The 198,401-nt window shown below is 65.3% G+C and carries 174 protein-coding genes, 3 tRNA genes and 2 pseudogenes; 97 read left to right on the top strand and 82 right to left on the bottom strand.

Going from position 1 to position 198,401, the window contains the following annotated elements; translation table 11 throughout:
• Together rlmB and E3T31_RS15950 are read left to right on the top strand one after the other, a co-directional pair.
• A partial coding sequence (gene rlmB / locus E3T31_RS15955; RefSeq protein WP_134470155.1) for a 23S rRNA (guanosine(2251)-2'-O)-methyltransferase RlmB occupies window positions 1-900 on the top strand: 900 nt, incomplete at its 5' end.
• A gap of 468 nt (window positions 901-1,368) precedes the next feature.
• A complete protein-coding gene (locus tag E3T31_RS15950; protein WP_166788534.1) occupies window positions 1,369-2,355 on the top strand; it encodes a type IV toxin-antitoxin system AbiEi family antitoxin domain-containing protein in 987 nt (328 codons plus the stop codon).
• A gap of 142 nt (window positions 2,356-2,497) precedes the next feature.
• Here the strand turns inward: E3T31_RS15950 and E3T31_RS15945 are convergent, their stop codons facing one another.
• Together E3T31_RS15945 and E3T31_RS15940 are read right to left on the bottom strand one after the other, a co-directional pair.
• A complete protein-coding gene (locus tag E3T31_RS15945; protein WP_134443817.1) occupies window positions 2,498-3,808 on the bottom strand; it encodes a DUF4032 domain-containing protein in 1,311 nt (436 codons plus the stop codon).
• Window positions 3,809-3,881: 73 nt separating this feature from the next.
• Window positions 3,882-4,979 (bottom strand): ABC transporter ATP-binding protein, encoded by a 1,098-nt coding sequence (locus E3T31_RS15940; protein ID WP_092451097.1) that lies wholly within the window; start codon window positions 4,977-4,979, stop codon window positions 3,882-3,884.
• Window positions 4,980-5,196: 217 nt separating this feature from the next.
• Here E3T31_RS15940 and E3T31_RS15935 point away from each other — a divergent pair, with 217 nt between their 5' ends.
• The 4 genes from E3T31_RS15935 (at window position 5,197) to E3T31_RS15920 (ending at window position 9,187) form a co-directional block, all read left to right on the top strand.
• Window positions 5,197-6,111, top strand: a complete 915-nt coding sequence (locus tag E3T31_RS15935; RefSeq protein WP_092451095.1) for a thioredoxin domain-containing protein — start codon at window positions 5,197-5,199, stop codon at window positions 6,109-6,111.
• A 107-nt stretch (window positions 6,112-6,218) separates the two neighbouring features.
• Window positions 6,219-6,291, top strand: a tRNA-Thr gene (locus E3T31_RS15930).
• A 134-nt stretch (window positions 6,292-6,425) separates the two neighbouring features.
• Window positions 6,426-8,021 carry an ABC-F family ATP-binding cassette domain-containing protein gene (locus E3T31_RS15925; RefSeq protein ID WP_134470151.1) on the top strand — a complete coding sequence of 532 codons (1,596 nt, stop codon included), beginning with the start codon at window positions 6,426-6,428 and terminating at the stop codon, window positions 8,019-8,021.
• A 167-nt stretch (window positions 8,022-8,188) separates the two neighbouring features.
• Entirely contained in the window at window positions 8,189-9,187 is a 999-nt protein-coding gene (locus tag E3T31_RS15920; RefSeq protein ID WP_241978045.1) for a DMT family transporter, read from the top strand.
• A 110-nt stretch (window positions 9,188-9,297) separates the two neighbouring features.
• Here the strand turns inward: E3T31_RS15920 and E3T31_RS15915 are convergent, their stop codons facing one another.
• Together E3T31_RS15915 and msrB are read right to left on the bottom strand one after the other, a co-directional pair.
• Window positions 9,298-9,945, bottom strand: coding sequence for a nitroreductase family protein (locus E3T31_RS15915; protein ID WP_255454068.1), 648 nt, complete (start codon window positions 9,943-9,945; stop codon window positions 9,298-9,300).
• Window positions 9,946-9,949: 4 nt separating this feature from the next.
• Window positions 9,950-10,351: a peptide-methionine (R)-S-oxide reductase MsrB gene (msrB, locus tag E3T31_RS15910; protein ID WP_134470149.1), complete on the bottom strand. Its 402-nt coding sequence runs from the start codon at window positions 10,349-10,351 to the stop codon at window positions 9,950-9,952.
• 181 nt (window positions 10,352-10,532) lie between these two features.
• Here msrB and E3T31_RS15905 point away from each other — a divergent pair, with 181 nt between their 5' ends.
• The 5 genes from E3T31_RS15905 (at window position 10,533) to groL (ending at window position 14,808) form a co-directional block, all read left to right on the top strand.
• Window positions 10,533-10,805: a DUF3263 domain-containing protein gene (locus tag E3T31_RS15905; protein ID WP_092451090.1), complete on the top strand. Its 273-nt coding sequence runs from the start codon at window positions 10,533-10,535 to the stop codon at window positions 10,803-10,805.
• Window positions 10,806-10,889: 84 nt separating this feature from the next.
• Window positions 10,890-11,453, top strand: a complete 564-nt coding sequence (locus E3T31_RS15900; RefSeq protein ID WP_134470147.1) for a LytR C-terminal domain-containing protein — start codon at window positions 10,890-10,892, stop codon at window positions 11,451-11,453.
• 267 nt (window positions 11,454-11,720) lie between these two features.
• Window positions 11,721-11,924, top strand: coding sequence for a cold-shock protein (locus E3T31_RS15895; protein WP_035834941.1), 204 nt, complete (start codon window positions 11,721-11,723; stop codon window positions 11,922-11,924).
• 65 nt (window positions 11,925-11,989) lie between these two features.
• Complete coding sequence (locus E3T31_RS15890; protein WP_241978048.1) at window positions 11,990-13,039, top strand: DUF3048 domain-containing protein; 1,050 nt, start codon at window positions 11,990-11,992, stop codon at window positions 13,037-13,039.
• 140 nt (window positions 13,040-13,179) lie between these two features.
• A complete protein-coding gene (gene groL, locus E3T31_RS15885; protein ID WP_092451084.1) occupies window positions 13,180-14,808 on the top strand; it encodes a chaperonin GroEL in 1,629 nt (542 codons plus the stop codon).
• Between the two features lie 137 nt (window positions 14,809-14,945).
• On the opposite strand, the gene E3T31_RS15880 is transcribed toward groL, so the two are convergent.
• The 6 genes from E3T31_RS15880 to E3T31_RS15855 form a co-directional block, all read right to left on the bottom strand.
• Window positions 14,946-16,517, bottom strand: a complete 1,572-nt coding sequence (locus E3T31_RS15880; RefSeq protein ID WP_134470143.1) for a GMC family oxidoreductase — start codon at window positions 16,515-16,517, stop codon at window positions 14,946-14,948.
• An 8-nt stretch (window positions 16,518-16,525) separates the two neighbouring features.
• Complete coding sequence (locus E3T31_RS15875) at window positions 16,526-18,022, bottom strand: aldehyde dehydrogenase family protein (RefSeq protein ID WP_134470141.1); 1,497 nt, start codon at window positions 18,020-18,022, stop codon at window positions 16,526-16,528.
• Window positions 18,019-20,154, bottom strand: coding sequence for a choline BCCT transporter BetT (gene betT, locus E3T31_RS15870; protein ID WP_134470139.1), 2,136 nt, complete (start codon window positions 20,152-20,154; stop codon window positions 18,019-18,021). The genes E3T31_RS15875 and betT overlap by 4 nt, the downstream gene beginning before the upstream one ends.
• Window positions 20,155-20,359: 205 nt before the next feature.
• Window positions 20,360-20,650 (bottom strand): WXG100 family type VII secretion target, encoded by a 291-nt coding sequence (locus E3T31_RS15865; RefSeq protein WP_092451076.1) that lies wholly within the window; start codon window positions 20,648-20,650, stop codon window positions 20,360-20,362.
• A gap of 130 nt (window positions 20,651-20,780) precedes the next feature.
• Window positions 20,781-22,508, bottom strand: a complete 1,728-nt coding sequence (locus E3T31_RS15860) for a HAMP domain-containing sensor histidine kinase (RefSeq protein WP_134470137.1) — start codon at window positions 22,506-22,508, stop codon at window positions 20,781-20,783.
• A gap of 48 nt (window positions 22,509-22,556) precedes the next feature.
• The gene (locus E3T31_RS15855; protein WP_092112483.1) at window positions 22,557-23,249 is read right to left on the bottom strand and encodes a response regulator transcription factor; all 693 of its coding nucleotides are present in this window, start codon (window positions 23,247-23,249) and stop codon (window positions 22,557-22,559) included.
• A 143-nt stretch (window positions 23,250-23,392) separates the two neighbouring features.
• Here E3T31_RS15855 and folP point away from each other — a divergent pair, with 143 nt between their 5' ends.
• Window positions 23,393-24,307, top strand: coding sequence for a dihydropteroate synthase (folP, locus tag E3T31_RS15850; RefSeq protein ID WP_134470135.1), 915 nt, complete (start codon window positions 23,393-23,395; stop codon window positions 24,305-24,307).
• The gene (locus tag E3T31_RS15845) at window positions 24,307-25,023 is read left to right on the top strand and encodes a pyrimidine reductase family protein (protein WP_134470133.1); all 717 of its coding nucleotides are present in this window, start codon (window positions 24,307-24,309) and stop codon (window positions 25,021-25,023) included. Before folP ends, E3T31_RS15845 begins: the two co-directional genes overlap by 1 nt.
• A gap of 237 nt (window positions 25,024-25,260) precedes the next feature.
• Here E3T31_RS15845 and E3T31_RS15840 read toward each other — a convergent pair whose 3' ends face one another.
• From E3T31_RS15840 to E3T31_RS15830, 3 genes are all read right to left on the bottom strand, one after another.
• Entirely contained in the window at window positions 25,261-26,904 is a 1,644-nt protein-coding gene (locus E3T31_RS15840; RefSeq protein ID WP_134470131.1) for a DNA repair helicase XPB, read from the bottom strand.
• Between the two features lie 103 nt (window positions 26,905-27,007).
• Window positions 27,008-28,870 carry a helicase-associated domain-containing protein gene (locus E3T31_RS15835; RefSeq protein ID WP_134470129.1) on the bottom strand — a complete coding sequence of 621 codons (1,863 nt, stop codon included), beginning with the start codon at window positions 28,868-28,870 and terminating at the stop codon, window positions 27,008-27,010.
• Complete coding sequence (locus E3T31_RS15830; RefSeq protein WP_134470127.1) at window positions 28,870-29,142, bottom strand: hypothetical protein; 273 nt, start codon at window positions 29,140-29,142, stop codon at window positions 28,870-28,872. Before E3T31_RS15830 ends, E3T31_RS15835 begins: the two co-directional genes overlap by 1 nt.
• A gap of 93 nt (window positions 29,143-29,235) precedes the next feature.
• On the opposite strand from E3T31_RS15830, the gene E3T31_RS15825 reads away from it, so the two are divergent.
• Both E3T31_RS15825 and E3T31_RS15820 read left to right on the top strand, forming a co-directional pair.
• The gene (locus E3T31_RS15825; protein ID WP_134470125.1) at window positions 29,236-29,616 is read left to right on the top strand and encodes a cold-shock protein; all 381 of its coding nucleotides are present in this window, start codon (window positions 29,236-29,238) and stop codon (window positions 29,614-29,616) included.
• Complete coding sequence (locus tag E3T31_RS15820) at window positions 29,609-30,274, top strand: DUF3027 domain-containing protein (RefSeq protein WP_134470123.1); 666 nt, start codon at window positions 29,609-29,611, stop codon at window positions 30,272-30,274. Before E3T31_RS15825 ends, E3T31_RS15820 begins: the two co-directional genes overlap by 8 nt.
• Before the next feature lie 175 nt (window positions 30,275-30,449).
• Here the strand turns inward: E3T31_RS15820 and serC are convergent, their stop codons facing one another.
• Window positions 30,450-31,568 (bottom strand): phosphoserine transaminase, encoded by a 1,119-nt coding sequence (gene serC, locus E3T31_RS15810; RefSeq protein ID WP_134470121.1) that lies wholly within the window; start codon window positions 31,566-31,568, stop codon window positions 30,450-30,452.
• 133 nt (window positions 31,569-31,701) lie between these two features.
• On the opposite strand from serC, the gene E3T31_RS15805 reads away from it, so the two are divergent.
• The 7 genes from E3T31_RS15805 (at window position 31,702) to E3T31_RS15770 (ending at window position 42,054) form a co-directional block, all read left to right on the top strand.
• Window positions 31,702-32,421, top strand: a complete 720-nt coding sequence (locus E3T31_RS15805; RefSeq protein ID WP_134470119.1) for a metal-dependent transcriptional regulator — start codon at window positions 31,702-31,704, stop codon at window positions 32,419-32,421.
• A gap of 372 nt (window positions 32,422-32,793) precedes the next feature.
• A complete protein-coding gene (locus E3T31_RS15800) occupies window positions 32,794-33,507 on the top strand; it encodes a C40 family peptidase (protein ID WP_241978044.1) in 714 nt (237 codons plus the stop codon).
• Window positions 33,508-33,849: 342 nt separating this feature from the next.
• On the top strand, window positions 33,850-34,347 hold the full coding sequence (locus tag E3T31_RS15795) for an HNH endonuclease (RefSeq protein ID WP_134470117.1): 498 nt from the start codon (window positions 33,850-33,852) through the stop codon (window positions 34,345-34,347).
• Between the two features lie 207 nt (window positions 34,348-34,554).
• Window positions 34,555-34,626 (top strand) — tRNA-Arg (locus E3T31_RS15785).
• 619 nt (window positions 34,627-35,245) lie between these two features.
• Window positions 35,246-39,181 carry a Pls/PosA family non-ribosomal peptide synthetase gene (locus E3T31_RS15780; RefSeq protein ID WP_134470181.1) on the top strand — a complete coding sequence of 1,312 codons (3,936 nt, stop codon included), beginning with the start codon at window positions 35,246-35,248 and terminating at the stop codon, window positions 39,179-39,181.
• Window positions 39,182-39,188: 7 nt separating this feature from the next.
• The gene (locus E3T31_RS15775) at window positions 39,189-40,517 is read left to right on the top strand and encodes a M1 family metallopeptidase (RefSeq protein ID WP_134470115.1); all 1,329 of its coding nucleotides are present in this window, start codon (window positions 39,189-39,191) and stop codon (window positions 40,515-40,517) included.
• Between the two features lie 661 nt (window positions 40,518-41,178).
• Complete coding sequence (locus E3T31_RS15770) at window positions 41,179-42,054, top strand: hypothetical protein (protein ID WP_134470113.1); 876 nt, start codon at window positions 41,179-41,181, stop codon at window positions 42,052-42,054.
• Window positions 42,055-42,539: 485 nt separating this feature from the next.
• On the opposite strand, the gene E3T31_RS15765 is transcribed toward E3T31_RS15770, so the two are convergent.
• A complete protein-coding gene (locus tag E3T31_RS15765) occupies window positions 42,540-43,181 on the bottom strand; it encodes a 4'-phosphopantetheinyl transferase superfamily protein (protein ID WP_134470111.1) in 642 nt (213 codons plus the stop codon).
• 47 nt (window positions 43,182-43,228) lie between these two features.
• On the opposite strand from E3T31_RS15765, the gene E3T31_RS15760 reads away from it, so the two are divergent.
• The 3 genes from E3T31_RS15760 to E3T31_RS15750 all read left to right on the top strand — a co-directional run bounded on the left by E3T31_RS15760 (window position 43,229) and on the right by E3T31_RS15750 (window position 48,307).
• Window positions 43,229-44,245 (top strand): magnesium and cobalt transport protein CorA, encoded by a 1,017-nt coding sequence (locus tag E3T31_RS15760; RefSeq protein WP_134443793.1) that lies wholly within the window; start codon window positions 43,229-43,231, stop codon window positions 44,243-44,245.
• A 67-nt stretch (window positions 44,246-44,312) separates the two neighbouring features.
• Entirely contained in the window at window positions 44,313-48,092 is a 3,780-nt protein-coding gene (locus E3T31_RS15755; RefSeq protein ID WP_134470109.1) for an ATP-binding protein, read from the top strand.
• Window positions 48,089-48,307 carry a hypothetical protein gene (locus E3T31_RS15750; protein ID WP_241978043.1) on the top strand — a complete coding sequence of 73 codons (219 nt, stop codon included), beginning with the start codon at window positions 48,089-48,091 and terminating at the stop codon, window positions 48,305-48,307. The genes E3T31_RS15755 and E3T31_RS15750 overlap by 4 nt, the downstream gene beginning before the upstream one ends.
• Here E3T31_RS15750 and mscL read toward each other — a convergent pair whose 3' ends face one another.
• The 3 genes from mscL to E3T31_RS15735 all read right to left on the bottom strand — a co-directional run bounded on the left by mscL (window position 48,308) and on the right by E3T31_RS15735 (window position 49,829).
• Window positions 48,308-48,793, bottom strand: a complete 486-nt coding sequence (mscL, locus tag E3T31_RS15745; RefSeq protein ID WP_241978042.1) for a large conductance mechanosensitive channel protein MscL — start codon at window positions 48,791-48,793, stop codon at window positions 48,308-48,310.
• Window positions 48,794-48,796: 3 nt separating this feature from the next.
• Window positions 48,797-49,141 (bottom strand): FmdB family zinc ribbon protein, encoded by a 345-nt coding sequence (locus E3T31_RS15740; RefSeq protein ID WP_134470107.1) that lies wholly within the window; start codon window positions 49,139-49,141, stop codon window positions 48,797-48,799.
• Between the two features lie 109 nt (window positions 49,142-49,250).
• On the bottom strand, window positions 49,251-49,829 hold the full coding sequence (locus tag E3T31_RS15735; protein ID WP_134470105.1) for a 5-formyltetrahydrofolate cyclo-ligase: 579 nt from the start codon (window positions 49,827-49,829) through the stop codon (window positions 49,251-49,253).
• Between the two features lie 34 nt (window positions 49,830-49,863).
• On the opposite strand from E3T31_RS15735, the gene galU reads away from it, so the two are divergent.
• The 4 genes from galU to E3T31_RS15710 all read left to right on the top strand — a co-directional run bounded on the left by galU (window position 49,864) and on the right by E3T31_RS15710 (window position 52,641).
• Entirely contained in the window at window positions 49,864-50,757 is an 894-nt protein-coding gene (gene galU, locus E3T31_RS15730; RefSeq protein WP_134443789.1) for a UTP--glucose-1-phosphate uridylyltransferase GalU, read from the top strand.
• A 51-nt stretch (window positions 50,758-50,808) separates the two neighbouring features.
• Entirely contained in the window at window positions 50,809-51,468 is a 660-nt protein-coding gene (locus tag E3T31_RS15725) for a GNAT family N-acetyltransferase (RefSeq protein ID WP_134470103.1), read from the top strand.
• 105 nt (window positions 51,469-51,573) lie between these two features.
• Window positions 51,574-52,503: a hypothetical protein gene (locus tag E3T31_RS17925; protein WP_166788533.1), complete on the top strand. Its 930-nt coding sequence runs from the start codon at window positions 51,574-51,576 to the stop codon at window positions 52,501-52,503.
• A 65-nt stretch (window positions 52,504-52,568) separates the two neighbouring features.
• Window positions 52,569-52,641: transfer RNA gene (locus E3T31_RS15710), tRNA-Ala, on the top strand.
• A gap of 199 nt (window positions 52,642-52,840) precedes the next feature.
• Here the strand turns inward: E3T31_RS15710 and E3T31_RS15705 are convergent.
• Window positions 52,841-53,623 (bottom strand): IclR family transcriptional regulator, encoded by a 783-nt coding sequence (locus tag E3T31_RS15705; protein WP_241978046.1) that lies wholly within the window; start codon window positions 53,621-53,623, stop codon window positions 52,841-52,843.
• A gap of 357 nt (window positions 53,624-53,980) precedes the next feature.
• Between E3T31_RS15705 and E3T31_RS15700 the strand changes: the two genes are divergently transcribed.
• Window positions 53,981-54,709: a CoA transferase subunit A gene (locus tag E3T31_RS15700; protein WP_134470096.1), complete on the top strand. Its 729-nt coding sequence runs from the start codon at window positions 53,981-53,983 to the stop codon at window positions 54,707-54,709.
• A 3-nt stretch (window positions 54,710-54,712) separates the two neighbouring features.
• Complete coding sequence (locus tag E3T31_RS15695) at window positions 54,713-55,363, top strand: CoA transferase subunit B (RefSeq protein ID WP_134470094.1); 651 nt, start codon at window positions 54,713-54,715, stop codon at window positions 55,361-55,363.
• A gap of 120 nt (window positions 55,364-55,483) precedes the next feature.
• Here the strand turns inward: E3T31_RS15695 and E3T31_RS15690 are convergent, their stop codons facing one another.
• Both E3T31_RS15690 and E3T31_RS15685 read right to left on the bottom strand, forming a co-directional pair.
• The gene (locus tag E3T31_RS15690) at window positions 55,484-55,705 is read right to left on the bottom strand and encodes a hypothetical protein (RefSeq protein WP_134470092.1); all 222 of its coding nucleotides are present in this window, start codon (window positions 55,703-55,705) and stop codon (window positions 55,484-55,486) included.
• Window positions 55,686-56,666 carry a serine protease gene (locus E3T31_RS15685; RefSeq protein WP_174844895.1) on the bottom strand — a complete coding sequence of 327 codons (981 nt, stop codon included), beginning with the start codon at window positions 56,664-56,666 and terminating at the stop codon, window positions 55,686-55,688. Before E3T31_RS15685 ends, E3T31_RS15690 begins: the two co-directional genes overlap by 20 nt.
• A gap of 226 nt (window positions 56,667-56,892) precedes the next feature.
• Here E3T31_RS15685 and E3T31_RS15680 point away from each other — a divergent pair, with 226 nt between their 5' ends.
• The 4 genes from E3T31_RS15680 to E3T31_RS15665 are packed head-to-tail and all read left to right on the top strand — an operon-like array spanning window position 56,893 to window position 61,654.
• Complete coding sequence (locus E3T31_RS15680; protein WP_134470090.1) at window positions 56,893-57,651, top strand: LamB/YcsF family protein; 759 nt, start codon at window positions 56,893-56,895, stop codon at window positions 57,649-57,651.
• A gap of 3 nt (window positions 57,652-57,654) precedes the next feature.
• The gene (locus tag E3T31_RS15675; protein ID WP_134470088.1) at window positions 57,655-59,214 is read left to right on the top strand and encodes a 5-oxoprolinase/urea amidolyase family protein; all 1,560 of its coding nucleotides are present in this window, start codon (window positions 57,655-57,657) and stop codon (window positions 59,212-59,214) included.
• A 3-nt stretch (window positions 59,215-59,217) separates the two neighbouring features.
• Window positions 59,218-60,948, top strand: a complete 1,731-nt coding sequence (locus E3T31_RS15670; protein ID WP_134470086.1) for a biotin carboxylase N-terminal domain-containing protein — start codon at window positions 59,218-59,220, stop codon at window positions 60,946-60,948.
• Window positions 60,949-60,973: 25 nt separating this feature from the next.
• Complete coding sequence (locus E3T31_RS15665; protein WP_134470084.1) at window positions 60,974-61,654, top strand: GntR family transcriptional regulator; 681 nt, start codon at window positions 60,974-60,976, stop codon at window positions 61,652-61,654.
• 45 nt (window positions 61,655-61,699) lie between these two features.
• Here the strand turns inward: E3T31_RS15665 and E3T31_RS15660 are convergent, their stop codons facing one another.
• The 3 genes from E3T31_RS15660 to E3T31_RS15650 form a co-directional block, all read right to left on the bottom strand.
• Window positions 61,700-62,491, bottom strand: a complete 792-nt coding sequence (locus E3T31_RS15660; RefSeq protein WP_370304628.1) for a putative hydro-lyase — start codon at window positions 62,489-62,491, stop codon at window positions 61,700-61,702.
• Window positions 62,488-63,717: an NRAMP family divalent metal transporter gene (locus E3T31_RS15655; protein WP_241978041.1), complete on the bottom strand. Its 1,230-nt coding sequence runs from the start codon at window positions 63,715-63,717 to the stop codon at window positions 62,488-62,490. Before E3T31_RS15655 ends, E3T31_RS15660 begins: the two co-directional genes overlap by 4 nt.
• 492 nt (window positions 63,718-64,209) lie before the next feature.
• Window positions 64,210-64,818: a helix-turn-helix transcriptional regulator gene (locus E3T31_RS15650; protein WP_134470080.1), complete on the bottom strand. Its 609-nt coding sequence runs from the start codon at window positions 64,816-64,818 to the stop codon at window positions 64,210-64,212.
• Window positions 64,819-64,914: 96 nt separating this feature from the next.
• Between E3T31_RS15650 and E3T31_RS15645 the strand changes: the two genes are divergently transcribed.
• Both E3T31_RS15645 and E3T31_RS15640 read left to right on the top strand, forming a co-directional pair.
• Window positions 64,915-66,036 carry an aromatic ring-hydroxylating dioxygenase subunit alpha gene (locus tag E3T31_RS15645; RefSeq protein ID WP_134470078.1) on the top strand — a complete coding sequence of 374 codons (1,122 nt, stop codon included), beginning with the start codon at window positions 64,915-64,917 and terminating at the stop codon, window positions 66,034-66,036.
• Between the two features lie 12 nt (window positions 66,037-66,048).
• Window positions 66,049-67,059 (top strand): PDR/VanB family oxidoreductase, encoded by a 1,011-nt coding sequence (locus tag E3T31_RS15640; protein WP_134470076.1) that lies wholly within the window; start codon window positions 66,049-66,051, stop codon window positions 67,057-67,059.
• A 63-nt stretch (window positions 67,060-67,122) separates the two neighbouring features.
• On the opposite strand, the gene E3T31_RS15635 is transcribed toward E3T31_RS15640, so the two are convergent.
• The 6 genes and pseudogenes from E3T31_RS15635 to pabB all read right to left on the bottom strand — a co-directional run bounded on the left by E3T31_RS15635 (window position 67,123) and on the right by pabB (window position 72,371).
• Window positions 67,123-67,983: an ABC transporter ATP-binding protein gene (locus E3T31_RS15635; protein WP_241978040.1), complete on the bottom strand. Its 861-nt coding sequence runs from the start codon at window positions 67,981-67,983 to the stop codon at window positions 67,123-67,125.
• Entirely contained in the window at window positions 67,973-68,746 is a 774-nt protein-coding gene (locus tag E3T31_RS15630; RefSeq protein ID WP_134470074.1) for an ABC transporter permease, read from the bottom strand. The genes E3T31_RS15635 and E3T31_RS15630 overlap by 11 nt, the downstream gene beginning before the upstream one ends.
• A complete protein-coding gene (locus E3T31_RS15625) occupies window positions 68,743-69,546 on the bottom strand; it encodes an ABC transporter permease (RefSeq protein ID WP_134470072.1) in 804 nt (267 codons plus the stop codon). Before E3T31_RS15625 ends, E3T31_RS15630 begins: the two co-directional genes overlap by 4 nt.
• Window positions 69,547-69,588: 42 nt before the next feature.
• Complete coding sequence (locus E3T31_RS15620; RefSeq protein ID WP_134470070.1) at window positions 69,589-70,551, bottom strand: ABC transporter substrate-binding protein; 963 nt, start codon at window positions 70,549-70,551, stop codon at window positions 69,589-69,591.
• A gap of 176 nt (window positions 70,552-70,727) precedes the next feature.
• Window positions 70,728-70,871 (bottom strand): annotated as a pseudogene (locus E3T31_RS18435) (PadR family transcriptional regulator); the annotation flags it as partial.
• Window positions 70,872-70,934: 63 nt separating this feature from the next.
• Window positions 70,935-72,371 carry an aminodeoxychorismate synthase component I gene (gene pabB, locus E3T31_RS15610; RefSeq protein WP_134470068.1) on the bottom strand — a complete coding sequence of 479 codons (1,437 nt, stop codon included), beginning with the start codon at window positions 72,369-72,371 and terminating at the stop codon, window positions 70,935-70,937.
• A 197-nt stretch (window positions 72,372-72,568) separates the two neighbouring features.
• Between pabB and E3T31_RS15605 the strand changes: the two genes are divergently transcribed.
• From E3T31_RS15605 to E3T31_RS15565, 9 genes are all read left to right on the top strand, one after another.
• Window positions 72,569-73,390: an IclR family transcriptional regulator gene (locus E3T31_RS15605; RefSeq protein ID WP_134443770.1), complete on the top strand. Its 822-nt coding sequence runs from the start codon at window positions 72,569-72,571 to the stop codon at window positions 73,388-73,390.
• 109 nt (window positions 73,391-73,499) lie between these two features.
• Window positions 73,500-74,681, top strand: a complete 1,182-nt coding sequence (locus E3T31_RS15600; protein ID WP_134470067.1) for a 4-hydroxybenzoate 3-monooxygenase — start codon at window positions 73,500-73,502, stop codon at window positions 74,679-74,681.
• 16 nt (window positions 74,682-74,697) lie between these two features.
• Entirely contained in the window at window positions 74,698-75,498 is an 801-nt protein-coding gene (gene pcaH, locus E3T31_RS15595; protein ID WP_134470065.1) for a protocatechuate 3,4-dioxygenase subunit beta, read from the top strand.
• The gene (pcaG, locus tag E3T31_RS15590; RefSeq protein WP_134470063.1) at window positions 75,491-76,105 is read left to right on the top strand and encodes a protocatechuate 3,4-dioxygenase subunit alpha; all 615 of its coding nucleotides are present in this window, start codon (window positions 75,491-75,493) and stop codon (window positions 76,103-76,105) included. The genes pcaH and pcaG overlap by 8 nt, the downstream gene beginning before the upstream one ends.
• Entirely contained in the window at window positions 76,098-77,600 is a 1,503-nt protein-coding gene (locus E3T31_RS15585) for a lyase family protein (protein WP_134470061.1), read from the top strand. The genes pcaG and E3T31_RS15585 overlap by 8 nt, the downstream gene beginning before the upstream one ends.
• Window positions 77,597-78,829: a 4-carboxymuconolactone decarboxylase gene (pcaC, locus tag E3T31_RS15580; RefSeq protein ID WP_134470059.1), complete on the top strand. Its 1,233-nt coding sequence runs from the start codon at window positions 77,597-77,599 to the stop codon at window positions 78,827-78,829. The genes E3T31_RS15585 and pcaC overlap by 4 nt, the downstream gene beginning before the upstream one ends.
• Window positions 78,830-78,841: 12 nt before the next feature.
• Complete coding sequence (locus E3T31_RS15575; protein ID WP_134470057.1) at window positions 78,842-79,636, top strand: CoA transferase subunit A; 795 nt, start codon at window positions 78,842-78,844, stop codon at window positions 79,634-79,636.
• Complete coding sequence (locus E3T31_RS15570; protein ID WP_134470055.1) at window positions 79,636-80,310, top strand: 3-oxoacid CoA-transferase subunit B; 675 nt, start codon at window positions 79,636-79,638, stop codon at window positions 80,308-80,310. Before E3T31_RS15575 ends, E3T31_RS15570 begins: the two co-directional genes overlap by 1 nt.
• 61 nt (window positions 80,311-80,371) lie before the next feature.
• Entirely contained in the window at window positions 80,372-81,595 is a 1,224-nt protein-coding gene (locus E3T31_RS15565) for an acetyl-CoA C-acetyltransferase (protein ID WP_134470053.1), read from the top strand.
• A gap of 89 nt (window positions 81,596-81,684) precedes the next feature.
• Here the strand turns inward: E3T31_RS15565 and E3T31_RS15560 are convergent, their stop codons facing one another.
• The 6 genes from E3T31_RS15560 to E3T31_RS18520 form a co-directional block, all read right to left on the bottom strand.
• Window positions 81,685-83,166, bottom strand: coding sequence for an NAD(P)/FAD-dependent oxidoreductase (locus tag E3T31_RS15560; RefSeq protein WP_198417042.1), 1,482 nt, complete (start codon window positions 83,164-83,166; stop codon window positions 81,685-81,687).
• Window positions 83,163-83,912 (bottom strand): alpha/beta fold hydrolase, encoded by a 750-nt coding sequence (locus E3T31_RS15555; protein ID WP_134470051.1) that lies wholly within the window; start codon window positions 83,910-83,912, stop codon window positions 83,163-83,165. Before E3T31_RS15555 ends, E3T31_RS15560 begins: the two co-directional genes overlap by 4 nt.
• Window positions 83,909-86,257, bottom strand: coding sequence for a 7,8-didemethyl-8-hydroxy-5-deazariboflavin synthase CofG (cofG, locus tag E3T31_RS15550; protein WP_241978039.1), 2,349 nt, complete (start codon window positions 86,255-86,257; stop codon window positions 83,909-83,911). The genes E3T31_RS15555 and cofG overlap by 4 nt, the downstream gene beginning before the upstream one ends.
• Window positions 86,258-86,460: 203 nt before the next feature.
• Entirely contained in the window at window positions 86,461-87,684 is a 1,224-nt protein-coding gene (locus E3T31_RS15545) for an acyl-CoA dehydrogenase family protein (RefSeq protein ID WP_134470047.1), read from the bottom strand.
• 136 nt (window positions 87,685-87,820) lie between these two features.
• Entirely contained in the window at window positions 87,821-88,690 is an 870-nt protein-coding gene (locus tag E3T31_RS15540; protein ID WP_134470045.1) for a metal-dependent hydrolase, read from the bottom strand.
• A gap of 153 nt (window positions 88,691-88,843) precedes the next feature.
• Window positions 88,844-88,966, bottom strand: coding sequence for a hypothetical protein (locus E3T31_RS18520; protein WP_255408738.1), 123 nt, complete (start codon window positions 88,964-88,966; stop codon window positions 88,844-88,846).
• A 189-nt stretch (window positions 88,967-89,155) separates the two neighbouring features.
• Here E3T31_RS18520 and E3T31_RS15535 point away from each other — a divergent pair, with 189 nt between their 5' ends.
• Complete coding sequence (locus E3T31_RS15535) at window positions 89,156-89,398, top strand: hypothetical protein (RefSeq protein WP_134470043.1); 243 nt, start codon at window positions 89,156-89,158, stop codon at window positions 89,396-89,398.
• Between the two features lie 38 nt (window positions 89,399-89,436).
• Here the strand turns inward: E3T31_RS15535 and E3T31_RS15530 are convergent, their stop codons facing one another.
• From E3T31_RS15530 to E3T31_RS15520, 3 genes are read right to left on the bottom strand one after another with little or no spacing between them, the layout of a single operon-like run.
• Window positions 89,437-90,783 (bottom strand): threonine/serine exporter ThrE family protein, encoded by a 1,347-nt coding sequence (locus E3T31_RS15530; protein WP_092452356.1) that lies wholly within the window; start codon window positions 90,781-90,783, stop codon window positions 89,437-89,439.
• The gene (locus E3T31_RS15525; RefSeq protein ID WP_174844897.1) at window positions 90,780-91,985 is read right to left on the bottom strand and encodes an acyl-CoA dehydrogenase family protein; all 1,206 of its coding nucleotides are present in this window, start codon (window positions 91,983-91,985) and stop codon (window positions 90,780-90,782) included. The genes E3T31_RS15530 and E3T31_RS15525 overlap by 4 nt, the downstream gene beginning before the upstream one ends.
• A 37-nt stretch (window positions 91,986-92,022) precedes the next feature.
• A complete protein-coding gene (locus tag E3T31_RS15520; RefSeq protein WP_134470041.1) occupies window positions 92,023-92,910 on the bottom strand; it encodes a DUF4349 domain-containing protein in 888 nt (295 codons plus the stop codon).
• Between the two features lie 159 nt (window positions 92,911-93,069).
• Between E3T31_RS15520 and E3T31_RS15515 the strand changes: the two genes are divergently transcribed.
• The gene (locus E3T31_RS15515; protein WP_134470039.1) at window positions 93,070-93,291 is read left to right on the top strand and encodes a hypothetical protein; all 222 of its coding nucleotides are present in this window, start codon (window positions 93,070-93,072) and stop codon (window positions 93,289-93,291) included.
• 3 nt (window positions 93,292-93,294) lie between these two features.
• Window positions 93,295-94,134: an alpha/beta fold hydrolase gene (locus tag E3T31_RS15510; protein ID WP_134470038.1), complete on the top strand. Its 840-nt coding sequence runs from the start codon at window positions 93,295-93,297 to the stop codon at window positions 94,132-94,134.
• A gap of 1 nt (window position 94,135) precedes the next feature.
• Here the strand turns inward: E3T31_RS15510 and E3T31_RS15505 are convergent, their stop codons facing one another.
• Window positions 94,136-95,104 (bottom strand): SDR family oxidoreductase, encoded by a 969-nt coding sequence (locus tag E3T31_RS15505; RefSeq protein ID WP_134470036.1) that lies wholly within the window; start codon window positions 95,102-95,104, stop codon window positions 94,136-94,138.
• Window positions 95,105-95,265: 161 nt separating this feature from the next.
• On the bottom strand, window positions 95,266-96,216 hold the full coding sequence (locus E3T31_RS15500; protein ID WP_134470034.1) for a nucleoside hydrolase: 951 nt from the start codon (window positions 96,214-96,216) through the stop codon (window positions 95,266-95,268).
• Between the two features lie 228 nt (window positions 96,217-96,444).
• Here E3T31_RS15500 and E3T31_RS15495 point away from each other — a divergent pair, with 228 nt between their 5' ends.
• From E3T31_RS15495 to E3T31_RS15480, 5 genes are all read left to right on the top strand, one after another.
• Window positions 96,445-97,563 carry an adenosine deaminase gene (locus E3T31_RS15495; RefSeq protein WP_134470032.1) on the top strand — a complete coding sequence of 373 codons (1,119 nt, stop codon included), beginning with the start codon at window positions 96,445-96,447 and terminating at the stop codon, window positions 97,561-97,563.
• Between the two features lie 60 nt (window positions 97,564-97,623).
• A complete protein-coding gene (locus tag E3T31_RS15490; protein ID WP_134470030.1) occupies window positions 97,624-98,061 on the top strand; it encodes a PTS sugar transporter subunit IIA in 438 nt (145 codons plus the stop codon).
• The gene (locus E3T31_RS15485; protein ID WP_134443752.1) at window positions 98,058-98,333 is read left to right on the top strand and encodes a PTS sugar transporter subunit IIB; all 276 of its coding nucleotides are present in this window, start codon (window positions 98,058-98,060) and stop codon (window positions 98,331-98,333) included. Before E3T31_RS15490 ends, E3T31_RS15485 begins: the two co-directional genes overlap by 4 nt.
• 192 nt (window positions 98,334-98,525) lie before the next feature.
• Entirely contained in the window at window positions 98,526-98,651 is a 126-nt protein-coding gene (locus E3T31_RS18515; protein ID WP_255454065.1) for a hypothetical protein, read from the top strand.
• A gap of 96 nt (window positions 98,652-98,747) precedes the next feature.
• Entirely contained in the window at window positions 98,748-99,440 is a 693-nt protein-coding gene (locus E3T31_RS15480) for a DUF1345 domain-containing protein (RefSeq protein ID WP_134443751.1), read from the top strand.
• A gap of 177 nt (window positions 99,441-99,617) precedes the next feature.
• On the opposite strand, the gene E3T31_RS15475 is transcribed toward E3T31_RS15480, so the two are convergent.
• Together E3T31_RS15475 and E3T31_RS15470 are read right to left on the bottom strand one after the other, a co-directional pair.
• Complete coding sequence (locus tag E3T31_RS15475) at window positions 99,618-101,285, bottom strand: phospho-sugar mutase (protein ID WP_134470169.1); 1,668 nt, start codon at window positions 101,283-101,285, stop codon at window positions 99,618-99,620.
• Between the two features lie 374 nt (window positions 101,286-101,659).
• Window positions 101,660-102,493 (bottom strand): purine-nucleoside phosphorylase, encoded by an 834-nt coding sequence (locus E3T31_RS15470; RefSeq protein WP_134470028.1) that lies wholly within the window; start codon window positions 102,491-102,493, stop codon window positions 101,660-101,662.
• A gap of 182 nt (window positions 102,494-102,675) precedes the next feature.
• Here E3T31_RS15470 and E3T31_RS15465 point away from each other — a divergent pair, with 182 nt between their 5' ends.
• A complete protein-coding gene (locus E3T31_RS15465; protein ID WP_134470026.1) occupies window positions 102,676-104,112 on the top strand; it encodes an NAD(P)H-quinone dehydrogenase in 1,437 nt (478 codons plus the stop codon).
• A 295-nt stretch (window positions 104,113-104,407) separates the two neighbouring features.
• Here the strand turns inward: E3T31_RS15465 and E3T31_RS15460 are convergent, their stop codons facing one another.
• Both E3T31_RS15460 and E3T31_RS15455 read right to left on the bottom strand, forming a co-directional pair.
• A complete protein-coding gene (locus E3T31_RS15460) occupies window positions 104,408-106,180 on the bottom strand; it encodes a biotin carboxylase N-terminal domain-containing protein (RefSeq protein WP_134470016.1) in 1,773 nt (590 codons plus the stop codon).
• 85 nt (window positions 106,181-106,265) lie between these two features.
• A complete protein-coding gene (locus tag E3T31_RS15455) occupies window positions 106,266-106,916 on the bottom strand; it encodes a nucleoside triphosphate pyrophosphatase (RefSeq protein WP_134470014.1) in 651 nt (216 codons plus the stop codon).
• A gap of 83 nt (window positions 106,917-106,999) precedes the next feature.
• Between E3T31_RS15455 and E3T31_RS15450 the strand changes: the two genes are divergently transcribed.
• Genes E3T31_RS15450 through E3T31_RS15435 form a run of 4 tightly spaced genes read left to right on the top strand, consistent with a single transcriptional unit; the run spans window position 107,000 to window position 111,481 of the window.
• Window positions 107,000-108,316, top strand: a complete 1,317-nt coding sequence (locus E3T31_RS15450) for a class I SAM-dependent RNA methyltransferase (RefSeq protein ID WP_134470012.1) — start codon at window positions 107,000-107,002, stop codon at window positions 108,314-108,316.
• A 39-nt stretch (window positions 108,317-108,355) separates the two neighbouring features.
• Complete coding sequence (locus tag E3T31_RS15445) at window positions 108,356-109,060, top strand: response regulator transcription factor (protein ID WP_134470010.1); 705 nt, start codon at window positions 108,356-108,358, stop codon at window positions 109,058-109,060.
• The gene (locus E3T31_RS15440; protein WP_134470008.1) at window positions 109,053-110,444 is read left to right on the top strand and encodes a sensor histidine kinase; all 1,392 of its coding nucleotides are present in this window, start codon (window positions 109,053-109,055) and stop codon (window positions 110,442-110,444) included. Before E3T31_RS15445 ends, E3T31_RS15440 begins: the two co-directional genes overlap by 8 nt.
• Window positions 110,444-111,481, top strand: a complete 1,038-nt coding sequence (locus E3T31_RS15435) for a hypothetical protein (protein WP_134470006.1) — start codon at window positions 110,444-110,446, stop codon at window positions 111,479-111,481. The genes E3T31_RS15440 and E3T31_RS15435 overlap by 1 nt, the downstream gene beginning before the upstream one ends.
• Window positions 111,482-111,837: 356 nt before the next feature.
• Here the strand turns inward: E3T31_RS15435 and E3T31_RS15430 are convergent, their stop codons facing one another.
• Together E3T31_RS15430 and E3T31_RS15425 are read right to left on the bottom strand one after the other, a co-directional pair.
• Window positions 111,838-112,068 carry an acyl-CoA carboxylase subunit epsilon gene (locus E3T31_RS15430; RefSeq protein ID WP_134470004.1) on the bottom strand — a complete coding sequence of 77 codons (231 nt, stop codon included), beginning with the start codon at window positions 112,066-112,068 and terminating at the stop codon, window positions 111,838-111,840.
• Window positions 112,068-113,672 (bottom strand): acyl-CoA carboxylase subunit beta, encoded by a 1,605-nt coding sequence (locus E3T31_RS15425; RefSeq protein ID WP_134470002.1) that lies wholly within the window; start codon window positions 113,670-113,672, stop codon window positions 112,068-112,070. The genes E3T31_RS15430 and E3T31_RS15425 overlap by 1 nt, the downstream gene beginning before the upstream one ends.
• Before the next feature lie 224 nt (window positions 113,673-113,896).
• Here E3T31_RS15425 and E3T31_RS15420 point away from each other — a divergent pair, with 224 nt between their 5' ends.
• Together E3T31_RS15420 and E3T31_RS15415 are read left to right on the top strand one after the other, a co-directional pair.
• Window positions 113,897-114,745 carry a biotin--[acetyl-CoA-carboxylase] ligase gene (locus E3T31_RS15420; protein WP_134470000.1) on the top strand — a complete coding sequence of 283 codons (849 nt, stop codon included), beginning with the start codon at window positions 113,897-113,899 and terminating at the stop codon, window positions 114,743-114,745.
• A gap of 8 nt (window positions 114,746-114,753) precedes the next feature.
• Window positions 114,754-115,329 carry a PH domain-containing protein gene (locus E3T31_RS15415; protein ID WP_134443740.1) on the top strand — a complete coding sequence of 192 codons (576 nt, stop codon included), beginning with the start codon at window positions 114,754-114,756 and terminating at the stop codon, window positions 115,327-115,329.
• Here E3T31_RS15415 and E3T31_RS15410 read toward each other — a convergent pair.
• A complete protein-coding gene (locus tag E3T31_RS15410; RefSeq protein ID WP_241978038.1) occupies window positions 115,306-115,830 on the bottom strand; it encodes a GtrA family protein in 525 nt (174 codons plus the stop codon). The genes E3T31_RS15415 and E3T31_RS15410 overlap by 24 nt on opposite strands.
• Before the next feature lie 131 nt (window positions 115,831-115,961).
• On the opposite strand from E3T31_RS15410, the gene E3T31_RS15405 reads away from it, so the two are divergent.
• The 3 genes from E3T31_RS15405 (at window position 115,962) to E3T31_RS15395 (ending at window position 119,040) form a co-directional block, all read left to right on the top strand.
• Complete coding sequence (locus E3T31_RS15405; protein ID WP_134469998.1) at window positions 115,962-117,098, top strand: 5-(carboxyamino)imidazole ribonucleotide synthase; 1,137 nt, start codon at window positions 115,962-115,964, stop codon at window positions 117,096-117,098.
• Window positions 117,099-117,211: 113 nt separating this feature from the next.
• The gene (gene purE / locus E3T31_RS15400) at window positions 117,212-117,679 is read left to right on the top strand and encodes a 5-(carboxyamino)imidazole ribonucleotide mutase (protein WP_092452378.1); all 468 of its coding nucleotides are present in this window, start codon (window positions 117,212-117,214) and stop codon (window positions 117,677-117,679) included.
• Window positions 117,680-117,729: 50 nt separating this feature from the next.
• A complete protein-coding gene (locus tag E3T31_RS15395) occupies window positions 117,730-119,040 on the top strand; it encodes an LCP family protein (RefSeq protein WP_134470165.1) in 1,311 nt (436 codons plus the stop codon).
• Window positions 119,041-119,230: 190 nt separating this feature from the next.
• Here the strand turns inward: E3T31_RS15395 and E3T31_RS15390 are convergent, their stop codons facing one another.
• From E3T31_RS15390 to rfbB, 4 genes are read right to left on the bottom strand one after another with little or no spacing between them, the layout of a single operon-like run.
• Window positions 119,231-119,611, bottom strand: a complete 381-nt coding sequence (locus E3T31_RS15390; RefSeq protein WP_241978037.1) for a GtrA family protein — start codon at window positions 119,609-119,611, stop codon at window positions 119,231-119,233.
• A 30-nt stretch (window positions 119,612-119,641) separates the two neighbouring features.
• Window positions 119,642-120,784 (bottom strand): glycosyltransferase family 1 protein, encoded by a 1,143-nt coding sequence (locus E3T31_RS15385; protein ID WP_134469995.1) that lies wholly within the window; start codon window positions 120,782-120,784, stop codon window positions 119,642-119,644.
• A complete protein-coding gene (gene rfbD / locus E3T31_RS15380; protein ID WP_134469993.1) occupies window positions 120,781-121,635 on the bottom strand; it encodes a dTDP-4-dehydrorhamnose reductase in 855 nt (284 codons plus the stop codon). Before rfbD ends, E3T31_RS15385 begins: the two co-directional genes overlap by 4 nt.
• Window position 121,636: 1 nt before the next feature.
• Window positions 121,637-122,623: a dTDP-glucose 4,6-dehydratase gene (gene rfbB, locus E3T31_RS15375; protein WP_134469991.1), complete on the bottom strand. Its 987-nt coding sequence runs from the start codon at window positions 122,621-122,623 to the stop codon at window positions 121,637-121,639.
• Between the two features lie 72 nt (window positions 122,624-122,695).
• Between rfbB and E3T31_RS15370 the strand changes: the two genes are divergently transcribed.
• Genes E3T31_RS15370 through E3T31_RS15360 form a run of 3 tightly spaced genes read left to right on the top strand, consistent with a single transcriptional unit; the run spans window position 122,696 to window position 125,261 of the window.
• Window positions 122,696-123,304 (top strand): dTDP-4-dehydrorhamnose 3,5-epimerase family protein, encoded by a 609-nt coding sequence (locus tag E3T31_RS15370; protein ID WP_134469989.1) that lies wholly within the window; start codon window positions 122,696-122,698, stop codon window positions 123,302-123,304.
• Window positions 123,305-123,309: 5 nt separating this feature from the next.
• Window positions 123,310-124,170: a glucose-1-phosphate thymidylyltransferase RfbA gene (rfbA, locus tag E3T31_RS15365; protein ID WP_134469987.1), complete on the top strand. Its 861-nt coding sequence runs from the start codon at window positions 123,310-123,312 to the stop codon at window positions 124,168-124,170.
• Window positions 124,171-124,226: 56 nt separating this feature from the next.
• A complete protein-coding gene (locus E3T31_RS15360) occupies window positions 124,227-125,261 on the top strand; it encodes an acyltransferase family protein (RefSeq protein ID WP_166788532.1) in 1,035 nt (344 codons plus the stop codon).
• Window positions 125,262-125,368: 107 nt separating this feature from the next.
• Here the strand turns inward: E3T31_RS15360 and E3T31_RS15355 are convergent, their stop codons facing one another.
• From E3T31_RS15355 to E3T31_RS15340, 4 genes are read right to left on the bottom strand one after another with little or no spacing between them, the layout of a single operon-like run.
• A complete protein-coding gene (locus E3T31_RS15355; protein ID WP_241978036.1) occupies window positions 125,369-127,345 on the bottom strand; it encodes a glycosyltransferase family 2 protein in 1,977 nt (658 codons plus the stop codon).
• Window positions 127,342-128,241: a glycosyltransferase family 2 protein gene (locus E3T31_RS15350; protein ID WP_134469983.1), complete on the bottom strand. Its 900-nt coding sequence runs from the start codon at window positions 128,239-128,241 to the stop codon at window positions 127,342-127,344. The genes E3T31_RS15355 and E3T31_RS15350 overlap by 4 nt, the downstream gene beginning before the upstream one ends.
• Before the next feature lie 11 nt (window positions 128,242-128,252).
• Window positions 128,253-129,476, bottom strand: a complete 1,224-nt coding sequence (locus E3T31_RS15345; RefSeq protein ID WP_134469981.1) for an ABC transporter ATP-binding protein — start codon at window positions 129,474-129,476, stop codon at window positions 128,253-128,255.
• On the bottom strand, window positions 129,476-130,387 hold the full coding sequence (locus tag E3T31_RS15340; RefSeq protein WP_134469979.1) for an ABC transporter permease: 912 nt from the start codon (window positions 130,385-130,387) through the stop codon (window positions 129,476-129,478). The genes E3T31_RS15345 and E3T31_RS15340 overlap by 1 nt, the downstream gene beginning before the upstream one ends.
• Window positions 130,388-130,610: 223 nt before the next feature.
• Here E3T31_RS15340 and E3T31_RS15335 point away from each other — a divergent pair, with 223 nt between their 5' ends.
• The 4 genes from E3T31_RS15335 to E3T31_RS15320 all read left to right on the top strand — a co-directional run bounded on the left by E3T31_RS15335 (window position 130,611) and on the right by E3T31_RS15320 (window position 139,774).
• A complete protein-coding gene (locus E3T31_RS15335; RefSeq protein WP_166788531.1) occupies window positions 130,611-133,517 on the top strand; it encodes a glycosyltransferase in 2,907 nt (968 codons plus the stop codon).
• 205 nt (window positions 133,518-133,722) lie between these two features.
• On the top strand, window positions 133,723-135,780 hold the full coding sequence (locus E3T31_RS15330) for a hypothetical protein (RefSeq protein WP_206750325.1): 2,058 nt from the start codon (window positions 133,723-133,725) through the stop codon (window positions 135,778-135,780).
• Window positions 135,781-135,862: 82 nt separating this feature from the next.
• On the top strand, window positions 135,863-138,352 hold the full coding sequence (locus E3T31_RS15325) for a glycosyltransferase (RefSeq protein WP_134469973.1): 2,490 nt from the start codon (window positions 135,863-135,865) through the stop codon (window positions 138,350-138,352).
• A gap of 57 nt (window positions 138,353-138,409) precedes the next feature.
• Complete coding sequence (locus E3T31_RS15320; RefSeq protein WP_134469971.1) at window positions 138,410-139,774, top strand: hypothetical protein; 1,365 nt, start codon at window positions 138,410-138,412, stop codon at window positions 139,772-139,774.
• A gap of 44 nt (window positions 139,775-139,818) precedes the next feature.
• On the opposite strand, the gene E3T31_RS15315 is transcribed toward E3T31_RS15320, so the two are convergent.
• The 3 genes from E3T31_RS15315 to E3T31_RS15305 all read right to left on the bottom strand — a co-directional run bounded on the left by E3T31_RS15315 (window position 139,819) and on the right by E3T31_RS15305 (window position 141,475).
• Window positions 139,819-140,253 carry a GtrA family protein gene (locus E3T31_RS15315; RefSeq protein ID WP_166788529.1) on the bottom strand — a complete coding sequence of 145 codons (435 nt, stop codon included), beginning with the start codon at window positions 140,251-140,253 and terminating at the stop codon, window positions 139,819-139,821.
• A gap of 107 nt (window positions 140,254-140,360) precedes the next feature.
• A complete protein-coding gene (locus tag E3T31_RS15310) occupies window positions 140,361-140,744 on the bottom strand; it encodes a DUF2304 domain-containing protein (RefSeq protein WP_134469968.1) in 384 nt (127 codons plus the stop codon).
• Window positions 140,745-140,755: 11 nt separating this feature from the next.
• The gene (locus E3T31_RS15305; RefSeq protein ID WP_134469966.1) at window positions 140,756-141,475 is read right to left on the bottom strand and encodes a glycosyltransferase family 2 protein; all 720 of its coding nucleotides are present in this window, start codon (window positions 141,473-141,475) and stop codon (window positions 140,756-140,758) included.
• A 374-nt stretch (window positions 141,476-141,849) separates the two neighbouring features.
• On the opposite strand from E3T31_RS15305, the gene E3T31_RS15300 reads away from it, so the two are divergent.
• Window positions 141,850-143,457 (top strand): DUF2142 domain-containing protein, encoded by a 1,608-nt coding sequence (locus E3T31_RS15300; RefSeq protein WP_134469964.1) that lies wholly within the window; start codon window positions 141,850-141,852, stop codon window positions 143,455-143,457.
• Window positions 143,450-144,610, top strand: coding sequence for a glycosyltransferase (locus E3T31_RS15295; RefSeq protein ID WP_166788528.1), 1,161 nt, complete (start codon window positions 143,450-143,452; stop codon window positions 144,608-144,610). Before E3T31_RS15300 ends, E3T31_RS15295 begins: the two co-directional genes overlap by 8 nt.
• Here E3T31_RS15295 and E3T31_RS15290 read toward each other — a convergent pair.
• The 3 genes from E3T31_RS15290 to E3T31_RS15280 are packed head-to-tail and all read right to left on the bottom strand — an operon-like array spanning window position 144,586 to window position 147,804.
• Window positions 144,586-145,686 (bottom strand): glycosyltransferase family 1 protein, encoded by a 1,101-nt coding sequence (locus E3T31_RS15290; RefSeq protein WP_134469960.1) that lies wholly within the window; start codon window positions 145,684-145,686, stop codon window positions 144,586-144,588. The genes E3T31_RS15295 and E3T31_RS15290 overlap by 25 nt on opposite strands.
• A complete protein-coding gene (locus tag E3T31_RS15285) occupies window positions 145,683-146,840 on the bottom strand; it encodes a hypothetical protein (RefSeq protein ID WP_134469958.1) in 1,158 nt (385 codons plus the stop codon). The genes E3T31_RS15290 and E3T31_RS15285 overlap by 4 nt, the downstream gene beginning before the upstream one ends.
• Before the next feature lie 19 nt (window positions 146,841-146,859).
• The gene (locus E3T31_RS15280; RefSeq protein WP_134469956.1) at window positions 146,860-147,804 is read right to left on the bottom strand and encodes a glycosyltransferase family 2 protein; all 945 of its coding nucleotides are present in this window, start codon (window positions 147,802-147,804) and stop codon (window positions 146,860-146,862) included.
• A gap of 93 nt (window positions 147,805-147,897) precedes the next feature.
• On the opposite strand from E3T31_RS15280, the gene E3T31_RS15275 reads away from it, so the two are divergent.
• The 6 genes from E3T31_RS15275 to E3T31_RS15250 all read left to right on the top strand — a co-directional run bounded on the left by E3T31_RS15275 (window position 147,898) and on the right by E3T31_RS15250 (window position 154,677).
• A complete protein-coding gene (locus E3T31_RS15275) occupies window positions 147,898-149,067 on the top strand; it encodes a glycosyltransferase family 2 protein (protein ID WP_134469954.1) in 1,170 nt (389 codons plus the stop codon).
• Window positions 149,067-150,044: a glycosyltransferase family 2 protein gene (locus tag E3T31_RS15270; protein ID WP_134469952.1), complete on the top strand. Its 978-nt coding sequence runs from the start codon at window positions 149,067-149,069 to the stop codon at window positions 150,042-150,044. Before E3T31_RS15275 ends, E3T31_RS15270 begins: the two co-directional genes overlap by 1 nt.
• 254 nt (window positions 150,045-150,298) lie before the next feature.
• A complete protein-coding gene (locus E3T31_RS15265; protein ID WP_134469950.1) occupies window positions 150,299-150,673 on the top strand; it encodes a hypothetical protein in 375 nt (124 codons plus the stop codon).
• A 402-nt stretch (window positions 150,674-151,075) separates the two neighbouring features.
• On the top strand, window positions 151,076-151,873 hold the full coding sequence (locus E3T31_RS15260) for a hypothetical protein (protein ID WP_134469948.1): 798 nt from the start codon (window positions 151,076-151,078) through the stop codon (window positions 151,871-151,873).
• A gap of 66 nt (window positions 151,874-151,939) precedes the next feature.
• Entirely contained in the window at window positions 151,940-152,173 is a 234-nt protein-coding gene (locus tag E3T31_RS15255; RefSeq protein WP_134469946.1) for a hypothetical protein, read from the top strand.
• Between the two features lie 293 nt (window positions 152,174-152,466).
• The gene (locus E3T31_RS15250) at window positions 152,467-154,677 is read left to right on the top strand and encodes a cell wall-binding repeat-containing protein (protein ID WP_166788527.1); all 2,211 of its coding nucleotides are present in this window, start codon (window positions 152,467-152,469) and stop codon (window positions 154,675-154,677) included.
• Window positions 154,678-154,881: 204 nt separating this feature from the next.
• Here the strand turns inward: E3T31_RS15250 and E3T31_RS15245 are convergent.
• From E3T31_RS15245 to E3T31_RS15210, 10 genes and pseudogenes are all read right to left on the bottom strand, one after another.
• Window positions 154,882-156,434, bottom strand: a pseudogene (locus E3T31_RS15245) (IS1182 family transposase); the annotation flags it as partial.
• 209 nt (window positions 156,435-156,643) lie between these two features.
• Window positions 156,644-156,772, bottom strand: coding sequence for a hypothetical protein (locus E3T31_RS18510; protein WP_255454061.1), 129 nt, complete (start codon window positions 156,770-156,772; stop codon window positions 156,644-156,646).
• Window positions 156,773-156,814: 42 nt separating this feature from the next.
• Window positions 156,815-156,973, bottom strand: a complete 159-nt coding sequence (locus E3T31_RS17920) for a hypothetical protein (protein ID WP_166788526.1) — start codon at window positions 156,971-156,973, stop codon at window positions 156,815-156,817.
• Window positions 156,974-157,124: 151 nt separating this feature from the next.
• The gene (locus E3T31_RS15240) at window positions 157,125-157,514 is read right to left on the bottom strand and encodes a type II toxin-antitoxin system VapC family toxin (protein WP_206750324.1); all 390 of its coding nucleotides are present in this window, start codon (window positions 157,512-157,514) and stop codon (window positions 157,125-157,127) included.
• Between the two features lie 8 nt (window positions 157,515-157,522).
• Window positions 157,523-157,777: a type II toxin-antitoxin system Phd/YefM family antitoxin gene (locus E3T31_RS15235; protein ID WP_134469940.1), complete on the bottom strand. Its 255-nt coding sequence runs from the start codon at window positions 157,775-157,777 to the stop codon at window positions 157,523-157,525.
• Window positions 157,778-157,839: 62 nt separating this feature from the next.
• On the bottom strand, window positions 157,840-159,123 hold the full coding sequence (locus E3T31_RS15230) for an O-antigen ligase (protein ID WP_134469938.1): 1,284 nt from the start codon (window positions 159,121-159,123) through the stop codon (window positions 157,840-157,842).
• A gap of 22 nt (window positions 159,124-159,145) precedes the next feature.
• Window positions 159,146-160,681, bottom strand: coding sequence for an O-antigen ligase (locus tag E3T31_RS15225; protein ID WP_134469936.1), 1,536 nt, complete (start codon window positions 160,679-160,681; stop codon window positions 159,146-159,148).
• Between the two features lie 102 nt (window positions 160,682-160,783).
• Complete coding sequence (locus E3T31_RS15220) at window positions 160,784-161,221, bottom strand: SRPBCC family protein (RefSeq protein ID WP_134469934.1); 438 nt, start codon at window positions 161,219-161,221, stop codon at window positions 160,784-160,786.
• Window positions 161,222-161,312: 91 nt separating this feature from the next.
• Entirely contained in the window at window positions 161,313-162,770 is a 1,458-nt protein-coding gene (locus E3T31_RS15215; RefSeq protein WP_134469932.1) for an NAD(P)/FAD-dependent oxidoreductase, read from the bottom strand.
• A gap of 177 nt (window positions 162,771-162,947) precedes the next feature.
• Window positions 162,948-164,126 (bottom strand): acyl-CoA dehydrogenase family protein, encoded by a 1,179-nt coding sequence (locus E3T31_RS15210; protein WP_134469930.1) that lies wholly within the window; start codon window positions 164,124-164,126, stop codon window positions 162,948-162,950.
• A gap of 125 nt (window positions 164,127-164,251) precedes the next feature.
• Between E3T31_RS15210 and manA the strand changes: the two genes are divergently transcribed.
• Window positions 164,252-165,535: a mannose-6-phosphate isomerase, class I gene (gene manA, locus E3T31_RS15205; RefSeq protein WP_134469928.1), complete on the top strand. Its 1,284-nt coding sequence runs from the start codon at window positions 164,252-164,254 to the stop codon at window positions 165,533-165,535.
• A gap of 167 nt (window positions 165,536-165,702) precedes the next feature.
• On the opposite strand, the gene E3T31_RS15200 is transcribed toward manA, so the two are convergent.
• On the bottom strand, window positions 165,703-166,659 hold the full coding sequence (locus E3T31_RS15200; protein WP_134469926.1) for a GlxA family transcriptional regulator: 957 nt from the start codon (window positions 166,657-166,659) through the stop codon (window positions 165,703-165,705).
• Between the two features lie 99 nt (window positions 166,660-166,758).
• On the opposite strand from E3T31_RS15200, the gene E3T31_RS17915 reads away from it, so the two are divergent.
• From E3T31_RS17915 to E3T31_RS15165, 7 genes are all read left to right on the top strand, one after another.
• The gene (locus tag E3T31_RS17915) at window positions 166,759-166,899 is read left to right on the top strand and encodes a hypothetical protein (RefSeq protein WP_166787614.1); all 141 of its coding nucleotides are present in this window, start codon (window positions 166,759-166,761) and stop codon (window positions 166,897-166,899) included.
• 46 nt (window positions 166,900-166,945) lie between these two features.
• Complete coding sequence (gene galE / locus E3T31_RS15195; protein WP_134469924.1) at window positions 166,946-167,911, top strand: UDP-glucose 4-epimerase GalE; 966 nt, start codon at window positions 166,946-166,948, stop codon at window positions 167,909-167,911.
• 204 nt (window positions 167,912-168,115) lie between these two features.
• The gene (locus tag E3T31_RS15190; RefSeq protein WP_104132008.1) at window positions 168,116-168,433 is read left to right on the top strand and encodes a WhiB family transcriptional regulator; all 318 of its coding nucleotides are present in this window, start codon (window positions 168,116-168,118) and stop codon (window positions 168,431-168,433) included.
• Between the two features lie 225 nt (window positions 168,434-168,658).
• On the top strand, window positions 168,659-171,664 hold the full coding sequence (locus E3T31_RS15185) for a glycosyltransferase family 2 protein (protein ID WP_134469922.1): 3,006 nt from the start codon (window positions 168,659-168,661) through the stop codon (window positions 171,662-171,664).
• The gene (locus E3T31_RS15180) at window positions 171,654-173,117 is read left to right on the top strand and encodes a DUF5719 family protein (RefSeq protein ID WP_134469920.1); all 1,464 of its coding nucleotides are present in this window, start codon (window positions 171,654-171,656) and stop codon (window positions 173,115-173,117) included. The genes E3T31_RS15185 and E3T31_RS15180 overlap by 11 nt, the downstream gene beginning before the upstream one ends.
• A 305-nt stretch (window positions 173,118-173,422) precedes the next feature.
• Complete coding sequence (locus E3T31_RS18430; protein WP_241978035.1) at window positions 173,423-174,568, top strand: MTAP family purine nucleoside phosphorylase; 1,146 nt, start codon at window positions 173,423-173,425, stop codon at window positions 174,566-174,568.
• 85 nt (window positions 174,569-174,653) lie between these two features.
• Window positions 174,654-175,919 (top strand): NAD(P)-dependent oxidoreductase, encoded by a 1,266-nt coding sequence (locus E3T31_RS15165; RefSeq protein ID WP_134469918.1) that lies wholly within the window; start codon window positions 174,654-174,656, stop codon window positions 175,917-175,919.
• Between the two features lie 110 nt (window positions 175,920-176,029).
• On the opposite strand, the gene E3T31_RS15160 is transcribed toward E3T31_RS15165, so the two are convergent.
• Together E3T31_RS15160 and E3T31_RS15155 are read right to left on the bottom strand one after the other, a co-directional pair.
• On the bottom strand, window positions 176,030-177,178 hold the full coding sequence (locus tag E3T31_RS15160; RefSeq protein WP_134469916.1) for a sensor histidine kinase KdpD: 1,149 nt from the start codon (window positions 177,176-177,178) through the stop codon (window positions 176,030-176,032).
• Entirely contained in the window at window positions 177,175-178,008 is an 834-nt protein-coding gene (locus E3T31_RS15155; protein WP_198417041.1) for a response regulator transcription factor, read from the bottom strand. The genes E3T31_RS15160 and E3T31_RS15155 overlap by 4 nt, the downstream gene beginning before the upstream one ends.
• 264 nt (window positions 178,009-178,272) lie before the next feature.
• On the opposite strand from E3T31_RS15155, the gene E3T31_RS15150 reads away from it, so the two are divergent.
• From E3T31_RS15150 to E3T31_RS15140, 3 genes are read left to right on the top strand one after another with little or no spacing between them, the layout of a single operon-like run.
• The gene (locus tag E3T31_RS15150; RefSeq protein WP_134469914.1) at window positions 178,273-179,031 is read left to right on the top strand and encodes a glycosyltransferase family 2 protein; all 759 of its coding nucleotides are present in this window, start codon (window positions 178,273-178,275) and stop codon (window positions 179,029-179,031) included.
• The gene (locus tag E3T31_RS15145; RefSeq protein ID WP_198417040.1) at window positions 179,028-179,873 is read left to right on the top strand and encodes a DUF2064 domain-containing protein; all 846 of its coding nucleotides are present in this window, start codon (window positions 179,028-179,030) and stop codon (window positions 179,871-179,873) included. The genes E3T31_RS15150 and E3T31_RS15145 overlap by 4 nt, the downstream gene beginning before the upstream one ends.
• Window positions 179,870-180,709 carry a bifunctional 2-polyprenyl-6-hydroxyphenol methylase/3-demethylubiquinol 3-O-methyltransferase UbiG gene (locus tag E3T31_RS15140; protein ID WP_241978034.1) on the top strand — a complete coding sequence of 280 codons (840 nt, stop codon included), beginning with the start codon at window positions 179,870-179,872 and terminating at the stop codon, window positions 180,707-180,709. The genes E3T31_RS15145 and E3T31_RS15140 overlap by 4 nt, the downstream gene beginning before the upstream one ends.
• Before the next feature lie 190 nt (window positions 180,710-180,899).
• Here the strand turns inward: E3T31_RS15140 and E3T31_RS15135 are convergent, their stop codons facing one another.
• Window positions 180,900-181,532 carry a hypothetical protein gene (locus E3T31_RS15135; protein WP_134469912.1) on the bottom strand — a complete coding sequence of 211 codons (633 nt, stop codon included), beginning with the start codon at window positions 181,530-181,532 and terminating at the stop codon, window positions 180,900-180,902.
• Complete coding sequence (locus tag E3T31_RS15130) at window positions 181,529-182,800, bottom strand: molybdopterin-dependent oxidoreductase (RefSeq protein ID WP_134469910.1); 1,272 nt, start codon at window positions 182,798-182,800, stop codon at window positions 181,529-181,531. The genes E3T31_RS15135 and E3T31_RS15130 overlap by 4 nt, the downstream gene beginning before the upstream one ends.
• A gap of 110 nt (window positions 182,801-182,910) precedes the next feature.
• Here E3T31_RS15130 and E3T31_RS15125 point away from each other — a divergent pair, with 110 nt between their 5' ends.
• The 4 genes from E3T31_RS15125 (at window position 182,911) to E3T31_RS15110 (ending at window position 189,566) form a co-directional block, all read left to right on the top strand.
• A complete protein-coding gene (locus E3T31_RS15125) occupies window positions 182,911-184,290 on the top strand; it encodes a glycosyltransferase family 87 protein (protein ID WP_134469908.1) in 1,380 nt (459 codons plus the stop codon).
• Window positions 184,291-184,488: 198 nt separating this feature from the next.
• Window positions 184,489-185,538 (top strand): glycerophosphodiester phosphodiesterase family protein, encoded by a 1,050-nt coding sequence (locus E3T31_RS15120; protein WP_134469906.1) that lies wholly within the window; start codon window positions 184,489-184,491, stop codon window positions 185,536-185,538.
• 2 nt (window positions 185,539-185,540) lie between these two features.
• Complete coding sequence (locus tag E3T31_RS15115; RefSeq protein WP_241978033.1) at window positions 185,541-188,228, top strand: glycosyltransferase; 2,688 nt, start codon at window positions 185,541-185,543, stop codon at window positions 188,226-188,228.
• A gap of 135 nt (window positions 188,229-188,363) precedes the next feature.
• Window positions 188,364-189,566, top strand: coding sequence for an IS30 family transposase (locus E3T31_RS15110; protein WP_134469904.1), 1,203 nt, complete (start codon window positions 188,364-188,366; stop codon window positions 189,564-189,566).
• A gap of 151 nt (window positions 189,567-189,717) precedes the next feature.
• On the opposite strand, the gene E3T31_RS15105 is transcribed toward E3T31_RS15110, so the two are convergent.
• The 3 genes from E3T31_RS15105 to E3T31_RS15095 all read right to left on the bottom strand — a co-directional run bounded on the left by E3T31_RS15105 (window position 189,718) and on the right by E3T31_RS15095 (window position 193,000).
• Window positions 189,718-191,070 (bottom strand): ABC transporter substrate-binding protein, encoded by a 1,353-nt coding sequence (locus E3T31_RS15105; protein ID WP_134469902.1) that lies wholly within the window; start codon window positions 191,068-191,070, stop codon window positions 189,718-189,720.
• A 71-nt stretch (window positions 191,071-191,141) separates the two neighbouring features.
• Window positions 191,142-192,005, bottom strand: coding sequence for a carbohydrate ABC transporter permease (locus tag E3T31_RS15100; RefSeq protein ID WP_134469900.1), 864 nt, complete (start codon window positions 192,003-192,005; stop codon window positions 191,142-191,144).
• The gene (locus tag E3T31_RS15095; RefSeq protein ID WP_134469899.1) at window positions 192,005-193,000 is read right to left on the bottom strand and encodes a carbohydrate ABC transporter permease; all 996 of its coding nucleotides are present in this window, start codon (window positions 192,998-193,000) and stop codon (window positions 192,005-192,007) included. Before E3T31_RS15095 ends, E3T31_RS15100 begins: the two co-directional genes overlap by 1 nt.
• Before the next feature lie 197 nt (window positions 193,001-193,197).
• Here E3T31_RS15095 and E3T31_RS15090 point away from each other — a divergent pair, with 197 nt between their 5' ends.
• Window positions 193,198-194,235, top strand: a complete 1,038-nt coding sequence (locus tag E3T31_RS15090) for a glycerophosphodiester phosphodiesterase family protein (RefSeq protein WP_134469897.1) — start codon at window positions 193,198-193,200, stop codon at window positions 194,233-194,235.
• Window positions 194,236-194,399: 164 nt separating this feature from the next.
• Here E3T31_RS15090 and E3T31_RS15085 read toward each other — a convergent pair whose 3' ends face one another.
• Window positions 194,400-195,080, bottom strand: a complete 681-nt coding sequence (locus E3T31_RS15085; protein WP_134469895.1) for a hypothetical protein — start codon at window positions 195,078-195,080, stop codon at window positions 194,400-194,402.
• Window positions 195,081-195,434: 354 nt separating this feature from the next.
• Window positions 195,435-195,881, bottom strand: a complete 447-nt coding sequence (locus E3T31_RS15080; protein WP_134469893.1) for a metallopeptidase family protein — start codon at window positions 195,879-195,881, stop codon at window positions 195,435-195,437.
• A 40-nt stretch (window positions 195,882-195,921) separates the two neighbouring features.
• On the opposite strand from E3T31_RS15080, the gene E3T31_RS15075 reads away from it, so the two are divergent.
• Window positions 195,922-196,146, top strand: coding sequence for a DUF3499 family protein (locus tag E3T31_RS15075; protein WP_134469891.1), 225 nt, complete (start codon window positions 195,922-195,924; stop codon window positions 196,144-196,146).
• Between the two features lie 248 nt (window positions 196,147-196,394).
• The gene (gene ahcY, locus E3T31_RS15070) at window positions 196,395-197,882 is read left to right on the top strand and encodes an adenosylhomocysteinase (RefSeq protein ID WP_134469889.1); all 1,488 of its coding nucleotides are present in this window, start codon (window positions 196,395-196,397) and stop codon (window positions 197,880-197,882) included.
• The last annotated feature ends 519 nt before the right edge of the window (window positions 197,883-198,401 follow it).

Here is a 198,401-nt window from a genome sequence, read left to right as displayed (position 1 = left end):
GGCTCGCGCGGCGGCCCCGCTGCTCGCGGCGGTGCCCGCGGCGCATCGCAGGGCGGCCCGCAGCGCGGCACCGGCAACACCGGCGGCGGCGGCTCTTCGACCCGTCGTGCCCAGCAGATCGACGAGCACGAGATTGTCACCGGCCGTAACTCGGTGCTCGAGGCGCTGCGCGCGAAGATTCCGGCGCTGACCCTGTACATCGCGGCACGCATCGAAATGGATGAGCGCGTTAAAGAGGTGCTGCTCATGGCGACGAGCCGCAACATCCCCATTCTTGAGGTCATGCGCCCCGAGCTTGACCGTCTCGCCGGTCGCGATGCCGTGCACCAGGGCCTCGCGCTCAAGGTTCCGGCCTACGAGTACGCGCACCCGATGGAGTTGCTCGAACTGACCATCAGCCGCGGCCACAAGCCGTTGTTCGTGGCCCTCGACGGCATTACCGACCCGCGCAACCTGGGTGCGATCATCCGTTCGACCGCTGCGTTCGGCGGCCACGGCATCATCGTTCCGCAGCGTCGCTCGGTCGGCGTCACCGCCTCAGCCTGGAAGACCAGCGCCGGCGCCGCCGCCCGAACGCCCGTCGCGATGGCGAGCAACCTGACCCAGACGCTCAAGGCCCTCAAGGCGCAGGGCGTGTTCGTGCTCGGTCTGGCGGGCGACGGCGATGTGTCGCTGCCGGACCTCGGCACCGGTTTCGCCGAGCGCCCGATCGTGATCGTCGTCGGCAGCGAGGGTAAGGGCTTGTCCCGCCTCGTCACCGAGACCTGCGACGCGATCGTGTCGATTCCGATCAGCGCCTCGACCGAGTCGCTCAACGCCGGAATCGCCGCCGGCGTCACTCTGTACGAGGTCTCCCGCCTGCGCGCACAGATCAAGGCCGCGAAGGCCGCCAAGCAGTAGTCCCCGCGCGGCGGCCCGCGCGCCCCTGCCGCCGTCTCTTTTTCGAGCGGGCCCGGGCCCGAGAACCGGGCCCGTGATGGATCATGGGCCCGGTTCTGTAAGGTGGGCCCGGCTGTATGATGTGGCGCTGCGGCTGGGCTCCGGCGTTGTCGTGTCCGTGCGCCGGCGCTCCGGGCTTGTCGTGTCCTTACGCCCGTGCGCCGGCGCTCCGGGCTTGTCGTGTCCTTACGCCCGTGCACTCGTCTCCTTTTTCGACCGGGCCCGGGCCCGGGAACTGGGCCCATGATGGATCGTGGGCCCAGTTCCGTAAGGTGGGCCCGGCTGTGTGCTTCCGCCGCCCCTAACGCCCCTGCCGCCACGGACACCCTCCGTCCGCAGCGATCCCTCCCCAGCGGAAGTCGCCGAACAATGTCCACAGATCAGTCGACTGCGCATCGCGCACGACCCGGGTGTGGTCACAATTGGGCCATGTTTGAGAGTCTGGATGCCCCAAATGCCCGCAACGAGGGCCTTATTCTCGCCGAATCACTGCGCGCGTCGGGCCTCACCACCCATGCCGTGCGCGCACTGGTTGCGAATGGTGAGCTCGTGCGCATCCGTCGTGGAATCTACGCACTCGGTGCCACGTGGCGCGGGTCCGACAGCGACGGCAAATATAGATTGTTCGTTCGTGCCACCGTTATCGCCGCCGAGCAACCGCTTCTCCTATCGCATCAGTCTGCGGCGGCGCTCCACGGCCTGCCCATCATCGGACCCTGGCCGCAGGGCGTTCATGCGATCAACAACGACACCGCCGGCGGCAGCAGCACGCGATTCACCACGAGTCATCGGAGCGTGCTCGAACCCGAAACAGTAATCGTAAACGGATGCACCGTCACCACCCTCGCGCGCACCCTCATCGACGTGGCAGCCAGCTCGACTTTTCTCGTCGGCGTCACCATGACGGACCACGCATTGCGACTTGAGCAGGAGCGCGCGAACGAGCAGCGTCGTCGGGGAACCGTCGGCGCGCCGCCGTTGTCCAAGGACGACCTCTACGAGGAGCTCGCGAGGGTGCACCCGCGAAACGGCGGCGCTCAAGCTCGCCGCGTCATCGAATTCGCAAATCCGCTTTCGGCTAACCCGGGCGAGTCGCTCAGCCGCGTACGCATGCAAGAACTTGGCTTCGAGATTCCTGAACTCCAGGTGCGTTTCGTAGTGAAGGGGCGCGAGTATTGGGTCGACTTCTTCTGGCGGAGTGTGCGCAAGATCGGCGAGTTCGACGGCAAGATCAAATACACCCGGGGCGTGACTTTAGGGGACCGGCACCCCTCAGAAGTCGTCGTCGTCGAAAAGAATCGCGAGAACCTGCTGCGACCGGGCGTCAGCAGCTTCGACCGATGGGATTGGGACACGGCCTACTCGCCCCGCCGGTTCTACGAATTTCTGGTCGAGCACGACGTTCCCCGCGCCTGATCGGGTAAGCGGTGCGCCGCACCTCGCGTCTCCGAGCGCATTGCGGTGCGGTGTGCCTCTGGGCTCACCTTAGGGAGTGGGGCCCATGATCTATCATGGGCCCAGTTTCCGGGCCCGGGCCCGGTCGAAGAAGAGGAGGGAGCTAGACCTTGAGGGTCCAGTCGTCGGCGTCATCGGGGTCGACCGAGGTATCGTCGCCGAGCTGCACGCGGATCGGCAGCGTGATCGCGCCAGTCAGCGGGTCCATCACGGTTGCCTCGTCGCGGCGGTGCCGCAGCACATCCTGCACATACGAGGTCACGGCCTCGGCCAGCGGAATGTCCCGCGACTGGTTCTGCGCCATGTACCAGCGGTGATCGAGCAGCTGGTGGAACACTTGCGCCCGCTCGAGCTTGCCCTGCATCTCCACGGGTATCGCCCGCACCACCGGCTCGAACACGCGCACGAGCCACTCGTGCGCGACCATTTCCTCGTCGGCGGCCGGCGAACCATACGCAGCGCGGTAGGAGTCGAGGTCGTTGAGCAGCCGACGGGCCTGGTTCTCTTCGGCATCGAGGCCGGTCAGGCGCAGCAGGCGACGCTGATGGTGTCCCGCGTCGACAACCTTGGGCTGAATCCGCACGCGCGAACCGGTCCCATCGGTCTTGATCGCGAGTTCCTCGATGTCGAAGCCGAGGTTATTGAGGCGCTCGACCCGTTCGGTGATGCGCCACCGTTCGGAACTGGAGAACGACTCGGAGCCGGTGAGCTCCTTCCAGAGCAGCCGGTAGGCCGCAACGATGCCGTTGCTGACCCGGATCGGGTCGAGTTCGTCGGCGACGCGGCCGCCGGCTTCGAGGTCCATCAATTCGCCGGCAATGTTCACCCGGGCGATTTCCAAATCGTTCTCGCGCTGGCCGTTCGACAGCCCACCGGAATACAACTGTCCGGTCTCGGCGTCGACGAGATAGGCCGCGAAGGCGCCAGCATCGCGCCGAAACAGGGTGTTCGAGAGCGACACGTCGCCCCAGAAGAATCCGATCATGTGCAGGCGCACCAGCAGAACGGCGAGTGCGTCGACCAGCCGGGTGGCAGTATCCGGGCGCAGGGCGTGCGAATACAGGGCGCGGTAGGGGAGTGAGAACTTGAGGTGCCGGGTGACCAGAACCGAATTCAGGGGGTCGAGATCGGCATCCGTTCTATTGGTGATGACGGCGACCGGCTCGACACAGGGAATCTCGAGGTTGGCCAGGGTGCGCAGCATGTCGTACTCGCGCTTGGCCATCTCGCTCGTGGTCTCCTTGATGGCGACCACCCGCCCGCTCAGGTGAGCGAACCGCACCAGGTGCCGGGAAATGCCCTTGGGCAGCGAGGCGATGTTCTCGTTCGGCCAGGCGTCCAGGGGCAGATGCCACGGCAGGTCGAGCAGCGCCGGGTCGGCCGTGGCCGCGGTGATATTGAGGGAACCGCTCATAGTGTGACCCTAAGAAAAAGGCTGGAGGGAGCGAACTCCCTCCAGCCGAAAGCCAAAATACTCGAAAAGCTGACTAGTCGGTGACGGCGCCGCCGAGGCGCAGGCCGGTTTCAGCGTCGAACACGTGCAGGTGGTTCGGGGTAGCCGTGAGGTACACCGTCTCGCCGGCGTTCGGGTGCGAGCGGCCGTCGACGCGAGCGACAATGTCGGTGCGCTTGCCCTCGATCGTGGAGTGACCGTAGAGGTAGCCGTCGGCGCCGAGCTCCTCGACCAGGTCGACTTCGATCTGCAGGCCCTCGCCGGCGGTCGACGACATCTGGATGTCTTCCGGACGGATTCCCACGGTGACCTTCTTGCCGGTGGAGCTGGCCAGGGTGTCGCGCTGCACGGGAACGGTCGCGGTGCCGAACTTGATGCCGCCGTCGACGGTGTCCGCGAGGAACAGGTTCATCGCGGGACTGCCGATGAAGCCGGCCACAAAGACGTTCTGCGGCTTCGCGTACAGGTCGCGGGGCGAACCTACCTGCTGCAGGATGCCGTCCTTGAGTACCGCAATCCGGTCGCCCATGGTGAGCGCCTCGGTCTGGTCGTGGGTCACGTAGACGGTCGTGACACCGAGTCGGCGCTGCAACGAGGCGATTTGGGTACGCGTCTGCACGCGCAGCTTGGCGTCAAGGTTGGAGAGCGGCTCATCCATCAGGAACACCTGCGGCTGACGCACGATCGCGCGTCCCATAGCAACGCGCTGACGCTGACCACCGGAGAGGGCTTTCGGCTTGCGGCTGAGGTAGGGCTCCAGGTCGAGCAGCTTGGCGGCCTCGAGTACGCGGGCGGCACGCTCGTCCTTGTTGATGCCGGCGATCTTGAGCGCGAAGCCCATGTTCTCGGCGACGGTCATGTGCGGGTACAGCGCGTAGTTCTGAAAGACCATGGCGATGTCACGGTCCTTCGGCGGAACATCCGTCACGTTGCGGTCACCGATGAGGATGTTGCCGTCGTTGACCTCTTCGAGGCCGGCGAGCATCCGCAGCGAGGTGGACTTTCCGCAGCCGGACGGGCCGACCAGAACCAGGAACTCGCCATCGGCGACCTGCAGGTCGAGCTGGTCAACAGCGGGCCTGGTGGAACCAGGGTAGAGCCGAGTTGCCTTGTCAAAGGTCACTGAAGCCATGATTATTACTCCTTCACCGGCAGGAACGTGCCGGACGATCCGTTGTGAATAGGATTTGTCCGCCGCACGCCGAAGCACACGACCTTTTTATTATCGCACGACGGATGCCCCGCTGCCGGTTTTCGCCCGCCCGCCCCGTTTGGTCGATTCCCAGTCAGGGGATCTACTATTCGAAAGATGCGCCAACGTGCGCGCTCACTTCTCGAAAGCGATCTTTATGACTATTGGCGGACCCAGCGACAGCAGTCCCTCAAAAAACCGACGCCGTGACGCGGCCCGCATCAAGGCCAAGCAGCTGCGCGTCAGCCAGAAGAAGAAGGACCGCCGCAACAAGGTCTTTCTGCAGGGCGGAATCGGCATCGCGGGCATCGCCATTGTCGTGCTCGTTGCCGTCATCATCGTCAATTCGATCAAACCGGCCGGTCCCGGGCCCAGGAACATGGCGAGCGATGGCGTCCTCATCGGCGAAGGCATGATCACGGCCCTCACCCCGGCGCTGCAGCCCGACGCCGCCGCTCGGCCCTCCGAACCCGATCCCACCGGCGCCGTCGCCAACATTCGCGTCTACCTTGACTACCTCTGCCCGTTCTGTGCGGACTTCGAAGCAGCCAATACCGAGCAGATCGCCGAGTGGGTCGACTCCGGTGCCGCCACCATCGAAATTCACCCGGTGTCGATTCTCAAGAGCAAGTCCGCCGGCACCAAATACTCCCTGCGAGCGGCCAACGCTGCCGCCTGCGTCGCCAACTACTCGCCCGATGACTTCTTCGACTTCAACTCGGCGCTGTTCGTTGACCAGCCTGAGGAAAACAAGCCCGGCCGCAGCAACGATGAGCTCAAGGCCGTGGTCAAGGATTCCGGAGTGCGCACCGCGCTCTCCAGCATCAACACCTGCATCGATGACGGAACCTTCGAGTCCTGGGTTCAGGCCGCCACCGACCGCTCCCTCGACGGTCCGATCGCCAACTCGTCGATCAAGGCCATCACCGGCACCCCGACCGTTCTGGTCAACGGCAAGCCCTACACCGGCTCGCTCGATGACCCCAAGGAATTCGCCTCCTTCGTGCAGCAGGCACTCGGCGAGACCTACTCGACCTCGACGCCGACCCCCACCCCGACACCCGCCGGGTAGCTATTAAGCGGATGCTGCTGCTCGCGCCGTTGCATCCGCTTCGCCTGGCCGATGGCGGCAAAGGCCCGGGAATCATTTAGGATGGTCTTTCGAGGCCCTGGTCTCATGCCGGCCTGGCGCAATTGGTAGCGCACCACTCTTGTAAAGTGGGGGTTACGGGTTCAAGTCCCGTGGCCGGCCCTCTCGCCCCCTACTCCCGACTGGGATGTAGGGGTTTTTCTGTGCCGCCAGGGTCCCACAGGGCCGCCACGTACACTGATGGCTGGGGTTTTTCGAGCGGATGCCCGCCGCAGAAACCCCGGGAGGAAAAACACATGAGCCTGATCCGGCTGAACGATGTCAGCATCCGCTTTGAGAACACGCAGATTCTGCGCGAGGCGTTCTTTCGCCTCGAACCCGGCGACCGGGTCGGTCTGATCGGTAAGAACGGCTCCGGCAAGTCCACCATTCTCAAGCTGATTCTCGACCAAATCTCGCCAGATGCCGGCGAGGTCACCCTCGAAGATGGCATTCGGGTCGGCTATTTCTCCCAGTTCTCCGAACTCAACGGTGCACAGACCATAACCGAGGTGCTCGACGAACTGTTCGTGGCCGTGAAGGCAGTCGAGGCCGAGCTCGCCGCGATTGATGCGGCGATCGCCCTCGATTCCTCGGCCAGCGCCGAACTCGACCGGCTGATCGGGCGGCAAGGCGAGCTGTTCGAGGAGATGGATCGGCTGGACGGCTGGGACTACAAGCGGCACATCGACACCGCGCTGACCACCCTCGGATTCAACGAGGCGCACCGCGTCTGCGCGATCGATGAGCTTTCCGGCGGCTGGCGTAACCGGGCTGCCCTGGCCAAGATCGTGCTGGAAGCTCCCGACGTACTGCTGCTCGACGAGCCGACCAACTACGTCGACGTGGCCGGGGTTGAGTGGCTCGAAGCCTGGTTTAAGAGCTTCAAGGGTGCTGCCATCGTCGTCTCGCACGACCGTAAGTTTCTCGACGCTGTCGTCACCCGCATCATCGAGGTCGAGAACTTTCACCTGCACGAGTACCCCGGCAACTTCGGCGAGTACATCGTGCAGAAGCAGTTTCGGCTCAAGACCCTCGAGGCACAGTTCGTGCACGAATCCGAGCTGCTCGCCTTCGAAGCCGAGGGGATCGCCGACCGTCGGGAGGCCGCCAAGGCCGAGAGTCGTCAGCTCGGCAACCAGCTGGCGCACATCAAGAAGTCGCGCACACCGCGCCCGGTCGACCAGATCATCACCGAGATCTACGGCAATCTGCACGTCAAGGACGTCCTCTGCCGGGTCGACGGCCTGGCCAAAAGCTTCGGCGACAAGGTGCTGTTCGAAAACCTCAGTTTCGAGGTGCGCCGCGGCAACCGAATTGTCGTGCTCGGCAGTAACGGCAGCGGAAAGACGACCCTGCTGCGGGTGCTCACCGGCGAGGAGAGCGCCGACCACGGTGACGTCGCCTGGGCCAGCGGCGCCGGCGTTGTCTCGTACAACCAGATTCTCGCCGAACTCGACGAGAGCGACACCGTCAGTCATGCCGTCAACGCCATGCCCGGCAGCCTCGCCCTCACCGCGACCAAGAAGTCGGTCAACCGTTTTCTGACCATGTTCCAGTTCAGCGAGGCCGACCTCAAACAGAAGATCGGTGCTCTCTCGGGCGGTCAGCGCGCCCGCGTTGCCATGGCGCAATGCCTGCTCTCCGGAGCGTCGGTGCTGCTGCTCGACGAGCCGACCAACCACCTCGACATGTCGAGCACCCAGGTGATGGAACGCGCCCTCGTGCACTTTCCCGGGGCCGTCGTGGTGGTCAGCCACGATCGCTTCTTCACCGACAAGATCGCCAACCGCCGCCTGGTCTTCGGCAGCGAGGGTGCAGCCCCCGGCGAAATCGAGGTGCGCGCTGCCTGACGCGCCAAGCCTCGCCCCGCGCGCTGTTTTCGACCGGGCCCGGGCCCGGAAACTGGGCCCATGATAGATCATGGGCCCGGCGACCTAAGGTGGGCCCCGGGCGAATCGGAGCCCGACTGGGCAGCACCGGGCAGAACCCGCACGCACCCATCTCGTAGTATTGCCAAGTGATAGAGGACAGCGCACGGATCCGAACGGATGCTAAAGCCGCGCCAGCAGCATCCGCTGTGCCGATCTGGCTGGCGCTCGTGTTCTCGGTGCTGATCGGGGCCATGTATGCCGTGCAATCGCGCGTGAATGGCGAACTCGGGCATCAAATCGGCGACGGATTCACTGCCGCCGTCATCTCCTTCGGCTCCGGGCTGGTCATTCTCAGCCTTGGCCTCGTCGTGTTCCGCCGCGGGCGCCGCGGCCTGCAACTCGTCACTCGCGCGGTGCGAGCGAAAACCCTGTCCTGGTGGCACCTGTTCGGCGGCCTGGCCGGCGCGCTGTTCGTACTGTCGCAGGGCCTTGTCGCCGCGCCACTCGGCATCGCCCTGTTCACCGTCGCCGTTGTGGCCGGTCAGACCGTGAGCGGTGTACTCATGGACCGGTTTGGCATCGGTCCGGGTGGGCGCCGACCGCTGCACGCGTCCAAAATCGTTGGCGCGGTGCTCGCCCTGGTCGCCGTAGCCTGCACGGTGAGCGGCGAATTGGGCGGCAGCGACGCGCTCTGGCTGCTCGTGCTACCCCTCGTGGCGGGTATCGGCCAGGGCTGGCAGCAGGCCGTGAACGGTCAGGTGCGGGTCACCGCGCAGAGTGCGCTCACGGCAACTTTTCTGAACTTTCTCACCGGATCCGTCGCACTCGTACTCGCGGCGCTCGTGCACGGTCTGCTGGTCGGTTTCGCCCTCGATCTGCCGGGCAACCCGTGGCTCTACACCGGCGGGCTCATCGGCTGCATCTTCATCGCCGGCGCCGCGCTCGTCGTGCGTACCACCGGCGTGCTCATGCTCGGCCTGTGCATCGTCGCCGGCCAGCTGCTCTGCGCCCTTGCGCTGGATCTGCTCGCGCCCACTCAGGGGCATCCGCTCGGCGTGACGACTCTGGCCGGAACCGCGCTCGCCCTCGTCGCCGTGGTCATCGCCGCGGTGCGCTGGCACCGGCCCGGCCACGCCCGCACCTGACCGCAGCCCTTGAACGTCCTGTCCCTTCCGCCCGGGCCCGGAAAGGGGCCCCTGATAGATCACGGGCAGGCGCTCCAAGGTGGGCCGGGGACGAAGCGTACGGCCCCGAGCTATAGCACCCCCAAAAACTCCTCCGGATCAATCGACAGCCGCACGCACGGTTTCGACTCCTCGGGAATTCCCCCAACGTAGAGCCAGCCAAGCAGCTCTTCCCCGTCGGCAAGGCCATGCAACACTCGCACCGGCGCCGATCGCACCAACGGCCCGGTGCGCCACATCGCCCCCCAGCCGGCGTTTTCGAGCAGCAGAGTGAGAAGGTGCGCGACACCCGCAGCCGCGGCATCCTGTTCCCAGCCAGCCACCTTGAAGTTCACCTGCCGTGACGCGACGATCGCGATCAGCAGCGGTGCGCGCAGCGGCTTGCCGGCCAGCTTGATCGCTTCGAGCCCTTCACAAGCGGATGCCGCCACAAACGCCGCTCCGAGCCGGTCGCGGGCGTCGCCGCGCAGCTCGAGCAGCCGCCACGGACGCAACGCGCCGTGATCGGCCACCCGCGCGGCCGCCGCCACGAGCGGAAGTAACTCCGCCCGGCTGGGGGCGAGCGCCGTCACCTTGGAGTAACTGCGCCGGTCAGTGACAGCTTTGAAGACCGCCGCGGTATCCGTTCTGAAACCGGTCGTATCCCGGCTGGGAACACCAGGACTCGCTCCGGCCGAACCTGCCACTTCCGTGCTGGCAACCGCCTCCGTCGTTGCCACCGCGTTACTCAGCGGGCGTGAAATTGAGCGACAGCGAATTCATGCAGTACCGGTCCCCGGTCGGAGTGCCGAAACCGTCGGGAAAAACGTGGCCGAGGTGCGAGCCACACTTCGCGCAGCGCACCTCGGTGCGCACGCTTCCCATGGAGCGGTCCTCGAGCAGTTCGACCGCTTCGGGCCGAACCGACTCGTAAAAGCTCGGCCAGCCGCAGTCGGAATCGAACTTGGTGCCACTCTGAAACAGCTCCGCGTTGCAGGCACCACAGGTGTAGAGGCCGGCCCGACCCTCGTCGAGCAGCTCCCCGGTGCCGGGGCGTTCGGTGCCGGCTTCGCGCAATACCGCAAACTTCTCCGCGCCCAATTCGGAGCGCCATTCGCTGTCTGATTTCTTGATTGCGTAGTCCATGTTCAGATCCCTTCGTTCCGGCGACCGGGCACTGGCCGCGTCTACTAAGCCTAAACTCGCTTGGCCCCGCGCGCATTCCACACGGCGTGTCCCACCACGGCAGGGCGTGCCGGAGGCAACATTCAGCCGCCCGCAAATAGGATGAGCCTGACAGACAGCCAACCGGGGGAGGGATGCAGCAATGACTGAGCACGCCCCGACAACCCAGTTGAGCGAACGCGACCAGGCCGTGCTCGCCTTCGAACGGCAATGGTGGCGGCACGTCGGCGCCAAGGAGGAGGCCATCCGGGCCACCTTCAGCCTGTCGACCGCCCGGTACTATCAATTATTGGGCGCACTGGTCGACTCGCCGTTGGCGTTGGCCTTTGATCCCATGCTGGTGAAACGATTGCAGCGGATGCGTTCCGTCCGATCCGAGGCACGCGCCAGTCGTTCGCTGCCCACCCGCGACTAGGCACCCACCCGCTTTTCGGCCAGCACGGAGCCTTGCGCTGCAGCTCGATTCCGGCCCGGCCGGCCAACCAAGGATTCCACCACCATGGCGCAAAAATTTGCGAAAGACCGTTTCGACACCCACACGCATGCCCTCGACCGGGTGGGAGCCCACCGCGCCCCCGGCAAGAGAGGACGCGGCTGGATCGGATTCTGGTGGGCGCTGGGGGCCACCGGGCTGTTGATCGCCATCGGTGCAGTCGGCATCCTCGCAATCAACAATCGCCTCGACTTCTCCAACATTCCCGGGCTGCCCGCAAGCAGCACAACCGCGACGCCGACAGCGACCGCCGTCCCCACTGCCGTTGCCACCGTCGACCCGGCGCAGACCATCAACGTGCTCAATGGGTCCGCGAACGACGGCGTCGCAGCATCCGTCAGGGACACACTCACCGCTGCAGGCTGGGTGGTCAATACCACCGGGAACGCCAGCACGGACACTGAGGCGACCACGGTGATCTACTACGCCGATGCGAGCCAGGAAGGCGCCGCCCGCGGCGTCGCTGCCTCGCTTCCGGGAGCGCAGATCGTGGTCTCCACCAATTTCGTTGATTCCGGCGCCAGTATGACCGTCGTCGTCGGCAACGACTATGTTTCACCGGTTGACTGAGCAAAACGCGAAAGCCGTGGTCTTAGCGGCCACGATTTGATTCGTCAAGCCCCTAGTCTTCTGTTCCGATTTCAGTAATGTGCGTTTTGGTCACACATTTTGTTCGGGCAATATCCGCCCGGATCAAGAAAGCTCGCCCAAGGAAACTTGCAACAGACGTCTTGCTCTCGGGGATTTGCTGCTCGCACAGAATGAACGCAATCTCTGCGGCACGGCCCGGAACAGCCAATGGGCCGTTGCCGTTGAAAACTGAGCAAGGAGTAACACATGGCGAACGGAACCGTAAAGTGGTTCAACGCTGAAAAGGGTTTCGGCTTCATCACTGTCGATGGGGGAGGGCAAGACGTCTTCGTCCACTACTCCGCCATCGATATGAGCGGGTACAAGGTTCTTGAAGAAGGCCAGCAGGTCGTCTTCGAGGTCGGTGCCGGAGCGAAAGGCCCGCAGGCTGAATCGGTTCGACCGGCCTAACCCGCCTCGCATTTCACACTAACGCCGCCCGCTGCAACGGGCGGCGTTAGTGTTTACCGGTGACTATGAAAAATACGGCCCGCACCGCTCGACCGCTTCGGGCCGCGGGGCTGCTCGCCCTCGTGCTGCCGGCACTGCTCCTGAGCGCGTGCAGCGGCAGCACCCCGGCCCCATCCTCAACACCGACCGGCACGGCCTGGACCTCTGACTATGTCGCCCCGGCGGCGACCGAGATCGCACCGCTAACCGGGCTGAGCGTCGAAGGCGGCTCGTCGGCCCACCCGTCGCTGGCGGCCAAGATCGACAACCACGTTGCGGCCCGGCCGCAGGTTGCCATTGAACGTACCGACCTCGTGTTCGAAGAACTGGTCGAGGGCGGCATCACCCGCTATGTCGCGGTCTGGCAGTCAAGCATTCCCGATCAGCTCGGACCGGTGCGGTCGATTCGGCCGATGGACCCCGACATTATCGCGCCGTTCGGCGGCCTGGTCGCCTACTCCGGCGGCCAGCAGCGATTCGTCGACGCGATGAATGCGACCGGCCAGATCAGCGCCATCTTCGACTACGACACGAGCGGCTTGTTCTCGCGGTCCTCCGCTACGTCAGCCCCGCACAACGTGATCCTCGCCGCGTCGGAATTCGTCAACCGCAATGCCTCCGTCGCCCCGCCCGCCCAGCAGTACGCCTACGCGGCCACCCTCGCCGCGGCATCCGCTGCCACGGACGGTACGCCGATTTCGGTGATCAACACCAGATTCTCCAACTCCAGCGCCCGCAGCTGGACTTGGAACGCCGAGGCGGCCGCCTACCTGCGTGCTCAGGATGGCGCGCCCGACCTGACCCCCGAGGGGGCCCAGCTCAAGGCCACCAACGTGGTCGTGTTGCGGGTCGATGTAACCGTCTCCGACAGTATCCCCAAGACCGAATTGATCGCCTCCGGTGAAGCGTCAATCTCGTCCGGCGGCAAGACCCTCGCGGCCACCTGGAGCAAGGACGCCCAGACGTCGCCGATCCGCCTCATCGACGCCAACGGAGTGACAATTCGGCTGGCACCGGGCAATACCTGGTTCCAGTTGGTGCCCAACGGCACCGGCTCGGCCGATCTCGTTCCCTGACAGCTGCAGATAGCCCGGCATCACCCCGGATGCTCGCTTGCACTCTCGACCCCAGAGTGCCAGAATCGATCTAGCACTCTCGTCATCTGAGTGCTAACCCCATCATCGTTTGGAACGTCCGGGAGGGACGAGTTACACATATGGCAAAAATCATTGCATTCAATGAAGAGGCCCGTCGTGGGCTTGAGCGCGGCCTGAATATTCTCGCCGACACCGTCAAGGTCACCCTCGGCCCGCGCGGCCGCAACGTCGTTCTGGAGAAGAAGTGGGGCGCCCCCACGATCACCAACGACGGTGTGTCCATCGCCAAGGAGATCGAGCTCGACGACCCGTACGAGAAGATCGGTGCCGAGCTCGTCAAAGAGGTCGCCAAGAAGACGGATGACGTAGCCGGCGACGGAACGACCACCGCAACCGTCCTCGCCCAGGCTCTGGTTCGCGAAGGCCTGCGCAACGTCGCAGCCGGCGCCGACCCGATCAGCCTCAAGCGTGGCATCGAGAAGGCCACGGCAGCTGTCATCGCCGAGCTCATCGCCAGCGCCAAGGAAATCGAAACCAAGGAAGAGATCGCGGCCACTGCTTCCATCTCTGCCGGCGACACCGAAATCGGCGCGATCATTGCCGAGGCCATCGACAAGGTCGGCAAGGAAGGTGTTGTCACCGTTGAGGAGTCGAACACCTTCGGCACCGAACTCGAGCTCACCGAGGGCATGCGCTTCGACAAGGGCTTCCTGTCGGCGTACTTCGTCACCGACCCCGACCGTCAGGAAGCGGTCTTCGAAGACCCCTACATCCTGATCGTCAACTCCAAGGTCTCCAACATCAAGGACCTGCTCCCCATCGTGGACAAGGTCATCCAGACCGGCAAGCAGCTCCTCATCATCGCGGAAGACGTCGACGGCGAGGCCCTGGCCACGCTCGTTGTGAACAAGATCCGTGGCATCTTCAAGTCCGTCGCCGTCAAGGCTCCGGGCTTCGGAGACCGTCGCAAGGCTCAGCTGCAGGACATCGCCATCCTCACCGGCGGACAGGTCATCTCGGAAGAGGTCGGCCTCAAGCTCGAGAACGTCACGCTCGACCTGCTTGGTAACGCCCGCAAGGTCGTCATCACCAAGGACGAGACCACGATCGTAGAGGGTGCCGGCGACGTCGAAGCCATCGCCGGTCGCGTTTCGCAGATCCGCGCCGAGATCGAGAACACCGACAGCGACTACGACCGCGAGAAGCTCCAGGAGCGCCTCGCCAAGCTTGCTGGCGGCGTTGCTGTCATCAAGGCCGGAGCTGCAACGGAGGTTGAGCTCAAGGAGCGCAAGCACCGCATCGAAGATGCAGTGCGTAACGCCAAGGCTGCCGTCGAAGAGGGCATCGTCGCCGGTGGTGGCGTTGCACTGATCCAGGCCGGCAAGACCGCATTCGAGAGCGAAGCAGTTCTCGCTCTCGTCGGCGACGAGGCAACGGGCGCGAACATCGTGCGCGTCGCCATCGACGCTCCGCTCAAGCAGATCGCTCTCAACGCGGGTATGGAGCCCGGCGTTGTCGCCGACAAGGTGCGCAACCTGCCCGTCGGATGGGGCCTCAACGCCGCCACCGGCGAGTACGTCGACATGATCGCTGCCGGCATCAATGACCCGGTGAAGGTCACCCGCTCCGCGCTGCTCAACGCCGCGTCGATTGCCGGACTGTTCCTCACCACCGAGGCCGTCGTTGCCGACAAGCCCGAGAAGAACTCGGCTCCGGCCGGCGACCCCTCGGGTGGCATGGACTTCTAAGTCCCCGCCAGCTAGCACCACACAAAAGTGGGCGTCTCCCTCGGGAGGCGCCCACTTTTTTCATGTTCCGCCGCCGAGGTGTGAGGCTGACCGCATTATTCGCAAAAATCGGGCCCGGACTCACACCTCGGCGCAGGTCAGCGGATGCTGCGGGCCGCCTTCACCAGGTCGGCGCAGCGCTCACCGATCATCATCGTGGTGATGTTCGGGTTTACGGTGACGAGAACCGGCATGACCGACGCGTCGGCGACGCGCAGGCCGGTGACTCCCTTGACCCGCAGCTCGGGATCGAGCGGCGCGAGCACATCGTCGACGGCGCCCATCCGCAGGGTTCCGGCCGGGTGGTAGACCGTGTTGTGGGTCTTTTCGATGTACGAGGTGATTTCGGCATCCGTTTGCACAGCGGCGCCCGGATACAGTTCCTCGCCGGCCCACTCGGCCATGGCCGGCTGGGCCACGATTTCCCGGGCCTTGCGGATGCCGGCGACCATGACGCGCATGTCGTGTGGGTCGGTGAAGTAGCGCGGATCCACCATGGGCTTGTCGCGATAGTCGCTCGAGCGCAGCTTGACCGTGCCGCGGGAGCGTGCCTGAGTGACGTTCGGCGTCAGGCAGAACCCGTTCTCCGTCGTCGGGTAACCCTGACGGGCGGTGTGCATGTCGAAGGGCACCGAACCGTAGTGGAACATGAGGTCGGGGCGGTCGAGGCCCTCCTCGGTGGTCGTGAAGATGCCGGCTTCCCACCACTGGGTGGAAGTCTCGGGCATCGGCTGCTTCGCTTCCCACTGAATCACGCCCTCCGGGTGGTCCTGCAGGTTCTCGCCGACGCCGGGGGAGTCCGCGAGTACCTCGATGCCGAAGGAGGCAAGCTGCGCGGCCGGACCGACGCCGGAAAGCATGAGCAGCTTGGGCGAATCGATGGCGCCGGCCGAGAGGATGACCTCGGCGCGCGCGGTGAGCTGGTAAGTCTTGCCGCCGGGAGCATCGACGACCTGCACGCCGGTGCAGCGCTTGTTCTCGTCGAAGGTGAGTTTGCGGGCGCGCATGCCGGTGAGCAGAGTGAAGTTGGCACGATCCCGAATCGGGTGAATATACGAAACGGATGACGACGCGCGCGTTCCGTCCGCCTGCCGGTTGATCTGGAAGAAGTTCGCGCCGTTCACGACGGTCGTGCCGGAGTTGAACGTCGTGCGCGGGATTCCGGACTGCTCGCAGGCGTCGAGGAGAGCAACGCCGCACGGATCGGTGGCCGGCACATTCATCAGGTGCACCGGGCCGTCCTGGCCGTGGTGCGGGGCCGGGTCCTCGTTGGTTTCCAGACGCCGGAACAGCGGGAAAATGTTCTTAGCCTCCCAGCCGGTGGCTCCGTGCTTGAATGCCCAGTCGTTCAGGTCTTCGGCCGGAGCCCAGAACGCGATGCAGGAGTTGTGGCTGGAACAGCCGCCGAGCACCTTGGCACGGGCGTGGCGCATGAACGAGTTGCCGTGCTCCTGCGGCTCGATCGGGTAATCCCAGTCGTAGCCGCTCTCCAGCAGCTCCATCCAGCGGTCGAGCTGGAGGATGACGTCGATGCCACGGTCGTCGGGACCGGCCTCCACGAGGGCCACCTCAAGGGCAGGATCCTCGCTCAGCCGGGCGGCGACAGCGGCCCCGGCGGAACCACCACCGATCACGATGTAGTCGAAGTCGGTCTGGGTCAGTACGGTCAACGGTGGTCCTAACGTGCGGCGAACCAGCCGGTGACGGCCGGTGCGGTGTTCTGGTAAATGTGCTTAGTTTCCTGGTACTCGCCGAGGCCCATCGGGCCGAGCTCGCGACCAACGCCGGACTGGCCGTAGCCGCCCCACTCCGCCTGCGGCAGGTAGGGGTGAAAGTCATTGATCCAGACGGTTCCGTGCCGCAAGGCCTTGGCCATGCGCTGGGCCTTGCCGGCGTCCTGGGTCCAGACCGCTCCGGCCAGGCCGTAGACGGTGTCGTTGGCGATACGCACGGCCTCGGCTTCGGTCTCGAAGGTTTCAATCGTCACGACCGGGCCGAAAGCCTCGTCGTTCACGACGGACATGCCGCTCGAAACCTGGTCGAGCACGGTCGGCGTGTAATAAAAGCCCTGCGCGAGGTCGCCTGCGCCCCAGGTTCCTCCGCAGCGCAGGCGGGCGCCCTCGGCGATGCCCTTCGCAACGTAGGCGGTGACCTTGTCGCGGTGCGCTGCGCTGATCAGCGGCCCAGTTTCGGCTTCCGGGTCAAACGGTCCGCCGAGACGGATCTGGTTGGCCCGGCGCACGAGCTCGTCGACGAACTTCTCGGCAACGGATGCTTCCACCACGATGCGCGCGCCGGCCGAGCAGACCTGCCCCGAGTGCACGAACGCGCCGTTCAGCGCGTTGTCCACGGCGGCGTCGAAGTCGGCGTCGGCGAAGATCACGTTGGGATTCTTGCCGCCGAGTTCGAGGGCGACCTTCTTGACCGTTCCGGCGGCGGCCGCTGCGATCTTCCGGCCGGTCTCGAGACCGCCGGTGAACGAGACCAGGTCGACGTCGGGGTGGCTAGAGAGCGGGGCCCCGGCCACAGCGCCGGCGCCGAGCACGAGGTTGGCGACGCCGGCCGGCAGCCCGAGGTCGTCCAGCAGCACCATCATGAGCATGCTGGTGTGCGGGGTGAGCTCGCTCGGCTTGAGCACGAAGCTGTTACCGGCGGCGAGGGCCGGGGCGATCTTCCACGCGGCCTGCAGCAATGGGTAGTTCCACGGCGCGATCAGGCCGCAGACCCCGACGGGCTCGTGCACGATGCGGCTGACGACGTTTTCATCGCCGGCATCGACGATGCGTCCGCTGTCCTGCCCGGCGATCTTGCCGAAGTAGGCGAAGCAGTTCGCGATGTCGTCCATATCGATTTCACTCTCGACCAGACGTTTGCCGGTGTCGAGCGTTTCGGCGCGGGCGAATTCGGCCCGGCGCACGCCCAGTTCAGCGGCGACGCGCAGCAGAAAATCACCACGCTCGGGCGCCGGAACGCTGCTCCACAGGCCGCTGTCGAAGGCGGTGCGGGCCGCGCGGATCGCAGCATGGACATCCGTTGTGGTCGCCTCACTGACCGTGCCGACCAGGCTCTGATCGGCCGGGCAGCGGATCTCGCGGGTGCCGGCGTCGCTCGCTGGTACCCAGGCGCCGCTGATGAACAGCGTGGCCGGCGGCGCGGTATCGATCGGTGTGTTCATTGCTTGACCTCGTCCGATTCGAAATCGGCTTCCCAATTGTCTTTCGCCACCTGGTCCTCGGCGAGGGCGGTGTTTCCCGGCTCTGCCCGGTTCAGGTGCAGAAAGTCGAGGTGGGTTTCGTAATGATCGAGCACGTCAGTGATGACCTGCTCCTTGCTGTAGCCCATGAGGTCGTAGCCGTGGCTGCCCTCGAGGGAGAAAACCTCCATGCGGTAATACTTGCCGCTGGCGCTCGCCGAACGCACCGCATAGGTCGGAGTGTCGAATTGCACGGGGTAGATCTGGTATTTGAAACCGCGCTCGTCGCCCATCGACACGTTGAGGTCGAGGTGCGGAATCTGCAGGCCATCGACCACGCCCTGCGAGAGGGTCACCTCGGCACCCTGCGTCACGAGCTCGTCACGCACTTCCTGCAGGGCGGGCAGGGCCACGCTCGACACGAAGCGTTCGGCCTGGCGTGGGCCAGGGTAACTCATGGCGCGGGTCAGCCGCTGACGCCAGTTGCGCGCCCGGGCCGGGTCGGTGCTGCGGCCGGACAACAGGCCGGGCAGGCTGGCCCGGTAACTGTCGGTGAGCGATTGCTCCAACCGAAGCGCCCGATACAGCCCGAGCATGACGAGCAGCAGCACCGCGGAGAAGGGCAGCCCCATGATGATCGTGGCATTTTGCAGGGTCGGGATGCCGCCCACCAGCAGCATTGCCATGGTCAGCACTCCGGTGGTCACCGCCCAGAAGATGCGCAGCCACTTCGGGCCGTCGGACTCGGAGTCCTTGAGATGCGAGGTGAAATTGGCCATGACGAGGGCGCCGGAGTCGGCGCTCGTGACATAGAACAGCAGTCCGGTGAAGGTCGCGATCGCGGCGGTGGCCGGGGCGAACGGGAACTCGGCCAGCAGCGAGTAAAAGGCTCGCTCCGGCGAATTCATGGCGACCTCGCCGAAGCCGGCATCTCCGCCGATCACGATGGCGAGCGCGCTGTTGCCGAACACGGCGATCCAGATCAGGATGAAGGCGAACGGCACGATCATGGTGCCGGCAACGAACTCGCGGATGGTGCGGCCGCGGCTGATGCGGGCTAGGAACAGCCCGACGAACGGTGCCCAGGCGATCCACCAGGCCCAGAAGAACAGGGTCCACCAGTTGAGCCATTCATCGGGGCGGTCGTAGGCGAAGGTGTCGAGAGTCATGGCCGGGAACCGGCTCAGGGTGTCACCGATGTTGAGGACGATGGCGTCGAGCAGAAAGCTCGTGTTGCCGGCAATCAGAATGAACAGCATGAGGCCGACGCTCAGCAGAACGTTCAGCTCGGACAGTCGACGGATGCCCTTCTCGACCCCGGAGACGACGGAGATCGTGGCCATGACCACACTCAGGGCGATGAGCGAGCCCTGCACGAGCAGGGTCTCCGGCGTTCCGAACATAAAAGTGAGGCCGTAGTTGAGCTGGGCGACGCCGATGCCGAGGCTCGTGGCGATGCCGAAAATGGTGCCGAGGATCGCGGCGATGTCGACCACGTCGCCGATCGGGCCGTGGATCTTCTTGCCGAAGATCGGGTACAGCGCCGAACGGATGCTCAGCGGCAGGTTCTGCCGGTAGGCGAAGTAGCCGAGGGCCAGACCCATGAGGGCGTAGAGGGCCCAGCCGGTGAGGCCGTAGTGGAACAGGGTCCAGACCATGGCCTGGCGGGCGGCCTCAACGGAGCTACCGTCACCGGTGGGCGGGGCGAGGTACTGGGTGACCGGTTCGGAGACCGAGAAGAACATGAGGTCGATGCCGATCCCGGCGGCGAACAGCATGGCGGTCCAGGTGAACAGGCTGAACTGCGGCCTGGAGTGGTCTGGCCCGAGGCGGGTCTTGCCGACCCGGGACAGCGCGACGACGATGACGAAGACCAGCACGACAGTGACGATCAGAAAGTAATACCAGCCGAGGTTGACCGACACCCAGCCGACGACGGCGGCAATGACGTCGCTCGCGTTGCTGGGGGCGAGGATCGCCCAAAGGGCGATGGCAATGATGCCGGAGGCTGAACCGAAGAAGACCGTCTTGTTCACCCGGGTTTTGTTCTCCGGGGGGAGGCCAGGCGGTCCGGTCGATGGTTCGGTGGTGGGAGTGTGGGCAGAGAGAGTCATCTCATCCTTGGTGCGTGGTGTGATGTCGGGGTGGTGCCGGCCGCGTGTGCGCGGGCTGGCTGTCCGAGTGGCCGCGGTGGCGGCGTAAGCGCATCGGTCAGTCTAGCAACCGAAAATCCGCGTCTTTCCGGGCTTTTTCGGGATGCGGTGGGTGCGGTAGTGCTATCCCGCGCGAGATAACACACTCCGACCGGCCACGAATCGCCTACCGCGCGAACAGCCGGGTGTTGGCCTGCTCGGTCTCGGCGTACTGCTGCCCGGCCAGGCTCAGCGCCTGGTTGAGCAGGGTCAGGCTCTCTTCCAGCTGCTGATGCATGCCGCGCCACTCGGCGAAAGCGCCCTGGAACGCGGCAGATGCCTGGCCGGTCCAGAACCCTTCGAGGCTGGTGAGCTGGGCGTTGAGCTCGGCCACATCGGCCTGCACCCGCCCGATCGTGCCGCGTGCGGTGTTGGCGGTGCTCTGCACCGCATCGCTGTCGACCTGAAAGCTCGTCATGGTGTGCCTTCCCGCTACTCAAACATGGATGTTGGTGACCATGAGCGTAGAAGGCGAGCGTGCAGCATCCGCTGCCCGGCAGTCAATTTGTGAATGGATGCCGCCTGCCGCGGCCGGTGCAGGAGGGCCGCTACGGAATGACGGGCTGGGCGTGCAGCGGCGCGCTCGGCGTGCCGGCGAGGGGGAGCGAGACCCGGAAGGTGGCGCCGCCGCCGGGGGTGTCGACGACGTCGACGGTGCCGTTGTGGCTGGCGACGATGGCGGCGACGATGGCGAGGCCGAGGCCGCTGCCACCGGTTTCGCGGGCGCGGCTGGAGTCGGCGCGCCAGAAGCGCTGGAAGATCTTCTCCCGAATCTGCGGCGGGATGCCCTCGCCGTGGTCGACGATGGCGATCGATGCCCGCAGAGTGCGCGGGTCGACTGCGACCTCGAGTTCGATCGGGCTGTTCGAGGCGGTGAACCGCATCGCATTGCCCATCAGGTTGGTGATGACCTGGCGAATCTTGTTCTCTTCGGCCATCACCACGGGCGGCAGCTGGGTCACGACGGGCAACACAGTCAGGCCGGCATCGGGCAGCACAGCGGTTGTGCGGCGCGGTTTGCGGGTGCGCAGCCGGGCCAGGGTGGCGCCGGCGAAGGCAATGGCACCGGTCGGAGTGCCCGTTCCGGACGGCCGGGTAATCGTGCCGGTGCTGACGCTCTCCGTTCCATCGTTGTCGATCTCGCCGGAGTCACCGAAGTGGTGGTCCAGATCGGCGTCAGCCTCGAGTGACGCAAGCACGGGCGGGGGAATCACCACCGTCACCTGGCGGCCCGGTGAGCTGGCCATGGCATCGAGGGCGGCGTCGCGGGCCAGCGGAACGAGGTCGACCGGGGTGAGCGCGAGCGGCTTGGTCTCGTCGAGGCGGGCGAGTTCGAGCAGATCCTCGACTAGACCGCCCATACGAATGGCCTCTTTTTCGATGCGTTCCATGGCCTGGGCGACATCTTCGGGGGTCTGCAGGGCACCCATGCGGTACAGCTCGGCGTAGCCGCGCACCGAAACCAGGGGGGTGCGCAGTTCGTGGCTGGCGTCGCCGACGAAGCGGCGCATCTGGTCAATGGTGCGGGCGCGGTCTTTGAAGGCTCGGTCGATGCGGCTGAGCATGATGTTGAGCGATCGGTTGAGGCGTCCGACCTCGGTGTTCGGGGTGGCGCCGCCGAGCCGCTGGCTGAAATCACCGTCGGCGATCGCCGCGGCGGTCTGCTCGGCCTCGCGCAGCGGCACGAAGGTGGTCGTGACGAGAACGCGGGTAAGCATGGCGCCGATCAGCACGACCCCGGCGCCGAAGCCCAGAAAGATCGTGAGGTAGGTGGCCATGGTGTTCTCGGTCGGCCGCAACGACACCGCCATGACGAGGGTGCCGTAGGTGCCGGTCGGGCTGATCACCACGGGAACCATGATCGCGTGAAACTCGGTGTCGTGGGCGGCGTCCCACAGAGTTTGAATCTGTCCGTCAAGCTGCGAGACCCGTTTCAAGTCGAGCGGCATGCCGACAACCGGCAGCTCGGCGTGGTCGCGTTCCTGCCAGGTGCGGGTGATCAGCGCGCCGTCCTGGTCATACAGGGCCACGAAATAGTCCGAGGCGACGCCCTCGGTATCACCCTGCGAGAACACGCTCGACGAGTAACCGCTGAGCGCGGTCTGCGTGTCGACCTGCAGCTGGGTGTCGACCTGGGTCACCACATACTGCTTGAGCATGGCCATTGTGCCGATGCCGGAAACGAGCAGGCCGAGCGTGAGCATCAACACCGTGACACCGGTGATCTTGGAACGGAGGGAGATGCTGCTCCACCGCCTGGACAGGGTTTCGTGCATAAGAGGATTTAGTCTACGAAAGCTCGCTGTGTATAACGAACGCCGTGACTACGCCTTGGCGGCCTTGAGCATGTAGCCGAAGCCACGCTTGGTCTGAATGAGCGGTTCGCTCGAGTGCACGTCGACCTTGCGGCGCAGGTACGAGATGTAGCTCTCCACGATTCCGGCGTCACCGTTGAAGTCGTATTCCCAGACGTGATCAAGGATCTGCGCCTTCGACAGCACCCGGTTGGGGTTGAGCATGAGGTAGCGCAGCAGCTTGAACTCGGTCGGGCTTAGTTCGATGGCCTCGGTGCCGACGAGAACCTCGTGGGTGTCCTGATCCATGGTGAGTTCGCCGGCGCGAATGACGGCATCTTCATCGGCGTGCATGGTGCGACGCAGGATGGCCTTGATCCGGGCGACGATCTCGTCGAGGCTGAACGGCTTGGTCACGTAGTCGTCGCCGCCGACGGTGAGGCCGGTGATCTTGTCTTCGGTGTCGTCCTTGGCCGTCAGGAACAGGATCGGGGCCGTGTAGCCGGCCGAACGCAGGCGCTTGGTGACACCGAAACCGTTCATGTCGGGCAGCATGACATCGAGAATGATGAGGTCGGGTTCCTCCTCGAGCACGGCGGAGATAGCCTGCGCGCCGTTGCCCACTGCGCGCACGGCGAAGCCGGCGAAGCGGAGGCTGGTGGTGAGTAGGTCGCGGATATTGGGTTCGTCATCGACGATAAGGATGCGGGGGCCGTCAGTCATGCCCCCAGTATCTGCGTGTTAGCTGGAGCTTTGCTGAGAGTAAGTCCGTGTGCGGGGATCGGCGGCCGACGATCCGTTCCGCGGCAGGAGTTGGCGACATGATGGAATGGAACAATCGATTTGTTCCAATGGTGAGGACCGTTATGACACGCACGAGAATCAACTCCGCTCCGGGAGTGATGCTTCCTCAACTGGATGCTCCGCGCCGGTTGATCGGCGGCCGCACCTTCGATTTCGATCGCGAGGTGGCCGTGATGGCCATCGTCAATCGCACGCCGGACTCGTTCTACGACCAGGGTGCAACGTTCGCGCTCGACGCATCCGTTTTGGCGGCGCAGAAGGCCATTGCCGACGGGGCAGACTGGGTCGACATCGGCGGCGCCAAGTTCGCGCCCGGGCCAATCGTGCCGATCGAGGAGGAGATCGACCGGGTCGTTCCGGTGGTCGAGGCGCTGCGCGGCGCCGGCGTGGTCATCTCGGTCGACACCTTCCACCCGGCCGTGGCCGCCGCTAGCATTGCCGCCGGCGCGCACGTGATCAACGACACCACCGGCGTGCACGACCCGGCGATGGCCGACGTCGTCGCCGGCAGCGATGCTACCCTCGTGATCACCCACAGCCTCGCGGCGCCGCGTATGCCCTACCCGGCGCCGCAGTACGACGATGTTGTCGGCGAGATCAGCGCGTTTCTGCTCGCCCGCGTCGACCGAGCCCTCGGGCGGGGGATGCGGGCCGACCGCATCATCATCGACCCCGGCCATGACCTCAACAAGACCACGCGGCACTCGCTCGAACTCACCCGCAGGCTCGGCGAGATTACCGGGCTCGGCCTGCCGACGCTGGTGGCCGTCTCCAATAAGGATTTCGTCGGGGAGAGCCTCGATCGGCCGCGCGGCGAACGGGTCGACGGGTCGCTGGCCGCCATGACGGTCTGCATTCTGCAGGGGGCGCGGATCGTGCGCATGCACAACGTGCGCGCGGCGGTCGATGCCGTGCGCATGACCGAGGCCATCCTCGGGCTTCGGCAGCCCGCCTACGAGCGTCACAACCTCACCTGATGCGCGCCGAGCTGCCGCCGCGGGCGGAACTGATCGAGCACTACCGGGTGGCCGACCGCGGGGCGCCGCGGACGCGCGTCAACTTCATCGCGAGCCTCGACGGCGCCGCAACCATCGACGGCCTGAGCGGCGGCCTGAACAACGCCGACGACAAACTCGTGTTCGACACCCTGCGGCTACTGACCGACGTGATCCTCATCGGGGCCGGCACCGTTCGAGCCGAGGGCTACGGCGGCATTCGTTTACCAGCGGATGACGCGGCCTGGCGCACGCAGGCGGGTCTGGCCGCCCAGCCTCCGCTGGCCGTGGTGTCGGGGCGTCTGGATCTCGACCCGCGGCATCCGCTTTTCACGGAAGCCGTGACCCGCCCCATCGTGCTGACCCACGCCGCCGCCCCGTCAGACCGGCGGGCCGCGCTCGCCGCGGTGGCCGACGTGATCGTGTGCGGCGACGAAGAAGTCGAGCCGCACCGCGTGGTGGCGGCGCTCGCCGAACGCGGATTGCCGCAGATCCTGTGCGAGGGGGGGCCTCACCTGTTCGGCGACCTGCTCGCGGCGGACTGTGTCGACGAGTTGTGCCTGAGTTTCAGCCCGGTGCTGGTGGGGGGCTCTGCCGGGCGTATCGCCGTTGGCGCTACTGCTGTGACCCGCGCTATGGAGTTGCTGCACGTGCTGCGCGCCGGCGACATGCTCTTTCTGCGCTACGCCCGATCCTGAGCGCGCGCTCGTTGCCGAGCCGTGAGTGTTGGGCGAATTAAACGTTTCAACGCCGCGAAACTCATGGCTCGGCGAGCGAAACTCACGGGTCGGTGGCCGTGGCGCTAGGCGGGATTATGCGCTGACCCCGGCGTCGGCATCCGCGTGGGCCCACCTTGCGAAAGCGGGCCCATGATCTAGCATGGGCCCGCTTTCCGGGCCCGGGCCCGGAAAATAATCAGACGCGCGGGAGAGGAGCTAGGCGGCCTCGAGGCTGTGCGAGTCGAGGATCGTGTAGCTGTAGCCCTGCTCGGCGAGAAAGCGCTGGCGGTTCTGGGCGAAGTCCTGGTCGACCGTGTCGCGGGCGACGAGGGTGTAGAAGTTTGCCGACAGGCCGGACTCCTTCGGGCGCAGCAGCCGGCCGAGACGCTGGGCCTCTTCCTGGCGGGAGCCGAACGAGCCGGACACCTGGATGGCCACGGTCGCCTCGGGCAGGTCGACCGAGAAATTGGCAACCTTCGACACCACGAGCACCTTGACCTCGCCCACCCGGAACGCCTGATACAACCGTTCTCGCTCGTCGATTGGGGTGGCACCGGTGAGCTGGGGAGCCTTCAAGACCTCGGCGAGTTCGTCGATCTGGTCGAGGTACTGGCCGATCACCAGGATGCGTTCGCCCTCGTGCTTCTGGATCAGGGCCTGCACCACGCCGAGCTTGGCCGGTGCGGTTGCGGCCATGCGGTACCGCTCGTCGTCCGCTGCCGCGGCATAGCTGAGCCGCTCCGACTGTGGCAGGTCGATGCGCACCTCATAGCAGTTGGCGGGCGAGATGAAGCCCTGGGCTTCGATCTCCTTCCACGGTGCGTCGAATCGCTTGGGGCCGATCAAGCTGAACACGTCGCCCTCGCGGCCGTCCTCGCGCACCAGAGTGGCGGTCAGGCCGAGGCGGCGGCGCGCCTGCAGCTCGGCGGTGAGCTTGAACACGGGTGCTGGCAGCAGGTGCACCTCGTCGTAGATCACCAGGCCCCAGTCCATGGCGTCGAGCAGCTCGAGGTGGGCGTACTCACCCTTGCGCTTCGCGGTGAGAATTTGGTAGGTCGCGATGGTGACGGGCTTGACCTCTTTGACCTGCCCGGAGTATTCGCCGATCTCGTCGGGCGTGAGCGTGGTGCGCTTGAGCAGTTCGTCGCGCCACTGTCGCGCCGAGACGGTGTTGGTCACCAGGATGAGGGTGTTGGTCTTCGCGGTGGCCATGGCTCCGGCACCGACCAGTGTCTTACCGGCGCCACAGGGCAGCACGACCACGCCGCTGCCGCCGTCGAAGAAGCTCGCGACGGCCTTGTTCTGGTAGTCGCGCAGCGCCCAGCCGTCTTCGCGCAGGGCGATGTCGTGCGGGGTACCCGGCGTGTACCCCGCGAGGTCCTCGGCCGGCCAGCCGAGCTTCACCAGCTCCTGCTTGAGCTGCCCGCGCGCCCACGGCTCCACCAGGTACGTTTCCGGCGACGGATGCCCGATCAGCAGCGGCGCGATGCGCTTGGCTCCTGCTATCTCGGTGAGAACGGCCTGGTCGCTGCTGTGCAACACGAGAGCGCCCTCGGAGTCGCGTTCAATGACGAGACGCCCGTAGCGGCCGACAGTCTCGGTGATGTCCACGCTGACCGTCTGGGGTATGGCGAATTTGGAATATTTCTCCAGCGTGGCGAGCATGTCCGAAGCGTCGTGGCCGGCCGCCCGGGCATTCCACAGACCCAGCCGCGTGATGCGATAGGTGTGGATGTGCTCGGGGGCTCGTTCGAGTTCGGCGAAGACGGCGAGGTCGTGACGAGCATCCTCGGCAAGAGGGTGGGCGACTTCGAGCAACACCGTGCGGTCACTTTGGACAATCAGGGGGCCATCAGACATAGGCCCCAATCCTACTCGCGTCCGGGTGCCTTCCCCGGTGATTGGATGGTTGCGCGCGCTCAGCCCATACTCTCGTGCGGTGATGTCCCCGGTACCCGATCGGTCAGGGTGCCGGGGTGATGCTCAGGATACTCTTGAGCGGCAGGGTGCGCTCGATGTCGGCGCGTCGGTCGCGAGCTCGGAAGCGGCCGTTGCTGACACTGGCCGGTTGCAGCAGATAGTCCACGACCGAGCCGCCGGGCATCGCGATGCTGACCAGGATGGTCTGCTTCGCTTTGATGGCGGTGTCGAGCTGGCGGGCGAGCCAGGCATCCGCTACCGACACGCCCTGGCCGTCGCCGGCGCGGAGTTTCTCGACCAGGTTCAGGGCCGGATCTTTCGGCGGCGTCTCGGTGATCCGGGCGACCTGGTGTCGCCGCAGGTGCACGATCTCGCCGTGTTCGTTCTCGGCGGCGACGGGATAGCGCGCATCGCTGAGCGCCCAAAACACCGCGTCGCCGCCGAACCGACTGAGCAGGCGCTCGCCGTCGTCGGCGCGCACCAGCCCGAGTGGGGCGAGGGTCTGATCGACCGCGATCGTGTTCAGCAGCGCGGCATCCGCTGAAGAGACGTAACTCAACGCGAGGGCGGCGTCCGCGGCCAGGGTACCCACCCGCACACGACCGTAGCGGGCGGCCGACTCGTTGATGAGGTAGTCCACCGGCTGGGGAATTCCGGTGAGCGAGATCGATGCCAGGAAGGCCAGCAGGGACTCAGCGTCCTCGCCCGCGGCGAGCGCACGATTGACGGATGCCGCGGTGATGCGATAGCTCGACGCCAGTTCCCGACTTTCCACGTCGGCCATCCCGCGCAGGCGGGCATCGATCGACGGGGCCAACGGGCCGGGGGACACCATCGATAAGTCGTGCTGGAGATACACGGCACCGACCTCGGTGGGCAGGGCGGCCACCATGGTCGCCACGGCCGCCGCGGGGTCGCCGCGCAGCACGCTCGCGCCGGCGGTGCTCGTGGTGTCGTGGGCGGTGATTCCGATCAGTTCGGCGTCACGGGCAAACTCGGCCAGCTGCGTCTGCATCCACTCGCCGCCTGCCGGGTAGAGCCAGGCTATGAATCCCGATAGCGCCTCGCCCCAGAACAGTCCAGCCTGCCGCGGCAGAATGTCGGCGACGATCGGCGGAAGGGCCGCCTGCCAGGCCGCAGCCAGGGCGGCCCAGCGGGAGGTAGTGCCCTCGAGCAGCCAGGCCTCGCCGGCCTCGGTTTCCATCCAATACCCGTCGGAGCGGGCCAGCAGGTCTGCGCGCGCGGCCAGAGCCACAATCGGGGCGACCAGCTCGAGTTCGACGGTCATAATGGCGGCCAGGCGCTTCGTGTCGGGCAGGCCGAGTCCGCCGCGGCTGAGCTCGCGGGCCGGCTCGCGGCTGAGCTCATTGACCAGCTCGGCGATCGACGATACAACCGAGAAGGCGCGCTCGGCGGCCAGCTGGTCGATGAACGGGATATCGGCGTCCGGCACGGCGGCTACGGCGGCGGGGGAGACCGTGATAGCCAGATCGGCGGCTCCCGGAAGGCCCTGGGCCGGCCATTTAGCCAGGTGAGCCGAGACGGCGTCGTAGGGGATGCAGCATCCGTCCGTGCGAACGGTGAGCAGCACGGCGTCGAGGGAGTCGGCGCGGGCGGCCACATCGACGGCCGTGACCTCGGCGGAACTCAGTGCTGAGAGCCGCCCGGCGACGGCGTGCAGGCTGGGTACCGAATCAGCGCTCGTGCACTCGCCGGCGACGGCCAGGACGGCCAGGACGGACCGGTCCAGGTGGCTGAGCGCCAGCTGGATGCTGTCGGGGTGCAGCAGCGCCTCGGCCAGGTCAAAGAAATCGTGGATGCCGCTCGCGCTCACACCGCGCACCCCGATCACGTGCCGCAGCTCGGCATCGGACAGGGCCCGGAGTCGTGACGCGAGGCCGAGCATTACTCGCGGTCTCGTCGGGCTTCGCGACTGCGGCGAACTCCCACCGTGACCATGAGCGCGATGACCAGCAGGAATCCAAACGGCAGGCCGAATGTCGGGAGCACGATAACGGATGGCCAGATGCCCTGCCCGAATTGCGCCGCCTTGACGCCCATCGCCGTAGCCGCGATCACCGCGATGAAGGCGAGGATCGACAACCCGACCACGCTCGCAACCATGTAAGCGAGAACACGTTCTATCCGGCTGACGGGTCGTGGAGTTTGATTGGTCACAGGCTAAGGATACGGGCACGCAGTGGCCGCAACCGAATATGCTGGGTGCACACCCCGCATTTTTTCGTGCGCCCAAAACTCAGTGAGGTTCAGATGCCTACCGGCAAGGTCAAGTTTTACGACGAGGCGAAGGGTTTTGGCTTCATCACTTCCGATGACGGCCAGGAAGTCTTCCTCCACGCTTCCGCCCTGCCTTCCGGCGTTACCGTCAAGGCCGGCGCGAAGCTCGAATTCGGCATCGCCGATGGCAAGCGCGGCGCTCAGGCGCTCTCGGTGCGCGTGATTGAAGCTCCGCCGAGCCTGTCCAAGATCAACCGCAAACCCGCCGACGACATGGCGATCATCGTCGAAGACCTGGTGAAGCTGCTCGACGGCATCGGCACCAACCTCAAGCGCGGGCGCTACCCCGAGTCGAGCCATAGCAAGAAGATCGCGGCGATGCTGCGCAAGGTCGCCGAGGAACTGGATGCCTGACGTGCCGGACGTACAGCCGACCGACGCCCAGCCCACGACGGCGAAACCGACCGACGCCACCCTGCTCGCGGCTGTCGATCTGGCCCGCGCTGCGCTTTTGGAGATCACCGACGAGGACACGATCGGCGAGGTGATCGGGCACCTCGATGAGGGCGAACTCGTGATCTCGCTACTGTTCGATTGCCTGATGACGGGCTATCCGGGCTGGCGCTGGACGGTCTCCCTGGCCCGAGTCGATGAAAACGCCGCGCCGACGGTGCTCGAGACCGAGCTCACCCCCGGCGACGATTCCCTGCTCGCACCCGAGTGGGTGCCGTGGTCGGATCGACTGGTCGAGGACGACTCGGAGGCGGATGTCGACGATTCAGATTCAGAGAATTACGACGACTCAGACGACGACGACGAGTCGGACGAAGACAGCGACGATGAGTCGGACGAAGACAGCGACGATGAGTCCGACGACGACGACGACGACGATGAGTCCGACGACGAGTCCGACGACGACGACGACTCACTCGACGCCCTCGACGGCATCGATTTCGATGAGGCGCTAGCGGCGGCGGAACTGAACCCAGGCGAGACCGGCGAGTCCGAGCCCGACGCCGATCACAGCGCACCACAGCCACCAACCCGGTCCCGCCGCGCTCGCCGCCCCTGACGCCCGCGGCGCCGTGAACTCAACGACGAGTGCGGCGCCGAGGGCCATCAGCCAGAGCAGCGTGCCCACGACCAGTGCCGTGCGGGCATCCGTTCTGGCGGGCAGCGGATCGGGTCGCCGTTCACTGTCTTTCAACCAGAGACGCATGGCCCGATCCTTTCGCCCGCGGTTCGCGCTAGTTGCCGAGGTGGCCGACGACGTGTTCGATCGACGCGACGAGCTTCTTGACGTCCTCAGGGTCGATCGCGGTGAAGGTCGCGATGCGCAGCTGGTTGCGGCCGAGCTTGCGGTACGGCTCGGTGTCGACGATGCCGTTGGCGCGCAGCGTCTTGCTGATCGCTGACGCATCGATGGCGTCGTCGAAGTCGATCGTGACGACGACCTGCGAACGGTGGGTCGGGTCCGCCACGAACGGGGTCGCGTAATCGACGCCTTCCGCCCAGTCATACAGAACGGATGACGATGCCTGGGTGCGCGCGGACGCCCACGCCAGTCCGCCGCTCTGGTTGATCCAGTCGATTTGGTTCTCCATCAGCAGCAGCGTGCTGAGGGCCGGGGTGTTGAGCGTCTGGTTCAGGCGCGAGTTGTCGACGGCGTTCTTGAGGCTGAGGAATTCCGGAATGTAGCGGCCGCTCGCAGCGATACGTTCGACTCGTTCGAGGGCCGCCGGGGAGAACAGGGCGATCCACAGGCCACCGTCGGAGGCGAGGTTTTTCTGCGGGGCGAAGTAATAGACGTCCGCCTGGCTGGCGTCGAAGTCGATGCCGGCGGCGGCGCTCGTTGCATCGATGACGGTAAGGGCGCCAGCATCGCCGGCGACCCGGGTGACCGGGGCCATGACGCCGGTCGAGGTTTCGTTCTGGGGCCAGGCGTAGACGTCGATGCCGCCCTTCACGATGAAGTCGCTGCGCGAGCCGGTGTCGGCCTTGATCACGTCGGGGGCGTCGAGCCACGGGGCGGCAGCCGCCTTAGCGAATTTGCCGCCGAACTCGCCGAAGACCAGGTTCTGCGCGCGCTTCTCGATCAGAGAGAACGCTGCGGCGTCCCAGAACGCGGTCGAGCCGCCGTTGCCGAGCACGACTTCATAGCCGTCCGGAATGCTGAACAGCTCGGCGAGGCCGCCACGTACTCGACCGACGAGGTCCTTCACGGGGGGCTGGCGGTGCGAGGTGCCGAGCACTCCCGTGCCGAATCCGAGCAGGTGGTCGAGCTGTTCTCGCCGGATTTTCGATGGGCCGCAGCCGAATCGTCCGTCGAGGGGGAGCAGATCGGTGGGTATCAGAAGGTCGGCCATGCCGTAATTCTAGTTGCCCTCCCACTGGCAGGTAGGCTTGTAACGCTGTGCGGGCCATTGCCGAGGCCGCCAACGAGGCACCCTTCCGTCACCAGATGAGCGGTGCGCGCACGAGCTGAACGAAGGGCTGCGGATGAGCGATCTGATCGACACCACCGAAATGTATCTCCGCACCATCCTCGACCTGGAGGAAGAACAGATCGTGCCGTTGCGGGCGCGCATATCCGAGCGCCTCGGGCACTCCGGCCCCACGGTTTCTCAGACCGTCGCGCGCATGGAACGGGACGGCCTCGTCGTCGTCTCCGGCGACCGGCACCTGGAATTGACGGTGGCGGGCCGCAGTAAGGCCGTGCACGTGATGCGCAAGCACCGTCTGGCCGAGCGCCTGCTCAGCGACGTGATCGGGCTCGAGTGGGAGTTCGTGCACGATGAGGCCTGTCGCTGGGAGCACGTAATGAGCGAACAGGTGGAACGTAAGATTTTGGAGTTGCTCGGTCACCCCACCGAGTCTCCCTATGGCAATCCGATTCCGGGTCTGGACGAGTTCGGCGAATCGGCGGCCGTGGCGTTCATGGCGGGAGTGACCAGCGTGGTGGCGGTGGTGGCGAGTTCACCCGAGCCGGTGACCGCGGTCATCCGTCGCCTGGGGGAACCGGTGCAGTTCGACCCCGAGCTGCTGCTGCAGCTCAAGCAGAGCGGCGTCATGCCCGGCGCCACCGGAGTCTTCTCGGTGGCCGCATCATACGTTCTAGTACAGGTCGAAGGTTTTGGTGCCGGCCTGGAATTGCCCAGCGAGGTCGCCAGCCACATTTTCGTCAGCACACCGGACGGCTACACCCCGGTCGTTCACTGAGATTCGGCCGGTATCGCTGGTCGACGGATGCCGCCTGTCGCCTCCCGGGGGCACGCGTTCCGTTACCAATTCGTTAGAAAAATGGTACTTCAGGGTGACAAATGGGCGTGCTTCTTGTAGCCTCGGGGAGTCCCACAGATCAGAAACGGTCGAAGGACTCTAGTTAGGACGCCTGTTCGCCCCGTCTCTTGACTAGGAACACACCCGCGATTAGCGAAGTGGACGGGACAACAACCTAGTGTTGTCGAGGCGCCGGAGGTTAAAACTTTGGCTGCATTAGGAACGAAAAGGTCCCGCCGCGGGCTGAGCCGAACATCCGATGCCCTGGCAACAGTGGAATCGACGGCAGGCACCCACCGAGCACTGCCCCGCGTGGCCCCGAAGAAGCGCCGCAGCCGCCTCGGCAATGTCGTCGTTATGACCCTCGCTACCGGCATGATCGCCACGATGGCCCTCCCGGCCTATGCCTTCGCCCCAGGTTCGAACGAAGCCAGCTTTCAGGCCAGTGAATCCTCCGAGATGTCCAAGGCTCAGGCTCAAGCCGTTGAGGTCGACGCGCAGGCAGCGACCGTGAGTGTTGCTCGCGAGGGATTCACCGCCACCACCCCGGAGGAACTTGAAGCTGCCGTTGCTGCTGCCGCGGCCGAAACCCGCCGCATCGAAGTGGCCGCGCAGATGACCTCGTACGCCGCGAGCTACTCCGGCCCGAGCGTCGCCGACTACCTGGCCAACCCGACCTACCCGAATTTTGATCTCGCATCCGTTTTCAATGTGGCCTCGCAGTATCAGGGCGTGCCCTATGTCTATGGCGGCGCCACCCCGGCCGGCTTCGACTGTTCTGGCTTCATCATGTACGTCTATGCGCAGTTCGGTATCAGCCTGCCGCACTCCTCGACGGGCCAGGGTGCAGCCGGAACCAAGATCGCGATCGAGGATGCCGTGCCCGGCGACCTCGTGATCATGGACGGCCACGACGGTTTCTACGCCGGCAACGGCAATATTTTGCACGCGCCCTATACGGGCCAGTCCGTGCGGATCCAGCCCATCTGGACCAGCGACTACTACATCGTGCGGATCGGCATCTAAGTCGCCCCGCGGTGAACACTGGGTAACAGCTCACACCGATGGCGCACGCAGGTTTCCCTGTTGCGCCATTTGTGGGTTAACCTAGTGCCCTGATGTAGTTGTAGGTCTTTAGGAGAGCCCATGCATGAGCGACGCACTATCCACACCATGGATGTGCGCGGTCGCGAGTGCTTTCGGCATAGTTGTCAGAGCGAGAAGAGCTGCGTGAGCAGCCGTAAGGTGTTGTCGTTGTGACGGCGCCTTTTTTTGTACCCTCTCTCGCGCTGTCACGCTCCTGTTCTGTACGCATCGGATGTAGTTCGAATGGCTGGAAGCCGTCCAGCCTCCTTCGAAAGGGAGCGCATGCGCACACTGGTACTCAATGCGGGCTATGAGCCCCTCGCCGTTGTCTCGTTCAAACGAGCACTCATTCTGGTGATGAACCAGAAGGCGACGATTGTGCAGTCCGATCAGAATCACCCCGTTTATGCGGCCTCGGGCTCGTGGGATCGCCCGAGCGTCATCCTGCTCACGCGGTACGTGCGCATTCCCATGTCGAGACTCGTGCCGGTCAGTCGCCGAGGAGTCTTGCGCCGTGACGATCACCGCTGCTGTTACTGCGGTAAGTCCGCGGCCACGATCGACCATGTGCTGCCGCGCTCTCGCGGTGGCCGCGACACCTGGGACAATCTCGCCGCCTGCTGCCTGCGCTGCAATAACCTCAAGAGCGACCACACGCCGGCCGAAATGGGGTGGGAACTGCGCTTCACCCCGCGGATGCCGCAGGGCACGACCTGGGTCGTGCGCGGTGTCGAGCGACCGCTGGAGGACTGGGACGCCTATCTGGCACCCGCCGCCTAGGCTTTTGGTCATGCGAATCAACATTGCGACACGCAGAAGCCGACGGTCAGGGGGTCGGTGACCACGGCTGTTCTCGATGACACCTGCGGCAACTTGATCCAGATCGTGCACCTGGCGAGCTAGCCGGCACTGGCACTGCTTTCGGTGGCGCCGCCGCGCTGCGATCGAGCGGGCGGACCGGCGCGACCGGCTAAACTTGCCGAGCCAGCCTCTGTAGCTCAACGGAAGAGCAGTTCCGTCCTAAGGAAACGGTTGGGGGTTCGAATCCCTCCAGGGGCACACCGGTTTACGACCCTGCATCCCTCGCAAAATCTGAGATGCAGGGTTTTTGTGTTTCTCGGGCGCCGGGGGCCAACACCTCGCTGACACACGTTGCCGTGGAGACGCTCGCGTTGAAGGCCGCTGCGAGTCTCAGCTTGCCTATTCGATGATTGTGCGGAAGGCTGCGAGGGTTTAGGAATCCACGGGGCGTTGCACTTCGATTGGCGAGGTTTCCGTGTCGTGGGCCGCTGCGCTCACGCCGCGCGCGTCATGATGTAATTCGTCGTAGAGGTGAACGGCCGCCTCTTCCTGCAGACGTGTCCAGGTGGAGTTCGATACGTGCTTCAAGGTCAAGTACTCCATTCGTCCCCGGATGGCGGAACGTTACCCAATATCCGCGGCTGCGAGCCGGGAAATGCTGTTGCGACACTTCCCGAGGTGTCGACCCAGGGGGAGCGGATGCGCAAGCACGCTTCATTGAGACTCTGCACGCCACTGCCAGGCCGGACGACCCCCGGCGGGGGTTGTTCACCTGCGCGTTACCGGTGAGTTCTAGACTGGTGTTTTCGCGCCGTGCACCACTGCCACGACCTGATCAAGGAGCAGTGTGAGCGAGCACCAGAGCCAAAGTCACCCGATCACGTCCGACCGGGGCGCGCACGGCCAGGAGGTGCTGGCGGCGGGCCACCGGGCCAAGCCGGCCCGCACCCTCGCCGACATTATTGCGGAAACCGCGGCGCAGCATCCGGAGGCTTTGGCCCTGGAAGATGCGGCCGGAACGATCAGCTATCGCGGCCTGCTGCGACGCGTGCAGGCACAGGCGAATGCGCTGAGCCTGGCCGGGGTGCGGCGCGGCGACAACGTGGGAATTCGCATTCCCTCCGGCACCCGCGACCTGTATGTGTCGATCCTGGCCACGCTGCTGGTGGGTGCCGCCTACGTGCCGGTCGACGCGGACGACCCGGAGGAACGCGCCCGGCTGGTCTTCGCCGAAGCCCACGTGGTCGGCATCATCGGGGAGGGCGGCGTGTTTGCGCCTCGCGACGGCCTCGACGTGCAGGCCCTGCGCGCTCGCCGCGTCGGACCGCACGAGGATCCCGCGCTGGTCTTTCCGACCGGCAACATTCCGACGCCCGATGACGACGCCTGGGTCATCTTCACCTCCGGCTCGACCGGCGTGCCCAAGGGCGTCGCCGTCACCCACCGCTCGGCGGCCGCGTTCGTCGACGCCGAGGCCGGACTGTTTCTGCGGGACGAACCGATCGGGACCGGCGACCGCGTGCTGGCCGGGCTCTCTGTGGCCTTCGACGCGAGCTGCGAGGAAATGTGGCTGGCCTGGCGCAACGGCGCCTGCCTGGTTCCCGCCCCGCGCTCGCTCGTGCGCAGCGGCGCCGACCTCGGCCCGTGGCTGATCACCCACGGCATCACCGTCGTCTCGACCGTGCCGACCCTCGCCGCGCTCTGGCCGGAAGAGTCTCTCGAGGCCGTTAGGTTGCTCATCTTCGGCGGTGAGGTCTGCCCGCCCGAACTGGTCGCCCGCATTGCCACCCGCGGGCGCGAAGTGTGGAACACCTACGGCCCGACCGAAGCGACCGTCGTGGCCTGCGGCGCCCTCGTCAACGGCATCGGCGAGATGCGCATCGGCCTCCCCCTCGACGGCTGGGACCTCGCCGTCGTCGACGCGGCCGGGCACCGGGTCGCCGAGGGGGAGACCGGCGAACTCATCATCGGCGGCGTTGGTCTGGCCCGCTACCTCGACGCCGAGAAAGACGCCGAGAAATATGCGCAGCACCCGCAGCTCGGCTGGGATCGCGCCTACCGCAGCGGTGACCTGGTGCGCTTCGACCCGGCCGGCCTTGTCTTTGCCGGGCGCGCCGACGACCAGGTGAAACTCGGCGGCCGCCGCATCGAGCTCGGTGAAGTGGACGCTGCCCTGGGCGCTCTTCCCGGAGTCGCCGGCGGCGCCGCCGTGGTCCAGACCACCCCGGCCGGCAACCACATTCTGGTCGGCTATATCGCCCTCGCCCTCGCCAGCGCGCCGTTCGACCGGTCGGCAGCGATTGACCGGCTGCGCGAGGAACTCCCCGCCGCACTCGTGCCGCTGCTGGCCATCGTCGACGCGCTTCCGACCCGCACCTCGGGCAAGGTCGACCGGGCTGCATTGCCCTGGCCGTTGCCTCAATCGGCTGACGAGGCCGCGGCGCTGTCACCGACGGCCGAGTGGCTGGCCGAGGCGTGGGCATCCATTTTGGGCGTGCCGGTGACCGGCCCCGACGACGATTTTTTCGCCCAGGGCGGCGGTTCGCTTTCAGCCGCGCAATTCGTGTCGGCTGTGCGGGCCCGGCACCCCGAAACCACCGTCGCCGACCTCTACGACCACCCGCGCATCGGCTCCCTGGCCGAGGAACTCGACGCGCGCACTCCCGTGGAAGTCCCAGTCGTGCGCACCGTGCTGCCGACACCGGCGCGCAGCCAGCTCGCCCAGACCCTGCTCGGCATTCCCCTGCACGTGCTCAGCGGCGCCCGCTGGCTGGTCTACCTCGCCATCGCGAACAACCTGCTGAGCCTGGCCGGGGCGACCTTCGCGCCGACGCTGTCCTGGTGGGGGGTGGCGCTCGGTTTTGCGCTGTTCGTGACGCCGCCCGGCAAAATGCTGATCGCGGTGATCGCATCGAGGCTGCTGCTGCGCAACCTGGTGCCGGGCAACTATCCGCGCGGCGGCTCCGTGCACCTGCGGCTGTGGCTCGCCGAGCAGGTGGCGCTGCTCGTCGACGCTGCGAGCCTGGCCGGTGCCCCCTGGATCAGCTATTACGCCCGGGCGCTGGGCGCCGAGATCGGCCGCGACGTGGACTTGCACTCGCTGCCGCCGGTCACCGGTCTGCTCAGCATCGGCGCCCAGACCTCGATCGAACCCGAGGTCGACCTGGCCGGCCATTGGATCGACGGCGACGTGCTGCGGATCGGCCACCTGCACGTCGGCGCCGACGCCCGGATCGGCTCGCGCAGCACCCTGCTCGGCGGGGCCGACGTCGGGAACGGCGCGGAGATCGAACCCGGCGCTGCAGTTTCGTCCCGCGTTCCGGCGGGGGAACGCTGGGCTGGTTCCCCGGCCCGCCGGGTCGGTTCGGCAAGGCGTCCGTGGCCGGCCGAGCGGCCGGCACGAGCCAGCCGGTGGCTCGGCGCGTTCGCCACCGGGTCCGTCGCGATGACGGCCATCCCTACGCTGGCCCTCGCGCTCGGCGCCGTCATCGTCGGCGGTGCCGTCGGTGACGCTGGCAGTCTCGGTGTCGCCGTGCTGCGGGCCGCGCTGATCATGCCGGTCGCGGTTCTGGCCGGTGGACTCGCCTACGCCCTGCTCGTGATCGCCTTCGTGCGCGCCCTCGGTATCGGGCTGCGCGAGGGCTACTATCCGGTGCGCAGCCGCATCGGCTGGCAGGTCTGGATGACCGAACGTATCCTGGACGGCGCTCGCAACGTGCTGTTTCCGGTCTACGCGAGCCTGCTCACCCCGACCTGGCTGCGCCTGCTCGGCGCCAAGGTGGGCGCCGACGTCGAGGCGTCAACCGTGCTGCTGCTGCCCTCGCTGACGACGATCGCCCCGGCCGCTTTTCTCGCCGACGACACCATGGTCGCCTGCTACGAACTCGGCGGCGGCTGGATGCACATTGGCCCGGCCAAGATCGGCCGCAAGGCTTTTCTCGGCAACAGCGGCATGGCCGGCCCCGGTCGTACCGTGCCGCGCAACGGGCTCGTCGCGGTACTCTCCGCGACGCCGCGCAAGGCCAAGCGCGGCTCCAGCTGGCTCGGCAACCCGCCGGCCCGCCTGCGGCGCAGGCAAACGGATGCCGACGACTCGCGAACGTTCCACCCTCCCGTGCGCCTGAAAGTCGCCCGGTCACTCTGGGAACTGCTGCGCATCGTGGCCGGCGTCACCGCCGCGTGGATCGCGCTGCTCGTACTCGCCCTGCTCGACCTGGTCTGGCTCAGGCTCGGACTTGGCGCGGCCATCGCCCTGTCCGGCGTGGTCATGCTCGTGGCTGGCGCGGTCGCCGCCGGGGTCACGACGGTGGTCAAGTGGATGCTGGTCGGGCGGATCGACGCGTCGGAGCATCCGCTTTGGTCATCGTTCATCTGGCGCAACGAGGTGTCGGACAGTTTCGTGGAGATGGTGGCTCGCCCATGGTTCGCCGAGAAAGCATCGGGCACGCTGGCGCTCGCCGTGTGGCTGCGCACCCTCGGCGCCACGGTGGGGCGCGGTGTCTGGTGCGAAACCTATTGGCTGCCCGAAGCCGATCTCGTGCGACTCGGTGCCGGCAGCACGGTGAACCGCGGCTGCGTCGTGCAGACCCACCTGTTTCACGATCGGATCATGCAGCTTGACGCCGTCGAACTCGCCGCGGGCGCCACCCTGGGCCCGAACGGTGTCATTCTGCCAGCGGCGTCAATCGATGCCGGAGCGACCGTCGGCCCCGGCTCGCTCGTGATGCGCGGCGAACGCGTGCCGACCGGGTCGCTCTGGTCCGGCAACCCGATCACGCCGTGGCGCCAGCCGCCGTGGTCGAGCGTGGAATAGTTGACTGATGGGCCAGACTCTGCAGACCACTTACGGTGCCGCCAGCGCCGGCGACCCCTATATTCCCACCTCCGGCAACGGCGGCTACAGCGCCGAGCACTATGAGCTCTCGCTCGACTACCGAGTGGCCACCAACCGGCTGAACGCCACCGCGATCATCACCGCGCGGGCGCTGATGCGGCTGGACCGATTCAGTCTCGATTTCGCCGGCCTCAGCATGGAAAAAGTCACCGTGAACCGCGCGCGGCCGGCGAAGGTGACGCACACTGCCCGCAAACTCGTGATCACGCTCGCCACACCGGTGGAAGCCGGGGCCCTGTTCGAGGTCGTGGTGCGTTATCGCGGGGCGCCGCATCCGGTGCGCAGCAATTGGGGTGATGTCGGCTGGGAAGAACTCGACGACGGCGTACTCGTCTCCGGGCAGCCCTGCGGGGCCCCCTCCTGGTTTCCGTGCAACGACCATCCGAGCAACAAGGCCACCTTTCGCATCACCGTCGGCTGTGAATCCGGGTACACCGTGGTGTCCAACGGGGCGCTGTCGGCACAGTTGAGCCGCTCCGGGCGCACCAGCTGGACCTTCGACGTGCGGGAGCCAATGGCCACCTACCTCGCGACCGTGCTGATCGGTCGGTACCGCCGCCGCGACCTCGCCGCCCGGCCGGTCGCGCACAGCCTATACTTCCCGGCTGAACTGGCCACCCGGGTCGGCACCGACTTCGCCCGCCTCACCGAGATGATCGCGTTCTTCGCCGACCGATTTGGGCCGTATCCGTTCGCGTCATACTCCGTCGTCGTCACCGAGGACGAGCTGGAGATTCCGCTCGAGGCGCACGGCCTGGCCGTGTTCGGCAGCAACCACGTCGACGGCAACCACGGCGAAGACCGGCTGATCGCCCACGAACTGGCGCACCAGTGGTACGGCAACAGCCTCACAGTGGCCCGCTGGCAGGACATCTGGCTGCAGGAGGGTTTCGCCTGCTACGCCGAATGGCTCTGGGAGGAGGAACGCGGCGGTCGCACCGCCGACGTTCTGGCCGCCCTGCACCGCGGCAAGGTCGCTGCGCTGCCCCACGACATCGTCGTCGGAGACCCGGGCCCGCACGCCATGTTCGACGACCGCGTTTACAAACGGGGAGCGCTCGCCCTGCACGCCATTCGAAAGTCGCTCGGCGACGAGGCCTTCTTTTCAGCCCTGCGCGCCTACACGTCGGCCCGGCGGCACGGGTATGTCTCCACCGATGACTTCATCGAGTTCTTCGCCGAGCACACCGGCAGTCGGGCGATCGGCGGGTTCGTGGCTCGCTGGGTGCAGGAGCGGCCCCTGCCGAGCCTCTAGCTGCGCTGGGTGCGGTAGCGGGCTCTGCCGCGCCGATAGCCGCGCTGGGCGGGTGGCCCGGCTCGTGCGCTCCGCTGGAGTCGTGCCAGTGCGCGGGACTTGCGCTGGTGCGCGGGGTGGTGAGTGGCCTCGCGGTCGCGCGTATCGCGGGTGTTGCGCCGCTGCGCGGGAGTTGGGCCTCCCGCGCAGCGGCGTATCTCCCGCGCGCAGTGAAGCGGATGCCGCTGGTATCCGTCGCGAGTTGGCCCGGAACGCTGCGCTGCCCAGGTGCGCTGCTCTGGGGTTGGGCCAGTACGTGGGAGATCCGGCCTGGCCAGTACTTCCGCGCGCAGTGAAGCGGATGCCGCGGGAAGCTCGCAAAGGGGCATCTGTCGCAAAAGTGTCGCATGCCGAGGAGCATGGCCGCCGTGCGGTTCTCCTCCACAGACGGGAGCGGGGGCCGATTGTGCGCCAGTGGGGACGCCCTCTCCCCGCAGCGCGCGACTTTGGGCATTCTGGCTGTATGTCACAGCCCAGCCTCGACCCCATCGCCAGCCTCAGACTGACCTCCCGAACGAGCACGAGGCCCGACGATAGCCTCATCCTCGCGTCTGACCTCGCCAGCGCTTTCGGGGCCGATTTTCGCCTCCGACGGGAAGAAACTCGAGGCCGACTTCAGCGGGTGAGCCGCGGCCTGTACTACCCCAGTGCGCGTTGGAAGCAGTTGCGCGAGGATGAGCGCTACCTCATCCGGGTACGTGGGGCCGCCCTCAGTCGCCGCGGTCAGGCGGTGCTATCCCATCACTCGGCCGCCGTGCTCTGGGACCTGCCTATGCTCATCGGCTGGCCCAGCGACGTGCACCTGCTCACCGAACGAGCCACGGGCGGCCGCTCGGATCCGGGTATCCGGCGCCATGCCCTCGGAATAGATGCCCGCGATGTCACGACCGTCGAAGGACTCCTCGTGACGACGATCGAGCGCACGGTCGTCGATCTCGCCGCGACCCTCGATCTCAAATCCGCCGTAGCGTTGGTGGACCGTGCACTCTATCAGGACCGGTTTGGGCGCACGCCCACTCTGACCACCAAGGATGCACTGCTGGCGACACTTGAGCGGATGCTGCCGTTCCGCGGTTCGCGCCGCGCCCGCGCGATCATCCAGTTCGGGACGGACCTCTCTGGGTCACCGGCGGAATCGGCCAGCCGGGTGAACATCGCCCTGAGTGGATTTCCCGAGCCGGAGTTGCAGCATCCGTTCATGGTCGATGGAAAGGAATGCGAGACCGACTTCTATTGGCTCGAGATAGACGGCGTGGGGGAGTGTGACGGGCGAGATAAATACTTCAATCCGGAATTTCTGGCGGGGCGCACTCCCGAGCAGGTCCAGTATGACGAGAAGCTGCGCGAGGACGGTATTCGGCGTCAGGTGCACGGATTTGCCCGTTGGCCGGCCTCGGTCGGGATGAGCCAGTATCCGCTGCGCCGGAGGTTGCTTGAGCTCGGATTACAACCGGGCCCGCAGCGCGTCTTGCGCGGCCTCGAACGCTCGATGCCATAGCCATTTGCCCGTCTGGACTTGAACTCGCGAAATTGTAGTCGTCTGCCTGCTCACCCGGCGAAGCTCGCCTTCTCGCACGACGAACCAATCCTGGTGCGGCGAAAGCCTCGCTGCGCCGAGTCCCACCGCCCGAGTGGCTGGGGGAGCGGCTTACGAGGGACTTGCGCCAGTGTGCGGGTGTTCGCCCGACCCTCTCCGGGCGGCTGTGGCGGGCTGCGCGGGAGTTGCGCCGCGGCGGGGGACCCCCGACAGCGATGTGACCTCCGACGGTGACGTGGCCCAGGAGTGATGAGCTGCGCTGGAGTTGCGCCAGTGCGCGGGAGTTCGGGCCTGGCCAGAACTCCCGCGCTTCGCGCTGCGCGGGACCTGCGCCAGTGCGCGGGAGTTGGGCCTCCCGCGCAGCGGCGCAAGTCCCGCGCAGCATGAAATGGATGCCGGCGGCGGCGCCTGTGGGCACCAGCAACAGGCATCCGTTACGCTGCGCCTCACGTTTGGGGGAGCAGCACGATCCGGGGCACTTCCGGGCCGAGGGTGGCCACCGTGCCGACCAGGCCTGGGCCGGCATCGAAGCCCGCCAGGTGCAGGTCGGCCAGATCGAGGGAAGCGCCCGGCCAACTCAGCAGCTGCCACCGCGGCTCCATCACGAGAACGGATGCCGCCGCTTTCGGGTATACAACGGTCAGCTCCCGCGGGTCCACCGTCAGCCCCGCACCGGACAGCTTGAGCACCGATTCCTTCGCCGTCCAGAGCGTCGCGCGCACCCGGTCGCGTGCCGCCATCGGCACCGCCCGCAGGGCTTCCCGCTCGGGCCCGTTGAACGCGACGTCGTCGAACCCGGCCCGGCCGACCGCCCTGACGCTCTCGATATCGACACCGATCGGCCCGGCCAGCGACACGGCGACGGCGACGGTCGAGGCGGCGCGGCTCAGGCTCACGAAGGTGCGCGGCGGCCGCAGCACGCGGGGTTTCCCGTGTGCGCCGCCGCAGAGCTCGCAACGCTGCGCGATGGTGACCTCGGTGAGCTCAACCCGGCAGACCCGGGCGACGGCCTCGGCCAGGTGCAGACGGTCGGTCTCGGCGAGCGGCGCCCGCCGAGCCAGGAAGAGGGAGACATCCGTTTGCGTCACTCTGCAACCGTACGCGGTGGCAAACTAGGAGCGAACAAGGAGAGCCCATGGCCCTGGTGGACAACGCGGTTTACGTGGACGGGCATCGGGTTTCGACACCGCCCAGCCTCGACGAGACCTTCGAGGTCATGAAGGAGCATAAGGGCTTCGCCTGGATCGGACTGTACCGGCCGAGCGAGGAGGAAGTGCGGGCCGTCGCCACCGAGTTCAGCCTGCACCACCTGGCCATTGAGGATGCTTTCAAGGGCCATCAGCGGTCGAAGATCGAGCGGTTCGGCGATATTTTGTTCGTGGTGCTGCGCCCCGCTCGCTATATGGACGACGAGGAACGCGTTGAATTCGGTGAGCTGCACGTCTTCGTCGGCCCGGACTTCGTCGTCACCATCCGTCACGCGGAATCGCCCGACCTCGCCCAGGTGCGCCAGCGGATGGAGCAGGCACCACACCTGCTCGCCCTCGGCCCGGAAGCCGTGCTGTATGCGATTCTCGACCAGGTCGTCGACGAGTACGGGCCGGTCGTGGCCGGCCTCGAAAATGATATCGATGAGATCGAAGACCAACTTTTCGACGGTGACCCCGAGGTTAGCCGACGCATCTACGCCCTGTCACGCGAAGTGATCGAGTTTCAACGAGCCACCCAACCGCTCGTGGGTATGTTTGAGGCCATGCAGCGTGGCTTCGACAAATACAACGTCGACCTGGAACTGCACCGGCACCTGCGCGATGTGCTCGACCATACCCTGCGCATCGTTGAACGCGGCGACGCCTTTCGGCAGCTGCTGCAAAACGCGCTGACCGTGCACAGCACCCTCGTGGGACAGGCCCAGAACGACGAAATGCGGCACCTGTCGGAGACCAGCCTGGCGCAGAGCGAAGAGGTCAAGAAAATTTCCAGCTGGGCGGCGATCCTGTTCGCGCCGACCCTGGTCGGAACCATCTACGGCATGAACTTCGACCACATGCCCGAACTGCATTGGACCCTGGGCTACCCGTTCGCGCTCGCCCTGATGCTCGCGATGGGATGCGCCCTGTACATCGTCTTCAAGCGTCGGGACTGGCTGTAAGGGCCAAATCACGCGAAACCCCGGCCACCTCAGGCAAAAACAGTGGTTTCGCAATTAGGGTATCCCTGTGTGGCACCTCGATAGAAAACAAGACGACGACGACGTGCTTTCCAAGTACCTGGACGTCGTCCCCATCGACCCGCAAAACGTGACCAGTCCCCACAACCTCAGTCTGGGCGATCCGGCGTTCACCGCCGGTAACATCGCCGAGCCGGTCTGGCAGCGCTGGCGCGATGAACTCGCCGCGCTCGGCGGGCGCTCCCCGCTGCTGCACTTCACCGACGAAGCCCGCACCCGCATCGAGCTCAGCGCCACCCATCCCGGGGGCCTGCCGCAGTTCATCATCGGCAAGACCACCCTGCTGTCCAACCTCATTCGCGATGAACTCGCGCTCCGCAACGCTCGGCTGGCCGCGAACGAGATCACCCAGAAGGGCATCGAACTGCGCTCGATGCGCGGCATCGAGTCGGTCAACCTCGCCATCGGCCTCGCCGAGTGGCGTTACCAGGACGTCGAGTACAGTGCCCCGGTGCTGCTGCGCCCGCTTGCGATCCGCCGCTACGGCCGTGACTACGAGCTCAAGCTCAAGGGCCAGCCCTTTCTCAACCCCGAACTGGCCCGCGCGCTGAAGGACCAGTTTCAGATCGTGCTCGACGCCGACGCTTTTGTGGCGCTCGCCGTCACGAACGGTGCATTCAAACCGCAGCCGGTCATCGACCGCCTGCGCGGCTTGACCTCCCACCTGCCCTGGTTCAACGTCGTGCCCCGGCTCGTCGTCTCGAGTTTCGCCTCCTGCGGCCAAGCACTCGCCGCCGACGCCTCGAACCTCGACCACCCGCTGCTCGACGCCGTCGCCGGCAACATGACCGCCAAGCGCAATATCGGGTCCGCCTACAACCCGGTGGTGCCGATCGGCCAGGATGCCCGTCCGCCCGCCACCGACACGCTGCTCGGCGACGCAGACCCCGAGCAGGAAAATGTCGTCGCGCAGATCGCGGCGGGAAACTCCCTGGTCGTGAAGACCCTGCCCGGAACCGGCGGCACCCAGACCATCGTCAACGCGATCGGCTCGCTCGTCGCCCAGCATAAGCGCGTGCTCGTGGTCAGCGCCCGCCGCTCCAGCCTCGACGGAATCGCCGGTCGCCTGGTGCAGGTGGGCCTGCCCGGCATCGCCGTGACTCCGCGCACGCTGCGCCGCGACCTGATCCAGTCGATCACACGCAACGAGAAGGCCACCCAGCCGCGGGTCGGCGACGTGGACGATGCCCTGGTGCGCTTGCGCAAGGTGCTGCTCGACTATCGCTCGGCGCTCACTCGCCGCGATTCGGCGCTCGGCGTCTCTGTCCTCGACGCCCTCGGTGAGCTCGCGCGCCTCGCGCAGCTGCCGCAGCCGCCGTCGACGACGGCCCGGCTCGACCGGCACGCTCTCGAACTGCTCGCTCACTCCCGATCCGCCGCCGCCAATACCCTGATCAAAGCCGCTATCCTCGGCGAGTTTCGGTACGGCCCCGGCGACTCACCCTGGTACGGCGCCTCCTTCACCTCCTCAGCGGATGCCGCCAACTCGCATCAACTCGCCAAGCGCATCAACCAGGTTGAACTGCCGCGGTTGCTTGAACGCGCCAACGGCCTGATCGGCCAGACCCGGCTGCGCCCGTTCGAGACGATCAACGAACTCGGCATCTACCTGCGCCTGCTGCTCGATATTAGGGAAACCCTCGACAAATTCCAGCCGGGCGTCTACGACCGCTCGCTGACCGAACTGATCGCCGCCACGTCGTCGCGGCGTGAATCCTCCGAGATGAGCTCGGCCAGCCGGCGCCGCTTGCGCAAGCTCGCCGAGGAGTACCAGCGCCCCGGCGTGCGGGTCAGCGATATGAACGAGAGCCTGCGCCGCATCCAGGACCAGCGCACCCTCTGGCAGCGCTACGCCGCCGCCGGAGTGACGCCCGAGGTACCGGTCGGCATCAACGACGTGCACGTCGCTTTTCAGCGCGTCTCCGAAGACCTCGGTCTGCTCGACGTTCCGCTGGGCACCACTGGCACACCGCGCATCCTCGCCGGGCGTCAGATCGGTGAGCTGACCGCGATGATCTCGGGCCTCGCCGCCGAGAGTGAGGTGCTCGCCAACCTGCACGAGCGCACCGCGCTGCTCGCAACGCTGCGCGAGCACAACCTCGACCCGCTGATGACCGACCTGTCCCAGCGGCACGTGTCGGAGGAGAACGTCGCTGCCGAGCTCGAGCTGGCCTGGTGGCAGTCCGTGCTCGAGATCATGCTCGCGAGCGACCGGGCACTGCTGAACGCGAACACGGCGGTACTGGACCGCCTCGAAGCCGATTTCAAACTCGTCGACGAGGCGCACGCATCCGCTTCGGGCAAGCTGCTGGCCTGGCTGCTGGCCGAAACCTGGAAGATCGGTGTCGTCGACTTTCCCGAGGAGGCCGACCAGCTGCGCCGCCTGCTGCGCGCCGACCGGGCCACGCCAGCCCGGCTCAACGAGGTCGCCCCGCACCTCGGCCGCGTGCTCGCGCCGGTCTGGCTCGCCTCGCCCTACGAGATTGCCGGCATCAGCGACCAGATCACCTTCGACACGGTGCTGCTCGTCGATGCCGGAGCGACGACCCTCGCCGAAAACGTCGGCGCGATTCGCCGCGGACGTCAGATCGTGGCGTTCGGTGACCCGGTCACCCAGACGCCGTCAGCGTTCGAGACCGGAATTTCGGCCTCGGGTGAGGCCGTGCCGACGCCCGACGTGTCGGTCGACGCCCTGCACGCCGACTCCGCCCTGGCCCGGCTCGGCGAACTGCTGCCGACGCTGACGCTCACCCGCAGCTACCGGGCCGGCGGCGAAGACCTCGCCGAACTGGTCAACCACCGCTTCTACGGTGGCCGCATCGATTCGCTGCCCTGGGCCGGAAGTTTTCTCGGTCACGGCAGCCTCACCATTAACTATGTGGCCGGCGGCCGCGGCATGCCCGACGCCGACAGCGGCGCGATTGAGAGCGTGGATGCGGAGGTCGTGAAGGTCGTCGACCTCGTACTCGAACACGCCTCGAAGCGCGCGCGCGAATCGCTCATGGTGATCACCGCGAGCACCCGTCACGCCGTGCGCGTGCAGCAGGCGGTGCTGGCCGCGTTCGCCAAGCGCACCGACCTGTCCGACTTCATTCTGAAGGACCGCAGCGAACCCTTCACCGTGCTCACCCTCGAGCAGGCCGTCGCGCAAAGCCGCGACCGGGTCATCTTCTCGATCGGCTACGGCCGCACCCCGCACGGACGCCTGCTGTCCAACTTCGGTTCGCTCGGCGAACCCGGCGGCGAACGCCTGCTCGCGATCGGCATGACCCGGGCGCGCCGCGCGCTCGACATCGTCTCCTGCTTCCGTCCAGCTGACATCGACGAGGATCGCCAGCGCCACGGCATCCTGGCGCTCTCGCAGGTGCTCAGCGAGACCGAAGCCCGCCGCGACGAGGTGCAGGTGCCCGACGCGAGCGAGGCCATGCTCGTCGACCTCGGCGGCCGCCTCGAAAAGCTCGGCCTCAGCGTGCGTCTCGGGCACCGCGGCAAGCTCGCCCTGGCCGCCTCCTACGGCACCCGTGCGATCGTGGTTGAAACGGATGCCGTGGTCGGCCGCGCGAGCCTGCGCGAGTCCCTGCGGCTGCGCCCCGAAGTGCTGCGCCGCCTCGGCTGGCACTACCTGCGCGTGCACAGCTTCGAACTGTTTAGCAATCCAGACGCCGTCGCCGCACGCGTCGCCGCGATCGCCGGCGTTCCTCAAGCGGATGCTCGTCCCTTTGCGACCGGTGACGCGCCCACCATCGACCCGAGACGGCCCAGCGCGTGAGCGCTTCAGAAGGTGCACAGCGCCTGGGTACCGAGCGTCAGCCGATCGTGAAGGCGGCCGGCAATGCTCGCCGCGCCAAGCTGCTGCCGGCACCGGACACCGACCCGAACCCGCACCCGCCGGTGCTGCGCGAAGAGGGTGGCGTTGCGCACACGGGAAGTGGGCCCAGCGCGAATGAGGCACAGTTGCGGCAGGATCGCCCGCCGCACTGGTAGTTAGTGCTTGGGCCCCCGGTCCGGAGCGGCGGCTGCGGCGTTTCTGGCGAGCAGGTCGCGGATCTCGGTGAGCAGGTCGAGCTCGGTTGTGGGGTCGGCGACGACCTCGGAGGGAACCCCGGCGGCGCGGCGCCGGTCCTGGGCTTCCTTGAGCTTGTTCAAGGGCAGCACGATCAGAAAATAGACGACCGCGGCGATCAGTAAAAAGTTGATCAGGGCACCGATGACGGCGCCGAACAGAATTTTGTCGCCACCGGGAAGAGTCAATGGGAGCGCTTTAGCGAGCGAGTCGGCCTTGAAGATCGACGCGATGAGCGGGTTGAAAATGCTCGTAACGATCGACGTGACGAGGGCGGTGAACGCCGTGCCGATGACGACGGCGACGGCGAGGTCGATTACGTTGCCGCGCATGATGAATTCTTTGAAACCGTTGATCACGGGGTGCTCCAAACGAATGACTTGGGCGACCGTCTTGGTCAGCGCCATGCTCTAGGACGCCTTGGCGGCCGGAACGGAGGGGGCCGCAGACTTGGCGGGTGTGCTGTCCGCCTTCTTCTCGGTCTTGGTTTCGGCCGGTTTACTCGCCGAGGAGTCGGACTTGTCGCTCGAGCTTTCGCTCGGCTTGCGGTCGAGATTCGGGTTGGACCGCTTCGCATCCGATTTGGAGTCGTTGCTGTAGAAACCGGATCCGCTGAAGGTCACGCCGATCGAGGAGAAGACCTTGCGCAGTTTGCCCTGGCAGGTCGGGCACACCGTGAGCGAGTGGTCGGTGAAGGCCTGCTGGATGTCGAAAGCGGTGTCGCACTCGGTGCAACGGTAAGAGTAGGTAGGCACTGCATCTCCAGCTGGTTGAGCCGACAGGCAAAATGCCCGCCAGAACTAAGGTTAGGCGCGCTGGCGCCCCGCCACATGCAGAACGGGGTTCATGAGCGGTATTAAATGGTCAGAACGCGATGATTCTGGTCGGGGTGACGAGCCCGTTGACCGGTTGGTCGTGCACTTCGCGGGGGACCTCGTCGAGGTATTCGCTGTCGAAGACGACGGCGTAGACCGGCGGGCACTTTTCCATCGAACCGAGGGTCTTGTCGAAGTAGCCGCGGCCCCAGCCCATGCGCAGACCGGACTCGTCGATGGCCGCTGCCGGCACGATGATGAGGTCGACATCGTTGATGGCGATCGGGCCGAGCAGGGTTCCGACCGCTTCGGGAACCCCGGAAATGCCGGTGAATTCTTCTTCGCCGTCGCCGACGGTCCAGTCCAGCAGACCGTCTTCGCGAGAAATGGGAAACAGAATACGGATGCCCGCTGTCGTTGCCCAGTTGAGAAAGGGCCGGGTATCGGGTTCATTGCGCGCCGACAGATAGCAGGAAATCGATCGGGCGGAGAGGTCCAGGACGAGGCTCTGCAGGTTTTCGGTGAAGCCGGCCGTGGCCGATTCACGCTCCGAGGAGGTCATATTCTGGCGACGCTCGCGCAGTTCCGCTCTTAGCGCACGCTTTCGATGACCAATGTCGGAGTCCATATAAGGCATCCTACTTGCCAGTAACCTAGTGCCCATGGGTACCCCGATAACTAAAGCCGTCATTCCCGCAGCTGGGCTGGGAACACGATTCCTGCCAGCGACCAAGGCCATGCCGAAGGAGATGCTGCCCGTCGTCGACAAACCGGCCATCCAGTATGTCGTTGAGGAAGCCGTTGCGGCCGGGCTCAGCGACGTGCTGATGGTCACCGGGCGCAACAAGAACGCCCTGGAGAACCACTTCGACCGCATGACCGAGCTGGAGGCCATGCTCGAACGCAAAGGCGACCAGACCCGGCTCGCCAAGGTGCGCGAATCCAACGAGCTTGCCGATATCCACTACGTGCGTCAGGGTGACCCGCGCGGCCTCGGCCACGCCGTTCTGCGCGCCCGCATGCACGTCGGCCACGAACCCTTCGCCGTGCTGCTCGGTGACGACATCATCGATGCCCGCGACCCCCTGCTCACCCGCATGCTCGAGGAGCAGGGCAAGCGCAACACCAGCATCGTGGCGCTGCTCGAGGTCGACCCGTCGCAGATTCACCTGTACGGCGCGGCCGCGGTCGAAACGACCGACGACCCTGACGTCGTGCGCATCACCGGACTGGTAGAAAAGCCCAGCCAAGAGGATGCTCCCTCAAACCTCGCCATTATCGGCCGCTATGTGTTGCGTCCGGAGGTGTTCGACATTCTCGAGCACACCGCGCCGGGCAAGGGCAACGAAATTCAGTTGACCGATGCCCTGCAGGAAATGGCCGTCAACCCCGAAACCACCGGCGGCGTCTATGGTCTCATCTTTCGTGGGCGTCGTTATGACACCGGCGACAGGCTCGACTACATCAAGGCCATCGTGCAACTCGCCGTCGATCGCGAAGACCTCGGGCGCGACCTCAAGCCCTGGTTGCACGAATTCGTCGCCACGCTCGACTAACGTTTTACAGAGCCCCACCGGGGTTTTCAGCTCACGACAGACAGGCGAACCGTGCCGATCGCTATTCCCACCCTTCGCGAGGGGGCCGTCACCCTGCGCCCGATCCGATTGCGCGACGCCCGCACCCTCGAGGGCGAGCTTCTGGCCAACCGTTCCTGGCTGCGCAAGTGGGAGGCGACGAACCCGTACGCGCCGATGTCTTTCGACACGCGCGCGAGCATCCGCAGTCTGTTGACGCATTCGCGGTCGGGCAACGGTCTGCCATTCATCATCGAAAGCAACGGCGAACTGGCGGGCCAGCTGAACGTGTCGTCGGTCACCTGGGGATCACTGTCATCGGCGACCATCGGCTACTGGGTGAGTGAGAAGTTCGCCGGCCAGTCGATCACGCCGATGGCCGTGGCGCTCGCGACCGACTACTGCTTCTATCAGCTCGGCCTGCACCGCATGGAGATCTGCATCCGCCCGGAGAACAAGGCGAGCCTGCGGGTCGTGGAGAAACTCGGCTTTCGCTATGAGGGATTGCGTCGCCGCTACATTCACATCAACGGTGACTGGCGCGACCATTTCTGCTTCGGTTTGGTCGCCGAGGAACTCACCCAGGGCGTGCTGCGCCGCTGGCACGATGGTCTGGTCCCAGCGGATGCCGCCACGGTCACCGCGGCCGATCTCGAGTCGGCCGCGCATCCGGTGCGGGTCATCGTTCGATGATCGCCCCGATTTGCCCCGTTCGGGGGCGGAATCAGCGTATTAACTTCGGTGACACGCCACCGGTAATCATCGGCTCTGGCCGCTGCGCCTCTTACCGTTGTCAACATGAGTAATGAGGCATTGGGTGGCGGGGTCATGGTGGCGGTGGCCGCCGTGCTCTGGGTTGCCTACCTGATGCCCACCTGGTCGCGCCGCAAGCAGTACCAGGCGACCGAAAAAAACGCCGTGCGGCTGCAGCAAACGCTGCGCATCCTGGCCGAAACCGCCGAGGTGCCGCACCAGGTGCGACTCGAAGCGACCGCCCGCACCGTGGCTGAGCAGCAACGCGTTCTGGCGCGGGCTGAGCAGACCGAACGGGCCGAAGCGCAAGCGGTGGCGGATGCTGCCCGCGATGTTCGCCGCGCCGCTGCGGCCGTCGCTGCTGCCGCAGCGCCGCGCGTGCCGGAGTCGCCCGTTTCGAAGCTTCGGCGGTTGCGCCGTTTCCGCGGCCTGGTGTCGCTGATTCTGCTGGCCGGATTCGTGCTGGCCGTGACTGGGATCGCTCCCGCCCTGGCTGGCTCGTTCACCGCCTTGGCCGGTGGCGGGGTTGTCATGGTGGCCGCGTTCGGCATTCTCGGCCGGCTGGCCACGGTCGCCCGTTCGGCGCGTGTGGTGCGCGTGGACGCCCCGGTGGTGTTGCCCGTTCTGGTCGGCCAGGCCTTTGAGCCCGTGCAGCTTGAGGAGACCCCGGTTGCCGCGGCGACCTGGACGCCGCAGCCGGTGCCGCGAGCGATGCATCTCTCGCGCGGATCCATTGCGCAGACGGCGATGGCATCCGTTGAAGCGGCTAATCAGTTGCGCAAGGCCGCCGCCGAGGCGGAGGTCGCGCGCCGCGCCGCAGCGCTCGCCGAGGAAGCAATCCGGGCCGCCACGCCGATTGCCAGGCCCGTCGCGGCTGCGGTGCCGAGCCGATTCGCGTCGATGGGAATCGTCGGCGAAACCAGCCCCGGCATGACCGACCTCGACGCCGTGCTGCGTCGTCGCCGCGCCGTCTAGTTGGCGGCTCGGGCGGGAAGCGGCGAAACTGTTGGTCAGCCCGTGATATTCTTCAAAGGCAGTTTGGGGCTATGGCGCAGTTGGTAGCGCGTCTCGTTCGCAATGAGAAGGTCAGGAGTTCGAATCTCCTTAGCTCCACTCAGACTGTAAGAACAGCCCCGGCCTCGGTCGGGGCTGTTTTCATGCCCGGTCCGGGATGGCACCTCGCGTGGCCAGGCCGAGGTCATGGGGTTGAAGATGGCACCTCATGCAGGGCGGCACGGGTACTGGGGCCGACGGTGTCAAGTCGCGCGCGGCAACGGGGGACGCAGGGCCGACACTGGTGTTGCGCGGGCGGTCAGGCTATCGGGGGGCGCTGCAGGGTCTGGGTGATGCGGCTGGCCTCGTCGAGCAGAAGCTGACCCAGAATCTTCTGCCGCTCGGGCTTGAATCGTGGCTCGATGCCGGTGAGGGAGAGCGCCCAGCCCGGGCGACCGCTGCGATCGAAGATCGCGGCGCCCATGCCCCAGCTGCCCTCCAGGATGAGTCCCGGGTTGACCGCATAGCCCGTTACTCGGGTGCGTTCGAGATTGGCGCGGATGCTCGCGGGGGAGTGCTGGGCGCCCCAGCGAGCCGCGAAGGTCTCGGTGTCGACGGATCCTGTGTCGGCCAGGAGGGCATCCACTTCGGGCTCGGGCAGGTAGGCCAGAATGGCCATTCCAGCGGATGCCACCCCCAACGGAAAGCGCACCCCCTCGTGCAGCACGAAGGAGCGGATGGGAAAGCTGCCCTCTTCGCGGAGCAGACACACGGTTTCGGCGCCGCGTCGAATGGACAGGAAGGCGCTCTCCCCGGTCGCTTCGGCCAGGCGCACAAGGCTCGGCCGGGCCAGCTCCTCGATCGGATAGCGCGCCGCGGCGACGGTGCCCATGACGAACACCTCGGGGCCGTAGTGCCACGTGCGGCGCACGGCATCATGGTCGAGCAGGCCCTCGGCGGCGAGCGAGGTGAGCAGCCGGTGCACGGTGGGCCGGGTCAGGCCCGAGTCCCGCACGATCTCGGCCAGGGGCGTGCCGGCCGGGTTGCGCCCGACCAGGCGCAGCAGCAGGGCGATCCGGCCGACGACCTGTGCGCCCGGCACCGACTGTGCGGGTTGTGCGCCACGGTCGGGGTGTGCGCTCTGAGCTGGCTGGCCGCCGTGTTCTGGGCGGGCGGAGCGAACCGAGGCGTCGCGAACCGAGGCATCGCGACCTGATTGCCCGGCCGGTGCTGGCGACGCGCCGGGTGGCGTCGGCACGTGCGATGCGGATGGCTGAGAGATTATTTCGCCTCCTTTGTCCATATTGTGGATAATTAATATCCTACTGTTCACGAGGTGGAAACGAGAGAATCTAGGGTTTGACAGGGCTTATCGGGCCTGAATAGCATGACGATATCGGCCGATGTCCACAAGGTGGACACTACGGCAGGCGCGACACCAACTCGATGAGGAGACCGTATGTCCAAGGTTCAGGCCAGCGCCAGCGAGGCGCTGCACGACGTCCTGCGCGACGGGATGGTGCTTGCGGTCGGCGGTTTCGGGCTCAGCGGCATTCCGGCGGATCTCATCGACGCGGTGCGGGCATCCGCTGTGAAAGATCTCACCGTCGTCTCGAACAATATGGGCGTCGACGGCAAAGGCCTGGGCGTGTTACTCGAGGCCGGGCAGGTGCGCAAGGTCATCGCGTCCTATGTCGGCGAGAACAAACTGTTCGCCGAGCAGTTTCTGGCCGGCGTGCTCGAGGTGGAGTTCAGCCCCCAGGGCACCCTGGCCGAGCGGTTGCGGGCCGGCGGCGCGGGAATTCCCGCCTTCTATACCAAGACCGGAGTCGGCACGCTCATCGCCGAGGGCAAGCCGCTCGCGGACTTCGACGGCGAAACGTATCTTCAGGAGCGCGGCATCGTCGCCGACGTCGCGCTGGTCAAGGCCTGGCGCGCCGACACCCTGGGCAACCTCGAGTACCGCTTTACCGCGCGCAACTTCAACCCGGTGGTCGCGACCGCTGGCATTATGACGATCGCGGAGGCCGAGATTATTGTGCAGCCCGGCAAGATTGATCCGAATCACGTGATTACTCCGGGCGTCTACGTGCAGCGCCTGGTTCAGGCCTCGGCCCGGGTCAAAGACATCGAACAGCGCACCGTGCGCAGTCGGCCCGTGCTGGCCGGTGTACAGGCAGGGGAGTAGATCATGGTGTGGACCAGAGATGAAATGGCCGCGATCGCGGCGCAGGAACTGAGCGACGGCGACTACGTGAACCTCGGTATCGGCATTCCAACGCTCGTGGCCAACAACCTGCCCGAGGGAATTCAGGTGACGCTGCAGAGCGAGAACGGGCTGCTCGGCATGGGGCCGTTCCCGTGGGAGGGCGAGGAAGACGCCGACCTCATCAACGCCGGCAAGCAGACCGTTACGGTGCTGCCGGGGGCGTCGATTTTCGATTCGGCGACCTCGTTCGGCATGATCCGCGGCGGGCACGTGAAGGTCGCCATCCTCGGTGCCATGCAGGTCTCCGGCCAGGGTGACCTCGCCAACTGGACCATCCCCGGCAAGATGGTCAAGGGCATGGGCGGCGCGATGGATCTCGTGGCCGGCACCCCGCGCGTGGTCGTGCTGACCGAACACGTCGCCAAAGACGGCACCCCGAAGATCGTCACCGAGTGCACCCTGCCGCTGACCGGCGTACGCGTCGTGGATCGCATCATCAGCGACACGGCCGTCTTCGATGTGACGCCGACCGGCCTCGTTCTGCGGCAGCGCGCCCCCGGCGTGAGCCTGCAGGACATCGAGGACACCACCGAGGCCGCCTTCACGGTCGAGGAGCTGGCTCCGGGCAGCTAGCAGGGGGAGCTTGCTCCGAGCTATGAGCAGGAGGAGCGTGCTGCCGCCTGCCGCCTGCCGCCTGCCGCCTGCCGGCAAGGGGAAGGCCCCGTCCGAGTTTCGGACGGGGCCTTCCCTGTTTCAGGATGCCGGCGGCGGGGTCTCCGTGTCGGCTTCCGATTGCTCGGTTGTCGCGTCGTGCACGCGCGACCCGTCGGGGTTCAGGCGGATGACGCGCGGCCGGGCCGCGCGCATCCGTTCGTCGTCCCAGTCGGTTACGTCGGGCCAGTCGGTTGCGTCGGGATTGAGGCGCTGCCGGGCAACCGGGTCTGCGCCGCTCGGGTCAGGCTGACGCGGCGACATAGGCGTTCTGGATGACCGAGCCCCAGTAGGGCCCGAACATGGTGTTCGCGATGTTGTTGTAGCCGAAGCTGTTGACCGAGTTCTGCAGGCCGGTGGAGCCGCTGCCGATCATCCACGGGCCGCCCGAGGAGCCGCCGGTCATGTCGCACGGGATTCCCTGGGACTGGGTCTGGCCGTAGGGGTCGGCGCTGGCCGTGCCGTAGCAGGACTGCAGGGTCTCGCCGGTGAAGGGCGCAGCTGCCGGGTAACCGTAGGCCGTGTAGGTGAGGCCACGGCTCTGGTTGAACGTGACTCCGGACGCGCCGACGCTGTCGCTCAGCGACGTGCCGGTGGGTGAGGAGACGATGGCGAAGCCGGTGTCGTAGCTGATATCACCGCTGTTGCTCCACTGGGTGGGAGCGTAGAGCTCGGTGGCATTCCACTGGCCGAACGGGGCGGAGCCGTTCTCGTAGGCCGGCACGAAGATGAGGCGTGAAGCGAAATTGCCGGGGCCTTCGTTGACGCAGTGCCCGGCGGTGACGACAGTGTTCTCGTTGGCCGCGGAGATGGCATTGCCGGAACAGACGTAGTCGGTGCCGCCGAGGGTGAAGAAGATTTTGCCGATGTGGGAAATCGGGGAGACCTGGGTGGCTGCGGGCGACGGGCTCGAGTCCGCTGCCTGCGGGGACACCAGGGAGGTGGCTCCGGCTGTGACAGCACCGATCGCTCCGGCTGCCACGTTGTCCTGTACCAGGACCTCGCCGGGTATGGCGGACTGCATACGCTCCGGGGTCCAGTAGTCACCGCCCTGTTGGGTCTGCGGAACGACCCAGCGGTCGACATCCGCTGACGAGGTGGTGCCTGTCAACTCGGGCGCGATTGCGGCCGAGGCTGCGCCGGCCGACAGGAAACCGCCGGCACCGACCAACGTGCCGATCAGAAGCGCCGAAAGGGCGCCGGTTCTAACTTTGCTTCGCATCATGTGCTTCACTCCAGTTATCGATCGAATCCGAGCGGACTGTATTGCCGCTGGTATTAACACAATATTGAGGAGTGCACTCGCTGTCTACCCCTTATGGGGGACGCCCATTAGGGGTGTAAAACGTTCAGGCTAGGTCGCACTCCTCTGGATTCAGGGCTGATTTTACAGAGATTGTTGAACAATACACAGAAATACGGCAGTCTAGGGTGAACGAAAGACGGGGACCATGCCAACCATCGACCTGAACAGCGACGTCGGAGAGTCCTTCGGCAACTGGACCTTTGGCGACGACGCCGCCATTATCGCCTCGGTCACGAGCGTCAATGTCGCCGGCGGGTTCCACGCCGGCGACCCCACGACCATTCGCGCCACTTGCGCTGCTGCGGCTGCCGCCGGTGTCATGGTGGGCGCACACCCGGGCTACCGCGACCTGGCCGGATTCGGCCGCCGCTTCATCGAGATGGATGCGGCCGAACTTAGTAACGACGTGATTTACCAGATCGGCGCCGTGCAGGCCCTCGCCCGCGCTGCCGGCACCGCGGTGCGTTACGTGAAACCGCACGGCGCCCTCTACAACACGATCGCCCGTCACCCGGTGCAGGCGCAGGCCGTGGTCGATGCCGTGCTCGCCGTCGACCCGTGCCTGCCGCTCATGGTGTTGCCGAACAGCGAGATCGAACGGGCCGCCCAGGCCGCGGGCCTCCGCACCGTGGCCGAAGCCTTCGCGGACCGTGCCTACAACCCCGATGGCAGCCTGGTGTCACGCACGCTGCCCGGCGCGGTGCTGCACTCGGTCGAGGCGGTCACGGCACAGGTCGTACGCCTCGCCCTCGAGGGAACCGTCGTCGCCGTCGACGGTTCGGTCATCGCGGTGCCGGCAGAGAGCATCTGCCTGCACGGCGACACCCCCGACGCCGTGCGGCTGGCCGCCGCGGTGCGCTCCGCGCTGCTGGCCGCCGGCGTTTCCGTGGCGAGTTTCGTCTAGCGGATGCCCACCCCCATTCGATCCATTCGCGCTGTGGGCGACCGGGCCGTGCTGGTGCAACTGGGCGGGCTGAGTGAGGTGCTCGGCCTGTATGAGGCGCTGCGTGAGCATCCGCTGCCCGGCCAGGTCGACGTCGTCGCCGCTGCCGAAACCGTGCTCGTGACTGCCGATTCGGCAGCAGCGGCCCGCGGCTTTGCGGCTGGGCTGCGCGCGATCGCGCCGCGCACCGCCGACTCCGGGCCGGACAAGCTCGTGACCATCGACGTGATCTACGACGGCGACGACCTCGAAGAGGTCGCCGAGTTCACCGGCCTCGACCGCGGCGGTGTGATCGCGGCGCACACCGGGCAGCTATGGACCGCCGCGTTCGGCGGCTTCGCCCCCGGCTTCGCCTATCTCGTCGGTGACGACCGGCTCACCGTCTCCCGGCGCAGCAGCCCGCGCAAGGCCGTTCCGGCCGGTGCGGTGGCGCTCGCCGACGGCTATTCGGCCGTGTATCCGCGGGTCACTCCCGGTGGCTGGCAGCTGATCGGCCGCACCGACGCCGCCCTGTGGAGCCTCGACCGCGATCAGCCGGCCCTGCTGCAGCCCGGTAACCGGGTGCGATTTCGGGCCGTGCACGAGTTCGTGCGGGCCGCGCCGACGGCCCCGACGGCGCCAGCCGACCTGCCCGCCGACCTTGTCGTCGTGCAGCCCGGGCCGCAGACCACCGTGCAGGATCTCGGCCGCCCCGGCCTCGCCCACCTCGGCGTGGCCGGCGCCGGCGCCCTCGACCGCGGAGCCCTGCGCCGCGCCAACCGACTGGTTGGCAACCCTGCCTCCGCCGCAGTGCTCGAAAACGCCCTCGGCGGCCTCGTGCTCGACGCCAGTACCGAGCAGGTGCTCGCCGTGGCTGGGGCATCCGTTCTCATCACGATCAGCAGAACGGATGCCGCACCCCGCGTTGTACCCACCGACGCCCCGTTCGCGCTGCACACCGGCGAACGGCTGACCCTCGGCGCCCCGCTGTGGGGCGTGCGCAGTTATCTCGCCGTACGCGGCGGTTTCGACCTGCCGCTCGTGCTCGGCAGCCGCTCGACCGACTCCATGTCCGGCATCGGTCCGGCGCCGCTCGTTGCCGGCACCGAACTGACGGTGCTGCCGGCTGCGCCGACGAGCGTGGTCGGGGCGGCCGAACCCTCGCCGGCCCCGCCCGCGGAGGTTACCGTGCTGCGCTACGTTCCCGGCCCGCGCGCCGACTGGTTCAGTGCCGACATCCTCGCCGATTTCGACCGCACCGACTGGGTCGTCACCGCGCAGTCCAACCGCATCGGCCTGCGCCTGGATGGGCCGGCCCTCGAGCGGGCGCACGGCGGCGAACTGCCGAGCGAGGGCACCGTCGCCGGCGCCATCCAGCTGCCGGCCTCGGGCGTTCCGGTGTTATTCCTCGCCGACCACCCGGTCACCGGCGGTTACCCGGTGCTCGGCGTGGTGCTGCACGCCGACCTCGACCGGGCGGCGCAGCTCGTAACGGGCGCGCGCATCCGCTTTGTGACCACATCAATTCCGTCGAACGAGAGCTGACCCGTGCAGAAAGTACTCATCGCCAACCGTGGCGAAATCGCCGTGCGCATCATTCGCGGCTGTTCCGACGCTGGGCTCGACTCGGTCGCCGTCTACGCCGACGTCGACGCCGACGCGCTGCACGTGGGGCTGGCCACCGAGGCCTATGCGCTTGGCGGCAACAGCCCGGCCGACACCTACCTGAACGTGCCGAAACTGCTGGCCATCGCGCGCCGCGCCGGTGCCGACGCCATACACCCCGGCTACGGATTTCTGTCGGAGAACGCTGACTTCGCCCAAGCCGTGCAGGACGCCGGGCTGGTCTGGATCGGCCCGAGCCCGGAGAGCATTCGGCTGCTCGGCAACAAGGTCTCGGCGCGCGAGATCGCCGTGCGGGTGGGTGCTCCGCTCGTGGCGGGGTCGAACGGCACCGTTGAGACCGCGGCCGAGGTGCGCGCCTTCGCCGAGGAGCACGGTCTGCCGGTGGCAATCAAGGCGGCGTTCGGCGGCGGCGGCCGCGGTATGAAGGTCGTCTGGGAGCTGGACGCCATCGAGGAATCGTTCGACTCCGCCGTGCGCGAGAGCGTTGCGGCGTTCGGGCGCGGCGAATGCTACGTGGAGCGCTTTCTGAACAAGCCCCGCCACGTCGAAGCGCAGATTCTGGCCGACGGCAACGGCACCGTGATCGTCGTCGGCACCCGGGATTGCTCGCTGCAGCGCCGCAACCAGAAGCTCGTCGAGGAAGCGCCGGCACCGTTTCTCACCGCGGACCAGCGCGACCTCATCTACACCTCGGCGAAAGCCATCTGCCGGGAGGCCGGGTATGTCGGTGCCGGTACCGTGGAATACCTGCTGGCCGACGACGGCAGTATCTCTTTTCTCGAGGTGAACACGCGCCTGCAGGTGGAGCACCCGATCACCGAAGAGACCTCCGGCGTCGACCTCGTGCTCGCCCAGCTCGCCATCGCCGCCGGCGGGCCGCTGCCGGTCGCCGACGACCCGGTGCCGCACGGCCACTCCTTCGAATTCCGTATCAACGCCGAAGACCCCGGCCGCGGATTTCTCCCGTCACCGGGCACAGTGACGGCGTTCACCGTGCCGACCGGGCCGGGAATTCGGGTTGATGCCGGCATCCGCTCTGGTGATGCGGTGGCTCCGCAATTTGATTCGCTGCTCGCCAAACTCATCGTCACCGGCGCCGACCGGGCCCAGGCCCTTCGGCGGGCCCGCCGGGCGCTCGCCGAGTTCGAGATCGCGGGCCTGCCCACCGTGCTGCCGTTTCACCGTGCGGTGGTGAACCTGCCCGCGTTCATTGGGCCTGATCGGCTAGGCGTGTACACGAGCTGGATCGAAACCGAGTTCGCCGAGCAGATTGCCGCTGATTCCTCGCTCATGCCGGCAGCCCCGGCCCTGGCTCGCCGCACGATCACGATCGAACTCGACGGGCGCCGGGTGGCGCTCGGCCTGCCGGAGAACCTGCTGGCCAGTTTTGCGCAGGGCAGCGGGCCGGTGGCGCCAGCGCCGATCGAGCTGACCGATCCGGCCGAGCTGCGCTCCACCATGAGCGGCACCGTGGTCAAGTGGCTCGTCGACGCTGGCGCCACGGTCGCCGCAGGCGATCCGCTGCTGGTGCTCGAAGCCATGAAAATGGAATCGACCGTCGTCGCGCACCGTTTCGGCCGCCTCGTGGGGCTGATCGTGGCTCCCGGCGACGCGGTGGCCGTGCACGCCGTCGTCGCGACCATCGAGGCTTGAGCGCGAGAGTCGATACTGTGTGGGTATGACCCTCGACGAGATCCTCCCCGACCTGCGTCGCCAGAGCGTCGATGTGCGCCACGCCGAAACGGGCCTGTGGGCCGCGTCGATGCTGCGCGATCGCATTTCGGCCGGCCAGCTCGCACCCGGCGCGAAGCTGTCGGAGGAACCGCTGTGCGAGGTGCTCGGCGTCTCCCGCAACACCTTGCGGGAGGCCTTCGCCACCCTGGCCCGCGAACACGTCGTTACCCGCATCCCCAACCGTGGCGTGTTCGTGACCCGCCCGACCGCCGACGACATCCGCGAGATCTACCGGGTGCGCCGCTTTCTCGAACCGGCCGCGCTCACCTGGTCGACCGATTACACAACGGATGCCCTCCACACCGCCATCGCGCGTGCCCGGTCAGCCCGCACCGACGGTTCGGTGCCGGGCATGGCCAGCGCCAACCAGGACTTCCACGCCGGGGTCGTCGCGCTTACCGGAAGCGACCGTCTTAATGCGCAGATGACGCAGGTGCTTGCCGAGATGCGGCTGGTGTTCCACTCGATGGTGGCCGATCCCCTATTCCACGCGCCCTACATCGACGACAACGCCATCATCCTGGCGAAATTCGAGGCGGGGGAGCGCTCCGAGGCGGCCGCGCTCATGGTCGACTACCTGCGCCGGGCCGAGCAACAGCTGGTCGAGGCGCACGCGCGCGTGTAGGGCAGCGACGCGGCATCCGCTTGCGCAAACCGGCGCCCAGCGGGCCTACGGCACGAGGTAGTCGGAGTCGCGGGCATCCGTGATGAGCATGTGGCCGGGGGCGTGGCCGATCGCGAGCGGCGGGCGGGACTCCATCACGGCCGCTTGCGGTGTGACGCCGCAGGCCCAGAAAACGGGCACGAAGCCGTCGGGCACTGTCACCGCGTCGCCGAAATCGGGATTGGCGAGGTCGCGGATGCCCAGATCGGCCGGATCCCCGCTGTGCACGGGGGCGCCGTGCACGGCGGGGTAGCGGGCGGTGATGCGAACGGCATCCGCTACCCGGTCGGCAATGATGGGGCGCATCGACACGACCAGCGGCCCGGCCATGCTGCCAGCGGATGCGCAGCGCCGGTTGGTGCGATACATCGGCACGTTGCGACCCTGCTCGATGTGGGCGATAGGAATGCCAGCCTGCTGCAATGCAGCCTCGAAGGTGAAGCTGCAGCCGACGATGAAGGTGACCAGGTCATCGCGCCACCAGGCCGTCAGGTCGGTCGGTTCGGCCACGAGCACACCGTTCTCGTAGACCGTGTAACGTCCGACGTCCGTGCGAATGTCGCCGCCGGCCAGCAGCGGGCCGGTGGTCTGGCCGGCCTCGAGCACCCCGAGAATCGGGCACGGCTTGGGGTTGCGCTCGGCGAAGAGCAGCACGTCGAAGGCCTGCTCTTTCGGCACGATGATGAGATTGGCCTGGGTGAATCCGCTCGACCAGCCCGCCGTCGGTGTGACGAGTCCGTCGCGAAAGAGCGCACGGGCCTCGGCGGGCGAAAGAGCGGCCCGGTCGAGTGTGGTCACGCCCACAGCGCCACGAGGCCGCCGAGCGAGCGGTAACCCAGATACAGGGTGAGGAGCCAGGCGGCGACACCGATGACGAGCAGCCACTTGGGGTAGATGTAGCCGCCGAGCAGGTCGCGGCGGCGCCACGCCACCCAGAGGATGACCGCGAAACCGACGGGCAGAATGAGCCCGTTCACGGCGCCGGCCATGATAAGCAGCGTGGCCGGGGCCTGGCCGAGCAGGGTGAAGACCGTGGCCGACACCGCGATGAACACGCAGGTGGCGATGCTGCGCACCCGCGGTGAGGTCTTCGCGGTCGTGACGAAGGAGATCGATGTGTACGCGGCGCCTATGACCGAGGTGATCGAAGCGGCCCAGAGAATCACGCCGAACAGCTTGAGGCCGATGTCGCCGGCTGCTGACTGGAACGCTTCGGCCGCGAGGTTGTCACTGGTGAGGGCCACTCCGCCGGCGACGACGCCGAGAATGGCCAGGAACAACAGCACGCGGATGACACCGGTAATGATGATTCCGAGAATGGAGCTCTTGGTGATCTCGCCCACGTTTTCGGGGCCGGAGACGCCGGCGTCGATCATGCGGTGCGCCCCGGCATAGGTAATGTACCCGCCGATGGTGCCGCCGATGAGGGTGGTGATGATGAGAAAGTCGACGTTGTCGGGAATGACGGCATTCTTGAGGGCTTCACCGAGCGGTGGTTGCGACACGATCGCCACGTACCCGATAAGCAGGATCATGACCGCGCCGAGCACGACCACGATCTTGTCGAGGGCCACGCCGGCGCGCTTGCTCAGGAAGATGGCGATGGCAATGGCGGCCGATATGAGCCCGCCGATCTTCGGGTCGATGCCGAACAGAACGTTCGTGCCGAGGCCGGTTCCGGCGATGTTGCCCACGTTGAAGACGAGGCCGCCGATGCAGATGAGGGCGGCGAGAAACCAGCCGGCGCCCGGCAGTACGGTGTTGGCGAGTTCCTGGGCGCGCTTGCCGCTCACGCCGATCACCCGCCACACGTTCAGCTGAACGGCGATGTCCACGAGGATCGACACCAGGATGGCGAAAGCGAACGCCGCGCCGAGCTGCACTGTGAAGGTCGTGGTCTGCACGATGAAGCCCGGGCCGACCGCGCTCGTGGCCATGAGGAACATGGCTCCGAGCAGGGCCCCGCGGTGCCTGTTCTTGGGTTTCTTCAGTTTACGCGTGACGGGTGTGACGGACGTGGCCATGGGCGCTGCTCACTTCTCTGGGATACGAGTCAGCACCGGCGGTCACTGATTGTGAGAAAGCCTATGATTGTTCAACAATCTCTGCAACTGTTTGGGGGATATTGGCTCAACTTGTAATCTGCCCGAAACGCGAGCGCGGTCAGAGAGCGCGCATTCGGTTGTTGCGCGGGTTGTGCTCGACCTCGGCCAGGCCGAGGGAGTGGCCGTCTCGTCGCGATACATCAGGTATTCCGACGATCCCGCGGAGTGCGCAGCACCAACGGGGCGTCTTTGCTGCCGGTTCCGATGCTCGTGTCGGTCTTGACTGTCTCCTCGTGATCGCGCCGTTGGGTCGTGCCGATTTTGGCCCAGTGCGCCCGAAATTGGCACGACAGCGCACGCACGTAGGCTCGTTCTGTGGCTCATTAACGAATTCCCGTCATAACCCACGACACGGCAAGCGGATGCGTCCGCCGCCACCCGCGCGTGCAGCATTGGGCCCCGCTGGCCGTGTCAAGGGGCGGTCGGCGGCGCGGAATCCGCTTTGTTGAGCTCGTCGATGAGCCGGAGTCCCCGCTCGGCCCACTCGATCTCGTGCTCAGCCCGCGCGATCAAACCCTCGTAGGTGTAGCGCTTGTAGGCGCGGATGCTCGCGTGCTCGCGCTTGGGCGCGTGCGCGAGACGTTTTTCGAGCATCGCGCTGGTTCCGGTGTCGATCTCCCGCACTTTCTCGAGCCATTCGGCGCGGCGTTCAGCGTAGTTCGCGATGTGCGCGCGCAGCTGGGCGCGCGCTGCGTCCGGCTCGGCCCATTCCAGATAGGCGGCCTTGAGATGGGCCGGGTCGCGCTCCCGGGTGTAGCTGAGCGGCTCGTTCATCCAGGCGCGAAAGGCATCCAGGCCGGCCGCGGTCACGTGATACTCGCGTTTCTTGCCCCGCGGACCCCAGGGGACCTCGGTGCCGACCAGCAGCCCGTCGGCCTCCATGCGGCGCAGTTCCGGGTAGATCTGCGAGTCGGGGGCATGCCAGACATGCGAAACGGATGCCTGGAACGCTTTCGACAGGTCGTAGCCGGTCATCGGTTCCACGGTGAGGAGCGCCAGCAGCGCCTGTCGAAGGCTCACAATTACCCCTCTCGGTCTTGTCAGTACCTACCAGCATAGATAGTATGTTCCTGCGCTAACTATCTATGGGGATAGGTAGCTATCCGGAGGATTTCAATGGCGATTATCCAGACCAAGAGTTCGACCACGAACAAGGTACTCAACTACCCACTCAATACCTGGTACGTCGCAGCGTGGGACCACGAGGTGACCCGCAAGCTGATCTCCCGCACGGTTGCCGATAAGCCGCTCGCCATCTACCGCACCGAAGACGGCCGACCGGTGGCGCTCGCCGACGCGTGCTGGCACCGGCTCGCACCGCTGTCGCAGGGCAAGGTGCTCGCCAAAGACGAGATCCAATGCCCGTACCACGGCATCGTTTACAACTCGGCGGGCCGCTGCGTGTCCATGCCTGCCCAGGAAACCATTAACCCGAGCGCAACCGTGCCGTCCTACCCGGTTGTTGAGCGCCATCGCTTTCTGTGGGTGTGGTTGGGCGACGCGACGCTCGCGAACCCCGACACCATTCCCGATATGCACCAGATGGACCACCCCGAGTGGGCGGGCGACGGCCTCACTATCCCGGTCACCTGCAATTACCAGCTCGTTCTCGACAACCTGATGGACCTCACGCACGAAGAATTCGTACACGGGTCCAGCATCGGCCAGGCCGAACTGAGTGAATCCGACTTTGAGGTCAGCCACGATGACACCACCGTCACGGTTTCGCGATGGATGCACAACATCGACGCCCCTCCGTTCTGGCTCAAGAACATGCGCGACAAGTTTCCGGGTTTCTCGGGCAAAGTGGATCGCTGGCAGATCATTCATTTCGAAGCGCCCTCGACTATCAATATCGATGTGGGGGTCGCCAAAGCGGGGACGGGCGCGCAGCAGGGTGACCGCAGCCAGGGGGTCAACGGATACGTCATGAACACCATCACGCCGAAAACTGCCCGCAGTGCGCACTACTTCTGGGCGTTCATGCGTAACTACCGCCTCGAGAGCCAGCTCATCACCTCGCAGCTGCGCGCCGGCGTCTCCGGAGTATTCAAAGAGGATGAAGACATGCTGCTCGCCCAACAATCTGCCATTGATGCCAACCCCGACTACGAGTTCTACAACCTCAACATCGATGCCGGCGGACTGTGGGTGCGGCGCCTGATTGAGCGGATGCTTGAGGCCGAAGGCCGACCGGTTTCCGCTAGTCGAGCTGGACGCGTTCGCGTCGCCGACTAGGCGGGCACGATAATGGCAGCAACCAACATTGAAGTCTGGCAGCAGGCAACGGTCATCGAGACTGAAGCTATCGCCACCAACATCCAACGCATCGTGCTGGCGCCGACCCTGCCGAAACGGGCCGAACCGGGTTCGCACCTCGACCTGTTCGTGACGATCGACGGCGAGCGTCACAAACGCTCGTACTCCGTGGTCGAGTCGACTGAGGACGGCTCACGAGTGGCGATCAGTGTGCTGCAGGCGCCGCTGTCCCGCGGCGGCTCGATCTTCATGCACGCACTGCAGCTCGGCGACACGCTCGAGATCACCCAGCCGCTGCAGAACTTTCCCCTGCGCGTCGGCGCGCCCGGCTACGTACTGCTGGCCGGCGGCATCGGCGTGACTGCAATCGTCAACATGGCCCGCGTTCTGAAAAATCTGGGAGCAAACTACACGCTCGTCTACGCGGCGCGCAGCCGGGAACGCATGGCCTACCTGCCCGAACTGCTCGCCCTGCACGGCGATAATCTGCGGGTGCACATCGACGACGAGGGCACCGAGTTGTCGGTGACCGAGTTGGTCGGCAGCGTGGACCCGCAGGCTGAACTCTACATGTGCGGTCCGATCCGCCTGATGGATGCCGTGCGCCGCGCCTGGCGCGAACGCGAACTCAACCTGCCCAACCTGCGGTTCGAGACCTTCGGCAACAGCGGCTGGTACGACCCCGAAGAGTTCATCGTGCGGGTACCGCGCCTCGGCGTCGAAGCCCGCGTGCCAGCGGGCCGCTCGATGCTCGAAGCGCTCGAAGCTGTCGGCGTTGAGATGATGTTCGATTGCCGCAAGGGCGAGTGCGGCCTGTGCGAGGTCAAAGTGCTCGCGCTTGAGGGTGCCATCGACCACCGCGACGTGTTCTACAGCGAACGCCAGCAGCACGCCGCCGAAAAGATGAGCTGCTGCGTCTCCCGCGCCGTCACCTCGCCCACCGGCCTGCACGCGGATGCCGCCCGCAGCGGCCCCGCGATCGTCACGATCGCCGTCTCCTAGCGTCTGCGGCACAGCGGATGCCCCGGCGAAATTCGCCGGGGCATCCGCTTGTATTGTGCGTAGTTACTTGAGTGCAGCCTTGCGCTGCGCCGTGATCTGCTCGGTGACCGGGCCGAGCTTGGCGCGCTGGATCTCGGCGTAGACGTGCGAGCGCAGCTCCATGAAGCGCGGCAGGGCGCGGGTGTTGAGCTGGTCGCGTTCGGCCGGCAGGTCGATCTTGAGGTCTTCCTGCACCACCGTCGGCGAGCTCGAGAGCACGATGACGCGTTCGCCGAGGTAGACCGACTCGTCGATGTCGTGGGTGACGAACAGAATCGTGATGCCGAGCTCCTTCCAGATGGTGCGGATGAGGTCTTCGAGGTCGGCGCGGGTCTGCGCGTCGACGGCCGCGAAGGGCTCGTCCATGAGCAGCACCTGCGGGCGGTAAGCCACGGCGCGGGCGATCGCGACGCGCTGCTGCATGCCGCCGGACAGCTGCCAGGGATAGCTCTTCGGCACATGAGCCAACCCGACCGACTTGAGAGCGGCGTCGATGAGCGCGGCCCGTTCGGCCTTGGGAACTTTCTGGTTCTTCAACGGCAGTTCGACGTTGGCGCGCACGGTCATCCAAGGGAAGAGACTGCGTCCGTATTCCTGAAAGACGACGGCCATCGACTTGGGTGGCCCGGTGACTTTGCTGCCAGCCAGCTCGACGGTGCCGCTGGTCTGTTCCATCAGGCCGGAGATGCACTTGAGCAGGGTGGTCTTGCCCGAGCCGGATGGGCCGACTAGGCAGACCAGCTCGCCCTCGGCAAGGTCGAAGGTGAGGTCGCGCACGGCCTCGACCTCGCCGCCGGGCACCTTGTAGATTTTCTGCAGTCCGCGCACCGAGAGCATCGGCACGGTTTTCACGGGCTGGTTCATGGTGTTCTCGCTAACTGTCATGAGTGATCTCCTTCAGACCGTGGTACCAGTGCAGTACCCGTCGTTCGACGAATTGAAAAATGAGGGCCAGGCCGAGGCCGATCAGGCCGAGCACGACGATGCCGCTCCACATTTCGGGAATGGCGAAGTTGCGTTGGAACTGCACGATCGTGAAGCCGAGGCCCGACGATGAGGCGAACATCTCGCTGATGACCATGAGAATCAACCCGATCGACAGCGACTGTCGCACGCCGGCCATGATCTGTGGCGTGACCGCGGGGAGCACAAAATAGCGGATGCGCGCAAACCCGCGGATTCCGTAGCTGCGGCAGCTGTCATTGAGTACCGAGTCGACCGCGCGCACACCTTCGACGGTGTTCAGGAGCACCGGCCAGATGGCGCCGGAGATGATGACGGCGACTTTCATGCCGTCGTTCACGCCGATGAGCAGCATGAGCAGCGGCACGAGCACGGGAGGCGGGATGGCGCGGAAGAATTCGAGCAGGGGCTCAAGCAGGTTGCGCAGCCAGCGGGTAGAGCCGATGAGCAGGCCGAGCACGATGCCGAGACCGATCGCGAAGAACAGTCCGATCGCGAGGCGGCCGAGGCTCGGCAGCACGTCGTCGAAGAACCGGTCACCGACCCACGTCGTCCAGAGAGTTTGGGCGAGTTCGACCGGTTTGGGTACGAAGAAGTTCGTGGACCCGAAGGACAGCGCCCACCAGAGAACGATGAGCAGAATCGGCAGGCCGAAGAAATAGGCGAGACGTTTGAGGGGACTCACAGTACGACCTCTCCTCTCACGGAGGGATGCCAGGCCAGCACACGCTTTTCGATGATGCGGGCGACGAGGTTGATGATGACGCCGATCATGCCGGTGGCGAGCACGAGGGCATACATAGAGGCGATGGCGCCTCCGGACTGCGTGAGGGCGATCTGCTTACCGAGGCCGGGGGTGCCGATGATGAGTTCGGCGGTGATGGCCAAAATCAGCGCGACGGCCGCGGCCAGGCGCAGGCCCGTCATCAAGTACGGCAGGGCAGTGGGCCAGATCACGTAGCGAACCCGGGCGAGCCGGCCGAGCCCGAAAATCTTCGCGGTGTCGTTCGCGACGGCATCCACATCGGCTATGCCGTAGAGCAGCTGCAGCAGCACCTGCCAGAAGGAGGCATAGACCACGAGCAACAGGGTGGACTCGATGCTGGTTCCGAAGATGAGCACGGCGAGCGGAATGAGTGCGACCGACGGAATCGGGCGAAGGAATTCGATCGTGGTGTGGGTGGCGCGGCGCAGAAAACGGCTCGACCCGATGATGAGGCCAACGACGATCGCGGCGACTGTGGCGATGGCGAGGCCGAGCGCCCAGCTCGTCATGGTATCGGCGACGTCCTTCCAGAACGCGGCTTCGGTCAGGTACTGTCCGAGACGCACGAGCACCTCACTCGCCGGCGGCAGGTAGCGATCGCTGACCAGGCCCAGGCGGGGAGTGGCTTCCCAGAGCAGGAAGAACAGGATTATTCCGCTGACGCCCAGGCCCAAAGCTCGCGCTTTCGGCCCGGCGGCAGCATTACGTTGCTTTCTCATACTGGCAAGCCACTTCCTCGTGGTCGGTGCGGGATGGGCGGGTTACGGCAGGAACGTGCTCATGTCTGGCGCGGTTTCGACCACGCCGTACTTGAGGGCAGCCTCGCCGAGCGCCGTGACAGCCTCCACGTTGAACGAGGTTGGGAACTTCGGCAACACGATCTTCGCCAGTACCTCGGCCGGAGTTGCGGTGTAAGTCGCGATGATCGCACGTACGGCGTCGGGGTTGGCCTGCGCGTATTCGAGTGACTTCTTCATTGCTGTCTGAAACTTCGTGACGAGTTCCGGGTCATTTGCCACGGTCGCAGCGGACGAGAAGTAGGCAGCAACGTCGAGATTCACATCGAAGTCCGCGTAGCCGTAGGAGATGACGCGCTGGCCGCTCTCGATCGCGGCGGTGACGAAGGGTTCAACGACGAAGGCGGCATCAACCTGTCCGTTTTCAACGGCAGCGCTGGCGTCGGGGAACGGAACCTCGACGAAGGAGATCGACGCGGAATCGCCGCCGAGGCGATCTATCGAGCTGCGCATGACCGTGTCGACGATGTTGTTCAGGCTGTTGCCCGAAACGGTCTTGCCGTCGAGGTCGGCGAGGGTCTCGACGGGGGAGTCGCCCTTGACGATGACAGCTCCGAAGTCGCTGGTGACATCACCGGTCGAGGCGACGGCCGCGTTGACGACCTGGAGCGGCAGGCCCTTGTCGTTGGCGACCATGAGCGAGACGAGGTTGCTGAAGCCGAACTGGTAGTCGCCGCTCACAACGGCCGGCACGATCGCGGCGCCGCCGGTGGCCGTTTCGATGGTGAGCTCAAGGCCCTCATCCTCGAAGAAGCCCTGCTCGAGGCCCAGGTAGAGGGGGGCGGTGTCGGCGATCGGGATGACGCCGACCGTGACGGGTGTGAGAGTGCCACTGCCGGCCGGGGCACTGGTGTCGGCGCCGGCCGAGCAGGCGCTGAGGGCGAGAACGGATGCCGCGGCAAGTCCGATCAATAGGGATTTCTTCATTTTCACTCCATTGTGTGGTGGTGCGGGTAATGCTGTTGTGGGTACGCGGGACGCTGTTATTGGTGCAAGAGAAGTGCAGAAGCCTGGTTTGAGCAGTCAACACACTCATTGTCTTTCTCGGAGACTAACGAGCACCGACACCCCCCTTCAGGCCACTTCCATCCAGTGGAAGAGCAAAGCTCCGGGTAGATTTGTAAATCGGGCGCGTGCCAGACATGCGAAACGGATGCCTGAAACGCCTTCGACAGGTCGTACCCGGTCATCGGTTCCACGGTGAGGAGCGACAGCACGGCGTGGCGAAGACTTACGGAGACTTCCATCTCGGTCGTGCCGGTAACAATAAGCATAGGTAGTTCGGGCCGGCCCTGACCGGACAGGCCTCGTCAGGCGATGATCACCGCAGACGCGGCTGCCAGCAGTGGCGCGGCCTTGAGCAGCGTTTCCTCGTACTCTTCCTCGGCTACCGACCAGGCGGTAATGCCGCCACCCGCGCCGATGGTCGTCGTCGTCGGTCCAATTACGAGGCTTCGAATGGTCACGCCCAGGTCGACGCGACCGTCTGCCCCCATGTATCCGAAGGCGCCGGCGTAGGGTCCCCGGGCACCGCCTTCGAGTCGATCGATGATGCTCATCGCGCTGTGTTTTGGCGCTCCGGTCATGGACCCGGCCGGCAGACATGCCTCAACGGCGTCGACCCAGGTAAGTCGTGGGTCGATCCTCGCCGAGATGGTGCTCACCAGTTGGTGCACGTTTTGATAGGACTCGACCCGGAGTAAATCGGGGACCTGCACCGAGCCGGTTTCGGCCACCCGACCCAGATCATTGCGCATGAGATCCACGATCATCACGTTCTCCGCGATCTCCTTATGATGACCGGCCAGCTCGGTGATGAGCCCGGCATCTTCCTCGGATGTTCGGCCTCGGGGACGCGTACCCTTAATCGGTCGGGTAGTCATCGTTTTGTCCGGGCACACCTCGAGGAACTGCTCGGGGGAGGAACTCAACAGCGCGAAATCGGCGAAACGGATCAGCGCTCCATGGTGTGCCGGGTTCAGGCGACGCAACCGGCGATAGGTCTGGACCGGGTCCAGGGCTCCCTCGATGGTGATCTCGTTGGTCAGGCAGATTTGGTAGGCATCACCCTCCGCGATGGCATCCCGGCATTGCTCGACCAGGTCGACGTACTCCGCGTGGGTATGACGTAGCGAGGCCTTCCTCGGCTTCCCGGCTTCCGGGAGCGGCGGTACCGTGCTCCCGACCAGGGAGCGGAGGGCCGCCTGAACGTCCCGGACCCACAGCTTTGCTGTCGGCGACCCGGCGGGGACGCGGAGGGACATGGTCGACGCGCGGTGGTCGAAAGCGATAATGCGATCGGCCCACATCAGGGCAGCGTCGGGCAGGGCAGACGCGTGACGCGGCGACCCCACCGTTTTGGCCCCCAGTTCATAACCCAGCCACCCGACCCAGCCGATCCGCAGACCGTCGGCCGGGCCAGCCACAGGGCTGGCTCCGCGACTGGTGGTCGTCAGCCGGAGCAGGTCGAAGATCGAGCCCTCGAACCTGTCGCTCGTGCCCACTCCCGAGACGAGGACGGTGTCGCCGGCGCCGGACGCCGTGACCACCGGGGCCGATGGCGAGGGCAATCCCAGGTAGCTCACCCCGGTCTCTGCTTCGAACCCGCTATCAAGCCAGAAGGCGTTTTTCTCAGACTTCAGGAGACGCAGGAATACGAGTTCGGGGTCGACCCAGAAGTCCAGAACAATCTCTCGACAGGTCACCGCGTCTGCTGGTTGCAGCAGCCGTTCCTGCAACCCGGTCATGATTCCCCCTTTTCAGATGCCACCGTGCATTGCAACCAGATTGTCCCGAGCGCGCCTTGGCAACGAGGTTCAGATAAATCATATCTGCGAGGTAAAAGCGCAGTGGCGCACGCTCCACGAAAACGGCGGCAGGGCCTCGGCCCGCACGACACAACTCCAGTTCGGGGAAGCCCCGGTTTCGAGTAGCGTGGGGATCGATGTCAGGAAAACCCGCGCGGTCGAGGCAACCCGAGGGGGCGCTTGCGCTCCCCGTCGACGATCGTTCCGTCGCGGCCAGGCTCTTCGCCATTCTCGACGCGTTCGCAGCGCCCGCCGGGGCGACGTCGCTCACCCTGACCCTGACGGCCATTGCCCAACGTGCTGGCCTGCCGCTCTCCACCACGCACCGGCTTGTCGCCGAGTGGGTGAGCTGGGGTGGCCTGAGCAAGCACGAGAATGGGCAGTACTCGCTCGGCATGAAGCTGTGGGAGCTCGGGGTGCAGACGCCGACCGCCCGCAACCTGCGCACGATCGCGCTGCCCTACCTGGAAGACCTGTATGAGACGACGCGGGAACACGTGCACCTCGCCATCCTCGACGGGCGCGACGCACTGTACCTGGAAAAGCTCTCGGGCCACCACGCGGTTCGCTTGATCTCGCGGGTCGGCGCTCGCCTACCGCTGCACTCGACCGGGGTGGGGCTGGTGCTTCTGGCGCACGCTCCGCCGGACGTGGTGCAGCAGTATCTGGCTGCGAGCCTTGAGCGTTTTCTGCCGCGCACTGTCACCGAGCCCGAGGCGGTACGCAAGCGGTTGGCCGAGATCCGGCTGCTCGGCCTGGCCCGCATGACGGAGGAGATGACGGCAGGGTCGAGCTCGATTGCCGCGCCCATTCGGGACCGCACTGGCCAGGTCGTGGCGGCCGTGTCGATCGTTACCCGCACGACCGACACCGTCGACCCTGAGCAGGAGAAAGCGGTACGCCTGGCCGCGCAGGGCGTCAGTCGGGCTCTCGGCTACCGGCGTGCCCAGCAGTCGTGAGCAATGGCCGATTGTCGGCACTTTCACTGAGTGGAAGAAGGGCATCGGAGCCCTGACCGGTACAGCACACTGAAAACAACACACCCTGTCATTGTCGCTAGGAGAATCTGTGCCCCACGAAAACACCCGCGTCGCCATCATCGGCGCCGGTCCCGCCGGTCTCTTGCTGGGATGGGCCCTGCGTGACGCCGGAATCGACTCGATCGTCGTGGAAAATCGTTCGCAGGAGTACGTGCTCGGCCGCATCCGCGCCGGTGTTTTGGAACAGGGGTCGGTCGAAACCCTGACCCGCCTCGGGGTGGGTGCCCGCCTCGCATCCGAGGGCCTGCAGCACGACGGAATTTTTCTGCAGTATGCGGGCGAGCGTCACAACGTGAACTTCAACGAGCTGATCGGCCGCACGGTCACCGTCTACGGCCAGCAGCAGGTGGTCAAGGATCTCGTCACCGCGCACACCGACGCCGGATCGACGATCTACTACGAAGCATCCGACGTCGCCGCCCTCGGCCTGACCACCAAGAACCCGAGCGTGACCTTCGTGCACGACGGCGAGCACCACACCATCGACGCCGACTTCGTCGTGGGCGCCGACGGCTTTCACGGCATCTGCCGGGCGTCGATTCCCAGCGAAGAAATCACCCTGTTCGACCGTAGCTACCCCTACGCCTGGCTCGGCATCCTCGCTGACGTTGCACCCTCCTCCGACGAGCTGATCTATGCGCTGCACGAAGACGGTTTCGCGATGCTGTCGATGCGTTCGCCGGTCGTCTCCCGCCTCTACCTGCAGGTCGACCCGGCCGACGATATTAAGAACTGGTCAGATGAGCGCATCTGGGAGGCGCTGCACACTCGGCTCGGCGCCCCCGGCTGGGAGTTGCACGAAGGCCCGATCACCGACAAATCGATCACCCCGATGCGCAGCTTCGTGGCCTCCCGCCTGGCCTACGGCAATCTGTTTCTGGTCGGCGACGCCGGCCACATCGTGCCGCCGACCGGCGCGAAGGGTCTCAACTCGGCCATCTCCGACGTCACCCAGCTCGCGAGCGCGCTCACCGCGTTCTACGCCAACGACGAGACGCTTCTGGCCGGCTACAGCGACACCGCGCTGGCCCGGCAGTGGCGGGTGCAGCAGTTCTCCCGCTGGATGACCGAGATGCTGCACACCAGCCCCGGCGACCTGCAATCCGGTGCCTTCGACTACCGCAGCCAGCTCGGCCAGCTCGACTACGTCACTCACTCGCCGCTCGCGCAGCGCATGCTCGCCGAGCAGTACACCGGCCTCCAGCTCTAATCGATACGAGGACACCATGACTCAGACATCCCCGCGCCCCGGCACTGGCCCGGCCAGCCAGAACGAGATCACCGCCGAGATCGAAGCGATCGAAGCGGATGCCGCTTCAAGCGTCGCCGCCGGCGGCTCGCCCGAGCTGCAGCCGCGTCGCAACTACGCCCCCTACCGTAGCTCCCTGCTGCGCCACCCCACCCACGAGCTCGTGCGCGTCGATCCGGAAGAGGTCGAACGGGTCTCGCCCGCGTTCGGCCACACCGACGTGAACGTGCTCGAGAGCGACCTCACCATTCAGCACTCCGGCGAGCCGATCGGCGAACGGATGACCGTGAGCGGCCGCGTGCTCGACGGTGAGGGCCGCCCGGTGCGGCACCAGCTGATCGAACTCTGGCAGGCCAACGCCGGCGGACGCTACGTGCACAAACGCGACCAGCACCCCGCACCGCTCGACCCGAACTTCACCGGTGTCGGCCGTACCATCACCGGTGAGAACGGTGAGTACTCGTTCACCACGATCAAGCCGGGGCCGTACCCGTGGAAGAACCACGTGAATGCGTGGCGCCCAGCGCACATTCACTTTTCGCTGTTCGGCACCGCGTTCACTCAGCGTCTGATCACCCAAATGTACTTTCCGGGCGACCCGCTGTTCGCGCTCGACCCGATTTACCAGTCGATTGCCGATGCGGATGCCCGCGCCCGCCTGATCGGGCAGTACGACCACAGCCTGAGCGTGCCCGAGTTCTCGCTCGGCTACACCTGGGACATCGTGCTCACCGGACCCAAATCTACCTGGATGGAAGGCGAAGAAGCCCATGACTGACCTTGCCGAAGTAGCTGCCGCCGTGCAGACCACCACCCCGCAGAAGCATGCTCTGCAGACCCCGTCGCAGACGATCGGCCCGTTCTACGGCTACGCCCTGCCCTTTGCGGGCGGGCCGGAGCTGGTCCCCGGGTACCATCCCCGCGCCATCCGCTTTCATGGCACCGTCACCGACGGCGAAGGCGAGCCGATTCTCGACGCCCTGCTCGAGATCTGGCAGGCCGACGAGAGCGGCGTGCTCAGCCGCTCCCGTGGCAGCATCGACCGCGACGGTTTCACCTTCACCGGCTTCGGCCGGTGCGCGACCACGATCGCCGGCAACTACACCTTCACGACGCTCAAGCCCGGTGCGGCCGGCTCAGCAGCGCCCTACATCCTGGTGACGTTGTTCGCTCGCGGTGTCACGCACCATCTGTTCACCCGGGCCTACTTCGCCGAGGACGCCGCGCTGCACGCGACCGACGCCGTGCTCAGCGCGGTTCCGGTCGACCGCCGGAACACGCTCATCTGCGTCTCCGAGGGAATCGTCGGGGGAGCCGAGTCGTACCGCTTTGATATTCGCGTGCAGGGCGAGAACGAGACCGTCTTTTTGGACTTTGATGCCTGACCACAGCTTTGATGCCGGGCTGCTCAACCCGCTGAGCCACGGCACTCGGGAATCCGACCTGACCAGCGACCAGGCGTGGCTGCAGGCAATGGTCGACGCCGAGCTCGCCCTCACCCGCGCGCTCGTCGACGCCGAGCTTGCCCCCGAGTGGATGCTGGCCGTTTGCGACGCGCTCGGGGACGCGAGCCAGTTCGACCTCGGAGCGATCGCTGTCGAGGCCAGGGGCGGCGGCAACCCGGTGATCCCGTTCGTGAAGCACCTCGGCCGCGCCGCCGAGAAGGTGCGGGCCGGAGCGTCCGACCACATTCACGTGGGCGCGACCAGCCAGGACATTCTCGACACGGCCGCGATGATCGTGGCCCGCCGGGTGACCTGCGAACTCATTGACCAGCTCGATTCCTTCGGCGCCACCCTCGCCGACCTGGCCGAAGCGCACCGGGGCACCGTGATGAGCGGTCGCACCCTCGGCCAGCAGGCGTCGCCGACGAGCTTCGGCTTCGTGGTTGCCGGCTGGCTCGACGCCGTGCTGCTCATCGCCAGGCGCCTCGAGGGCCTTCGCGACACCCTGCCCGTGCAGCTCGGAGGCGCGGTCGGCAATCTCGCCGTGCTCACCGAAATTGCCAGGGCCCGACGCAGCGAAGCCGTCGACACTGACGTGCTCGACGCGGTCATTGACCGCTTCGCCCACCACGTCGGCCTGGTCGTGCCACGCTTGAGCTGGCACACCAACCGGGTCGTCATCTCCGAACTCGCCTCCGTGCTGGCCGCCGCGACCGGCGTCGCCGGTACCTTTGCGCTCGACGTGTCCGTGCTCTCCCGCACCGAAATTGCCGAGGTGGGCGAGCGTCTCGCCCCCGGCCAGGGTGGTTCCAGCGCCATGCCGCACAAACGCAACCCGGTGTCCGCCGTGCTGATCACGGCGGCTGCGCTGCAAACGCCGGGTCTGGCATCCACTCTCTATGGCAGCATGCTCGCCGAAGACCAGCGGCCGAGCGGGGTCTGGCATGCCGAATGGCAGTCGCTGCGGGTGCTCGAACGGCTCACGATCTCGGCGGTGACTGGCGCCGCGTCGCTCGCCGCTCGCCTCGACGTGGACCCGGAGCGCATGCGCGCCAACCTCGACCTCACCGACGGACTCGTGTTCAGCGAACGGGTCACCACAATTCTGGCCGAGACCGTCGGCAAGACCACCGCGTTTTCGCTGGTCGAGCGCGCCTCGCAGGAGGCCTTCGTGACCAACCGGCCGCTGCAGGTCGTGCTCGCGAGCATCCTCATCGCCGAGGGCTGTTCCGACGAACTGCGCGCGCAGATCTGGGGAGCCTTCGACTATGAGGGCCAGCCGGGGCAGTCGGCGGCGGGCATCGACCGCGTCGTGCGCGCGTTCCGGCAGCGAGCGGATGCCGTGAAGCGGCGTGCCGAGGCAGCCGCCGCAACCGATATGGTCGAAGCAGGCACCGGCGCAGCCCACTCCAACAAAGACGTAAGGATTTTATGAGCCAGCCCGTCATCCTCTGCACGATCGAGCCGGCCGCAAACGGCGACGCGATCGCGCCGCTGATCGTGCTCGGCCCCTCGCTCGGCACCACGGCCGACCTCTGGGCCGGCGTCGTGCCCGCGCTCGCCCAAACCCATCGGGTGCTGTGCTTCAACCTTCCCGGGCACGGGTTCAGCCCGCGCGCGACGGCAGCGTTCACGATCGAGGAGATCGCCGACGCCGTCGTCGGCCTGGTCGACTCCCTCGGCGTCGACAGCTTTCACTACGCCGGAATCTCGCTCGGCGGCGCCATCGGCCTGGCCCTGGCCGTGAACCGCCCGAGCCGCCTGACGAGCCTCGCGGTGTTCTGCTCCGGCGCAAAAATCGGCACCGCGGAGGCCTGGACCGATCGAGCCGCCGGCGTACGCGCGAGCGGCACCCCCTCGCTCATTATCGGCAGCGCCAGTCGCTGGTTCGCCCCCGACTTTCTGGGTCGCGACCCCAAGGCCGGATCAAACGCGCTCGATGCGCTGCTCGACATCGACGACGAATCCTATGCGCTCGCCTGCGAAGCGCTCGCTGTTTTCGATCAAACGGATGCACTCAGCGCTATCCGCACGCCCGTCCTGTGCGTGTCGGGCGAACTCGATACGGTGACACCGACCGTGCAGTTGCAGGAGTTGGCGGCGCGCATTCCCGGTGCCCGGGCCGTGGAGATCGCCGGGGTCGCGCACCTGCCGGCGCTCGAGCAGCCGATCGAGGTCGGCGCGTTGCTCGGGGAATGGCTGGCCGGGGCTTCGGCTGCTGCCGCGCGACCGGCCGAGCCGTCTTCTCCTGACCGCACCGCGGCATCCGCTTATGCCGATGGCATGCTCGTGCGTCGCGCGGTTCTCGGCGACCAGCATGTCGATGCGGCCACCGCCGCAATCACCCCCGAAACCGCCGTGTTTCAGGACTTCATCACACGCTATGCCTGGGGCGAGATCTGGACGCGGCCCGGCCTCGACCGACGCACCCGCAGCTTCCTGACCATCGCCGCGCTCGTCACTGGCGGGCACGAGGGCGAGCTCGCGATGCACGTGCGCGCGGCCCTGACCAACGGGCTGAGCCGCGCCGAGATCAGCGAAGCCATTCTGCACACGGCGATTTATGCGGGCGTTCCCGCCGCCAACGCCGCGTTCGCCGTAGCCCGCGAGACCTTCGCCGGACTCGATGCGGCCGTTCACAACTCCACTATTCGGCCTAGCTAAGGACTACGCATTATGGACAAGACCTATCCCTCCGCCGCGGCAGCTGTCGCCGACATCCCCGACGGGGCCTCGCTCGCCGTCGGTGGGTTCGGTCTGGTCGGTGTGCCGATCGTTCTGATTCGTGCGCTGCTCGCGCTCGGCAGCACGAACCTGCACGTCGCGTCGAACAACTGTGGTGTCGACGGTTGGGGCCTTGGCGAACTGCTCGGTGAGGGCCGGATCAGTCGGGTGATCGCCTCCTATATCGGCGAAAACAAGGACTTCGCTCGCCGTTACCTCGGCGGTGAACTCGAGGTTGAGCTGACCCCGCAGGGCACCCTGGCCGAGCGGCTGCGTGCCGGCGGCACCGGAATTCCAGCGTTCTACACCGCGAGCGGCGTCGGCACCATGGTCGCCGATGGCGGACTTCCGTGGCGTTATGGCCCGGATGGTGAGGTGACGGTGTCTTCGCCGCCGAAGGAAACGCGTCTGTTCTCGTCGCTCGGCGGTGAGAAGGAATACGTGCTCGAAGAAGCCATCGTCACCGACTACGCCCTGGTGCGTGCCGCCAAGGGCGACCGGCACGGCAACCTGGTGTTCGAGAAATCGGCCCGCAACTTCAACCCGGTCGCGGGCATGGCCGGCCGCGTGACCATCGCCGAGGTTGATGAGTTGGTGGAACCGGGGCAGATCGACCCGGATGAGGTGCACCTCGCCGGCATCTATGTGAATCGCATCGTGCAGCTCGGCGCGGTTGACGCCGCCGACCTGCCGATCGAGAAGACGACGACGCGGCCGCGGCCTTCGTCTGAAATTGGAGCGAACTGATGGCCCTAACGCGTAATGAGATGGCGGCCCGCGCCGCCCAGGAGCTCGCGCCCGATTCCTATGTCAATTTGGGCATCGGTCTGCCGACGCTCATTCCGAACTTTCTGCCCGAGGGGGTGCACGTCGTGCTGCACTCCGAAAACGGGGTGCTCGGCGTCGGACCCTACCCGTGGGAGGGTGAGGCGGATCCCAAGCTCATCAACGCCGGAAAGGAAACCGTCACCGTCAATCCCGGCGCCGCGTACTTCGACTCGGCGCAGAGCTTCGGCATGATTCGTGGCGGCCTGATCGACGTGGCCGTGCTCGGCGCCATGCAGGTCAGTGTGGTCGGTGACATCGCCAACTGGGCGGTGCCCGGCAAGATGATCAAGGGTATGGGCGGTGCGATGGACCTGGTGCACGGCGCCGACACCGTGATCGTCGTGATGGAACACGTGACCAAGACGGGCGATTTCAAGATCAAAGAGGTCTGCGACCTGCCCTTGACCGGCAAGGCCGTCGTCACCCGCATTATCACCGACCTCGCCGTGATCGACGTCACTCCCGAGGGGCTCGTGCTGCGCGAGGTCGCGCCCGGCGTGACCGCCCTGGCGGTGCAGGCCGCCACCGAGGCAACCCTGCTCGTGCCCACCCCGCCAACCACGATCACGACGCTGCTCGGCGCTGCCGAATGATGCTCGTCGCCGCGACCGTCCTCACCACCCATACCACCATCCTCAGCAACGGAGCCGCCGTATGACCATCACCACCCTCCGCCAGATCGTCATCTGCGAACCGCTTCGCACCCCGATCGGCCGCTTCGGCGGCGCGTTCAAAACCGTCGCGCCGGCCGACCTCGCCGCGGCCGTCATTGTCGCGCTGATGGAACGCACCGGCCTCGACGGCGCCGTCGTCGACGACGTCATCTTCGGCCAGGCCTACCCCACGGCCGAGGCCGCGCCGGTCGCCCGCGTCGCCGCCCTCAACGCGGGCCTGCCCGTCACCGTCGGCGGGGTGCAGGTCGATCGTCGTTGCGGCAGCGGTCTGCAGGCCATCCTCGACGCTGCGATGCAGGTGCAGACGGGAGTCAGTGACCTCGCCATTGCCGGCGGCGTGGACGTCATGAGCCAGGCCCCCATCTACACGGTCGATTCCCGCTGGGGCCTGGCCGGAACTGCCGGGGTACTGCTGCGCGACGCCCTCGGCCGTGGCCGCGAAACCGCCGGTGGACGCCACTATCCGGTGCCCGGCGGCATGCTCGAAACCGCCGAGAACCTGCGCCGCGACTACAGTCTCGACCGCGTCGAACAAGACGAGCTCGCCGTCGAATCCCAACGCCGCGCCCTCGTCGCCGTCGCTGACGGCCGCTTCGTGGACGAGATCGTGCCGGTCACCGTGCCTGGACGCAAGGGCCCCGTCGTCGTCTCGGTCGATGAAACCCCGCGCGAAACCACCCTCGAAGCCCTCGCCGGCCTGAAACCGATCATGGGCAAAGCGGATGCCGCCGCCACCGTCACCGCCGGCAACGCCAGCGGGCAGAACGATGCGGCCGCCGCGTGCATCGTGACCACCCCGGAGCGGGCGGCCGAGCTCGGCCTGACCCCTCTGGTGCGGCTCGCGTCCTGGGCACGGGCCGGCGTCGAGCCGTCGCGGATGGGCCTCGGCCCGGTGCCGGCGACGAAGCTCGCGCTGGAGCGTGCCGGCCTGACCCTGGCCGACATCGACCTGATCGAACTCAACGAGGCCTTCGCCGCGCAGGTACTCGCCGTCAGCCGGGAGTGGAACTTCACCCCGGAAGACTGGGCCCGCACCAACGTCAACGGCTCGGGCATCTCGCTCGGCCACCCGGTCGGCGCCACCGGCGCTCGTATCCTCGCCACCGCCGCCCGCCACCTGCAGCGTACCGAAGGCCGTTACCTCCTCGAAACCATGTGTATTGGCGGTGGGCAGGGACTCGCGGCCATCTTCGAGCGCGCGTAGGCGCATCCGCTTCGCCGAACGGTGAGTGTGCGCTCGATTTTCCCTGCGGGAAATGGCCTCCAACTCACCGGTCGGTGCCGGTCATAACGTCACCGAGGCACAGTGACAGCAGGCGGGCTGGCGGGTTCGAAGTCGAGCGGCGAGAACTCACCGTTCACGCTGCGGAACGTGTGGGCGAAATCGGGCCAGAGCAGGGTCTGCCGTCCGTTCCTCGGGTCGATGTACCAGCTTTCGCATCCGCCGGTAGTCCACACGGCGTCGGCGCTGAGCTCGTCAACGAGGCGCGAGTAAGCCTCCTCGGCTGCGCGGGTGACGGCGAGCACCGGGTTGCCGGCGCCGGCCTGGTAGGCGAGGGCTCCGAGCACGTAGTCGATCTGGGTCTCGATCATATAGATCGCCGAGTTGTGGCTGAGCCCGGCATTGGGGCCGTTGATCACGAACAGGTTCGGAAAACCACTCACAACCGTGGATGCGTGCGCGGTCATGCCGCCCGACCAGTGCTCCGACAACCGTTCTCCAGCCCGCCCGGTGACGGCGCGCGCGTAGGGCTGCTGTGTGGTGTGGAACCCGGTGGCGAAGATCACGACGTCGATCCGATGCCGAGCGCCACTCTGCGTCACGACCGTATCGCCGTCGAGCGCGGCCAATGCCGACGGTTCGAGCACCACGTGGGGCAGGGCGAAGGTGGGGTAGTACTCGCTCGAGATGAGTACCCGTTTGCACCCGATCTCGTAGCTTGGCGTGAGGGCCGCCCGGGTGGCGGCATGTTTCACCTGGGATTCGAGATGCACGCGGGCCCGGTCGCGGGCCGCGCTGATACTGGCCGGATCGCGCACCCGCTGCGCGAAGGCCTCCTCGGCCTTCCAGAACAACCGGGTGCGCAGACTGCTCAGTTCGGCCGGGTCGCGTGCAAGCAGGGCTCGCTCGGCCGGGGAATACGCACGATCGTCGCGAGGAATCACATAGGGAGCGCTGCGTTGCAGGACCACCAGTTGGGCGGCCCGCTCGGCGAGCCGCGGCACGAGCTGGACCGCCGAGGCGCCTGACCCCACGACGGCGACCCGTTTGCCGTCGAGGTTGACGACGGGGGTCCAGCGCGCCGAATGAAAAGCTTCCCCGCGAAAGTCGTCGATCCCGGGCACCGGCGGAATCCTCGGTTCCGAGAGTCGTCCACAGGCGAGAATCAGGGTGCGGCAGGTGAACGCGCCGCGTGAGGTCGTCAGACGCCACAGCGCCGCCGCCTCGTCCCAGTCCATCGACTGCACGTCAACGCCGACGCGGAGATGCTCGAGCAGCCCCTCCTCAATGGCGCTCGTCGACAGGTATTCCCAGATCTCGCCACCCGGCGAGTAGAACTGGGACCAATTCGGATTGGGCCGGAACGAGTACGAGTAGAGGTGTGAAGGGATATCGCAGGCGACGCCGGGGTAGCAGTTGTCACGCCAGGTACCGCCGACTTGTCCGGCCCGCTCGAGAATGGCGAAGGAGCGCGTGCCCCGGCGTTTCAGCCGGATTCCCATGCCGATTCCGGCGAAGCCGGCGCCGACTACGAGGGTGTCGAGATGTGTCACGGGCGGTCCTCCCCGATAAGGGTGCCCGCGGGGTACCTGGTCGGCTCGGTGAGGAAGGCGCCGAGTACAGCGAGCAGTTCGGCGGGTCGTTCGTGCACGACTGCGTGCCCCGCGTCGATCTGTGCGTAACGGGCATCCGCGATTGCCCCGAATAACAGCTTGCTCTGCCAGGTGGTCGCGACCTCGTCGGAGGCGCAGCCCACGACAAGGGTCGGCACAGCTATGCCGGGTGCCATGGCCGACACGTCAAGCGTGCTGCCGAGTGCCACCAGTCGCGCGGCGATATCGTCAACGAGCGGCGGGCGGGCGGAATCCCAACCGTCTGCGCTGTATAGGGCCTGTCTGGCCGCGGCCGCGAGCGCTGCGGAGCGCTCAGCCTGCAATTCCGCCCACAGCCCGGCGAAGGCTCCGAGTTTCGGCGCCGGCGTCATCCAACCGGCGACGACGGCGAGGCTGCTGAGCGCGGCCGGCTGCTGCGCTGCGAATGCCGCGGCCGCCACGCCTCCGAGGGAGTAGCCGACAACGGCCGGCGGTTCGTCGCATCGGGCGACGGCCACACCGATACGAGAGACGAGGTCGCCCAGGGTGTGCACCCCCGGGGTGGTGAAATCGACGGACACAACCCGGTGCCGACGCTCAAGCATCGGCAGCAGGAACGGAAAATCTTCGCCAGTGCGCCCGCTGAACCCGGGCACGAGCACAACCGGCGGGCGCCGGTTGGGTGCGCGCCACGGATGTTCGTTCACGCCCGCGCCGCCGACTTGCGTTCGGTAGTGGGCTCGCCGTACCCGGTGGTGCGCTGGCGAACCGGGCGGGAGATGGACCGCGCCAGGCGAGTGACGTCGGCAAGTGTCATCACCTTGCCGTGTTCGATTCCCACCTCGGGCAGCACCGCGCCGTCGAGCAGGGTGCCGCCGAGGTCGTCGGCACCGCTCTGCAGCATGGTCGCGGCCGTGTCGAACCCTAGCCGGGTCCACGGTACCTGGAGATGGTTGATGTAACCGTGCAACACGAGGCGGGAGACCGCGTGTACCGCGCGGTGCTCGTCCAAGTCGCTCCGACCATCGACGAGCGGATGTCCTGGCACGGGCATCGGAACGAACTCGGTGAACCCGCCCGTCTCGGACTGGATCGCCCGGAGTGATCGAAGGTGGGCCACCCGGTCGAGGGCGGATTCGCCATTGCCGTAAACCATGACCGACGTCGAACGCAATCCGGCACGGTGCGCGGCCGTGATGATCGCGGTCCACCGGTCGACGGGCAAGTCGGCGGGAGCGACGCGCGCGCGTATCGAATCGCGCAGCATCTTCACGCCGGTGCCGGGAATCGTGTCGACCCCTGCCTCCAGAAGCGCGGTCAGATAGTCGGTGTCGTCGAGGCCCATGCGTGCTGCGCCGTCAGCGATATCGGCCGGTCGAAAGGCATGCAGGTGCATGTTCGGCTGGGCGGCTTTCACGGCCCGGGCGAGGTCAAGGTAGCTCGTCGCCGGAAGGGTCGGCCCGATGATGCCCTGCACGCAAAGTTCGGTCGCCCCCAGCGACCAGGCATCGTCGACGATCCCGCCGAGCGTTCCGAGGGTGAGCCCAGCCGCGGTGCCCTGGCCGAGGTGGGTGGAGGTGACGTTTCGGTTGACCACGAAGCTCACGGCCTCGCCCACCGTGTAGCGCCGTAGTCCGCTCGCGAGCGCCGTAAGGGTGTCGAGGTCGTCGCCCTCCGCACGCAGCAGAGCGGCATATTCGGCGTCGCTGAGATGCGCCGGTTCATTTTCGGCGTGTAGAAGAGAGGAGCGGATGTCTGAGGTGCGAACCGAGAACGACAGTGGCCGATGGGCGGTTTTCGGGCCGGCGCCGGTTGGTACCGAGAACGGGTGGGCGCTTTCATCGGCGAGACCGGTGGTCGGGTCGGTGAGGGCGAGTACCTGCGCGTGCAACGCCGGATCGATCCATTCATTGCGATCACGAATGTACGAGGGGTGCACGGTGAGACGTTCGCGCAGCTCAAAGCCTGCCGCGCGGGTCATATCGGCGAGATCGCCGAGCTCGGGCCACGGGCGCTCCGGATTCACGTGGTCGGCGGTGAGCGGGCTGATGCCACCCCAGTCGTCGATTCCGGCGCGCACGAGCATCCGCAGTTCTGACGCATCGGAAAGGTTCGGCGGAACCTGGATGCGCGAGTGGCTGCCGAGTACGAGCCTTGCCACAGCGACGGTGACGGCGTACTCGGCGCCGCCGAAGTCGGGTTCATTCTGCATGGCCGTCGCGGGCTTTGCACGGAAATTCTGTATTATTGTCTCCTGCACCTGGCCGTGCCGCGCGTGCGACTCGCGAATGGCCACGATCGACTCGGCACGCTCGCGCAGGTTCTCACCGATACCGACCAGGATGCCCGTCGTCAGCGGAATCCGCATCTCGCCGGCGTCTTCGAGTACCTTGAGCCGTACCGCGGGCTCCTTGTCGGGCGAGCCGTAGTGCACCTCGCCCTTGTCGGCCCACAAACGGTGGGCGGTCGTCTCGAGCATCATGCCCATCGACGGGGCGACCGGGCGGAGCACCGCCATCTCGGCGGCGCTCATGACCCCCGGGTTCATGTGCGGAAGCAGGCCGGTCTCGCGCAGCACCAGCTCGGCCATCTCGTGCACGTAGTGCAGGGTCGACTCGTAGCCGTGCTCATCGAGCCAGGCCCGGGCGTCGGGCCATCGTTCCTCCGGGCGGTCGCCGAGGGTGAACAGCGCCTCCTTGCAGCCCATGGCCGCACCCTGGCGCGCCACCTGGAGGATCTGCTCCGGCGACATGTAGAGCGCTTTGCCCATCTTGGCGAGCTTGCCCGGGGTGTCGACAAAGATGCAGTAGTGGCACCGGTCGCGGCACAGGGTCGTGATCGGCAGGAAGACCTTTTTCGAGAACGTGATGACCCCGGGTCGGCCGGCCGCGACGAGGCCCTCGTCACGCAACTGCGAGGCGAGGTCGAACACCCGCTCCAGATCGTCGCCCGATGCGTCCAGCAACGTTTCCGCATCATCGACGCCGAGCGGCAGGCGGGCTACGGCCCGCTCGAGTGCGGAATGGATCGTGCCGGTGGGTGTCAGAGTCACAGCGAGCCTTTTGGTACGTGGTGAACGAAGCGGGACCATGCACGTACCAGTCTCTCAGCCCTGGCCCCGGCGCGCACCCGCGTTACCGACCTGTGAGTTCTTACCGTCTGGCCCAGACGCATCGCGCTCGCCGGCCCGTGGTTACGGCGCGGAAAATAGTGCCGCACGATTGCTGTGTGAGAACGTGATGCTGTCGGCGCCTTCTACTCGAACGCGGAGATACCGGTGATCGCGCGGCCGACGACGAGGGTGTTGACCTCGTAGCTGCCCTCGTAGGTGTAGAGGGCTTCGGCGTCGGCGAAGACGCGGGCTATGCCCCAGGAGGTGGAGATGCCGTTGCCGCCGAACACCGAACGACCCAGTGCCACGGATTCGCGCATGCGCGCGCTGGCGGAGGCCTTGGCCATCGCGGCGTGCTCCGGCCGCAGCGTTCCAGCCTGCTGCAGCTGGGCGATGCGCACCATCAGGCCGAGCGACGTGGTCGCATTCTCGAGAATGCGCACCAGCTTCTCCTGCACGAGCTGGAACGACGCGATCGGCTTGCCGAACTGCCGGCGTTCAAGCGCGTAGCGCAGCGCATAGTCGTAGGCGGCGAATTGCAGGCCCACGGACTGCCAGCCGACCCAGACCCGCGAATTGGTCAGCAGCCGGTTGGTATCGCGAAAGCTCGTGGCACCGGGCAGTCGGTCGCGTTCGGCGACCACGACGTTCCGCAGGGTGATCGTGGCGTTCTGCACGATGCGCAGGGCGATCTTGTTCTCGATCTTCTCCGCGGTGAACCCGGCCAGGGTCGCGTCGACGATGAAGCCCTTGATCTGGTCGTCGGCGGTGTCGCGCGCCCAGACCAGCACATTGGCAGCGAAGGTTCCGCTGCCAATCCAGCGTTTGACGCCGTTCAGGGTCCAGGAGTCGCCGGTGCGGGTGGCGGTTGTCTCCATATTGCGCGAGACATCGGAGCCGTGGTCCGGTTCGGTGAGCGCGAACGCGCCGATCTTGCGCAGGGAAATGGCGTCGGCCAGGAACCGGTCGCGCTGGTCATCGGTGCCGAGCTGGGCGATCGCCGCTGCGAACAGGCCGCTGTGCACGCCGACAAAGGTCGAAATGGACGCATCGACGCGGGCAAGCTCGACGGTCATGAACCCGTGGAGTAAGAAATTGTCGCCGCGCGCACACAGATCGACGAGGTTCAGGTTGCTCAGGGCTGGGATGATTTCGAACGGGAACGTCTCGTTGTTCCAGTGCTCGGCGACGACGGGTCGAATCTCGCGTTCGAACACCGCGCGGGCTGTGGCTACCAGATTCTGCTCGTCCACGGTGAGGAAGTCCTGGTAGGAGAAGAAATCGGTGGTGGGGCCGGTGTAAAACTCAGGGCTGGGCGCATCCACTTCGGTATCGCCGATCTTCGGACTCTCAACGACGGTGCTCATGGCTGGTCCTCTCTGACCGGGTACCCCTGAATTCTGCGCCTGGGAGCGGAAATGCGCAATCTCTCGCAGATTAACCGTGCAAGGTGCCTGATGGATGTCCCGATTATGCCCGCAAATTGCCCTGGATGCGAGAAAACTAGCGCGTGGCGGAGGTGTTCATGGTGAGCACGTCGGTGCCGTTCAGGTCGTGCAGGCCGAGCGTCACGGTCACGACGCCGAGTGTGCCGAGCGACTCGACATGGGTGCCGCCGCAGGGGATGCGGACGGTCGCGCCGGGCAGTTCGCACACCCAGTAGCGGCGGTCCGTCAACCGGTCGCCGCCCTGGTCGATGCGTACCGTGGCATCCGTCATGGTCCACGCGAGAAGGGTCGCGTTAATGGTCGCTTCGATCGCCGCGAGCGACTCGGCGAAGCCATCGACCGAGAAGCCCTTCTTGCGCAGCGATTTGCCGAGCCGGTAGGTGTCGACCGAAGCGTTCTGGCCGATCAATGATTCGTCGATGGCGAGCCCGTCGAAGTCGGGGTGGCCGAGCGCGTCGGCGCGTACCTCTTTTTTCCACCGGTCGGCGAGAGCGTCGTTCAGGGCGAGGGAGGCTAAATGGCACGCGGTGTGGCCGGCGCTCGTGGCGTCGCGCAGGCCCTCGTCAACCTCGACCGTGACGGTGTCGCCGGCTGAAAGCCCGGCCGCGTCGACGACGTGCACCACGACGAAGGCCCAGCCCGGGGTGCCCTTGGCCACCGGAATATCCGCACCGATATACAGCTCGGACCCGTCGGTGGCTCCGACAATGCAGTCCTCGACCGGCCAGAACGCGGCACCGTGATGCAGCAAGGCCTGGTCGGGTCCCTGGTCGGGCCAGCCGGCATCGACCGGATGCACGCAGGTCGCATCGAGCAGCACGGCTGAGCGTCCGTCCGGCAGCGGCTCGGAGTGCAGTACGGACGCCCGCGCGTCGACGGCGCCGCTCGGGTAGAGCACGCGGGTGTCTTCGGTGGGCAGGGTCATGGCTGGTCCTTTCACAAGCGGATGCTGTCGGTCACGCCGACGAAAGAAAGGTGCCGCCACGATCGTGGCGGCACCCGTGCTTGCTAATACTGCGCCAGATGCAGCGCGTGGTACCAGGGGCGGAGAACCCACAGCACCGAGAAGATGCAGAATCTAGCTCTTGCGGGCCCGAGAAGCGGTCTCTTCAGACTTCGCCTTCTTGTCGGCCCTCTTTTCCTTGAGGGACTTGTCGGCAACCTTCTTGGTTGCGTCCTTTTTCGGTGATTTGTCAGCCATTGTGTACTCCTTCGCGCCGAGCCGTGGGGCTCCGTCTCCTCGAGAATACGCGGGTTTGCGGCATCCGTCATCTCCGCAGCCGACCGCCCTCCCGCAAACCGCCAGACCTGGTCGGAGCCCTGTGCACGGCTGCCGGTCTGTCGTATGCTGTCGCTGCAGCGAACCCGCTCTCCGTCGAAAGGTCACGTCATGAGCCACAGCGCCACCTACCGGGCAGTTCTGTTTGGACCCAACCCGATTGCCGCCGGAACCGAGGTCGAATTGGAATACATCGACGGTGAGTATCAGGACGTCCTGGTGCTCGAAGCGGTCGAGGACACCGAAACGATCACCCGCACTTATAAGCGCGGCCGTGAGACCGACGAGCCCATCCCGTATCGTTTCGTCGAGGAAGACGTCGTCGACGCCGACGAGGCGGACATTCCCAACTGACGCAGGCGTCCGTTTGACAGCGGATGCTGCAGCGCACGCTAAATGCGCTTGGTTGCGTCGCGGCCGAGTCGCACCGGCAGGGCCATGAGCGGTCCGACGAAGCGGCGCTGCAGCCTGCGCGCCGGGCCCCAGACGATCTGCACGACATACTGCGACAGCAGCGCGCCGGCCGCGAGGGCCATCGCGATGCCGGCAGCGGTGAGCAATGCGAGCAGCCCGTTGATATCGCCCTCGGAGAGCTGGAGCAACCCGCGAAACAGGGTGAGCCCGGGCACGAGCGGCACGAGCGCCGTCACCATAATGACGAGCGGAGGGGTGCGCACGATGCGCGCCGCGACCGCCGCCAGCAGGCCGACGCCGAGGGCGCTCGCCGCCGAGGCCCCGACCAGTCCGAATCCGCCGGCCAGCGCGGCCACGAACAGAAACTCGGCGAGAGCGCCGAGCACGCAGACCACCCAGACCGCCCGCCACGGTACCTGCACGGCCAGCGCAAACCCGATGACGATGACGATGGCGGCTACGAGCAGTACCGGCAGCACGCCGATGGTCACGATCGGATTCGAGTCGATCTCGAGCAGCAGCCCGAACCGGGCCAAAAACAGGGCAGATCCCGACACCCCGGTGACCAGGCCAGCCGTGATCAGCAGGGCCTCCACCAGTCGGGCGGTGCCGGTCAGGTAAAACCCCGAGAGCGTGTCATGCACGGCACCGAATGTGGTGACACCGGCGAGAAGCATGATGATGGTGGCGACGACGACGAGCGAGGGGTTGGCCGTGGGGTCGATCACCCGCACGACCGTGGCGACGAGGGGGCCGATCGCCCCGCCGACGACCGTCTGGTAGAACAGCGGAACCTGGCGGTGGTCGAGCACCGACGTGATCCAGTCGATGATCCAGGTGGCGATAAAGGCGGCGATGATCACCGTCGGCCCGCCGCCGATCAGAACGGCGGCGCCGGCACCGACCAGGCTCCAGCCGATGCGGCGCCACTGTTTGGGCACCTGCGGTTTTGAGCTGACGATGGTCGCGAGGATCTTGCGGGCCTCGGCGACCTCGATCGGCTTCTCGATAATGTCCGCGATCAGCTCCGAGGTGGCGGTGAGCTTGGAATAGTCCAGCGTGCGGTACTTCACGTTGCGGCTGCGGATGATCGACTCGTGCGTCGACGGGTCTTCCTGGGTCAGCGTGATGGTCGTGTGGGTGATGTTCGCGTCGGTGCCCTTGAGCCCGTAGGCCCTGGTGAGCGCGATCATCGCGGCGGTGGCGTCTTCGGCGCCGGCGCCGGCGGTGAAGATGACTTCGGCGAGGCGCATGGTGAGGTCGAGCACGGCCCGGGTGTAACCGGAGTGGTCGAGCGTGATGGCGGTGGTCTTGCTGAAACTCATGAGGCAGGCAAATCGAGGGGTCCGAGAACGGATGCTGCGGCGGTCGCGTGAGCGGAGTCCGCGTCGGAGGGGTGGAAGAAACCCGCGAGCACGTCGCGGTAGAGCCGGGCCAGTTCGGAGGACGCGGCGTAGGCGGAGCCGCCGGCAACCTGCACGGCGGTGTCGACGACGAACTTGGCGTTCTGGGTGGCCCGGTATTTGAGCCCGGAGAGCTGCGCGAACCAGGCCGGTCCGACCGCGAATAAACGCTCGTCGACCGCCCGGGCGAGGGCGTCGATCTGCGGATAGATGCCGTCCATCGCAATGACGAGGTCCCCGACCCGCCACCGCGCGACCGGATCCTGCGCGTGCGTGCGCCCCTCGTTTTTCAGCGAGGTGCGACGGTTAGCGCCCAGGGCGGCGAGTTCAAGCGCGCGCTGGCCGATTCCGGTGTACACGGCGCTGAGCAGAATTTCAAAGTTGGCGAAGATGCCGGCGACCAGCGGGTCGCCGTTCGGGCCGATTGGCAGGCGGCGCACGACCCGGTCCGGGCGGGCGAGAGCGCCATCGAGCACGGTGCTCTGGCTCTGGCTGGCGCGCATGCCGAGGGTGTCCCAGTCATCTTTCGAGCGGATGCCGGCATCCGCTCGATCGAGAAACGCCCAGACGATCGCGGGGTCAGCCGGGGCGGAGGAATCCAGGCCGAGGGTACCGAGCCGGGTCCAGGCGGGGGAGAGCGAGGTGAACACCTTGGTGCCGGTGAACCGGTAGCCGCCATCTTGCTGGGGGAGGGCATCCGTTTGCGAGCCGAACAGCACCAGGTCGTTGCCGGGTTCGCTCACGCCAAAGGCGAAGATCTCGCCTCGCATGGCCTCTTCGAGCACGAAGTCGAGCGAGTGGTCGCCCTGCGCGTTCAGGCTGGCGGCGACACCGGTCCAAACCAGGTGCATGTTCACGGCGAGGGCGGTGGCCGGGGCGTGCGCGGCGAGCCGGGTCTGCTCGCGCACGGTCTGTTGCAGGGTGCGGCCGAGTCCGCCGAACTGCACCGGCACGAGGGCGCGCAGGTAGCCGGCAGCGACGAGCACCTCGAGATCTTCGGTGAAGAAGGCGTTGGCCCGGTCATACCCGGCTGCCCGTGAGCGGATGCCGGCCAGCAGCTGATCAGACAGCACCGGCTCGGTCGAGGGAACAAAAACGGGCGCTGCCGGAGAGGTTTCGGGCAGGGTTGAAGCAGGGAGAAACTCGGTCACAGGGACAAGCCTATGCAGCCTTACGCCGTCGCGCGAACACCCGCACGATCACGAGCGCGATTGCCCCGAAAATCGCCAGTACGACCAGCCAGGGCAGAGCAACTCCGAGGCCGATCAGCAGACCGCCGAGGGCGGCGACGAGGGCGGTCCAACCGGTGATAATGCCGGTCCAGAAATTGTCAGGGCCGCCGGCGGCCACGGTGCCTTCCGAAACCAATTCGAGCTGCACGGTCGAGTAATCGATCTGATCGGCGAGAAAGTCGCGCTGGGACTGCAGGCTTTCGAGCTCACCCTGCCGACTCGACAAAGCGCCTTCGATGCTGATCAGGTCGGTCGTGCTCGTCGCCGAGGCCATCAGTGCCAACAACCGGTCAACCGAGGTGGTCAGAGCCGTGATGCGGGCGTCGAGGTCCTGGCTCTGCTGTGTCACGTCCTGGGCGTTGAGCGAGACGAAGTTGAGCCGGCCGAGTTTCTTGAGCTCGGCCAGGGTGCGGTCGAGTTCGTCGGACGGAATACGCAGGGTGAGGGTGGCGCTCGCTGGCTGGACGTCGGTGCCCGGGTTTTCGCTGCGGCTGTCGACGCGTCCGCCGGCCTGTTCGGTGATCGTGACGGCGGATTCGCTCGCCGCGACCGGATCAGTGGCCGTGATCGACATGGACCCGGTGGTGATGACGTCCCGGTTAGACGTGTTCACGTCGCCCGTAGTGCCGGTGACGACGCTGCCGTAGGGGGCTTTGTCGACCGAAAAGTCCTGTTCCGGCGGGACCCCGCCGACGGCGCCTTCCGACGAGCCCGTGCTCCCAGACGAGTCCGTGCTCACCGAACCACTATTCGCCGTGCATCCCGCCAACACCACGGCGGTCAGCAGGACCGCGATCACACCCCAGGTTCGTCTCATGACTCACCGTACCGAGCGGGGTGGGGGCGCTGTCTGGGGGCAGTCTGGGAGTCGGATCACAATTGGGACTCGGCGCCTACCCCCGAAGTAAGGTCAGGGAGTCGGCGAGCAGCCCGACTGCACGTTCAACCCAACTGCACACACGATCAGGAGGACAACATGGGATTCGTAGACGATGCCAAGGATGCACTCGATGCCACCGGCAAAAAGATCGGCCGGGCGGTTGATGACGCCAAGGACCGCGTCGAAGACCGGGTCGACGAGGCCAAGGCTGACGTCAAGGTGAAGAAGGCCGAGGGCGAGGTCAAACACGCCGAGGCCGAGCGCAACGCCACCGAGGCCAAGAACGACTTCAAGGCCACGCTGCGCGACGATAATTAGCACATGACCCGGTGGGCGGAGCGGATGCGCCGAGCGCGTCGGTCCCGCCCACCGCTGTTGCACGTGGCAACGGATGCCGGTACCGGCCCGGTCGTCATTCTCGTGCACGGCATCGCGTCGTCCTCGATCACCTTCTACGAGGTGATCCCGCGGCTCACCCCGAATCATCGGGTGATCGCGGTGGACATTCTGGGCTTCGGGCAGTCGCCGGCACCGGACGGCTGCGAGTACCGGCTGGAGGATCATGTCGGGGCCCTGGCCGCGACCATCCGCTCCTTGAAACTGCGCGAGCCGTTCGTGCTGGTCGGCCACTCCCTCGGCAGCCTGATCAGCACCCGCTACGCCGCGATGCAGCGGCAGGGCCCGGGGGCGAGCGTCTGGCGGAGGCTGACCGGCAGCGGCACGGTGTCGCGCATGGTGCTGGTCGGGCCGCCGGTCTATGTGTCACCGAGCGATATCGGCGACCCACGAGTCAAAGCGCGAGTCAGCGCCTACCTGCGGGCCTATGATTTCCTGCGCGCCAACAAGGATTTCACGCTCGCCAACGCGGCGATCATGTCGCGCCTGCTGCCCAAGGGCATCTTTGAACTGACCGAGAAAACCTGGACGCCGTTCATCAAGTCGATGGAGCACTGCATCGAATCGCAGACCGTGGTGAGCGATATCGCGAGCCTCGAGGTGCCGGTCGACGTGATCTACGGCGCGTTGGACGCGTTCATCGCGCAGGGCAGCATGACCATCATTGAGCGGATGCGCCACGTCACCATGCACCGGGTCGAGGCCAACGACCACATCATCCGCCGGCGCCTGGCCCGGGTACTGGTGAACGTGATCGACAGCTGAGCTAGACGGCCGGGTAGGTCACCCCGGTGAGTTCCTCCGAGACCGACCAGAGGCGGCGGGCATCCGCTTCATCGAGGGAACGTTTGGGCAGCCTGGCGGGAGCCGGTGCGCCGGTGAGTTCACCGAACCCGCCAGGGCCGTAGTAACCGCCGCCAGCCGCCGCGGGATTCGTCGCCGCGTACAGGGCGGGAAGAATGCCTTGGTCGACCTGCTGCCACATCCAGCCGATGCGGTGTGAAGCTTCGTTGGCGGCGAGAAAGATGCGGGCCGAGGCCCCGTTGTGGGTGGGGCCGGAGATCTGCAGGTTCGTGACTGTTGCGCCCGGGTGCGCGGCGACGCTGCGCACGCCCCAGCTCCCGACGACGCTGCGCCGGTTGAGCTCGCGCGCGAACATGAGCGTGGCCAGTTTGGAGAGTCCGTAGGCGCGGTGCGCCCGGTAACGCAGACCCTGCAGGTCGGTGAAGTCGAGGCGGCCGCTGCGGGCGATGAGGCTCGACAGACTCACGACCCTGCTGGTGCCGGCCGCCCGCAGCAGCGGAAGCAGATGCGCGGTGAGCGCGAAGTGTCCGAGGTGGTTGGTGCCGAACTGCAGCTCGAAGCCGTCTTCGGTCTCGTCGCGCACCGGCGGCATCATGAGGCCAGCGTTGTTGAGCAGAATGTCGATCGGGCGGCCCTCGTTCCTGAGCTCCTCACCGAATCCGGCGATACTCGAGAGCGACGCCAGATCGAGATGACGAATGCTGACGCTCGCCTCCGGGGCCTGCTCGTTCAGGAGTTTGACGGCCGCGGCGCCCTTCTCCTCGTTGCGCACGGCGAGAATGACCTCGGCGCCGGCCCGGGCGAGGCGGCCGGTCAGGCCGAAGCCGAGGCCGCTGTTAGCGCCCGTGACGACGGGCAGCTTGCCGTGCAGGTCGGGAACCTGGATATCGGGAAGGGGTTTGCGCGTGCTGGCCGGCGCGGTCTTGGTCATGGTGCTCCCGAGTAGTGGTGGTAATTCAGCCAACCCGTTCGTGCCGGGGAAGTCACGCGGCGGTCGCGAGCCCGGGCAGATTCACAGGTGGCCGCCCTCGCGCAGCATTCCGGGGCAGGTGCATCTCGGGAAGCGACGAGGGGGCGTCCGTTCCCGGCCGCCTAACTTTGGGGCGGGTCGCCGATGCGCTCGAGGGCGTCGACGATGAGGGCCCAGAACTTCTCGTGGTTGAGGTCGACGGCCACCTGGGTGGTGCAGTCGGCCGGGGCCGGCGCACGAAAGTCGGCCACGGTCATGCCGAGCGTGAGGGTGCCGGCCAGTTCCACGTCGAGCGGAGCCTTGCGCACGGTGATGACACTCGGGTCGATCACGTAGGCGACCGCGCACGGGTCGTGCACCGGCGGGTAGTCGAAACCCTGGGTATCCTTGTAGGTTTCCGCGAAGAAGGCGAGCAGCTCGCCGACGAACCGGGCCGGCGCTGTGCCGACGGCGGCGATGCGGGTGACGATGTCGGGGGTGGCGAGGGCCTGGTGGGTGAGGTCGAGCCCGATCATGGTCAGCGGCCACGTCTCGTTGAACACGATGTGGGCAGCTTCGGGGTCGATGACGATGTTGAACTCGGCCGTGGCCGACCAGTTGCCCACGTGGTAGCCGCCACCCATGAGCACGACCTGCCTGATCCGCTCGACGATGCGCGGCTCCTTTCGGGCGGCGAGGGCGATGTTGGTCAGCGCCCCGGTCGGCACGAGGGTGATCTCGCCCGGCTCGTGCGCCATGATCGTGTCGATGATGAGGTCGACGGCGTGGCGCCCGTCGAGTTCGAGTGTCGGCTCGGGCAGAACGGGGCCGTCGAGGCCGGATTCGCCGTGAATCGTCGGCGCCGTCTCGATCTTCCGCACCAGGGGCCGCGGGCAGCCGGCAGCAAACGGGACCCCGGTGATGCCGGCGACCCGGGCGACGGACAGGGCGTTGCGAGTGACCTTGGCGAGGGTTTGGTTGCCCATCACGGTGGTTACGGCGACGAGGTCAATGTTCGGATTGCCGTGTGCGAGCAGCAGCGCGATCGCATCGTCATGGCCGGGGTCGCAGTCTAGGATGATTTTGGTGGGCACAACTCAGGGTACGTGGTCTTCCCCTTTCCGGGCCCGGGCCCGGAAACTGGGACCATGGTAGATCATGGGCCCAGTTGCCGAAGGTGGGCCCGGCGCGCGCGGGCAGCGGCAGCGACGCGAGCCGGCGCATCCGCTCGGGCATTTCTCATGGTCCGCCCATAGCCGCTCCGATAAGCTGGGCGCGCGGTTGTAGTTCACATCCGCCCCCGTACCGAGGAGCTTGTTCGTATGACTTTGATCGAGGAATTCCTCATGCCCGGCGGCGGCACGAGCATCAACACCCTGCCCAAGGTTTCGCTGCACGACCACCTCGACGGCGGTCTGCGTCCGCAGTCCATCATCGAGCTGGCCGACTCCATCGGATTCGTGCTTCCCACAACGGATGCCGACGCGCTCGGCGAATGGTTCTCCGACCAGTCCAATGCCGGCTCGCTCGTGGAATACCTGAAGACCTTCGACGTCACGACCGCTGTCATGCAGACCCGCGAGGGCCTGACCCGGGTCGCCCGCGAATTCGTCGAAGACCTCGCCGATGACGGCGTCATCTACGGAGAGATCCGCTGGGCTCCCGAGCAGCACCTGGCTCGCGGCCTCACCCTGAACGAGGTCGTCGAGGCCGTGCAGGACGGCATCGAAGCCGGCATTGAGAACGTCGAAGAGTCGGGCCGCAGCATTCGCATCGGCCAGCTCATCACCGCCATGCGCCACGCGAACCGCGGCCTCGAGATCGCCGAACTCGCCGTGCGCTACCGCTTCGACGGCGTCGTCGGCTTCGACATCGCCGGCGCCGAGGCCGGCTTCCCTGCCGGCAACCACCGCGCGGCCTTCGACCTGCTGGCCCGCGAATTCATGCCGGTCACCGTGCATGCCGGCGAGGCCGACGGGCTCGACAGCATCCGCGGCGCCCTGTTCGACGGCCGCGCCCTGCGCCTTGGCCACGGCGTGCGCCTCGCCGAAGACGTCACGATCGAACGTCAGGACGACGACAACACCTTCGTCACCCTCGGACCGGTGGCCCAATGGGTGCGCGACCGCGAGATCACCCTCGAGCTGAGCCCGTCCTCGAACCTGCAGACCGGAGCGGTCGCCGCCTGGGGCGAAGAACTCTTCGACCACCCTTTCGACCTGCTGTACCAGCTCGGCTTCAAGGTCACCGTCAACACCGACAACCGCCTGATGAGTGACACCACCCTGTCCCAGGAACTTGCCCTGCTCTCGGATGCCTTCGGCTACGACCTCGGCGACCTCGAGACTTTCCAGCTCAACGCTGCCCACGCGGCGTTCCTGCCGCTGGAAGACCGCGAAGAACTCGTCGAAGCCATCGAAGCGGGCTTCGGCGACGCCTAGCACTGCTCTGGGGGGCCGGCTGGCTCGCCCAGCACAACCCCCGCACAACCGAAAGTAACCATGCCACTCCCGCACCTCCCGCTTGACGCCATCACCATCGGCGCGCAGGTTGACGACTGGACCGCGGCCATCACGGCCGCCGGCGACGCGCTCGTACGTTCCGGCGCCGCGACATCCGCTTATACCGACCGCATGATCGCGGTGATTCGCGAATTCGGCGCTTACATCGTGATCGCGCCCGGCTTGGCCCTCGCGCATGCGCGGCCGGGAGCGGATGTTCTCACCGACGGACTCTGCGTGGTCACTCTGGCTGAGCCGGTCGCCTTCGGGCATCCGCACAACGACCCGGTCAGCGTGATCGTCGGCCTGGCCGTGGCCGGCGCCGACGACCACCTCCAGTTCGTCGCCGAACTCGCCAACGTGTTCAATGACCCGGCGGTGATTCCGGCGCTGGCCGGCGCGACCACCGCGGAATTCGTGCAGAGCGTCTTCTCGTGAAGATCGTCGTGATGTGCGGCGTCGGCCTCGGAACCTCGGCCATTCTCAAGGTCAACGCCGAGCGCGCGCTCGAACGGCTTGAGATCGAGGCGAGCGTACAGGCCACGGATGTCGCCGGCGTGCGTTCCGCCGCGGCCGACGCCCAGGTTATCCTGACCTCCTCGGAGCTTGTCGACGCGATCGGCAAAACCAACGCCGATGTGATCGTCATCAACAACTACTTCGACGTCGACGAACTCGTCGCCAAGCTCGACATCGCGCTGGGCTCCTAGCCCCGCCGCGTTCCGGGCCGCGTTTCTTTCCGGGCCCGGGCCCGGAAAGTGGGCCCATGATAGATCATGGGCCCAGGACCGTAAGGTGGGCCCGGCGAGCGGATGTCGCGGGATCGCGTCGCGCCGCAGCATCCGTTCGCCGCGCCGATCAGGCATCGCCGAGGCATCCACTCGGTCGAGTAGGTTCCAGTCATGACAGAATCCGACGACACCCTCCCGAAGGTCGGCGCGCCGACCGCGCGCGCCCTGGCCGCCGCCGGCATCCACTCCCTGTCCGATGTTCGGCGCACCGCGCACACAACTGAACGTCGACACTAGGCCCGCCGGCGAACACACCGAGCGGCACGCCGACGGCCTGGACGGCGACGCCTCGAGCAGTGGCCCGAGCGCCCGCGACGGGCTTATGCTCAGCGCATGAGCGACAGCGTGAAGCAGGGTGCACGGGCCGAACACCGCTGGCCGGCCGTACTGGGGTTGCTGGTAGCTCTCACGCTGTATGCCACCTTGCCGAGTACGTTCCTGCCCGGGCTGCGTTACACGGTCGTCGCGATCGGGCTCGCCATGCTGATCCCGCTCCTCGCCCTCAACCCGCACCGGCTGCATCGCGAAACCCGCTGGTCGAAATACCTCGCCACCGGCCAGGCGGTCTTGCTGGTCGCGGCCAACGAAGTCGCCCTCGTGCAACTCGTGATCCAGCTCACGTCGGGCGGTAAGGATGACGGGCCGACACTGCTGCTCGCTGCCCTGCAGGTGTGGGTCACCAACGTCATCGCCTTCGCGCTGGTCTACTGGGAACTCGACCGCGGCGGCCCGGTCTCGAGGCATCATGCCGACCGGGCCGACTTTCCGCCGGCTGATTTTCGCTTTCCCCAGGACGAAGACCACGACGCTATCGAGGAGGTCGCCGCCAGGTCGTCGCAGCGCACCGGTTGGGTCGCTTCGTTCTTCGACTATGTCTACTTTTCGTTGTCGAACTCCATGGCGTTTAGCCCGACCGACACGATGCCGCTCTCGCTCCGGGCTAAAGCGCTCATGGGGATCGAGTCGTTCGGCGGCTTCGTGCTGCTGGCCCTCGTCATCGCCCGGGCGGTCTCCCTGCTCGGCTAGCTCCCGCAGTGCCGGGCGGGCCGCAGCATCCGTTCGCCGAGCCGTGAATCTTGAGCGATTTCTCGCGCAAAATGGCCTCAAAGTCACGGCTCGGTGATTGAAACTCACGGCTCAGCGAAGCGGATGGCCGACCCGACCTGCCCAGATCCCGCCATCGACGCGAGCGGATGCCCGCACCTACTCGATTAGCGCGCGCATTCCGCGGTCGAGCTCGTCGAGGGCGGCCTGCGCCGCGGCACGGCGCTCGACCAGGGTGCCGACCGTGCTTCGGGTGTCGATATACACCTTGAGCTTGGGTTCGGTACCGCTCGGGCGCACCATGACGCGCGATCCGTCGGTCAAACGGATGCGCAACACGTCACTCGGCGGCAGGTCACCCAGCCCCCACCGAAAGTCGTCGATCTCGTCGACGCGAATGCGCCCGACATGGGTCGGCGGGGATTCCCGCAGGCGCGTCATGACCAGGGCGATCGTGGAGACTTCGGAGACCCGCACCGAGATCTGCCCCGAGGCGTAGTGTCCGAACTTCTCACTGAACCGGTCAAGGTAGCCGGCGAGGGTCGTCCCTTCCGACTTGAGGTCGCTGACCAGCGAGAGCAGGGCGACCGCTGCCGAGATGCCGTCCTTGTCGCGCACGCTGTCCGGGTTGACCAGGTAGCCGAGCGCCTCTTCGAAACCGTAGACCAGGCCCGGCACCCGCGACACCCATTTGAACCCGGTGAGGGTTTCGACGAATCGCAGGCCGTAGGCATCCGCTACCGCGTGCAGAGCCGGCGATGACACGATTGAGCAGGCGAGCGCGCCCGGGTTTGAGTCCTCAGCAGTGGCCAGGGCCGCGGCGCGCCAGCCCAGAATCGCTCCGACCTCGTTGCCGCTGAGCCGGCGATAACCGCTCGCGCTTGAGAGGTCGGGAATGGCGACGGCAAGCCGGTCGGCGTCGGGATCGTTGGCAATAATGAGCTCGGCGCTCACCTCACGCGCAGTCTCGTAGGCGAGGTCCATCGCGCCGGGCTCTTCAGGGTTCGGAAAGGCGACGGTGGGAAAGGCCGCGTCGGGCGCGATCTGCGCGTCAACCAGGGTCGGCAGGTCAAAACCGGATTTTTCGAGCACGCGGCGGGTGGTGTCCCAGCCGACGCCGTGCATGGCGGTGTACACCGCGTTCACCTGCGCCCGCGGTGTGTGGGCGATGCTGGCCGTTTCGGCGATGTAGGCCTGGACAACGGTTTCTTCGGCGGTCTCGTAGCTGGCGCGCGGCAGGTGCGGCACGTGCTCGTCGGCGGCGACGCGCAGAATCTCGTCCGAGATGGCCTTGTCGTCGGGGGAGACGATCTGCGCGCCATTGTTCACGCCGCCCAGATACACCTTGTAACCGTTGTCGTTCGGCGGGTTGTGCGAGGCCGTTACCATCACGCCGCAGCTTGCGTCGAGATGCCGCACGGCGAAGGCGAGCACGGGCGTGGGCAGCAGACGCGGCAAGAGGATGGCGCGCACCCCCGCGCCCGCCATCAGCGCCGCCGTGTCGGTCGCGAAGACGTGTGAGTTCTTGCGTCCGTCGTAGCCGATGACGACTGACGGGGTCACCCCGGGCGCAGCGTGTCGCAGCAGGTAAGTGGCCAGGCCAGCGGCGGCCTGCGAGACGAGCACGCGGTTCATGCGGTTCGGTCCGGCGGAAATCTCACCGCGCAGCCCGGCCGTGCCGAAGGCGAGCCGGGTATCGAACCGGGAATGCAGATTGGACAGCGCTGCGGTGTCGCCGTCTCCGACGGCATTGATGAGAGCGCGCAACTGTGCCTGCGTCTCCGGATCTGGGTCCTGGTTGAGCCAGGCCCGTGCGGCCTGCAACAGCGTCGCGGTGCGGTCTGTCGGGGTCTCCTGGGTCTCGTGGGCAACCGGCGCGGTCGCTAGGTCGTCGATCTCAGCGCCATCGTCGGTCGTGATGGTCTGAATGGCAACCGTCGCTTCCACGGTGTCATCGTCGTTGTCCGGCACAATGGTCTGAATTGCGACGGTCGGTTCTGAGCCGGCATCGTCGCTGTCCTGCACGATCGGGAGGGCGCGGGTGGGAGTCTCGGTCTCGTCGGCCGGGTCGGCGTCGGTGACGTGCGGGGAAGCCGGCGTGCCTGGCGGGGTGACTTCGGGAGTCGCATCCGCTGGCGGGCCGGAGTGACGACCGCCACTACGTTCGACCGGCTGCTCGACGTTGTCGCGATCCGGGCCGCTCACAGCGCTGCCACGATCCGCGCGAGGAGCGCACTGATCACAGGTTCGGCCAGAGCACCGGCCTCGATGACCTCGCCATGGCTGAGCGGGGTCGACTGAATGCCGGCGGCGAGGTTGGTAATGAGCGAAAGACCCAGCACTTCCATGCCGGCCTGCCGAGCGGCGATGGCCTCAAGCGCGGTCGACATTCCCACGATGTGGCCGCCGATCGCCTTGGCCATCTGTACCTCGGCGGGCGTCTCGTAGTGCGGCCCGCGAAACTGGCAGTACACGCCCTCGTCGATGGAAGGGTCGATGCCGCGCGCGATATTCCGCAGCCGCTTCGAGTACAAATCGGTCAGGTCAACGAAGTTCGCGCCCTCGATCGGCGAATCGAAGGTCAGGTTGATGTGGTCACTGATCAACACCGGAGTTCCCGGCTTCCACGATTCACGGATGCCGCCGGCCCCGTTGGTCAGGATCATCGTCGTCGCTCCGGTCGCCGCTGCCGTGCGCACACTGTGCACGACCCGGCGCACGCCGTGACCCTCGTAGTAGTGCGTGCGGGCGCCGATCACGAGCGCGCGCTTGCCGCCGGGCAGCAGAATCGAGCGCAGGGTGCCGGCGTGGCCGGCCAGCGCGGGGGCGCTGAACCCGGTGATGTCGGCGGCGGCCACGGTGTGCGTGGTCTCGCCGATGAGGTCGGCCGCCTTGGCCCAGCCGCTGCCGAGCGTCAGGGCGATGTCGTGCCGGGGCACTCCCGTGATGCCGGCGATCTCCGCTGCGGCCGACCGAGCTGCCTCAAACGGGTCAGTTTCGGGCAGGTCTAACGGGTTGATCTCGTTCGTAAACATTTCACTACTCTAGAACCCCCGCCAACCAGGCGGAGATTTTGCGCGAATTCTGCTCATCGGCGCGCCGAACCGGCACTCTGGCGACAATACGGCTCGAATTGGGCCGATTTGGCGGACGATCCGCGCGCCGCGAACATACCCGCGGTTTGGCGGGGGGTGCGCGGGCCACGAGAATGGAGTACATGGCCTATGAGTTCGAACGCAAACAACGCATCGCAGTATTAGGTGGAGGGCCCGGCGGATACGAAGCGGCCATCGCCGGAGCACAGCAGGGTGCCGATGTCACCCTCATCGAAAGCGTCGGTGTCGGCGGCTCCGCCGTGATAACGGATGTTGTCCCCTCCAAATCCCTCATCGCCACCGCCGAGGCGTCCAACTCCATCGGAGAAGCTACCGACCTCGGTGTGCAGTTCTTCGTGCGCGGCGAAACCGGCAAGCCCACGCGCCCCGAAGTCGCCATCAACCTGGCCGCAGTGAACAAGCGCCTCCTCGCGCTGGCGCGCCAGCAGTCCGAAGATATGAAGGCCACGCTCATTCGCGCCGGTGTGCGCTACGTGCAGGGCCATGGACGGCTCGACGGCACCACCGGCATCATCGTCGCCACCTCCGGCGACTCGACCGCGACCGACTTCGACCGCATCGACGCCGACACCCTCGTCGTCTCCGTGGGGGCCAGCCCGCGCGTGCTGTCCTCCGCACTTCCCGACGGCGAGCACATTCTCACCTGGACCCAGCTCTACAACCTCAAGGCGATCCCCGAACACCTCATCGTCGTCGGCTCCGGCGTTACCGGCGCCGAATTCGCCTCCGCCTACCGCGCCCTCGGCGCGAAGGTCACCCTCATCTCCAGCCGCGACCAGGTCCTGCCCGGGGAAGACGCCGATGCCGCCAACGTGATTGAGAACGTGTTCAAGCGCAACGGTATGATCGTGCTCTCCAAGTCGCGCGCCGGCTCGGTCAAGCGCACCAAGACCGGTGTCGTCGCTACCCTCGAAGACGGACGCACGGTCGAAGGCAGCCACTGCCTCATTGCCGTCGGGTCGATTCCGAACACCGCGAATATCGGCCTCGAGCAGGCCGGCGTGCAGATCACCGAGTCCGGGCACATCCAGACCAACCGGGTCGCCCGCACCTCCATTCCGAACATCTACGCGGCCGGGGACTGCACGACCGAGCTCCCGCTGGCATCCGTTGCCTCGATGATGGGCCGCACCGCGGTGTTCCACGCCATGGGCGACACCGTCAACCCGATCGAGATTCGCAACGTCGCCGCGAACATCTTCACGCAGCCTGAAATCGCGACGGTCGGCTACACCCAGAAGCAGATCGAAGACGGACTCGCCCAGGGCGATATCTACAAGTTGCCGCTTGCCGTGAACCCGAGGGCCAAAATGATGGGAATCAAGGACGGTTTCGTCAAGATCTTCGCCCGCATCGGCAGCGGAACCGTCATCGGTGGCGTTATCGTCGCCCCCAAGGCGAGCGAGCTCATCTTCCCGCTGGCTCTCGCGGTCGAGCACCGGCTCACGGTCGACGAGGTCGCTCGCACGTTCCCGGTCTACCCCTCGCTCACCGGTTCCATAACGGATGCCGCGCGCGCCATGCACGTCGTCCGGTAGCCCCTAAATCCCCGCGCAGTTCTCGGGGTAGCCCGCGTTCTCGACGCCCGGCCCCCGCGGCGGCTCACATGTGTTTGTCCTACGTGAGGTATCTGTGGGACTGGGCGGGGGCAAGGTATCCGCGGGGTGACGGGTTATGCCGGTTTTCAGGAAGGGGTCCGAATGCTTTTCTCGGATGCCTTCCTGAAAACCGGCATTGTTTGAGCTGAGGAGCGGTTGCCTTGTCCCCAACCCCGCCGGCAAAATCAGTCGCAAGTCTGGTGAGCTGCCAGCCAATCGACGGGTGTCGAGCGGGCTACGCGGCGTCGGTGACCGTGAGGAGGACGCTGCCGGAGGAAACTGTCGTGCCGACGACGGCGGCCAGGTTACCCACGGTGCCGTCGCGGTGGGCGACGAGCGGCTGCTCCATTTTCATGGCCTCGAGCACGAGCAGCAGGTCGCCCTTGACGACAATGTCGCCCTCGGCAACCAGCAGCTTGACGATCGTCGCCTGCATCGGCGCCTTGACGGCGTCTCCGGTGGCGGTATCGACCGAGTTCAGGCCGCCGCGACGCTTGGGGGCCGGGCCCACCGAGCGCGCGCTCGCGCCGCCGGGCAGCAGTCGGGTGGGCAGGGTCACCTCGATGCGGCGTCCCTCCACTTCCACGACGATGCTATGGCGTTTCTGCGGTCCCACGGCGTCTTCCATGCTGCCGGTCCACGGTTCGATGTCGTTGTCGAACTCGGTCTCGATCCAGCGGGTGAAGACGCTGAAGGGCTTGCCGTCGGTCGGAGCGAAGGCCGGGTCGCGCACGACCTTGCGGTGAAAGGGCAGCACGGTCGGCAGCCCGGCGACCTCGAACTCGTCGAGGGCGCGGCGCGAACGCTCCAGGGCTTCTTCGCGAGTCGCGCCGGTGACGATGAGCTTGGCGATCAGGGAATCGAAGGATCCGCTGATCACATCGCCCGACTGCACGCCGGTGTCGACGCGCACGCCGGGGCCGCCGGACGGCTTGAACACGTGCACCGGGCCGGGCGCGGGCAGAAAACCGCGGCCGGGATCCTCTCCGTTGATGCGGAATTCAAACGAGTGAGCGGATGCGACGGGGTCGCCATAGGTAAGCTCGCCGCCCTCAGCGAGGCGGAACTGTTCGCGCACGAGGTCGATGCCGGTGACCTCTTCGGAGACGGTGTGTTCGACCTGCAGGCGGGTGTTGACCTCGAGGAACGAGACGGTGCCGTCCTGGCCGATGAGAAACTCGCAGGTGCCAGCGCCGAGGTAGCCGACCTCTTTGAGGATGGCCTTGGACGCACGATACATCTCGGTCGTCTGTGCTTCGGTGAGGAAGGGCGCCGGCGCCTCTTCGACGAGCTTCTGATGCCGGCGCTGCAGCGAGCAGTCGCGGGTCGACACGACGACGACGTTGCCGTACTGGTCGGCCAGGCACTGCGTTTCGACGTGGCGGGGGGAGTCGAGGTACTTCTCGACGAAGCATTCGCCTCGACCGAAAGCCGTGATGGCCTCGCGGGTGGCGGAGTCGAACATCTCGGCGACCTCCTCGCGGGTGCGGGCGACCTTGAGGCCGCGGCCGCCGCCACCGAAGGCGGCCTTGATCGCGACGGGCAGACCGTGCACGTCGACGAAGGCGAGTACCTCGGCGGCGTCGGTGCAGGGGTTCAGGGTGCCGGGCGCCATCGGCGCGTTGACCTTTTCGGCGATCTTGCGGGCGGAAACCTTGTCGCCGAGCTGCTCGATCGCCTCGGGCGACGGCCCGATCCAGATCAGTCCGGCGCCGATCACGGCGCGAGCGAAGTCAGCGTTCTCGGCCAGAAAGCCGTAGCCGGGGTGCACGGCGTCAGCGCCGCTCCGGCGGGCGATCGACAGAATCTTGTCGATGACCAGGTAAGTTTCAGCGCCGCTGGTGCCGTCGAGACCGTACGCCTCGTCGGCGAGACGGGCGTGCAGGGAGTCGCGATCCTGGTCGGCGTAGACGGCAACAGAGAGAATTCCACTGTCCTTCGCGGCACGGATGACCCGAACGGCGATCTCGCCTCGGTTGGCGATGAGGACCTTCGTTATGAGTGACACAATCACTTAGCCTATTGGGCCGTACCGCATCCATTTTGGTTCTCTCCCACAAAAAGACCGGCCAGATTCTTGCGGATGCCTACAATTACAGCGCTCCGGGGCGATTCCACAGGGTCGGCCACTCGTGCCCGAGGCCGCGCACCAGCCGTCGAAGCGTCGGCAGCGACAGTCCCACCACGGTGGACGGGTCGCCGACAATGCTCGTAATAAAGGGAGCGCCGAGGCTGTCGATCGTGAACGCTCCCGCCACATAGAGCGGTTCGCCGGTCGCGATATAGGCGTCGAGCTCGGCATCGTCGAGGTCGTCGGCGAAGGTCACGTCGGCCACCGCAACCGCACCGACCGCGTCGCTCGGCACTCCGGCTGTCAGCTCGATCAGCCAATGCCCCGAGTAGAGCGTTCCGGTGCGCCCGCGCTGGCGCTCCCAGCGTTCTCGAGCCGCTTCGGAGGTATGCGGCTTGCCGTAGATGACCTCGTCCAGCACGAACACCGAATCGCCGCCCAGTAGCAGCCCGTTCAACGGCTCCGCTAGCAGAACGGATGCTGCCGCCTCAGCTTTCGCCCGCGCCAGCAGCAGCACGAGATCCCGCGGCGCGAGCGCGGCTCCGGCGGCAGCCTCGGTCTCGGCGACGACTCGTGCTTCGTCGACGTCAGGGTTGATCAGTACCGGTTCGATGCCGGCCGCCCGGAGCAGGGCCAGCCGGGCCGGAGAGGTGGAGGCCAGATAGAGGCGCATGCTTGTCCTTCGCAGTTTCGGTGACTCCATTCAATCAGGCTCGATCGAGCACGAGAGGAAGGGGGGTGTGGGATCATCAAGGAATGAGCAATTCGAGTCACCAGCCCCAGGCCGCCGCCAGCCCCCCCTCTGAAACGGTCGGCAGCGAGCTCGAGCTTGACATCACCAACGTCGCGCACGGCGGAATCTTCATCGCCCGCCATGAGGGTCGCGTCATTTTCGTCAGCGACACCCTGCCCGGTGAACGGGTGCGCGCGCGCCTTACCGAGGCCAACCACAAGAGCTTCTGGCGGGCTGAGACGGTCGCCGTGCTCGACGCCGCCCCGGAACGTCAGCCGCACATCTGGAGCGCAGCATCCGTTGATCGCGCTCCCGAAGACCGCGCGGGCGGTGCCGAATTCGGGCACATTGAGCTCGGATTTCAGCGCGAACTCAAACGCCAGGTGCTCGCCGACGCGCTCCAGCGCATGGCCGGGATCGACAGCGACGTGGTCGTCGAACCGGTCGCGGTCAGCGCCAAGGCCAGCCCCGGCGACGCGATGGACGGCACCGGATGGCGCACCCGGGTGAGCCTGCACGTGGCCGCCGACGGCACCATCGGCCCGTACGCTGCCCGCAGCCACCGCGTGATCCCGGTCGACGATCTGCCGCTCGCCGAACACGAACTCGAGCTGCGCGCCCCGCTCGACACCCTGTTTCACAACGCCGCGAAGGTTGACCTGGTCGCGCCGAGCAAGGGCGATGTGCAGGTGCTCGTCTCGGCCAAGGATTCCAACGGCAAGCCCAAGCGGGTGCCGCACGGTCTGATTCACGAGGTTGTCGACGGCCGAGAGTTTGAACTCGACCGGTCCGGATTCTGGCAGGTGCATTCCATGGCCGCCGACACGCTGTACCACGCGGTGCAGAACATCATCGACCCCGATCAGTTCGACCCGCGCGCCTCCAACCTCGACCTCTACGGCGGTGTCGGCCTGCTCGCCGCGGCCGTCGGCGACAAGTTCGGCGCGTCGACCCGCATCACCTCGGTCGAAAGCGACCCGGAAGCGGTCGCCTTCGCCGCCCGCAACCTCAAGGAATGGGCGGGCGCCACCGCCGAAGCCGACCGCGTCGACCGCTATCTGCAGCGTCTGCTACGCGAGGCGGATGCCGCGGAGCGCGCCCGCCTCGCCGCCGCCACCGTCGTGCTCGACCCGCCGCGCTCCGGCGCCGGCACCGCCGTCGTCGATCAGCTGGTGGCCCTGGCCCCCCGGCAAATCGTCTACGTGGCCTGCGACCCGGTGGCCCTGGCCCGCGACGTTGCGCTGTTCCAGAAGCAGGGATACCAGCTGCGCACACTCCGAGCCTTCGACCTGTTCCCCAATACCCATCACGTCGAGGCCGTCGCACTGCTCAGCAAATAGCTATCCTTAAGACGAGCCAACGAGAAGGACAGCGACACCGTGAGTCACGCACTACCTGATCCCATCCCAAGCACCCCCGAGCAGTCCGTTCGCGTCGGTATCGTCGACGACCACGAATCGGTGCGACTGGGCCTGCAGGCCGCTTGCGAAAACTCCGGCTACGAGGTGCTGTTCGCCGCCGCGACCGCTCAGGCCCTTGTGGATGGCCTCGCCGGACGAGCGTGCGACGTGATCGTGCTCGACCTCTCGCTCGGCGACCGTTCGCTCGTGACCGACAATGTGCACCTCGTCGCGAGCACCGGCTCGGCCGTGCTCGTGCACAGCATCGCCGACCGGGTTGCCTCGGTGCGTGAGGCACTCGCCGCCGGCGCCGCCGGAGTCATCCCCAAGTCCTCGCCGACCACCACGGTCATGGCCGCCGTGGCATCCGTTGCCCGGGGCGACGTGCTCAACAACCTCGAGTGGGCCACCGCGATCGACGCCGACCGCGACTTCGCCAAGGCTCAGCTCGGTCGCCGTGAACGTGACGTTCTGCACCTGTACGCCTCGGGCCTGCCACTGAAGATGGTTGCCCTGCAGCTCGGCATCGCGCACTCCACGGCGCGGGAATACCTGGACCGAATCCGGGTGAAGTACGTCGAGGTCGGCCGCCCAGCGCCGACCAAGGTCGACCTGCTACGCCGCGCCGTCGAAGACGGAATCCTGCCAGGACTCGACGCCTCCGACGGTGACCGCGGTGTCTAAACGGGCCGCCCGCCCGGGCGCCCTGGTGTCAACCGATACGGCCGCGTTCGGCGCGGTCAATCCGGCCGACTTCCAGGACGACTTGTTCGGACGGCCCCGGCACCCGCGCAATCCGATCAGTCACGCCCAGATCGAGATCGCCCTGTCCCGTTCGGTGGCCGGTGTCGCGGTGGTCTTCGCTCTCCAGACGCTGCCGCTTATGCTCGGACAGCTGGAAAGTCGCAAGCCCGGTTCCGCCGTGCCCATCGGGATCGCCCTGGGCCTGTCAATTCTGGTGTTCGTGGTCGCAACGCTGGTTCGGCGCGGCATCCGCACTACGGCCGGCATTATCGCGGCCTTCTACCTCATCGCCCTCATCGTCTGGCCGCTCGTGATGCGCGACCCCACGGTCGTTCTCGACAGCAAACCGTGGCTCTGGTACTTGTGCACCGTCGCGACCTCGTGCGCGGCGATCGCGTTTCCGCTGCTCTGGGCCATCATTTACACAGTCGTCACGCCCGTAGTCTTTGGACTCGTGCGGGTGTTGCCCTCCGGCGGTGAGGCCGAAAACCTGCTCGCCGCCCTCGACACCTGCTACGCCATGCTGCTCGGCGGTGTCGTGCTCATCATCATCTACGTGCTCCGCGACGCGACCGACAAGGTCGACACCGCCCAGTCCAATGCCTTGGCAAAATACGCCGTGGCGGTGCGCCACCACGCGACCGAGGTGGAACGCGTCGAGGTCGACTCGATCGTGCACGACAGCGTTCTCGCGACTCTGCTCTCGGCCGCCGGTGTGCGCAATGCCAAGGGAGCCGAGCTGGCCGCGGCGATGGCTCGCAGCGCCATCATCCGCTTGCAGGAGGCCAATGGCGAACGAACCCTCGACGATGCGACGACCGACGTGAGCCGTCTGGTCGACCGCCTTCGTGGCGCCGCCTTGAACACCGGCGCTTTCACCGTCGCCGAGCGGGGGGTCGACGGCCTGAGCATTCCGGAGTTCGTCGCGGAGGCCCTGTACGCGGCGAGCGTGCAAGCCATGGTCAATAGCGTGCAGCACGCCGGCCCAGCGCAAATGCGCAGCCTGACGATCTGCGGCAACGGTCAAAGCGGATGCCGCATCGAGATCAGCGACACCGGCTGCGGCTTTGATCCGACCAGCGTGGCCAGTGCCCGGCTCGGCGTGCGAGTCTCTATTCGCGACCGGATCGCCAGCGTGGGTGGCGTCGCCGTGGTGAACTCAAGCCCCGGCCAGGGCACGACCGTGGTCATCAGCTGGCCGCGGGTTGAAGTCTCCGCCGACAGCGAAACGGTTGGGGGCAGCGACGCGGGGCTTCGCGTGGCGCCCGCATCGGTCGAGTATGCCGTCACCAGTCTCGACGCCGACCAGGCGGGTGATCGCTGATGACCAGCGTTGTCGTGGTGTCGCGCACGCTCACCCTCGTCGTAGCGGCTCTGTTCTCGGGCTATCACGTGATTCTCGGGCTGTATTCGATCCAAGAGCCGGCGTCGTCGGTGCCGATCCTGGTCGCCATGGGCCTGTATGTGGGGGCGACAATGGCGAGCCTGTGGCCGAGCAGCCCGATGCGCATGTCGTTGCCATTGGCGCTGTTCAACGTCGCGGTCAGCGCGGCACTCCCACTGATCGTGGGCAGCCAGCTCGATGGCTCTTCGGGTAATCTCGGCTACGCCACCTGGTACGTCGCCGCCATCGGCACGCTGATGACCATCACTGCCACCCGCAAGCGTCCCCAACTGGCCCTGCTGGGTGTGGCCGTGCTCGTCATCCACAGTGTGATCTGGGCCGGAGTCGGCGAACTCGGGGGACTGGGCGTCATCGGAAGCGTGGTCTGGGTGGTCGCAGCCGCGGTGCTCTCCCGTGCCCTGGTCAAGGCCAGCCGGGACGCCCGCCAGTATGCCCGAGCCGAGCGCGAGGCGAGCGGATGGCACGCAGCCCAGGAGGCTCACCTCTACGAGCGCCAGGTGCGTCTCACTCAGACCATGCGCCTTGCCATGCCGATGCTGCGACGCATCAGCGAGGGCAACGGTGAGCTGACCGCAGAGGAACAGCAGGAATGCCGGTTTCTCGAAGCGGCCATTCGCGATGAGATCCGCGGCCGCCGCCTGCTCAACCACGCGGTGCGGGAACAGGTCATGGCTGCCCGGCGTCGCGGAGCCAGCGTCACGCTCCTCGACGAGGGCGGTATCGACGATCTGGGCGGTGTGGCCCTCGACGACGTGCTGGGCACCCTCGCCCTCGCCCTCGAGCAGACCAGCGCCGACAAGATCATTGTGCGTACCGCGGCCGACAGCGCGACCGTCGCGGTGACCGTGGTGGGGCTGTCGAGCCCCGACCCGGCGGTGAGTGCCCTCGGGCCGGACTCTGCGGGTGACGATGAGGTCAACCTGTGGCTGGAAATCCCCCGTCAGATCACGCCCTAATCACCCTGCTCCCTGTTCGGGCCCCTGGGTAAGCGAAAGGGGACCAGCCGAAGCTGGTCCCCTGCCGTTTATTCGAGAAAGGACGACAACCCGAATGCCATCCGTTCTCGCCCCCAACACATTCGCTCGCTTACCCTAGTCAGCGAATGATTGGTGGTGAAACTCCAGGAGTTCCACCGAGCAATCCCAGTATGCACTATTCTTCAAATTCCCGCTGTCGGCATTTAGGAGGACAGACGCGAGGTTGGTTCCACCCCCGTCTGGGCCCACCTTGTGAACCAGGGCCCAGTTTCTAAACTGGGCCCGTGGACGGGGCCCGGGCCCCGTCCACGAAGAAGGTGGGGCGTCGGAGGGGGTCAGCCGGCGAAGCCGCGCCAGCGGCCGGCGCCGGGGTGCACCGGCTGGCGGATGGCGCGCTGGCCCTGCTGCCAGGCGCTCCGGTGTTGTACGGGAGCCGCCCGACGCTCGTCGGATTCCTCCCACAACAGCCCACGGATGACGGCGCTCACCGCCGACACCTCGACGTCGCTGACATGTCCGGTGACGAAAATGAGCTCTGAGGGCTCGAACTCTGAGGGCTTGGGCATTAGAGGGGGATGTTTCCGTGCTTCTTGGCGGGCAGGGTGGCCCGTTTGGTACGCAGGGCGCGCAGGGCCTTGACGACCGACACGCGCGTGGCGGCGGGCTCGATGATGCCGTCGAGCTCCCCGCGCTCCGCGGCCAGAAACGGGCTGGCCACATTGTAGGTGTACTCGTTGGCCAGGCGGGTGCGCACGGCGGCGACGTCTTCGCCGGCCTGCTCGGCCGCCTTGATCTCGGCACGGTAGAGAATGTTCACGGCGCCCTGGCCGCCCATGACGGCGATCTCCGCGGTCGGCCAGGCCAGGTTGGTGTCGGCACCGAGCTGCTTGGACCCCATCACGATGTACGCGCCGCCGTAGGCCTTGCGCAGAATGACGGTGACGAGCGGCACGGTGGCTTCGGCGTAGGCGTAGAGCAGCTTCGCCCCGCGACGGATGATGCCGGTCCATTCCTGGTCGGTGCCCGGTAGAAAACCGGGCACGTCGACCAGGGTGAGGATGGGAATGGAGAACGCATCGCAGAACCGCACGAACCGTGAGGCCTTCTCACCGGCCTCGATGTTCAGCGTGCCCGCCATGGCGTTGGGTTGGTTGGCGACGATGCCGATCGAGCGGCCCTCGACCCTGGCGAAGCCCACGACGATGTTCGGGGCGTACAACGGCTGCGTCTCGAGAAACTCGCCGCGGTCCACGATGTGCTCGATGACCGTTTTCACGTCGTAGGGCTGGTTGGGGGAGTCGGGGATGATCGTGTTGAGCCGACGGTCAGCATCCGTTGTCTCAAGCTCCACCTCGCTGTCGAACACCGGCAGCTCGGCCAGGTTGTTGTCGGGCAGGTAGCTCAGCAGTGCGCGGGCAAAGTCGAGCGCGTCGGGCTCATCGCTCGCGAGGTAGTGCGATACCCCGGAGACCTTGTTGTGGGTGAGGGCGCCGCCGAGCTCCTCCATGCCGACGTCTTCACCGGTGACGGTTTTGATCACGTCGGGGCCGGTGACGAACATCTGGCTGGTCTTGTCGACCATGATCACGAAGTCGGTCAGCGCCGGAGAGTAGACCGCGCCGCCGGCGGCCGGGCCGCAGATGATCGAGATCTGCGGGATGACGCCCGAGGCTGCCGTGTTGCGGCGAAAGATTTCGCCGTACTTGCCGAGGGCCACAACGCCCTCCTGAATGCGCGCTCCGCCGGAGTCGAGAATGCCGATGATCGGCACTCCCGTCTTCAGGGCGAGGTCCATCACCTTGATGATCTTCTCGCCGGCGACCTCGCCGAGCGAACCGCCGAAGATCGTGAAGTCCTGGGAGTACACGGCCACCTGGCGGCCGTGAATCGTGCCGGTTCCGGTGACGACGGCGTCGCCATACGGACGCTTCTTTTCCATGCCGAAGGCCACGGTGCGGTGCCGCACGAACTCGTCGAGCTCCACGAAAGAACCCTGGTCGAGCAGCAGGTCGACGCGCTCGCGGGCGGTCATCTTGCCCTTGGCGTGCTGCTTCTCGATGGCGGTGGCCCCGCTGGCGGTCACAGCCTCGTGATAGCGCAGCTTGAGGTCGGCGAGTTTTCCCGCCGTCGTATACAGGTCGGGTGCCGCGGCGGGCGTCTTGTCAGTCACCGTTTCACTCTACCGGCACCCCCCGACCGCTCCTCGTTGACGATGTTCTACAACTTTGCCCCGCAACACTGGTTCTTTCCCCCTCCGTCGGGTCCTTCGGACTGCAGAAACCGGACTTCCCCGTGCATAACTCCTGCAATTTCTTCAGAAACTGCCCGAAATAGGTGTTTTGAGGCCAGATTCGAGAGAATTGCAGGAGTTATGCACACGAGAGGGTAGGTACGATGGATTTTTCGCTCAGCCGCAACGAGGTGAGCCGGTTCGAATACCGTGCCGAGGCCTCCTCCACCAACGATGTGCTCAAAGATCTCGCCAGTGCTGTTGGTTTACCTGAGGCGGATGCCGCAGCCTGGCCCGACCTCTCGGTGGTCGTCACCGACAACCAGACTCACGGGCGTGGCCGGCTCGGTCGTGTCTGGTTGGCCCCGACGGGCAAAGCCCTGGCCATCTCCGTACTCATTCGCCCGGAGTTACCGCCGCACAGCCTCGGCTGGTTCCCCCTCCTGGCCGGCGCCGCCATGACCCGGGCCGTGCGCACCATCGTTGAGGTCTGCACGCCGCCGGTGCACGACGTAAATCTTAAAGAGGCCGAGGATCCCCGCCACGACACGACCCTGAAGTGGCCCAACGACGTGCTCATCGACGGCTACAAGGTGTGCGGCATCCTGTGCGAACTCCTGCCCGACGGCAAGGGCATCGTCATCGGCGCCGGCCTCAACCTCTCGCTCGATGAACACAACCTGCCCACCCTCACCTCGACCTCGCTCCTGCTAGTCACCCGCACCGCGCCCGACCCGGACGCAGTACTCGCCGCCTACCTGCACGAGCTCGTCACCCTGTATCGGGCCTTCGTCGAAGCCGGCGGTGACGCACAGAAGAGCGGTCTCCACGAGGAAGTGTCGAGACTCTGCGGCACCCTCGGCAGCGTCGTGCGGGTGGAACTGCCCGGCGGAGTCGACCTGGTCGGCACCGCCACCGGCATCGACGCTGAGGGCCGCCTGAAAGTCGTCAACCAGTCCGATGGCGAAGAACGGTCTGTCGCCGCCGGCGATGTCACCCACCTGAGGTATTAATAGAAGTAATGAAACCGAAGAAGACAGAGACCAACGAGACCGAACCCTCCGGCTACGCCCGGGAGAGTCGGCCGGAGGAGGTCGTCGCCCGCTTGCGCCCGCACGCCCGGGTGCTGCTCTGGCCCACCCTGCTGCTCTTCGCCCTGGCCGGCGCCACCGGTTACTTCGCCGGCAACCTGCCCGAACCCTGGCAGAACGCGGCCCTGCTGCCGGGCGCCATCGTGCTGGCCGTGCTGGGCTGGCTGCTGCCGCTCGCCGCCTGGCTGACCAAGCGCTACACGATCACCACCCGGCGCATCATCTTTCGCCACGGATTCTTCGTGCGCACCCGGCAAGAACTGCTGCACAGCCGCGGCTACGACGTGAGCGTGCGGCAGAACTGGCTGCAGGCCGGGTTCCACTCGGGCACGGTGCTGATCAATTCGGGGCTGGAGCATCCGCTCATCTTGAAAGACATCCCCAACGTCGACCTGGTGCAGAGCGTGCTGCACGACCTGATGGAGCAGTCGGTGACCGTCATGGGTTCCCGCCGGCAGGAGCAGTCGGCGCACGCCGACGAGTCAGCGTTCTGGGGCCGCCGCTAGCGCAATCGCGCCACTGCGAGTGTCCGCATGGGCAACGGATGCCGACGCGCCGCTGCGACTCGGCGCAAACACCCAGTAGCGATACAGCGTGAAGCGAAACACCGAGCCCAGAAAAAGACCCACCACGTTGCCGGCGATGTTGTCGGCGAGAACGCTGGTGTAGCCGAGCACATAGTGGCTGAACCACAGGCATCCGATGCCGATGCCCATACCGACCAGGCTCACCGCGAGAAACTCCAGGCCCTCGCGTGCCGTATGGTTTTGGCGATTCTTCCTGAAGGTCCAGTGCCGGTTACCGAGCCAGTTCACCAGAATAGCCAGCACGGTCGAGATGATCTTGGCGTAGATGGGGCCGGCGTGCACGTCGGCCGAGTCGAGCACTGTGGTGCGCAGCAGGTTGAAGACGGTGAAGTCCACCACGAAGCCGAGGGCGCCGACGGTGCCGAACTTCAGGCCCTGGCTCAGAAAATTGAGCAGGCGCTGCTTCAGTGTCATCGACATGCGTCCGTCCGCCGTTCGGTAAAGTGGCACTAGGAATGCATTGAAGTCTCGCAGTCTACGGCGTGCGGAATTCTCCGGGCTGAGTATTAACGTGCGTTTAGCTGAACGCTTGCATAGAAAATGGTGAACAGATGGCTTTGACCGTCGGTGTGATTGGCGCGGGCCAGCTGGCCCGCATGATGATTCCCGCGGCCGTGAACCTCGGCATCGACCTCAAGGTACTCGCCGAGGCCGACGGTATGTCCGCCGACCTGGCCGCCGTCAGCGTCGGCGACTACCGCGACCTGCCCACGGTGCTGGCCTTCGCGAAGACCGTCGACGTGATCACCTTTGACCACGAGCACGTACCGCAGGAGATTCTGCGCGAGCTCGTCAGCGCCGGCGTCAAAGTGCATCCCGGCCCCGACGCGCTGCTGTACGCGCAAGACAAACTGCTCATGCGCGAGAAGCTGGCCGAGCTGGGCCTGCCCGTACCCGATTGGGCGCGCATAACAGATACCGCCGGCCTCGCCGAATTTCTGCAGGCGCACGGCGGCCGCGCCGTTGTGAAGACCGCCCGCGGCGGCTACGACGGCAAGGGCGTGCGCGTCGTCAGCCACGAACACGACGTTGACGACTGGTTTCTGGCGCTCGCCGAGGACGGCAACGGCGGCGCCCTGCTGGTCGAAGAGCTCGTGCACTTCAGCCGGGAACTCGCCCAGGTTGTCGCGCGCCGCCCGAGCGGTGAGATCGCGGTCTGGCCGGTGGTGGAGACCGTGCAGAAAGACGGTGTCTGCGCCGAGGTGATCGCGCCGGCGCCGCAGTCTGCAGGCCGCCTCGCCGACGTCGCCACCGATATCGCCGTCGCCGTGGCCGAAGGCATCGGCGTCACCGGGGTGCTCGCCGTCGAACTGTTTCAGACCACGGATGAGCGCCTCCTCATTAACGAGCTCGCCATGCGTCCGCACAACAGCGGCCACTGGTCGATTGACGGCAGCACGACGAGCCAGTTCGAGCAGCACCTGCGGGCCGTGCTCGACCTGCCGCTCGGGGCGACGGGCGCCCGCGACCCGTGGACGGTCATGGTCAACATCTTCGGCGGGCCCTCGGAAGGCTCGCTCGGTGACCGGTATCAGAGCGCCCTCGCGGCGCATCCGCTGGTGAAAGTTCACAACTACGGGAAGGCGTCACGGCCTGGCCGAAAGGTCGGCCACGTCACCGCGGGCGGCGACGATCTCGACGAAGTTGCCTACCAGGCGCGTGCCACTGCACAAATCTTGCAGTCTTGAGCAATAGGATCATCTGCGTGCCAGACAACATCGAGCCTTCCGCTGTGCCCATAAACGCTGTGCCCATTAACAGTGTGCCCGTGAACTCCAGCGCGCCGCTCGTCGGCCTGGTCATGGGCAGCGACTCCGACTTCACCGTCATGAGTGCCGCCGCGCAGACCCTCAAGGACTTCGGGGTGGCGCACGAGGTGCAGGTCGTCTCTGCGCACCGCACCCCCGAGAAGATGCTCGACTATGGCCGCAACGCGCAGGCCCGTGGCCTCAAGGTGATCATCGCTGGAGCCGGAGGAGCAGCGCACCTGCCCGGTATGCTCGCCGCCATGACCACGCTGCCCGTGGTCGGGGTTCCTGTTCCGCTCGGACTGCTCGACGGCCTCGACTCGCTGCTGTCGATCGTGCAGATGCCGGCCGGCGTGCCGGTCGCGACCGTGTCGATCGGCGGGGCCAAGAACGCCGCGCTCATCGCGATCAAGATTCTCGCCACGAGCGATGACGCGCTGCGCGTAAAGCTCGAAGACTATTCCGTCGCACTCGCCGACCTGGTCGAGCAGAAGAACCGGGACCTCCAAGAGCGATTATGAGCAGTGTGACTGACCCGATCCGGCACCCGAATTCCGGCTCCACGCGCATCATGACGACGCGTGCGTGGTGGTTGGTCGTACTCAATTTCGTTCTGCCCGGTTCGGCGCAGGTACTCGCCGGCAATCGACGACTCGGCCGGTTCGGCCTCGGCGCCACGCTCATCCTGGTGGCCTCGGCAATCGTCGCCGGGGCTGTCTACCTGTTCTGGCCCGAGGCCGTGCTCACGGTGTTCACGAGCACGATCGGCCTCTGGGCCGCCGCCGCAGTGCTCGCGTTCTACGCGCTCACCTGGCTCGTGCTCACCGTCAACACCCTCAGCCTGATCAACCTGCTGAAAGCCGCGCCCGGCGCCCGCCCGCTGATCGCCGCCTTCTCCGCAGCCCTCATGGTCGTCGTTTGCGGCACGGCTGGCTATGGCGCCTTCGTCGCAACCTCGGCGAGCGGATTCCTCTCCTCCGTCTTCGTCGCCGGTCCGAGTGAACCGCCGGTCAATGGCCGCTACAACATCCTGCTGCTCGGCGGGGACGCTGGCGCCGACCGGGACGGCCTGCGCCCCGACAGCCTCTCCGTGGTCAGCATCGACGCCACGACCGGCCAGGCCACGACCATCAGCCTGCCGCGCAACCTCGAGGACGTGCCGTTCTCGGCCGGTTCCTCCCTTGGCGCGCTGTACCCCGAGGGATACGGTTCGATTGACGGATGCGACGTGTCGGCGTGCATGCTTAACTCCATTTTCACCGAAGCCGAGCTCAAACGCCCCGAGTATTACCCGAACGCGGTGGCCGAAGGCAGCTCCCCGGGTATTCAGGCCACCCTCGAGGCGGCGCAAGGAATCACCGGTCTGACGATTCAGTACTTCGTGCTCATCGACATGCAGGGGTTCTCCGACCTCATCGACGCCCTCGGTGGCGTTGACATCGACGTGCAAAACCGGGTGCCGGTACACACCGACGAGACATTCAGCGAAGTGTTGTTCTGGTTTGAGCCGGGCCTGCAGCACATGGACGGCTACCACGCCCTCTGGTACGCCCGCTCCCGCCACGGCACGAGCGACTACGACCGCATGCAACGCCAGACCCAGATGCAGGAAGCCCTCCTCGCGCAGGCCAGCCCCGCCAACGTGCTCACCAAGTTTCAGGGAGTGGCCGCCGCCGGCACCCGCGTCGTGAAAACGGACGTGCCGCAGGGAATGCTCGGCTACTTCGTGAACCTGGCCGCCAAGACCAAGGAGCTGCCGGTCGTGTCGGTGCCCCTGATCCCCGAAAACGGCGTCGACCCCGAGAACCCCGACTACGTCGCCATCACCGCAATGATCGCCGCAGCCCTGGCCCCCTCGCCCACCGCCACGCCCGCCCCGTAGTCCAGCCCCGCGCGTCGCGATGAACCTGCGCCAGTGCGCGGGAGTTACTTCCTGGCCAGAACTCCAGCGCAACGCGTCGCGCTGGACTTGCGCCGCTGCGCCCCAGTTGCGCCTCCCGCGCAGCGACGCATCTCCCGCGCAGCGCGCAAGCGGATGCCGCCCAGCGAGTCAAGCCGCCCCGCGCCGCCGCCTACTCCGCCCCACTGCGCCGAAACGAGAACTTCTTGTGCCCGAAGAAGCTCAGCAGAGTCGTCGCCACGAGAATGACCAGCTGGGCCAGCAACGGCGGTACCAGCAGTACCTCAACAAGCAGCGGCAGCGCAGCCGCGTTGATACCGATCGCCACCAGGTAGACGCTGACGAACCGGACAAAGTCCCGCAGCACGTGGCCACGCACCACAAACACGAATCGTCGGTACAGCACGAAGGCCAGGGAAATGCCAACCACGTACGAGAGAGCGAGGCTCAGCAGATAGCCGAGGTAGACATCCGCGAAGACCCAGAGTGTGAATGCCGAGAAGACCAAGTACCCGACGAGCGTATTTGTCGCGCCGACCGCGAGAAACCGCACACGCTGGTCCTGTAGAAAGCTCCCCATGGCCTACAGATCCGCGTGCAGCTGCCAGACGCGCTCGGCCGAGTCCCGCCAGCTGAACGCCCGCGAGCGGTCCTGACCGAAGACGCTCATGCGTCCCCGCAGCACGCTGTCGCCGAGCACCCGGTTCACCGCGTCGACGAGCCGCGAGGGATATTCCTTCGCGTTCGATCGCTCCACTGCGACGCCGGCGTCTCCGGCCGCTTCGAGCAGTGCTGGGGCGTCGGAGTGCACGACCGGGGTGCCGAGATGGAACGCCTCAATGATCGGCAGGGCGAAGCCTTCTTCCAGGCTCGGATGCACAAACACGCTGGCCCGGGCAATAACAACGGCCAGGTCGGAGTCGCTCAGCCCCGACAGCGCGCGAACGCGTCCCGGCTCGAGCCCGGCTTCATCGGCGACCGAGGCCAGGTCGAGCTCGCCCCAGGTGTCCGGGCCGAGCACGATCAGCGGCAGGTCCGGCGCGCCCGGCAGACCGAGCGCCGTGATCAGCGCCGTGACCGCCTTGCGCGGGTCGAGCGACCCCGAGGTCAGAATGTACTGCGACGGCAGGCCCAGCGCCTGTAGGCGCTCTTCCACGAGGGGAATGGCCGGCAGCACGAGCCCCCGACCCACGGCGCCGCCGATCACGCGCACCCGGTCACCGAGGTCCATGATCTCGGTCAGCTGGTTCGCCACGGCGTGGCTCGGCACGACAATGGCGTCGGCGTGCTTGCGGGCGCGCTTGAGCATGCTCTTGGTCCAGGCCACGGTTGTCGGCGTCAACGATGACGGATGCGTCCAGGCCAGCACGTCGTGCAGGGTCACCGCAATCTGGGTGCCGTCTACGGCCCGATCGTGGCGGCGCAGCGGGGCCAGTAATCCCGGCGCATGAATCAGGCCAGTGCCCGACGACGCGGTCACGCCAAGCGCCCAGGCCGTGGCCAGCTCGCGGCGGGCCAGCGTCGTCTTGAACAGGCTCGCCAGACCGGGCAGCGCGGCCTCAATGAGTTCATACTGTGCGGGCGGTGAGGACGAGACGATGCCCTCCACCGCGCATTCGGCCGGAGCGGTCGCAATTAGCGCGCGGGTGAGTTCCTCGGTGTAGAGCCCGACGCCGCCCGGAACCGGCGCGACCATCTGGTCGACGACTACCCGCAGAGTGATCATGCTGTCTCGAAGACTCCCGCGGCGAAAGCTTCGGCCTGGGCCGACTGCCAGCTGCGCATCGGCTCGAGCCCGGCGGCCGCCCAGTTGGCGTGGCCGAGCACCGAGTACGCGGGCCTGGGCGCCGGCAGCACGAAGGCCGAGCTGTCGGTCGGCAGCACGCGTTCCGGGTCAAGTCCGGCCAGGGCGAACACGTCGCGGGCCTGGTCGAACTTCGACGCCACCCCGGAGTTCGTGCCGTGGTAGATGCCGGCGGGCGCGTCGGAGTCGAGCAGCAGCACGATCTGCGCGGCGAGGTCGACCGTCCAGGTGGGCTGGCCGACCTGGTCGTTGACGACGTTCAGCGTGTCGCGCGTGCCGGCAGCCTTGAGCATGGTCTTGGCGAAGTTCGGACCGTTCTTGCCGTACAGCCAGGCCGTGCGCACGATGTAGCTGCGGGCGCCGTTCTCGGAGAGTACGAAGTCTTCACCGGCGGCCTTGGTGCGACCATAGGCTGAGATCGGGCGGTGCGGCGTGTTCTCCGCGTACGGCGTGGTCGCACTCCCGTCGAACACGTAGTCCGTCGAGATCTGCACGAGCTTCGCCCGCAAAGCGGATGCTGCCAGCGCGAGATTGCGCGGCCCCACCGCGTTCACGGCGTAGGCCGCGTCTTCGTTTGTTTCGGCGTCGTCGACCTTGGTGTACGCGGCGCAATTGATGATGACGTCGTGCCCGGCGACGGCGGCCGTGACCGCAGCCAAATCGGTCACATCGAGGTCGCTCCGGCAGAGCGCCGTCACCTCGCGACCGGCCAACGCCGTCTGCAGGTCGCGCCCCAGCATGCCGGTGGCCCCGGTGATCAGATAACGGGCCATGCTACTTCAGCGCCGCCCGAGCCTTGAGCGGTTCCCACCACTGGCGGTTGTCTCGGTACCACTGCACGACGTCGGCGAGTCCCTGCTCAAACGGAACCTCGGGCGCGTAGCCGAGCTCGGCCTGAATCTTTGAGATGTCGACCGAGTAGCGCAGGTCGTGGCCGAGGCGGTCGGCGACGCGGTCGACGTATGACCAGTCCTTGCCGGTCGAGTCGAGCAGCAGCTGGGTGAGCTCCTTGTTGGTGAGTTCGGTGCCGCCGCCGATGTTGTAGATTTCGCCGGCGCGACCGCCGACGAGCACCATGGCGATCGCCCGGGTGTGGTCGTCAACGTGAAGCCAGTCGCGAATGTTGTTGCCCTCGCCGTAGAGAGGAACATGCAGGTCATCGATCAGGTTGCTGACGAACAGCGGAATGACCTTTTCGGGAAAGTGGTACGGGCCGTAGTTGTTCGAGCAGCGCGTGATCGACACGTTGAGGCCGTGCGTGCGGTGGTAGCTGCGGGCGAGCAGGTCACTGCCCGCCTTCGACGCGCTGTAGGGGGAGTTGGGCTCCAGCGCCCGCTCCTCGTTCCAGGAACCTTCGGCGATCGAGCCGTAGACCTCGTCGGTGGAGACGTGCACGAACCGGGCCAGCTTGTGGCGGAGAGCCGCGTCGAGCAGCTGCTGGGTGCCCAGCACGTTGGTCTCCACGAAGATGGTCGAGTCCATCACCGAGCGGTCCACGTGGCTTTCGGCGGCGAAGTGCACGACCGCATCGAGCCCGGGAAAGAGTGTGTCGAGAAGTTTGCCGTCGCGAATGTCGCCGTGCACAAAGGAGTAGCGGGGCGAGTCGGCGATCGGGGCGAGGTTTTCGAGGTTGCCCGAGTAGGTCAGTGCGTCGAGCACGACAACCTCGGCGCCTTCGAGGCCCGGGTACTTGTCTTCAATCGTGCGTCGAACAAAGTTGGAGCCGATAAAACCGGCGCCGCCGGTGACGAGGATCTTCATATAGGAGTAACCGTTCCGTTCGCTTCAATGGCCTCCGCGATTCTACCGGACGCCCATTGGTAGACTCCGAACGTGCAGATTCGCGAACTCTCTATCCCCGATTCCTACGAGATCACGCCCAAGCAGTTCGGTGACGACCGGGGAGTCTTTCTCGAGTGGTACCGGTTTGACAAGCTCGAAGAGAGAGTCGGGCACAAGCTCGACCTCGCTCAAGCGAACACTTCCGTGTCAAAGCGTGGTTCGGTGCGCGGCATCCACTTTGCGGATGTCCCGCCCAGCCAGGCGAAATACGTCACCGCGGTGCACGGCGCCGTGCTCGACTACATCATCGACATTCGCGTCGGCTCACCCACGTTCGGTCAGTGGGACAGCGTGCTCCTCGACGACACCGACCGGCGCGCGGTCTACATCGCCGAGGGTCTCGGCCACTGCTTCGTCGCGCTCACCGACAACGCCACCGTGAGCTATCTCGTGAACAGCACCTTCAGCCCGGGGCGCGAACACGGCATCAACCCGCTCGACCAGGAGGTCGGCCTGGTCTTTCCGCCCGAAGCCGGTGAACTGCTGCTGTCTCCCAAAGACACGGATGCCCCCACTCTCGCAGCCGCCGCTGCCGCCGGCCTGCTCCCCACCTGGGACGCCGCCCGCGCCTACTACGCCACCTTGAACGACAGGAACTAACACTTATGCGCGGAATCATTCTCGCCGGCGGCTCGGGCACGCGCCTGTGGCCGATCACCAAGGGCATCTCCAAGCAGCTCATGCCCATCTACGACAAGCCGATGATCTATTACCCCTTGTCCACGCTGATGATGGCTGACATCAAAGAGATTCTCATCATCACCACGCCCGAATACAATGAACAGTTCCGTGCGTTGCTCGGCGACGGATCTGATCTCGGTATCCGCATCGAGTATGCCGTCCAGGCCTCGCCGGACGGCTTGGCTCAGGCGTTTATCATCGGTGAAGAGTTCATTGGCGATCACAGCGTTGCTCTGGTGCTCGGCGACAATATCTTCCACGGCGCCGGGCTTGGCGCGTCCCTGCGCGGAAATGCCGAGATCGAGGGTGCGCGAATCTTCGCGTACCACGTCAGCAATCCCACGTCCTATGGTGTCGTGGAATTTGATGAGTCGATGACGGCAATCTCCATCGAGGAGAAGCCGACGAAGCCCAAAAGCAATTACGCCGTGCCCGGTCTTTATTTCTACGACAACTCGGTCGTCGAGATCGCCAAGACCATCGAACCGAGTGCGCGCGGCGAGCTGGAGATCAGCACGATCAACGAGCGCTACCTGGACAAGGGCACCCTGCACGTCCAGGTTCTTGATCGCGGTACGGCGTGGCTGGACACAGGCACGTTTGAGTCAATGATGCAGGCTTCAGAATACGTGCGGGTCATTGAAGACCGCCAAGGCTTCAAGGTCGGTTGCATTGAGGAGATCGCCTGGCGTGCGGGTTGGATATCGGATGCGCAACTCGCGGTACTCGCCGCGCCACTCCTCAAGAGCGGCTACGGACGCTACCTCGCCGGCCTGGTCGAATAGCCGCGTCAGACTGAGGGGAAGGTTCATTGATTCAGCCGCGATCCTCACGAGTATCGTTGAAACGATCTGCGGGAATCGACGCCCTTCGAGTCGCCAGCATCGCGTCCGTCATCTTTGCTCACGTATACACCGGACCGCTCACACACCAGTGGATTTACGCTTGGCACGTACCGCTCTTTTTCATCCTGACCGGCTATTTCTGGACCCCCGGCCGTGCCTGGGTGAGCGATATTCGGATCCGAGCTCGATCTCTTGTGGTCCCTTACGCGGGATGGTTCGTCGTAGTGTCTGCAGTTTTCCTGGCGATTACTGCCTTGTCTGGTCGGGCTACTCTGAATTCACTTCTGCCAGCTCTAATGGGCGGATCACACGCGCAGGGTCCGTTTGGTACCTTTTGGTTTGTGTCTGTGCTCTTCTTTACGGTCGTGCTCTATCGAGCGATAGAGCGTGTACCCAACAGCCTGCAGATCGTGGTGGCAATAGGTGGTCTCGGCCTCGCCTACTTCGATGGAGAGTTCCTGGCGGGGATGCCGTTCGGAATTGGTTTGGCTGTTCCGTGCCTTGCTTTCGTTCTCGCGGGCCGCTTGCTGCAGGTTATTGAGCCACGGTTGACCAATCCGCTGGTCATCGGAATACTGCTCGTATTTTCAGCCGGAGTTGCCATTGCCTCTATTCCGCAGCAATTTGTCGACCTGAAAGTTGGATTGTTTGGCACTCCGGGAGTCGGCGTGGCGATCGCCGTGGCCGCGGGAACAGGAATGATCCTGATTGCTCGACGCTTTCCGCTGGGCACACACGTCTCTAAACTGGCCATTCGTCTTGGCGTAGTTGGTATCGCCGTAGTGCTGGCTCATCCAGTCGTGATTTGGGCCTTTAGGACCCACGACGTCATGCCGAAGTGGACGCTTCTCGCCGCAGTTGTCCTGCCGTGGACAGTGGCCATGCTGTTGACATTGACGCCCCTTTCAGCGCTACTCGTTGGCACGAAGAAGGATGCGTCAAGGAGGGCCAGGAAGAGCGCAGCTTCGGAGCATTTTCGTGAACAATATACGACTAGTCCAGGTAAGTCGTCGGGAAATGCGTCCCACTGACCTCGCAAAATACTTGAGATCGCGACAGTCGATGCTGCCGTGCGCAGAACTCAGCTTGGGCGATTATCTGTTGGTCCACCGAGTGTCCTTGCGAGGTAGAAGGCGCGTCAGCAGACACCAGGGTGCAGATAGGTGAAGAACTCGTCCTTGAGCTCCCGCAGAGCATGGTACTGATTCGTCTCCTCGAGCACCGCGGTGATTTGTGCGGAGGACTTGCGAATCGTCCAGCCGTGCGTGTGCGCGTAGTGGGACATCCACTGGTCCTCGAGCATGAAATACCGAACCGGAATCGTGAAAAAGGCAAGATCTTCAACAATTGCCAGGTCGACGGCTGCGCCGCCCGTGCCTCCATAGTCGGCAGTATCGCCGGGTTCCAGCTCGGAGCGATTCCAGTGCGAACCGTGGTTGCGAAAGGCCCACCAGGAATTGATGGAGTGTGCCTCGTAGCCGGCCAGTGAGTCTTCAACGAATGTCTCACTCAGGTCCTGGTCGTCATCCACCATGATGAAGGGACCGCGCACCCCCTGCTCCCACAATGTTCTGGCGACGACGAACCGTGCCATCCCGCCGATGTTGATCGGGTTGGAGTGCAATTCGATGGAGTCGAGGGCTCCACTGAGTTGAAATTCGTGCACACGTATACGGTAATGTTCCGCATCTTCTGGGGCGTTATTCCACAGGATGACGCGGAGGTTGCGTTTCGTGGCCTGCCGAGCAAAACTCTCGAGCATTGTATCGATGCGCTGGGAGCGGTTCCACAGACACATGACGATGGGCAATGCGGTCGACGCGATAGTGCCATTTGTTGTTGCTAGCGGGAGTCCTCGCTTGAGCAGGCGATTGACCTCGCGCAGACGCATTGCGTTGTGCCCCAGGTCGCTGAGGCGAACCGATTCTGCACGAATACGCGTCAGGACTCTTCGCGGCACGGCGGCTGCGGTGCTGATTTGGCCTTTGTTTTCTGCGATTCCGTCGACCAAACGCACGATTCGGCGCGCTCTGAACCGATTTATGAGCTCTTCAAGAACCGCCTGAGTGTCTTCCTGGATAAGTATCTGGCTGTCGCGATCAAGCAGCGCCTGCTCGAGTTCAGCGCGGAGCTTCGCGTCCTCGGATGCCGTGGACTGCAGATCCTCGATCTTCTGAGTTGCGGCACGCAGCTGCTCCTCGCCCAACGCGATGGACGCGCCGAGGCGTCTGTTCCAATTCTCGAACTCAGGTTCAAACATGACATCTGTTGAGGAGAAGACTTCGAGGGCGGATAGCCGGTCATCGACCTCGTAGGTGCCGTCCGCCAACCCGACTTCGACTTGGTCCGGGGTCGGATGGCGCAGAAGGTAGAACGGGAGAAGCACATCTTCTTTGAGTCGACGGTAATCCCTCATTCCGTGGTGATTGGGGCTAGGGTTCAGCTTCGGATTTGCTTCGTAAGCGCGTCCCGCATTGTCCACTTTGCGGCGGTATTGCTCCCATGATCGCCAAGGAAGATGGAGCACCTCGATAGCCCACTCGGGGGCAGGTTCGCCGCTACTAGCCAGATTTACGAAATGGTTGCCTTGAGCAACTTCAATCTCTGCGTATCCGACATGCACGGCATTCGGCGTGGAATGTGCCAGGAGCCCGGTCCTCATGATTTCCCGCTCAGATCGATGATCCCTCAAATGCAGGCGCCCGAACTGTGACCCCGAGGCCGCCGCCAGGCCTGTCATATCCGTGACAGGAGCCAAGAACGATTGAATCGACTTGGGTATGTGCGAGAGCGCTTCGTGAAGGGTGATGGCGTCATTCACGGGCACCCAGAACTCATCAGCGTCGGCATTGATTACCCAGTCTGCCTGGTGGTCTGCGTATGCCTCACGAGCCATGCTCGTCACCGTCGAATGCTGCTGTTTCATGTGAACGGGATCGTCGTGCAGCACTAGGTGGCCCGCGCTTCGGTGTGTTTCAAGGATTTCCCGCGTGCCGTCGACGGAACCATTATCGGTCGCGATTATCAGATCAACACCTTGTGCCAAGTGATGCTGGATCATTGCCTCGATGATGTCCGCCTCATCACGTACCATCACGGTCAGAACAAGCTTCATGTCCGTTCTCTCCTACTCACTCGATTGACAACCAGCGCGCGAATGTCTAGACCGAGGGAAAGAATTGTTCGTACTGGCCATAAGACAACGCCTGGGTAGCGCTTTGCAAGAAAACGTTTGGCGCTTTTGTGGTGGGCGGTAAGCATGGTGGTCGCCTCGGTGGCCGTAGAGTGCGCGCCTGAGTGTGTGACCAAAGCCGCTGGCTGGTAGACATTATTAAGACCAAGCTTGCTGAGTCGATACCCGAGATCGACGTCTTCGAAGTACATGAAGAAGTCTTCGTCAAACCCGCCTATTGCGGTGAAGGCCGAACGCCTCACTAGGAGGCAAGCGCCGGATAGCCAGCCGACGTTCGCTCGAGGTGACGTCATTTGAGCGTCATTCTTATAAGCGGCGCTCCACGGGTTCGACTTCCAGATGTCGGCCAGGAGGGCGTGTCCGATTCCATTTCGCAGTGAAGGGATAGATCGCGCGGATGGATACACCTCGCCAAGCGCGGTCAGGATCGCTGGGCCGACTGCACCGATAAGCGGATCAGAATCTCCCGCAACTACCAACAAGTCGAGTGCGTTCTTGCTAAAGGTGACGTCGGGATTGCAAATCAGAATCCATTCGACAGATGCCGGCAAAGTTCGTGCGGCCGCATTGATAGCGCCGCCGTATCCGGCGTTCGACGGCATAGCGAGGTACTTCGCTCCAAATAGATGGACGATCTCTTCCACCGGTGAGTCAACGTATGCTTTGTTATCGGCGAGAACGGTGATGATGTCTTGGTTCGACGCTTCCCTCAACGTTTCGAAGAATGGCGTGAGCACGCCTTCAGAGCCGTAACTCACGGTGATCACGGCAACTCGGGATTCAGTGGAGCCGGGGGGCATCGAATTCGTATCGGTCATAACTGTTGTGGCTACACGCCCGCTATAGCTTCAAAGGTCATGTCCGTGCGTAATGGCCCCCAGGTGCCGCCGTGGTTATTCACGCTGAACGACGCCGCATCAGTGACGCGCGCGATTTCTTGCCCCTGCGTTCCCATGAGGGCGACGGTGACGCCGTATTCACCCGAACCGAATGGTGCATGTGGCAGGGTAAATCGAGCTACGCAGGTTCCAAGGAGTTCGCCCAGCCCTACGTCGAGGCTCGTGGAGGTTGCTCCCGTTACCAGCTGGCCGAGAGGATTGTTGATGTGTAGCCCAACACTCCAGGACGCGAGGCGTTTCGGTGCCTCAATCTCTACCTCAACGACGATGTCATCGCCGGTGTCGAAAGTGGGTCGCTGCTCGCCCGCGCTATTCGTTACCCTTGCGCCCTTGATACGTCCAAGCTCTACGTTGGCCATGGCCGCTTTCAGCCGGTCGTCCTTCAAGGAATCCAGTTCAATGGAGGTGGCGAAGCCCGAACGCAATACGGAAACAGCGTCGAACGGATCGCCGTCAAAGACGACGCTCCCCTTCGCCAGCACGATCGCACGACTGCACATGCTGGTGATCTGGCTGAGCGTATGACTTACCAGAACAATGGTTCGTCCCTCGGCTTGGAAGGCGCGGATTTTGTCGAGGCACTTCTTCTGAAACGCCTCATCGCCGACCGCCAACACTTCATCGACGAGGAGTAAGTCCGGGTCGACGTGAACGGCGACGGCAAAAGCAAGTCGAACGTACATGCCGCTCGAGTAAAATTTCACCTGAGTGTCGATGAATTCACCGATGCCAGAGAACTCTAGGATTTCTTCGAAATGCGTTTCTGTTTGCCGACGTGAAAGACCCATAATCGAGGCATTCAGATATACGTTCTCCCGACCGGTCAGGTCAGGGTGGAAACCGGCGCCCAGCTCCAAGAGTGCGGCCATCTGGCCTCGTCTCTGGACGCTCCCCGTGGTCGGTTGTATTATCCCGCCGATAGCTTTGAGAAGCGTGCTCTTGCCCGACCCATTCGGTCCGATCAAACCGATCGTAGTACCGGCCTCAATTTCCAGATCTACGTGCTTGAGGGCAAAGAAGTCTTCTTTGAACTTGGCGCCTCGTCCTACATTGAGGATGCGTTCCTTAATGCTGTTATCTTTCCTGATAACGAAACGCTTCGAGACGTCGTTTACTCTGACGATCGGCACAACGGCCGCGGTGGTCATGGTCATTAAAGCTCCTGCGCGAAGTTGCCCTGAAGCTTGCTGAAAGCACGCTGAGCGAAAAGTAGGAAGATCAGCCCGATGACGCCTGCGATTAGCATGCGTCCAGCGAGGAAGCCGGGTGTATCGCCTCCGCTGGCCTCGGTCCAGAACGCCTCTTGGAAGCCGAGCACCGCTAGGGTCACCGGATTGTTCATGTAAATCTCGAGTGCCCATGCGGGGATAGCGGCCTTGACGAAGATCCACGAATAGACGATGGGTGAAGCCCACATGAGCAGCAAAATAATCACGTCAACGAGATAGGCGACGTCGCGCAGATACACGTTGTACGCGGAAAGGAGGATTGCCAGCGCACCGGCATAGACAAGAACGAGCACGAGTGCAGCTGCGCCGAAGAGCAAGTTCGGGCCGAACTGGAGCGTTCCTGCGAAAACAGAAACGACGAGCAAAATTCCCAGCTGAATCATGAAGTTGAAGAGTGAGGAACCGATCGTCGCCAGCGGGAAGATTTCGCGCGGGAGATACACCTTCTTCACGAGTCCCGCGTTGGCGATGATAGCGCCGGTTCCGGTCGAAACTATCTCACTGAACAAGGTGTAAATCGTAAGGCCGGCAAAGATGTAGATAGCAAAATTATCGATGGAGCGGGCTGCACCCAGAAATTTCCCGACGACTACGTAGTAGATCAGAAGCTGTGTCAGCGGCCGGGCAAGACTCCACATGAAACCCAGGGCGCTGTCTTTGTACCGGGCTTTGAGTTCGCGGCGAGTAAGCATGCCGAGCAATTCGCGGTGTGACCAAATGTCCCGAACGGACGCAACGGTCCCGTGAACGAGAGTGCTCCGCGTTCCAACGTCCAGCCAAGCCATCTGCTCGAGCCGGGCTTTGCGCTCGGGTGAAGACGTTTGAGGGCCGGTCATGTAGTTCTCCAGTAATGATGGGGGCTCGGCAAAGGACGACTTGCTGCCGTGAGAGACAATACAGCACTGATCTCATCGCTGACCGGGTTCGCGCGTCGCGGCAGGGACTTTGGGCGCTCAGGGGCCTCAGCTATGGTTGAACGCAGAATCCGCTGAGATCGACATCCGGTGGAACTTAGACCCGTTTGTGCACCGAATGGCACTGGCATGGAGACTTGACTGTATGAGCGCTTGGAAATCAAAAATCGCGGGTGGTGTGCGCAAGGCACTTCCCCTCAACTCTGGTCCGCGCCTCTTTGCTGCGGCGACGTATTACAGCATCAAGGATGCTGGAACCTTCTCTCGAAATGCTCGAGCCAACTTTGTGCGCGCTGCGAGTGCCTCCCGAACATCCGAACTCGATTACCGGGCTTGGCGAAAGCTGAACGAGGTGCACGGTGCCGGAGCCGAAGGAAGTGCCACCAAGACTTCGTTCGCTGTCATCGTCGAGGTAGCGGCTGCAGGGGCGGTGGGGGATGTCAAACGCACCCGAGACAGCATCGCTGCCCAGATTGGTGCGTCCGGTCGTATTGCGGCTCTGCGATCCGGATCGGCGCTCAGCGAGATCCTTTGCGCTGTAGACGAGGACTTTGTCCTATTTCTGCGCGCCGGGTCTGAGCTCTCTCCGCACGCCCTCGCCGAGGTGGCGAAGAAGCATCGCATTGACCCCGCCTTGGAGCTGGTTGTCTTCGACTCCGATGTGCGCGGGCACCTCGGTCCGGTTGATCCGCATTTCCGGCCCCAATGGTCCCCGGACGTACTCCTCGGGGCAAACTACATTGACCGCTCCTTTGCCATCAAGGCGTCAGCGCTTCCCGCCACTGCGGGCGTGTTACTGAATGATCGGGGCATCTGGGAGTTGCTGCTCTCGTCGCAGACAACGGAACGCACGGCCGGCAACCTATCGCACGTGCTCCTGACGGAACCGCAGGCCCCACAACGCCGTGCCGCGACATCGGATGCGGAGATGGTCCAGCGGGTTCTCAACCACCAGGGTGAAGGAGCGACGGCGACGGCTGTCGGCGGCGTCGTGCGCGTGCTCTTTGAACCGACGAGGTGGCCGACCGTATCGATTGTGATTCCCACACGCCACTCGCGCTCTAATTTGGGAAGGCTCCTACCGAGTCTTGCTCGCACGGACTACCCGGGCTTCGATGTGCGCATCGTGGACAATGGCGGTGAAAGCGAAGACAACGCGGCCTGGTATCGCGAACAGTCCGCGGATCTTAATCTCGCCGTGCAGTGGTGGACCGAGGCGCCCTTCAACTACTCGCGGGTCAACAACGCTGCCGTTCGGGAAACAAACGGCGAGATCGTTGTCATGCTCAACGACGACACGGAGATCGTTGATGCCCTGTGGTTGAAAGAGATGGTCGGGCTCCTGCTGCGCGACGGTGTAGGCACGGTCGGCGTCCAGCACCGCCAAGCTGATGGTCTGATTCAGCACGGCGGCGTCATGATCGGCCCGGGTGGCTTCGCAGACAATATTTTCGCGAGCATGAAACCAGACTCCGACACGCTAATCGGCCGCACGTCCTGGTACCGCGATGCGCTGGCCGTGACCGGTGCCTGTGTTGCGATTCGTCGAACCGACTTCGAAGACGTCGGGGGACTGGACGAAGCCTTCATCCTCTGCGGAAGCGATGTCGTACTGGGTCTCGACCAGATCATTCGTGGACGACGAAATGTTGTCGTTCCCTTTGACACCGTCCGCCACTTCGAGTCGCTCACGAGGGGAACCTCGGTGCCCGCCGAGGACTTCTACGCCAGCTACTGGCGGTACCACCCGTGGCTGCAGGGGGGAGACCCATATATGTCGCCGAACGTCTCTCGGCTGAGTCCCGTGCCTCGGTTTAAGGACCCCAGGGACGAGGATCCCATCAAGTTGGCCTTAGAAGTTCTCGGTCGTTCGTTCATCAAGCACGCGCAGAGCTCATCGATCTCCGAGGAAGCGTCGGCCCTGCTGGGCACGGCTTCGATTTCGGCGGAGGAGGTCGCGGCCGTTCATCAACTTCACAAAGACTTCTCCGGTGAACTCGACATCAAGACGATCAACTGGTTCATTCCTGACATCGACATGCCGTTCTTCGGTGGTTTGAACACTGCATTTCGGCTCGCGGCCAAGCTCGCTCGAGATCAGGGAATTCAGAATCGGTTCGTCGTACTGGCCGCACCTAATCGAGCCTTCGTGGCCTCTGCCCTGACAGCGGCATTCCCGGACCTCGCAGACTCGGAGATCTCGTTTTATGACGGTTCCGACGAACAGATCGCTGCGATACCCGGAGCGGACGCAGCAGTGGCGACCCTCTGGCTCACCGCCATCCACGTGGCCAAATCCCCTGACGTCAAACGCAAGTTCTACCTCATGCAGGACTATGAGCCCGCTTTCTACCCGGCGAGCACTCTGTTCGCGATGGCAGAGGAAAGCTACCGGCTCGGTCTGTATGGAATCTGCAACACCGTCAGCATGCACAGTATCTACACGGGCATGTACGGCGGACAAGCGACCTACTTCACGCCAGCAGTCGATCAGTCCATTTATCACGCTGAAGGGCGTCGCGAGAAGTCCGCAAATGAACCTGTCACGATTTTTGCCTATGCACGCGATCACTTTCGGAACTGCTGGGAGCTCGTTTACAGCGCTCTGACAGAGATCAAGCGAATCCACGGCGACGATGTTCGAATCGTCGCGGCCGGCGCGCGCTATCTACCCGCGAGCGCCGACTTCATCGACCTGGGCCTGCTCGACTACCGAGCGACCGGCCGGCTGTATCGGGAAACCGATATTGGCCTGACCATGCAGATTTCCCGGCACCCGTCCTATCTCCCGCTGGAGCTGATGAGCAGTGGTGTGCCGATGGTGGCGCCCGACAGCGCGTGGTTCGACTGGCTCTTCACGAATGGAGAGAACTCCCTCTTGACGATGAGGACCTTGGACGACCTGGTGGAGAAACTCGACACCCTGGTTCGAGACAAGCAGCTACGTACGGAACTCTCAGCCCGTGCGTTGTCGACAATTGCGTCCGGTCACTCGGACTGGAATGCGGCGCTGGATAATATCCACGGCTACATGGCGAACCCCGGCTTGTAGGGAATTTTCCAGGAGGAAAGGTAACTTGATTTTTTCCCATCCGATTTCTGGGACAAGTAGGGTTACTGTTAATAAACTGTGTGCCGTTAACGTTTCCTCTTGTCGTGTGAACTTGAACTGATCGTTGCGAGTCCGCAATCTCCATGAACGGCAAGTTAGGCACACAATGCGGACAAAAATGCTTCGACGGTCGATTGCAGCGATTGTGAGTGTCTTCGTCGTGAGTTCACTGTTGCAAGTAGCGCAGACACCCCAGAGCGCTACTGCTCTCTCCGGGGCGGATTTTCAAGCCGGAAATATTATTTCCGATCAGAACTTCTTCGATTCAGGCGCCTTGACCGAGAGCCAGATTCAAACTTTCCTGCAAAGTCAGCCGTGCACTCCCCTCAACGGCGTTCCTTGCTTGAAGGACTTCACGCAGTCCACGCCAACGGTCGCCGCCGTAGGAGGTACGCACTGTAAGGCCTATTCCGGTGGAACGAATGAACGCGCAAGCAGGATTATTGCGAAGGTAGCGGCGGCGTGCCAAATAAATCCCAAGGCACTTCTGGTGCTTCTCCAAAAAGAGCAATCCCTGGTCACCCGCCCGAGCGCGTACGGGTACCAGAGAGCAATGGGTTGGGGGTGCCCGGACTCAGGGCCCAACTACAGTGCAAATTGTGACGCCAATTTCTTTGGGTTCTTCAACCAGACGTACAAGTCGGCCTGGCAATTTCGTCAATACACCGAGTACCCGGTCAACATTCCGGGAGGTGGCACGCGGGCGTACCGCATTGGAACGGTCTACATTCAGAACAATCCCAATCCCGCGTGTGGTGGCTCCAACGTCACGATTGAGAACCAGGCCACGGCAAACCTGTACCTCTACACGCCCTATCAGCCCAACGCGGCCGCGCTGGCAAACTTGAAGGGGACTGGTGACCAGTGCAGTTCCTACGGGAATAGAAACTTCTGGCAGCAGTACACTGACTGGTTCGGTCCTACAACCGGCCACTCGCTATCGCCCGTCGGAAACGTTGAGATCGCCACAGCGTCGGTCGCCTCAGCAACATTCAGGGGTTGGGCCTTCGACCCCGAGATCCCGGGACCCATTGCCGTTCACCTATACCTCAACGGCCAATGGGGTGGGGCATTCGACGCGTCAGTTCCGCGCCAAGACATTGCACAGGCCTATCCGAGTTACGGCAGCAATCATGGATTTGCCTTCTCTGTGCCGTTGGCCGTGGGTGCGGGATCTGTTGAAGCCTGCTTGTATGCCATTAACGTTGGAGCCGGAAGCAATCAACTTCTGGCCTGCGAGACAGTCACAACGCCGACTGGATCTCCCTTGGGCTCGCTCGATTCGGCCACTCTGGGCGGGGGCAACGTCGTCCTTTCCGGTTGGGTCATTGATCCTGACTCCCCGGCCTCAACGACCGTCCATGCTTACGTCAATGGTGCGTGGGGCGGGGCATTCCCGGCGGACGGTGTTCGCGCTGACGTGGGGCGCGCCTACCCGGGGTATGGCTCAAATCACGGATTTTCGGCAAACGTCAATGTCGGAGTTGGGACGAGCAATATCTGTGTCTACGGAATCAACATCGGCGGCGGTGACAACAAGCTGATTGAGTGCAAGAGCGTTTCGACGGGCAGCGGACCGCCGATAGGGAACATCGAATCGGCCACCGCTTCTGCGGGTCGCGCTACCCTCAATGGATGGGCACTAGACCCGGATTCTCCGGCTTCAATTGACGTGCACGCCTACGTGAACGGCCAGTGGGGCGGAAGTTTCACAGCAAACGTCTCCCGGGCTGACGTCGGCCGCGCATATCCCGGCTACGGGGATACCCATGGCTTCAGCGCGAACCTTCCCGTGCCCGGAGGCACCAGCAAGGTCTGCCTTTATGGAATCAATGTGCAGCAGGGCTACAACTCGAGCCTGGGCTGTTCGCAGGTCTACAACCCGAGTGGTTCACCATTCGGAAACTTTGAGTCTGCTCTCACCGGTTCCGATGGTACGACGACGATTTCTGGCTGGTCGATCGATCCCGACACAACGTTGCCGGTCGACGTCCACGTCTATTTCAATGGTCAGTGGGGCGGGAGCTTTACGGCAGATGCGGCGAGGGGAGATGTCAGCAACGCTTTCCCGGCCTTCGGGCCGGAACACGGGTTTAGCATTCCTGTCACACTCGATCGCGGGTCCAACCAAATTTGCCTGTATTCGATCAGCGTTGGAGCGGGTGCCAACCAAGATATGGGGTGCAAAACCGTGCTGAAGTAGGCCTCGCCCTGCCCATGTGAAGGCTCTCTTCGCGGCAATTGCTAGACTCGCCGAGCACTATCCGACCATTGAAGGGGCATCCATGCCGAAGCTGCGACCGGGCGTCGTGTCAGTTATCCTCGTGAATTTCAAGGGAGTTAACGACACAATCGAAGCGATCAATCACCTGAACGGTGTCGACTGGCCCAACTCACAGCTTGAAATTATCGTCGTGGAGAATGCATCTGGTGATGAGAGCGAGGCGCTCCTGCGCGCTGCGCACCCAACGGTGCGAATCGTCGTCTCTCCGACAAATGTGGGATTCGCTGGGGGATGTAATCTCGGCGTCGCCCGCAGTACCGGTGAGTTCCTCGCCTTCCTCAACAACGATGCGAAGCCGGATCGTGCGTGGATTCGTGCTGCCATGTCACAGTTCGCTCAATCGCCCGCGATCGGGGCGGTTGCAAGCAAGGTCGTAGATTGGGATGGTAATAGCGTTGACTTCGTCGGCGCCGCCTTGACCTGGTTCGGAATGGGCTACAAACCCTTAACCGCAGAGCCTCTGCCGGCACGGGAGATCCCTGCACACGATGTGCTTTTCGGCACGGGATCCGCAATGTTCGTTCGTCGCTCCGTTTTCGAAGAACTCGAGGGATTCGATGAGCGGTTCTTCATGTTCTTTGAAGACGTCGACCTGGGCTGGCGGCTAAACCTTCGGGGCTGGCGATATGTCTATGAACCTAAGTCCATTGCATTCCACAAACACCACGCATCGATGTCCAGTTTCGGATCCTTCAAAGAAACGTACCTGTTGGAACGAAACGCACTGTTTGCCCTATATAAGAATCTCGGTGCCGAGTCGCTCGCGGAGGCGCTTCCGGCCGCTATGGCGCTGTCGGTACGCCGTGGGGTAGCGAAGGGGCACTTGGATTCCACAGCTCTAGACATTCGAAAGAAGAGCCAGGACGGTGAGTCAGAGATGACCGTGTCGAAGGAGTCGGCCGCGTCGCTGTTCGCGATTGATCAATTTGTGGAGGCGCTGCCAGGACTCAAAAAGTCCAGGGACCTCGTTCAGAACAGCCGGCTTGTTTCGGACAGTCGCCTGTGGCGACTCTTCGGGCTCACCGACGCCCCCTCATTTCAAAACGATTACTACCTTGCGGGATACGAGAGTATCGTGACGGCATTCGATGTGACGGAGGCCCCGTCGTCGACGCGGGTGCTGCTTGTCACCGGTGACCCCATCGGCTCGAAGATGGCCGGCCCCGCTATTCGTGCATGGAATATTGCCCTGGCGCTGTCCAAAACGAGCACGGTCACTCTGGTGACGTTGTCGGGCGCGGAGCCCTTGAGCGCACCATTCGACATCGTTCATGTTCCGGCTGGGGACAATCGGGCCTTTGCCAAGCTTGAAAGCTGGGCCGACGTCATTATCTTCCAAGGCCATGCCATGGCCGTTTTTGATGCTCTTCGTCGTACTAAGAAAATTGTCATCGCCGACATTTATGACCCGATGCACCTGGAACAGCTGGAACAGGGGCGGGGGCTTGCGCAACCGTTGTGGGACAAACAAGTTGCTGATGCGACGGACATTTTGAACGAGCAATTGCTTCGTGGGGACTTCTTTCTCTGTGCATCAGAGCGCCAGCGCCATTTTTACTTAGGCCAACTCGCCGCGCTCGGTCGCGTCAACCCGGCGAATTACGCTTCGGACCCCGATTTGAACGGACTCATTGACGTCGTACCGTTCGGGCTGGACGAAACTCCACCGAAGCACGTCCGGAATGTCCTGAAATCAGTCGTTGCGGGGATCGGGGCTGAGGACAAAGTGCTGTTGTGGAGCGGCGGACTCTACAACTGGTTTGACCCTAAAACGCTCATTCGTGCTGTGACGCGCCTGGCCGAGAAACGTCCGAACGTGCGGCTGTTCTTCCAAGGAACGAAGCATCCGCATCCGGGCGTGCCGGAAATGGCGATAGTCGCGGAATCTCGTCAGCTCTCTTCAGAGTTGGGTGTACTCGACAAAAATGTGTTCTTCAACGCGTCGTGGGTCGATTATGCGGATCGGCAGAACTATCTCACCGAATCTGATGCCGGCGTAAGCACACACTTCTCGCACGTTGAAACGACTTTTTCTTTTAGAACGCGAGTGCTCGACTATCTCTGGGCCGAATTACCGATGGTACTCACAAAAGGTGACTATTTTGCCGAGCTCGTTGAGGTCGAGAAACTGGGAATCGTTGTAGATGCCGGGGACGAGGCGCAGCTTGCGGATGCGCTGGAACGCGTGCTGTTCGATGAGGTGTTCATTGCCGAGGTCAAGGCGAACATTCATCGAGTTCGCGAGGACTTCTTCTGGCGGAATACCCTTGAGCCACTCGTCTCCTTTGTGGAGAGCGCACATCATGCGCCCGACCGGCTGGCGGGCGGGCGGGCTGGCACTACCGGTGAGAGTATGACCGTCCGCCCGCGTCGGCGCGTCAAGAAGCACGGCTTGCGACACGACCTGGGTTTGGTCGTCTTCTATCTGCGAAACGGCGGGTTGCCTCTCGCGATGCGCAAGGTGCGTAACCGCTTAGGCCGAAAGCGCTAACAGCGGTTGCTCCGCCACAAGTAAATCTTTCACCAACGAAATTATGGGAATTCCTCGATGACCTTAACGGCTGCCAGCACCACGGAGACCGGAACTCACCGCTTCTCGGTCGCGGACTGGCTAATTTGTCTCGGACTGGTACTGGCAAGTCTCGTCGTCGGGCTGGTTCATGTGCCTCAGCACCAACAGATCTCACCAATTGATGAATTTGTCTACATTGATTACCTAGCCAAAGTTAGCACCGAAGGTGTGGTGGAACGCGGCGAGGAAACAGGTGACTACGCGCGTGAGTACTTTGCGTGCCACGGTGTGTCGATGTACACCGAGCCGCAACCTGCGTTGTGCTTCGGCCCGAACTTCGACGAGGATTCCCAATACCCGTTTGGCGGAGTTACTTCTGCAGACCTGTACACGCCCCTCTACTTCGGCACCACCTGGTTGATGGTCCAGCCTATTCAATGGGCCGGAGTGCAGGATCTCGCCCAGGCCGGGCGATATGCTGGTTCCATCTGGCTGGCGTTTGCACTGGTTTTCATGTTTGCTGCTTTGCGGCGAATCGGAATTTCACGTTGGGTCGGTTTAGGGCTCGGTCTCCTTCTCGCGGGATCGCTTCCCTCTTACTGGTCCCACACGTTTGTCAGTACGGATGCTACGGCTCTACCCGCGGGCGCGCTCATGCTATATCTCGCCATCGTATTCATGCAGACCCTACGGTTCGGCTGGCTCCTCATCAGTGCTTCCGCAATTGTGACGCTGTTCAAACTTCAAAACCTCACCGCCGTCGCTGCCGTTGCGTTGAGCCTCGTCGTCTGCGCCGGGGTGGAGTGGTTCGGAAGGTCAGAACTTCGGGTCAAGGAGAGACTTCTTCGGGCATTCAAGGACAAAAGAACAGTTGTTGCCCTTAGTGCTGTCGCTGCCGGAATATTCGTGCAGGCGGTTTGGACAATCATCCGTTCTGTGATTGCGGTTGGACCGGCCCCGGACCAACTCGTTTCTGAGCAGATCGGCTTTCGTGCCCTAATTGCAGAAATGTTCAAGTTCTTCCCGAATGCCGTAAACGGTGCGACGGCACCGCAATCGCTTGGTGTGAACGGGGTGATCGTAGCGAGTATCTTTGCCATCATCGCTGTAGCAGGCGTGCTCGGTCTGATCGCCTCGGGAGATAGGCGGTCGTGGGGCTTTTCCCTTGCGGTCGGAACACTCGTGGTTTCGCTTGTGGCTGGGCCGGCCTTGGCCGTGGCGAACCTCGCGACAAGCGGATTCTACTTCTCGCTGCCGTCACGCTACGGGCTAGCGTTGGTACCGATGTTTGTGTGCTGTGCGGCCTTGCTCTTCTCGCGGAAGCGGTGGTTGGCTAACTTAGTCGCGATCTCGGGCGGTGCCGCGTTTGTAGTCTCATTGGCCATTACCGGCGCAGCGTGACAATGAAGATCTAGCCGGCAGAGGCTGGTCCCCGCAAACATCACTCAGCGAGTTTGCGCCTGTGTCTCGTCAGAGTTGGGTGCCTGTGCGGCGGCCCTCGGCCCGGGCGCGAAGACCCAGTATCGGAAGACAAAGTAATTCCAAGTAGTAGTGGCCACCGTGGCTGCAACCTTCCCAATTCCCCAGCCCCACCCCGTCTGATCAATCAACCAGACGATCAAAATTGTTGCACCGGTATTGAAAGCCAGCAGGGTGAGATATTTGGCGAGCGTATTCCCATGCGCCGCCCGCGAGCTGAATGAAAAGGTTCGCTGGAGCGAGTAATTGAACACGAAGGTTGCCAGGAATGCAGTGCCAGTGGCGAGCCACAGCGGCCAGTCGAGAACCTGATGGAGCATCGCCAGGAGCCCGAGGTCAATAAGGAAGGTTGCGCCCCCGATGAGCAGGTAACGGAACGCGCTGTGACGGAACACGCTCATGAGCATTGAACCCGCCGGAGGAGTCTTGGAGGGCCTCTGTGAGCTGGAGGTAAGCATTGTTGAAGCTTAAGCCCCGGTCTCGATCTGGAGCGCACAAATCTCAGTTTTCATGTCAGTTTTTGTCCGCACGCGTCAGAATCGAGTCGTTCCGTGACGGCGGAGAGCCGTTCCTCGATCAGCGCGGTGTGCTCCGCGAGCACCCGTGTTTTCTCTTCGAGAGTCGTGAGCTCTGAACTGTGTTGGACGGTCACAAAAAACAGGATGATGATGCTCGCAAAAAAGGCAAGGTTGCTCGGCACTTCAACACCAACGACAGACGCGGCCCATTCCAGCGTGACAGGAAAGATGCTGATCACCAATGAAAGAATCGCAGCCAAGAGCCACCAGAACGCGTGGCGCTCACGGAATCGCTGGCGACGGAGCATCTCGATGACGGCGAGTAACGCGATCGCGGCCGCTGCAATGGCGAAAGCGTAGGAAACGGGATTCATGGAGATTGTTCCTAGCCTTTGGGCGTGATCGGTGTGCGCCAGAGGGCAATGACGAGGGCCATGGCCGCGCGCGCGAGGTAGATTGCGGACTTCACAGGATTATGTGACGGAATACCACCGGCTCGAGGACGCATGGCCACTGGGACCTGAACGACCGAGTATCCTGCGCGGGAGGCAAGCACCAGAGACTCAATCGTGTCGCCCAAGTATTCAGCGGGGTAGTGAGTTGAAAACAGTCGCACGGCTCGCGGACCGGCTGCTTTGAAGCCGGAAGTCACGTCAGTGAGTGGCGTCTTGGCAATTCGGCTGATCATGCTCGACAGGAACTTCATGGCCCACTTGCGCGGACCTCGCACAGAATAGTCACCGGCACCAGCAAACCGTGCTCCAATAACGATATCTGCGACTTCTAACTGAGAAATCAGGTCAGGGACGCAACTCGGGTCGTGCTGGCCATCAGAGTCAAGCTGGACGACATACTCGAATCCATTGTTCAACGCGTATTTGAAACCGAGCCTCATAGCTCCGCCGACGCCTAGATTAAACGGTAGCGTCAGAACCGTGGCGCCAGCACAGTGCGCGACAGCTGCGGTTGAATCTGTGGAACCGTCGCTGACAACTAGACAATGCACACCCGGCAAAACGGTCAGGACTTCCGTGACTACATTTCCGACCGCTTCTTCTTCATTGAACGCTGGCATCACAATGAGGACTTCGTGGAGCGCTGGCATGGTCCCAATTCTAGTCAAGACTTGTCGGAGGTACTTGTTACACGATGGGCGCGTGAGTGACGCCGGCGCAGCCCGTTCCAGCTGAACTCCCCTTCAATAACGGGCGTGGCCGACCGTCGAGGAGTGGCGGAGGGTATGCCGCCTCCGGCCAAGGCGGGGTCCTGTAAGCACAGAAGAGAGAACAGCCTTCGATATTGTGGTCGAAACCATTCTCAATCGGCTTCGAGCTTGATCGGCGCCGGGGCTTGATCACGCACGTGATTTGGCTCACTTCGGCCCACAACGCCTGTCGTAACTTCTGGAAGGTATTCTGGGTTTGACTAGGCGTTAGTCCTGGCGAAAATGTCTGGAGCGACGCACAGGTGCCACGAACGATGAAGCAGCCAATCGGCAAGGTAACTGGAGGCAATTCACGCTCAACATTTTGGGTCGCATTTCTCATCTTGGCTGCACTCTCTACTTTGTGGTCACTCGCCAGCCCGATCTTTTCAGTGCCAGACGAGAATGCGCACGCTACAAAGGCCATCGCCCAGGTTCATGGGCAAGTAATCGGTTACCACGTTCCGGGTATCAAACACACGGTCGTCGACCTCCCTGAGGGGTATTCGTACGCGCCTCACATCCTCTGTTTCGCCTATCACCCTGATCAGCCAGCAAACTGTGGTGTTGAGCTCGGTGATGCGGGAGGAACTGACTGGTTCAATACCTGGGTCGGTGCGTACAATCCTCTGTACTACTACGCGGTCGGATGGCCGAGCCTGATACTCGACGGGGCAGCTGGCATCTACGGGATGCGTATTGCGAGTGGCCTGTTGGCCGCTGTGTTCATCGCGTGGGGTGTGCAAGCGGCCGTGTCGGTGCGCAGGTCGCGGTGGATGCCTTTGGGCCTGGCATTTGTCGCGGCCCCGATGGTCGTCTACTTCTTCGGCTCGGTGAACCCCAATGGCATCGAGATTGCTTCAGCGGTCGCACTTTGGACTGCTCTCCCTCGTCTGCTCGAACACTTCGACTCGCGAAAAGTGGTTGCAGACGTGTCCGTGCTGCCGCGCTGGTATCTGTGGATGATCGTTGCCATTGCTTCGGTGACCCTTGCCACAGCGCGAGCGACGGGACCACTGTGGCTGATCGTCGTCGTCGGAATCTGCTTCATCGCAACTGGCTGGAGTCCCGTCAAGTCGCTCTTCTCCACCGCTCGCTCGTATGTTCCGCTCGGCGTTGTCGCGGCGGGGGGAATCTTCTCAATCGTGTGGACGCTGAGTGGCGGCAGTCTCTCGAGCCAGGCCGATAAATCTGATGCACCCTTGGTGGGTGCCCCGTTCGTGCAAGGTTTTGTGCACGTGTTGCGCACCACCCCCGGGTTTATCCAGCAGGCCATCGGCTACTTTGGCTGGTTTGATGCTCCACTGCCGACCGCCGCGTATTGGCTGTTTGTCATACCGCTTGGAATTCTGGTCGTTCTCGCATTCACCGCTTCCAGACGGCGTGGTTTGGTCACGATCGCAGTGATGGTGGCTGCGGCGATCTTTGTGCCGGCCTTGGTGCAGGGCTACAGCGTGAGCCAGACGGGGATTATCTGGCAGGGACGATACGGGCTCTTCCTTTATCTTGGCGTGACTGTTTTAGCCGCCTGGGTGCTGTCCACCAAGGGGGGTAGTCGCGTTGCGTTCCTGTCGACACGGCTCACGTGGATTAGCGCAGGGATGATCGCCTGCTATGGGTTGCTGGCCTTCGTCGTTGTTATGTGGCGTTATGTCGTCGGCAGTGGTTCGCCGATCAGCGAGATGTGGAAGAATCCAGCGTGGCAACCGCCCTTGGGTTGGCCAACCTTGGTCGCGCTCTACGCGCTGGTGTCGATTGTTTTCGTCGTCGGGGCCGGGTGGATGGCTTCGCGTGCTGCACGACTCGAGGATGCAGCTGACTTGGTGGAACCCTCGACCGGCGCGGTGCCGGATCCGTCCCGTGAATCTTCCCTTCGTGGCTGAACCACGCGTCGCGATCGCCTACGACTGCTTCTTTCCAATCAACTCGGGGGGCGGCGAACGGGTGTACCGGCGCATTGCCGAGCTTCTTCGGGAACGTGGCAGCGACGTTGACTATGTGACTCGGACCCAGTGGGAGGGGCCTGCCCCTGAGGCAAGTTTTGCTATCGTTCCGGTGTGGCGCGGGGAAATCTACGACAGCTCGGGCACACGCACACCGGTCAGCGCCGTGAAGTTTGCGTTGGCCCTTTATCGTCATTTTCGGGCGCGCCGCGAAAATTACGACCTTGTCATCGTCAGTGCCTTGCCCGTGCTCAATGTCTTCGCAGTGCAACTGGCTTTGGCCGGGAGCGGGACATTTGTCGTGACCGACTGGCTTGAAGTGTGGGGCTGGCGGCAGTGGCGCAGGTATTCGGGCGCGCTCATGGGCACCGTCGCCGCTTTGCTGCAGTTCCTTGCAATTCGTCTGGGGAACCTGCACACCGTCAACAGCGACTTCACCGGCTCGCGCATTCGCAGCTACCAGCGGAGGGCCACTCCGGTCACGCTGGGGCTGATCGACCTGGTCGGGGTCGCAGCCGACTCGTCGACTGAACGAAGCGACGAGCCCTACCTGATTTTCATCGGTCGCCACATCGCTGACAAGCGACTCATCGACCTGCTGCCCGCCATGAGCGAGGCGCGAAAGCGGATCGGCAAGCTTCGCCTCGTCATAGTCGGTTCCGGGCCGGAAACGGCTGCTGTAGCCGCGGGCATCACTGAGTTAGGACTCGACGACGCCGTGACTCTCGCTGGCCGAGTCAGCGATGCAGAATTACACACCTTGCTGGCCGGTGCCCGGGCGCTCGTCAACCCGTCACGGCGCGAGGGATTCGGTTTGGTCATCGCCGAGGCAGCTGCTGTCGCGACCCCATGTGTGGTTGTGGCCGGCCCCGATAATGCGGCCGCCGAGCTCGTGTGCAACGGCGTCAACGGATCCGTCGCAGCGTCAGTGAAACCCTCCGAACTCGCTGCCGCCGTAGTCGCTGTCGTGACTGCTGGTGAGCCATTACGAAAGTCCACTCAAGAGTGGTTTGAGCGGGAACGCACGACGGGCGGTCTCACCCGGTCGCTCGATCAGATTCTGCAGGCCTACCGGTCGGCCAAGACCCGCTGAAACGACGTGAGAGTCCGCTGCGCCGTTTGATCCCAAGTGAACTCAGCGGCCCGAGCGAGCCCGGCTGATGTCAGGCTCGCCAATTCCTCTGGGGCCGAGAGCAGCGCGCTGATGCTGTCGGCGAGCCGTGCGGCATCGTGAGAATCAACGTAAATGGCCGCATCGCCGGCGACTTCGTGCAGCACGGGAATGTTGGAGCACAGCACCGGACAGCCGTGTGCCATTGCTTCGAGAACGGGGAGTCCGAAGCCCTCGAAGAATGTCGGGAATACGAACAGAGTCGACTCTGCATACATCGAATCGAGTTGCTCCGGGGCGAGCCAGCCCTGCAGCGATACCCAATTTTTCAGCCCGAGTTCGGCCACGAGTGGAGTCAGCGGGTCGTCGCCGTGGCTGCCGGTGATCACCAGATGAGGTCGTGTGTGCTCGGGAAGGAGTGCGAGGGCAGTGAGAAGCGTCGAGAAGTTTTTGTGCGGCATCCGGTTGCCGACGGCCAACAACTGGTCGGTGCGGCGAATCGTGGTTGGCGTCGCGATTGTGCTGCGCGTTTCGCCGGCCAGAGGGATGACATCGACGGCGGTGCGTTTGATGCGCAGGTAGCGCCGAATATCGGTGCGGGTGGCGTCGCTGATCGTCAGCACGCGGCGCGCAGCGCGTGCACCTAAGCGGATGAGGGTGCGAAGGATGAGCGAATAGGCACCGGGGACGTATTCCGGGTGCCGGAAGGGCAGCAGGTCGTGAATCGTCAGTACAACGGGAATGCGTGTAAAGAAAGGTCCGAGGTTTGCCGGGCAGTGAATAAGGGAGGCTCGGCGGCGGTGCGCAAAACCTGCAACGCTGAGCAATTCACCACGGGCCCAGGCCACGCGGTTTTCACCGCTGATACCGGAATCGATCACGTCGCCGGGAAACCAAGAGGTGTCGCCGGCGGCGAGTTCGCTCGACGCGAGGGCGATGAAACGAACACCAGCGCTTTCACGCGGCATTCGACTGTAAATCTCGCGAACGTACGATTCCATGCCGCCCTTCTTGCCGGTGAAGAACAGCAGGTCGACGAGAATGAGCGGGTCGGTCACGAAGTGACCTCGCTTGGTGGCGTCGCTGCTGCGAGCACCGCTCGTCGGCGGGCAATTTCGTAAATCAGGCCGGAGAACAGCTCAGCGAGCAGGAGCGCCGCGAAGATCCAGACGATATTGAGGGTGAGTAACGCGACGCTGGCCAGCGCGAAGGCGATGAGTGATGCACCGGCGCGAAGGATGGTCACCCGACGCGCGAATCCCATGCGTCGTAGGGCAGTGAACGGGAGCGTCGGTGCTATCGAGGCGGCACGCCACGTGCAGGCGACGACGAGCGGCACCAGCGTGGCTTCCATCGACCAAGCGTTCCCGAAGAGTAGGGAGAAGAATCCCGCGAACTCGAAGATGAGCAGGGCAACGACGGCGATGATCAGTGACCCAACGGAAACCCACAGATCTAGCCGTGAGTGTTCCTTCAACAATCGGAGGCGCAGAAAATTGATCGGGATGGCCAGTAACCCCGAAACTGTAGAAATTGCGGTGAAAAGTACGGCGCCGATGGGGCCGAGCACGAAGAGAATCAACGTGTTGATCAGGGGGAAGACGATTCCGGTTATGCCCACATCGGCGACGACCCAGACCATCGCGGATGCATGTGGTCTGCTCGCCCGGTGATAAACCGGCAGGCATCTGACCGCTGTTGCCACGAATATTCCCGCGAGAAGGGGGACGAGCGCCCAGAGCGCACCGGAGAACGCCGCCAGGACGCCCGCCAGGGCTCCGCCGCCCACAGCGATGGAGGCCCAAATCTCTCGTCGATCAAGGCGCTCCGCGACCGATACCCCCCGACCGACTTCCAACGCGGCAACCAGGATGGGAAGCCCGATACAGAGGGCGACCACGTTCGTGTGGTTGACAATGAGAACTGCCACAGCGACGAGGGAGAGCGCGGCCAGCCAGAGGGGAAACGTGACTCGTCGTTCCGTCGTGTGCGAACTTAGGCGCGACTCCACCACCGCAGCAAAGGTGAGCTGTCCGACAAACGTGGCCACCATGATCGCTACCGCGATCACTCCGTTCTCGGCGAGGGTGAACACCCGCGATGAAATAGACAGCGTCGCGGCAGGAATCACGGCCAGTGAGACCCCACCGGCCAGTGTGACGGCGGACAGAGCTGCACTCTTGAGCCTGTTGGGGGCTGAGGGCGGTGTCATGTGGGTAGGCATCGTTGGGTTAGCGCGATTTGTAGTCACCGACGCGCAAGCGCAGGGACGTCATGAATTTGAGGTCGGCGTCGATGCCGGGCACCACTGACGGACGTTTTGTGGCCTTGAAGCCTGCTCGTAGGCCAGCAATCCGGCCGATCGTCGATGCGAGATCCCGAGAGAGCACGAGATCGCCCCCACAGACGATGATCTCAGTAACCGCCGCTCGAAAAGCCTGTCGACCACGAAATATCCCGTACGCGCTGAGTATATAGCCCCGACCGAATCCGGCCCGCTGGCGTTGGCGGCTAGACCCGCGCCCTGATGTTGCCCCACCAAGGTGAACTCCGCGCGAGTCGAGGGCCGCGGTCGTTGCCCACCCTCCGGCACTGAGTCGAAGAGCGAGGTCGAGTTCTTCACCGTACATATAGATTCCCTCGTCGAGCAGGCCAACGTCATCAAGCGCACTTCTCCGATATGCGGCCACCGCACCATATGGGCCAAGGAGGGGGAAAGTATCGTGTTCAAGGTCATCGAGGGTCGCTCCGTGGTACCGGAGAAAACCCGCCAGCGTTGGATCGGCGCATAGGCCGACTGCATCGATGGTGCCATTTGGCGCGAAGAGAAGGGGGGCCGCGCTTCCTAATGTGGAGTTGGTGGCGAACGGCGCCGCCAGGTATTCGAGCATGGTCGGGTCGGCTTGAACATCGTTGTTGACCAGTACGACGATCTCGCCGGTTCCCCGACGAATGCCCGAATTGCATGCGGCCGCGAAACCGCCGTTCTTAGGGAGGGCGATGACCGTGACCTCGGGGTAATCTGCATGCAGCCGAGCGACGGTGTCATCGGGGCCCGCATCGTCGACCACGATGACGGTGTGCTCTAGCGTCTGTCGGCGTAGGTGCTCCAGACAGTCACGAGTGATGTCCCAGTTTCCATACACAGGTACGACGACATCAATGGTCGGTAACAAGCGTGAACGGCCCTCCTTGGGCTGGTGAACTCAGGTACAGGTAAGCTTGCCCCGCACTCTGTCACAGCAATGTAAGGACGAACCATCAATAATATGAGTATCGCAGAGCCGATTGAACTCACCATCCTTATGCCGTGTCTGAATGAAGCTGAGACGCTGGCGGTGTGCGTCAACAAGGCCCTCGGCTATCTCGAGCGCAGTGGTGTGGTGGGTGAAGTATTGATTGCCGACAACGGCAGCACCGACGGGTCGCAGCAGATCGCGGAGTCGCTCGGCGCTCGTGTAGTCGCCATTGCTGAGAAGGGTTACGGCAGCGCTCTCAATGGCGGCATTGAGCACGCCCGCGGCACGTACGTGATCATGGGCGACGCCGATGACAGCTATGACTTCAGCAGCCTCGACGGTTTCGTCGAATGCCTGCGCGCCGGCGACGAGCTCGTCATGGGCAACCGCTTTCGTGGCGGCATCGAGCCCGGAGCCATGCCCCCGCTGCACAAGTACCTCGGCAACCCTGTGCTGTCCTGGGTCGGGCGCATGCTCTTTCGCTCACCGATCAAGGACTTTCACTGCGGCCTGCGCGGTTTCAATCGCCAGTCAATGCTCGATCTGCACCTGCAGACCACCGGCATGGAGTTCGCCAGTGAGATGGTCGTCAAATCCACCCTCGGCGGCTCACGCGTGAGCGAAGTGCCGACCACCCTGGCAAAAGACGGCCGCAGCCGGCCGCCGCACCTGCGCAGCTGGCGCGATGGATGGCGCCACCTGCGTTTTCTGCTTATCTTCAGCCCGCGCTGGTTGTTCTTGATCCCCGGCGCTGCTGCCTTCGTGCTGGGCTTTGTGGGCGTCATGCTGCTGAGCTTCGGTCCTGTTGTCGTCGGCCGTGTCGGGTTCACATACTCCAGCCAGCTCTATCTGGCGGCGCTCACCGTGGTCGGCTACCAGTCAGTGCTGTTTGCGATTCTCACCAAGATCTATGCGCAGCAAGAGGGCTTTCGTATTCCGCGCAGCCGGAATTTCGACCGCCTGCAGAAACGCATCAGCCTTGAGAGTGGCGCCATCGTTGGCCTTCTGCTCTTTCTCATAGGCCTCGGCGTGGCCGTTGCTCAGCTCATTGGTTGGGCCTCGAACAACTTTGGCCCTCTCGAAGCAGGCGCAACGCTGCGCGCGGCCATCCCTGCCGCGCTGCTCATGATGCTCGGAGCCCAAACCATTATGGCCGGCATGTTCCTCGGAGTGCTGTCGGTTGGCGTGAAGCGCAGCTAATGGCAGTGCGCGTCGCTGTCGCGTTGTGCACTTATAACGGTGCCGCCTATCTCGAGGAGCAGCTGCTCAGCATTCTGGGGCAGACATTGTGCCCCGATGAGATCGTCGTCTCCGACGACGGGTCGACTGACGAGACGCTGGCCGTCGTGCAGCGAGTCGTGGCGGCAGCGTCGCCAGCCGTCAACTTCGTGGTGCTGAAAAACAACACCGCGCTGGGCGTAACGGCGAACTTCGAGCAGGCGCTTGCCGCCTGCTCAGGCGATCTCATCGCACTCTCTGACCAAGACGACGTCTGGTGGCCCGAGCGGCTGGAGCGCATGGTGGCCGAGTTCACGCGCCGACACGAACTACAGATGCTCCATGCCGACGCACGACTTGTGGACAGTGTCGGCACGCCCCTCGGCTTCTCGCTACTGAAAACCTTGGGTGTGTCGGATGCCGACCGAGCAGCTGTGCACAATGGGCATGCCATTGATGCCTACCTGCGCCGCAACATCGTGACCGGCGCAACCATGATGGTTCGGGCCGACCTGGTCAAACGATCACGACCCTTTCCCGCCGCCTGGGTGCATGACGAGTGGGTGGCCATGGTCGCCGCCGCGACCGGCCTCGTCGACCTGCTCGACGAGCCGCTCACCGACTATCGACAGCATGGCGGCAACCAGATCGGCGTGACAAGCTTGGATGCCTCGGGCAAGCTCGGCCGGCTGCGGGCGCCGCGCACGTCACGGAACGCTCGGCTGTTGGCGCGGGCCGAGGCGCTGCAGCAACGAGCTTCGGGGTTTGAGCCGGCGGTATCCGCCTCGGTGTTGGCGCTGATCGACGCGAAGCTCGCGCACGAAAAGCGACGAAGCGCGCTGCCCGCAAACCCCCTATTGCGCGTGGGTCCGGTCGTTCGTGGTTGGCGAGAAGGAGACTACTCCCGGTTCGGGCTGGGACTGCAGGACGTGCTGCGTGATTTGGTGCAGCCGGTCTGATTCTGGTCGGGCTCGGCAGTTTGGAGAGTGAGATTGAGCGGGGTCAGTACCATTGGTGTATGGGGAGACAGACAGAAAGACGTATTTCCGTTCGAATCGGAACAGTTTTGGTAGGGGGGCTGCTGCTGACGAGTTGTTCAGCGACATCGCCAGAGCTGGCAACGAGCGAACCGCCGATGGTCTCAGCAACGCCAACTTCGATACCGACTGCGACCGCTCAAACGCCCGAGGCTATTACCGAGGCGCCATCGTGCATGACCGCCTTGACGGCTGATGCTTACTCGGATTTCGGCGGCTCAGGTCTGGCGCTGCGCGACTATCAGGGCTGGCGCACGGATATTCAGTTCATGGCGGATGGCGGTGGCATAGCTTGCGCATGGCAGGGTCAAGGCGACGCTGTTGTCCTCTTTGGGGAACTCGCAATGACTGGCGGGGCATGGCAATCAAAAAAAGCTGAACTAGTCGAGACCGGTTTTATCGAAGTGGCTACACCCGTTGCAGGCTACTTCAACGAACCAGACACCGACCCGAACTACATCGATGGCGGTTTTGTCTATCGCGACGGAAACCTCTTCTATGTCAGCTACCCGGCCTTGACCCAATGGGTTCCCGCGCTCGCAGGCTCCTAGAGCCTTGTCGTGCACTCTTCGCCTCTCCAGTGGGAATCGGCGAGCGTCTATCGAAAATATTTGGGGGAAACAGTGAGAAAACTAAGCATTCTGGCCGTAATTGCGACGTCATTTGTGTTGACGGGGTGTGCGCCTGGGCCCGCGGCTGTCGATCAAGCCGATCCTTCGAACGAACCATCCTCGGCCGACAGTTCCGTTCCAGTATCTCTGCCAACCTCACGATTGGGTCTGTCGTGTGACGACCTGTTGCCTTCTGCGCTGGTGGGGAGTCTACTCGGCACCAATGCAGCTGTATCGGCCCTTATGGTCCGACCGCAATTGGCAACGCCATTGGCCTATGCCGTGAACGAGTCAGGCGGAGTCTCCTGCTTGGCGAGTGGCGAAGTCGCGGCAAAGACTTATGTGAGTGTCAAGGTGCTGCCCGAGGCAACAGCGCAGTGGCAGACGTACGCAGCGACGACTGCCGTGGCCATGTCGGAGGGATATTCCACGTACGGTGACGCCTCCTACGTTGACTGCTTCAATTTCGGTGAATATTTCACCTGTACCGCGAACATCCTCGCCGGAGCGAATTGGATTGACGCCTATGTGCGCGCATTGAACTCGGATCCGAGTGCGAGCAACGAAGCCGTTGCAGAGCTTGCAGCGCCACTGATCACGGACATTGTCAATACGGTGACGGGGGCGCCCGCACCTGAACCGTTATGGGTTGCTCCGGCCTCGACCGGCGAGCTGCCGACTGACTGCTCGATATACGCCACCGCTGATGACTTTCGCGCTGCATTTAGCACCGCAGACGAAATATTGATTAGCGGGGATGGCGACGGCGAGGGGTGGGGCATCGACGATGCGGGCTGGACGATCGTCGGGGGTGAGCGATGTGTGTGGGCTCCTGAAAGCACGGGACAGACCTGGCCCCTTTTGGTCACTGCGCTGCCCGGTGGGGAATGGGCTTTTGACCGGTCCGCTCGTTTGATGACAGCAGGTGACACCGTTCGCGCAGTGACCGAGACAATAGGGGGTATTGACCGCGCCACCTTTGGGTGCCACGTGTATTCCGGGTTCTGCACTCTGGATACAGTAATTGCCGGCAATTGGGTTCAGTTCAGTGCTGAGCAAGAAATGGTTGGCACCGAGCATGACGTGCAGGCACTGCTTATCAGCATTGCTGAACGTGCGGTGGGACGTTTCCCCTCCTAGTCACGTCCGCCACCGAGCAAATGAGCAGACGCACTCACTGACGTCGAAAGGCGGAACGCGCGGTTGTTGGCGCGAGCAGAGGCGCTGCAGCAACGGGCGTCGGGATTCGAGCCAGCGGCATCCGCTTTGGTGTTGGCGCTGATCGACGCGAAGCTGGCGCACGAGACGCGGCGCAGCACGCTGCCGGCCTCGCGTCTGCTTCGGGTGGGGCCTATCGTGCTTTGTTGGCGAGCCGGCGACTACTCACGGTTCGGGCTGGGCTTGCAAGACGCGCTGCGCGATTTGGTGCAGCCGGTCTGACTTTTCCGTAGTCAGCACGCAATGCCATCGGTGAGCCAACGTACCGCCCTTGTTCCTAAGAGACGTTCCCATGCAGCCCCTGGGAGCTACATTTGCCGACGCAGCTCGCCCGGCTCAACCGGCCCAGCCTGCGTGGGGTCTCGCTCACCGTCCGCCCCAGCCCGGGCGTCAATGACCGCGCGCGCAGCTTGCTTCAGTCGCGCGGTCAATGGCCCCGTTCTGGGGCGGACGGTGAGGGCTGCTGCTGATATTCTGAAGCGATGAGGCCAGCCCCTCACGACTGGGACGGCAACATGACTTTCCAAACGCTCGCCAACCGACGACGCATCGTCATCGCCGTGGCCGCCACTCTGAGCCTCGCGCTTGCCCTTGCCGGAACCGCGGCCTCCGCCGCGCCGCGAACGGCCGATAGCCCGGAACCGACTGCCACGTCCTTGAACGAGGACATGTTCACTTCGGCGGAGTTGCTCGGTGCGACACCAGCGCCCGAATCCCGGGGCTTCGCCGTTGACGAAGCGGTCACGGCTTCGGCATCCGTGCAAGCGAATCATGTCATCGATGTGGCCGTCGTCGTTCCGTCCGATGTCTCCGAAACTACGAGTTTCATCTCGGACTCGGACGTCGACACCCTCGTGAGCCAGACCGCCGCTTATTGGAAAGTCGAGTCCAACAACCAGGTCGTTTCGCTTACGCGCGACGCGGCCATCATCCGTTATTCCAGTGCATTCTCGTGCAGTGATCAATACGATGCTTGGGACGAAGCGGCCACTGCCTTCGGCCGCAACTTCAACGCGTACCTGACGACGTCGTCTCGCCACCTGTTGGTGCTCACCCCGGTCAGTTGCGGCGAGGGCGGTGTGGGAAGCGTTGGCACCGGCAACGATTCCGCCGTTGGTGCGGCGAACGGCGGTTTGGTGTGGACGTCCGTTGGCCCCAACGCCCTTGACGTCGTCACGCACGAATTTGGTCACAATCTCGGATTGCAGCATTCGAACACCCTTTTCTGCACCGACCCGTCTATCTCCGAGGGTCAGTTCACCGTTCCCGGTTCGGCTCCCCAAGGCTGTGCCGATGAAGAGTACGGCGACGCCTACGACGTGATGGGAGCGGCCTGGTCGGTGGGCTCGCAGACGAATGAACGACCGACGGCTCTCAACGTGACGCACAAGCGGCTCCTGAGCGCCCTGACCTCCGGCGAGATGCGGAGCATCGCCCTTCCCTCCGGTCGGGCGAGCTACAACGTCACCACGACACTCGCTTCCACGGGAACCAGTGGCCAGCGAGCTTTGCGCGTCACCGACCCGGGCACGGGAGCGATCTACTACGTGGACTACCGTGGCGGCGGGGGCAGCGACGCTTCCTCGCTTTATGCCAGCGGGCGGCTCGATACCCTGGGCGTCAATCTGGGTGTGCGTGTTCTCACCCAGCGGCCCAACGGGGAGTCGATCCTGCTGCCCATTCCCGGCGAGAATGAGACCAAACTCTACATGATCGCCGGTGAGCAGATGTTTACCGGCTCGCGCGGCGTATCCGTGGCGGTCGAGAGTATTCAAGGCGGCATCGCCACCGTGGCCATTACCGTGGCTCAGCCGGCGGCCGTAGAACGTCTGGCCGGCGCTGGACGCTTTGAAACGTCGGCAGCAATCTCCAGCGCCAACTTCGCTCCAGGGGTGGCCGTGGCCTACGTTACTAGCGGTCTGAACTTCCCCGACGCACTATCTGGCGCGTCAGTGGCCGGATCCGCGGATGCACCTATTTTGCTCGTGGAGGCCACGAGCGTCCCGGGAGCCATCCAGTCCGAACTCCTCCGGCTCAAGCCACAGCGGATCGTTTTGCTCGGTGGCACGGCTGTGATTACCAACTCCGTGGAGAGTGCACTCGACTCGTACACGGAAGGAACGGTGACCCGGCTCTCGGGCGCCGACCGATACGCGACCTCGGCCGCAATCTCTGCGAGAAGTTTTGCGCCAGGTGCGCCCGTCGCCTACGTGGCCAATGGTCTGAATTTTCCGGATGCGCTTTCGGGCGCGGCCGCCGCTGGAACCGCTGACTCGCCGGTGCTGCTTGTGAATGCCGCGAGCATTCCGGCCGACATCGGAATCGAACTTGACCGATTACAGCCACAGCGCATCGTGGTTCTCGGTGGTACGACCGCAATTTCCGAGGAAGTTGAGACTGCACTTGTCGAGTACTCTACTGGTGGCGTGACCCGGCTGTCGGGCGCTGATCGCTTTGATACATCCGCGATCATCTCGCAGTCGAGCTTTCCTGCTGACGTTGACGTCGTCTACGTTGTCAATGGCTTGAACTTCCCCGACGCTCTCTCAGGCGCGGCTGTGGCCGGTTCCCAGAATGCTCCGGTGCTGCTCGTGCAGTCGAGCAGCATCCCAACCGTCATTCAGGCCGAACTCCGGCGTCTGAACCCGGCGCGAATCGTCATCTTGGGTGGAGTGAATGTTCTCTCAGACACGGTGAGTGCGCAATTGGCCGGATTCCTGCGCTAGGAGCCTGCTGAATAACGTGGGTTCAGCTGGCCCGGCGAGTCTTTAGAGTGTTTTTTGCTCGAGTGTGGTGCGTTGTGAGGTTGGCTGAGCGGTCGGAACCGGTATGAGGATGTGGCGTTGTGCGCGCTCGGAGGGGGCGTGGTTTGCGGCTGTGCGGCGTCGGCCACTATGTCGAGGTGGTGGTCGTGCTCTGGGATGTTGTCCAAGGGCCCAAACCCCCTTTTCGTTGGTTAATCCCAGGTTGAGGAGCCGTTTGAGGTTGATGACAGCGGCCCTGTTCGACCACCACGCGTTGTTCTTCACGACGCCCCGATAAGGCATCCTGCGCGCTCCTCGGATCATCCATGCCAAGGACCGTTCAACCATGGGCCGGTGTTGCTTATAGACGCGCTGAAACTCGGGGTCTTGAGCGCGAACCCGGTGTTCACGCCGGAGCCGGTCGTGCGGGTGAATAACAAGTTTTCGGCCAGTCTGAGCCGTGGTGCACTGAGCCATCAGCGGGCAGCTCTGGCAGAACCGACCGAAACCGACTCGGCCTTTAGGACTGATCGGCCGAACGACGCTTGCCGGGCACGTCTCCGTGTGCGCTTCGTCGTTGATAGTGAAATTATCAACGGTGAAGCCGCCAGGAACAGCCCTGCCCAACGGCATCGGCTTGATAATCGGGGTGTGACCGGACGTTGTGATCTGGTTGAGGAGTTCCCCGCTGCCATAAGCCGAATCGCCCAACGCATCGATTTTCTGAGCGCCGATACTGGTGTCGGCGGCGATCAGTTCGGCTCCCCGCGGCGAATCACTGTTCTCCGGGCCGGATGCTTTCGTGAGCAGAGCGGCGGTCACCAGACCCGTGTCGGGTTCAATGGCGACGTGGCTTTTGAACCCGTCAACCTTCTTCTGCCGGCTCTTGTGCGCGTGGCGAGCATCAGGATCGACGGTGGAAATCACCCGGTCATACGCGACCTTGCGGGCGATTTTCCACCGACCGTCGGTGCCGTCAGACCCGTCGGCCGGTTCCACGTCCTGCCCGGCGACCAACGCCAGCAGGGCAACGGTTTCCTGCTGCTTCTTCGTCAAAATATGGATATTGATGCTGCCCAACAAAGCGAGCGCATCGGTGACCAGGCGGGAGACGAGTTCGTCGCGGGCGTCGCGGTCATCCCACGCGATGTCTCGGGCGTGCCCGGCTGGGCATAATCGTGTCCGGGCAGCCCGGCGACGGTCATATCAGCGCCGGGGATCTCCCGGCCGACGCGGCGGATCTGCGCGATCAGCTGCGTGACGGTGTCCTGTCGAGCGACGGCGTCCTCCAAGATCGTTGAGTCCAGCGCTCGGCGCTTCCGCCCCGACAACGCTCCGGACTTCGCAATCACCTCGGTCACAGCCTCGAAGATGCGGTGCGGTCGGTCGCTGGCGGCCAGGCGCTTGCGCCAGTAGACGAGCACGGTCGGGTGGGAGGAGGTTTCCGTCAACGCGAACCCGCACGCGGCTTTCCACCGCAGGTCATACGTCAACGCTTCGGCCGCTTCACGGTCGGAGAGGTTATGCAATGTTTGCAGCACCATCACCGACGCGATCACATCTGCTGGCGTTGACGGGCGGCCGTTCTGCGAGGCAAACAAGTCCGCGAAGGCATCGTCAAGAAACAGTTCCCGACGATGCGCCGCGAGGAACGCGAACACCGACCCGGGCGGGAGAAGGTGCCCCGCTACGGCGTCGACATCGTAAATCTCACGCTGACCATCATCACGACCCTGCATCACCCCAGTCTTAACGACCACGAGCCAACCCCCGGCAGGCGCGCCTTAAAAAAGGCGAAACCATACCCAAAGTTGTTCAGCAGCCTCCTAGCTACGGAACCATGAATGGTCACGTTCAATCGAGCGGCCGCACTGTCACTCCGTGCAGTTGGCTCGCTGCGGAACGGTCGGTCGTGATCCCACTACGGGCTCAACCTGCGGGCACACTCCTACAGGCCGTCGGCGTGGGGCTTGTGGGGGTGGGCGCTGCGCCAGCGCAGGCCCTGCGCGGCCTTGACCGAACAGCGGCCGACCTGGAAGTACACGTCGAGGTAGGCGTTGAGGCCGGTCTGGTGCACGCGGCCGGTGGTGAATTTCAGCCAGCCGTAGGGGGTGACGTCTTATGGCCAGAATCCGGCCCAGCCCCAGCCCTCGAGCGGATGCAGCTCTACCAGCCGCCACATCTCGGTCCAGAGTGAGTACCGGGCTTCGAACTCGCTGCCGGCGTTAAGGGCGCTGATGATGGTGGTGCGGCCGAGCCAGGCCGCGCCGGCGGCCACCAGAGCCGCTAGGAGTGGGGCCGATCGTGCGTGGCTGGCGGGCCGGCGACTACTCCCGTTTCGGGCTCGGGCTGCAGGACGTGTTGCGCGATCTGGTGCAGCCGGTCTGACCCGACGGTCGTCAGCAGGTACCTCGCTCGCTGAGGAGAAGCTACCCCCGTCCAGGGGTGCGTACGCGCAGGCCGACGGCCTCGGCTGCCGTCTGCTGTCGAGCGTCGTACGTGATGAACTCGTTCGCTCCCGCTTGAAGCGCCGCGGCGATGTGGATGGCGTCCAGGCTCCGCAAGCTGGCGCCGCTGAGGAGTCCGGCTTCGCGGAAGACGCTGCGGTTCATGTCCATCAGGGCTAACCGTGAGAGCACGTCTGTGACCGCGGTCTGTGATATTCCTGTTCGAGTGGCCATGCGCCGCAATTCGGTTTCCAGCAGAAACGCTGAGATCAAATCGGCGTCCCCGCCCGCGACCCTGTCGTCCAGGTGGGCCCGGAGCGCGCTGGTCTCCGCCTCATCGGCGAGCAACTTTGCGACGGCAGAGGTATCCAAGTAGGTAATCAACGCTCGGCGCGCAGCTCTTCCAGAGCGGACTCGGTGCTCACGGCAATCTTGAAGAGCGGCAGGGCTGAAAACCCGCCGCGGATCAGTGGCGGGCGGTGTCGAATCCCGCCGAGCGGCGCTACGGGCGGTGGGGACAGGACGGCGACCACCTCGCCGTGATTGGTGACCTGGAGAGTCTCGCCATCCCGGACGGCCCGGAGCACCTCGGCACTGTTGTTGCGTAAATCGCGATGAGCGATTGTTCGATTCATGCCGCTAGTGTAGCAGGCGTAGCAGTTAGGACCCAAGGGGTGGAGCTGCCGAATCGGTCGCGTTACGGCGCGTCGGGGTGGGGCTTGTGCGGCAGGGCGCTGCGCCAGCTCAGGCCCTGCGCGGCCTTGACCGAACAGATCACCAGCAGCAGCCAGCCGAACTCGAACAGAATCGTACTCTCCGCCGCGCTGGTCACCAGCAGGGTCACGAGCATGAGCGGCGCCCAGACGTAGGCCAGCGAGCGCTTGTTCGACGCGAGCAGCCAGGAGCGCACGAAGGCCAGCAGCACCAGGGCGAGAAAGGCGAGAAAGCCGATCAACCCGACCTGAAAGTACACGTCGAGGTAGGCGTTCAGGCCGGTCACGTGCACGCGCCCGGTGGTGAATTCCAGCCAGCCGTAGGGGGTGATGTCCTGCGGCCAGAATCCGGCCCAGCCCCAGCCCTCGAGCGGATGCAGCTCCACCAGCCGCCACATCTCGCTCCACAGCGAGTACCGCGCTTCAAACTCGCTGCCCGCGTTGAGGGTGTCGATGATGGTCGTGCGACCGAGCCAGGCCGCGCCGGCGGCGACGAGGGCCGCGCTCAGGAGGCCGAGCTGCAGCATCCGTCTGCCGGCAACGGGGGTGCGGCGCAACCGGTAGAGGGCGAGCGCGGCGACGATCACGCAGAGGCCGACGACCACGACGACGGGGGAGCGGGTGAGCACCAGGCAGATACCGGCCAGCCACATGGAGCCGAGGCCGAGGTTGCGCGGAATCGAGCGGGCGCGCAGCTCGACGTAGAAGGTGACGGCGGCGATGAGCGCGATGAGTCCGAAGACGTTGCGGGAGCCGAAGATGCCCTGGATCGGGCCGAGCTGGTCGATATCGCCGACCACGTCGAGAAAGGCGATCGGCAGGTCGAGCAGCAGGCCGGAGAGCACTTCGAGCACGATTGAGAGGCCGAGCAGCACGCGCAGCACGTCGCCGATGGCGCGCACCACCTGAAAGGTGTCGCGCACGAGGGCCACGTAGATGGCGAGGAATCCGACGGTGATCTGGTAGCTGACGCCGATGATGGTCGAGGCTGTGTAGCCGCTCCACACGCCGGACAGCGCGCACCAGGCCACGAATACGATAATCGAGATGGGCAGCAGGCCGTGCCATTCCACGATGGGGCGGCGGGCGAGCAGGGAAAGCACGGCGAGAACGACCAGGCCGCCGAGAATGCCGATGAGGCCGGCCCAGCCCATGACGCTGCGCAGCAGATGGGTGCTGAATGCGGTCGCCAGAAGAATGAGCGTGAGTGCGGCCGCGAATTTCGGCGACGCGAACACCCGGCGCAGGTCCTCGGGCAGGGTGGTCATCCTCTAATTTACCGCGCGCAGGTCACGGCATCGGCCTGGGCGCGTGCTGCTGCCGTTTGGTGACGACGGCGAGCACGATGAGAATCACCCAGCCGCTCTCGATCAGCAGCCGACTCTCGGCCACGCTCTGCGCAATCAGCGCGGCGAGCAGCAGCAGCGGAAGCATCGACGACACGGCGTAGGGTTCGGTGTTCTGCACGCCCAGCCGCGGACGGTCGACGGCGAGAAACCACGCCCGCCACAGGGTCGAGCCGACCAGGGCGGCGAACAGAATGACGCCGACGATGCCGAGCTGCAGCCACACGTCGAGCCAGGCGTTGTGCGCCTGCAGGTAGGTGACGCCCTTGCGCACGGCGAGGTCGTTGAACGGTTCGACCCACGGCACCCAGTAGCTCACCCAGCCCCAGCCGAAGACGGGGCGTTCCTGGGCGAGGTTGGTGACGCTGGCCCAGATGTCGAAGCGACCGGTGAGATCCTCGCTGCGGCCGAGCAGCCCGAACAGTTGCGACGAGAACAGCGCGAGGGCCGCGGCCACCGCCAGAACGGATGCCGCGGCCACGAGATACAGCGGCCGCCGGTGCTGGTCGTGAACTTTGCGCGCCCAGAGCGCGAACAACAGGGCTGCGACGACGGCGACCAGCGAGACGGTGACCGTGGCGGAGCGGGTGAGCAGCAGCATCCCGACGGCCAGGCCCAGCCAGACGAGGCCGGCACCGCGTTTGACGAGGCGGGCTCTCAGTTGCACGATGAAGACGATGATGGCTGTTAACGCGATGAATCCGAGCAGGTTGCGGTTGGCGACGATGCCCTCGATCGGGCCGCCATTTAAGAGCAGGCCGCGGCTCCAGTAGAAGGCGCCTGGCACGTCGTCGGTACCGTAGTCAACGAAGAACGGCAGTACCGGATTTCGGATGACGACGGCGACGAAAAGCTCGAATACGAGGCTCAGCGCGAGTACCCAGCGCAGGGCGCCGGCCAGGGTGCGCAGCAGCTCCGGCCAGGTAAGGGTCACGGCCAGGAACAGGGCGGCGAGGGTCGTGATGAGTTGCAGCGTGATTCCCAGAGCGGATGCCCCCGGGTAATACGACCACGCGATCGACAGGGTGGCCAGCAGCAGGAACGCGGTGATGGTCTTCGGAAACTTGCGCCAGTTCAGCGCGGGGGCGAGGGCGGCTTGGTAGGTGTTGCCGCGGGCGATGTCGCGGTCGGTGGGGGTGTCGTCCTGCGCTGGTGTGGGCGCTGCGGTCGTTGAAACCGCGGCTGCGCCGTCGGCATGTACCGGGACCGAGGCTTCCGTGTCAGCGTGCGAGGAGACTGCGGACGCGTTTGCGGGGGCTGCGTTTAGGCGGGTTGCTGTGGCTGCGTTAGCGGTTGCCCGGCGGCGGGCATTGTGGCGCTGGGTGCTGAGGCCGATGATGCTGCCGATGACCACAATCACGGCGATGGCGCCGAAACCCCACCAGCCGCCGAGGTTGCGCCAGAACTGGCCGGCCAAAACGGTGAACCAGACGAAGGTCGCGAAGAGTCGAATGACGAGGCGACTCTGCACGGCGGACATGGTTTCAGATTACCGGTGTTGTTCTATTGGGTTACGCGAGATTGTTCAACCGGGTCGCGAAAGCCGGTAAACGCAACACGTCAGCCGATCTCGCGGGGCTCGCTAGTCGGCGTGGCCCTCGGCGAGGTAGGCGAGGCGGCGCAGGGTCTCCGAGTTGCGGTAGCGGATGGCCAGATCGCTCAGGGTGGTGGGAACGAGGCGCGCTGGGCCGGCGACGACGTCTTCGGTCATGCGCACGAGGCATCCGTTTTGGTGATCTTGAACGTCGATCGACACGTGCGCCTCGCCAATCGGCCAGCCGCGGGCCTTCAGCATGGCGTGGCGGGGCGCCTGCCATTCGAGCACGGATGTGGTGTCGTCGAGCAGGGCCGGCCAGACTCCGACCGAGTGGTGCAGGCGGCTCCCGACGGCGGGCCAGGTCGCATCGACGTCGCGCATGCGGCTCGCACCGACGACCCAGGTGGGGTACAGCCATCCGTTTTCGAGCACAGCAAAGACCTGCTCGGGAGTGCAGCGGAATTTTCGATAGTTCACAGCCATCGGGTCTCCTTCGGTTTGTCGCGAGAGCGCAAAAAGTGCCCGATTGGAGTGCCCAATCGGGCACTTTTTGCGCTCTCGCGGGAGGATGGGATTAGGGGGAGAGGTTGGGCGACTCGAGGATGTTGTATTCGTGGGCCAGGGCGCTGAGGGCGGCGCGGTAGCCGCACATTCCGTGCACACCGGGGCCGGGCGATGTCGACGACGAGCACAGGTAGACGCCGTCGAGTGGGGTGCGCCAGGGGTCGCCGGAGAGCACCGGGCGGCGCACGAGCTGGGCCATGCTGATGGCTCCGGCCGCGATGTCACCGCCGATGTGGTTCGGATTGTGGTTCTGCATCTGCGCGGCGGTCTGGCTGGCCGAAGCCAGAATGGTGTCGCGAAACCCGGGGGCGAAGCGCTCGATCTGCCGGGTGATCTGCTCGGTCTGGTCGCGGGTGGAGCCGGCCGGCACGTGTGTGTAGGCCCAGAGCACGTGCTTTCCGGCGGGAGCGCGGGTGGCGTCGAGGATGCTCGGCTGCGCGGCGAGCACGTAGGGGGAGTCGGCGTGGCGCCCGCGGGCGACGGCGTTCTCGGCGCGGGCCTGACCGGCGCGGGTGCCTCCGACGTGCAGGGTCGGCGCTCGCCGCAGATCCGCGGCGGTCCAGGGCACCGGGTCGGAGAGCGCGAAGTCAACCTTGGCGACGGCGTTTCCGTAGCGAAACCGTGTCATGGCGGCCGCGTAGCGGTCGGGCAGGGCGCCGGCGGCGAGGCCCACGAGGGCGCGGGGGGTCACGTCGAGCAGCGTCACGCGTGCCGGCGGCAGCTCTCGGAGACTTACGATGTCGGCATCCGTTATTATTTCGCCGCCGTGCGCGAGCAGGTCGTCGGCGAGGGCCCGCACGATGGCACCGCTGCCGCCGGTAGGAATCGGCCAGCCGCCGGCGTGCGCGTGCGCGGCGAGCGTCAGCCCAGCACCGGCGGTCGACGGGCTCGGCAGCCGCCCGATCGAGTGCGCGAACGTGCCCGTGAGAAGCGCCGGCGCGGTTTCCCCGGTGAAACGCCAATTCCACGCCGGGCTGCCCTGCTCCAGCGTGCGCAGCCCGAAGCGGGCCAGCGTAAGCGGATGTCGCGGCACGCGCAGCAGCGCATCCCCGGTCAGCTCGGCGATCGCTCTGATGTGGTCGACGAGCGGCCCGAGCAGGTGTGACCAGGCCGGGCCGTCGCGGCCGAGGCCGGCGGCGGTGCGTTCGATGTCGTGCCAGGACACGCCGGCCCGGCCGCCGGGCAGCGGATGCCCATAGGAGATCTCCGGAACCCTGAGCTCGATGCGATCCTTGAGGCCGAACTTCTGAAAGAACTCGGAGGCCAGCGCGAGCGGGTGCACGGCGCTCCCCACATCGTGGTGAAACCCGGGCAGGGTGAGCTCGGCGGTGGCCGCCCCGCCGCCGATCTGAGGATTGCGCTCGTAGACCCGCACTTTGAGCCCGGCGCGGGCGAGCGTGACCGCCCCGGCGAGTCCGTTTGGGCCGGATCCGACGACGATCGCGTCGAGCTCCTGGTCGGTCGTCACGCCGGTCCGTGCACGTCAAGTCTCATTCCGACACCGTAGCCCGAGTCGGGCGGACGCACACCCTGCGCGGGCATCCGCTCGCGTAGCTAACGCCGGTAAATCTGCGACACGCTGCCTCAAACGGATTGCGGTGACCCGGCGTGTCGCAAAATTCACCGGCATTACGGACGGCGCGACTCAGACGAAGGCGGCCTGACCGGTGATGGTGCGACCCACGATGAGGGTGTTCATCTCCTGGGTGCCCTCGTAGGAGTAGATGGCCTCGGCGTCAGCGAAGTGCCGGGCCACGTTGTACTTGAGCGTGACTCCGTTGCCGCCGAACAGCTCGCGGCACCAGGCCACGCTCTCGCGCATGCGGCTCGTCGTGTAGGCCTTGGTCAATGCGGAGTGCTCGTCGCGCTGCACGCCCTGATCCTGCAGCTGTGACACCCGCACCACCATGCCGAGGCTGGCGGTAATGTTGCCGAGGCTCTTGACCAGCAGGTCCTGCACGAGTTGGTGCCCGCCGATGGCCTTGCCGAACTGCTCGCGTTCGTGTGCGTAGGCCACGGCCGCGTCGTAGGCGCCGATGGCATTGCCGACGGCCGCCCACGACACCTCGGCGCGGGTGGCCCGCAGCACCTTCGCGGTGTCCTTGAACGAGTTGGCGTTCTGCAGGCGCAGGCTTTCGGGAACGATCACGTCGGTCAGCACGATGTCGGCGTTCTGCACCGCGCGCAGGCTGATCTTGCCCTCGATTTTGGTGGCCGTGTATCCGGCGGTGTCGGTAGGAACGATGAAGCCCTTGACCTGATTGTCGGCCGTGTCCTTGGCCCAGATGATCGTCAGGTCGCTGAAGGTGGCGTTGCCGATCCAGCGTTTGGCGCCGTTCAACGTCCAACTATCACCGTTGCGGGTCGCGGTGGTGCGGAGGCCCTGCGCTGCGTCGGAGCCGCTCAACGGCTCGGTCAGCCCGAACGCCCCGACGATCTCGCCGGAGGCCAGGCGCGGAATCCACTCGGCCCGCTGCTCGTCTGACCCGGTCACCTCGATCGTTCCGGCGGCGAGACCGTTCTGCACGCCGACAAAGGTGGCGACGGATGCGTCCACTCGCGCCAGTTCCAACGCCACGAAGCCGCGGAACACGGCCGAATTCGCAAACGGTTTCGTGGACTCCCAGCCGAAGGAGTAGACGCCGAGCTCGGCGAGCGGCTTGATGACATGGGTGGGAAATTCGGCGCGATCCCAGCATCCGTTTGCGATCGGCCGCACCTCCTTTTCGAGGTAGGCGCGCAGCTTGATGATCGCGGCTTGCTCGGGCTCGGTGAGCAGGTCTTCGTAGCCGAAGAAGTCGCTGCCGAGTAGTTCAAAGGTCATGGTTGCTCCGTTGCATAGACTGCGGCCGACAGGCGACCGGTGAATTGCCGCCAGCCTAGGGGGCTTGTCTGAGCGCCCCAACCCGGTTGGTAGTTTGGTCTAAACAGTTGTAGAAGGAGCCGAACATGTTTGTGGGCATCACCAACACCCCGCGCAATTACGCCTGGGGTTCCACCCGCGCCATCGCTGACCTGCTCGGCCGCACGGCGTCGGGCGGGCCGGAGGCCGAACTGTGGTTGGGAGCCCACGCCGGGTCACCGTCGGTGATCGAGGATCCCGCGCTGGTCGGCGGTTTTTCGGACCTCGCCGCGTGGATTGCGGCGGCGCCGGCGGTAGCACTCGGCGCTGATTGGGCCAGTCGAGAAGCGGATGCGGCTCCACGCCTCCCATTTCTGCTCAAGATTCTCGCGGCCGGTCGCCCGCTGTCGCTGCAGGCGCACCCGACGAGCGCGCAGGCCCGCGCCGGGTTTGAGCTCGAGAACGAGGCGGGTGTGGCCGTCGACGCCGGCAATCGCAATTACCGCGACCCGTTCCACAAGCCCGAGCTGCTCGTTGCGCTCAGCGACACCTTCGAAGCGCTCTGCGGTTTTCGGCCGCTCGCCGAGGTGCGCGGCATCATCGCCGAGTTGCGGCTGCTCGATCTCGCGACCGAGGATCCGCAGGCCGCGATCATCGACCTGCTCGAGAGCCACCTGATCCGGGGCCTGCCCGACACCGTCGACTGGCTGCTGCGCGACGGCCGCGGCGGAGACTCTGGCGAGGTGAAATGGCTGGTCGAACGGGTCGTGGCGCTCGCCGAACACGCCCAGTTTCTGGCTGAGGGGGGAGCGGCCATCGGCTATGCCCGCGAACTGGCGGCGGTGCGTGTGCTCGCTGCCGAGTACCCCGGTGACCCCGGAATCGTGCTCGCCCTGCTGCTGAACCGGGTCTCCCTGCAGCGCGGCGAGGCGATGTATCTGCCGGCCGGCAACATCCACGCGTATCTGTCCGGGCTGGGCGTCGAACTCATGGCCGCCTCCGACAACGTGTTGCGTGGCGGGCTGACTCCCAAGCACATCGACATCGAGGAGCTGCTCGCGGTACTCGACTTCTCTCCGGCGCCCTCGCCCTACCTCGCGCCGATCGTTCTCGGCGATGGTGTCTCGCTGTATCGTCCGGACGTGCCCGACTTCGAACTCGTGCAGATCGAAGCGGATGCCGATGCCGCGACGTCGACGCCCGTCACGATGCGACAGATCACCCTCACCGGTCCGGCGATTGCCATCTGCACGGCTGGCGGGTTTCTGGTGGCCGGGGCCGCGTCGTCGCGGCCGCTGAAGCGCGGCCAGGCTGTCTATGTCACGCCCGACGAGGGCACGCTGACCTTCGCCGGAACTGGCGAGGTGTTTCTGGCGACGACGGGCGCGTAAGCCGGGGTTCGCAGGCAGCCAAGCGTTGGTCGATTGCGGTTTCGACAAGCTCGACCAGCGGACTGTCTGAGTCGCGTAGGCGAGTCGGGAGCAGCCTCGGGGAGGCAACCATTTCTCGTTGGTCGCGCTTGTCGAGACCGCCGTACGAACGCCGTGAGGCCGCGCGGTTAGCCAGCCTTGCGGGGGCCGAAGGCCCGCCGGTAGGCGGTGGGAGTGGTCTGCAGAACCTGCAGAAAATGATGGCGCATCACGGCCGCCCCGCCGAAGCCGGTGTCGATGGCGATCTCCTCGAGGCTGCTTGAGGAGTCCTCGAGCAGTTCCTGCGCCCGAAGCAGCCGCTGCCGGTTGAGCCAGCGGGTCGGCGTGGTGCCGATTTCGGCGCGAAACCGGCGGGCGAAGGTGCGCGGCGACATGAGCGACTTGCGGGCGAGTAGATCGACGGGCAATTCCTGGTCGAGGTGGCGCAGCATCCACCCGGTGACGGCGGCGAAGGATTCGTCCTGGCAGTCGACGACCGATGCTTCGATGTACTGGGACTGGCCGCCATCGCGCTGCGGCGGCACGACCATGCGGCGCGCGATCACGTTCGCGACGGTCGCGCCCAGTTCCTTGCGCACGATGTGCAGCGCGGCGTCAATGCCGGCGGCGGTGCCGGCTCCGGTGACAACGTGATTGTCTTCCACAAACAGGACGTCGGGGTCGACGGTTGTATTCGGGTAGGCCCGGGCTAGGGCCTCGGTGTACATCCAATGGGTCGTACTGCGGCGCCCATCGAGGATGCCGGCCTCGGCCAGCACGAACGCGCCGCTGCACACGCTGAGCACCCAAGCACCGCGAGCCTCGGCGTCGCGCACGACCTGCAGCACGCGCGGGTCGATTGCCGCTCCGATAGCGTAGGCCGGGATTGCGATGAGGTCGGCGTCAGCGGCGGCGGCGAGGTCGTCGTGCACGACGATGTCGAAGCCGATCTTGGTGCGGATCGGTCCGGGTTCGGCGGCGACGACGTGAAAGTCGAACGCCGGCCCGCCGTGCACGCTGCGGTCGATGCCGAACACCTCGCAGATGACTCCGAATTCGAACGGCGCCAGACCGGGGAGGGTGACGCAGACGATTTTCTGAAGCATGGGCATCCGTTCTGCTGAGGCTGGATATGGCAGAAATATGTCGAACAACGTCAACTGTGCCACTCGCGGCAGAAAAGCACAATACATAGAGTTTCTGCCATGTTCATTCTTATTTTTCTCCTCACAGTCCTCGCGATCGCCGGTGTTGTGGCCACGATTCGTTCTTCCGGGCGCGACGGTTACGGTCGCCAAAGCGTTCGAGCAACCGACGACGATGACGCACTGATTCGCTGGCGCTAGCCTGAAGCGGTGGCACATCGGTGTCACCGTGAACGAGCGGGGCAGTATGGCGTGGTTGGTAACCGGCGGAGCGGGCTATATCGGATCCCATGTGGTGCGCGCTTTCCAAGCTGAAGGGTTCGACGTGGTTGTGCTCGACGACCTCTCGAGCGGCCACGAATCTTTCGTGCCGGCCACAGTGCCCTTCGTGCGGGGCAGCGTGCTCGACGGCGATCTGCTCGTGCACACCTTTCGCGAGCACGACGTGCACGGCGTCGTCCACGTCGCTGGATTCAAGTACGCCGGCGTCTCGGTGCAACGCCCCCTGCACACCTACGAACAGAACGTCACCGCGACGGCCACGCTGCTCGCCGCCATGGATGGGGCGGCGATCGACCGCATCGTGTTCTCCTCCAGCGCTGCGGTCTACGGCACGCCGCACACCGACCTCGTCACCGAAAGCACCGCGAAAAGCCCGGAATCGCCCTACGGCGAATCTAAACTGATTGGCGAGTGGCTGCTGCGCGACCAGGGCGTAGCGACCGGCCTGCGGCACACCTCGCTGCGCTACTTCAATGTCGTCGGCTCGGGCGACCTCAGCCTGAGCGACACCAGCCCGCACAACCTCTTTCCGCTCGTCTTTGCGGCGCTGCTCGATGGACGCACCCCGCGCATCAACGGCGACGACTATGCCACGCCGGACGGCACCTGCGTGCGCGACTACATTCACGTCGCCGATCTGGCCCTCTCGCACGTCGCCGCGGCACGCCGGCTCGACGCCAACGAGCCGATCGAGCCGGTCTACAACCTCGGCAGCGGCGACGGCGTCTCGGTCGGCGAGATCATGGCGACCGTGCGTCGGGTCACCGGCATCGACTTCGTTCCGGAGCTCGGACCGCGACGCGTGGGCGACCCCGATCGCATCGTCGCGTCTGGCGCGCTCGCGGCCCGCGACCTGCGCTGGAGCATGCGCCACACCCTCGAGCAGATGGTGCAGAGCGCCTGGGACTCCTCACGCGCGGCCGTGCATTGAGGCTCGACACGCCGCTGAGGGCTCAGATCGTGCTCTGTTCGCAACGTTCAGACACCCCCCAAATGGCCGAATTTGTCGCCGTGGGCGCGTCGCAACTCTCCAGCCCATATTGAGGGTTTACGATTCGCGACTTGACGATATCGAATTACATGGGTGTAATTAGGTGCGGCACTAGTTGGTGCGGATTGAGCGCTGGGAGACGATATGGCATTACCTGACTATCGTTCCGGAGTACCAGAGGACTGGTTCGTTGACCCCGTCACCCTCGGTGTTCCGGGAGTACGACAAGACCACGGCGACGAAAACCTACTGGCCTGGCAGGCCGACTCCCTCTGCGCGCAGACCGATCCCGAGGCATTCTTCCCCGAGAAGGGCGGCTCCACCCGCGACGCCAAGAAGATTTGCTCCGGTTGCGAGGTGCGCAGCGAATGCCTCGAATACGCGCTCAGCAATGACGAGCGGTTCGGCATCTGGGGTGGGCTGTCCGAGCGCGAACGGCGCAAACTGCGCAAGCGCGCCTAACCCGTTCCGCGCAGTTTTTAAGCGGATGCTGTCGACTGGCTCGGTCCGGGCGCAGCTTTCTCGGCCCTGACGCGGTTGGCAGCGAGCCAGATTGCGGCCGCGCTAGGCCCGGGGGAAGGGGAAGCGGATGCTGACGCATCCGCTTCGCGATTGCCCTGCCAATATTTGAGGCGCGCCCTCTCGGTTGAGGGGCAGCGCCCGATCCCGACCTAGGCTGGTGCTGTTATGCAACCGAGAGTCACCGCCATCCTTGTCGCCCGAAACGGTGCGAAACACCTTGAGCGAACTCTCAAGGCGTTGTCGTTGCAGACCCGCAAACCCGACATTGTGATCACGGTGGACTGCGGATCGAGCGATGCGACGGCCAAGATGCTGGCCGATTTCGGGCCGACCCAGTTCATTGCCGCCGATGCCGACCTGAACTTCGGGCAGGCGATTACCGCCGCCGTGCGCGTGACCACGCCGCCCACGCACGACCGGGAGCTGCTCTGGCTGCTCGCTCAGGACAGCGCCCCAGACCCGACCGCCCTCGAAGTCCTGGTCGACGCGCTCGAGATTGCGCCGTCCGTTGCGGTGGCCGGGCCCAAGGTGATGGAGTGGATCGCCGGCGAATACATCCACAACTTCGGCGAGTCGATGACGCCGTTTGGCGCGACCGTCACCCTGGTGGAGAGCGAACTGGACCAGGGCCAGCACGACGGATTGAGCGATGTGCTCGCCGTCAGCGCCGGCGGCATGCTCGTGCGCCACCAAGTGTGGGAACAGCTGGGTGGTTTCGACCCGGCGCTGCCCACCGTCGACGACTCCCTTGACTTCTGTGTACGCGTGCGCCTCGCCGGGTATCGCGTCTCGGTGGTGCCAGCCGCACGGGTGGCTTCGGCCGGCGACGGCGTGGCCGGCCCGAACCAGTCCTCCCGCGGGCGGCTACGCCGCCGCCGGGTGCGAGCCGAACGCTCGGCGCAGCTGCATCGCCGCCTGGTCTACGCGCCGGCCGGAGTGCTCGCCCTGCACTGGCTGACCCTGCTGCCGCTCGCCTTCATCCGCTCGATCGGCCAGCTGCTGCGCAAGGAGCCCGGAGCGATCGTGGGCGAATTCTCGGCCGCATTCGGCGCTGCCTTCAACGGCCTGCGCGTCAGCAGCGCCCGTCGCATGTTTACGAAAACCCGCACCCTCGGCTGGGATGCCATCTCCACCCTGCGCGTTCCTTCGGCCGAAGTTCGCCGGCGGCAGTCACTCAAGCGCGAGGCGAGCCTGTTCGGCCTGCACGGTGAACGCGCCGAAATTCGGTTCTTCTCCGGCGGCGGAGCCTGGACCATGCTCGCCGCCGCGGTCGTCGGCATCGTGATGATGGTGCCGCTGCTTGGCGCCGACACCCTCATCGGTGGTGGGCTGCTGCCGCTGTCGCCCAGCCTGCCCGAACTGTGGGCAAGCGTCGGCTACGGCTGGCGCGACCTCGGGCTCGGCTTCGTCGGCGCCGCAGACCCGTTTGCCGCTGTGCTGGCCGTGCTCGGCTCCATCGCGTTCTGGTCGCCGTCCTTTGCCTTCGTGCTGGTCTACGCGCTCGCCTTTCCGCTCGCTGCGGTCGGCGCCTGGATGGCGGCGACCCGCCTGACCGACCGGGGCAGCCTGCGCGCCCTGGCCGCCGCCCTGTGGGTGCTGGCCCCGAGTTTTCTGGCCGCCCTGGCAGACGGCCGCCCGGCCGCCATCCTCGTGCACCTGCTGCTGCCCTGGCTGTTTTTCACATGGTTCGCGGCCGCGCGCACCTGGTCGTCCTCCGCCTCGGCTGCACTGTTGTTCGCGGCGGTCGTGGCCTGTGCGCCCTCCCTCGCCCCGGCGCTGCTCGTGGCCTGGCTGCTCAGCGTGGCCATTGCCGGTCGCCGGGTAATGCGTTTCATCGGCATTCCGCTTCCGGCGCTCGCCCTCGCGCTTCCGCTCATTGCCGACCAGGGCCTGCGCGGCACCTGGCTGAACCTCGTCGCCGACCCCGGCCTGCCCGTACCGAGCGATCACGCACCCACCCTGCAACTGCTGCTCGGGCTGCCCGGCGGCAGCGGTTGGGCCGGCGTCCTCGATCGGTTCGGGGTGCCTGGTCTCGACCCGCAGCTGATCGTGCCCATCCTGCTCACACCCATCGCCGTGCTCGCCCTGCTGGCGCTACTGCTGCCGGGCGCTCGGCTCGCGAGCGGCGCCTGGCTGGTCGCCCTGCTCGGATTCGGTACCGCCCTGGCCGCCAACCAGCTCGTTCTCGCCGCCATCGGTGCCGAACCGGTGCGCCTGTGGTCGGGCGCCGGGCTCAGCCTGTACTGGCTCGGCCTGGTCGGCGCCCTCCTGATCGGCCTGCGCGCCCTGCGCCGATTCGCGCCGGCGCCCGGGGTCGTCGCCGCGCTGGCCCTGGCCGTCGTAGTGCTGCCGCTTCTGGGCTCCCTGCACCTCGGTACCGCCGCCGTGCGCGAGGGAACCGGGCGAACCCAGCCGGCCTTCGTCGCCGCCGAAGCGCAGATCGATGACCGGGTCGGCACCCTGCACCTCGTTCCGCAGGCCGACGGCGGCCTGCTCGCCACGATCGAGCGCGGTGTCGGCGCCACGCTGAACCAGCAATCCACCCTGGACAGCACCGACCAAACGCTCAGCGCCCGCGAGAAAGCGCTGGCGGAGCTCGCCGGTAACCTGGCCTCACGCAGCGGGCTGGACACCAGCGCGGATCTGGCCGAATTCGGCATCCGCTTTATCGTGTTGCAGCCGGCCGGCGCTGATGTTCTCGCCGGTGACACCCAGCTGCGCACCGAAACCGCCCTGGACGGCAATGCCGCACTGGCCCCGGTGGGCGACACCGAATTCGGCCGACTGTGGCAGTTCGGCGAAACGGATGCTGCCGGTGGCGTTCCAGCACCGGCTCGCGCCGGCGGCGTCTTCGGCCTGGTCACCCTGCTGATTGCCGTCGCCGTGGTGGGCAGCGCCGTACTGCTGTCGCTGCCGATCGGCGCCGGCCGTGAAGCCGTGCGCCAGGCCCACCGCGATGCGATTCGCCGCGCGGCCAGGGTCAACGCCAAGCCGAAACCGAAACGCACCCGCCGGGGCAAGAGCATGGTCGGTTCCGACCTGGACGCCGATCGGGAACCGCCGCTCGGTACCGATCTCGAGGCCGACCTGGTCATGGACCGGGAAACCGGCGTCGGTACCGGGCTGGAATCGTCCACGGAAGACACTGTGGAGGACGATCATGCCCGCTAGAAGCACTCTCGTCCGCATTGGTGGTCGGGCCGGCCGCGGCGTGCTCGGTCTGGTCGGCATCGCCGTCGTTGTCGCTGTCGGCGCGGCGTCGACCCTCGTAACGCTGCCGACCGTTGAGAACGAACCGCAGTCGAGCGAGATCGTGCCGCTGCCGAGTGAGCAGCAACGGGTCTGCCCTGGACCGCTGCTCACCCTCGCCGAGGATTCGACGCAGGCCCAGTCGGCGTCGAGCGTCGGGTCCGCTGCAGCCGTGTATGGCGCTCTCGACGCTGCCGGGAGCGACTTTGACCAGATTCGCCCGGACGTCACCGAGATCAGTGCGGTCGACGACTCCAGCAGTCGGCAGCCGCCGCTGTTGCTGACCGTTCCCGTGCAGGATGGCGCCACCGTGCCGCCGCTCGTCGCCGGCAGCCAGTCGCAGGTCGTCGGCACCGACACCCTGGGCGGGCTCGCCGTCGCGTCCTGCACCGAAGCGGCCAGCGAGAGCTGGCTCGTTGGGGGATCCACCGATATCGGCGGCAGTAGCCTGCTGCTGCTCAGCAACCCGTCGACCGTGCTCGCGACCGTCGACGTCACCGTCTATGGTGAGAGCGGAATCGTCGACGCGCCGGGCGCCTCCGGCATTCTGGTGCAGCCCGGCGAGCAGCGGGTCATTTCGCTGGCCGGCCTCGCCCCGAACCTGAAATCCCCGGTCGTGCACGTGTCGTCGCGTGGTGGGCAGGTGGCGGCAGCATTGGAGCAGAGCAGCATCCGGGGGATTGAACCCGGCGGAGTCGAGATCATTGGCGCCACCGCCACGCCGGCACCCAACCAGACCATCGCCGGGGTGCGTGTCACGTCGGCGGTCGCCGCGGACACCGTTACCACCGGCGAGGGGTTCAACGCCGATACCCCGTCGATTCGGGTGTTCGTGCCCGGCACCGAGGCGGCGACCGTGCAGATCGGCGTCACGAGCGCCGACGGGGCTGCTGACGGTACCTCGACCCAGGTGGAGATCGAGCCCGGAGTTGCGACGGAGGTTCCGCTGTCGCCGTTGACCGTGGGCAGTTTCTCGGTGAAATTACGCTCCGACCAGCCGATCGTCGCGGCCGCTCGCACCTCCAACGCGGGCCCTGACGGTCGGGACTTCGGTTGGTTCGCGGCCTCGGCACCGCTCGAGGGTTCGTTCACGGTGGCCGTTGCCGAGGGGCCGTCGCCGACCCTGCACCTCGTCAACGGCGGGGGAGCGGATGCTGCGCTCACCCTCACGCCCGACCGCGGCTCTCCCGTCGACCTGCAGATCGACGCCGGGGCGAGCGCGACGGTTCCGCTGCAGAGCGGGGCTCGCTACCTGGTGAGCGGCGGGGAGTCGGTGTGGGCGCTCGTGGACTACTCCGGCGACGGCCTGCTGTCGTCATTCACCGTGAACCCGCCCGGACCGCTCGCGTCGTCGATCCGCGTCTACACGCACTAGCCGGTTGTCGTTCCGGGCGTTCCTCGTTTGGGGCTTCGTGCGCGTTCGGGGCATTCTGTGCGTTCGGGGCCATTCTTTGCGGACGGGGCCGGGTCCGTGGGCCCAGTTTATAACCTGGGCCCACGGACAGGGCCCAGGCCCCGAACACCTGGGGCCGCAGTCCGCGGCGCGGGCTCGGCGGCCATTTAGGACCGGGACCGGTCAGTCGGGGCGGGGGCATCCGTTTTGGTACGGCGGGCTTTCGTGGGCACGCAGCTTTCGATGGCAGACTGAACACTCGACTCGTAACCCGCTGGGAGCCGCTAGTGACGATTGACCCTGTGCTTGACCCGACCGCACGCGCGGACGTCGCCGTGATCGGCGGATCCGGCCTCTACGAACTCGTCGACCCCGCAACCGCGGTCACGCATCGGATTCCGACGCCGTACGGGTCGGCGTCGGTCACGATCGGCCTGCGCGCGGGTCGCCGCGTCGCTTTTCTGCCCCGGCACGGCAGCGGCCACAGCGTCGCGCCGCACCTGATCAATTATCGGGCCAATCTGTGGGCCCTCGCCTCGATCGGCGTGCGGGCGATCATCTCCTCCTCGGCGGTGGGCGGGGTCACGCCGGAATATCCGCCGGGTCTGCTCGTCGTCACCGACCAGTTCATCGACCGCACGTCGGGCCGCCCCGACACGTTTTACGACCGGGAATCGGTGCAGCACCTCTCCGCCGCGGACCCGTTCGACCCTCAGCTGCGCGGGTACGCCCGGCGCGCGCTCGAGGACCTTGGCGAGAACTTCGCTGCCTCCGGCACGGTCGTGGTTATCCAGGGTCCACGGTTTTCCACCCGGGCGGAGTCGGTCTGGTTCCGTTCGATGGGCGCGCACATCGTCAATATGACCGCGTACCCCGAAATCGTGCTGGCCGGTGAGCTCAACATGGGCACGGTCAATCTCTCCTTCGTGACGGATGCCGACGCGGGATTCGCGCCGACGCCTTTTGCCGTTGAGGTTGGTCCCGTGGTCGATGCCTCCGGTTCGGCCGCTCCTGGCTTGCCTGTGCCCGGCGTGGCCGCTTCGGGCTTGGCCGTGTCCGGGTCACCGGCTTCAGCGTTGTCCGCGCCCGGCGCTTCCGGCGGTCCCGTAACGTCTGGCTCCACCGCGACCAGCGAAACGGATGCCGTCACCGCATCGGTCGTGTTCCGTCGCCTCAGAGAGGCCCAGCCGCGCATTCTCGCGGCGATCGACGGGATCTTGCGCGCCTTGCCGACCGACTTCGCCCCGCGCGAGCTCATCGACCCGGCCCAGGTCGACGCCGTTCTGGCGCGGGCAGTGAGTTTGGACCCCGCGCCCGATCCGTCCACGGCCATCCGCTTCGCCCCCGCGCCCGATTCCACGGCCGTCCGTCTTGCCGCCGCGCCCGATGCTCCCCCGCCCGTGCTGTCCGCCCCGGCCGAGGATCTCACGTGACGACCGGCCGGTCCGAGCCTCGTCGCAGACTCCCCGATGCGTCCTGGCCAACCACCGGGCCTGGTGCCGGTGACCGAGGCCTCGCATGAGCGGCGTCCACCTGCTGATCACCGGCGGCGCCGGATTCATCGGTTCCGCGATCGTTGAGGCAGCCCTCGCCCGCGGCTACGAGGTACNCCGCGGCTACGAGGTACGCGTGCTGGACTCACTGCGCGCCGACGTGCACGGCCCTGCGGCAGCGTCCCCAATCGTTCCGGGCCCGGGCCCGGAACGTGGGCCCATGATAGAACATGGGCCCCGTTTCCGGGCCCGGGCCCGGAACCTGAGGCCGGCGGGGCTGGACCCGCGGGTCGAGTTCGTGCACGGGGACGTGACCGATCCCGCTGCCGTCGCCGGAGCCCTCGCCGGCATCGACGTGGTTTGTCACCAGGCGGCCAAGGTCGGCCTCGGTGTGGACTTCGCCGACGCCCCCGACTACGTGCACAGCAACGAGGTCGGGACGGCCGTGCTGCTGGCAGCGATGGCCGCGCGGGGCATCCGTCGCCTGGTGTTGGCGTCATCCATGGTCGTCTACGGCGAGGGCAGCTACCGAGGACCGAACGGCTTCACCCGGCCCGGCCCCCGCTTGGCCAGCGACCTCGATGCCGGACGCTTCGATCCCCGTGACCCGGCCACCGGGGAGCCGCTCGAGCCCGTTCTGGTCAGCGAATCCGATCCGCTCGACCCGCGCAACGTCTACGCGAGCAGCAAACTCGGCCAGGAATATCTTGCGACCGCGTGGGCCCGCTTGACCGGCGGACACGTCGCGGCCCTGCGCTACCACAACGTTTACGGGCCGGGCATGCCGCAGAACACGCCCTATGCCGGAGTCGCCTCACTGTTTCGTTCGGCACTCGAGCGTGGCGAGGCTCCCCGCGTGTACGAAGACGGCCGGCAGCGCCGCGACTTCGTGCACGTACGGGACGTCGCCGCGGCCAACATCGCCGCGCTTGACTTCACCGGGCTCGACTACAGGCCGCAGGCTGCCGGCCTTGGCCGCGCGCCCGCCGACTCTGCAGCTGCTGAAATCGCACCCACCGGCTCAATGAATTCCGATGCCGGAATATTTCGTCCGTTCAACGTCGGCAGCGGAATCGTTCACACCATCGGAGACATGGCGACCGCCCTTGCCGCGGCGGCGGGCGGCCCGGCACCCATCGTGACCGGGCAGTATCGGCTCGGCGACGTGCGGCACATCACGGCGTCCTCGGAGCGTTTGCGACGAGAACTCGGCTGGTCGGCGCAAATCTCCTTCGACGACGGAATGCGCGAGTTTGCGACCGCCCCGCTGCGCGCCGCCGTGCGCCCCTGATTGGTCGTCCCGGCGCATCCGTGAGGTGCCACCTTTCGCCCCTTGAGCAGGCCCCGCGGTGCCACCCCTGAGCGGGTGAATGGTCGCAATCGGCGCCGCATCAACACCGCTCAGCCAAGCGGATGCTGCGGCAGCAGCAAATCAAACCGACACCCATTCTCGACATTGGTCACCGTCACCAACCCGTGATGGGCCTCAGCGATCCCCTGCACAATAGCGAGTCCGAGCCCGGCGCCGCCGCTGCGACCGCCGGTTCCCCAGGCGGACACAGTCCGCGGCTCGCTCGCTCGCCACCCGGCCTCGAACACCCGGCCGAGGTCCTGTTCGGGGATACCGCCCGCCGCATCAACGACCGAGATGATGGCCCGCCCGTCGACGTGCCGGGTTGCAGAGACCACGATCACACTGTCGGCCGGCGAATGTTGGATGGCATTCATCACCAGGTTGCCCACCGCGCGGGCCAGCTCTCGGGCATCCGCTTGCAGCATCAGACCGCGTTCGCCCTCGAAACGCAGGTCGAGCGATTTCGCGAGGGCAACCGGCGCCAGATCGGCCACCGTATCGCTCATCAGGTCATACAGGGAGACCCGTTCGAGCGACAGCTGCAGCGCCCCCGAATGGATTTTGGACAGCTCAAACAGGTCGTCGACCATGCCGCTGAGTCGGTCGACCTGCCCGCGTATCTGCACGTAGTACCGCTCGGGGTCTGGCGCCATGCCGTCTTCCAGCGCCTCGGCCATGGCGCGGATTCCGGCCAGCGGGGTGCGTAAATCGTGCGAGATCCACGCCACGATCTCGCGCCTGGACGTTTCAATGCGCGCCTCCCGTTCGCGCGATTCGTTCAGCCGGTCGGCTGTTGCGGCGAGCTCCCCGGCCAGCGCTACGAACTCCAGACTCGTATTCCGATCCGGGGATAAAACCGATTCGCCCCGACCGATGCTCACCGCGGCGGCCCGAAAATACTTGTTGTCGCGTGCCAGTGAGCGTCCGAGCACCGACGCCATCACAAGCGACACGACACCCGCCACCGCTGCGACCGCGTAGAACACGATCAGATCGTGCGCCGACAGATACATCAGCGAGGCGACCGCAGCCATTCCACTGACCACCGATGCGACGGTGGCGAAGGCGACGACGACGATCTGGGCTACCAAAGACCCGCGAGACAGCAGCCGCAACGCGAGTAACCCGAGCGCGCCCATGACCAGCGCGCAGCCGAGTGCGATGCCGGCGACAGCGGCGAACACCGACGCTGTCATGGTGTGCCGCCGGCGTTCTTCGGGCCATCCGCGCTCTGTGCGCCCCGCGCAATCCCAGCGTTCTCCGCCGACACCGTGCCATCCGCAGCCCCCGCGCCCAGCGGCACAGGGTCGAACCGGTAGCCGACCCCCCAGACCGTGTTCAACACGAGCGGATGCGCCGGGTCGGCTTCGATCTTCTCCCGCAGCCGCCGTACATGCACGGTCACCGTGGACAGATCACCGAATTCCCAGCCCCAGACCGAGCGGAGGAGTTCCTCGCGGGTGAGCACCTTGGAGGGGCGCCAGATCAGGTAGGCGAGCAAATCGAATTCCCGCGCGGTGAGCACGAGGGGGGTCCCGCGCAGGCGAATCTGGTGCGCGGCCAGGTTGAGCGTGAACTCGCCGGCCTCGAGAATCCCCTCCGGAATCGACTCCGACCGGCTGCGCCGCAGCACCGACTGCACCCGCAACACAAGTTCCCGCGGCGAGAACGGTTTCACCAGATAGTCGTCGGCACCGGCCTCGAGTCCGGCGATGCGGTGCTCTTCCTCGCCGAGCGCGGTGAGCATGATCACCGGAAGGGCGCCCCAATTTTGCCGAATGTGCCGACACACTTCGATGCCGTCGAGCAGCGGAAGCATGCGATCGAGCACGACCAGGTCGGGCGGCACAGCTTCGGCTCGGCGCAGTCCGGCGAGCCCGTCGACGGCTTCGTCCACGACGAATCCGGCGGAGCGCAGGTACTGTCCGACCACCTCACACACCATCGGATCGTCCTCGATGACGAGCACGCGGCGCCCGGCCAGGGCATCGGCTTGCGGCGGCGCGAAATATTGGGAGGGGGACACTCCCTCAGACTAGGCGCGCGGCCGCGTCACCGCGTGGTACCGCGCGACCGATCTGTACGCCTGGTCAACGGATGCCCCGCCCCATGCCGCCACTAACCGTTCGGGGCCTGGGCCCGGAACGCGGGCTCAGTCTACAAACTGGGCCCCGGTTCATAGGGTGGGCCCGGTCGACGGCGTGGCTTGCTGTGGAGCTGCTCGGTATCCTTCCCAGGTTCGTAACCACTTTCGCCCCGAACGCTCAGACCCCGTGCGTAGGGTCGAACCATGACGAGTATCCGGGTTGACGTGGTGCTGCCCTGCCTGAACGAGGCACAGGCGCTTCCGTGGATTCTTCAGCGGATGCCCGCCGGCTACCGGGCGATCGTGGTTGACAACGGATCCACGGACGGTTCGGCGGATATTGCCCGTGCCCTCGGCGCCGAGGTCGTGCACGAAACCCGTCGCGGATTCGGCGCGGCAGCCCACGCCGGGCTCCTCGCCGCGACCGCCCCGATCGTTGCGTTCTGCGATGCCGACGCCTCGATGGACCCGCGCGACTTGCCACTCGTGGTCGACCCGGTCGCTCAAGACGACGCCGATCTCGTGCTCGGAAGACGCCGCCCAACCATCCGAAATGCGTGGCCGCCGCATGCCCGGTTAGCAAATACCTATCTTTCCTGGCGACTGCGCCGAATAACAGGTGTGAACATTCATGACCTCGGCCCCATGCGGGCCGCCCGCCGCGACCACCTCCTCACCCTCGATTTGCGCGACCGCCGCAGCGGGTATCCGCTGGAGATGTTTCTCGGCGCCGCCGCGGCCGATTGGCGCATTCGTGAGGTCGACACGGGCTACGCGCCGCGGGTCGGCCGCAGCAAGGTGACCGGAACCGTGCGCGGCACCCTCACCGCCATCCACGACATGTCCGCCCTGCTTCGCGCCAGCAGCGCCGTCCGGAACGCGAGCGACGACAGCCCGCGCCGGAATGACAGCGGAGCCAGTGGCAACGCTGCCCGCGCTAGCAGCATTGGGGACCGCTCATGACCGCCATCGTCGTCATCGCCAAGGAATGCCTGCCCGGCAAGGTGAAGACCCGTTTGCACCCGCCCCTGTCGCTCGAGCAGGCCGCCCTTCTCGCCGCGTCGAGCCTCGCCGACACCCTCGCGGTCGCCGCCCAGCTACCCGCGACGCGCCACATTCTCGCGTTCGATGGTGTCACGCCGCCGCCAGAGGCATCCGGTTGGCAGATTCTGCCGCAGACCAGCGGCGGACTCGACGAACGCCTCGCCGCCATCTTCGACCACCTCGACGGGCCTACGCTGCTGCTCGGAATGGACACCCCGCAGGTCAGCGCCGAGCTGCTCGCACCAGTATTCCAAAACTGGAATGAAACGGATGCATGGTTCGGCCCCGCCAACGACGGCGGGTTCTGGGCGCTCGCGCTGAAAAACCCGAGCGGCGCGCTGCTCCGCGGCATCCCGATGAGCCGATCCGACACCGGCGCACACCAGCTGCAACGTCTCGACCAGGCCGGCCTCACCGTGCGCCTGCTGCCCGCGCTCACCGACATCGACACCATAACGGATGCCCAGACCGTTGCCTCGATCGCCCCCCACACGCGCTTCGCGCGTGCCTTCGCGGGGGTGCGAGCATCCGCTCAACCCGGTGATGCGAACCAGCCCGCGACCGAGCGGCGCTCGACGGATCGGCCCCCCGCGGAGGGGCGAGCTGCCGACGCGGGTGCCGCCGACCTGCACCCGGCAGACCTGCACTCGGCAGACCTGCACTCGGCCGACCTGCACTCGGCCGACCTGCACCCGGCAGACCTGCACCCGGCGGCCACGCGCGCTGCCGCCCTGCTCACGCTGACCGGAACACGCTCGTGAGCCTCGTCTCCCCGCGCCTCTGGGACCAGCCGGCGAAATGGCCGGTCAGCGAGGGTCCGAATGTCGCTGGCCGATTCACTTCCGAGCTCGGCGGGGAACTGGCCGAGCATGGGGCCGCGAACCGTTCGGCTGCCGACCAGACGACGGCCGACCGTTTTCGGCGCCCGACTACCTTCGGTGCCGGCGGATCCGAACCCTACGCCCAGGCACTGCAAAGCGACGACAACGTGCTCTACCTGCACGGCCGCCGCCACGACGCTGATCCGGAAACTGCCGCCCGCGTTTCCACCATGCACGCCGGACGGTGGAGCGCCGGAGCCGATGCGATCGACCGTTCCCTGCTCGCCGGCGTCGCCGGACCGGTGCTCGATATCGGCTGCGGACCGGGCCGAATGATCCGGGCTGCGATGGACGAAGGCCTCGACGCACTCGGCGTCGACGTGTCACCGACCGCCGTGCGGATCGCCCTGGCCGCCGGACTTGCCGTGCTGCACCGCTCCGTCTTCGATCACCTTCCGCTCGAGGGAACCTGGGCAACCCTGCTCCTCGTCGACGGCAATATCGGCATTGGCGGCGACCCCGACGCGCTCCTCGAACGCTGCGCCGCGCTGCTCGCCCCCGACGGCATGCTCGTCGTCGAGGTTCACCGCGACCCCGAACACGACCTCGCCTATGTGGGCACCCTGCACGACGCCGCCGGACACACGAGCGACGCCTTCCCCTGGGCCGAACTCGGAGTCAGCGCCCTGCGCCGCCGGGCCGCACAAGCAGGCCTGACTCCGGTCGCCGTATGGTCCCGCGGCGGCCGCACCTTCGCCCGCCTGGCTCGCGCCTAGTCGTTTATCTTTCCGGGCCCGGGCCCGGGAACCGGGCCCATGCTGGATCATGGGCCCGGTTTCCTAAGGTGGGCCCGGACCAAGGTGCTTAGGAGTCTGACCGTGCACCGACGATCTTCAATGTCTGAGCGAGACGCGGATGACCCGCTGGCGCCGAGGGCAGCCGGTGAAACGGTCACCGCCAGGATCGTCAGCGTCCAGAATCAACGTCGGTCTCCCCAGCATTGCGCCGCTCCCGCAGCAGCGCCCACACCGACAACCCCACCGTCAAAACCGCCAGTACGAGCCAGAAAATCCCGAGGTTGAGACCGTAATCCAGCGGCAGCACGGTCGGATTCGCCGGAGCAAAATTCTTCGCCACCATCGTCGGCACCGCGATCAGCGACACAATTGATCCGACCACAATTGCGCCCTGCACGATCGCAATGACCGTGCCGGTCGTCCGCCGCCCGACTCGGCGCAGCGCAATCCCAAACGCAAACACGATCGGCGCCAAAATCGCATCGTGCAGCACGATCGCCGCCGCAATCCAGAGCGCCACCCCGGGAATCCGGGTCAGCCGCACCGAATCGAACATCACAAACGCGCCCCAGGCCAGCAGCAGCACACCAACACCCACCAGCGCCAAACGGATGCTCCGCATCCGCCGGCTGGTCGACGCCGCGATCCCGGCCGGTGGCGGAAACAGGCCGGTCCCGGCGTTCTCGGTTGACGTGGTCGCCGAACCCATCGGGGCACCCCTGCCGGTCACCCCCATTCCGGTGTCGACACCGACGTCAGCGCCGGCCGCTTCGCCGCGTGATCCGCGCGCATCCGCTCTCATGATTCGATCGCCTCGATTCGGCTCAGCCATTTGGTCTGCAACACCCCGGGCCGCCCTGGCGCGATCATCCGGGCCGGATACCCATGCTCGAGGTCGAGCGTCTCGCCGTTGAGCTCGAGGGCTACGAGCGTGAGCGAGTCGCGCACATATTCCCGGCCCATCTGGGTTTTGCTGAAGCTGCCGCGTTCTTCCAGGCTGATCAGACGAAACGAGGTCTCCGGGTCGGCTTTCATCAGGTCGGCGAGGTCGCGCAGCCGCACACCGCGCCACGTCGCCATCTGACTCCAACCCTCGACGCAGGCGATCGGCAGCCGAACCTCGGTCTGCGGCAGCGCGAGCAGTTCGGCCCGGGTGAAGGAGCGTTCGGTGCCGGCCACCGCGAGGGTAAGAGTCCACGATGAAGCGAGGGCGGCATCCGCCACCTGCGCCTGCTCGCTCGTGCGATTTACCGGGACGCCCTGCTGGCCGACGCCCTTCTTGCGCGGCGCGAACAGGTTGACCGCGTTCAGCGGCGTGAAGGTCTGGCCGGCGGTCAGGGCCACAACGGCCGTCGTGGCGACGCCGACGGTGGTGAGAAATCCGCGCCGGCTGACCCGCGAGGACGGGCGCGGCGTCGCATCGATATAGTCGAGCACCCGCCCGGTGAGGCCCCCCGGCCGAGTCGTGCCCCACAGTCGCACCGCCTCCGCATCGGCCGCCCGGTCGGCCGACACCGCGTCGAACAGATGATCGCCGTCGCCCGAGTCAGAACCCGACGACTTACTCCAATACCGCGTAATCACCGGCAGCTTGACCGCAATGTGAATCACCAACAGCCCGATCAGCACCCAGCCGAGCGCAAAGTGCACCTGCCGAAACGGAAAGGGCCACGGATACCACTGAAAGGTGTTGAGCAGTCCGATCGTGATCTGCACGAGCGAGGCACCCACGAACAGGGCGATCGAGGCCCGCTCGAGAAAATGCACGAAACCGCGCACCGGGGGATAGGCGAACAGGTCGGGAAAAACGATGTACAGCTTGGCGAGCAGCAGCGGAAAACAGACGATGCCGGCGATGATGTGCGTGCCCTGGGTCACCTGATACAGAAATTCCGGCCGGGTCGCGAAGCGCATCCAGTCGAGCGGTTCCTGCAGAAAATGGCTGTACAGGCCGGTGCCGAAGCAGATCAGAAAGGCGGCACCGAGCAGCCGCCCGATCACGGTCGCCATGCGCGGATTGCGCACCGGTGACGCCAGCGCTCGCTGGGCCTCATACATCAATTGCCGCATGCTTCTATTGCATCACCACAGCGCGTTGCAAACCGGAAAAATTCCTTACGATGTGCGGGTGAGTTGGGGAACGATCACGGGCAAACGAACACCGTACGAGAGACTGAACCGTGCGCATAACGATCATCGCGGTCCTGCTGGCGATCAGCGCTGCCCTCACCGCATTCAGCGCGACAACCCTCGACCTGTTCCCGCCCGAGCGCGACGATGTGAAATTGGTGTTGGTCACGGCTGCGCTCTGGTTTGTCTTCGGCCTCGCCTGCTGGCTGCTGCATAAAATCAACGGCAAAGCGGTGGTTGCCCTGATCCTGGCTGGCTCCGCCCTGATCGGCGGCGCGGCCATGGTCGGCCCGCCCAACACGAGTACCGATTCGGCCCGCTACGCCTGGGATGGCATCGTGCAAAACGCAGGAATCAGTCCCTACGCCTTCACCCCAGCGGATGCCCGCCTCGATTCCCTGAGACCAGGCTGGCTGTTCCCGACGCCCCAGAGCGAGGCCGGCGGGGAGGAGAAATGTGTCGGCGAACGCATCGCCACCGCACGCACGACCGACGGCGACCTGCTCTGCTCGTCCCTGAACCGCACGGCCGTACCCACGATCTACCCGCCGGCCAGCGAAATCTTCTTCGCCGGCGTGCGTTTCCTTACCGGACCCGAGCCGGCCTACTGGCCGTTGCAGCTTGCCGGACTGCTACTCAGCCTGGGTACCACGGTCATGCTGCTGGTCGGCACGCGCCGCCGCGGCCTCGACCAACGCAACGTCGCCCTCTGGGCCTGGTGTCCACTCGTGGCGACCGAGGCGATCACCAACTCCCACGTGGATATGCTCGGCGTCATCTTCGTCGTCGCGGCCGTATTTCTCGTATCCACGAAGAAGGTCTGGCGTGGCGGCATCGCCCTCGGGATCGCGATCGGCACCAAGCTCATCCCGGTGCTCGCCGCGCCAGCGCTGCTCCGGCGCGGTGGCTGGCGAATGGTGACGGCATCCGTTCTGAGTTTTGCCCTGCTCTACGTTCCCTATGTGATCGCGACCGGCATCGGGGTTCTCGGCTACCTGCCCGGCTACCTGAGTGAAGAGGGGTATCAGGACGGGTCGCGGTTCGCGCTGGTGTCCCTGGTGGCGCCGGGGGCATCCGCTGTGATCGTCGCCGGCCTGATTCTGGCCATCGTCGCCGTGCTGGTGATTCTCAAGACCGACCAGAACCAGCCGTGGGTCGGCCAGCTCGTCATGATCGGCGCGACCCTGCTCGTACTCAGCCCTCGATACCCCTGGTATGCGCTGCTGCTGCTGCCGTTCGTGGCGCTTAGCGGCCGCTGGGAGTGGCTGCTCGTGCCGATGGCGCTCACGCTGCGGCTGCTGGTGCCGAGCGTTCCGCTCACCCGAGCGTCGATCGCGATCGCGATCATCGTGATCGTGGCGGTTTCCCTGCATCGTGCTGGCCCAGGCTCAGTCAAGCGGATGCTGCACCCCCTGCGGCGACTGGCCTGACCGCCGGTCGCGGCACTCGGTAGGAATGCGGTCACTCGCAGGAAGGAGTGCCCGCATCCGTAACACGTGCCGCGGGGAGTGTATTAACACAAAGTTCATCTGCCTGACAGTTGCACAGCGGATGCCGGTCACCTCTGCTCCCTAACGTGGGCAGAAGCGCGCGTCTTTCGGCGTGCAGTGAACGACGGAGAGTGCCGCATGCGCAAGATTTTGATCCTCGCGGCGGCCGCCGCCCTCAGCACGGTGCTCGTCGGCGGCGCGGTGGTGGTCATCCGGGGGGAGTCGGCGCTCGCCGAACCGGCGCAGGCTGCTGCGCCACTCGATGCGACCGCCGCGTTCGACCTGCAATCCCACCGAGGCGGGCGCGGCGAACACACCGAGGAGTCCCTCGCCGCCTTCGCCGCCTCGCTCGAACTCGGCGTCAGCACCCTCGAACTCGACACCCACCTCACCCGCGACGACGCCGTCGTGGTCTGGCACGACGATGTGCTCTCCGAGAGTAAATGCCGCGACACGGATGCCGCTTTCCGCGGCGACCCAGATTTTCCGTACGCCGGCAGCCGCGTGCGTGAACTGACCCTCGCCCAGATCCAGACTCTCGACTGCGGTTACCAGCAGTTGTCCGGCTATCCCGAGCAGCAGAATGTGCCGGGAACCACCATCGCCGAACTCGTCGACGTGTTCGCGCTGGTCGAAACACACCACGCCGACACCGTTCAGCTCAATATTGAGACCAAGATCGAGACCCCCGGCGCGGCCGGCGAAAACGAAATGGCCGCGCTCACCCGCGCTGTCGTCGCCGAGATTGCGGCATCGGGCCGCGGCGACCGGGTCACCGTGCAGAGTTTTGACTGGGCCTCGCTCAACCTCGTGCGGCAGATTGCGCCGGAGCTGCGGCTGGTCGCCCTCGCCCAGGGCGACGACTGGCTCGAAGTGGGCCAGCCCGGCGCAAGCGTGCACCTCGGTGGCGTCGACATCGACGACTACGACGGATCCGTAGCCCGCGCCGCCGCCGGAGCCGGCTACGATGCCCTGTCGCCGACCTTCAAGACGGTCACCCCCGAGCTCGTCGCCGACGCCCACGCGGCTGGGCTGCCGGTCATTCCCTGGACGGTCAGCGAGACCGCGCTCATGCACAACCTGATGGATCTGGGTGTCGACGGCATCATCACCGACTATCCGACCCGGCTGCGCGCCGTGCTCGCCGAGCGCGGCCTGAGCTTGCCGACCGCCTACCCGGCGCTGTGACCGTGCTGGTGCACCTCCTCGCCGTCGTATCAGGCTGGAGCCTGCGCCAGCGCCGCCGCCTGGCGAAGCTGGCCGGCCGCATCCGTCGTGCTGCCCGCTACGAAGCCCACGCCTATTGGCGCACCCGCCCGATCAACCCGCACGCCGTGCTGTACGAGGCGTTCAATGGATCCGGATTGCTCTGCAATCCAGAAGCCCTGTTCCGAGAGCTGCGTAACACCCCAGACCAGGCGCATTTACGGCACATCTGGGCGCTCAAGAATCCGCGCGCGGCCCGCCGAGAGTTTCGCCGCGATCGCCGGGTGCGGATTGTGAAAACCGGGTCACCCGCCTACTATCGCGCGCTCGCCACGAGTGGCTACCTGATCAGCAACGCGACCTTCCCCCCGCAGTTCTCCAAGCGAGTCGGCCAGATCTACCTCAACACCTGGCACGGCACCCCGCTCAAACACATGGGTTACGACATGGTCGACGGCGCGTTCGGCACTGCCAATATCGTGCGCAACTTCGTCAGCGCCGACTACCTGCTCGCCGCCAACCCGTTCATGGCCCGCCAAATGTATGAGCGCGCCTACAAACTCGATGGCATTTTTCAGGGACGGATGCTGCTGGCCGGCTACCCCCGAGTCGACCGGCAGACGCTCTCCTCGGCGGAAACGCACCAGGCTCGGGCGCGGCTCGCGCAGCTGAATCTCGACGGCCGGCAGATCGTGCTGTATGCCCCGACCTGGAAGGGCGCCTCCTTCGCGCACCCCGACGATGACCTCGACGCCCTGCTGGAGCGGGTGCGGCAGATCGAAGCCGGCATCGACAGCAGTCGTTACGTCGTGCTGCTGAAAACCCACCAGGCGGTGCACGCGCTCGCCGCCGGCCGCCCCGACCTGGTCAGGGTGCTGGTGCCGAACGACTTGCCGACCAACGTTGTGCTCGGCTTGGCCGGCATTCTGGTCACCGACTACTCGAGCATCTTCTTCGATTTTCTCGCTACCGGTCGTCCGGTCGTGTTCTTCACCCCGGATCTCGCCGACTTCGAGCAGACCCGCGGGCTCTACCTCGCTCCGAGCGAACTTCCCGGACCGGTCTGCCGTACCGGCGCGGAGGTGGCCGAGGTCATCCGCCGGATCGCCGACCACGGTCGGCTGCCTGAGTTCACCGAGCGCTATCGGGTGGCCCAACACGACTATGTCGGCCAGGATGACGGCGCTTCGAGTGCCCGTGTGATCGACATCGTCTTCCGCGGGGCCGACCCGAAGCGGTTCACGCACCCGTCGCCGGCGTCGGCTCGCACCTCCCTGCTGATCTACCTCGGGGGGATGAAGCCCAACGGCATTACCTCCGCCGCGCTCAATCTGCTGGGTGCCATCGACCATGATCGTTTTGATGTCTCGGTCGCCTTCGCCCGGAGCGCAGCCCCGGCCCGCCGGGCCAACCAGCGCCTGATCGACCCGAGGGTGAGACAGTTCGCCCGCGTCGGCGGTATGAACGGCGGATTCCGGCAACGCGTCGCCCGTCGTCGCCGCGGTGCCGGGACCGCCGAGTACACCGCCGAATACACCGCCGAATTCACCCGGTGCTTCGGTGACAGCCGCTTCGATCACGTCGTCGATTTCAGCGGCTACGGCCCGTTCTGGGCCGAACTGCTGCTGCACTCACCAAACGCCGTGCGTTCGATCTGGCTGCACAACGACCTCGCCGCCGATGCCCATCGCACCGTCGGGGGAGCGAAACGGATGCTGCGCGGCCTCACCGAAACCTTTGCCCGGTATGACCGCTACGACAGCCTGGTCTCGGTGTCCCCGGCCCTCGCCGAGATCAACGCCGAGGCCCTCGCCGCCTACGCGCCGCGCTCCAAATTCACGATCGCGCACAACACCGTCGATGTGGAGCGGATTCTGCGTGGCGCGGCAGCGGTCGCGCAGCCCGCCGCCGATCGCGAGTCTGCCGACCTGCGCGCTGCACATCCCCGGGTCATCGATCTGGCCGTAGCTGACCCGCGCGTCGCCGACCCCGAGTCCACCGTGACCGGCCTCGCCGACCCCGGCCTCGCCGACCCCGGCCTCGCCGACCCCGGCCTCGCCGACCCCGGCCTCGCCGACCCCGAAATCGGCGCCGTGACAACCACCTTCGTTACCATCGGGCGCCTCTCCCCGGAGAAGAACCAGGCCCGCCTCATTCGCGCGTTTGCTATCGTGCAGGCCAAGCATCCGCTCACCCGACTGGTGATCGTCGGCGCTGGCCCGCTGAAGGCTGAGCTCGGCTCCCTGATCCGCGACCTGAATCTCAGCGAGGCGATCACCCTCACCGGAGCTCTCACCAACCCGTATCCCGTGCTCGCGACGGCCGACTGCTTCGTATTGTCGAGTGACTATGAGGGTGCGCCGATGGTCATTCTGGAGGCGCTGGTTCTGGGGCGTCCGGTCGTGACGGTGGCTTTCGCATCCGTTCACGATGCGCTGCCAGATGCTGCCGGCCTTGTCGTTCCGCAAACCGACGTCGCACTCGCGGCCGGTCTCACCGCCTTCCTGCGCGGTGAGGTGGTGGCCAGCCCGTTCGACCACGCGGGCTACGGACACCGGGCGGTCACGGAGTTCTACCGGGCGATCGGTGTGCCCGACCAGGTTAACGATCTCGATGCCGAGTTCGCCGAGCTCGCTGAGCTGCAGACCGCCGAGCGCGCCCGGCGACGCTGAGAACCCTCAGTTCTGCGCCGGGCGCGCGGGCTAGCCGTCGACCCGTGAGTTTCATCCGCCGAGCCGTGAGTTTCACCCTGAAATCGGGGGCAAAGTCATATGGTCGTAGCAACGCTCTAGTGATTGGAGCGTTTTATGGTCAAGTTGTTTCCGCCGAATAGTCGCACTGAGTTCATTGATCTCGTGTGTGCGGGGATGTCGATCGATCGTGCTGCCCGGCGTGTCGGAGCGGCAGGTGCGACTGGGACGGCGTGGTGGTCGCAGTCTGGGCAGATGAGCATCAATATGGGCATGCACGGTGGCCTCGTGGATCCGGCGCCGGACGTGGATATTGCCGGCGACTGGACGTTGACCGCGTTTGATCGAGGCATGATTCAGATGGGCCGGCGCAGCGGGCTCAGCTATGCCGCGATCGGGAAATCGATCGGTCGAAACAAGTCCGTGGTCTGGCGGGAGGTGAACCGGAATATGGGTGCGGACGGGGTGTATTACGCGTCGGCGGCGCATACCAAAGCGCATCAGGCGCGGCATCGGCCCAAGCCGTTGAAGCTGGCCCTGAACGAGCCGCTGTGCAGCCTGATCGCGGTGTGGATGTACGACGGTTGGAGTCCGAAACTGATCTCCAGCATGTTGGCGTTCTACTGTCCCGAGGATGAGACTATGCAGGTGAGCCACGAGACGATCTATCAGGCGTTGTATGTGCAAACCCGCGGAAGTCTGCGGGCAGACCTGGCTGAGAAGCTCAGTTTGAAGCGGAAGAAGCGGGTGTCGCACAGCGCTGACCGGCACAAAAACAGCCCTTACAAAGAAGCACTCAAGATCAGTGACCGGCCGCCCGAAATAGCCGATCGAGCCATCCCCGGCCATTGGGAAGGGGACCTCATCATCGGTTGTGACGGGACCGCGATTGGCACCCTTGTGGAGCGCTCGACCCGGTTCGTGATCTTGCTCCACCTGCCCGGCGATCACAGCGCTGACACGGTCGCCGCGGCGATGATCCGCGAGATGGGTAAGCTTCCCGAGCACCTGCGTCGCTCCGTTACGTGGGACCGCGGAACGGAGCTGGCCGAGTACGCCCAGATCCAGACCGCCCTCGATCTGACGCTCTACTTTTGCGACCCGCACTCGCCCTGGCAGCGCGGCAGCAACGAGAACACCAACCGTCTACTGCGGTTCTGGTTCGAGAAGGGCTCCGACCTCTCGACCCACACCCCCGACGACCTCCAGCGCGTCGCGGCGAAGCTGAACCGCCGCCCACGCCCCACCCTCAACCTCGAAACCCCCGCCTACCGCCTCAACCAGCTACTTCTCGAAGCAAAAACCCCCGCGTTGCCCTGACCACTTGACTTTGCCGGGCGAAAATGCATCGAAACTCACGGTTCGGTGAGTGCGCCAACCCCAAAGCGGATGTGCCGACCTGCAGACCCGCACGCGAACAGTCAAAAGCGGGCCCGCCACCATGGCGGACCCGCTTCTCAAACCCGTGAACCTACAGGTACGGGCTCACGTTCTCTTGGAACGACGTCGCGATCGCCGTGCTCGCAACGGCGAAGGCCTCGGCCGGATCGGTCTGCTGCAGCATGATCTTCTCGAGCGCGGTGGTGAGCTCGCGGTCGCCGTTCGGCACGAAGACGCGGCCCCAGTCCTGCGAGCGCGTGGTCTCAAGCTGGTCTACGGCGGTGCGAAACTGCGGGAACTCGGTGTATACCTTGCTCATCGTCTCTCCGTCGCGGGCCGAGGTGCGCACTGGCATGTAGCCGGTGTTCGAGGAGAAGTACGCGGTGTTTTCGGAGTTGGTGAGAAACTTCAAGAATATACCGGCAGCGAGTTGCTGCTCCGGGGTACGGTCTGCGGCGATGGCAACGCCGGTTCCGCCGGTCGGGCAGGCCTGGCCTTCCGGCCCCTCCGGTAGAAAACCGGTGCCGACCTCGAACGTCGCGGCCTTGAGAATGCCGGTAAGCGACCCGGTCGAACCGATGATGCAGCCGGTCAGGCCAGCGCCGAAGTCGGCGACCTGGTCAACGGCGGCGACGGCGGCAACCTTGCGGTCATAGATCAATGACTGCAGGTAGTCCGCCGCGGCGATCGCTTCGGGGGTGTCGAGCGTCATCGTCCACTCGTCGGAGTACGCGCCGCCCTGGCCCCACAGCATGTTGCAGAACCACCAGGCGCCCCACGAGGCACCCTTACCCAGACCGAGCGGCATGACGCCACCGTCGGCGAGGATCTTCGGCGCCCACTCATCGAATTCCGCCCAGGATTTGGGCGCGCGGTCCGGCAGTCCGGCCTTGGCCCAGACCGCTTTGTTGTAGTAAAACAGCGGGGTGGAACGGGCGTAGGGGATGGCCCAGTGATTGCCGGTGAAGGTGTAGTCGTCGTACAGGGTCTTGTTGAAGTCGTCGGTGTCGAACTCGAGGTGCTTGGCGAGGTCGTCGATCGGCAGAATTTGGCCGTTGATCATGTAGCGGAACCACCACACGTCGCTCGCCATGACGAGGTCCGGCACGCTGTTGGTGCCCGAGGCGGCTTGGAACTTCTGCGCGATCTCGTCGTAGTTGGCGCCGGCCGTGACCAGGGTCACCGTGATTTCGGGGTTTTCGGCCTGGAAACGCTTGATGATCTCTTCTTCGATGAGCTTCGAGGTGCCTGGGTGGTTACTCCACCAGGTGATCTCCTTGGCCGGCGTGATGCCGGCCCAGTCGGTCGCGCCGGCCTCGACGGCGCCGGCGCCAGCACCGAGCGACGGTCCGCTGCAGGCGGCCAGGGTGGCGGTCGCACCGAACACCGCGGCGAGCTTGAGTATCTGCCGGCGGTTGATGGTGAACGTAGGTGTCGCGGTCATAGAACTCTCCTTGAATGGGTGCACACGGAAAAAATGGGGTGGGCATCCGCTTGAAAACGGATGCCGCAGCGTCAGCCGGTCACGCCGCCGGCGGTCAGCCCGGCGATGATCTTTTTCTGCAGCGCAAAGAACGCGATAAGCACGGGCACGGTGACCAGCACGGTGCCGGCCATGAGCACGCCCCAATTGGTGACGCCATCATTGTTCTGCAGCAGGGTGAGCCCTACCGGCAGCGTCATCATGTCGGAACGGTCCACGACGAGCAGCGGCCAGAGGTATTCGTTCCACTCGGAGACGATTGAGACGAGGGCGACGGCGGCGATTGTCGGCGCGGAGATCGGAACGATGAAGCGCCAGAGGCGGGTCCAATGGCTGGCCCCGTCGAGTGCGGCGGCTTCGAGAATGGAGATCGGCAGAGTGAGAAAGTGCTGGCGAAACAAAAATGTTCCGAATGCGCTGGCAAGACCCGGAACGATGATGCCCTGATAGGTGTTGATCCAGCCGAGCGAGGCCACGAGGGTGAAGTTGGGGATCATCACGATTTGCTGCGGAACCAGCAGGGCGAAGATCACCAGGCCGAAGACGAATTTCTTGAACGGAAATTCCAGAAAGACGACCGCATAAGCGGTCGTGAGGCCGAGCAACATTTTGAGGCCGGCGCCGATCACCGTGGTGATGGTGCTGTTGAGAAAGAAATTACCAAACGGCACCGCGGCCAGCGCGGCAGCGTAGTTCGAGAGGTCGTAGGCGCCCGGCAGCCATTGGATCGGCACGGTGTAGATCTCGTCGCGTTCCTTGAATCCGGCCAGGAACATCCAGACCAGCGGCAGAATCATGATCGCGATGGCGACGACCAGTCCGAGGTAGCCGCCGAGCTGCAGCGGCTTGCGGCGCCGCTTGACGGCCGTGGGGGTGGAAAGGCTCTGCGTGGCCATTAGTAGTGCACTCGTTTCTCGACGTACTTCATTTGAATCAGCGTGACTACGAGCAGCACGGCGAACAGGATCGTTGCCACAGCGGAGGAATACCCAGCCCGACCGGACTGGAAGCCCTCCTGGTAGATCTGGTACATCATCGTGGTGGTGCCCTCGAGCGGTCCGCCGTGGGTCATCGCCTGAATGATGTCGAAGGACTGCAACGAGCTGAGCAGGGTCGTGATCGACAGAAAGAAGGTCGTCGGGCCGAGCAACGGCAACACGATGTTGCGAAACGCTCGTACCGGAGAGGCCCCGTCGAGGCTGGCTGCCTCGAGCAGGTCGCGCGGCACCGACTGCAACGCCGCCAGGTAGATCAGGGCGACATAGCCCACGTTTTTCCACAGGTAGACGATGATGACCATGACAAGGGCCCAGTGCGGATCGTTGTACCAGGGCGGAGAGGCCACGCCTATGGCGTCGAGCAGCGCGGCGGTGATGCCGAAGTTGGGGTCGAACACGAACAGCCAGAGCAGCCCGACGGCCACCCCCGAGAGCACGTAGGGGGCGACGACGATGGTGCGGGCGGCGCCGCGGCCGTGCAGCTTGCGGTTGAGCAGCACGGCAAACAGCAGACCGATGACCATGCCGCCGCCGACAGTCGCGACGGTGAAGATCAGGGTGACCGTGACGACGCGAATGGTGCCCGGGTCATTGAACCAGGCCACGTAGTTGCCGAGGCCGACCGGAATCGCCGATGCGGAGCCGAGGTTCCACTGCAGGGTGGAGTAGTACAGCGACTGCAGCAGCGGCTTGTAGGTGAAGACGATCAGCAGCGCGACGTTCGGTCCGGCGAACAGCAGAAACAGCAGCCACGACTTCCATGGCTTCTTCTTTTTGCGCGGCGTAAACGGGCGGCGGGGCACGGAGATCGACCGTGCGCTGGCAGCGCTGTTCGGGGCTGCGACCGCCACCGCTGAATCGGTATCGCGGTGCAGCTCCTCGATGGTGGGCATACGCTGAAATCTCCCTGAAAGTGCCGTCGGCCAAGCAGCAGACTCTGTCAGATTAGGCAGCGCCTATGGCGCTGATCGGCCAATTACCGCGTTTGTGACCAGTTTTCGCGAGGCGTTCGCTTGTGCACCGTCGAAACTTCAGACGGTGTTCACCTGGTTCGGTCGGGGACGTCATTTGGTGCAGCTACGGTGTGCAAATGCCCCCACTCCTGATCGGTCACCGCGGAGCCAGTGGCTATCGTCCCGAACACACCGCGTCCGCCTACGAGCTTGCTTTCAAGCTCGGTGCCGATGCCGTCGAGCCCGACATTGTCGCCACCAGAGACGGAGTGTTGGTGCTGCGCCACGAGAATGACATATCCGCCACAACGGATGTCGCCTCCCGAACCGAGTTCGCCAGCCGTCGCACCACCAAGGAGTTTCTCGGCCACACTCTCACCGGCTGGTTCACTGAGGACTTCACCTGGCCTGAGCTGGCCACCCTCCGTGCTCGGGAGCGCCTCGCCCACCTGCGCCCGAAGAGTGCCCTGCACAACGACCGACACCCGATTCTGCGCCTTCGCGACCTGTTCGAGCTCGTAGACGAGGCCGGGGCCGCTGCGCGCCGCCCGCTCGGCATCGTCGCCGAGATCAAGAACGCCGCGTACTTCTCCTCGATCGGGCTTCCGCTCGATGAGCTGTTCGATGCGGAGGTGCGCGATGCCGGCTGGAACGCCGACGATGGCCGCCTGATCATCGAAAGCTTCGAGCCGACGGTGCTCGAGCAGATTGGCGCCCGCGGAATAAGTGGGCGCCGCGTGTTCCTGATCGCCCCGACCGGCCAACCGCTCGACAAGATGGTCGCGCTCGGAGCTACAGCGCCGTATTACGCCGACTATCTGACCGAAAGCGGCCTTGACGCCCTGGCCAGCGACAGCGCCGAGGGCGTCGACGGTATCAGCGTCGACAAATCCATGATTATTCAAGCGGATGCCGCCGGCGAGCTGGTCACCTCCGCTCTCGTCGCCGAAGCCCACACGGCCGGACTGCAAGTCTTCTGCTGGACTCTCCGTCCCGAGAACGCCTTCCTGACGGCGCCGTGTCGCCGGGGGGAGGGGGCGGCCAATTTTGGGAACTGGTACGACGAATTCGCCGCCGTCATGGACACTGGCATCGACGGGGTCTTCGTCGACCATCCCGACCTCGCTGTGACCGTGCGCGACGACTTGCGCAGCCGGGTGACAGCATCCGTTTGATGCCCACTCTCGTTCGCGGCACTCGTTAAGGAAGCGGGCACCCGTACGAACGAGTGCCCGCTTCCCGAACACGTGCCCCGACACTGCCCGGACACGCAACAATCGGGACCCGCCGTGTGGCGAGCCCCGATTTGTGCTGTGCAGTCTAAAGCTGTGAAGAAGAACTACTTCGTCGCGGCGGTGATGGTTGCGATGCCAACGAGCATCTGGTCGGCGACTGCGTCGGTGCTGAACGTGGAGTTCAGCAGGCCGGCGGCGACGGAGGAGATGTGAACCGTGGTTCCGGTGAGGATGGCGTTGTCGCCGTCCATCTTGAGCGGCTCAAGGGTTCCACCGTAGAGGTCGAACAGCAGGGCCTGGGTGGCAGCGGACTCGCCGTTGACCGAGACGTCACCGAAGAGCTCCGAGGTGCCCGGGTCGATGGTGAAGTTGGTCAGCTCGACGACGATGTCGCCGGCGGTCAGCGAGAAGCCGGATCCCTCGTGCTCAATGGAACCCTGAACGAAGGGGCGGTAGCTTTCGGCCGGGTCGTAGTAGTCCACGTTTCCGCCGGTGATCGGGAAGTGCAGGCTGCCCTCTTCCAAGGTGGCCGTTCCCACGGTTCCGGCGGTCAGGCCGAGGCTCGTCAGAGCGGCGCCGAAGTCGGCGTCGAGCAGCACGGCGGTGTCCACACCGGACAGGCTGGGGATCGAGGCGAGCGGCGTCGGCGTCGCGTCGGAGGAGCTCGACGAGCTCGCGGCGGGCGCCGGGGAGGAGGTGGTGGCTCCTGTCGAGCAGCCAGCGAGACCGGCGATGAGAATTCCGGCGGAGGCGAAACCAATGGTGGCCTTGGTGAATGTGCGCATGGGATGAATCCTTTTCTGTCAATCGAGCAGGTGGTGTTGGGGTCTGCATGGTGTTCGGTTCCACCCCCGAAATGGTTTGGAATTGCCCCAATCCGTTACCGTTCTGTTACTCAATTCAGCAAACGTTCAGACAATGCTGGCGCGCCAAACACCCCTCAATCCCGGTCCTGAACAGGGATCGACGCTGATCAGCCGAGCGGATGCCCACCTCCCGCTCGCGGTCCGCGTTCTGACCACGTGCCTCAACCACGTGCCGCGCCGACCGGCGCAGCGGTTTGGCATCAGCGGATGCCCGACCCGGGCGCAGCACGGCTCCCGCAGCCCAAGCGGTGACAGCCGAGAAGTGGCGGCGGCCTAGAAGTGGCGGAAGCGATCCGGTGCGAGATCCCACGGGTCTTTGCCGAGCAGCTCGGCGACTCCGCGAAAGACGCAGGTCTCGATCATCATGCGCTGGTGCATCTCATCGTTTTCGTGCAGACGGGACAGGCGCTGAATTGGCAGCCGGTAGAACACCACCCGATTCGTCGCCGGCGTGACCATCCAGCGTTCAACGCCGACGCCCGGCATCACCGAGCGCGGGCCGGAGGCCACCTCGAACACGGCGTGGCCGAGTTCTTCCGGCCAGACGCCGCGCAGGTATTCGATCGTGGAGGCGACCGTCATGTCGAACAGGTCGATCCGGGTGCGGAGCGGCGGCAGAAACGGACCGGTCGCCGAGCTGCGAATTCCGCGGCCGTGCCGGTCCCGCCCGCGGCCGCGTACGGTCGGTTCGGGCGCTGCAGAACGTCGAGATCGGGCCATGCTGCCATCCTAGGCGGGTCAGCGGGTACCCTGAGAGGCAATGACATTCCGTCCGTGCTCCCGCGTTGCCTGCCTCGAACCCTCGGTGGCCACGCTCACCTTTGACTATCGAGACTCGCTGGCCGTACTCGGCCCACTTGCCGGCCGCAAAGAACCGCACACCTTCGACCTCTGCGCACGGCACGCGGAGCGAACGACCGCTCCGCAGGGGTGGCAGCTGATGCGGCACAGCCTCGTCGCCGACGAGTCCGACCCCGTCGAGTAGCCAGCTCCGACTTGCCCCGGCCGCCTCGTCCCGCGGTCGAACCCCTGACCCGGCCCGCTGCCCTGCTCGTCTATTGGCCGTTTCGGCCTCTTGGAATTACTTCGTTGACACAACCTGGCCATCTCGTCCCGCAGGCCGTCTGCCCAAGGAAGTGGGCAGCATCCGTTCTGCCGCTGCTTAGGATTGTCAGCGTGCGGTCGAACCGATTTTTGTCGGGGGCGTTCAGGCGGAACTGGCAAGATAACACCATGACTGTCGCTTCGGCCACCGCGCCCCCCACGTTCACCTATAAGATCGCCGATTTGTCACTCGCCGAGGCTGGACGCCACCAGTTGCGTCTGGCCGAGAACGAGATGCCCGGGCTCATGGCCCTCCGCACCGAATTCGGCGAATCGAAGCCGCTCGCCGGAGCCCGCATCGCCGGATCCCTGCACATGACCGTGCAGACCGCCGTGCTGATCGAGACCCTCGTCGCGCTCGGCGCCCAGGTGCGCTGGGCCAGCTGCAACATTTTCTCGACGCAGGACGACGCCGCCGCCGCAATCGCGGTCGGCCCCACCGGCACAGTGGATGCCCCGGCCGGCGTTCCCGTGTTCGCCTGGAAGGGCGAAACCCTCGAGGACTACTGGTGGTGCACCGCGCAGATCTTCGACTGGAGTGCCGAGGCGGCCGCGGCCGGAGCGAGCTGGACCGGCCCGAACATGATCCTCGACGACGGCGGTGACGCCACCATGCTCGTGCACAAGGGTCGCGAGTTCGAATTGGCTGGCGCCGTACCAGCGGATGCTGCCGGTGACAGCCACGAATATGGCGTCATTCTCGCCGCCCTCCGTCGCTCCCTGGCCGAGTCAACCGACCGCTGGACCCTGGTCGCGGCCGACCTCATGGGCGTCACCGAAGAGACCACCACCGGTGTGCACCGCCTCTACGAGCTCGCGGCGAGCAAGGAATTGCTCTTTCCGGCCATCAATGTGAACGACTCCGTCACTAAGAGCAAGTTCGACAACAAGTACGGCATTCGCCACTCGCTGCCCGACGGCCTCAACCGTGCCACGGATGTGCTGATCGGCGGCAAGGTCGTCTTCGTCGCCGGTTATGGTGACGTCGGCAAGGGCGCCGCCGAAGCGCTGCGTGGCCAGGGTGCCCGCGTCATCGTGAGCGAAATCGACCCGATTAACGCCCTGCAGGCGGCGATGGATGGATTCCAGGTCGCCCGCCTCGATTCTGTCGTCGAACAGGTCGACATCTTCGTCAGCGGCACCGGAAACTTCAACGTCATCGGTGTCGACCACATGCTGCGCATGAAGCACCTCGCCATCGTCGCGAACGTCGGTCACTTTGACAACGAGATCGACATGGCCTCGCTCGAGTCGCTGCCGGGCGCCGTCAAGGTTCAGATCAAGCCGCAGGTCGACGAATGGCGTCTGCCGAGCGGGCGCAGTGTGCTCGTCCTGTCCGAGGGACGCCTGATGAACCTTGGCAATGCCACCGGACACCCCTCGTTCGTGATGAGCAACTCGTTCACCAACCAGGTGCTCGCGCAAATCGAGCTGTATGTCTCACCGGAGAAGTACCCGGTAGGCGTGTATGTGCTGCCGAAGCTGCTCGACGAGAAGGTAGCGCGCCTGCACCTCGACGCCCTCGGCGTGGAGCTGACCGTTCTGACCCCCGAGCAGTCCGCCTACATCGGCGTTCCCGCCGAGGGCCCCTACAAAGTAGCCCACTACCGCTACTAGCCCTCGTCTGGACGGGGCCCGGGCCCGGTAACCGGGCCCATGATCTATCGTGGGCCCGGTTCCGCAAGGTGGGCCCGGTTCCGTAAGGTGGGCCCGGTCGTTCGAGTCGGGGAGCGGATGCCCGCCCGCCCTGTGCACGGGGCCCGGGTCCCGTCCCTCGGCCCAGTTTCTAAACTGGGTCTGTGTTCGCAAGGTGGGCCCGGTCGTTTGAGTCGGGGAGCGGATGCCCGCCTTCTCGCTTCTTTCCGGGCCCGGGACCGGAAAGCGGGCCCATGTTCTATCGTGGGCCCGGTTCCATAAGGTGGGCCCGGTCGTCGAGTTGATGGTGGGGGAGCGGGTTCGTGGTTCTCGCTGGTCGAGGAGTGGGCCCGTTTTGGCCCGCGTCTCGGCACCAAGCCGGGCGACACGCCCGGGTGGGGGGCGTTTTGACGGGTGGGTGGTCTGGCCGTAATGTATCTATACGTACCCCAAAGGTGCGGAAAGCCGCAGTGCTTTCCGGCCTCATGTGGGACCATCTTC

Source organism: Cryobacterium sp. TMS1-13-1 (genome assembly GCF_004403125.1).
GTDB classification, from domain to species: domain Bacteria; phylum Actinomycetota; class Actinomycetes; order Actinomycetales; family Microbacteriaceae; genus Cryobacterium; species Cryobacterium levicorallinum.
This window is presented reverse-complemented; position numbering and strand designations above follow the sequence as displayed.

What these genes read in the sequence shown, in the direction of transcription:
- E3T31_RS15735 (WP_134470105.1), bottom strand. Translation starts at nt 49,829, where the DNA reads ATGGACTCCGACATTGGTCATCGAAAGCGTGCGCTAAGAGCGGAACTG.
- rfbA (WP_134469987.1), top strand. Translation starts at nt 123,310, where the DNA reads ATGCGCGGAATCATTCTCGCCGGCGGCTCGGGCACGCGCCTGTGGCCG.
- E3T31_RS15235 (WP_134469940.1), bottom strand. Translation starts at nt 157,777, where the DNA reads ATGAATCGAACAATCGCTCATCGCGATTTACGCAACAACAGTGCCGAG.
- E3T31_RS15605 (WP_134443770.1), top strand. Translation starts at nt 72,569, where the DNA reads ATGTCAGGAAAACCCGCGCGGTCGAGGCAACCCGAGGGGGCGCTTGCG.
- E3T31_RS17915 (WP_166787614.1), top strand. Translation starts at nt 166,759, where the DNA reads ATGTTCATTCTTATTTTTCTCCTCACAGTCCTCGCGATCGCCGGTGTT.
- E3T31_RS15635 (WP_241978040.1), bottom strand. Translation starts at nt 67,983, where the DNA reads ATGACAGTTAGCGAGAACACCATGAACCAGCCCGTGAAAACCGTGCCG.
- E3T31_RS15420 (WP_134470000.1), top strand. Translation starts at nt 113,897, where the DNA reads ATGGATTTTTCGCTCAGCCGCAACGAGGTGAGCCGGTTCGAATACCGT.
- E3T31_RS15585 (WP_134470061.1), top strand. Translation starts at nt 76,098, where the DNA reads ATGCCTGACCACAGCTTTGATGCCGGGCTGCTCAACCCGCTGAGCCAC.
- pcaG (WP_134470063.1), top strand. Translation starts at nt 75,491, where the DNA reads ATGACTGACCTTGCCGAAGTAGCTGCCGCCGTGCAGACCACCACCCCG.
- E3T31_RS15385 (WP_134469995.1), bottom strand. Translation starts at nt 120,784, where the DNA reads ATGATCACTCTGCGGGTAGTCGTCGACCAGATGGTCGCGCCGGTTCCG.
- E3T31_RS15135 (WP_134469912.1), bottom strand. Translation starts at nt 181,532, where the DNA reads ATGAGAGCGGATGCGCGCGGATCACGCGGCGAAGCGGCCGGCGCTGAC.
- pabB (WP_134470068.1), bottom strand. Translation starts at nt 72,371, where the DNA reads ATGACCGGGTTGCAGGAACGGCTGCTGCAACCAGCAGACGCGGTGACC.
- E3T31_RS15350 (WP_134469983.1), bottom strand. Translation starts at nt 128,241, where the DNA reads ATGACCGATACGAATTCGATGCCCCCCGGCTCCACTGAATCCCGAGTT.
- E3T31_RS15105 (WP_134469902.1), bottom strand. Translation starts at nt 191,070, where the DNA reads ATGACCGCGACACCTACGTTCACCATCAACCGCCGGCAGATACTCAAG.
- E3T31_RS15625 (WP_134470072.1), bottom strand. Translation starts at nt 69,546, where the DNA reads ATGAGAAAGCAACGTAATGCTGCCGCCGGGCCGAAAGCGCGAGCTTTG.
- E3T31_RS15465 (WP_134470026.1), top strand. Translation starts at nt 102,676, where the DNA reads ATGGCCTATGAGTTCGAACGCAAACAACGCATCGCAGTATTAGGTGGA.
- pcaC (WP_134470059.1), top strand. Translation starts at nt 77,597, where the DNA reads ATGAGCCAGCCCGTCATCCTCTGCACGATCGAGCCGGCCGCAAACGGC.
- galE (WP_134469924.1), top strand. Translation starts at nt 166,946, where the DNA reads ATGGCGTGGTTGGTAACCGGCGGAGCGGGCTATATCGGATCCCATGTG.
- E3T31_RS17925 (WP_166788533.1), top strand. Translation starts at nt 51,574, where the DNA reads ATGAGTAATGAGGCATTGGGTGGCGGGGTCATGGTGGCGGTGGCCGCC.
- E3T31_RS15250 (WP_166788527.1), top strand. Translation starts at nt 152,467, where the DNA reads ATGACTTTCCAAACGCTCGCCAACCGACGACGCATCGTCATCGCCGTG.
- E3T31_RS15185 (WP_134469922.1), top strand. Translation starts at nt 168,659, where the DNA reads ATGCAACCGAGAGTCACCGCCATCCTTGTCGCCCGAAACGGTGCGAAA.
- E3T31_RS15325 (WP_134469973.1), top strand. Translation starts at nt 135,863, where the DNA reads ATGCCGAAGCTGCGACCGGGCGTCGTGTCAGTTATCCTCGTGAATTTC.
- E3T31_RS15120 (WP_134469906.1), top strand. Translation starts at nt 184,489, where the DNA reads ATGCGCAAGATTTTGATCCTCGCGGCGGCCGCCGCCCTCAGCACGGTG.
- E3T31_RS15950 (WP_166788534.1), top strand. Translation starts at nt 1,369, where the DNA reads ATGTTTGAGAGTCTGGATGCCCCAAATGCCCGCAACGAGGGCCTTATT.
- E3T31_RS15545 (WP_134470047.1), bottom strand. Translation starts at nt 87,684, where the DNA reads ATGAGCACCGTCGTTGAGAGTCCGAAGATCGGCGATACCGAAGTGGAT.
- E3T31_RS15905 (WP_092451090.1), top strand. Translation starts at nt 10,533, where the DNA reads ATGACTGAGCACGCCCCGACAACCCAGTTGAGCGAACGCGACCAGGCC.
- E3T31_RS15450 (WP_134470012.1), top strand. Translation starts at nt 107,000, where the DNA reads ATGAGCAATTCGAGTCACCAGCCCCAGGCCGCCGCCAGCCCCCCCTCT.
- rfbB (WP_134469991.1), bottom strand. Translation starts at nt 122,623, where the DNA reads ATGAAGATCCTCGTCACCGGCGGCGCCGGTTTTATCGGCTCCAACTTT.
- E3T31_RS15945 (WP_134443817.1), bottom strand. Translation starts at nt 3,808, where the DNA reads ATGAGCGGTTCCCTCAATATCACCGCGGCCACGGCCGACCCGGCGCTG.
- E3T31_RS15835 (WP_134470129.1), bottom strand. Translation starts at nt 28,870, where the DNA reads ATGCTCGGCCTCGCGTCACGACTCCGGGCCCTGTCCGATGCCGAGCTG.
- E3T31_RS15895 (WP_035834941.1), top strand. Translation starts at nt 11,721, where the DNA reads ATGGCGAACGGAACCGTAAAGTGGTTCAACGCTGAAAAGGGTTTCGGC.
- E3T31_RS15655 (WP_241978041.1), bottom strand. Translation starts at nt 63,717, where the DNA reads ATGGCCACGTCCGTCACACCCGTCACGCGTAAACTGAAGAAACCCAAG.
- E3T31_RS15145 (WP_198417040.1), top strand. Translation starts at nt 179,028, where the DNA reads ATGACCGCCATCGTCGTCATCGCCAAGGAATGCCTGCCCGGCAAGGTG.
- betT (WP_134470139.1), bottom strand. Translation starts at nt 20,154, where the DNA reads ATGACTCTCTCTGCCCACACTCCCACCACCGAACCATCGACCGGACCG.
- E3T31_RS15160 (WP_134469916.1), bottom strand. Translation starts at nt 177,178, where the DNA reads ATGACAGCGTCGGTGTTCGCCGCTGTCGCCGGCATCGCACTCGGCTGC.
- E3T31_RS18515 (WP_255454065.1), top strand. Translation starts at nt 98,526, where the DNA reads ATGACAGAATCCGACGACACCCTCCCGAAGGTCGGCGCGCCGACCGCG.
- E3T31_RS15520 (WP_134470041.1), bottom strand. Translation starts at nt 92,910, where the DNA reads ATGAGACGAACCTGGGGTGTGATCGCGGTCCTGCTGACCGCCGTGGTG.
- E3T31_RS15225 (WP_134469936.1), bottom strand. Translation starts at nt 160,681, where the DNA reads ATGTCCGCCGTGCAGAGTCGCCTCGTCATTCGACTCTTCGCGACCTTC.
- E3T31_RS15180 (WP_134469920.1), top strand. Translation starts at nt 171,654, where the DNA reads ATGCCCGCTAGAAGCACTCTCGTCCGCATTGGTGGTCGGGCCGGCCGC.
- E3T31_RS15775 (WP_134470115.1), top strand. Translation starts at nt 39,189, where the DNA reads ATGGGCCAGACTCTGCAGACCACTTACGGTGCCGCCAGCGCCGGCGAC.
- E3T31_RS15940 (WP_092451097.1), bottom strand. Translation starts at nt 4,979, where the DNA reads ATGGCTTCAGTGACCTTTGACAAGGCAACTCGGCTCTACCCTGGTTCC.
- E3T31_RS15795 (WP_134470117.1), top strand. Translation starts at nt 33,850, where the DNA reads ATGCGCACACTGGTACTCAATGCGGGCTATGAGCCCCTCGCCGTTGTC.
- E3T31_RS15230 (WP_134469938.1), bottom strand. Translation starts at nt 159,123, where the DNA reads ATGACCACCCTGCCCGAGGACCTGCGCCGGGTGTTCGCGTCGCCGAAA.
- E3T31_RS15680 (WP_134470090.1), top strand. Translation starts at nt 56,893, where the DNA reads ATGCCAACCATCGACCTGAACAGCGACGTCGGAGAGTCCTTCGGCAAC.
- E3T31_RS15490 (WP_134470030.1), top strand. Translation starts at nt 97,624, where the DNA reads ATGCCACTCCCGCACCTCCCGCTTGACGCCATCACCATCGGCGCGCAG.
- msrB (WP_134470149.1), bottom strand. Translation starts at nt 10,351, where the DNA reads ATGGACTACGCAATCAAGAAATCAGACAGCGAATGGCGCTCCGAATTG.
- E3T31_RS15090 (WP_134469897.1), top strand. Translation starts at nt 193,198, where the DNA reads ATGCCCCCACTCCTGATCGGTCACCGCGGAGCCAGTGGCTATCGTCCC.
- E3T31_RS15405 (WP_134469998.1), top strand. Translation starts at nt 115,962, where the DNA reads ATGGCTTTGACCGTCGGTGTGATTGGCGCGGGCCAGCTGGCCCGCATG.
- E3T31_RS15700 (WP_134470096.1), top strand. Translation starts at nt 53,981, where the DNA reads ATGTCCAAGGTTCAGGCCAGCGCCAGCGAGGCGCTGCACGACGTCCTG.
- manA (WP_134469928.1), top strand. Translation starts at nt 164,252, where the DNA reads ATGTTTGTGGGCATCACCAACACCCCGCGCAATTACGCCTGGGGTTCC.
- E3T31_RS15665 (WP_134470084.1), top strand. Translation starts at nt 60,974, where the DNA reads ATGACCCTCGACGAGATCCTCCCCGACCTGCGTCGCCAGAGCGTCGAT.
- E3T31_RS15275 (WP_134469954.1), top strand. Translation starts at nt 147,898, where the DNA reads ATGAGTATCGCAGAGCCGATTGAACTCACCATCCTTATGCCGTGTCTG.
- E3T31_RS15575 (WP_134470057.1), top strand. Translation starts at nt 78,842, where the DNA reads ATGGACAAGACCTATCCCTCCGCCGCGGCAGCTGTCGCCGACATCCCC.
- E3T31_RS15695 (WP_134470094.1), top strand. Translation starts at nt 54,713, where the DNA reads ATGGTGTGGACCAGAGATGAAATGGCCGCGATCGCGGCGCAGGAACTG.
- E3T31_RS15355 (WP_241978036.1), bottom strand. Translation starts at nt 127,345, where the DNA reads ATGAAGCTTGTTCTGACCGTGATGGTACGTGATGAGGCGGACATCATC.
- E3T31_RS15675 (WP_134470088.1), top strand. Translation starts at nt 57,655, where the DNA reads ATGCCCACCCCCATTCGATCCATTCGCGCTGTGGGCGACCGGGCCGTG.
- E3T31_RS15415 (WP_134443740.1), top strand. Translation starts at nt 114,754, where the DNA reads ATGAAACCGAAGAAGACAGAGACCAACGAGACCGAACCCTCCGGCTAC.
- E3T31_RS15270 (WP_134469952.1), top strand. Translation starts at nt 149,067, where the DNA reads ATGGCAGTGCGCGTCGCTGTCGCGTTGTGCACTTATAACGGTGCCGCC.
- E3T31_RS15690 (WP_134470092.1), bottom strand. Translation starts at nt 55,705, where the DNA reads ATGTCGCCGCGTCAGCCTGACCCGAGCGGCGCAGACCCGGTTGCCCGG.
- rfbD (WP_134469993.1), bottom strand. Translation starts at nt 121,635, where the DNA reads ATGGCCCGTTATCTGATCACCGGGGCCACCGGCATGCTGGGGCGCGAC.
- folP (WP_134470135.1), top strand. Translation starts at nt 23,393, where the DNA reads ATGACACGCACGAGAATCAACTCCGCTCCGGGAGTGATGCTTCCTCAA.
- E3T31_RS15890 (WP_241978048.1), top strand. Translation starts at nt 11,990, where the DNA reads ATGAAAAATACGGCCCGCACCGCTCGACCGCTTCGGGCCGCGGGGCTG.
- E3T31_RS15335 (WP_166788531.1), top strand. Translation starts at nt 130,611, where the DNA reads ATGAGCGCTTGGAAATCAAAAATCGCGGGTGGTGTGCGCAAGGCACTT.
- E3T31_RS15535 (WP_134470043.1), top strand. Translation starts at nt 89,156, where the DNA reads ATGAGCCACAGCGCCACCTACCGGGCAGTTCTGTTTGGACCCAACCCG.
- E3T31_RS15410 (WP_241978038.1), bottom strand. Translation starts at nt 115,830, where the DNA reads ATGTCGATGACACTGAAGCAGCGCCTGCTCAATTTTCTGAGCCAGGGC.
- E3T31_RS15130 (WP_134469910.1), bottom strand. Translation starts at nt 182,800, where the DNA reads ATGCGGCAATTGATGTATGAGGCCCAGCGAGCGCTGGCGTCACCGGTG.
- E3T31_RS15095 (WP_134469899.1), bottom strand. Translation starts at nt 193,000, where the DNA reads ATGCCCACCATCGAGGAGCTGCACCGCGATACCGATTCAGCGGTGGCG.
- mscL (WP_241978042.1), bottom strand. Translation starts at nt 48,793, where the DNA reads ATGGCGCTGACCAAGACGGTCGCCCAAGTCATTCGTTTGGAGCACCCC.
- E3T31_RS15505 (WP_134470036.1), bottom strand. Translation starts at nt 95,104, where the DNA reads ATGACCAAGACCGCGCCGGCCAGCACGCGCAAACCCCTTCCCGATATC.
- E3T31_RS15565 (WP_134470053.1), top strand. Translation starts at nt 80,372, where the DNA reads ATGACCATCACCACCCTCCGCCAGATCGTCATCTGCGAACCGCTTCGC.
- E3T31_RS15935 (WP_092451095.1), top strand. Translation starts at nt 5,197, where the DNA reads ATGACTATTGGCGGACCCAGCGACAGCAGTCCCTCAAAAAACCGACGC.
- E3T31_RS15540 (WP_134470045.1), bottom strand. Translation starts at nt 88,690, where the DNA reads ATGACCCTGCCCACCGAAGACACCCGCGTGCTCTACCCGAGCGGCGCC.
- E3T31_RS15200 (WP_134469926.1), bottom strand. Translation starts at nt 166,659, where the DNA reads ATGCTTCAGAAAATCGTCTGCGTCACCCTCCCCGGTCTGGCGCCGTTC.
- E3T31_RS15645 (WP_134470078.1), top strand. Translation starts at nt 64,915, where the DNA reads ATGGCGATTATCCAGACCAAGAGTTCGACCACGAACAAGGTACTCAAC.
- galU (WP_134443789.1), top strand. Translation starts at nt 49,864, where the DNA reads ATGGGTACCCCGATAACTAAAGCCGTCATTCCCGCAGCTGGGCTGGGA.
- E3T31_RS15515 (WP_134470039.1), top strand. Translation starts at nt 93,070, where the DNA reads ATGGGATTCGTAGACGATGCCAAGGATGCACTCGATGCCACCGGCAAA.
- purE (WP_092452378.1), top strand. Translation starts at nt 117,212, where the DNA reads ATGGGCAGCGACTCCGACTTCACCGTCATGAGTGCCGCCGCGCAGACC.
- E3T31_RS15495 (WP_134470032.1), top strand. Translation starts at nt 96,445, where the DNA reads ATGACTTTGATCGAGGAATTCCTCATGCCCGGCGGCGGCACGAGCATC.
- E3T31_RS15150 (WP_134469914.1), top strand. Translation starts at nt 178,273, where the DNA reads ATGACGAGTATCCGGGTTGACGTGGTGCTGCCCTGCCTGAACGAGGCA.
- E3T31_RS15860 (WP_134470137.1), bottom strand. Translation starts at nt 22,508, where the DNA reads ATGCACGAAACCCTGTCCAGGCGGTGGAGCAGCATCTCCCTCCGTTCC.
- E3T31_RS15840 (WP_134470131.1), bottom strand. Translation starts at nt 26,904, where the DNA reads ATGTCTGATGGCCCCCTGATTGTCCAAAGTGACCGCACGGTGTTGCTC.
- E3T31_RS15075 (WP_134469891.1), top strand. Translation starts at nt 195,922, where the DNA reads ATGACATTCCGTCCGTGCTCCCGCGTTGCCTGCCTCGAACCCTCGGTG.
- E3T31_RS15875 (WP_134470141.1), bottom strand. Translation starts at nt 18,022, where the DNA reads ATGAACACACCGATCGATACCGCGCCGCCGGCCACGCTGTTCATCAGC.
- E3T31_RS15825 (WP_134470125.1), top strand. Translation starts at nt 29,236, where the DNA reads ATGCCTACCGGCAAGGTCAAGTTTTACGACGAGGCGAAGGGTTTTGGC.
- E3T31_RS15210 (WP_134469930.1), bottom strand. Translation starts at nt 164,126, where the DNA reads ATGACCTTTGAACTACTCGGCAGCGACTTCTTCGGCTACGAAGACCTG.
- E3T31_RS15530 (WP_092452356.1), bottom strand. Translation starts at nt 90,783, where the DNA reads ATGAGTTTCAGCAAGACCACCGCCATCACGCTCGACCACTCCGGTTAC.
- E3T31_RS15430 (WP_134470004.1), bottom strand. Translation starts at nt 112,068, where the DNA reads ATGCCCAAGCCCTCAGAGTTCGAGCCCTCAGAGCTCATTTTCGTCACC.
- E3T31_RS15080 (WP_134469893.1), bottom strand. Translation starts at nt 195,881, where the DNA reads ATGGCCCGATCTCGACGTTCTGCAGCGCCCGAACCGACCGTACGCGGC.
- E3T31_RS15310 (WP_134469968.1), bottom strand. Translation starts at nt 140,744, where the DNA reads ATGAATCCCGTTTCCTACGCTTTCGCCATTGCAGCGGCCGCGATCGCG.
- E3T31_RS15190 (WP_104132008.1), top strand. Translation starts at nt 168,116, where the DNA reads ATGGCATTACCTGACTATCGTTCCGGAGTACCAGAGGACTGGTTCGTT.
- E3T31_RS15345 (WP_134469981.1), bottom strand. Translation starts at nt 129,476, where the DNA reads ATGACCATGACCACCGCGGCCGTTGTGCCGATCGTCAGAGTAAACGAC.
- E3T31_RS15510 (WP_134470038.1), top strand. Translation starts at nt 93,295, where the DNA reads ATGACCCGGTGGGCGGAGCGGATGCGCCGAGCGCGTCGGTCCCGCCCA.
- E3T31_RS15855 (WP_092112483.1), bottom strand. Translation starts at nt 23,249, where the DNA reads ATGACTGACGGCCCCCGCATCCTTATCGTCGATGACGAACCCAATATC.
- E3T31_RS15570 (WP_134470055.1), top strand. Translation starts at nt 79,636, where the DNA reads ATGGCCCTAACGCGTAATGAGATGGCGGCCCGCGCCGCCCAGGAGCTC.
- E3T31_RS15805 (WP_134470119.1), top strand. Translation starts at nt 31,702, where the DNA reads ATGAGCGATCTGATCGACACCACCGAAATGTATCTCCGCACCATCCTC.
- E3T31_RS15320 (WP_134469971.1), top strand. Translation starts at nt 138,410, where the DNA reads ATGACCTTAACGGCTGCCAGCACCACGGAGACCGGAACTCACCGCTTC.
- E3T31_RS15470 (WP_134470028.1), bottom strand. Translation starts at nt 102,493, where the DNA reads ATGTTTACGAACGAGATCAACCCGTTAGACCTGCCCGAAACTGACCCG.
- E3T31_RS15265 (WP_134469950.1), top strand. Translation starts at nt 150,299, where the DNA reads ATGACCGCCTTGACGGCTGATGCTTACTCGGATTTCGGCGGCTCAGGT.
- E3T31_RS15865 (WP_092451076.1), bottom strand. Translation starts at nt 20,650, where the DNA reads ATGACGAGCTTTCAGGTCGACAGCGATGCGGTGCAGAGCACCGCCAAC.
- E3T31_RS15085 (WP_134469895.1), bottom strand. Translation starts at nt 195,080, where the DNA reads ATGCGCACATTCACCAAGGCCACCATTGGTTTCGCCTCCGCCGGAATT.
- E3T31_RS15925 (WP_134470151.1), top strand. Translation starts at nt 6,426, where the DNA reads ATGAGCCTGATCCGGCTGAACGATGTCAGCATCCGCTTTGAGAACACG.
- E3T31_RS15220 (WP_134469934.1), bottom strand. Translation starts at nt 161,221, where the DNA reads ATGGCTGTGAACTATCGAAAATTCCGCTGCACTCCCGAGCAGGTCTTT.
- E3T31_RS15395 (WP_134470165.1), top strand. Translation starts at nt 117,730, where the DNA reads ATGACGACGCGTGCGTGGTGGTTGGTCGTACTCAATTTCGTTCTGCCC.
- E3T31_RS15900 (WP_134470147.1), top strand. Translation starts at nt 10,890, where the DNA reads ATGGCGCAAAAATTTGCGAAAGACCGTTTCGACACCCACACGCATGCC.
- E3T31_RS15760 (WP_134443793.1), top strand. Translation starts at nt 43,229, where the DNA reads ATGGCCCTGGTGGACAACGCGGTTTACGTGGACGGGCATCGGGTTTCG.
- E3T31_RS15820 (WP_134470123.1), top strand. Translation starts at nt 29,609, where the DNA reads ATGCCTGACGTGCCGGACGTACAGCCGACCGACGCCCAGCCCACGACG.
- pcaH (WP_134470065.1), top strand. Translation starts at nt 74,698, where the DNA reads ATGACTCAGACATCCCCGCGCCCCGGCACTGGCCCGGCCAGCCAGAAC.
- E3T31_RS15285 (WP_134469958.1), bottom strand. Translation starts at nt 146,840, where the DNA reads ATGACACCGCCCTCAGCCCCCAACAGGCTCAAGAGTGCAGCTCTGTCC.
- E3T31_RS15110 (WP_134469904.1), top strand. Translation starts at nt 188,364, where the DNA reads ATGGTCAAGTTGTTTCCGCCGAATAGTCGCACTGAGTTCATTGATCTC.
- ahcY (WP_134469889.1), top strand. Translation starts at nt 196,395, where the DNA reads ATGACTGTCGCTTCGGCCACCGCGCCCCCCACGTTCACCTATAAGATC.
- serC (WP_134470121.1), bottom strand. Translation starts at nt 31,568, where the DNA reads ATGGCCGACCTTCTGATACCCACCGATCTGCTCCCCCTCGACGGACGA.
- E3T31_RS15305 (WP_134469966.1), bottom strand. Translation starts at nt 141,475, where the DNA reads ATGCCAGCGCTCCACGAAGTCCTCATTGTGATGCCAGCGTTCAATGAA.
- E3T31_RS15685 (WP_174844895.1), bottom strand. Translation starts at nt 56,666, where the DNA reads ATGATGCGAAGCAAAGTTAGAACCGGCGCCCTTTCGGCGCTTCTGATC.
- E3T31_RS15340 (WP_134469979.1), bottom strand. Translation starts at nt 130,387, where the DNA reads ATGACCGGCCCTCAAACGTCTTCACCCGAGCGCAAAGCCCGGCTCGAG.
- E3T31_RS15620 (WP_134470070.1), bottom strand. Translation starts at nt 70,551, where the DNA reads ATGAAGAAATCCCTATTGATCGGACTTGCCGCGGCATCCGTTCTCGCC.
- E3T31_RS15300 (WP_134469964.1), top strand. Translation starts at nt 141,850, where the DNA reads ATGAAGCAGCCAATCGGCAAGGTAACTGGAGGCAATTCACGCTCAACA.
- E3T31_RS18520 (WP_255408738.1), bottom strand. Translation starts at nt 88,966, where the DNA reads ATGGCTGACAAATCACCGAAAAAGGACGCAACCAAGAAGGTTGCCGAC.
- E3T31_RS15640 (WP_134470076.1), top strand. Translation starts at nt 66,049, where the DNA reads ATGGCAGCAACCAACATTGAAGTCTGGCAGCAGGCAACGGTCATCGAG.
- E3T31_RS15480 (WP_134443751.1), top strand. Translation starts at nt 98,748, where the DNA reads ATGAGCGACAGCGTGAAGCAGGGTGCACGGGCCGAACACCGCTGGCCG.
- E3T31_RS15455 (WP_134470014.1), bottom strand. Translation starts at nt 106,916, where the DNA reads ATGCGCCTCTATCTGGCCTCCACCTCTCCGGCCCGGCTGGCCCTGCTC.
- E3T31_RS15315 (WP_166788529.1), bottom strand. Translation starts at nt 140,253, where the DNA reads ATGAGCGTGTTCCGTCACAGCGCGTTCCGTTACCTGCTCATCGGGGGC.
- groL (WP_092451084.1), top strand. Translation starts at nt 13,180, where the DNA reads ATGGCAAAAATCATTGCATTCAATGAAGAGGCCCGTCGTGGGCTTGAG.
- E3T31_RS15435 (WP_134470006.1), top strand. Translation starts at nt 110,444, where the DNA reads ATGACCAGCGTTGTCGTGGTGTCGCGCACGCTCACCCTCGTCGTAGCG.
- E3T31_RS15845 (WP_134470133.1), top strand. Translation starts at nt 24,307, where the DNA reads ATGCGCGCCGAGCTGCCGCCGCGGGCGGAACTGATCGAGCACTACCGG.
- E3T31_RS15100 (WP_134469900.1), bottom strand. Translation starts at nt 192,005, where the DNA reads ATGGCCACGCAGAGCCTTTCCACCCCCACGGCCGTCAAGCGGCGCCGC.